Genomic DNA, 229,548 nt, shown 5'->3' on the forward strand with positions numbered 1-229,548 from the left:
GGCAAGGGCCGCCCCATCTGGGGCGGCCCTTTGCATTTCCCTGGCACGATGGGACGGTAGCGGCGCAATCCGCCAGCGCCGTCCCGCAAGGAGCTGAACAATCATGGCCGAATCCGGCACCCACGAGGAATCCTCGGAAAACCCACGCGAACGGCGCGATGGTTCGCGACGCCCAAGCGATCGTCCGCGCCAGGGTGGTTCGCCACGGCAGTACTCGTCGCGCGACGGCGGTCAGCGTGGGCGTTCCTATGACGACAGGCCAGGGCGCCAGTCGTCCTCGCAGTCTGCAGGATCACGTTCGGGGGCGCCACGCGGAAGCGGGTCCGGGGCAGAGTCTCGATACTCCGGCGAGCGCCGCGGAAGGGGCCGGCCCTATGGTGCTCGGGACGACAATGAGCGTGCGGGGAGCAACAGGGACGGTCGTGGTGACGGCCCTCGTTCGCGTTCCTTCGAGGGCGGGGATCGGGAGCGCACTTCTCGCGACGGTGGTTCACGTGGCTACGATCGCGGCCCGTCTCGTGGAGCCACGTCACGTCCAGGCGCTGCCGGTTCTGGCGGTTCTCGTGATGGCGGTCGTTCGTACGGTGGTCGTGATGGCGGTTCTCGTGATGGCGGTCGTTCGTACGGTGGTCGTGATGGCGGTTCTCGTGATGGCGGTCGTTCGTACGGTGGTCGTGATGGCGGTTCTCGTGATGGCGGCCGTTCCTACGGCGGCAGAGACGGTGGTGCGCGCACAAGCTCCCGGGAGAGCGGCTCGGACACCCGTGGTCGTTCCTATGGAGCGCGGGACGGGGGCCGCGGTCGGGACGACCGGGGCTCTCAGTACTCGGGAGGGGGCCGTAGCGGTGGCCCAGGCCGGTGGGATAGCCGCGACGGCCGGCGCGACGGTGATCGCCGCGGCCAGTCAGGCCCGGCTTATGGTCGCGACCAGGTTCGCCGGGACGACCGACGTTCGGAGCGTGAGGACGGCTCGCGGCGTGGCGACCGTACGACGGTGCGTCCCGTTACCGAGGTGCCGGAGATTCCCGAGGAGATTTCGATCGGTCAACTCGATCGCACGGTTCGGGCTCGTCTGCGCACCTTGAGCAAGGACAACGCTGAAGACGTTGGCCGGCACCTGGTGATGGCGGGGCTGGTGCTCGAGGTCGACCCAGAACTCGCATATAAGCACGCCCAGGTGGCCGTCTCGCGTGCGGGTCGTGTCGACGTGGTCCGTGAAGCCGGCGCCGTTGCGGCCTATGCGACGGGTCGCTACGCGGAGGCGCTGCGTGAGTTCCGTACGGTGCGCCGACTCAACGGCTCCCATGAGCACCTGGCCCTCATGGCGGATTGCGAGCGCGGACTTGGTCGGCCGGAGCGTGCGATTGATCTCGCACGCGAGGCGGACTCAGCGGGCCTCGATCCACGTCAGCGTGCCGAGCTCGACATCGTCGTGGCCGGCGCGCGCATGGACCTAGGCGAGCACGAAGCCGCCTACGTTGCGCTCGGACGTATCAATGCACCCGACGAGGACACGCAGTTCCAGGTGGACGCGGCTCGCGCGACGGTGCTGCGCGCCATGGGACGCGAGGCTGAAGCCGAGAAGATCGAGGCGACGCTTCCCGTGCCTGCGGACGTTGAGGACCCGTGGGCGGACGACATCACCTTGTACGACACTGCAGAACTGCCAGATCCGGATCTCGACGCAGACACCGTTGACGACGGTGACGAGCCCGCGGCAACGGGCGGCGACGACGGTGACGAGCCCGCGGCAACGGGCGGCGACGACGACAAGGACCGTTAATGCTTCTTGGCACCGCACAGCCCCTGTACGAGGCTCATGACGCTGCGCTCGTCGACCTCGACGGAGTGGCGTATCGAGGCCCCCACGCCATCCCCAGCGCACCAGGCGCCATTCAGGCGGCCCGGGAGGCGGGCATGGCAATGGTCTTCGTGACCAACAACGCGAGCCGCGAACCCGGGACCGTGGCGGCGCATCTGTCAGACCTCGGCATGCCCACGCGCGAGCATGAGGTCCTGACGGCTGCCCAGGCCGTGTCGTTGATGGTCAAGGACGCACTGCCCGCAGGCTCAGCAATCTATGTCGTGGGCGGTCAGGGTTTACGCACGGCGCTCACCCAGGTGGGCATGACGCTGGTCGACTCCGCCGCGGACAATCCCGTCGCCGTTGTACAAGGTTTCCACCCGGATGTGTCGTGGAAGGAACTCGCCGAGGCGTCCTATGCGATCCGCCAAGGCGCACAGTTCTTCGCGTCCAATATGGACCTCACGATTCCCAATGACCGGGGCGTCGCGCCCGGCAACGGGTCGCTTGTCAATGTGGTGATCACTGCCACAGGTGTGACCCCGCCGAGCGCAGGCAAGCCAGCGCCCGAGATGTTCACTCTTGCCGCGCGCCAGGCGGAGGCATCGCGGCCCATGGTCATTGGGGATCGCCTCGACACTGACCTCAAAGGCGGTCGCGCTGCGGGATTCCCCGGGCTGTTGGTGCTCACCGGCGTGAACGACGGTCGCGACGCCGTCCTCGCGCCGGCGGACCAGCGTCCGTCCTACATCGGCGCCGACATGCGGTGCCTGGCCCATGCTCACGAGGCGCCAGTCGGCGCTGACGGAGAGTGGACGTCGGGAGACGCTACCGCACGCGTGGTGAACGGCCGCCTTCAGGTCACCGGCCCGTGGGGCCTCGACAGAATCCGTGCCGCGTGCGCGGCCGCATGGGAGTTCGCCGATGCTGGAGGCGACCTCGAGGTTGAGTCCCTTCCTGACCTGGGCGTATCCTCGGACCATGACTGAGTTCTCCGAGCAGCGCGAACCGCTGGGCACCGTCCAGTACCCGGCCGAGGTCCGCGAGGCGTTGCGTGCCGTGACCGAACTGCCCTCGGACCTCCACGAGCAGGCGGACTTCTTCGACAAGATTCAGTCGTCGTTGTCCAACCGCCTGCGCGAAGAGCAGTAGCGCGGCCCGCGTGCGGCTCGACCGCGCGCTTCACGTGCGTGGACTCGCACGTTCGCGTTCACACGCCCAGCAACTGATTGTGGCGGGCGCTGTGAGCGTTCAGGGGCACACCCAGGTGAAAGCGTCGTTCGACGTTGACGACGCGGACGTCATCGAGGTCGCCGCCCAGTCGCACTACGTGTCGCGCGCAGCGCACAAACTGCTGGGTGCCCTCGACGCCTGTGAGCCGCTCGGGCTCCAGGTGACCGGCGCATCGGCCCTCGATGCCGGCGCGTCTACCGGCGGATTCACTCAAGTCCTCCTTGAACGAGGAGTCGCACACGTGTGGGCCGTCGACGTTGGCCACGGCCAACTCGATCCCTCGCTTCGCGCTGACTCGCGGGTGTCGTTGCGCGAAGGTGTCAATATCCGCGACCTCACCGCGCACTCAGAGGGTGCGGGGGTGGACCTCGTGGTTGCGGACCTCTCGTTTATCTCGCTCACGCACGTGATCGCCCCACTGGTCGCCTACGCGGGACCCACTGCCGATCTCGTTGTCATGGTCAAGCCACAGTTCGAGGTGGGGCGGGGCCACCTGTCGGGCCGAGGTGTGGTGACGGACCCGCGTTTGCGGACCCGTGCGGTGAGCACCGTCGCGCGCCACATGCGCGAGGCGGGATTGTCGATTCATCACGTCGAACGCAGCCCGCTGCCTGGTCCACAGGGCAATGTCGAGTTCTTCGTGTGGGCGTCGCAAGCATGGCAGGCTAGGGGCCAGGACGCCGGGAATCGCCCCGTCTTGGACGAAGCCGCGCTGAGCGCGCAGATCACGCAGGAGGTGAAGAAGGACTCATGACTAGGGCTGTACTGATCGTCTCGAATCCGCACCGTCCCGAGATCGTGGAGGCGGCGGCGGCGGTCGAGGCCGCTCTCATGTCGGAGAACATTGAGGTGCGGCACGACATCGCTGACGGCGACGGCGTCGAGGCAGCCATTGTTCTCGGTGGCGACGGCACCATGCTCCATGCCGCCCACCTCACCCATGACAGCGGACTTCCCCTTCTGGGCGTCAACCTCGGCCGCGTGGGGTTCCTCGCCGAGCTCGAGCGGGACGACGTCGTCATCGCGGCGCAGCGGCTCGCGTCAGGCGACTACACCGTGGAAGAGCGCGGCACCCTGCACGTCTCCGTCCGCCGCGCTGACGGCACAGTCGAGGAGGGCTGGGCCCTCAACGAGGTGACATTGGAGCGCGCCGAACGACTGCGCACTCTCGAAGTCGCAGTGGCGGTCGACGGTTGCCCACTGTCGTCGTTTGGCTGCGACGGCATTGTGCTGTCCACCGCGACGGGTTCGACAGCGCACGCGTTCTCCGCTGGTGGCCCGGTCATGTGGCCCAACGTCGACGCGCTGCTCTTTGTGCCATTGGCGGCGCACGCGTTGTTTGCGCGACCGCTGGTCGTTGGCCCCGACTCGGCTTTCGCCATCGAGGTCGTCGCAAGCTCTGACGCGGCGGCGCAGGTCGTATTGGACGGTGCACGCGCCATCGATGCCGGCCGTGGCTGCGTGATCGAGGTGCGGCGCGGGTCCACGACGGTGAAACTGGCACGCATGTCCGATGCTCCGTTCACTCAGCGCCTTGTCGACAAGTTCTCGCTACCCACTCAGGGCTGGCGCGGAGAGCGCGCTCGCACGACCCCGATCGGCGTCGAGATCCCGGGCCACCACGCGCTCGACACCTCGGCACCCCTCGAGTCGCCCGACGAGGACGGCTGATGCTCCACGAGTTGTCCATTGCCGACCTGGGTGTGATCGAGTCCGCGCGCATTGACCTCGGTCCCGGCCTTACCTGTGTGACGGGTGAGACCGGTGCAGGCAAGACCATGGTGCTCACCGGCCTTGGCCTGATCCTCGGAGCGAAGAGCGCGCGCGCGACCGTGCGCGAGGGCGCCACGGAGGCGCTCGCCGAAGCGGTCATTGACATTCCTCGCGGATCTGAGTCAGCCCTGCGTCTCGACGACGCCGGTGTCATGGTCGAGGATGACGGCACCGTCGTGGTCGCGCGTACCGTCGGAGCACAGACGCGTTCGCGCACCGTTGTGGGAGGGCGGACCGTCCCCCAAGCGCTACTGGGCGACTTGGCCTCCGAACTGGTCACCGTCCACGGCCAAAGCGATCAAGTGCGGCTGCGCTCTGCCGCGCGCCAACGCGACACCCTCGACGCCTACGCAGGCGCGGGTCATGCCCGGGTCCTCGCGGAGTACCACAACGCGTGGAATGAATGGAAGCAGGCCCACGAGGCTCTGCGTACCATGCAGGAGGGCGCCGATGCCGAAAGGGCCGAGGTGGCGCGCCTACGTGACGACGTGGCCGCCATTGACGCCGTTGCGCCGATCGCAGGCGAGGACGCTGAACTCGAGGCGCAGGTGCGCGTGCTTGACAACGCTGAGGCCGTGCGGATGTCAGTCGCCCAGGCACACGAAGCACTCGCTGGCGACCAAGAGTTCACCGTCGCAACGGCGCTCGAGGTGGCACGTCATGCACTCGCCGACGCCGCTAAGCACGACGACGCACTCGCCGCGCTCGAACAACGGGTGGCCGACTTTCTCTATGGGTCTGGCGACGTGGCCTCTGAGCTCACGAGTTATCTCGACCGCTTGGACGCCGATCCCGCTCGCCTCAATGAGTTGCACCAGCGCAGGTCCGACCTCGCGACCCTGATGCGGCGCATCGGTGTACCTGACCTCGCTGGCGTGCTCGATTACGCCGACAAGGCACGCCCGCGCATTGCCGCAGATGACGACTGGGACCACACTTTGAGCGAGCGCCGCGATGTTGCCGAGCGCACGCGCGCGGCGCTGGAAGAAGCGGCCGCCAGAGTCCACGACTCGCGGGCGGATGCGGCTCAGGCCTTGGCCGCCGCAGTGGACGCCGAGCTCGCCGAACTTGCCATGCCAGACGCGTCGGTCAGGATCCACGTGGAGCGCACCGAGCCGGCCGTTCACGGGGCCGACACCGTCACCTTCACCCTCGCCTCCCACCCGGGTGCCCAACACCGGCCCATTGCGGAGGCAGCCTCAGGAGGCGAGCTCTCGCGCATCATGCTCGCGCTTGAAGTGTCGCTCGCTGCGAGCACAGCTGACGCCCCTCGCACCTTCGTCTTCGACGAGGTCGATGCCGGTGTCGGCGGGCGCGCTGCCGTTGCCGTGGGCAATCGGCTCGCGGCCCTCGCTCGCACCCACCAGGTCATCGTGGTGACTCACCTCGCTCAGGTAGCCGCGTTCGCTGACACGCACGTGGTGGTCGCCAAGGCGACCGACGGAGCCGTGACCCGAGCGCAGGTGGTCGCCGTCGACGGGCAAGAACGAGTCGAGGAAGTCGCGCGCCTGCTGTCCGGCCAAGAGGACTCGTCTGCAGCACTCGCCCACGCGCTTGAGCTGTTGGAGGCCTCCCGCGTGGCACGATGAGCCATATGAGTCGTTCCTCTCGCAAGCGGGACGCGGACGACGGTCTAGTCACCGGCCCCGTGCGCATCGATCGCAGCCCCATGGTGCTCGCGCGTCGACTGCGCGCCGGCGACGTCGCGATCGTCGACGTGCTCGATCTAGATTCAGGATCCGCTGAGGTCCTTGCCGCGCAGCGTCCTGCCGCCGTCGTCAACGTCAGCCATTCAATCTCGGGGCGCTACCCGGCGGGAGGCCCCCGCGTATTGCTCGAGGCGGGCATCCCCTTGGTGGATGCGGTGGGGCCTTCCGTGCTTGACCTCAAGGAGGGCACGAGCGCGCAAGTGCGCGGCAACGAGGTCGTTGTCGATGACACTGTTGTGGCATCAGGCACGGAACTCGACATCGATGCGATTACCGACGCCATGCAGGGCGCGGCCGAAGGCATGCGCGTCCAGTTGCAAATGCTGACCGCGACGGCGATGGAACAGATCGCGCGCGAGGGCGATGTGCTGCTTGAGGCACAAGGCCTGCCGAGCACCGGAGTCGATTTCACGGGCCGGCACGTGGTCATCGTGGCGCCCGGATTCCGCCACCGCGAGCAACTCAAAGAGATTGGGCGGTACTTGCGTGACGTGCGGCCGCTCGTGATCGGCGTGGGCGCCGGAGCGGACGCCGCGCGCGACCTCGGGCCTGGCGCGAGCGTCATCGTCGGAGACATTGAGGCAATTCATGAAGAGTCGGTGAGGGCAGCACGGCACGTCGTGCTGCATGATCCGCATGGCACCGACGCCGGGCTCATCCGCGCTGAAGCGCTCGGCGTCGATCATTCGACGGTCGACTCGACGCTGTCTGCCGCCGACCTCGCAATCCTCATGGCACACGCGGGCGGTGCGGAAGTGATCGTGACCGTTGGGGTGGAATCACGGCTCATGGACTTCCTGGAGCGCACGCCCGCGGAGGCCGCCGGGACGCTACTGAGCCGCCTGCGCGCGGGTGGCCGGCTGGTGGATGCGACCACGTTGGCGCTTGTCTATAGGCATCGCTATGGCTCATGGACGCTCGCGGTGCTCATGATGAGCGCGCTCATTGCACTGGGCGCGGCGGTGTGGATCACGCCCGCCGGCCGGGCGTGGGTGCAGAGCGTGTGGGATGCCGTGACCGCGTGGATCGGGGGAGCATAGTGATCGACTTTCGGTATCACCTCGTCTCGCTCACGGCCGTGTTCCTGGCCCTGGCAGTGGGCGTGGTCTTGGGCAGCGGGCCGATGCGCGACGCGCTCGTAGGGGACCAGGCTGCACAGATCGAGACTCTTGAAGGCAGCGTTGACTCGCTTGAGGGTGACCTTGAGCAACAGCAGGCAGAGGCTGTGGCGGGGGAGCAGTTCGCGGAGGAGTCCTCCGCGCGGCTGCTGGCGGGCTCGCTCGCCGACGTGGCTGTCGCGACCGTCGAGGTCGGTGAGCCACCCTCGGACGACGCCGAGGCCGTCCGACAGCGCCAGGTCCAGGCAGGGGCGACCGTTGCGGCGCAGGTGAGCATCGGGGCAGCGTGGACCGACCCCGGCCAGGTGGCATTCCGCAGCTCCCTTGCCTCGACGGTGGCATCCCAGGTCGTGGGGGTGACGGAGGACATGACGCCGACGACCGTGTTGGCCCATGCTCTTGCGCAGTCGATCTTGCCGGGCGCGGCCCCCGTGGGCGGCGACGCGGCCGACTTTGCGGCGGAGGCCGATGAGCGTGCAGGGGTGTTGTTTGACCTCCTCGCGGAGGCCGACCTCGTCAGCGGCTCTGTGGGAGCGCCGGCCCAGGCGGTCACGATGATCGCGGGCCCCGCTTCCGAAGACGACGGAGCCCAGTCCGCTGCATACGCAGAGATTGCCGGGGTACTCGGGCAATATGCCGACGGCATTGTCGCCGCCTCCGGGACCTCGTCGACAGGAGACCTGGCCACGGCGATCGCCAATGATCCGCAGGCCAGTGGTGTGGTGAGCACGGTCTCAACCGGCACGGACTACTACGGCCAGATCTCCACTGCCTTGGCGTTGGCAGAGAACATTGGTGGGGCAGTGGGACAGTACGGTCCTGGCGGTGGCCAGACGTATGTGCCGACTCCGTGACGGGTTCGTGAGAAGTCCCACGCGTTTCGGCAATCGCTAGCGGCCAGTCCCTGTTAGAGTTGAAGCCCGTGGAGCGATCTCGAATTTCATCCAATACGGACCATGTCACCCGACACATCTTTGTCACGGGAGGCGTCGTTTCCTCCCTCGGCAAGGGGCTCACCGCATCTTCCCTCGGACGCTTGCTGCGTTCGCGTGGACTGCGCGTGACGATGCAGAAGCTTGACCCCTACCTCAATGTCGACCCTGGCACGATGAACCCCTTCCAGCACGGCGAGGTGTTCGTCACGGACGACGGTGCTGAGACTGACCTCGACATCGGGCACTACGAGCGCTTCCTCGACGTGAAGCTCTCCGCGAGTTCCAACGTCACGACCGGGCAGGTGTACTCGCAGGTCATCGCGAAGGAACGTCGCGGCGAATACCTAGGCGACACCGTTCAGGTCATTCCCCACATCACTGACGAGATCAAGCGCCGCATGCGCGAGCAGGCCGGTCCCGACTGCGACGTGATCATCACCGAAGTCGGCGGCACCGTTGGTGACATCGAGTCTCAGCCGTTCCTCGAGGCCGCACGTCAGGTGCGCCACGATGTGGGCCGCGACAACGTGTTCTTCCTCCACGTGTCACTCGTGCCGTTCATCGGCCCGTCCGGCGAGCAGAAGACCAAGCCCACCCAGCACTCCGTGGCGGCGCTGCGCTCGATCGGTATCCAGCCCGACGCGCTCGTGCTGCGGTCGGACCGCGACATCCCCGCGGGTGTGAAGGCCAAGGTCGCGCTCATGTGCGACGTTGAGAACGACGCCGTCGTGACGGCGAAGGACTCGCCGAGCATTTACGACATCCCCAAGGTGTTGCACTCCGAGGGGCTCGACGCGTATGTGGTGCGCCGATTGGACCTGCCGTTCCACGATGTTGAGTGGGGAGCGTGGAACGAGGTCCTTGACCGCGTCCACCGTCCGGCCCATCACGTGGAAGTGGCCTTGGTCGGCAAGTACATTGATTTGCCGGATGCCTACCTGTCCGTGTCGGAGGCGCTCCGCGCTGGCGGCTTCCACCACAACGCCAAGGTGCACCTGCGGTGGGTTGCCTCTGACCGTTGCCAGACTCCCGAGGGCGCGCAAGAGGCGCTCGGCGGAGTGGACGCGGTCTTGGTGCCAGGCGGCTTTGGTGTCCGCGGCGTCGACGGCAAGATTGGCGCATTGCGATGGGCGCGCGAAAACAAGGTGCCGACACTCGGCATCTGCCTGGGCATGCAGACCATGGTGATGGAGTACGCCAGGAACGTCGTCGGTCTCGAGGGCGCCTCGAGTTCCGAGTTTGACCCCGACACCCCGCACCCCGTGATCGCGACCATGGAAGAGCAGCAAGCGATCGTGGACGGCGAGGGCGACCTTGGCGGCACGATGCGTCTGGGCGAATACCAGGCTGTCCTCAAGGAGGGCTCAGTCGCGGCGACCACCTATGGCGCCACGACGGTGGGAGAACGTCACCGTCACCGTTACGAGTTCAACAACGCTTACCGCGCGCAGCTCGAAGAGGCGGGCCTGGTGGTGTCTGGTGAGTCGCCTGACCGCGCGCTCGTCGAGTTCGTTGAGCTACCTGCTGACGTCCACCCGTATTACGTCTCAACGCAGGCGCACCCGGAGTTCCTGTCCCGGCCTACCAAGGCGCACCCGTTGTTCGCCGGCCTCATCGGGGCGGCAATCGCGGCGCAGGCGTAGCGTCCGTGGATCGTCTGAGCGACACGCCCCGCGAGGCCCCCGTGGTCTCGCGGGTGCGGTCCTTCACCGGCAAAGTGTGGGACATCGACTCGGATGACGTTGACCTGGGCGATGGCGTCGTGGTCACGCGCGACTATGTCCGCCACACCGGCGCGGTCGCGATCATGGCGCTCAACGACCGCAACGAGATTTACCTCGTTCATCAGTATCGCCACCCCGTCAGAGCAGAGTGCTGGGAGCCGCCAGCCGGTCTCATGGACATCGCAGGCGAGGATGCGCTCGGCACCGCCCAGCGAGAGTTGTGGGAGGAGGCCGACCTCACCGCTCAGCGCTGGGACGTGCTGGTCGACGCCTATACGTCACCCGGCGGATCCTCCGAGGCGATCCGGATCTTTCTGGCACGTGACATTGCTGAGGTCCCGGAGCGCGAGCGGCACGTGCGCGAACACGAGGAAGCGCAGATGTCCGGGGCGTGGGTTCCTCTCCAGGAGGTGATTGCGGCTGTCATGGACGGTCGCGTTCACAGCCCCACGATCGTCATGGGCGCGCTCGCGCTGAATGAAGCGCTACGTGCCGACGGAGCGACGCTGAGGCCCGCGCAGTCCGCGTGGGATCGCCCGCCTTCGCGCGAGTAGCCACCATAGGGTTGCATCTCGTCGCGCGTGCCGTGGCACGGCGCGCTGCCGCGGGAGTGTCGCGCTGCCGGGGGAGTGTCGCGTCGCAAGCCGCGCTAGCGAGCGGCGGCTGAAGCGCCCACCTGTACCGAGGCATCGGCCCTCACCAGGTAGTGGAGTGCCGAATGGGCAGCCGCAAAGGCACCAATGCCGACCAGGTGCAGGGCCACGAGGACCTCTGGCAGGCCCGTGAAGTACTGTACGTAGCCCACAAGCCCCTGCGCACACACCACGACGACGACGACGACCCATGCCTTGCGGAGCTCGTCTCGCTCGCCAACTGAGCGGTCGCGACGGATCCGCCACACCAATGCGATGAACACCACGAGGAACGCCCACACCGCAAGGGCGTGCGCTCTCGCGATCGCCGCGGGGTCAAGAGCCAGGCGCTCGGTCGCGTCAATGTCGCCCGAGTGCGGCCCAGCGCCGGTCGTCAGCGCCCCTAGCACCAAGACCACGACGACCGTCGCAGCGAGCAGGCGTTGGTGCCACAGGACCGACGCCCCCGCACGGCGCGGCGCGCGCCGGTAGGTCAGCGATAGCCAGACGGAGAACCAGACCAATGCGGTCGACAACAGGAGGTGAGGAGCCACCACGAGGGGATGAAGCTCGACTAGCACAGTGATCCCGCCAACGACCGCCTGAATCACCACGCCAACCCCGGGGACCAATCCCCACCACTTGAGGTCGGGCCTGGACCGCCACACTGCGATCGCGACGCCCAATGCCACAGCGGCCAGCACAAAGGTGAGGAGCCGGTTGCCGAACTCCACCGCAGTGTGCACCGTTGCCTCAGCGTGAAACTCTGGAGTGAAACTTCCTGGTTCGCACTGAGGCCAGGTCGAGCAACCCAGGCCCGATCCTGTGAGGCGCACGATGCCGCCGGTCACGATGATGCCGGCCTGTGCCGCGATGTTGGCAAGAATGAAGCCTCGCCCGTGGCGCGTGATCCAATCCAGGATCGCGGTGAAGATGCGGGACACGAATGCGAGGAAGCGGGAGATCACGCGACCATTTTAGGTTCGCGGGATGGGTGGTCGAGGACGCACACCGCCACGGCAGACTACGCCCTCCCTTCGCACGCGCGCGGTGCTAGGGTCATGGCAGGAGGGGCGCGGGGTGCGCCTCGAGATGTGCCGGGGGGACCATGGCCGACGACATTGTGGTGGGCGCAGACGAGATTCGGGCCAACGCGAACACCCTCGATCAGGTCGCAGATACCTATGATTCGGTGCTCGTGGGTGGCGTCTGCCTTGCCGACACGGCCGTGGGTCACGTGGAACTCGCTGAGAACTTGCCGCTTTTCGCGAGCTTTGTGGGCGACGTCGTCGCAGCGCTCGCGTCTCACGCCGAACAGACCGCCGCTCAACTGCGTGGCGTCGTGGGCGACATGTGTGTCCAAGAAGATCTCACCGAGGCGAGCATCCGCTCGCTCACGCTGCCGACCTTCAATGGCGAGGGCAAGGTCGAACGGTGACGGCGCCATCCGCCCCTGCGTTGGGCACTTCCGACGACCCGACGGTGCTAGTGCCAGGGGATGCAGGAGCCATCCGCGGCTTCGCCGACGACGTCCGCTCTTGGGGAACCAAACTGGACGACAGCGGTGTGGACTTGCGAGGAATCTCCGTGAGTCAATGGCAAGGGTCTGCGGCGACCGCGTTCGAAGATGCCTTTGCAGAGGTCCCGGGAATGTGGCTGACGGCAGCGGACCTGTTGGCAGAGTGCGCCACTGCGCTTGAGACGTATGCCGATGCCATCACGACGGCTCAAACGAGCGCTCAGCAGGCGATCGATGTGTGGAATGAAGGAGAGCAGGCGTCTCAAGACGCCCGCACGCTCTACAACAACCAGGTCGCCGCGTACAACAACGCGATCACCCGCCAGTGGATCCTTCCTCCCGTACCCGTCTACAGCGACCCTGGGGTTGCCTTGCGCTCGGAAGCCGAGGACACGCTCCAGCAGGCCCGTGAAGACTTGCACACGGCGGGCATGGACGCACTGGTCGCGCTTGTCCGAGCCGGCGGTGGCTCGCTCAACCAGGGCGTGAGTGAAGGTCCGGGGACGGAATCGAGTTGGTCGTGGGGCTCTGCCACCAGCGACCAGTGGAAGCAGCAGTGGGGGAAAGAGGGGTGGGCAGGCCTCGATGGCGCCCCTTCGCTCGGACTGTCGGCGGTCTTGGCCTCTGCGCATGCCTCAGCGTGGGTATGGCGAGCCCAAGGCAGCACCCAAACCTTCGTGGGGCCAGCCAACGGCATGTTCTTCGCCGAAGGCGAGGCCTCCGCGCTGAGCACGAGTGCCACAGGCTCCGTCTCAGCATCGGACAAAGGCGTGGCGCTCAACGTCGATGCCGAGGCGGAGCTCATCGGCGCGTCAGGTGCCGTGGGCTACACGAACGACTACAGCACCGTTGAGGTCGCCGGTGATATCGGAGCGGGCATCTACGGCGACGCGGATGCGACACTCGGCATGGAGGGCATCGATGTGGGCGCGGAGGTCCTGTTCGGTGCGAAGGCCGGAGTGGACGCCGATGTCTCGGTGGGCGGGATCGGCTTCTCAGGCACCGCAGAAGGCTGGGCGGGCGCTGGAGCAGGGCTCGACGGCACTTTCGGCTATGAGGACGGCAAGCTCACGATCGGGGCGAGCGCCGGATTGGCGTGGGGATTCGGCGGATCGCTGAGCGGCGGCGTGACCCTCGATTTTGAAGAAATGGGCAATACAGCGACGGACATGTGGACCACTGTGTCCGGATGGTGGTGATCTGACGTATGGCAACTGTTCAATGGCCGGCCCCTCAGTGGCGACGCCACGAGTCGCTCACCAATCCTGGGGTCGACGCCACCATGGTGCGGCGGGGCTTCGACGGCGACTACACGCCAGTGGGCATCGTGACGACTGACATCATTGGGCCGCAAGAGACGCTGAGCGATCTCGGCGACCGTGCTGCCGAGCGCTTTGCTGCGCAGACCGGCGGCGCGCAGCGCGTTCGGCGCACCCAGACCGAGCCGGGGGCACACGCGCCCGGACTCAGTCAGATGCTGGTCGCGGATCTCACGGTGAACGGTCGCACGTACGCCCTGCGCCACCTCGACGGATTTGTGGGCACGCTCCAGGCCGACGGTTCGATTGCCGTGGTCGGCATTTCCGTGACGTGTACGGCGGATCAACTGGACGTGGTCGGACCTGAGTTTGGCGCAGTATTGACGAGTGTAAGCGCGTCCTGAGCGGGCCGTCGGGCGGTTAGGAGAAGACGCCCGCAATCGCCAGGACGCCCACGACCACGCCTGCGAGCACTGTGCCGACCGCGACCACGATTGCGACGGTCTTGCCCACCTTCGCGGACAGGGGCTGTTCCTCTACCCATCCCAGTTCGCTAGCGGGCCCCCTCACCGCCGCGTGAAGCACGCGCGTGTCCTGCTTTTGCGAGTCGAGCGTGCCGATGGTTCCATCGTCGCGTGTGCCCCAAGCCTCGACAGTCCGCGTGGCGTACATGCGGCCGGACGTCCATGAGGTCGATCGGCGTAGCCCACCCAGGCTCGAGTGCGACACGACGCCGACGTCGGCCATCGTGAAAGTACGGGTCGAGGCATCGCAGCGCACGACTGCCCGAAACGTCGAGTCGATGCGCATGAGGATCCCCCGCTGTGTCAGTTCCTCGCGGTATGTCACGTCGAAGCCATCGTCAATGGCGGTGACCATGAGCTCCGCAGGAGCCGAGTGTGTCACGGCGTCGATGAACTCTTTGACGGCTAGGTCGTCGGACAGTGACAGGGGGTCAGGCTCGCTCATGCGGGCACTGTACCTGGACGACCCGAAGCGACGGTTCAGGCACTGCGGTGCGCCGTCGGCAAGCCGTCGGTAGCGCCGGTACCTGCGACGTTGGCGCCCCGGGGAACGAGAGGCAGCGCTGCGTCGTTCCAGAGGGGCTGGGACGGGTCACAGTCTGCCGCGAGAACGGGACCCTCTCAGCGAATTACGCAACGCCAAGGTAAGGCTTCCCTTGCTTGCCGGGAACGAATTCAGCAACAACAATGTTGTCTGTAACAGAACCCCTCACCCCACCAGCCAGGAGCGCGTCATGACCACTGACACCACGCGCGATCGCGTGCTGGGCCTGATCGCGTCTGCAGGCCCAATCACGGCCTCAAGCCTCGCCCTAGAACTGGGCGTGACGGCAGCGGGAGTGCGTCGCCACCTCTCGGCGTTGCTGACCGATGGCCTGATCGAGGATCACGAGCCCCCGGGCCAGCACACCCGTGGGCGCGGCCGGCCAGCCAAGTCGTACGTGGCCACGACGGAGGGACAGCAGTCCCTGACGTCGGCGTACTCGTCCGTCGCGGTGGACGCGGTGGCCTTCATGCGGGAACACGGTCAACTCGACGAGTTCGTGGAGTCCAAGGCCCGCCAGTTGGAGGCTCGCTTGGCGAGTTCCATCCCGGAGGGCACACCCATTAAGGATCGCGTCAAACTCTTGGCTGATGCCTTGGCAGAAGAGGGGTACGCCACCTCGGTCCGTCCCGGGCCAGGTGGAGTCACCGTTCAGTTGTGCCAGGGGCACTGCCCCGTCCAATCGATTGCCGAGGAAGCGCCCGAGTGGTGCGAGGCAGAGACCCGCGTGATCTCACGCCTCCTCGACGTCCATGTCCAGCGCCTGTCCACCCTGGCAGGCGGAGCACACGTGTGCACCACGACCATCCCCGTCGCATTGGCGACGTCCAAGGAAGGATGACTATGAGCACCCCTACTGAGAATGCCCCCCAGGCGACCGATGACGAGATCATCGCGTCCATCGGTGGCTATGAGTACGGCTGGCACGACTCCGATGAGGCAGGCGCGATTGCGCAACGCGGCCTCAACGAAGATGTCGTGCGCAACATCTCTGCGCTGAAGAACGAGCCCGAGTGGATGCTGAACATGCGTCTCAAGGGTTTGAAGATGTTCGAGAAGAAGCCGTTGCCGCACTGGGGATCGGATCTGTCCGGCATCGACTTCGACCGCATCAAGTACTTTGTGCGATCGACTGAGAAGCAGGCCACCACGTGGGACGAGCTCCCCGACGACATCAAGCAGACCTACGACAAGTTGGGTATCCCTGAGGCGGAGAAGCAGCGTCTCGTTGCCGGTGTCGCCGCACAGTACGAGTCCGAGGTGGTGTACCACCAGATTCGTGAGGACCTGGAAGAGCAGGGTGTCATCTTTATGGACACCGACACCGCTCTGAAGGAGCACCCCGAGATCTTCGAGCAGTACTTCGGCACGGTGATTCCTGTCGGTGACAACAAGTTCGCCGGCCTGAACACCGCGGTGTGGTCGGGCGGATCGTTCGTCTACGTCCCGCCGGGCGTCCACGTCGAGATCCCCCTCCAGGCGTACTTCCGGATCAACACCGAGAACATGGGGCAGTTCGAGCGCACGCTGATCATCGCGGACGAGGGCTCGTACGTGCACTACGTCGAGGGGTGCACCGCGCCCATCTACTCGTCCGACTCGCTGCACTCCGCTGTGGTCGAGATCGTCGTGAAGAAGAACGCCCGTGTGCGGTACACGACCATCCAGAACTGGTCCAACAACGTGTACAACCTCGTCACCAAGCGTGCGACCGCTGCTGAAGGCGCCACCATGGAGTGGGTCGACGGCAACATCGGCTCCAAGGTCACCATGAAGTACCCCGCCATCTACATGCTCGGCGAGCACGCTCGCGGCGAGACGCTCTCGATTGCCTTCGCGGGCGAGGGCCAGCACCAGGACGCCGGCGCCAAGATGGTGCACGCCGCCCCGAACACCTCGAGCTCGATCGTGTCGAAGTCGGTAGCCCGCGGTGGCGGCCGGACCTCGTACCGCGGCCTGGTGCAGGTGCTCGAAGGCGCCAAGAACTCCAAGTCGAACGTGCTGTGCGATGCGCTGCTCGTCGACCAGATCAGCCGCTCCGACACCTACCCCTACGTCGACGTGCGTGAAGACGACGTCCACATGGGCCACGAGGCTTCGGTCTCAAAGGTGTCCGAGGACCAGCTGTTCTACCTCATGTCCCGCGGTCTCGACGAGACGGAAGCCATGGCAATGATCGTGCGTGGGTTCGTTGAGCCCATCGCACGCGAACTTCCCATGGAATACGCGCTCGAGCTGAACCGCCTTATTGAACTGCAGATGGAAGGATCCGTCGGTTGACCGTCACTGACCACTCCCAAGCCACCGTCGACGCCGCGCACAGCCACGGCCTCGGCACCCCGACCCCGGACGCCTCGCGCGCCGACCGCCCCACCTCCTTTGAGGTGGCCGACTTCCGAGTGCCCTCAGGGCGTGAGGAAGAGTGGCGCTTCTCCGCGATCAAGGACATCAAGCCGATGTTCGCGGATGAGGCCGTCGAAGGTCACCTTGAGTGGGACGTGCCGGAGCTCCCCGCCGGCGTCACCTTGACCGAGGTGTCGCCCGAGCAGGCGCGTGAGCGTTCAGTGCGGGCACCGGGGGACCGGGCCGCGGCCGTCGCGGCAGCGCACTCCGGTGGAGCGATGGCACTTACGATCGCCCCCAACACCGTGCTCGATGCGCCTATTCAGATCACTCTGACCGGGACCGGCCAGGACGTCCGCGGGCACCTGCTGGTCGAGGCGGGTGCCTCGTCCGAGGCCACCGTGATCGTTGAGCGCAAGGGCACCGCGACCTACTCCGAGTTTGTCTCGTTGGACCTCGCTGAAAACTCCGGTCTCAACTTGGTGTTGCTGCAGCTGTGGGATGGCGACGCCGTCCACGCAGGCGAGGTCGTTGCGCGTTTGGGCCGCGACTCGCGTCTGCGCGGTTCGGTCGTCACCCTGGGCGGTAAGTCCGTGCGCCTGAACACCTCCGCGGCCTTTGCCGGCGAAGGTGCGCGCGTGGACCTCTTCGGCCTGTACTTCGCGGACTCTGGTCAGCACCAAGAGCACCAGTTGTTTGTCGACCACGCAGTGCCTCGTTGCACCTCGCGTGTCACGTACAAGGGCGCGCTGGCTGGCAAGACCGCTCGCACCGTGTGGATTGGCGATGTGCTGATCCGCAAGGAGGCGGAGGAGACCGACACCTACGAGCTCAACCGCAACCTGGTGCTCACCGACGGCGCGCGTGCTGACTCGGTGCCGAACCTCGAGATCGAGACCGGCGAGATCGCCGGCGCTGGTCACGCATCCGCCACCGGACGCTTCGACGACGAGCAGATGTTCTATTTGCGTTCGCGCGGAATCTCGGAGGACGAGGCTCGTAAGCTCGTGGTCCGTGGATTCTTCGCCGACCTGGTTCACGAGATCGGTGTTCCGAGCGTCGAAGAGTCGCTCATGAAGGCGATCGACCTCGAGCTCGAGCACGTGAATGAGGAACTGGCCGAGGAGGACGCGTGAGCGAGCAACTCGCTTGCATGGTGTCGGACCTCGAGCCAGGGTCGGCCATGGATGTGGACCTGACGCTCGCGTCGGGCGCTGACACTCCGGTCGCGGTGGTCCGCAGCGACGACGGCGACTTTTACGCGATTGGCGGCATGTGCACCCACGGCGAGGTTCCGCTCGGCGAGGGAGATGTCGAAGGATGCTTCGTCGAGTGCTGGGCCCACGGCTCCCGCTTTGACGTGCGCACCGGCGTTCCCGATGAGCTACCGGCCGTGACCCCCGTCGCCACCTACCCCGTCCGCATCGACGGCGAGCGCGTGCTCGTAGACGTCGACAACCCCAAGTCTTAAGAAGAGTGAATCAAGGAGCATCATGAGCACCCTGGAAATCAAGAACCTCCACGCCTCCGTGGACACCCCTGAGGGAACCAAGCAGATCCTCAAGGGCGTTGACCTGACCATCAACTCCGGCGAGACCCACGCCATCATGGGCCCCAACGGCTCGGGCAAGTCGACGCTGGCGTACTCGATCGCCGGTCACCCCAAGTATGAAATCACCGAAGGCTCCGTCTTCCTTGACGGCGAAGACGTTCTCGAGATGAGCGTCGACGAGCGCGCCAAGGCAGGACTGTTCCTCGCGATGCAGTACCCCGTCGAGGTCCCCGGAGTGTCCGTGTCCAACTTCCTGCGCACCGCGAAGACCGCTATCGATGGCGAAGCCCCCAAGCTCCGTACCTGGGTCAAAGAGGTGAAGGGTTCCATGGAGAACCTGCGCATGGACGCCTCGTTCGCCGAGCGCAACGTCAATGAGGGCTTCTCCGGTGGCGAAAAGAAGCGCCACGAGATCCTCCAGATGGAGCTGCTGTCGCCCAAGATCGCCGTGCTCGATGAGACCGACTCCGGCCTCGACGTCGACGCGCTGCGCATCGTCTCCGAAGGCGTGAACCGCGTCAAGGAGAACACGGGCCTGGGCGTCATGCTCATCACGCACTACACGCGCATCTTGCAGTACATCAAGCCCGACTACGTGCACGTGTTCGTCAACGGTCGCGTTGCCGAAGAGGGTGGCCCGGAGCTCGCAGAGCGCCTTGAGGCTGAGGGCTACGACCGGTTCCTGGCCCAGGCGTAAGGATCGGCTTTTCCATGTTGCCAGCCAACTTGCGCGAGGACTTCCCGCTTCTGACCCGAACGGTCAGGAACGGGAAGCCCCTCGTGTACCTCGACTCGGGTGCGACCGCGCAGAAGCCGCGCGTGGTGCTCGACGCCGAACGTGACTTCTACGAGGCGCATAATGCTGCCGTCCAGCGTGGCGCGCACTTGCTCGCCGAGGAAGCCACGGAGCTCTTCGAGGGAGCGCGTGCCGACGTCGCGGCCTTTGTGGGCGCTCAGGCGGAGGAGATTGTCTGGACGGAAAACGCCACCGCTGCGATCAACCTGGTCGCCAGTGGCATGGGCAACGCGTCGGCCGGCATCGGCGGCGACGAGTCGGCGAGGTTCCGCCTGGGGCCTGGCGACGAAATCTGCGTGACCGAGACCGAGCACCACGCCAACCTTGTGCCGTGGCAGGCACTTGCGACGCGCACCGGCGCTACCTTGCGCTGGCTCCCGGTCGACGACGAGGGTCGCATGATCCTCGACGACCTGGACCAGCTGGTCACTGAGCGCACCCGCGTCCTCGCCTTCACCCACGTGTCGAATGTGACGGGTCTCATCTCTCCGGTGCAGACGCTCGTAGAGCGCGCCAAGGCCGTGGGCGCCTTCACCGTGCTGGATGGCTGCCAGTCCGTGCCCCACCTACCCGTGGACGTGCGCGCACTCGACATCGACTTCATGGCGATGAGCGCCCACAAAATGCTTGGCCCCACAGGCATCGGTGCTCTCTACGGGCGCAAGGAACTTCTTGATGCCCTCCCTCCGTCGATCTTTGGCGGCGGTGCGGTGAAGGTTGTCACCATGGAGGAGACAAGCTGGCAAGAAGCGCCAATGCGCTTCGAAGCCGGCTCGCAGCCCGTGGCCCAGATCGTGGGGATGGGGGCCGCGGCGCGGTACCTCGGTGGCCTGGGCATGGCAGAGGTCGAGGCACACGAACGCCACATCGCTGCGATCATGCGTGAAGGCGTCGCCCAGATCCCGGGTGTGCGCCTGCTTGGGCCCATTGGCGACGAGAACGCGCGCGATGTCATCGGACTCGCGACGGTGGTCGTCGACGGAGTGCACCCGCACGACGTGGGCCAGGTGCTCGACGATGCAGGCATCGCCGTGCGCGTCGGCCACCACTGCAACCAACCTCTTCACCGCCGGTTTGGGGTGACGGGATCGACCCGTGCGAGCGCGCACGTGTACACGACCGAGGACGACGCCCGCGCGTTCATCGAAGCGTTGGCGACCGTCCCTGCTTTCTTCGGAGTGTCCTCATGAGCAGTCTTGAACAGATGTATCAGCAGGTCATCATGGACCACGCCCGCGAGGCACATGGCCGCGGTCTGGTCGACCTCGACCTGGTGCAGGTAGGGGAGTCGCACCAGGTCAACACCACGTGCGGCGACGAGATTCGCCTCCGCGTGGGCCTCGATCACGACACCGTGGCGTCGGTCACGTGGGAGGGCCAGGGCTGCTCAATTTCGCAGGCATCGGTATCTGTGCTCCACGAACTTGTGGAAGGGCAAGACCTCACCGACGCTGAGGCGACGATGGAGGCCTTCCGTGCCCTCATGCAGGCCAAGGGCGAGGCGCCCGATGACGACCAAGAAGAGATTCTCGGCGACGCAACCGCGTTCGTCGGAGTGGGAAAGTACCCGGCGCGCATCAAGTGCGCCATGCTGGGATGGATGGCGTTCAAGGACGCGATCATCCAGGCGCGAAAGGACCAGTCATGACTGAAACGAGTACCCCGCCGAACGCGGCGGATGTGGAAGAGGCGTTGCGAGACGTCATTGACCCGGAACTGGGCATCAACGTGGTCGACCTTGGCCTCGTGTACGGCGTCGCGCTGGATGAGAACCAGCACGCTGTCGTCGATATGACGCTCACGTCCGCGGCGTGCCCCCTGACCGACGTGATCGAGGACCAGGCCGGCCAGGCGCTGGAAGGCCTCGTGAACGGATTCCGCATCAATTGGGTGTGGATGCCGCCGTGGGGCCCTGACAAGATCACGGACGACGGCCGTGAGCAGCTGCGTGCTCTCGGATTCAACGTCTAATCAGATGTCGCGGTAACGCGCCGGCTCCCTTCGGGGTGCCGGCGCGTTTCTGTGCGTGCTGGGGCTAGAGGGCGATGTGGCCCGTGGCGAGAGCCCACACGCCCACCACTGCGCCCACGGACGCGAGCACGCACAGCACGGCTTCCGCACGAGTAAAGACGGTGCGACCGCGTTGCTTGCGGGACCACACGTAGATGAAGCTCGCGGGCGCGTAGATGATGAGCGCGAGGAGGGCGTACTTCAGGCCCATGGCGTACACGAGGTACAAGGCGTACACGGTAGCAATCGTGGCCGCAGCAATTGCGGTGGCGGCACGTCCACCGCGCAACGCCAGCTTGAGTCCAAAGCCTGCGGTGAGCAGGTACGGCAGAATCGCCAGCGCGCTCGTCAGTTCAAGCGAGAAATCAAAAGCACTTTCCGCGAAGAACGCGATGACGAGAAACAGCTGAGTGACGAGCGATGTCACCAACAGTGCACGGACAGGCACGTCCCGTCGATTGACGTGGGTGAGCACCGGGGGAGCGTCGCCATCCTTGGCGGTCATGAACAGCGACTCGACGGCCAAAAGACACCACGCAAGGTAGGCCCCGAGCACCGAGACCAGCAGGCCGAGCCCAATGACCCACGCTCCCCATGCACCGACTGCTGCCTCGAGCACGCCCGCGACGGAAGGCTGACGCAGGGCAGCGATGTCTTCGCGTGGGAGCACGCCGTAGCTGAGCATCGTGACCGCGACAAAAATGGCGAGCACGGTGAGGAACCCCCACACGGTCGCTTTGCCGATGTCCTCGCGCTTCTTCGCCCAGCGTGAATAGACACTGGCACCTTCGATGCCGATGAAGACAAAGACCGTGACGAGCATGGTGGAGCGCACCTGGTCGGAGAGGCTTCCGAGCGCATCATCCGCCCAGAGGTTGTCGACAAAGACGTCCCACGAGAAGCCCCCGCCAATGAGGAGGATCGCGAAGATCGCGAGCGGCACCATCTTGGCGAGCGTGGCGATGCCATTGATGATCGTCGCGCCCGTGACGCCCTTTTGGATGATGAAGTGAAAGAGCCAAATCCCGCCGGTGCCGAGCAAGAGTGCCCACACGGTATCGCCGTCGCCAAAGGCGGGAACAACGCCGCCAACGGTAGACGCCACCAGCACCCAATACGTGACGTTGGCCACGCACGCGCTCACCCAGTATCCGAAGGCGGAGAAGAAGCCCACGTAGTCGCCAAAGCCGGCGCGGGCGTACGCAAAGATGCCGGAGTCGAGGTCCGGCCGGGCGATGGCGAGGCGCTGGAATACGAAAGCGAGGGCGAGCATGCCACCACCCGCGATTGCCCACGCGATGAGCGCCCCTACTACCCCTGTCGAGTCTGCGAACTGCCCGGGAAGTGAATAGACTCCGGCGCCGACCATCGTGCCGACGACCATCGCCGTGAGGACTGGAACCGACATGGTCCCGCCGGCGCCGCCAGCGGGCGCCTCCGGAGCGCCGCTGGTCCCGTTGCCGTCGCCGCTCATACGACCTCCCTGGAACATGCCGGTAGCGTCAGCCTAGACCGCGGGCCACTCATGCGGCGGGATACCTCAGGGCGCGGTCGCATCGCGGCGCGGCGCGGTGAGCTTGTCAAAGGCTTCCTCGCGGGACATCTCGGCTCCAGTCGTGCGTGAGCCGGGGGCCGCCGGGGGAGCGACGGTGCCGGTGGTGCGCTTGGGGGCCGAGCCACTGCGACCACGCAGGCGTTGAGCAGTCTTGGCAGCCTTCTTTGCCCGCCGTTGCTCCCGCTTGCTACGGACCTCGTCGGTGGCGTCCCACTCCTCGCCAATGCCGCGCGCGTGTATCGCTTGGCCCAGGTCGAGTGCAAAGCCCACCGTGCGAGTGGTGGTGGGGAAGATGACGGCCCGCAGTGACCGGTCCAAGCCTCGTGCTCGGGCGGCTTGCCGGGACTCGGCGTAGATCTGCGCGACCTCAGGCAACGCGCGCAACATGATGGCGAACATCAAGCCAATGGTGTCCGGCGGCAAGATTGCCTTGAGGGGCCGTGCGAGCGTGGCGACGAAGTCGAGCATCGCCGCCATGGACGTCGAACTCGACACGGCGAGGGCGAGCGAGACAATCGCAATGAGGTCCGCACACACATCCGCCGCACGCCACCAGTCGCCGCGCCACATAAACAGCGCCGACGACAACGCGCCCACCACAAACGTGCCGAGGAGCGTCAACGCCGTGACCTTCGCCGGTGGCATGGTGCTCGCCAACAGGAGGAGCGATGCACACATGATGCCGATGGAGGTCACCGCGTCGCTGGAGACGAGGACCACCATGGTGGTGACGACGAGCAGGGTCACCTTGAACCACGCCGGGGCCTTGTGCAGCGGCGTATCGCGCGGCCGGAACAGGCCGAGCGTCGAGATCACTGCTGATCCCTCCTGGAGGTGCGGCCGAACATGAGGTCACGGTAACGCTGGATGGCCTCTGCGGGCGCGCCGTCGTAGGCAATCTGCCCGTTGTCGACCACCAGGGTGCGTTCCGCACGGGACGCGGAGTCCAAGTCGTGCGTGCACTCGATGAGTTGCACCGGCAGCGAGCGCAGCAGCGCCCCCACGTGTGCGCGCCACCGAAGGTCGAGCAGCGTCGTGGGCTCGTCAGCGATGATCACCGACGGCGTGACGGCGAGCACTCCTGCCATGGCGAGCAACTGGCGTTGTCCGCCCGAGAGCGCACTGACCGAGACATCGGCCCGGTCGCCCAAGCCAATCTCCTCAAGCGCGTCAAGCGCGGCCTTGGTGCGCTGGGTCTTGTCTTTGATCGAGCGGCGCAACGACAACATGACGTCCTCGACGGCCGTCGGCATGATGAGCTGTGCGGAGGGGTCGGTGAAGAGGAAGCCTACGCGCCGGCGCACCTCCGCGCCGTGCTTGGCGACGTCCATGCCATCGACTTCCACAGAGCCCTCCGTGGGAGGAATGAGGCCGTTGATGAGGCGCACCAGCGTTGACTTGCCGCCGCCGTTGGCGCCCACAATGCTGATGTGGCGCTCGGTGAGCGTCAGGGTGGTGGGCTGCAGGATCGTCACGCCCGTGTCGGGCGCAATGACTGACGCCCCCTTGAACTCGATCATGCGTCAAGGCTATGCGGTCGCGGCCTCTTTCTCGTCCACTGAGGCCGTCTGGGAGGCCGGAGCCGGCATGAGACGGGGGTATGCACGGTGGATGATCGCGGCCAGGGAGGCGGCCACGGCCACCTTGATGACGTCACCAATCATGAACGGCGCCATGGCGACTGTGGCCTGTCCGAGGGTCAGCCCGGTGTAGACCGACAGCCACGGGACGCCAATGGCATAGGTGACGGGGATTGACACCAGGCCAACGAGGAAGAGAACGCCGACGTTGAGGCGGGTACGGGTGCGCGCGGCTCGGGCGAGCCAACCGGTGAGGAACGCTGCGGGAATGAATCCGAGCAAGAACCCGCCAGTGGGGCCCGCGAGCACAGCCAGCCCTGCCGACAGGTTCGCGAAGATCGGCAGGCCTGCAAAACCGGCCGCGATATAGACGCATACAGCCGCCGCCCCTCGCCATGGCCCCAACACCAACCCTGCCAGCACCACCGCCAGGGTCTGTAGCGAGAACGGCACGCCGAACGCGAGGGTGACTTCCGGGACCAGGGTGGAGGCGGCGATGAAGGCCGCAAACACGGCGATGAGTGCGATGTTCATGCCTGAAAAGGCGTGGCGCGCTGACATGGGTTCTCCTTGCGATAATGGACCGGCGCTCACGCTACTGGGCGGCCTCGCCCCGGAATGGGCGTTCGGGGCCCATGCGTGACATCGTTGTAGGAATCCCACGAACCACCTCGTCAGACGGAGAGTCTTTTAGTGATTAGCGCGCAAAATCTCGAGATGCGCATCGGCGCCAGGGTGCTCCTGCATCCCACGTCGTTCCATGTGAACGCGGGCGACCGCATTGGCCTCGTGGGGCGCAATGGTGCTGGCAAGACCACCATGACCCGGATCCTGGCCGGCGAGGGCCAACCGTCGGGTGGATCGGTGTCCCACAAAGGCAGCGTCGGCTACCTTCCGCAGGACCCCCGCTCCGGTGACCTGAACCAGATCGCGAAGGATCGCATCCTGGAAGCTCGCGACCTTGCGAGCGTGAGCGCCAAAATGCGTGAGGCTGAGGAGGCGATGGCGGGAGCCGATGAGGCGGCGTCGATCAAGGCAATGGAGCGCTACCCCAAGCTGGAGGAGCGCTTCCGGGCTGCGGGCGGCTACGCGGCCGAGTCGGAGGCACACCGCATTGCTTCGAACCTCGGTCTCGATGAGCGCATCCTCGGTCAGCCGCTCCACACGCTCTCAGGCGGACAGCGCCGGCGTGTCGAGCTCGCGCGAATCCTGTTCTCCGATGCCGAGACTTTGCTCCTGGACGAGCCGACGAACCACCTCGATGCCGACTCCATCGTGTGGCTACGCGAGTTCCTTCGCCAGTACTCCGGCGGCTTGATCGTGATCAGCCACGACGTGGACCTCGTCCGCACTGTCGTGACGAAGGTGTTTTACCTCGACGCCAATCGCGGCGCCCTCGACCAGTACGCGATGGGGTGGGACTTGTACTTGCGCCAGCGTGAGGATGACGAGAAGCGTCGCCACACGGAGCGCCGCATCGCGGAGAAGAAGGCCGGCGCGCTCATGGCTCAGGCCGAGAAGATGCGCGCGAAGGCGTCCAAGGCGGTCGCCGCCCAACAGATGATCAAGCGCGCGGAGAAGCTCCTCGAAGGCACCGAGACCGAGCGGGTGACTGACAAGGTTGCGTCCCTGCGGTTCCCGACCCCGGCGCCATGTGGCAAGACGCCACTGCGAGGCCATGGACTGTCCAAGAGCTATGGCTCCTTGGAAGTGTTCATGGACGTGGACCTGGCGATCGACAGGGGCTCCCGCGTGGTGGTGCTCGGATTCAACGGCGCGGGCAAGACGACCCTCTTGCGACTGCTGTCGGGGACCGAGCAGCCCGACACCGGGGTCGTCGAAGCGGGTCACGGGCTCAAGCTGGGCTATTACGCGCAGGAGCACGACACGCTCGACATGGATGCGACGGTGGCAGAGAACATGCGCCATGCCGCCCCGGACCTGGGTGACACCGAGGTGCGCAAGGTGCTGGGGTCCTTCCTGTTCTCGGGGGACGACGCAGACAAGCCCACTAAGGTGCTGTCGGGTGGCGAGAAGACCCGCCTCGCGCTGGCGACGCTCGTGGTGAGCCAAGCCAACGTCCTGTTGCTGGACGAGCCGACCAACAACCTTGACCCGGCTTCGCGCGCTGAAATTTTGGGGGCGCTGCGCACTTACGAGGGCGCCGTGGTGCTGGTCACTCACGATGAAGGCGCAGTGGACGCCCTCGAACCCGAGCGCGTGTTGTTGCTACCGGACGCCGACGAGGACTTGTGGAACGACAGCTACCGGGATCTCATCACCCTGGCGTAGCCAGCCAGTCCGGCTAGAGCGCGTCCTCGATTTCCTCGTCGGAGGGGCCCCGCCGACGACGCCGCTTGGCTGCGCCGCGGGTCAGGGCCGATGCCCCGGGCGACTGAGCAGGGGCCTCAGTCGTGCGTGACCTGGTAGCCGCGGTTGCAGGGGCGGACACTGCAGCGGGGGCTGAGGGCTGAGGGCCCGGCGCCGCCGGCAGCTGCTCGTTTTCGGCGCGCGTGCGCGCGAGTTCGCCGGCGTCGCGGCGCAGCAACAGCACGGCCCCGAGTGGCGCGAGCGCGGCGAAGACCCACCACTGCCAGGCATACGCCAGGTGCGGCCCCAACGACAGCTCGGGTAGCGGTACCTGCTCGCCCACCACGGTGTCGCGGCAGCCGTCCTCGTCGCAGTAGTCGCGGATCATGAGGTAGCCAGGAACCACGTCTCCGGCAGGCTCGCCAAGTTGTGCGGGTGTGATGCGGGAGACCGAGTCATCGGCGCGCTTGCCGTCGTCGTCCTCCCACGCGCGGACGACGCCGGTCACGGTGACCGGGCTGTCCGTGTAGACGGGCATGGCAGGGTCGTCGAGCGGGCCGGGTTGGGGAATCCAGCCCACGGAGACCAAGACCGACTGGCCGTCCGTCGTGTCAAGCCATGCCAGGTACTGCCACGCGGGAGTCGAGTCAATGGGACGACCGCGCAGTACCGTGGCCGTCGCGGGGTCAAACACGCCCTCGACCGTGACCGTGCGCCATTCGGCATCAGGCGGAAGATCGTTGGCGCCTGCAGGGATCACGTCTCCTATGGGAGCGACCGGCTCGTGCCGGGCGACTTCGTACGCATCGCGCGCTTCAGTCTTGACCTCGTGCCGGCCGTGCTGCCAATCGCCGAGCACAATCGCAACCCCACTGATGGCGAGCGCAATCCCGAGCGTGATGCACACGCGAATGGGGGACAGGCCACGGAAGATCACCATGCGATCGTAGTCGCGCTGTGCGGCGTGGATGGACTCATTCGGTACGGTGGCACCCATGACACGACACGTCCTCGTTACTGGAGCCAACCGCGGCATCGGTCGCTCGATTGCTCAGTCCTTTGTGGCCGCCGGCTACACCGTCTCTTCGATTCACCGCAGTGGTGACCTCCCTGATGGGGTCGACGGTGAAATCGCGGACATCACGGACACGGACGGCGTGAACGCCGCGTTCGACGCTCTCGAGGCACGGCACGGACGCGTCGAGATCCTCGTGGCCAATGCTGGCATCACGAAGGACGGGCTGCTGATGCGGATGTCCGACGACGACTTCACGTCGGTCCTGGACGTCAACCTTGCCGGCACCTTCCGGTGCGTGCGGCGCGCCTCAAACTCGATGCTGCGCCAGCGCTTTGGACGCATCATTTTGGTGGGGTCAGTGGTGGGCTTGATGGGCAACCCAGGTCAGGTCAACTACTCGTCGTCGAAGTCCGCCCTGGTGGGGATGGCGCGCTCCATCACTCGCGAGATTGGCAGCCGCGGCATCACTGCCAACGTCATCGCGCCGGGTTTCATCACGACCGACATGACGGATGAACTGCCTGAGGACACCAAGAAGCAGTACGAGGCGACAATCCCCGCCAAGCGGTTCGGCAACACGGACGACGTCGCCGCCGCGGCCCTGTACCTTGCGTCTGACGCGGCCGGGTATGTCTCAGGCGCGGTTCTGCCGGTAGACGGCGGGCTCGGCATGGGGCACTAGTCCAGCTGTTGCCGCCGCAACGTGAGGAGGGCCGATGCGGTGATCACCGCATCGGCCCTCCTCACGTTCTTTGTGGGGTTACGACCCCTGCGAAAGTTCGCGGTCCTCATCGCCTTCAACGAAGGCGGGGGAGGCGACCGCGTTGTCGGCATTGCGCCAGCGGGTGATCGCAGCCATGAGGTGGTACGAAATCAGGGCGGCTGCCGTCCCGAGGACAATGCCTTCGAACGCCAGGTCGCCCACGGTCCACGTGTAATTCGCAGCGCCAACGATCAGAGCGATGCCCACCGGCATGAGGTTGACCGGGTTGCCAAAGTCCACCTTGCCCTGGCCCCAAATGCGAGCGCCGAGCACCGCGATCATGCCGAACAGCACTGTCGCGAGGCCACCCAGCACTCCCTGAGGCGTGGCCGCGATGAGTTCGCCAAACTTGGGCGACAGGCTCAACAGCAGTGCGAAGCCCGCGGCAATCCAGTAGGCCGCCGTCGAGTACACGCGTGTGGCCGCCATGACGCCAATGTTCTCGGCGTAGGTGGTGGTGCCAGATCCGCCGCCGGCGCCCGCGACGGCCGTGGCGACGCCGTCGGCCAGGAGCGCGCGACCCGTCAGCGGATCGAGGTCGTCGCCAGTCATCGCGGCCACAGACTTCACGTGGCCAATGTTCTCGGCAATCAGCACAAAGAGCACCGGCAGGAACATGATGATGACGGAGATGTCGAACTGCGGAGCGGTGAAGTCGGGCAGGCCCAGCCATGCAGCGTCCTTGACCTTGTCAAGGTTGTATTCGCCGTTGAGGGCCGCGACGGCGCATCCCACCACGGTGCCCAGCAGGATCGACAGTCGCCCGAGGACACCCTTGAAGAGCACCGTGATGACGATCACTGCGAGGGCGGAGACGAGCGCGGAACTCAGGGAGGCCTGCACCATGCCCCACGCGGCGGGCGCCAGGTTGAGGCCAATCAGCATCACGATGGCGCCGGTGACCACCGGCGGCATCGTGAGCTCGATCCAGCGCGTACCCGCCACGTGGACCACCACGCCCACCACGGCAAGCAGGAGGCCCGTCATCACCAGACCGCCGAGCGCCACCCCCATCGAGTGCGCGCCAGTCGCGGCCGTGATCGGCGCCAAGAACGCGAAGCTCGAGCCGAGGTACGACGGCAACTTGTTGCCCGTGATGATGAGGAACAACACGGTGCCGACCGCGGAAAAGAACAACGTGGTGGATGGGGGAAAGCCAGTGATGGTGGGCACCACGAACGTGGAGCCAAACATTGCCAGGACGTGCTGCGCGCCAATGCCGATGGTGCGCGGCCAGGTGAGTCGTTCCCCCGGTCCCACGGCCGAATTCGGTGCGACAGAACGCCCATCACCGTGAAGCGTCCAACTCATCAATGCCATCGTTTCTCCTTGAATGATCCAGCAGGGTCTGCGGGGGTTGAGCACAATCTAGCGGCCCTCGCTGCACCCGCCCCACGCGGCGTACCGCGAGCCGGAGTCAAGACCGCTAGGCTTCCGGTCAGGAGGAAACGAATACATGGGAATTCTTGACGGAAAGAACATCCTCGTCACCGGAGTGCTGACCGAGGGCTCGATTGCCTTCGATGTCGCGCGCCTGTGCCAGGAGCAGGGCGCAACCGTGGTGCTCACGGGCGTGGGTCGCACGCTGAAGATCACACAGGCCATGGGTCGTCGCCTTCCCGTCGAGGCACAGGTAGTGCCCCTCGACGTGACGGACCCGGAGCAGTTGGGCTCCTTGGCCGATGCCGTGCGTGAGCACGTTCCTCACCTGGATGGGGTGGTGCATTCCATCGGCTTCGCGCCCCAGACCGTCATGGGCGGCAACTTCATGAGCGGGCAGTGGGAAGACGTCGCGACTGCGATGCACATCTCTGCGTACTCGCTCAAGGCTCTGGCGGAAGCAACGCAGCCACTCATGCCTCACGGAGGCTCGATCGTCGGTCTGACCTTCGACGCCACCGTTGCCTGGCCCGTGTACGACTGGATGGGCGTGGCCAAGGCTGCACTCGAGTCCACGAGCCGTTACCTCGCCCGCGACCTCGGTCCGCAGGGCATCCGCTGCAACATGGTGTCCGCCGGGCCTATCAAGACCACGGCGGCAAAGAACATCCCCGGATTCGAACAGATGGAGGGGACCTGGTCTGAGCGTGCACCGCTGGGCTGGGACTCCGCCGCAACCGAGCCGACGGCGAAGGCGGTGACCGCGCTCTTGAGCGACTGGTTCCCCGCCACCACCGGCGAAATGGTGCACGTCGACGGAGGCGTGCACGCGATGGGACAGTGATATGCCGACGTTGATTCTCGCGCGCCACGCCAAGGCGGAGCGCCCTGCAGGACTGCAAGATATGGACCGCCCGTTGGCGCTGATCGGCCGCAAGGCGTCCGCCCACCTCGGCGAGGAGATCGCTGCCGCGGGGTTCACCCCCACGCTCGCACTCGTGTCGCCCTCGAACCGCACCCAGCAGACGTGGAGCCTGATGGCGTCCTCGTTTGATGGCTGCGAACTGCGCACGGTCGACGATCTCTATGAGACGCACGTCGACGGGCTGCTCGAGGTTCTGCATGAGCTCGGCGATGAGGACACGGTGGTTGTCGTGGGACACGAGCCCACCTCTTCGGCAGCCGCCGCATACCTCGCCGCCGACGAGTCCGACACCGACGCTCTGAAGTCAGTCGCGCACGGCCTGAGCACCGGCACCGCGGCGGTCCTCACCTTCGAGGGGCCGTGGGCTGACCTTGGATCGCGCACCGCGACGCTCACCCAGGTGATCTCCGGCCGCGACGTCGACTAAACACCACAGCGGGCGGTCACATGTCCACCGAGCACCACACGCTTGAGGGATTCATCGGTGACTTTATTCGTCGCCAGCCGATGTTCTTTGTTGCGACGGCGGCCGCCGACGGCTTGGTCAACGTGTCACCCAAGGGCGGCGTCGGCACTCTCGTCGTGCTCGATGACCGTCGCGTTGCCTACCTGGACCTCACTGGCTCAGGGTCGGAGGCCATCGCACACGTGCGATCGGTGAACCGCATCACCGTGATGTGGTGCGCGTTCGAGGGCCCACCGATGATTGTGCGCGTGCATGGCACCGCACAGGTGCTCACGCCGGCCACACCGGACTGGGACGCGATGTCGGCTCACTTTCCCGACAAGCCCGGCGCTCGCGCGATCATTGTCGTCACAGCCGACCGCATCAGTGATTCGTGTGGAATGTCCGTGCCACTCTTGGACTACCGCAGCGACCGAGACCAGCTCGACCGGTGGGCTCGCGGTAAGGGGCCCAACGGACTACGCGAGTATCGCGACCGCAAAAACGCCATAAGCCTGGACGGACTACCCGCGCTTGAGGAGCATGAGCGCGGGTAGAGGCTGCGACCCGTCGGTCACGGACGCGGAGCAGTCCGCGCGTCGATGATGTCGATGACCGCCATGAGTGACGGCTCGTTGACGGCCGCGTCGGCTTGCTCCTGTACGACGGGCTTGGCGTTAAAGGCGATTCCCAACCCGGCTGCCGCCATCATGTCCAGGTCATTTGCTCCGTCGCCAACTGCCACGGCATCGGCCGGATCCAGTCCGAGCTGAGCGCAGTACTCACGGAGAGCGGCCGCCTTCGCGGCCCTGTCGATGACTGGGCCAATGGTTCGGCCCGTCAGAGCTCCGTCGATGACTTCTAGGCGGTTGGCGCGGAAGAGGTCGATGTTCACGGTCGACGCGAGATCCGCGACAATCTCCTCGAACCCGCCAGAGACCAGGGCCGCCGTCCACCCGCGTTCCTGCAACGTGGAAATGAGTTCCTCAGCGCCAGGCGTGAACTCGACCTCGTCGATCACGTCGCGAAACACGGTATCGGGCACTCCCGCGAGCGTCGCGACGCGCTGTCGCAGCGACTCAGCAAAGTCAATCTCGCCGCGCATGGCCGCCTCAGTCACCGCGGCTACTTCAGGCTCGGTGCCTGCGCGCGCTGCAATGCGTTCAATGACTTCTGAGGTGATGAGCGTGGAGTCGACGTCCAAAACAATCAGACGTCCACTCATCCGGTGACCACCGTGCCCTTGGGGACAACCGTGATGCCGGACTCGGTGACGGTGAAGCCGCGCTCAAGGTCGGACTGGCGGTCGATCCCGACCCTGGCGCCCTCTTCCACGGTGACGTTCTTGTCCAAGATGGCGCGGTGCACCTGTGCGTGGCGATTGACGACCACGTGGTCCAGGAGCACCGAATCGGACACCGTTGACCACGAGTGGAGGCGGACGCCAGGCGACAGGACCGAGCCCGTCACGGTGGCGCCGGAGACGATCACGCCAGGGGAGACCACCGAGTCCGCGGCGTGTCCGAGGCGCCCCTCCTCAGAGTGGATGAACTTCGCGGGCGGTTCGGTGATGAGGCCCTGGTGCAGCGGCCACTGGTGGTTGTACACGTTGAAGATGGGCTGCACCGCGATGAGGTCCATGTGGGCCTCGTAATACGAGTCGAGCGTACCCACGTCGCGCCAATAGTCGCGGTCGCGATCGGTGGATCCCGGCACGTCGTTGTCGACAAAGTCGTAGAACCCGCAGGTGCCGCGGTCGACGAAGTGGGGGACAATGTCGCCGCCCATGTCGTGCTTGCTGGAAGCGGACTCGGCGTCGGCCTTGAGCGCTTCGAGCAGCGGCTCAACGGAGGCAACGTAGTTGCCCATGGAGGCGAGAACCTCACCGGGGGAGTCGGGCAGACCCTCGGGATTCTCTGGCTTCTCGAGGAAGGCTCGAATCCGGCCGGGGTTGTCCTTGTCGATATCGATCACGCCGAACTGATCCGCGAGTTCGATGGGCTGGCGGATGCCGGCGACGGTGAACTCTGCGCCGGAGGCGATGTGCGAGTCGACCATCTGGGAGAAGTCCATGCGGTACACGTGGTCGGCGCCCACGATCACGACGATGTCTGGCTGCTCGTCTTCGATGATGTTGACGGTCTGATAAATCGCGTCGGCGCTGCCGAGGTACCAATGCTTGCCGCGACGCTGCTGGGCGGGCACCGGAGCGACGTAGTTGCCCAGGAGCGGCGACATGCGCCAGGTGCGGGCGATGTGGCGGTCCATCGAGTGCGACTTGTACTGGGTGAGCACCACCACGTGCAGGTAGCGCGAGTTCACCAGGTTGGACAAGGCAAAGTCGACGAGCCGGTACGTTCCGCCGAAGGGAACTGCGGGCTTGGCTCGGGCCGCGGTGAGGGGCATCAGACGCTTGCCCTCACCTCCAGCGAGGACGATCGCGAGTACTTTCGGTGCGGGCATATCCTCAGCATAGGGGGCGCGACGCGCGTGTGAACAGGGCACACGCTGATGTAAAGGCGATAGCGTGGGCCCATGCGAGCAGACATCCTTACGCGCGAGTACCCACCCCACATCTACGGTGGCGCAGGCGTGCACGTGACCGAGTTGGCCGCCGTCCTGCGAGAGCACATGGATGTGGAGGTCAGGGCTTTCGATGGTCCGCGTGAGGACCAGGGGGTGACGGGCTACGACCCGCTGGGCGGTGGCGTGGGAGACGCGTCGCTGGACGTTCTGGCCCACAACCTGCCCATGGCCAAGGACTGCGAAGGCGCCGACCTCGTGCACTCGCACACCTGGTACGCCAACATGGCAGGGCACATTGCCGCGAAGCTGCATGGCATCCCGCACATCATTAGCGCCCACTCGCTTGAGCCGCTGCGTCCATGGAAGGCGGAGCAGCTCGGCGGTGGCTACCGGGTGTCGTCGTGGATCGAGCGCACCGCGTACGAGGGCGCCGACGCCATCATCGCTGTGTCCGGCGGGATGCGGGACGACGTCCTGCGGTCGTACCCCGACATCGACCCCGACAAGGTTCACGTCATCCACAACGGCATCGACGTGGACGCGTGGGCGGCACCAGCCACGGACGACGAGCGTGCTGCGGCCGATGCCGTGGTCGCCGAGTGGGGGATCGACCCCGAGCGCCCCGCAATCGTCTTCGTGGGACGCATCACTCGCCAGAAGGGCCTGCCGTTCTTCCTTCGTGCTGTTGAGGACCTGCCGCCAGAGGTGCAGGTGGTGCTGTGCGCTGGTGCACCCGACACCAAGGAGATCGCCGCCGAGGTCAGTGGCCTCGTGGCCTCGCTCCAGGAGCGTCGCGACGGCGTGATCTGGATCGACAAGCACTTGCCGCGCCCCGAGCTGGTCGCTGTCCTCGACGCGTGCACCGCCTTCGTGTGCCCGAGCGTCTACGAGCCGCTGGGCATCGTGAACCTCGAGGCCATGGCGGTGGGACTTCCGGTCGTCGCGACCGCCACGGGAGGTATCCCTGAGGTCGTCGTCGACGGCGAGACGGGAATCCTGGTGCCGATTGACCAGGTGAGCGACGGCACCGGCACGCCCACGGACCCCGACGCCTTCATCGCAGATCTCGCCGCCGCGCTCACGGACGTGGTGTCCGACCTGGACCGTGCGAAGGCATGGGGAGCTGCCGGGAGGCAGCGTGCCGCCGAGCACTTCTCATGGGAGACGATCGGGGAACGCACCGCGGCCCTGTACAAAGACATCCTCGGATAGGCTGGGCAATCATGACCGAGGTGCTGACATTCACGGGCGTTCAGTTGCGGCGAGGCGACAACCCGATCCTGCGCGACATCGACTGGAGTGTCGACTCCTCGGAACGGTGGGTGGTGCTGGGGCCAAACGGCGCTGGCAAGACTACGCTGACCAATCTCGCCTCGGCGCGCATGCACCCGAGCGAGGGGACTGTCCAGGTCTTGGGCGAGACGCTCGGCCACACTGACACGCAAGACTTGCGTACCCGGGTGGGGCTCACGTCGGCAGCGCTCGCGGACCGCATCCCGGACGACGAGACCGTGCGCGACGTCGTGATGACCGCTGCGTACGGTGTGACCGGCCGCTGGCGCGAAGAGTACGAGCAGGTCGACGAGACCAGGGCAGAGAATCTGCTCGCGGCCTTTGGCATGCAGAGCTTCACTGAGCGCGCCTTCTGGACGCTGTCGGAAGGCGAGCGCAAGCGTGTGCAGATCGCGCGTGCGCTGATGACGGACCCCGAACTGCTGATCCTCGATGAGCCTGCCGCAGGCCTTGACCTGGGCGGACGTGAGGAACTGCTGGCCGCACTGTCTGAACTGGCCGGTGACCGCCGTTCGCCGGCCATGATTATGGTCACTCACCACGTCGAGGAGATTCCGCCCAACTTCACTCACGCGCTCTTGCTGCGCGAGGGCCGTGTCATCGCCCAGGGCCCCCTGCACCAGACCGTGACGTCAGCGAACCTCTCTCAGGCGTACGACATGCCTGTCGCGTTGCACGCCCACCAGGGACGCTGGACCGCCCGCAAAGCGTGACGCGCAAGCGAGTGTGCCCCGGGCATCGGCCCTGGTCGCCCAGGTCTGTTCACCTCCACCTCAAGGACTGACAAGGTCGTCCTCGCGGCCGATGCCGCCGCCTGAGCGCCGCTGCTAGGTTGCAGGAAAGAGGAGGTGGAAGGCCATGGATTCACTGTGGTGGTTCGTCGGAGCCATTGTGTTGGGAATCGTCGAGATCTTCACGCTCGACCTAGTTTTTGCGATGCTCGCAGCAGGAGCCCTCGCCGGCGGTGCAGCCGCATTGCTGGGCGCAGACTTCTGGGTCAGCATGGTGCTGGCGTGCGTGGTCGCAGCGCTGATGCTGTTCACGTTGCGCCCGTGGCTGCTCAAGTCCATCCGGGCCCGGTCTGTGCTGGTGGAGACCAACTCCGCCGCGCTGGTGGGTGAAGAAGGACGGGCACTGGATCAGGTCACGGAGTTCAGTGGCCGCATCAAGCTTGCCGGTGAAGTGTGGTCGGCTCGTACGCGCGATGATGCGCAACCCATCACGGAGGGTACTGACGTGACCGTGGTGGACATCAAGGGTGCGACGGCGATCGTCGAACCAGAGAATAAGGGGGAGTGAACCCATGACTGTTGCACAGATTGTGATCACGGTTGTGGCCGTGGTGCTGGCGATCTTTGTGATCTCCGCACTGGCCAAGGCCATTCAGATTGTTCCTCAAACCGAGGCCCGGGTCGTGGAACGGCTCGGACGGTACAACCGCACCATGGAAGCAGGCATGCACCTGCTGGTGCCGTTCATCGACAAGGTGCGCCAGAAGGTCGACCTGCGTGAGCAGGTGGTGTCCTTCCCGCCGCAAAACGTCATTACCTCGGACAACCTCAACGTCGAGATTGACACCGTGATCTATTTCCAGGTCACGAACGCCAAGTCAGCGGTGTATGAGATCGCCAGCTACATCGTCGGTATGCAGCAGTTGACCGTCACGACTATCCGTAACGTCATTGGAACCATGGACCTGGAGCAGACGCTCACCAGCCGTGACCAGATCAATGGTCAGCTGCGTAGCGTGCTGGACGAGGCGACTGGTAAGTGGGGCATCCGCGTGGGTCGCGTGGAGCTCAAGGCGATTGACCCGCCCCTGTCCATCAAGGACTCGATGGAGAAGCAGATGCGGGCGGAGCGCGACCGACGCGCCGCGATCTTGACCGCTGAAGGTGTCAAGCAGTCGCAGATTCTGACCGCTGAAGGTGAGAAGCAGTCGGCCATCTTGCGTGCCGAAGGTGAGGCGCAGGCGGCCATCCTGAACGCTGAGGGTGAAGCGCGCGCGATCTTGCAGGTCTTCGACGCCATCCACCAAGGAGACGCCGACTCCAAGCTGCTGGCCTACCAGTACCTGCAGGTGCTGCCGGAAATCGCGAAGACGGACTCGAACAAGGTGTGGTTTGTCCCCACCGAGTTCACTGGCGCGCTCAAGTCCATCTCCGCGGCCTTTGGTCAAGAGGAGGACCTGGAGCCGCTGACGCGGGACAGGGACCGCGACAGCGACCGCTCGAGCCGGATCACGTCTGCCCTCGCAGACCCGGCCGAGGCGCTGCGCCTGGCTCGCCAGGAGGTCGAGGACGCCACCTCGGACGCGACCGACGCTGGCACGCGCTCGGGCCGTCCGTTCAACCCAGATGCGGAGAAGGGCCAGCAGTAGGCTCGATCCGAATCTTCACACGCCCCCGGCGCCGCGATGGCGCCGGGGGCGTCGTGTTGCCTCCACTCTTCGCCTGGCCGTACATACACGGCGGGATTTCGGGTTCACTGTGTTCCTGGCCGTTGATATTCGGTGGTGGGGGCATGCTGAGACAATGAGCGCGTGATCACCGACCCCACTGATGCGCGCCTGGACGACTACCGCAACCTCACGGACGTCGCGTTGCGGCGCACGCTCGAACCCGAGCGTGGCCTGTACATGGCAGAGGGCGCCAAGGTGATCGAACGTGCACTCGCGGCCGGACACGAGCCTCGCTCCGTGCTCGTGAGCGAGAAGTGGGAGCCGGGCATCACGGAGGTGCTCACGCGCGCCGGGGTGGACGCCCCGGTGTATGTCGCTCCAGAGTCTCTTCTCGAAAACGTCACCGGCTACCAAGTGCACCGTGGCGCCCTGGCCGCGATGCATCGGCCCGTCTTGGCAGAGCCCGCCGCACTTGTGAAGGACGCGCGTAGGGTCGTGGTGCTCGAGGGCATTGTCGATCACACCAATGTGGGTGCGATTTTCCGTTCCGCAGCAGGTATTGGCGCGGACGCCATCTTGGTCGCACCCACGTGTGCCGACCCGCTGTACCGTCGCGCGGTGAAGGTCTCCATGGGCACCGTTTTCCAGGTTCCGTGGACGCGTGCGCAGCGGTGGCCTGAGGCTTTGGCTGACTTGCGAGCGGAGGGGTTCGCGGTCGCGGCCCTCGCGCTCAGTGACCATGCGGTCAGCCTCGACGAATTTGCGGCCGCCGGCCACGAGCGGATCGCGATTGTCATGGGGGCCGAGGGTGATGGTCTTACGCGGGCAGCCCAGGAGGCCGCTCAGGACGTCGTGACCATCCCCATGGCTGGCGGCGTGGATTCGCTCAATGTCGCCGCCGCGGCTGCTGTCGCGTTGTGGGCGGTGCGCTAGGGCAGGCGGCGCCTGCGCCGGTTGACGGGGAGGCCTATGTCAGGGTCTACTGAGATAATCGAACATATGTTCGAACGCGGGTGTTTCTCGCGATGATCAGTGGAGCACGATGTCGACCGAATCACCGACCCCTAGCGCTGCGCAACAGCAGCGTTTAGCTGCTGCGCGCAGCGCCCTCCAGGGCGCGCATGCCCGGTGGGGAGTGACGCGCGAAGCCACCCAGGCTGCTCCCACGCTGCCGCTGTCATCATCGCTTTCATCCCTGCTGCCGGCGGGGCTGGTGCGAGGGCAAATCATCCGCGTGACGGGATCCACGTCGCTGATGTTGGAGATGGTGGCTGAAGGGTCACGCGCGGGTTCGTGGGCTGCCGTGATCGGCATGCCGGCGGTGGGTGCGGTGGCGGCCGCGCGCCGTGGAATTGAGCTTGCGCGTGTGGCGCTTGTTCCCCATCCGGGTGCGCAGGCGGCGGCGGTGGCGGGCGCGTGCGTTGACGGCATGGACGTGGTGCTGGTCGGAGATGCCGTGGCGCTGTCCGATGGAGACCGGCGACGGCTCGCGGCGCGGGCGAAGGAGCGCGGCAGCGTCATCGTGACCTCAGGGCGCTGGCCCGGCGCTCATACCTCGCTTACCGTCGAGCGCACCGACTGGAGTGGGTTGGGGGCAGGGGATGGGCGCCTACGTCAACGCGAGGTCACCGTGGCCATTGCTGGGCGCAGACAAGCGGCGACCCGCAGGGTGCGGGTGCTTCTCGACAACGAGTTCAGCTGGGTCTCGAGCCGTCACACGGCGGCGGTGAGTGAGGGCGTGGCATGACCGCGCCAGTGCAGGCAGGGCCGGTCGCTACAACGCGGCGCATGGTGTTGTGGGTTCCGGACTGGCCGGTTGCCGCAGCGATGCGTGAGGCCGGGTTAAGGGCCGATGCCCCGGCGGCTGTGCTGCATGGGCGCGGCCTGGCGGCAGTGTCGGCTGCGGCGCGTGCGGCTGGGGTGACCCGAGGTAGTACCAAACGGGTCGCGCAGCGTGCCTGCCCTGAGGTGGCATTGCTGGGCTATGACGAGGGCCGTGACTCCCGCGAGTTCGAGGCGGTGGCTGCCGCAGCAGAAGAGGTCGTGGCTGGCGTCGAGATTTCCCGCCCAGGACTGTTGATGATCCCGGCGAACGGGGCCGCGCGTTTTCATGGGTCGGAGGAAGCATTGGCGGAGGCGCTGATTGCCTCCGTCGCCGACCTCAGCGAGCACGAGTCTTTGGTGGGTGCCGCCGATGGCTTGCTGGCGGCCATCATGGCGGCGCGCCACTCCACTCTTGTCCCTCCCGGGCAGTCTCGAGAGTTCCTGTCTTCCGCGCCCGTGTCAGCACTGGCTCTGGCCGCCATGGAGCGTCGCCAACGCGAGGCCGTCGAGGACTTGGCAGGGGTGCTGACGAGGCTGGGCATCCACACCCTGGCTGAGTTCACCGCCTTGCCGCTGGGAGACGTGATTGCCAGGTTTGGACACGTGGGTCGCTGGGCTTACCGGGTGGGGAGAGGCGAGGACGTCCGTCCACCCGTCCTGCGGCGTTCGCAAGAGGACATCGCGGTGTCCTACGAGTTTGAGGAACCTGCCCAACGGGTGGAGCAACTCGCGGCCGTTGCTGCCCACGTCGCTGGCGAATTGGACGCCGCCTTGCTCGCGGCGGGAGTCAGGTGCGGGCGCGTCAGCATCGGGGCCAGCACCGAACGTGGGGACACGCTGGAACGGGTGTGGCGTACCGACGTGGGTTCTCGCGCAGGAGCGTTCTCGAAGCACATGGCGGACCGGGTGCGGTGGCAGCTGGAGGGGTGGTTGTCAGGAACATCGGCGGGTCCGGAGCCTGCGCCGCTGACCTCCTTGATGCTCACGGCGCAAGATGTGGTGGCGTTGGGAGATGAGCAGGCCTACCTGTGGGGTGGAACTTCTGGGGCCGACGCTCGGGCCCAGCGCACGGTGGAAAGGGTGCAGTCATTGCTGGGGGCCGATGCCGTGCTGTCGGTGCGTGAGCAGGGAGGCCGTGCTCCTCGCGACCGGATGTTGACGGTGCCGTGGGGGCAGGAGGTCAGGTCAATGCGCAAGATAGAGCACCCGTGGCCGGGCAGGATCCCGGAACCCGCGCCCGCGACGGTGTTGCCCATGGCGGAACCTATGGAAGTGCTGGACGCCGGCGGGTCCGCGATTGTCGTGGGCAAGCGTCTAGGCGTGAGTGCCTCACCCACATGGGTGCGACTCCAGGCGGAGCCGGGTGGCGCGCGCCATGCGGCTACCTTGAGGCACCCCTCGGCCGGGCACGTAGGCCAGGGCCCCACCTGGGGGCCGCCGCGACCGGTGGAGGCCTGGGCGGGGCCGTGGCCCATGGTGGAGCGATGGTGGTCGGAGGACGCATCCCGGCGGGCCTATGTGCAGATCATTGTGCGCGACGGCGACGACGGCTCGGTATTAGCGATTCTGGCGGCGTACAGCGGCAGTCAGTGGTGGTTGGAGGCTGTCTATGACTGATCGTGCCGCGTACGCCGAACTCCACGCTCACAGCGCCTTCAGCTTTCTTGACGGCGCCAGCCACCCGGAAGAGATGGTCGCGGAAGCCGGGCGTCTGGGGCTGAGTGCCATCGCCGTCACGGACCATGACGGCCTTTACGGGGCCGTGCGCACTGCGAATGCGGCCCGGGCCATTGATTTGCCGGCAGTCTTTGGCGCCGAACTCCACCTTGGCGCCCCAGAGGTGGCAGGCGGGCCGCCGGTGCTTGATCCGCCTTCGGGGCGACCAGACCCGCGCGGCAGCCATCTGCTTGTCTTGGCGCGTGGAGCAGCCGGGTACGCGCGACTGTCCCATGCGATCGGCATGGCCCACCTGGCGACCGGGGAGAAAGGGCTGGCACGCTATACGCTTGAGGACCTTGCGGCCGCTGGCCGGGGCGAGTTCCTTGTATTGACCGGGTGCCGCAAGGGGGCCGTGAGGCGCGCCCTCGCCGGCGTGGGAGTGCCGGGCGCGCGGGCGCTCAGCGGGGCCGTGACAGCGCTGGGCTTCAGTGCTGCCCGCACACAGCTCGGTATTTTGACCTCTCTTTTTGGTCGCGACAACGTGGCTGTCGAGATCACCGACCACGGGGATCCCTTCGATTCTGAACGCAACGACGCCCTTGCCGACCTTGCCTTCGATGCCCAACTGCCTCTGGTAGCCACCACGAACGCTCACTACGCGACCGAGCGTGACGCAGACCTCGCCGCCGCCATGGCTGCGGTCAGGTCCCGGTCATCCCTGGACGACATGGACGGTTGGTTGCCAGGCGGCGGCGGTGGACACCTGCGTTCACCGCAAGAGATGATGGCGAGGCACAGGCGACACCCGGATGCCGTGACGACGTCCGCGCGGTTGGCGGCCGAATGTGCCTTCGATCTTCAGCTGGTCGCTCCCCACCTACCCCCGTACCCAGTGCCTGAGGGCCACACGGAGGCATCGTGGCTACGTGAGTTGGTCCGGCGGGGTGCGTACGCCCGCTACGGTCCACCGCACGATGAGCGAGTGCCAGGCGCCTGGCGCCAACTCGAGCATGAACTCAATGTGATTGAGGCACTCGATTTTCCCGGCTACTTCCTCATCGTCCACGACATCGTGAACTTCTGTCGTGAATCCGACATTTTGTGCCAGGGGAGAGGCTCGGCCGCTAACTCCGCAGTGTGCTTTGCCCTGGGAGTGACGGCGGTGGATGCGGTGACTCACGGGCTGCTGTTTGAGCGCTTTCTTGCGCCCGAACGCGACGGGCCGCCAGACATTGACGTCGATATCGAGTCCGACCGGCGCGAAGAGGTGATCCAGTACGTCTTCCGCCGCTTTGGTCGCATCAACGCGGCCATGGTGGCCAACGTCATTCAGTACCGACCGCGTTCGGCTGTGAGGGATGCCGCGAAGGCGCTCGGCTACGACGTGGGTCAGCAGGACGCGTGGTCAAAGGGCATTGACAGGTGGGGGACGCTTAGGGCTCCGCAGGCCACAGCTCAGGAATGGGCGGCGACTCAACGCGATGCGACGTGGCCTGAACCCCCTCCCAGTCAAGACATTGACCATATCCCTGAGCCGGTCGTTGACCTCGCAGAGCGGTTGATGCGTCTCCCGCGGCACCTGGGCATTCACCCAGGTGGCATGGTCCTGTGTGACCGTCCCGTCATCGACGTCTGCCCTGTTGAGTGGGCGCGCATGCCTGGTCGCACCGTCTTGCAATGGGATAAGGACGACTGCGCGGATGCTGGCCTCGTGAAGTTCGACCTGTTGGGACTTGGCATGCTGTCGGCACTCAAGTACGCCTTCACCTTTATCCGAGGCAGCCAAGGCATTGAACTGGGCCTGCACGGCCTTCCCCAAGAAGACCCGGCGGTCTACGACCTCTTGTGCGCGGCCGACACCGTGGGGGTGTTCCAGGTCGAGTCGCGCGCACAGATGGCGACCCTGCCGCGACTACGGCCACGGCGCTTCTACGACATTGTGATCGAGGTAGCGCTGATCAGGCCCGGCCCCATCCAGGGAGGCTCAGTGCACCCCTACATTTCCCGGGCCAGAGGGCGTGAGCCAGTGACGTATCTCCACCCCCTGCTCGAGAAGTCGCTCGGGAAGACCTTGGGCGTTCCGCTGTTCCAAGAGCAACTCATGCAGATGGCGATGGACTGTGCGGGGTTCGACGGCGCGCTGGCGGATCAGCTTCGCCGTGCAATGGGGTCCAAACGTAGTCCCGAACGCATGGAGAAGTTGCGTGCGCGGTTCATGATTGGTGCCCACGAGAACGGCATCACGGCGGACGTCGCGACGCAGATTTTCGACAAACTCAAGGCGTTCTCCGACTTTGGCTTCCCCGAGTCGCACTCGTATTCCTTTGCGTACCTGGTGTACGCCTCAAGTTGGCTCAAGGTGCACCAGCCAGCGGCGTTTTATGCGGGACTGCTCGCAGCCCAGCCCATGGGGTTCTACAGCCCTCAGTCGTTGGCAGCGGACGCGCGCCGCCACGGGCAGGTGGTGCTCCGTCCGTGTGTCGAAAAGTCAGACGTCCTCGCAACGGTGGAACGCCTCGCGAGCCCGTTCGATGCCCCGCAAGAGACACGCGAGGACATGGCTCGACTCAGTCGCGTCGACCGCACGCTTGCCGTCCGCATGGGGCTGGCCTCCATCAAATCCCTCGGCAAAGACGCGGCAGCCGCCATCGTCGAGGCACGCAAAGATGGCGCCTTCGCGTCGCTCACGGACATGGCACGCCGAGTCCGCGTGCGGCCTGCGGGAGTGTCTGGCCAGGCGGGAATCGCTCCCGCCAAGGGCCTGACCGTTGCTCAATGGGAGGCGCTGGCGACGTCAGGGGCGCTGGAGTCCTTGGGTGTGACGCGTCGTGAAGGGCTGTGGGCTGCGGGGGCGCTCTCCAAGGAGGGGCCGGACACCCTGCCTGATGCAGTGCCTGGTGTCGAGGCGCCGATGCTTCCTGGCATGAGCGTCGTGGAGGAGGCGGTAGCCGATGTCTGGGCGTCGGGCGTGTCCGTGGACAGCTATCCCACGGTGTTTGTGCGCGAGGGCCTGCAGGCGCAGGGCGTGCTGACGGTCGCGCAGGTGCTGGCTCACGAGGCCGAGCGGCGCGTCACGGTGGCTGGGGTGGTGACTCACCGGCAAAGGCCAGGGACAGCTAGGGGAGTGACCTTTATCTCGTTGGAGGATGAGACGGGATTTCTCAACGTGATCTGTTCGGTCGGGGTGTGGAAGCGTTTCCAGGCGGTGGCGCGCAGGTCGCCGGCGCTGGTCATTCGGGGCAGAATCGAACGCGCAGACGGCGCGACGAACCTCGTGGCCGAACATCTGGCGCCCATGTCGCTGGCAGTACCAGCGAAGAGTCGCGACTTCCGATGAGCATCAACCCATCACGGGGTTCATTGCAGGTCAAAACGCGTGCTAGAGTTTCTTCTCGCTGAGCCGCTCGCAAGAGCGAACCAGACACCCCGTCCGGGTGGCGGAATTGGCAGACGCGCTAGCTTGAGGTGCTAGTGCCCGTTTTAGGGCGTGGGGGTTCAAGTCCCCCCTCGGACACCACGGAAGGGCCGGAGCACATGCTCCGGCCCTTCTTCCGTTTCACGGCCCGCGCCACTGCGCCCCTAGCCGTCACCACACCTCAATCCAGCCCCGGCATCGGCCCGGCGCGGCCCTGGCGACAGCCACCTCGGCGTGGACCACTCAAACACCAGGGGGAATACCTGAGGCAAGGCGCAGTGTTATGGGTGATGTCCGAAGTAGTACTGGCTCGTATACGCACAAGGAGTACCCCTCATGGCAACCGTCTTGTGGATCATTGCAGTCATCGTCGGCATCATCGGTGTGATCCGACTCATTCAGCGCGACTTTCTATGGGGCGCCATCCTCATCGTCGCTGCTTTCCTGATCGGACCTGCAGGAGTCAGCATCTTCAACCCGTAGTGGGCGCGGGCGCACGGTGACGCGCGCCCCGCCCCACAGCACCTTCGTCGAGGCTCGTACAGATTGGGCGTTAGCCTGATCGTATGAGCCTCGACGTCGTTTCTGTGTGCCAGGACCTCATCCGCATCGACACTTCCAACTATGGTGACGAGCCCGGTCCAGGCGAGCGCGCCGCCGCTGACTATGTCGCCGCGTTGCTGAGTGACCTGGGACTTGAGCCGACCATCCGTGAGGCGCAGCCCGGCCGGGCCTCGGTTGTCGCCCGGTGGAAGGGCGCCGACCCGGCACGCGACGCCCTCGTGGTCCATGGACACCTCGATGTGGTGCCAGCCTTCGCGGAAGACTGGTCTGTCGATCCCTTCGGCGCGGAGATCAAGGACGGGCTTCTGTATGGTCGCGGCGCCGTGGACATGAAGAACATGGACGCCATGATCCTCGCTGCCGTTGCGCAGATGATCGAGGCGGGTGTGCAGCCGCCGCGTGACATCATCCTCGCGTTCTTCGCGGACGAGGAACACGGCGGCCATCGCGGTGCCAAGTGGATGGTCGAGAACCACCCCGAGGACTTTGCCGGGGCAAGCGAAGCGATCTCCGAGGTCGGCGGCTTCAGCGCATACGTCAACGGCCAGCGCGCATACCTGGTCCAGACGGCGGAGAAGGGCATCCAATGGCTCAAGCTCATCGCCACGGGCAAGCAGGGCCACGGATCCTTGGTCCACACCGACAACGCCGTCGCGCACCTGGCGGGAGCGCTGCAGCGTATTGCCGCCCACGAATGGGACGTGGACGTCACGCCCACGGTGGAGCACCTCCTGCGCGGCGTCGCGGACCTCGAGGGCATCGAGTACGAGCCCACTCACGACTGTATCTCCAAGCTCGTCGCCGGCCTGGGCGCGATGGCACCCATGATCGACGCGTCCATTCGCAATACGTCCAACCCGACGATGATGGACGCCGGGTATAAGACGAATGTGGTGCCGGACCATGCGGTTGGCTACGTCGACACCAGGTACCTCCCTGGCCAACAGGAGCAGGTGCTCCGCACCATTGAGGAGCTCGCTGGCACCCACGTGAAGGTGGAGCCCTACATCACCGAGCGCAGCCTCGAGGCGCCGTTCGAGGTTCCGCTGGTCGACAAGATGATTCAGGCTCTCGGCATCGAAGACCCGGGGGCGCCCGTGCTCCCGTACTCACTCATGGGCGGCACGGACAATAAGCACCTCGCAGCGCTTGGTATCACCGGGTACGGCTTTGCTCCGCTCATGTTGCCGCCGGAGCTCGACTTTCCTTCACTGTTTCACGGCATCGACGAGCGCATCCCGGTCGAGAGCCTGCATTTTGGCACCCGAGTACTGGTGAACTTCCTCAGCGACTGCTGACGGCGACGCTCACGCGGCGTCGGTGCGCTGCAGGCGCATGGTGCGCCGCTTGAGCCACACGCGACGCGCGCCACCCATGAGGATCTGCGACCTTGCCAGTTCCCACCTGCCGTACTCGGCCTGCTCGGTGAGCATCGACCGGGCGTCTGCGCGGCTCATCCCGCGGGGGATCTCGATCACGCGCCACTCGTAGTTCTTGGAGCGCGGAACTGGCCGTTTGGTGGGTGTCACCGTGTGGGCCTGCTCGTTGTTCGAGAACATCACACCTCCCATTGAAACGCGTTCGCGGTTATCGTCGTGAATATGAGCGTTGATGCACGCGACGCACTGCGCCGCTTGACCGCCGCCTTCGAGGAGCACCTCGAGGCAGTTTCGACGCGCCGCTCGGACGACGACGCGGCCGTCGATGACGCGTACGAGGCGCTGGCGACGGCGTTCCTCGCGTATGAGGAAGCGCTCGACCAGGAGTTCGCCGAGGGCGTCCCGCTCGTCATCGATGAGGAGTACGACGAGGGCACGCTCGACGGGCATGCGGAAGAGAACGAAGACGCGTTGGACGACGACCTGGACGACTTCGATCTGAGTCGGTAGCTGGCCGTCATCGCGTCACCTCCGCTCGGGATAGCCGATGCTCGGCGCAGAGATTTCGTCGAGCGCGTCTCCGATGGCGGTGGGAAGCGCCTGCGTGGCAGCCACGAGTGAAGGCTTGAGTTGGTCTGCGGTGCGAGCGCCGACGACTGTCGATGAGACGGCTTCGCGTGACAGGACCCACGCGAGCGCCGTTGCCTGCATGCTCCACGCCAGACCTTCGGCGGCGGTGGCCAACGCGTGGGTCACCGCGGAGGCACCATCCCCGAGGTAGGGCTCCACGAATCCGGCCAAGTGGTCGGACGCCGCGCGCGAATCCGCGGGAATCGCATCCATGTACTTGCCGGTCAAGACGCCGCGGCCCAGGGGCGACCACCCCATAAATCCCATGCCGAGCGCCTCGATCGCGGGGAGCACCTCTCGCTCCACCCCGCGTTGCAGAAGCGAGTACTCGCACTGGCTGAGCGCGACTGCAGGTCGGCCACTCGCGAGTGTCGCGATGCGCGTCATCGCCCAGGCTGGGAAGTTGGATACCCCGACGTAGCGGGCGCGGCCCGAGTTCACCGCGATCTCCAACGCATGCAGCGTCTCCTCCAGCGGCGTCGCCGCGTCGAAGGCATGAACGAGCCAGACGTCGACGTAGTCCGTCTGAAGGCGCTCAAGCGACGCGTCGAGCGCGGCGAGCATGGAGTCGCGCGAGGCATCGATCATGCCCCCGCGCGCGGTGCGGCGAATGCCGGCCTTGGTGCAGATCTGCACTTCATGGCGGTTGACGGTGCCGCCAAGCATCGCGCCAATCGTGGCCTCCGACCCACCGTCGGCGTAGGAAGCGGCCGTGTCCAGGAGCGTTCCGCCAGCGTTGAGGAACAAGTCGAGTTGGGCGCCTGCCTCGTCTGCGCTCGTGTCGCGAGACCACGTCATGGTGCCCAATGCCAGCCTGGACACCTCGAGGCCGCTGCGGCCCACCCTCCTACGTTCCATACTTGGCGACGCTACCGGTGGGGCGCGCCGTGACGTGGGTGCGACGCGCGGGCGCTAGCCTTGCCGACATGAGTTGGTGGGAAGCGGTCATCCTGGGCCTCGTGCAGGGCATCACGGAGTTCTTGCCCATTTCGTCGAGTGCGCACATCCGCGTGATTGGCCCGCTGTTGCCTCACGGCGCAGACCCCGGCGCTGCGTTCACCGCGATCATTCAGCTCGGCACAGAGGCCGCAGTGCTGTTGTACTTCCGCAAGGACATCGCGCGCATCATCAGTTCCTGGGTGAGGGCCCTTGCCGGTAAAGACGGCACTTCCCGGGCGGCGCGCTTTGGGGCGCACAATGCCGATGCCCGCATGGGCTGGTGGGTGATCCTCGGCTCCGTGCCCATTGTGGTGCTCGGCTTCTTGTTCCAGGACTTCATCGAAGGCCACTTGCGCAACCTCTACCTCACGGCCGCGATGCTCGCGATCTTTGGCATCGTTCTTGGCGTCGCCGACAAAGTTGGTCGCAAGCAACGTGAGCTCGAGACCCTGACGAGCAAGGATGCGATCCTGCTGGGCTTGGCGCAGGCGATGGCCCTGATTCCCGGCGTGTCACGCTCGGGCGGCACCATCTCGATGGGACTGCTGCTGGGCCTGACGCGTGAGGCCGCGGCGCGGTACTCGTTCCTGCTTGCCATCCCTGCGGTGCTGGGCTCTGCTGGTCTGGAACTCGTCACGAACGCGGACGAACTGACCGCCGCCGGTGGGCCGGGCGCAGTCAACACGGTGATCGCCACGATCGTGGCGTTCGCCGTGGGCTACGTGGTGATCGTGTGGTTCCTGAAGCTCATCACGCACCACACGTTCTGGCCGTTCGTCTGGTACCGCTTGGGTCTGGCCGCGCTGATCGTCGCGCTGCTGGGAGCGAGCGTCATACCGGCGCTGTAACCGGGAGTGCTGGGTCGGCACGGGCAACGCCGCGTCGAACGCGGGGCCCGCGTGGGTCACCGCAGCCGGCGGTCAGCGGGAACGACCCCTGGCCGGTCAGTCGGTGCGCTTGGGACCGCCGTCGTCGCGCCGGCGCAGGAACCGTTCAAACTCCGCCGCGATCGCCTCACCTGAGGCCTCAGGCAGACTCGTCTCGTCCATGAGGGCTTCCAGTTGCTCGACGTGATCGGCAATCTCTTCATCCTCAGAGGCGAGCTCGTCGGCGCCCCTGACCCAGGCATCGGCTTCCTCGACGAGGTCACCTAGGTCGATCGACGTGTTGAGGAGGCGTTCCAGCTGCACCAGCAACGCAGCCGTCGCCTTGGGGCTGGGCGGATGCGCGATGTAGTGGGGCACGCCGACCCACAGGCTCAGCACCGTGATGCCGCGGTGCTGAGCCTCATGCCCAAGCACGCCAACGATCCCGGTGGGACCTTCGTAGTCCGAGCGGTCCAGGCCAAAACGGGCTCGAGCCGCTTCCTGCTCAGAGGTGACAAAGGTGGGCAGGGGCCGTGTGTGAGGCACATCGACGAGCAGCGCTCCGCACGTAATGAGCGTGCTCACCCCAAGGTTCTCTGCGTGATCCAGAATCTCGCGGCTGAACGAACGCCACCGCATGGACGGTTCGATGCCGCGCACGATCGTGACCTCCGGTGCGCCTTCGAGCGCCGCTGTTGAGATTAGCGTTCCCGGCCATGACATCACTCGCTCGCCGTCAGGTCCGCGAGTGATCGTCGGACGTGACACCTGGAAGTCGTGATACTCCTCCGGGTCTATGGCGGCATGTTCGCGCGCACCCCACGTAGTCGCAAGGTGATCGAGCGCGGCTGAGGCGGAGGACCCTGCGTCGTTCCAACCTTCAAAAGCAGCGATCATCACGGACTCGTCGGGGCCGAGCGCGGCGGTGAGATCGTCAGGAGTCATCCCGCCAGCCTAGACTCGTGGACCGTGACTGCGCACCCCTCTTCTCCTCAAGCCGTGCTGTGGGACATGGACGGCACCCTGATCGACTCTGAGCCCTATTGGATTGCGGCTGAGACCGAGCTTGCACGGCGCTTTGGTGTGCCGTGGAGCCACGATGATGGCCTGCAGCTCGTCGGCAATCCGCTCCCTGTGTCCGCCGCCGTGTTGCGTGAGCGGGGCGTCGACATGAGTGACGACGAGATCATCGGCGCGCTGCTGTGGAGGGTGCGCGAGCAGGTCCTGGCGAGCGTGCCGTGGCAGGCCGATGCCCGGGCACTGTTGGACGCGACAGTGAGCGCGGGCATTCCGTGCGCGTTGGTGACGATGTCCTACACGCCGTTGGCGGAGGCGCTCGTGGCAGCGGTGCCGGACGCATTCGCGGTGGTGGTGACGGGGGACCGGGTCCGCCACGGCAAGCCCGACCCCGAGGCCTTTCTGACTGCGGCGACCGAACTTGGCGTTGACATTGAGCGCTGCGTCGCTTTCGAGGATTCTCCTGCGGGCGTCACGGCAGCCTGGGCCTCGGGCGCCAAGAGCGTGGGGATTCGCCGTCTCACACCGATCGAGCCGCGCCCGGGCCTCAGCCGCGTGCGATCTCTCGCGGGCTGGGACGTCGACACCGTGCGTCGTGTCGCAGCAGGCGAGGTCATTGACGAGTTGGGCGACTCCGTCTAGCTCGGCGCCGCAGCAGGGCGGACCCCAAGCGCGCGTTCCACGGCATCGGCCTCAAGCGCTGGGGCCGTGCCCCCGAACTCGGGGCACAGAGCCTGGAAGCTGCACCAGCCACACAACTTGGATTTCTTGGTGCGGAAGGTCCCCGTCGATGCAGCGGCGATGATCTCATCCCACAGTTCGCGGACCTCATGTTCGATGAGGTCGACGTCTTCTTTGGTGGGACGCAAGACCAATGTGCCGCCGTCCTTGAGGAACAGCAGTTGAAGGAGGGCCGGCCGGCGCCCGCGTAGCCTTTCGACCAGTAGCGCGTAGAACTTCATCTGAAACTTCTCTTTGTGACCGTACTGCGGCAGCGGAGTCTTGCCGGTCTTGTAGTCGATGATCCGGATCGAACCGTCGGGGGCGACGTCGACGCGGTCGACGAACCCGCGCAGGAGGGGGCCATCGGGCAGGGCAAACTCGACGAACTCTTCGCGAGCGTCGGGCTCCAGCCTTTGCGGATTCTCCATCGTGAAATAGGTCTTCAGGCGGGTGCGTCCATCCTCCAGCCACGACGCGAGGGCTGCGTCATCGGCGTGAAGGCCGGCGAGCTCAGGGTCGCGTGCGAGCATCGCGTCCCACTGTGGCTCCAACATTGCGATGGCGACCTCCGGGGTGCGTTCGGCAGCCGGTCGGTCAAACAGGTGCTCGAGCACCGCGTGAACGAGCGTCCCGAGGGTCGCGGCGGATGAGGGCGGCTCGGGGATGCGGTCGATGACTCGCAGGCGGTACATGTACGGGCACTGACGAAAGTCCCCGGCGCGGGAAGGGGACAAGGCGGGGGAGCGACGGCTGGCCATGGTCCTAGCGTAGAAGCCGACGGTGACACAGCGTCCCCGCGACCGTCTACCGTGGTCGCCATGACCTCGGAACAACCGCGCACTCGCGGCATCACGTTTGGCCACCTGTTCGGTGCCAGGCTCGTCATCCAGCCGTCAACGATCCTGATGTTGCTGCTCCTGGCCGTGCTCTTCAGTACCAACGGTGGGGGCGAGCTGAACCGCAGGACGTTCTCGCTGGGGTTGCTGTTCGCCATCGTGTTGTTCGTGTCGGTCTTTCTTCACGAGCTCGCTCACGCCGCGACCGCCCGGGCGTTCGGCCGGCGTGTCAACGAGGTGGTCATCACGCTGTGGGGCGGGCATACGACGTACGACGCACGAGGGCTGACGCCCACGGTCAGCGGGGTGACATCCGCCTCCGGTCCGGTCGCGAACTTGGCCATCGCCGCCGTCGCAGCGTTGCCGATGTGGGCTGGATGGGTCGACGTCTCCCTCGTCGACCGCATCACGGGCGAGGTGTGGCTGTTTGCGACGCTGCAGTGGATCGTGTGGTCCAACGTGGTCTTGGCCGCGTTCAACGCCTTGCCCGGTATTCCCATGGACGGCGGGCGAGTGCTCGAGGCCGTGGTGTGGGCCGTGACCGGTTCGCGCCATCGCGGCATGAGGGTCGCGGCCTGGGGCGGACGGGTGGTCGCCGTCGGCTTTGTCCTGTGGGTGATTGGCGTGCCACTCCTGCGCGGGAGCGCGCCGGCAGTCTTCGACTTCGCATGGGCTGGGCTGATCTTCATCATTTTGTGGCCCGCGGCTTCTCAGGCACTCAAAGCCGCAGACGCGTTTGCTGCGAGGGAGCGATTCGACGTGACGAGGGTCATGGTGCCGGCCATTGCGCTGCCGCACACGGCCAGCGTCGCGCACGCACGTGAGGTGGTGTCCCACCACGACGCTGGCGAGGTCATTGTGCTCACACCAGACCACCATGCGGCCGGGCACTTTCCCGTTGCGATGCTCGACGCCGTGCCCGAGGAGGACCGCGAGTCGACCACGTTGATGTCCGTGACCATGCCGCTTCCGCGCGGCGCGCAGATCGACGCGGCCGACGGCACGGACGGGGCGATCGCAGCCGTCCAGCAGTGGTGGGGAACGGCCGATGCGCTGGTCGTGATCCGCGAGGGGGTCTACGCGGGCGTGCTGCGCCTTCAGGACGTGCTGAAGAGCCTGGAATAGTGCGCCCTAGACTGGTGGCATGACATCCACCCCTCCCACGGGCGCGAACGAGCGCCGCGGACCGCTGCGTGCCGGTGACCGCGTGCAACTCACCGACGCCAAGGGCCGCCACCACACCATCATCTTGGAACCGGGCAAGGTCTTTCACACCCACCGCGGACAGTTCAGCCACGACGACATCATTGGCGGTCCAGAAGGCGCGGTGGTGACCAACACTGCCGGCTACGACTACCTGGTCCTGCGCCCACTTCTTAGCGACTACGTGATGTCGATGCCGCGCGGCGCCGCCGTCATTTATCCCAAGGACTCCGGGCAAATCATCCAGATGGCGGACATCTACCCTGGGGCACGCGTGGTCGAGGCGGGCGTCGGCTCCGGTGCGCTCACGATGTCCTTGCTGCGCGCCGTTGGCGACGGTGGTTCCTTGACGTCGATCGAGCGCCGCGAGGACTTCGCGGACATCGCGCGAGCCAATGTCGAGAACCACTTTGGTGGGGCCCATCCGGCGTGGGACCTCAAGGTCGGTGACTTTGCCGAACGCGTGGGCGAGGTGGCCGCCGACGGTCCGGTCGACAGGATCGTGTTGGACATGCTCGCGCCGTGGGAAAACATCGACGCTGCGGCCGATGCCCTGGCTCCGGGCGGCGTGCTGCTCGCGTACGTCGCGACCACCACCCAACTGTCGCGGCTTGCGGAAGATCTGCGTAGTCACGGTGGTTACACCGAACCGCAGGCGTGGGAGTCGATGGTGCGTACGTGGCACCTCGAGGGACTGGCGGTGCGGCCCGACCACCGCATGATTGGCCACACCGGTTTCTTGCTCACCGCGCGCGCCATGGCGCCGGGTGTGCAGGCGCCGTTGCGCAAGCGCAGGCCGGCGAAGGGCTCGTACCCCACCGAGGCCGAGTGGACGCCAGAGGACCTGGGAGAACGGTCAGTGTCTGACAAGAAGATTCGGCGCGTGCGACGCGACGTCACCGCGACCCGCGCCAGTGAGGAGCAGGAGTAGATGGTCAGCGAAGGCCAGGACCGTATCGCCGCGCTGCAGGCGCGCAACGCGGAGCTCCAACGCCTCTTGGAAGCCTCGCGTGAAGCGATGGGTGAGATGCGTGCGAAGCTCGCCGAGGCATCGGCCCCACCCCACACGTTCGCGACCTTTGTGCAACAGGTCGGTGAACACGCGGATGTGGTCAGCAACGGCCGGCGCATGCGCGTGGGCGTCATGCCTGACCTCGACGTGACGCTTGAGCCAGGGGATGAGGTCCTGCTGAATCCAATGAGTGTCATCGTCGGTGGCGCTGACCCGGAACGCACGGGGCAGGGCGCCCTGGTGCGGGAGGTTCTCGACGACGAGCGTGCGCTCGTGGTGTCTCGGGGCGAGGACGAGCGGGTCGTGCGCCTCATCGGCGGCAACGCGCACTCGCGGTTGCATGAAGGCGACACGGTCATCATCGATCCGCGCACCGGCTTCGCGTCTGAGCGCATTGATCGCTCCGGAGTGGAGGCACTGCTGCTCGAGGAAGTCCCTGATGTGGACTTTGATTCGATCGGAGGCTTGCGCGCGCAGATCGACCGGATCCGCGACGCGATCGAGCTGCCGTTGCGTCACCCCGACCTGTACGTCGAGCACGCGCTGAACCCGCCGCGCGGCCTGCTGTTGTACGGCCCGCCGGGATGCGGCAAGACCCTGATCGCTAAGGCAGTCGCTCATTCCCTGGCCGATGCCGTGGGCACGGACCGCTCATACTTTCTGTCCGTCAAGGGCCCGGAACTGCTGAACAAGTACGTGGGCGAGACCGAACGCTACATCCGCACTATCTTTGAGCGCGCCCGCGCCAAGGCCTCCACGGGCTCCCCGGTCGTGGTCTTCTTCGACGAGATGGAGGCGCTCTTCCGCTCGCGTGGCACCGGTGTCAGTTCCGATATGGAGACGACCATCGTGCCGCAGTTGCTGACCGAACTGGACGGAGTCGAGCAGCTCGGCAACGTCATCGTTATCGGAGCTTCCAACCGCGAGGACATGATCGACCCAGCGATCTTGCGTCCGGGCCGCCTCGACGTCAAGATCGAGATCTCCCGCCCTGACGCGGCCTCTGCGCGCGACATCTTCTCGAAGTACCTCACGCCCGAGTTGCCGCTCGCGCCCTCGGTCACTGAGCCAGCAAACGGCGACACGCAGCGCGCCGTGAAGGACCTTGCCGATCACGCCGTCGGTCGACTGTATGCCGATCCCGGCAACGCCCAATACATGTCCGGTGCGCTGATTCGCAACGTCGTTGATCGCGCGAAGACGCATGCCATTAAGGCCGTCATCGCCGGCGGGCAGCGGGGCATCTCGACTGCGCACATCGATGCCGCGTGCGAGGCCGAGATCGCCGAGGCTCGCGCGGTCGCGGGCTCCCACCTGCGCGAGGCGTAGCCGTGCGCATCTGCGGCATCGAGACCGAGTACGGCATCGCGGATCCCGCGCGGCCGCAGGCCAACCCCATCCTGATGTCCTCGCGCCTCGTGGAGGCGTGCCGGACCTGGGCGGGCGAGCACACGGCGCGTTGGGACTATGGCGGCGAGGACCCCCTGCAGGACCAGCGCGGTCACCGGCGCGCGCGTGCGCAGGCGCACCCCGACATGCTCACTGATGCTCCCGAGTTCGACGGGCAGGCCGGCGGCGTGAGCCTGCGCAAGCGCCGTGGGTCCTGGGAGGATCCCGCGCACCTCAACGCCGTTCTGAGCAATGGCGCGCGGTTTTACGTCGACCACGCCCACCCTGAGTACTCGGGGCCTGAGGTCACCAATGCCCGCGACGCCGTGCTGTGGGACGCTGCTGGCGACGCGATCGCTCTAGCCGCGGCCCGGCAGTACACGGAGACCGAGGGACTTCCGCTCGCGCTGTACAAGAACAACGTTGACGGCAAGGGCGCGTCCTATGGGACGCACGAGAACTTCCTGATCCGGCGCGACGTGGACTTCGAGCAGTTGGCGACGTGGTTGACGCCCCACCTGGTCACGCGCCAAGTGATGACTGGCGCGGGACGCGTGGGTCTGGGGCAACGCGGTGAGCACGACGGCTTCCAAATCTCGCAGCGTGCCGACTACATGGAGGCGGAGGTGGGTCTCGAGACCACGCTCCGACGCCCCATCATCAACACGCGCGATGAGCCCCATGCTGACCGTTCGCAGTGGCGGCGACTGCACGTGATCATTGGCGACGCCAATTGCTTCGAAGTGCCCACCCTGTTGAAGATGGGCACCACGGCGCTCGTGCTGTCAGCGATCGAGGCCGGAGATGAACGCCTCGACAGCCTCGTGCTTGCTGACCCGGTGCCCGCCGTACACACCGTCTCGCATGACCTCAGCCTGCGTGCGAGTGTGCCGTTGGCCTCGGGGGAGAGCGCGACGGCTCTCGAGATCCAACGCGCCCTGCTGGCAATCTGCCGGGAGTACGCCGCGGATGCCGCAGACCACACCGTGCTGGCCCATTGGGAGCGTGTGCTCGACGCGTTGGCGCGCGATCCGTTCTCTGCGGCCAAGGACGTGGAGTGGGTGGCCAAACTCCAGTTACTTGGCCGGCTTCGCGAGCGCCACGCCACTGTGCACCCAGACGGGACACAGGAGCTTGTGGAGTGGGCCGATGCCCGCCTCGCCGCGCTTGACCTGCAGTGGAGCCGGCTGGGAGATGGCTGGGCTGCGAAACTCCTCGCCGCGGGCCAGGTGACGCGGCTCACCGATGACTCCGCGGTCGCCTCGGCTGTGGCGCGCGCGCCGCGAGACACGCGTGCGGCGGTCCGCGCTCGGCTGATCGCGCTTCGTCCTGAGCTCGTCGATGCCGCAGGCTGGTCGTCCGTCGTCATTGATCGACCTACGGCACACGGGGAGCTAGAGGTAGTGCACCTGGACGACCCCCACGCCAGTTCCCATCCAGTGATTGACGCACTGGCCTCACCCCGGCCAACGGGCGCGGTCTAGACTGGCGCCATGCCTCAGACTCACGCTTCCGGACAGCCCTACGAGGACGACGCTCCCGAGCCCGCGGTCGCGCCCGCGAAGGCGGAGAACACCGACGCGCTGGACAGTCTCCTCGACGAAATTGACGACAGTCTTCAGGTCAATGCCGAGCAGTTCGTGCGTTCCTTTGTGCAAAAGGGAGGGCAGTAGCCTCGTCCGCCATCGTCACCGGCAGCGAGGCTCCTGAACCGCTCAACGTGCCCGCGCACCGGCGCATCTTTGGCCTCGAGACGGAGTTTGGACTGCACCTCGACGCGCCTCAAGGGCGCGCGATCACACCGGAAGAGGTCGCGGGCCACCTCTTCCGCTCCGTCGTGGAGTGGGGGCGGTCGTCAAACGTGTTCCTGCCCAACGCTTCGCGCTTGTACATCGACGTGGGCGCGCACCCGGAGTACGCCACTGCGGAATGCGATAGTTTGACCGACCTCATCGCGTCGGACAAGGCGGGCGAGCGGATCGTCCACGACCTCATTGCCGACGGCGAACGTCGCTTGGCGGACGCGGGCATCGACGGCACAATCCACCTGTACAAGAACAACACGGATTCCGCCGGCAACAGTTACGGCTGCCACGAGAACTACCTGGTGCGTCGCCGCGCGGACTTCCGTGCTTTCGCGTCAGCGCTCCTGCCGTTCCTCATTACCCGTCAGATCGTTACCGGTGCGGGGTGCATCACCCGCACGCCTGACGGAGCACATTTCAGTTTCTCGCCCCGTGCCGACCACATGTGGGAGGGCCTGAGCTCGGCCACAACGCGCTCACGCCCCATGATCAACACGCGCGACGAACCGCACGCCAACGCCGAGTTGTACCGTCGCATGCACGTGATCGTGGGCGACTCCACGATGGCCGAACCCACGACCCTGCTCAAGGTTGGCGCAACCGACCTCATGCTGCGCCTCATGGAGGCCCACGTCAGGTTGCCGGATGTCACGCTCGCCAATGAGATGCAGGCCATCCGTGCGGTCGCGCACGACATGTCCGGGCGCGCCACCGTGGAGTTGGCCGACGGCCGGCGCCTGACAGCGGTCGACATTCAGCAGACCTACTTGGACGTCGTGCGCGCCAATGTTGGCGGCGTGATCGAAGCGACCGACGAGGTCGCCCGGATTCTCGACCTGTGGGACCGCGGTATCCGTGCGGTGCGGGAGCAAAACTTCGCGCTCGTCGAGACTGAGCTCGATTGGGCGATCAAGCACCGCCTCGTGACGCGATACCGCGACAAACTGGGATGCGGCCTTGACGATCCGCGGCTCGCGCGGCTCGAGCTCGCCTTTCATGATGTGTCGCCACAGCGCGGCCTGTACTTCAAGTTGGTCGAGCAGGGGCTGGTCACACGCGTGGTCGACGATGCCAGGATCGCTCGCGCGACAACTCAGGCACCACAGACCACCAGGGCGCGCTTGCGCGGACAGTTTGTGACGGCAGCCATCGAGTCGGGCCAGGACTTCACGGTCGACTGGGTCCACCTCAAACTCACGGGCGCCCACCAGACGATCTTGCTCAAGGACCCTTTCCGTACGGAAGACGCGCGCGTGGAGACGCTCTTGGAGCACCTGGGCGGTTAGCGGCGGGTAGGATTGCTCGGTCCCCAGCACTCTTGTCGAAAGGACCAGGCATGCGCCGGCTTCATCTTGCGACACTCGCTGTTGCCGCCGTGACACTGTCAGCGTGCACGGGGCCCGCGCCGGACACCGATGTGTCGCCGTCCCAGGTCGGCACCGTCGAGTCGATCTCGGTGGGCCAGAGTGACACGCAGGCGCCCTCGCTCACCTACGACTCGTCGCTCGATTTTGTCGAGTCTGATGTCTCCTTGCTGTGGGATGGCGAAGGCGATCAGCTCGTCTCGGGCCAGCCGCTTTTGCTCGATGTGTATGGCGAGTCGCTCGACACCGGGGACGTTGTCATCAACACCTTCGACGGATCCCCTGAGCCGTATCTGTTGACGCCGGATTCGGTCGGCCAGGAGCTCTACGACGTCCTCATAGATGTCCACGTGGGCGCGCGAGTGATGGCGCTGGCGCCGTCCGAGGCGATCGACAGCGCTACCGGAATTGAGGTCGGCGATGGTGCGCGTGACGACAATGGAGAAGCCGAGATCGCACCGCCTGTCGCCCTCGTGATCGATGTACGCTCCGAGCACGCGACAGGGGAGCAGCAGGAACCTCCGGCGTCGATGCCCATGGTGTCTGCCGGTGACTCAGGGGAGCCGCGCGTGGTGATTCCTGAGGACCCCGAGCCTGTCGCCGACCTCCAGGTCGCGACACTGGTGCGCGGCTCGGGCCCGCAGATCCGGCCCGACTCGCGTGTGCTCATCAATTACTCGATGTTTTATTACACCGACGGCGAGTTGGAGGACTCGTCGACGGGTGAGGTCGAGACCTGGTCGGCCGGGGATGTGTTCGATTCCACCTGGCCGTTGGAACGCGCGCCCTACTTGCTCGACATGGCCGCTGGTAGCGCGGTGATGGGGCTGACACAAGGCCTCATCGACCACACTGAAGGTTCGCGTGTGGAAATGCTGGTGCCGGGCTCCGTTGGCTACCCACTACGTGGCACGATGGTCGTGGTCGTCGATGTCCTTGATGTCTGGAATGCGGAGGAATAGTGGGTGTAGCAGTCAGGGTGATTCCCTGCCTTGACGTTGATGCGGGCCGCGTCGTCAAGGGCGTGAATTTCGTGGATCTGCGCGACGCCGGCGACCCGGTCGAGTTGGCGGCGGCGTACGGGGCTGCCGGAGCCGATGAGGTCACCTTCCTCGACGTCACGGCGTCGACGGCAGGCCGCGCCACCACGCGCGAGGTCGTCAGCCGCACGGCCGAGCAAGTCTTTGTGCCGCTCACGGTGGGAGGCGGCGTGCGCTCGCCCGAGGACGTCGACACTTTGCTGAGGGCTGGAGCCGACAAGGTCGGTGTTAACACCGCCGCCATCGCGCGGCCGGAGCTCATCAGTGAGATCGCGGACCGGTTCGGAGCACAGGTGCTTGTGCTGTCGGTCGATGCGCGGCGCTGCACAGGCGACACGGTGACGCCCTCCGGCTACGAGGTGACGACGCACGGCGGTCGTCAGGGCACTGGCATCGATGCTGTGGAGTGGGCACGCCGAGGCGCGCAGCTCGGCGCCGGCGAGATTCTGCTCAACTCAATGGACGCCGACGGCACGACCGACGGATTCGACCTAGAGATGCTGCGTGACGTGCGCGCAGTGACGTCCGTGCCGCTGATCGCCTCCGGGGGAGCCGGCACGGCAGAGCACTTCGTGGAAGCCGCCCGCGCCGGCGCGGATGCGGTCCTGGCCGCGAGCGTCTTCCACTTCGGAAAGTTGACAATTGGTGAGGTAAAGGACCACATGCGCGCCAATGGAATCGAGGTGAGGTGAGCAAGCCCTCCAACGCTGCCGCCGACTACCGCCTCTCGGGATCTTTTAACCGCAGAGCATTTCAGCTCCTGCGCCACGCCGTGCGCACCGAGCGCCTGCGGTTCTCCCTGGCGATCCTGTTCGCTGCACTGTTTTCGTTGCTGACCGTCCTGTTCGGCACCTTGCTCGGTGACATCACGGACGATGTGGTGATTCCGGCCGTCGACGGCGACGCCATTGGCGGGCCCTGGGGAGAGATCACCCAGGACCCCGTCGAGGCGATCTGGATCGCCGGCGGCGTATTCCTCGCGATCGGCGTGGTGAACGCCGTTCTGGTCGGCCTGCGTCGCGGAGTGCAAGGAATTGCTGTTGCGGGTGTGGCAGCGAGGCACCGGCGTGTCGTTGCGGACGCGCTCGCAAGCCTTCCGTTGGGATGGCACCGGTCGAATCCGTCTGGCCGCCTGTTGTCGGCCATGTCCTCGGATTCAGAGTCCGCGACCAACACCTTGCATCCGTTCGCCTTCACCGTCGGTTCATTCGTGATGATGTTCGCGGCCGGGTGGTCAATGTGGCGGATGGACCCCTGGCTCGCCGTGACGGGCCTGGCAGTGGTCCCTGTGATCTTCGCGATCAACCTTGCGTACGAGAAGATCATCACTCCGCGCTGGGACCTAGGACAGTCGCGCCGCGCAGAGGTGTCGACCATCGCGCATGAGAGTTTCGAGGGCGGCACCGTCGTTAAGGCTCTCGGAGCCGAGAAGCGCGAAGGAGACCGCTTCCGCGAGTCCGTCCTTGGCCTACGCGACGCCGACATCCGCGTGGGGCGCACGAGTGCCTGGTTTGAGCCCATGATGGACGTCGTTGTGCCGTTGGGATCAGTCGCTCTGATGGTGGTGGGCGCGATCCGTGCCGAGGCGGGGTTTGTCTCCGTCGGTGACGTCGTCTCTGCCATCTATCTGGTGACGCTGATGGCGGTGCCGATTCGCGGCCTGGGTTGGGTGTTGGGCCAGATGCCACAGGCACTCGTGGCGTTCCGCCGTGTGGGAGAAATCGCGCAGGCGGCCACGGAGGTCGACGAGCCTGGCCACACCAGCGTGGCGCGCAATGGCGCCGGAGCGATGACCTTCGACAACGCGGACATTGGTGCCGATGACGGCGACGGTAACCTCGCGACGATTCTGCGCGATGTGTCCCTTGAACTCACCCCTGGCACGGTGACGGCGCTCGTTGGCGCGACCGGATCGGGCAAGTCCACGGTCGCTCTTGCCGCCTCGCGACTGGCCCGGCCCACCGCTGGTGCTGTCACGCTCGACGACCACGACTTGGAGATCATCGCTGGCTTGGGGGACCACGTGGCGCTCGTGCCGCAGACGGCCTTCGTGTTCGCGGGAACGGTGCGAGAGAACATCACCTTGGGTGGTGACTTCACCGACGATCAGGTGTGGGACGCGCTTCGCAGCGCGAACGTCGTTGACGTCGTGGAGAAGTTGGCCCGCGATGGGAACTCCGGTCTTGACGCGACACTCGCTGAGCGGGGGATGAACCTCTCGGGTGGTCAGCGCCAGCGCATTGCGCTCGCGAGGGCGTTGGTGCGCAAGCCACGTGTCCTTGTCCTTGACGACGCCACGAGCGCCGTCGACCCTCGGGTCGAGCAAGAGATCCTTCACGGGCTTAGCGCCGACGGGCAAGGTCCCACCGTGCTCATCATCGCGTACCGGTTGGCGTCCATTCAGTTGGCAGACCACGTGGTCCACGTCGAGTCGGGTTCGGTGGTGGACGCGGGCACGCACAGTGAGTTGGTGGCGCGCGACGCCGGCTATCGAGAGTTAGTCCTGGCGTACGAGGAAGACTCGCAGCGCCAGGCAGAGCAGGAAGCGGGGTACATCGGATGAGTCGATCAGCTCCCGACGTGTCGACCTTTGGCGGAATGCTCCGGCGCGGCCTGCAAGTAAGCCCGGAGATTCGCAAGGGTCTGTGGTTCACGCTGGTATTGGCTGCGTTGGCTGCCTCCGGACGTGCCGCGGTGCCGTTCCTGACGCAGCGCGTCACGGACGACGGCCTCCTCGCCGACTCGGGCGTCAACGTCGAGCTCGTCGTGCAGTATTCGATTGCGGGCGCTGTGGTGCTGATCGCCACGGCGCTGCTGGCATGGCGCGTGCGCGTGCGCATGGTGTCAGCGTCGGAGAAGGGTCTCGCGACGCTGCGCATCCGCGCCTTCGACAAGGTCCACGAGCTGTCGGTGCTGACCCAGAACGAAGAACAGCGCGGCCGCTATGTCTCTCGCGTGACAGGCGACGTCGAGACCATGCGCGACCTGATGCAGTGGACGGGCGCGGCGATGATCATCGCCGCGCTCGAGTCTGCCGTCGTGTACGCCGTGATGGTGGCCTATTCGTGGCAGCTATCGCTCATCGTCCTGGTGGCGTTCTTGCCCATGGTGGGGTCGCTCCTGTGGATCCAGCCGCGCGTGCAGGAGGCTTTCCGCCACGTGCGCGAGCAAATGGCTGACCTCTTGGGCCGTACTTCTGAGCAGATTGTCGGAGTGTCGACCATCCGCGCGTACGGCGTTCAGCAGCGCATGCGCGACGAGCTCAATCAGGAAAACGACGACATTCTCAAGGCCGAGCGCCGCGCGTCCTTGCTCGCCTCCGTGAACTTCTCCTCGACCGTCGTAGGTCAGTCGCTCGCGACAGGTCTCGCCCTCGTCGGCGGCACCATCATGGCGGTCAACGGCACCATGACTGTCGGCACCGTGGTGGCGATGGCCTTCCTGGTGTACCAGTTCTCCGGCCCCCTGATGTGGATCATCGAAATGCTCGCGGAGATGCAGCGTGCCATCGTCGGCTGGCGCCGCGTGCTCGAACTGGTCGACCAGGAAGTCACCGTCGACGATCCGGGCGAGTCCGGCACTCCCATCCCACATGGTCGCGGTGACCTGGACATCGACGGGGTCCGGTTGACGTACCCAGGCGGTCCCGAGGTCTTGAAGGGAATCGACCTGGACGTACCGGCGGGTAAGCGCATTGCGCTCGTCGGCACCACTGGTTCCGGCAAAACGTCGCTTGCCCGACTGATGTCGCGGTTCTTTGACCCGACCGAGGGCACCGTAAGGGTCGGTGGCGTCGACCTTAAGTCCGTGCCACATGACTCGCTGCGCCGCTCGATCGCCGTGGTGCCGCAGGAGGGCTTCCTCTTCGACGGTTCGATCCTGACGAACCTGGCGTATGCCTTGCCTGACGCCAGCCGCGAGGACCTTGAACACCGCTCGTTGGCTGCGTTTGAGTCGCTGGGCCTCGAAGGGTGGATCGGCACCCTTGGCCAGGGCCTGGACACGCCGGTGGGGCCGCGCGGAGAACTGCTCAGCGCAGGTGAACGTCAGCTGGTATCGATTGCGCGCGCGTATCTTCGCGATCCCGACCTGTTGATCCTGGATGAGGCCACGAGTGCGGTTGACCCCGCGACCGAGGTGCGCATCTCGCGCGCGCTGGAAGGCTTGATGCAGGGCCGCACCGCAGTGGTCATCGCCCACCGCTTGTCCACCGCGGAGCGTGCGGACATCGTGGCGGTGATGGAGCACGGCGAGCTCATCGAGGTAGGCCCGCACCGCGACCTCGTGAAGGCCGGCGGCGTGTACTCGTCGCTGCACGCGGCCTGGGTGTCTCAGACCCGCTAGGCAACCGAACGCACCTGCCTCGGTCCGCGCCTGAGACGGCGCGGAGCGGGGCGGTGCGCTGGCTGTCCGGCGGACCGTGGAAAGATAGGCGCCATGCCTGTGGACCCGAGCATCAGCGACCGCCTCAAGCGCACCGAGGACGGCCTTGTGTGCGCAGTTGTGCAAGAGCGTGACACCCGCGACGTATTGATGGTCGCGTGGATGAACGACGAGGCGCTCCATCTCACCCTCACGACCGGCCGCGCTGTGTATTGGAGCCGCTCGCGTCAGGAACTGTGGCGCAAGGGCGACACGTCGGGCAACGTGCAACACGTGCACGCGGTCGCCATCGACTGTGACGGCGACGCGCTCCTGCTCACCGTGTCGCAGACCGGACCGGCGTGCCACACCGGAACCACGAGCTGCTTTGAGGCCGGCGGCGATCTGCCTGTCACCGGGGGAGGGGACGCGTGAGCGGCACGCCGGGCGCGTTGGCATGGGGACAGACGTGGCCGTCGCTGGAGACCTTCGTTGACCTCGGACGCTCGCGACGTGTGGTGCCGGTGGTGCGTCGTGTCCTGGCGGATGGGCTGACACCTATCGCCGTGTACCGCGCGCTGGCACAGGAGCGCCCAGGGACCTTCATTCTCGAGTCTGCCGAGCCGGACGGCACGCGAGGGCGGTTTTCCTTCGTTGGCGTTCATTCGCGCGCCACGTTGTCGGTGCGCGGTGACGACGCGACCTGGTCGGGGGACGTGCCCGTTGGTCTTGCCGATGGCGCCCCGCTCGACGCGATCCGTGACGTTCTACGTGAACTGCATTCCGAGCCTATCCCGGGCCTGCCGCCCCTCACTGGCGGCATGGTCGGCGTGCTCGGGTGGGACATCATCCGTCAGTGGGAGCCGACGCTGCCGGCGAAGGCACCACGCGAGATTGACGTGCCGGATGTGATGTTGTTGCTGGCGACCGACATTGCCGCAATCGATCACCAGGATGGTTCCGTGTGGCTCATGGCCAACGCCATCAATGCTGACGCGCAGGCGACGGGTATTGAGGCCGCCCACGCCGATGCTCTGGAGCGCTTGGACCGGATGGAGCGGGCGCTTACGCAGGCGCAACCGGGCGACGTGACGGTGCTGGATCCCGACGCCGCCGAACCAGCCGTGCGCCAGCGCAGCGCGCCAGGCGAGTACGAGGCGGCGGTGCGGTTCGCGAAGGAGGCCATCCGCGACGGCGAGGTCTTCCAGATGGTGCCGTCGCAGCGCTTTGACGTCGACTGCACCGCCAGCCCCCTGGACGTCTACCGCGTTCTGCGCACCCTGAATCCGTCCCCCTACATGTATTACTTCCAGCTGCATGATGACGAGGGCCGCGACTTTGCGGTCGTGGGCGCCAGCCCAGAGTCGCTGGCTGCGGTGAAGGACGGGCGTGTCTCGACGTACCCCATCGCGGGGTCACGGCCACGCGGCGCGACCCTGGTGGAGGACCGGCGTCTCGAGGAGGAGCTGCTCGCCGACCCCAAGGAGATCGCAGAGCACGTCATGCTCGTCGACTTGGCCCGCAATGACCTGGTGAAGGTGTGCGCTCCCACGTCCGTTGAGGTGCTCGAGTTCATGAAGGTCAACCGCTACAGCCACATCATGCACATCTGCTCGACAGTGGTGGGAGAGCTCGAGTCTCAGTACGGGCCCGTCGATGTGTTGTCAGCCACCTTCCCAGCCGGCACGCTGTCGGGAGCACCCAAAGCCCGTGCAATCGCCTTGATAGACGAGATCGAACCCACGCGCCGCGCCTACTACGGTGGCGCCGTCGGCTACTTCGACTTCGCAGGGAACATGGATATGGCCATCACCATTCGCACTGCGTTGATCGAGGATGGGGTGGCGCACGTGCAGGCCGGCGCCGGGGTCGTGGCCGACTCGGTGCCCGCGACCGAGGATCAAGAAACCAAGGACAAAGCCGCGGCGATGGTGCGCGCCATCCGCACGGCGTCCCGTATGAAGTCAGTGGCGTCTGGCTAGACTTGCCACGCCCAAACAAGCAAGGAGCATAAATGTCCAGCATCGAGATCGCCCCGGAGGATCTCCCTGAGGTGGCACCGGTCAACCATGGTCGGACTACTGCGGCATGGGTCACCAACATCGGCCTCGTCATCGGAGCCTTGATCGCCGCCTTCGGCTTTGTCTTCCCCGTGTGGCCCCTCGTGTGGGTTGGCGCGGGTGTGTGCGCCGTGGCGCTGATCGTCGGCGGAGTTCTCCGTGCGCTGGGGCACGGTCAGCCACTAGCCTGACCTCACGTAGGGCTTTACCTTCCATCAAAGGAGATTCGCTATGTCAGACCTTCCCCCTCCACCGCAGCCGCCGCAGCAGCCGCCAGCCGGTGGCCAGCCTCCCTACGGCGGCCAGCCTCCCTACGGCGCAACCCCGCCTCCTCCCGGAGGGTTCGGCGGCAATAGTGAAGAGAAGAACAGCCTGGGTACCTGGGCGCTCGTGCTCGGCATCTTGGGCATCGTGTGCTGCGGTATCTTCACGGCTATTCCTGCGCTGATTGTCGGTAAGAAGTCGCAGGAAGCGGAGGCCCAGGGCCTCGCCACGAACGGCCAGCTCGGAAAGATCGGTGTGATCCTTGGTTGGATCGGCATCGCACTGTTCGTGATCGGCCTCATCATCAACGTCATCCTCTTCGCGTCCGGTGCCGCGGTCTGGAACTTCGAGACCTACTAAGCAATCGTGACAACAACGGCCGATGCTGCGGCCGGGAAGGCTCCCGCCTCCCCGGTGAGGCGCCTGTGGGCGCCCGCCGCGGCATCGGCCGTTGTGCTGTCTGCCACGCTGTACACGGGACTGGGTGACCCGTACAGCGAAGGCCATTTCCCTGGTTGCATGTGGCTTGCCCTGTCGGGATTCTGGTGCCCGGGTTGCGGCGGCCTGCGCGCCACACACGAGCTCGTCCACGGCGATGTTGCCGCCGCGCTCGCCCTGAACCCTGTGGTCGTGCTCGTGATCCTGCCTCTGGGCGTGGTCGCTCTCGCCCTGTGGTGGCGTAGCGCCTGGACAGGCCGTCCCTTCCCACGCATTCCTATGTGGCTCGCTATCGGGCTACCTCTTGGCCTCGCGGTGTTCTGGGTCGCACGCAACATCCCCGTGCTTGAGCCCTTGCTCGCCCCGTAGCGGCGGTTAGGACAACCCTGTCACGGCGCTACCATGGTGGCCATGGGAGAGGCGGTCGCATGAGTGTCCTGGAAAGCATCATCGCTGGAGTACGCGAGGACCTTGCCGTGCGCGAGGCCGCTACTCCCATGGATCAGCTGAAGGAGCGCGCGTCGCGCCTGCCTGGCGCTATTGACGCGCGCCAGATGCTGGCACGTGACGAGGTCGCCGTGATCGCCGAGGTCAAGCGGTCGAGCCCCTCGAAGGGCGACCTCGCAGACATCACCGACCCAGCCCTGCTAGCGACGGAGTACGAGGCCGGTGGCGCCTCCGTCATCTCCGTCCTCACCGAGCAGCGTCGTTTTGGCGGTTCGCTCGAGGACCTCGACGCCGTGCGGTCAAAGGTCGAGATCCCGATCCTGCGCAAGGACTTCATCGTCACGCCCTACCAGGTGTGGGAGGCGCGTGCCCACGGCGCCGACGTCGTGTTGCTCATTGTCGCTGCGCTCGACCAGATGGCCCTTGAGGGTCTCATCGAGCGCGTGCACTCCCTAGGGATGTGCGCGCTGGTCGAGGTGCACGACGAGGAAGAGGTCAAGCGCGCGGCGGACGCCGGTGCGCGAGTGATCGGCGTCAATGCGCGCAACCTGAAAACGCTCGAGGTTGATCGTCACACCTTCCAACGCGTCGCGCCGATCATCCCTGACGGGATTGTGCGCGTAGCCGAGTCCGGCATCCGCGACAGCCACGACGTGGTCGAGTACGCCCGCATGGGCGCAGACGCGGTGTTGGTGGGCGAGGCTCTCGTCAAGCACAAGGACCCGCGCCACGCGGTCGCGGAGATGGTCGCGGCGGGAGCGCACCCCGCCCTGCGGGCGGTGCGCCCGTGACGGGCTCGCTGCAGCAAGCCCCCGGTCCCTTCTTCGGAGAATTTGGCGGACGGTTCGTCCCCGAGGCGCTCATGGCGGCGCTCGATGAGCTCACGGACGCGTACGAGAAGGCCCGGATCGATCCGGTCTATACCGATGAACTGACCCGACTGGCGCTCGAGTACACGGGCCGCCCGTCCATCGTCACGGAGGTGCCGCGCTTTGCGCGTCATGCGGGCGGGGCACGGGTGTGGCTCAAACGCGAAGATCTCAACCACTCGGGCTCCCACAAGATCAACAACGTCCTGGGTCAGGCGCTTCTGACCAAGCGCCTGGGTAAGCAGCGTGTGATCGCTGAGACCGGTGCCGGACAACACGGCGTTGCCACGGCCACGGCGGCTGCGCTCATGGATCTCGAATGCGTGATCTACATGGGCGAGGAAGACACCGAACGCCAGGCGCTCAATGTGGCGCGCATGCGCTTGCTTGGGGCCGAGGTCATCCCGGTGGCTACCGGCACCCGCACGCTCCGTGACGCCATCAACGAGGCGTTCCGCGACTGGGTCGCGAATGTCGACACCACCAACTACGTGTTTGGCACAGCGGCGGGACCCCACCCGTTCCCCGCCATGGTGCGTGACTTCCAGCGAGTCATCTCGGTTGAGGCTCGCGAGCAGATGCTCGAGCGTGGCGGTCTTCCGGACGCGGTCTTAGCGTGTGTGGGGGGCGGGTCCAACGCGATCGGGTCATTCGATGCTTTCTTGGACGACGACTCCGTCCGGCTCATCGGTTGCGAGGCCGCCGGCGACGGCGTCGATACCGGACGTCACGCAGCGACACTCACCGGTGGCCGGCCCGGCATTCTTCACGGCTCCCGCTCTTACATCCTTCAGGACGAGGAAGGGCAAACCCAGCCCTCGCACTCCATCTCCGCGGGGCTTGACTACCCGGGCGTCGGTCCCGAGCACACCTGGCTCCATTCGATCGGCCGCGCAGAGTATTGGCCCGTGACTGACGCAGAAGCGATGGACGCGTTCCGGCTGTTGTGCAGGACCGAGGGCATCTTGCCTGCGATTGAGTCCTCGCACGCGCTGGCTGGAGCCATCACGCTCGGCAAGGAACTGGGCCCGGATGCGACGCTGCTCGTGACGTTGTCTGGCCGCGGCGACAAGGACGTCCAGCAGGCGGCCGAGTGGTTCGACATGCTTCCGGGAGGTGACGCGTGAGCGCGCTCGAAGACCGGATCGACGAGATTCGTGCGCAGGGCCGCGCAGCACTCATCGGATACCTGCCCGTGGGATACCCGGACGTGGACACCTCGATTGCGGCCGTCGTCGCGATGGTGGAAGCGGGCGTTGACATCGTCGAGGTCGGTCCGCCGTACTCGGACCCCATGATGGACGGCCCCGTGATTCAGCACGCGGCAGCGACGGCTCTCGAACGCGGCGTGCGCGTCGACGACACGTTCCGGGCCGTGAGGGCCGCGGCCGACGCCGGCGCGCAGGCGCTCGTCATGTCGTACTGCAACCTCATGCTCAGCCGTGGCTATGACCGCTTCGCCGCAGATCTACGCGCGGCCGGGGGAGTCGGCGTGATCACGCCAGACCTGACGCCTGACACCGGACAGGAGTGGATTGACGCCGCACGCGCGCACGAGGTCGACACGATCTTCCTGGCAGCGCCATCGACCACCCGGGAACGCATGCACCTCACGGTCGGGGCCTCGCGCGGTTTTGTCTATGCCACGTCGCTCATGGGTGTGACGGGGGAGCGCGCCTCTGTCGGCGACGCTGCCGCGCAGGTCGTCGCGGCTGCACGAGACGCCGGAGCGGCACGCGTGTGCGTGGGTCTGGGCGTCTCCACCGGCGCGCAGGCGGCGCAAGTCGCGACATATGCTGACGGCGTCATCGTGGGCTCCGCATTCGTGAAAGCTCTGGGCGACGGGGGAGACCTCGCGGCCTTGAAGGCCAAGGTGGCCGAACTCGCCGCCGGTGTGCGAGGTGACGCGTGATTCCCGCATCGATCCCAAGCCCGCCACCGGAGTGGTCGAGCTTTAGCCTTGGCCCGCTCACCATCCATACCTACGCGCTGTGCATCCTTGCCGGAATCTTTGTCGCGATTTGGTTGACCACCAAGCGGTGGGTCGAGCGTGGCGGAGACCCTGACGCCGTCGCGGACATCGTGATCTGGGCGATTCCGTTCGGCATCATCGGTGGGCGTTTGTACCACGTGATCTCGACGCCCGGCCCGTACTTCGGACCCGACGGCAACCCCTGGGATGCGTTCAAGATTTGGGAGGGCGGTCTCGGCATCTGGGGTGCGGTCGCCCTGGGAGCGCTCGGCGCTTTCATTGGCGCGCGCCGCGCCAAGGTGCCGTTCACGGCCTTCGCCGACGCCGCTGCACCCGCTGTTTTGTTGGCGCAGGCGATCGGACGGCTGGGCAACTACTTCAACCAAGAGTTGTTCGGCGGTCCCACGGACCTCCCGTGGGGACTCGAGATTGACCCTGCCTTCAGGCCCGACGGCTACGAGCAGTTCGCGACATTCCACCCCACGTTCCTGTACGAGCTTCTGTGGAACGTCGCGGGTGCCTTCCTGATTATCTGGCTCGACCGCAAGTACAACTTGCGTGGCGGACGGGTCTTTTGGCTCTACGTCATCGTGTACGTCTCTGGTCGCCTGTGGATTGAGACGGTGCGCATCGACACCGCCGTGCACATCGCTGGTGTACGTGTGAACGTGTGGGTCTCGATCGCGGTCCTAATCCTCGCCGTCGCGTTCTTCTGGGTGCTGGGACGACGCCAGCGGGGCACTGCCCTCGCCAGGATTCCACGCGAGCAGCTCGCCCTGTCACTGCCTGGCTCGCGCCGCGGCGGCGCCGTCGTCGACGCCGACAAGGGCGTGCGTGACGAGTCCGCGGCGGGCGAGGCACCTGACACGGTCGACGACGCAATCGCGCAGGATTTCGAAGACGCGGCGTTGCGTGAGAAACTGGAGACCGCTGACGGCGAGGAGGAATCTTCTCCATCTCCGTCCTCCGATGCAGACGGCGCCCACCAGGCGGCCGAGACGTCGGACAACGACCGGCGGGAAAACACCTAGCCGATTCTTTACCAAGCCCTGGTTCGCGGTAGGCTTGGCTCCCGTGTGTTCACCGGGTCAACGGCGCCCCGCAACCAACGAGTTCCTGGCGTAAGCCTCGGAAAAGCAAGGACGGTGTGATGGCTGCGCTCACTGGCGCCCCACAGCCCGGTTATGGGCTGTACGACCCCGCGTACGAGCACGATGCGTGTGGTGTCGCTTTTGTCGCGACCCTACGTGGAACCGCGGGACGCGACATCGTCGACGCTGGCCTGACGGCTCTGAAGAACCTGGAGCACCGAGGTGCGGTGGGCGCTGAGACGGAGACTGGCGACGGCGCCGGAATCCTCACGCAGGTTCCCGATGCGTTCCTGCGTGCCGTCGTCGACTTTGACCTTCCCGCCGCGGGCACCTATGCCGTCGGCACCGCGTTCCTGACGCCCGGCGAAGACAGCGCTGAAGTGGCGGCATTTGAGGCCGCCGCCCAGTCTGAAGGTGTGACCGTCCTGGGATGGCGCGACGTCCCCGCCGTCGGCGACCCCTTGGGCCCGTCTGCACGCGCCGCAATGCCCATCTTCCGTCAGGTGTTCGTCAGCGCGGATGACCTCGCCGGTATTGAACTCGACCGCCGCGTTTACCGGGTGCGCAAGCGTGCAGAGAAGGCCGGGGGGCCGTTCTTCGCCTCGCTGTCCAGCCGTACGCTCACGTACAAGGGCATGCTCACCACCTACCAACTCGAGCAGGTCTTTCCCGACCTTACGCACGACCTGTATGCCTCGGAGTTAGCGCTGGTTCACTCGCGCTTTTCGACGAACACCTTCCCGTCGTGGCCACTCGCTCAGCCATTGCGCGGCATCGCGCACAACGGCGAAATCAACACAGTGCAGGGCAACCGCAACTGGATGAGTGCTCGCGAGGGCACCCTCAAGTCAGAGATCCTCGGTGACCTTGGCGACCTCATGCCGGTCTGCACCCCGTCTGCCTCCGACACGGCCTCCTTTGACGAGGTTCTGGAGTTGCTGCACCTGGGCGGACGCTCGTTGCCTCACTCGGTGCTGATGATGATGCCTGAGGCCTGGCAGAACAACGACGAGATGGACCCAGCACGCCGCGCCTTCTACGAGTACCACTCCGCGCTCATGGAGCCGTGGGACGGCCCCGCGGCCCTGCACTTCACTGACGGCACGGTGATCGGTGCCACGCTCGACCGCAACGGTCTGCGTCCTGGACGATTCTGGGTGACGGATGATGGCCTGGTCGTCGCCGGTTCCGAAGCGGGTCTCCTCGACATCGATCCCGCGAAGGTGGTCCGCAAGGGCCGCTTGCAGCCCGGTCGCATGTTCCTGGTGGACACCGCAGCGGGCCGCATCATCGAGGACGAGGAGATCAAGTCGCGCCTCGCCGCCCAGCACCCCTATGAGGAGTGGGTCAAGGCCAATGCCGTCCGGTTGGCCGAGGTGCCCGACCGCGAGCACATCGTCCACTCCCAGGCGTCCGTCAAGCGTCGCCAGCGCGCGTTTGGCTACACGGAGGAGGAGCTCAAGAAGCTGCTGATTCCGATGGCCGACCAGGGAGTCGAGCCCATTGGTGCCATGGGCTCCGACACCCCCATCGCCGTGCTCAGCGACCGCCCGCGCCTGCTGTTCGACTACTTCACGCAGATGTTCGCGCAGGTGACCAACCCGCCGCTGGACTCGATCCGCGAGGAAATCGTCACCGCAGTTGGCGGCGCCATTGGGCCCGAGCCGAACCTGCTCGAGTCCACCGCCGAGCACGCTCGCAAGATCATGCTTGAGTTCCCGGTGATCGATAACGACGAGCTCGCCAAGATTTTGCACATCGATGCCGACCCGCGTCTTAATGGCGTCTTCTCCGCCCGCAAAATTCGTGGCCTCTACCGGGTCCGCGACGGCGCGCAGGGTCTGGAGCGTCGACTCGACGACATCTTCGACGAGGTGGATCAGGCCATCCGCGAAGGCGTGTCATTCATTGTGTTGTCCGACCGCGACGGTAATCAGGACTTCGCGCCCATCCCTTCGTTGCTGCTGACCTCCGCAGTTCACCACCACTTGGTCCGCAACCACACTCGCACGCGTGCGTCGCTGGTAGTGGAGGCCGGAGATGTGCGTGAGGTCCACCACGTTGCACTGCTCGTCGGCTACGGCTGCGCAGCGGTCAACCCGTACCTCGCGATGGAGACCGTCGAGGACCTCGTCGCTCGTGGCTACCTGGGCGACTTGGCACCCCACACCGCGACCAAGAACCTCATCAAGGCGCTCGGCAAGGGCGTGCTGAAGATCATGTCGAAGATGGGCATCTCGACTATTCAGTCGTACCGTGGTGCACAGGTGTTCGAGGCCGTGGGGCTGTCGCGGGACTTCGTCAACCGACACTTCGTCGGTACCCCGAGCCAGATTGACGGCGCGGGGATCGACGTCATCGCCGAGGAGGTGGCGCGTCGCCACGCCGACGCGTACCCGCCGTCAGGCGAGTTGCCCGCACACCGTCGCCTCAACACCGGCGGCGACTATCAGTGGCGGCGCGATGGCGAGGAGCACCTGTTCGACCCCGAGACGGTGTTCAAGCTTCAGCACGCGACCCGCACGGGCAAGTACGACGTGTTCCGCCAGTACACGGACCGCGTCGACGACCAATCCAAGCGGCTAATGACCTTGCGCGGACTGTTCGAGTTTGCCTCCGAGCGCGAGCCGGTCTCGATCGATGAGGTCGAGCCTGCGTCGCAGATCGTCAAGCGATTCTCGACGGGTGCCATGTCCTACGGCTCCATCTCGGAAGAGGCGCACGAGACGCTGGCCATCGCCATGAACCGCCTGGGTGCGAAGTCCAACACGGGCGAGGGCGGTGAGTCCGTCGACCGTCTGTACGACCCCGAACGTCGTAGCGCCATCAAGCAGGTCGCTTCCGGACGCTTTGGCGTCACCAGCGAGTACCTCGTGAACGCGGACGACATCCAGATCAAGCTCGCCCAGGGTGCAAAGCCCGGCGAGGGCGGTCAGCTGCCCGGCTCCAAGGTGTACCCCTGGGTGGCGGAGACGCGCCACTCGACGCCTGGTGTGGGCCTGATTTCCCCGCCGCCGCACCACGACATCTACTCGATCGAGGACCTCAAGCAGCTCATCCACGATCTCAAGAACGCCAACCCGCAGGCGCGCATCCACACCAAGCTCGTGTCGGAGATCGGCGTCGGCACCATCGCCGCTGGTGTGGCGAAGTGCAAGTCGGACGTGGTGCTCATCTCGGGTCAGGACGGCGGCACGGGTGCAAGTCCGCTGAACTCGCTGAAGCATGCCGGCGCGCCCTGGGAGATTGGCCTGGCCGACACTCAGCAGACGCTCGTGATCAATGACCTGCGCGACCGCATTGTGGTGCAGGTTGACGGGCAGATGAAGACCGGGCGCGATGTCGTCATTGCCGCTCTTCTTGGTGCCGAGGAGTTCGGTTTCGCGACCGCTCCGCTGGTGGTGGAGGGCTGCATCATGATGCGCGTGTGCCACCTCAACACCTGCCCGGTCGGTGTGGCCACCCAGAACCCAGAACTGCGCGAGCGCTTCACGGGTCAGGCGGACCACGTCGTCAACTTCTTCATGTTTATCGCTGAGCAGGTCCGCGAACTGCTCGCCGACCTGGGCTTCAGGACCCTCGACGAGGCCGTTGGTCGCGTTGAGGCTCTGGACACGCGCAAGGCCATCGACCACTGGAAGGCGAAGGGCCTCGATCTCGCTCCCGTGCTTGCCCGCCCCGAGCCTGGCCGCGCCCTGCGCAACTCGACCACTCAGGACCACTCGCTCGACGCGGCGCTCGACCGCGAGCTCATCGCGGCATCAGCCTCAGCCCTCGACAATGGCGAACACGTGCGACTGTCCTTTGACATCCGCAACGTGAACCGCACGGTCGGCACCATGCTCGGCCACGAGGTCACGAAGCGCTACCGCGGCGAGGGACTGCCGGACAACACCATCGACATCTCGTTCAGGGGTTCCGCTGGTCAGTCCTTCGGCGCGTTCGTGCCGCGCGGTATCACCCTGCGCCTCGATGGCGACGCGAACGACTATGTGGGCAAGGGCCTGTCTGGCGGCCGCATCATTGTGCGCCCGGTCCGCGAGGCCATGCTGGATGACTCGAAGGACGTCATTGCGGGCAACGTGATTGGCTACGGCGCGACGTCTGGTGAGATCTTCCTGCGCGGGCAGGTCGGCGAACGCTTCCTGGTACGCAACTCGGGGGCGACCGCGGTCGTCGCCGGGGTGGGTGACCACGCTCTCGAGTACATGACGGGCGGCACTGCCGTGATCTTGGGACGCACGGGACGTAACCTGGGCGCTGGAATGTCCGGCGGAACCGCGTATGTGCTGGACCTCAAGTCCGAACGAGTCAACGCACAGGCGTTGGCCTCGGGAGAGCTCACGCTCAGCCCTCTCGATGCCGAGGACGAGGTCATAGTCCGCACGCTGATTGAGCGGCACGTGGAGGAGACAGGTTCCCCGCGCGGCAAGGACTTGCTGACAAAGTGGGATGACAACAAGGAGCGCTTCACGCGCGTACTGCCCGCGCAGTACGCCAGGGTGCGGGTCGCGCTCGCCGAAATCGAGGCGAACGGCGGCGACCTGCGCGCCCCCGGCGCCTGGGCCGAGTTCCTGGAGGTGACCGGTGGCTGACCCCCAAGGTTTTCTGAAGTACCGCGAGCGGGAGGTTCCCAAGAGCCGCCCGGTTCCGGTGCGTTTGCTTGACTGGAAGGACGTCAAGGACGAGCTTTCCAAGGATGAGCCCACGCTGCGTCGGCAGGCCACCCGTTGCATGGACTGTGGCATTCCGTTCTGCCACCAGGGTTGCCCGCTGGGGAACATCATTCCCGAGTGGAATGACTTGGTGCGGCAGGGACAGTGGGAAGACGCTATCGAGCGCCTTCACGCCACCAACAATTTCCCGGATTTCACCGGGCGCATCTGTCCTGCTCCGTGCGAGACTTCTTGTGTGCTTGGCATCAACCAGCCCGCCGTGACGATCAAGAACATCGAGGCCGAGATCATCGACCGCGCGTTCAAGGACGGCACTGTGCGCCCGCACATTCCGCAGCGGCAGACCGGCAAGACCATTGCGGTTGTCGGGTCGGGGCCCGCCGGCCTCGCGGCTGCCCAGCAGCTCACCCGCGCCGGTCACACGGTGCGCGTGTATGAGCGCGACGACCGCATTGGCGGTTTGCTCCGGTACGGCGTGCCCGACTTCAAGCTGGAGAAGATCCACATTGAGCGTCGGATCGAGCAGATGGAAGCCGAGGGGACCCGCTTCCGCACCGAGGTGGAAATTGGCAAGGACATCACCTGGGAAGAGTTGCGTGCGCGCTATGACGCCGTGCTAATTGCCACCGGATCACCGATTCCCCGCGACCTGCCTTTGCCCGGTCGGGACCTTGACGGGATCCACTACGCCATGCCGTACCTGCACCAGGGGAACCTTGCTGCCGCAGGCGACCCGGTCGACAACCAGATCACCGCAGAAGGCAAGCACGTGATCGTCATCGGTGGCGGCGACACAGGGTCCGACTGCATTGGTACCGCGCTGCGACAGAAGGCCGCGTCCGTGACCACCCTCGCGATCGGCAAGGAGCTGCCTCACGGGCGCCCCGATCACGAGCCGTGGCCCATGGACCCGCGGGTGTTTGAAGTGTCGTCGAGCCACGAGGAGGGCGGCGAACGCCACTTCCTGGCCTCGACAGTTGAGTTCCTCGGAGATGAGGCGGGCCAGGTGCGTGCACTGCGGGTCGCCGAAACGCAGTACAACGCGGACGGGTCCCGTACCCCCAAGGCCGGCACCGAGCGGGACATTCCCGCCGACCTGGTGCTGATCGCGATGGGGTTCACGGGTCCCGAGACGGAAGCGTTGAGTTCACAGGGCGGCGTCGCCGTCACGGACCGCGGGCGGATCGAGCGCGCGGACGACTTCCATACGTCGGTAGATGGTGTGTTCGTGGCTGGCGATGCTAGCCGCGGTGCGTCGCTCGTCGTGTGGGCCATCGCGGAGGGCCGTTCGGCCGCCGCGGCCATCGATCATTACCTGACCGGTAGCACCGAGTTGCCGGCACCCGTCACAGCCAGCACGGTAGCGCTCCGTGCGTAGAGAGACACGAGGAAGCTTAGATGTCGCGTAAAGCAAAGATTGTCTGCACGATTGGCCCGGCCACGGCGCCGCTGGAGCGCATGCGGGAGCTGGTGAACGCGGGCATGGACGTCGCTCGCATCAACCGTTCCCACGGCAGCACCGCAGAGCACGAGGCCGTGTACAACAACGTGCGCCAGGCAGCCAAGGAAGCCGGCCGCAACGTCGCCGTGCTCGTCGACCTCCAGGGTCCCAAGATTCGCCTCGAGAAGTTCGCCGACGGTCCGCACGAGCTCGCCGTGGGTGACGTGTTCACCATCACCACGCGTGACGTGGAAGGCACCAAGGACATTTGCGGCACCACGTTCAAGGGCCTGCCTGGAGACTGCTCGGCGGGGGACATCCTGCTGATCGACGACGGCAAGGTGCGCCTCGAGGTGACGGACGTCACCGAGACTGACGTGATCACCAAGGTCGTCGTGCCCGGTCCGGTCTCCAACAACAAGGGCATCAACCTTCCCGGCGTTGCCGTGTCCGTTCCTGCACTGTCGGAGAAGGACCAGGACGACCTGCGTTGGGGCCTCAAGATTGGCGCGGACTTCATCGCGCTGTCCTTCGTGCGGTCCGCCGCAGACTACGAGGACGTCGCTCGCATCATGGCCGAGGAGGGCGTGACCGTCCCCGTCGTCGCCAAGGTGGAAAAGCCCCAGGCTGTCGACAACCTCGAGGAAATCGTGGATGCGTTCGACGGCATCATGGTGGCGCGTGGCGACCTGGGCGTTGAGCTCCCTCTCGAAGAGGTGCCCTTGGTTCAAAAGCGTGCGATCGAGCTGTGCCGCGCGAATGCGAAGCCGGTCATCGTCGCCACCCAGGTGCTCGAGTCCATGACTCACGCGCCCGTGCCGACGCGTGCCGAGACGTCGGACTGTGCCAACGCCATCCTCGACGGCACGGACGCCGTCATGCTCTCGGGCGAGACGTCGGTCGGTGACTTCCCGATCGTCACGGTCGAGACCATGGCCCGGATTGTGCGCAACACCGAGGACAAGGGATACAGCCGCATCGCGCCGTTCCTGACGACCCCCAAGACGCGCGGCGGTGCCGTGACTCACGCCGCGGCGGAGATCGCCGACGTCCTCGACATCAAGTACATCGTGACCTTCACCCAGTCCGGTGACTCCGCACTGCGGATGGCGCGCCTGCGTCCCAACGTGCCGATGCTCGCCTTTACCCCCGACTCCAAGACCCAAAAGCGCCTCGCGCTCAGCTGGGGCGTGGACGCTGAACTGGTTGACCGGGTGGACAGCACCGACGAGATGGTGAACTTGGTGGACAGCTACCTCAAGGACACCGGCAAGGCCGTCGACGGAGACTACGTGGTCGTCGTCTCTGGTACTCCCGTTGGCGTGCCTGGTACGACCAACTCGATCTTCGTACACAAGGTCGGACAGGTCCGCGGCTAACACCGTTGAGCCGAATGGCTCCATTTGCCTGGTGACGCTACACATGCCAGGCAAATGGAGCCATTTCGCGTATCTGGGGGCGAGTCCACGCATGCCATCGCAGTCCGTGCGCTCACCGGCCCTGGCTGGACCGGCGCGGCTGGTGAGGTGACCGGGGGGCGTCGGCCTTTAGGTCAGGGCAGACGTGAGGCGGAATACTCCGTCGAGGAAGCGTGAGCGTGCGGGCTCGCTCATCCACTCGTCGAGGGTGAGTTCTCGCCCCGCATCGCGGTAGCGTTGCTCGACCTCGCGCATCTGTGACACAAACGACGCCCCGCGCACCACGAGCGACATCTCGGCGTTAAGTGTGAACGAGCGAATGTCCATGTTGCTCGATCCAATGACCGCGATGTCATCGTCGATGGACACGTGCTTGGAGTGCAGGATGTAGGGCGCGGGGTACAGGAAGATGCGCACCCCGGCTCGGAGCAGGGTCTCGTAGTAGGAGCGCTGGGCGTGATACACCGTCCCTTGGTCACCCAGTTCCGACACGAAGAGCTGCACCTCCAGCCCTCGCTGGCAGGCAGACGTGATGGCGTAGATCATCGCCTCGTTCGGCACAAAGTATGGGCTGGTGATGATGACGCGTTCGTGTGCGCCGTGAATGAGTGCCAGGAACAGTCGGAGGTTCACCTCCGTTTCATACGCCGGCCCACTGGGGACCATCTGGCATTGGAGGTCACCGTCAACGGTAGTGAGCGCTGCGGCCTCGACGCGCTCACTGTCCCCGAGGACCTCTCCCGTCTCGAAGTACCAGTCGGAGTGGAACACGGCGTCGACCTGCGCGACCACGGGCCCGTCCAGGCACGCCACCAGTTCTTGCCATTGAAGTCCGCGTTTGATGTTCTTCGCGGCGTTGTAGTCGCGAGAAATCAGGTTCTGAGACCCAATGAAGGCGTGGGTGCCGTCGATGACGACCAACTTGCGGTGATTGCGCAGGTCGGGGCGCTGGTACTGGCCCTTGAGGGGGCGCACGGGGAGCATCCAGGACCACTGCACGCCCATGCGGTCGAGCTCCGCGAAGGTGTCCTTGGCGCCAGGGATACGTCGCGATGCGATGTGGTCGGCCAAGAAACGTACCGTCACACCGCGCTGGACGGCGCGTTCCATCGCGGCAAAGAATCCGCGCGTCGTGTGGTCCCACGCGACGATGTAGAACTGAATGTGGACGTAGTCGCGGGCCTCATCGATTGCCTCCGCCATGGCGTCGATGGAGCCCTGATAGTCCTCGAGCAGTTGCGCACGTGATCCCCCCACCATCGGCAGGGCCGTGAGCGACGTGTTTTGGTGCGTCACACGCTGGAGCCAGCGCGGGACATTGGTTTCATCGCCGCCAACGGTCAAGGCGCCTGCGTCCGCACGTTCTGCGATCGCCGCGGTCGCACGCTCTTGAGCGGCGCGGCGTTTCCTGGGTAGCCGGAAGTTGCCGATGAGCAGGTACAGCGCAAGTCCCACAAAGGGCGTCAAGAAGATCAGGAGCAGCCACGCCATGGCAGCGGTGGGCTTGCGCCCCCGCGGAATGTAGATCAGGGCGACAACACTGATCGCCAGTTCGACAACCGTGATGAGGGGCCACAGGGCGAGGCCAGACACGAACGAGGGCATGCGCGACTTTCTTCAAGCGGGCCGATGCTGGGGTTTCCTGGCGTAGCCGGGCGTCAGTTCTCGTCTGACGCGGCCAGCGTTGTCCAGTCGCGAGGCGCGTGGGCCGGTGCGGTGGGCTTGTATACGCCGCGGAACAGGGGAGAGGAGATCAGGAAGTCGGCTGTGGCGACATTGGAGGCCATCGGGATGTTCCACACGCAGCCCAGTCGCAAGAGCGCTTTGACGTCGGGGTCGTGTGGCTGAGCCTCGAGCGGATCCCAAAAGAAGACCAATAGGTCAATCTTCCCCTCCGCGATCCGCGCGCCAATCTGCTGGTCGCCGCCGATGGGTCCTGACAAGAATCGCGTCACAGGAAGGTCAAGCGCCTCTTCCAGCATGGAGCCGGTGGTGCCGGTGGCGTACAAGTGGTGCCGTGACAGTGACCCCTTGTTGAAGGTGGCCCACTCCAGGAGCTCGGCCTTCTTATTGTCGTGCGCGACGAGCGCTACATGCTTGGCGCCTGCCACCGTCGAGTGCGTCTGGGTCATCACGGCCTCCTGTGGAGTTGAGCGCCGCCTCCGTCGTTCGCGGTGCGCCGCGGTGCGCTTTGAGTGCCCCGAGTGGGATTCGAACCCACACTGGTACGGGTTTGAGCCGTATGCCTCTGCCGGTTGGGCTATCGGGGCGTTCAGAGACTAGGCTAGCGCCTGTGACAGATACGCAAGAACCATCCGAGGCCATTGACGCAACTTCTGCGAAGGCAACCCCCGAGCCAGCCCCCTCAAAGAAGCGCCGCGCAGTCGTCGCTGAGGACGAGGCGCTCATTCGCATGGACATCGTCGAAACCCTGCGTGAGGGTGGCTACGACGTCGTAGGCGAGGGAGCCAACGGTGAGGAAGGCGTGGCGCTCGCCAAGGAGCACAAGCCTGACGTCGTGGTCATGGACATCAAGATGCCGGTGATGGATGGCATCACCGCGGCGGAGCAGATCGCCGCGGCGCGTGTCGCACCTGTGGTCCTGTTGACCGCCTTTTCTCAGACTGAACTTGTTGAGCGTGCCCGCGACGCCGGTGCCATGGCGTACGTCGTGAAGCCCTTTACGCCTGCCGACCTTCTCCCTGCCGTGGAGATTGCCGCCTCGCGTTTTGTCGAGATCCGCGCGCTTGAGTCGGAGATCGCCGACATCAACGAGCGCATGGACACCCGTAAGAAGGTCGAGCGCGCCAAGGGACTCCTCATGGAGAAGATGAAGCTCAATGAGCCTGAGTCCTTCCGCTGGATCCAGAAGACGTCGATGGACCGTCGTTTGACAATGAAGGAAGTGGCAGAGGCCGTCATCGAGCAGATGTCCGGAAAGTAACCTCTGCGCTTTTTGCTGCGGTGTGAACGTCCATTTACCACGAATCGTGCGTAAATGAGGTCACAGAATCGTGATGCGGGCGTCCCCTCCCTGAAATGTAAGTTCGATAGCGTGAACTTATTGCCGCCAGGGACGGTCCCTGGGGCGATGGGCTGACGGAGGCCTCTCCGTCAGTTGTGGAGGGAAAACACCATGGCACGATGGAACACCATCGCGCGAGGTGGAGCCGTACTGGCTGCAGCCTCGCTTGCTCTCGCCGCCTGCTCGTCAGGCGACGCCGACACCGAAGCCTCGGCATCGGGTGGCTCTGAGGGTGGATCGACCGAAGCTCTCAAGATCGGCACCGTTTTGCCGCTGACCGGCTCGCTCGCCTTCCTGGGCCCGCCGGAGGTCGCAGGTGTGGATCTGGCAGCGAACGAGATCAACGACGCCGGCGGTGTGCTGGGCAACCCCGTGGAGATCATCCACGAGGACTCGTCTGACACGCAGCAGGCCAACATCGCTCCGCAGTCGGCACAGAAGCTGGTCTCCGATGGCGTCTCCGCGATCGTCGGCGCGGCATCGTCGGCCGTCACGCTGAACTTCATCGACGATGTTGTCGCGGCCGAGGTCGTTCAGGTCTCGCCTGCCAACACCGCGACGGCGCTGTCCGGGTACTCGGAGTTCTTCTTCCGCACCGCTCCGCCGGACTCGGTCCAGGGCAACGCACTGGCGAACCTTATTCTCGAGGACGGCCACCAGAACATCGGTGTGCTGGTGTTCAACGAGGACTACGGCACGGGCCTGCGCGACGTGATCAAGTCCACCGTCGAAGCTGAAGGCGGCACCATCACGTACGGTAACCCGGGCGAGGAGTTCGACCCGGCCGCGACCAACTTCACCGCAGAGGTGGAGGCCGTCATGGCCACCGATCCCGACGCGCTGGTGCTGATCGCGTTCGACCAGACCAAGCAGATCATCCCTGAGCTGCTCTCGGCTGGCCTCGACCCGGCCACCTTGTACATGACCGACGGCAACACGGCTGACTACTCGGCCGACTTCGACGCGGGTGCGCTCGAGGGTGCACAGGGAACCATCCCCGGTGCTCAGGCCTCGGACGACTTCGCCATGCGCCTCGAAGAGGCCTACGGCGAACCGCTTGACTCGCTCGCCTACGGTCCCGAGTCCTACGACGCCACCATGCTGATTGCGCTCGCCGCGGTCCACGCAGGCGCCACGGACGGCCCGTCGATCCAGTCCTCGATGGCTGCCGTGTCCGGTGCGACCGGCGGTACCGAGTGCACCGGGTTCGAGGAGTGCGCCGGTCTGCTCGAGGACGGCGAAGAGATCAACTACCAGGCAGTGTCTGGCGTTGGCCCCTTCAATGAGCAGAACGACCCCTCGGCTGCGTACGTCGGCGTGTACTCGTACGACGGTAGCAACGTGCAGAACTGGGTCTCCGAGGTCTTTGGTGAGGTTCCCACCTCCTAACGCCTCATTGATCTCAACCAAGAAGGGCCCCGGCACACGCCGGGGCCCTTCTTGCGTTTCCCGACGGTAGCAAGACGGATAGCGACGTCGAACGCCGGGGTGGTGTCCATTGGCAGCTTAGGCATGCGGGCATCGGCCCCATGAATGAATCCGTGTGCCAGTCTTAGACACTCCTTGTGTGCCTGCGTCGGTGCAAAGTGCGATGTGGAATGTGGAATGTGAATCGCGCAAAGCGCAAAGTGCACAGCGAAATGTGAATCGTGCAACGTGCCGCGAGAAGCGCTGTCGACGTGGATGCCCCGTGTGCCGCGCGACCGTGCCATGGCTACCGGCAGTCGTCGGCGCCCCCTTGACCACACGCAACCCGAAAGGCCCCGCCAGCATGCGCTGACGGGGCCTTCAGGATGGTGCGGAGCTATGCGCCCAGGGTGCCGAGGTACAGCTCGATGACCTTGGGGTCCTTCAGCAGTTCTTGGCCGGAGGCCGTGTACGCGGTGGTGCCCTGGTCGAGCACGTAGCCGCGATCGCAGATCTGCAGGCAGCGGCGAGCGTTCTGCTCCACCATGATGACTGTCACACCAGTGCGGTTGATCTCGCGCGTGCGGACAAACGTCTCGTCCTGGCGGTCGGGGGAGAGTCCTGCCGACGGCTCGTCGAGGAGGAGAACCTTGGGGTCCATCATGAGCGCCCTGGCCATCGCGACCATTTGTCGCTCACCACCCGACAACGACCCGGCTCGTTGGTCCTTGCGCTCGACGAGCTTGGGGAACAATTCGCCAATCCGCTCAAACTGCGAACGGAAACTCTTGGGGCGCTGGTAGGCACCCATCTCGAGGTTTTCCAGGACCGTGAGTGAGGGGAAAACGTTGTTGGTCTGCGGAACAAAGCCAATGCCGCGCTTGACGAGTTCGTCCGCGCGGACATTCGTGATGTCCTCGTCGCCCAGCATGACGGTGCCCGAGCGAATCGGGACCAGACCGAACAATGACTTCAGGAACGTGGACTTGCCGGCACCGTTTGGGCCAATGATGCCAATGAGTTCGCCCTCCTTGACCTCCATCGAGCATCCGTTGAGGATGTCGACACCCGGCAGGTAGCCGGCGTAGAGGTCGTCGGCGTGGACGATCACGGGTGCGTCATTCATGAGGCATCCTCCGAAAGGTCGGTGTCGTGGTGGGCTCCGAGGTAGGCGTCCTGCACGGCTTTGTTCTTCATGACCGTGTCTGCGGGGCCTTCCGCAATGATCGAACCCTCAGCCATGACCACCACCCAGTCCGCGATGCGGCGGACCATGTGCATGTCGTGCTCAACGAAGAGCACTGTCTTGCCCTCGTCACGCAGTTCCACCACGTGTTCAAGCAGAGACTCGGTGAGAGCGGGGTTAACCCCAGCCATCGGCTCGTCCAGCATGATCATCTCGGGGTCCGACATCAACGCACGCGCCATTTCCAGGAGCTTGCGCTGACCGCCTGACAGTTCGCCCGCGTAGTCGTCTTTCTTCTCGTAGAGCTTGAAGCGCTTCAGGAGAGCCTCGGCCTTCGCGGTGATCTCTTTCTCGCGCTGCTTCCATAGGCCGGGAATGAGTGCGACAAAGAAGTTCTCGCCGTTTTGGGCCGTCGCGCCCAACCGCATGTTCTCCATCACCGTCATGCGGTTCAGGGCCTTGGTGAGCTGGAAGGTGCGTACCTTGCCAGCACGTGCGATCTTGGCCGGCGATGTCCCCACCAACGAGTGGCCGTTGAATTGCCATTCACCGGTCTGGGGTTTGTCGAAGCCTGTCAGCAGGTTGAAGAAGGTCGACTTGCCCGCACCATTGGGTCCAATTAGCGCAGTGATCTGGTTGCGCTGCACCTCGAAGTGCTTGACGTCGACTGCGGTGAGTCCACCAAAGTGGCGATGGACGTGGTCGGCGATCACGATCGGGTCGGGCTTGGGTGCCCCCGGCTCGTGGGGGACATCCGCGAATGGATTAGTCATTGAAAGCCAGCTCCCTCTTATTACCGAGGATGCCCTGCGGCCGGAAGACCACGAGGCACATCAGGGTGATGCCAACGAGAACGAGCGAGAAGGGCTCGAGCTCAACGGGGGACAGCACCGATGTCGGGATGAATGCGGACGCGAGGCCCTTGATCGCGACCAAGGAGGCCCAGAACACCATCGAACCGAGGATGGGTCCGAACACCGTGGCCGCGCCACCGAGGAGCAGCAGGGTCCACAGCCAGAACGTCGTGGGACGCCCCATCGAGTCCGGCTGCACCGAGTTACCCAGGGCCCACAGCACGCCGCCAAGGGCGCCGATCACGCCGCCGAGGACCAGTGCCTGCATCTTGTAGGAGTAGACGTTCTTGCCTAGTGAGCGAACCGCGTCTTCGTCCTCGCGGATGCCCTTAAGTACGCGGCCCCATGGGCTTCGCGCGAGAAGCCAGAACAACAGTGCAAACAGTCCTACCGTGACCCACGCGACGATGTGCAGCCACCAACTCGATGACAACGAACCGTGGTTGGTCCAAAACAGGATCGTGATGTTCTCGCTGGGAAGCGGGCTGAGCTCCTCGAAGGTGAACTTGAAGTCGTTTCCACGGATGCCGGTCGACCCGCCCGTGAGCGCCTGGAGCGAGTTGGAGCGGCCCAGGTAGCGAATGAGCTCCGCCGCGGAGATGGTCGCGATGGCGAGATAGTCACCGCGCAGTTTCAGCGTGGGCCAACCCAGAAGCAGACCGAAGGCCGCCGCAGCGGCGATCGCGACCAGGACGGCGACGTAAATCGGCGCCCCGTTCTGCGTGGAAATGGCGTAGCCGTACATACCCAGCAACATGAAGCCGGCGTGGCCCATGTTGAGCAATCCAGTGAGACCAAAGTGGAAGTTGAGGCCAATTGCGGCCAGCGCGAAGGCAGCCGTCGCAGGTGCGAAGACCGAGGCCAGGGAATTGAGAAGAATGTCCATGGCGTTAGCCCACCCTTTCCGCTCGTCCAAGGATTCCTTGCGGTCGCACCAGCAGCACCAGAATCAGGATGCCTAGCGCGACGGCGTACTTGAGGTCGGTCCCCAACCACAGCGTGGACATCTCGACCGCGATGCCAATGACCAGCGAGCCGACGAGCGCTCCAAAGGCCTGGCCCAAACCGCCGAGGGTCACGGCTGCAAACATCAGCAGCAGCAGGCGTGCACCGACGTCGAAGGCGGCGGCGTTGTCGTAGAGCGCCAGCAGGATGCCGCCCACAGCAGCAAGCCCGGTGGCCATGATCCACACCAGCCGAACGACCTTCTCGACTCGGATGCCGGAGGCCGACGCGAGCGAAGGGTTGTCCGACACGGCGCGGGTAGCGCGCCCGGTGCGGGTCTTCAGCAAGAAGAACGCGACACCACCCAGGCACAAGAGCGAGATGAGCACGGACCACAGCGTCGTCTGGCCCACCTGGAACAGCCCAAAGTCGATGCGCGTGTCGATCGACGTGGTGAGGCGCTGACGCTCAGCGCCAAACCACCACTGGATGAAGTTCAGTAGCGCCAGCGACAGGCCAATGGAGACGATCATCTGCTGAACGATGGAGACACGGCGGCGGCGCAGGGGCGACCACAAGAAGCGGTCTTGCAGCCAGCCGGAGCCGGCGGCGAGAGCGATCGCGGCGAGTGCCGACGGGATGAGCGGCCAGCCGATCGTGAACTCAACCGGGATGAACGGCACAGACACAGGTTGCTGCGTCGTGAAAAAGAACGTCAGCAGCGCGCCAAGCGATACCTGCTCGCCGTGGGCAAAGTTGCTCAATCCCGTGGTGCCGTAGATGAGCGACAGTCCCACTGACGCGAGCGCGAGCAACAGTCCAAAGACAATGCCGTTCACGAGCTGTTGGACGTACCTATTAGTGCCGGAGTCACCTTCTGTGGTGACGGCGTCTGCATGGACGGCGGTGTCCGCCTGCGCAATGCCCGCTGTCGCGTCACCTGCGGCCACCGTCGCGTGAGCGACGGCGTCCGTAGAGCTGGCTGCGGCTGGGGATCCCAGCGCTCCCAACAAGGTGACGGCGGCAGCGGCCACTACGAGGACGATCAGCGCACGGAGCAGTACGCGCCGGTCGATTCTGTTCGTCAAGGCCCCTCCCAGGGTTTTGTGTTGACGCACAACCTAATGGACGGATGTTTCCGTCATGTGGCACGACGAGGTCGAATCGCACACGTGAGTCGCGCCGATGCGATCACGTGTCCGGATTCGTCTTCTATCACCACCTGATAGGTGGCGGTCGTGCGCCCCAAGTGGAGCGGTTGTGCTGTTCCACGCACCGTGCCCTCAGCAACGGAGCGGTGGTGGGTGATGTTGAGGTCCACGCCGACGGCGATGGCCTCTGGTCCTGCATGGTGCATTGCCCCGACAGACGCCAGGGTCTCGGCCAGTGCCGCCGAGGCCCCGCCGTGGAGCATGCCGTAGGGCTGTGTGTTTCCCTGAACAGGCATGGTTCCGCAGACGCGGCGAGCGGATTCCTCGTCGATGACGATGCCCAAGCGGGTCATCAGGGTGCCTTCATCACGAGTCCGTGAGATGGCCGCGTCGTTGTCGGTCATAGGAGATAGGTTGTCACAGTGAGCGAGAACAGCAGACCAACACTCTTACTAATTGACGGATTGTCCATGGCGTTTCGGGCGTTTTTTGGCCTTCCGGTGGAAAATTTCGCGACCTCGACGGGTGTGCCGACCAACGCGGTCTACGGATTCACGACCATGCTCGCCACCCTGATGCGCGAGCATCAGCCCACCCACGTTGCGGTGGCGTTCGATTTGCCCGGTGGCACGTTCAGGACTGAGCGGTTGCCGTCGTACAAGGGAACCCGCGACGAGACGCCACCGGAGTTCGAGCCGCAGGTACCGCTCATCCGGGAGATGCTTGACGCGCTGCGCATTACCGCCGTCGACAAGGAGCGCTATGAGGCCGACGACCTCTTGGCTACCTACGCGCGCATGGGGCGCGAGGCGGGCATGCGAGTGCTCGTCGTGTCCGGCGACCGTGACACCATTCAGCTCGTCACCGACGACGTCACGCTGCTGTATCCCCGCAAGGGAGTGTCGGACCTCGTCCACTTCACCCCCGGCGCCGTCGAAGAGAAGTACGGCGTGGTGCCGTCGCAATACCCCGATCTCGCCGCGTTGGTGGGCGAGACCAGCGACAATCTTCCCGGCGTCCCTGGTGTGGGGCCCAAGACGGCAGCGAAGTGGATCGGAATCTACGGCGGGTTGGAGCAGATTCTTGAGCAAGCTGAAGACGTCCCGGGCAAGGCGGGGCAGAGTCTGCGGGACCACCTGGACAACGTCCGGCTCAATCGCGAACTGAACCATCTCCTCACTGACCTCGAGGTGGAGGTGTCGTTGGAGTCCATGGAATACCAGGGCGCCGACGCTGCGGCTGTGCACCAGGTGTGCGACTCGCTGCAGTTCCGGACGCTGCGGGAACGACTGATGCCCTTGGTGGCCGATGACTCGCTTGCTCACGCTCCCGACGAGCCTGCTGAGGTGTCCGTCGTGACGGATGGGGCTTTGGCGGCGATCCTCGCCCTGACGGGGTCGGTGACCATCCATGTGGAGGGCAAGACCGGGGAGCAGGCCGATGCCTGGGCCCTGGGGGTCTGTGTCGAGGACCAGGCGTGGGGGATCGACCTCGCGCACCTGACGCGCGAAGACGAGGCCGCGCTTGGCGCGTGGCTAGCCGATCCCCAGGTCACCGTGACTTGCCATAGCGCGAAGGAAGCGTGGCATGCCCTCAAAGCGCGGGGGTGGGACCTGCAGGGCATCGAGGGTGACACGCAGATCGCTGCCTTCCTCGTCAACGCCGACCAGCGCGGCTTTGACCTCGACGCGGTGCTCCAGCGTTACTTGGGCGTTTCCGTCGGCTCGGAGTCCGGCGCAGGCCAGCTCGATTTGGGCCTCGGTGGCTCCGCAGCGGTGCAAGCAGGGACCACCGCCGCGCACGTGGCAAGGCTCAGCGCTGAACTGTCGGCTGAGGTGGAGCGGCGAGGCATGGCCGAGGTGTACGCCGAACTCGAGATTCCGTTGATCGCGGTGCTCGCTCGGATGGAGGACGCCGGCGTCGCGGTCGATGGCACTGTGATGGGCGAACGTCGCGACGCGGCTCGCGAGCGTGCGGAGGCCGCGGCGCAGCACGCGTACGACGCCATCGGCGGTCAGCAGGTGAACCTTGGTTCGCCCAAGCAACTCCAAGAGGTGCTGTTCGACACGCTCGGCATGCCCAAGACCAAGAAGATCAAGACTGGCTACTCCACGGACGCCTCGTCCCTCGCCGAGTTGCAGGCAAAGAATCCGCATCCGTTCCTCGAGGCGCTCTTGGCTCACCGAGATGCCACGAAGCTTGGACAGATCATCGAGACGTTGTCGGGCGCGGTCCGCACCGACGGTCGGGTGCACACAACGTTCAGCCAGGTGGTCGCGTCGACAGGTCGGCTGAGTTCCCGTGACCCCAACCTGCAGAACATCCCCATTCGCACTGAGGAAGGCCACCGCATCCGTGAAGCCTTCGTGGTGGGCGATGGCTACGAAACCCTGCTGACCGCTGACTACAGCCAGATCGAAATGCGGATCATGGCGCATTTGAGCGGTGACGAAGGACTGATTGAGGCCTTCAAAGCGGGGGAGGACCTCCACCGGTTTGTGGGCGCGCGCGTGTTTGGCGTCGAGCCGGCTGACGTGACGGCAGAGATGCGCTCCAAGGTCAAGGCCATGAGCTATGGGCTTGCATACGGACTGTCGTCATTTGGCCTCGCGAGGCAACTGTCGCTGCCAGTGGGCGAGGCGCAGCGCCTCATGGACGACTACTTTGCGCGGTTTGGCGGTGTGCGCGACTACCTGCACGCTGTGGTCGAGCAAGCGCGCCAGGATGGCTACACCGAGACCATCGCTGGACGTCGCCGCTACTTCCCCGACTTGACCTCCACCAACCGCCAACGGCGCGACATTGCTGAGCGCGCCGCCCTGAATGCGCCCATCCAGGGCAGTGCCGCTGATCTCATCAAGCGCGCAATGCTCGGGGTTGATCAGGCGATTCGGGACCAAGGTCTGCGGTCCAGGCAGCTACTTCAGGTCCATGATGAACTCGTCGTAGAGGTGGCTCCTGGGGAAGCGAAAGCGGTGGAGGCGATTCTGCGCGAACAGATGCACGCCGCGGGTGACCTTTCGGTTCCGCTCGACGTGAACGTCGGGTCGGGACCGAATTGGCGCGCCGCCGGACACTAGGGTGGACACATGCGAATTGGAATACTGACCGGCGGGGGAGACTGCCCCGGACTGAACGCGGCGATCCGGGCGGTGGTCAAGCGCGGTAGCTCCGAGCATGGCTGCTCCATTGTCGGCTTCCACAACGGTTGGCAAGGTGTGATTGAGGGCGATGCGGTCCCGCTTACCAGGGACGACGTCAGCGGCATTCTCGTACATGGCGGCACCATGCTGGGCACCGCACGGTGCCACCCTCACAAGGTCGACGGTGGCATGGAGGCCGTCAAGGACACCTTTGACCACGAAAAACTCGATGGATTCATTTGCATTGGAGGCGATGGGACTCTCAAAGCCGCAGGCAAGGTGTCCAAGGCACTCGGCGTTCCCGTCATCGGCATTCCGAAGACCATCGACAACGATGTTGCGGGCACGGACGCGGCGATTGGCTTCGACACGGCCGTGACCGTTGCCACCGAGGCGATCGACCGGCTCCACTCAACTGCGGAGTCGCATAACCGCGTCATGGTCGTGGAGCTCATGGGACGTCACTCCGGCTGGATCGCGGTAACGGCCGGCATCGCTGGTGGCGCGGACATCATCCTCGCGCCAGAAGAGCCCTTCGACATCGACAAGATCGCCAAGCGCATCAAGCACCGCCACCGCTACAAGAACTTCTCCATCGTTGCGGTGGCTGAGGGTGCGATCCCTGCCGACGGCTCGAACTGGACGGGTGGCGCCACCTTGGATGCCAAGGGCAACCCGATCGCCGGCAGCATCGGTCACGACGTGACCCGCGCTATCGAAGAGGCCACGGGCTTCCCGACGCGGCTCACCGTCCTCGGCTATGTACAACGTGGAGGCGTTCCGACCGCGGCCGACCGGCTCTTGGGCACTCGCATGGGCGTCGCGGCTATCGATGGCATGGTCGCTGGCGAGACTCACAAGTTCACCGCGTTGCAAGGCGAGAATGTCGTCCTCGAGCCCTTCGAGACCATGATGGGCAAGACCAAGTGGGTTCCGGAGGAACTGCTAGCCGCTGCCCGCGGACTCTAGCCTTCCTGCTACAGACACGCCGGCGCGTGCCACATCAGTGGCGCCGCCGGCGTGATGCTGTGACCGTGAGGTGGCTGCGGGGACGAGCAGAAGGCGCTCAGTGAAGCAGCGTGGGGGGCGCCGGAGGCATACGCACTTCGAGCGACGGGTCCTCGGGGTGAACGACGTGCGGGTGAGGGGTCCATCCGAGCACCGACGACGCCACGGAGCCGTCGCTCGCCGGTTCAGGCTGAACGACGTCCTCGCCCAGGAACACCTTGCGGACGACGAGTTCAGCGGCGCGCCCGGTTTCGTAGGTGCAGAACCGCTCACGGAATGAAGCGCGACGTGCGTCGTACTCGGGGTCGAGGTAGGCGTGGGTGCGAATCGCGTCCAACAGCCCGTTCGCGTGGAACGTGACAAGGCCGGGGGAGTCGACCGTGATGTCGAAGTACGCGCCGCGCTCGAAGCGGTAGCGGTCCCAGTCAAAGCAAAACAGCACCATTGGCTTGTCAAGCAGCGCGTAGTCGAACATGGCGGATGAATAGTCGGTGATGAGTGCGTCTGAGGCGAGGTAAAGGTCCTCCACCTCCCAGCCGTGAGACACATCGATCACGGAGTCGGGGATCGCCTTGCGACCCTTCGTGTCGTGGTAATAGTGGTCGCGCACCAGCAGTCGCACGCCCTCTGGCAGCCGCGTGGCAAAGGCCGACAGATCGAAGTCGGCCTCCTTGGGTCCGCGGCGCGTGCGCCAGGTCGGCATGTAGAGCAGCGCACGCTCGTCGTCCCTCAGTCCCAGTCGCTCACGGGCTTGCTGGCGCTCCGCGTCGGTGGCATGCACCAGGCGGTCATTGCGGGGGGACCCGGTGGGCAGTTGCGCGCAGCCGTTGTTGTAGGCCCGGCGCCACACCTCGGAGAGGTAGGGACTGGTTGACAAGCTGTATGTCCAGCGTTGGCAACGCTTGTGCATCGTGACGATGGTGTCGTTGCTGGGCCGCTTGCCGGAGTAGTGGCGGTCGGCGCCCATGTACTTCAGCGCGGTGCCGTGATGGGTCTCGACGTATACCTGGCCGTCGCGTGCAGGCACGCTCCAGTGGGGGTTGGCGTCATCGACAAAATACTTCGCGGTGGCGATCAAGCGCAGGTAGTCGATCGTTCTGGGCGTGACGTAGGTGACCTCCGCTGGGACGTACGCCACGTCCTGCTTGCGGACAATCCAAACGGCCTTGAGATGGGGCGCGAGTTCCTGTTGCTTGCGGTAGATCGCGAGCGGATTTCCGCGGGGTGCGCGGTGCCACACACACGTGTAGACGATGACGTCTTCTTGGAGTGGTCGTTTGAGGTAACGCGGCCCCAAGGTACGGTCCTGGACGGCGCGTACCAGGCGCGCTGCGCGCGCACGGTTGCGTCGGTAGGACCGGGTGAGCCTGTTCACGGTAGCCCAGTCTAGGGGCGCGAGCGGTGTGTTCCTTCAAGTAGCCTGGTTTCATGACCAACGTCTTGACCTTCGGAACGTTCGACGTCTTCCACATTGGCCACGTGAACATGCTCGTGCGCGCGGCGGATCTCGGAGACCATCTGACGGTGGGCGTGTCGTCTGACGCTCTGAACTTCTCAAAGAAGCAGCGCTACCCCGTGTACCGCGAGGAGCACCGCATGGCCATCGTCAAGAGCCTCGCCTGCGTGGACGAGGTCTTTGTCGAAGAGTCACTCGAACTCAAGGGCGAGTACATCAAGAAGTTCAACGCGGACGTGCTGGTCATGGGGGATGACTGGGCAGGAAAGTTCGACCACTACCGCGAGCTGTGCGAGGTCGTCTATTTGCCCCGCACTGCTGAGGTCTCCACCACCGACATCATCCAGTCCATCAAGGAGCAACTGGACTAGCAAGCGGCGTGCCGTTGTGCGAACCGGTGCTTGAGGGGTAGGATTTCCTTTGGCCATGTGTGCCTGGCGCACGCGTGGTGAACACAGCAGTATTCACGTACACCTACCACCGTCCATCGGAGCTACTCCTTAATGTCCGTATCCACCCCCGAGTCCACCCCTATCGCTGTCAACGACATCGGCTCCGCTGAGGATTTCCTCGCAGCCGTCGACGCGACTATCAAGAACTTCGACGATGGCGACCTCGTCGAGGGCACCATCGTCAAGGTCGACCGTGACGAGGTCCTTCTCGACATCGGTTACAAGACCGAAGGCGTCATTCCCGCTCGCGAGCTGTCCATCCGTCACGACGCAGACCCGGATGAGGTCGTCGAGGTCGGCGACACCATCGAGGCCCTCGTTCTCCAGAAGGAGGACAAGGAAGGCCGTCTGATCCTGTCGAAGAAGCGCGCTCAGTACGAGCGTGCCTGGGGCTCGATCGAGAAGATCAAGGAAGAGGACGGTGTTGTCACCGGTTCCGTGATCGAGGTCGTTAAGGGTGGTCTGATCGTGGACATCGGTCTGCGCGGCTTCCTTCCCGCTTCGTTGGTCGAGATGCGCCGCGTGCGTGACCTCGCCCCCTACATCGGTCAGCAGATCGAGGCGAAGATCATCGAGCTCGACAAGAACCGCAACAACGTGGTCCTGTCGCGTCGCGCGTTCCTTGAGCAGACGCAGTCTGAGGTCCGCTCGACCTTCCTCACCGCCTTGCAGCCCGGTCAGGTCCGCAAGGGCACCGTGTCCTCGATCGTTAACTTCGGTGCGTTCGTTGACCTTGGCGGCGTCGACGGCCTCGTGCACGTCTCGGAGCTGTCCTGGAAGCACATCGACCACCCCAACGAGGTCGTGTCCGTGGGCCAGGAGGTCGAGGTCGAGGTTCTCGACATCGACATGGACCGCGAGCGTGTCTCGCTGTCGCTGAAGGCGACGCAGGAAGACCCGTGGGCCGTTTACGCCCGTACCCACGCCATCGGCCAGATTGTGCCGGGCAAGGTCACCAAGCTGGTCCCGTTCGGCGCGTTCGTGCGTGTCTACGACGGCATCGAGGGCCTCGTGCACATCTCCGAGCTGGCTGTTCGCCACGTGGAGCTGCCCGAGCAGGTCGTCCAGGCTGATGAAGAGGTCTTCGTCAAGATCATCGACATCGACCTTGAGCGCCGCCGCATCTCGCTGTCCATCAAGCAGGCCAACGAGGGCGTCGACCCTGCCGGCGAGGACTTCGACCCCGCGCTGTACGGCATGACGGCCGAGTACGACGAGCAGGGGAACTACAAGTACCCCGAGGGCTTCGACCCCGAGTCCGGCGAATGGCGCGAGGGCTTCGACGAGGCTCGCGAGGCCTGGGAGGCCGAGTACGCGAAGGCGCACGAGCGCTGGGAAGCTCACAAGAGCTTTGTTGCCAAGCAGGAGGAGCAGGCCGCTGAGGCCGAGACCGCCGAGGCAGCAGCACCGCGCCGCCGTGGAGGCAAGGCCGAGGGTGGCTCCGCCTCCTCGTACTCTTCGCACGACGAGTCCTCGGACGCTGGCACGCTGGCTTCTGACGAGCGCCTCGCCGCCCTGCGCGAGAAGCTCACGGGCAACTAAGTCCTGACGTCGAAGGGCCCCGTCACCTTTTGGGTGGCGGGGCCCTTTGCTGTTCCCGGGGGCATGCTTCCCGGGCGGTGAGCCGGCGGATACCGCGGCAGCTTGCCTGACGGGGACGCGAGGTGCCAGACTCACGGCATGCTCCGTATTGGACTGACAGGGGGGATCGCGGCCGGGAAGTCCACAGCCTCGGCCCGTTTCACTGAACTTGGCGCCCGCGTGGTCGACCACGACCAGTTGGCACGGCAAGCGGTCGCGCCCGGCTCCGCGGCGTTGGTCGACATCGTGAGTGCCTTTGGCGACCGCATGGTGGTGAACGGCGCGCTCGATCGCGTCGCGTTGGCCGGAGTCGTGTTTCAGGACAGTTCGGCCCGCCAGCGCCTCAACGACATCGTTCACCCCTACGTTTTCGCCATGGGCCAGGCGGCCGACAAACGCGCCAGGGCCGATGCCGAAAGGGTTGTGGTGCACGACATTCCTCTCCTCGTGGAGAGTGGGCAGGACGCTGATTTTGACATCGTGGTAACGGTGGCGGCTCCTGATGACGTGAGGCTGCAGCGCCTTGTCGACGGCAGGGGGCTGACGCTCGAGGAAGCGCGCGGTCGTCTCGCCGCGCAGGCGAGTGACGCCGAGCGGGCGGCAATCGCGGACGTGGTCTTGGACGGCAGCGGGAGCACCGACCACCTACGCGCGCAGGTCGACGCCTTTTGGCGTGACCACGTCCCGCCCTCGTAGGCAGCATTGTCAGTGGCGGCGCGTACCGTAGGAGCATGAGTTTCGATATCCGCCGTTCTGAGGCGCCGTTCGTCGTTGAGTCGGAGTACAAGCCGTCTGGTGACCAGCCCAAGGCGATCAATGAGTTGGCGGAACGCATCCAAGCGGGTGAACAGGACGTGGTGCTGCTGGGCGCCACCGGTACGGGAAAGTCAGCGACCACCGCCTGGCTCATCGAACGGCTGCAGCGTCCCACCTTGGTCATGGCGCACAACAAGACGTTGGCGGCGCAGCTCGCGACCGAGTTTCGCGAACTCCTCCCTCGCAATGCCGTCGAGTACTTTGTGAGCTACTACGACTACTACCAGCCTGAGGCGTACGTGCCGCAGACGGACACCTTCATCGAGAAGGACTCCTCCATCAACGAGGAGGTGGAGCGCTTGCGCTACTCGGCTACTAACTCCCTGCTGACGCGGCGCGACACCGTGGTGGTGTCCTCGGTGTCATGCATCTACGGCTTGGGAACCCCGGAGGAGTACATCCAGGCCATGGTGGCATTGCAGGTCGGCGACGTCGTCGACCGTGACGCGTTGCTGCGGGAGTTCGTGTCCATGCAATACAGCCGCAACGACCTCGCTTTCACGCGTGGAACCTTCCGAGTCCGTGGCGACACGGTCGAAATCATCCCCGTCTATGAGGAACTGGCGATTCGCATCGAGTTCTTTGGGGATGAGATCGATGCGTTGTACTCGCTGCACCCGTTGACGGGCCAAGTCGTCGAGCAAAAGCAGGCTGTACACGTGTTTCCGGCCTCGCACTATGTGGCCAGTACCGAGCGCATGGAGCGCGCGATCCGGACCATCGAGGACGAACTTGGTGAGCGTTTGGAGGAACTGGAACGCCAGAACAAGTTGCTCGAGGCCCAGCGCCTCAAAATGCGGACTACGTTCGATCTCGAGATGATGCGATCAGTGGGCACGTGCTCGGGCATTGAGAACTACTCGCGTCACATTGAGCAGCGGGCAGAGGGGACGCCACCGCACACCCTGCTTGATTACTTCCCCGACGACTTCCTCCTTGTCTTGGATGAGTCGCACGTCACTGTCCCGCAGATTGGCGCCATGTTTGAGGGAGACCGGTCGCGCAAGCGCACCTTGGTCGAACACGGCTTCCGCCTGCCCTCGGCACTCGACAATCGGCCGCTCACCTGGGGCGAGTTCCTTCACCGCACCGGACAAACCGTGTACCTGTCCGCGACGCCAGGCAAGTACGAGCTGGACGCCGCTAACGGGGTGGTGGAACAGATCATCCGCCCCACTGGCCTGGTGGATCCCAAGATCGTGGTGAAGCCCACTGAGGGCCAGATCGACGACCTGCTTGAACAGATTCGGCTCCGCATCGAACGTGACGAACGCGTGTTGGTGACGACGCTCACCAAGAAGATGGCGGAGGACCTCACGGAGTTCTTGTCGGACCGCGGTGTCGCCGTCGAGTATCTGCACTCCGATGTCGACACGTTGCGACGCGTGGAGCTCCTGCGCGAGTTGCGCCTGGGCAGGTTCGACGTGCTCGTCGGCATCAACCTGCTACGCGAGGGCCTTGACCTTCCCGAAGTGTCTCTCGTCAGCATTCTTGACGCCGACAAAGAGGGGTTCTTACGGTCGGGCACGTCCCTCATCCAGACAATCGGTCGCGCTGCGCGCAACGTGTCTGGCGAGGTTCACATGTACGCGGACACCGTCACTGACTCGATGGAGTCGGCAATTGACGAGACCAACCGGCGCCGTGAGTTGCAGGTGGCATATAACACCGACAATGGGATCGACCCCACCCCTTTGCGCAAGCGCATTGGTGACATCACGGAGATGCTCGCCCGTGAAGAGGCGGACACCGAGGCCACGTTGAAGCGCGCTGCAAAGGCTGGCCGTGGCACGAAGTCCGGCAAGGGATCATCCGGCCCCTCGCCCATGGCGGACCGGCCTGCGGATGAGCTGTCGCAGTTGATCGAGGACCTGAGCGCACAGATGAGGGAGGCGGCGGGGGAGTTGCAGTTCGAACTCGCTGCCCGGCTCCGCGACGAGATCGGGGAACTCAAGAAGGAACTGCGCCAGATGATCGGGGCGATGGGCGAGTCAACGTAGGATTGCGGCGTGACTGATCCCAGCGTGTGGGCAGTGACCATTGCGGTCATCATTGCCCTGTTCATTTTTGACTTTGCGGTTGTCATCCGACGCCCGCACGAGCCGACCTTCAAAGAGTCCGTCGGCTGGTCGCTGTTCTACATTGGGCTTGCCGTCGTGTTTGGAATCTTCCTGCACTGGTGGCACGCAGATTTCCCCACCGCCGAGTACTTCGCGGGTTACATCACTGAGAAGTCGTTGTCGGTTGACAACCTCTTCGTCTTCTTGGTGATCATGACGCGCTTCGCCGTGCCTCCCAAGTACCGTTCTCGGGTGTTGCTCGTGGGCATCGCCGTGGCTCTCGTGCTGAGGGCCGTCTTCATTGCGGCCGGAGCCGCCGCCCTTGACGCGTTCTCTGCGCTGTTCTATGTCTTCGGCGCGTTCCTCATCTACACCGCCTGGGGATTGGCGAAGGAGGATTCCCAGGACGCGAGCCACGCCGAGTATGAAGAGGGCCGCATGGTGCGCCTCGTGCGGAGGCTCTACCCGGTGACGGACGGCTACCGTGAGGGCAAGATCATGGTGAAGGAAGCCGGGCGTCGCATGGTGACGCCCATGCTCCTCGTGATGGTCGCGATCGGATCCACGGATGTCCTGTTTGCGCTCGACTCCATTCCGGCAATCTTTGGACTGACACAGGACCCGTTCATCGTGTTCACGGCCAACGCGTTCGCGCTCCTGGGCCTACGACAGTTGTACTTCCTCGTCCAGGGACTGCTTCAGCGGCTTGTGTACTTGCACTACGGGCTGGCGGCGATCCTGGCATTCATTGGTGTCAAGCTGGTTCTTCACGCCCTCCACGAGAACAATCTGCCCTTCGTGAACGGGGGAGAGGCGATCCACGTGCCAGAGATCTCCACGGGTCTGTCGCTCACCGTGATTTGCGCGATTCTGGTGGTCTCGACGGTAGCGAGCCTCCTCGCCACCAGGAACAAGCCATCGCTTCAAGAAGAGATCAAGGAAGAGGTGGGCGGCGAAGCGCTCGAGGAGGACTCGAGCGATGCCGCGTCGCCGTCGCGTGGAGACGAGAAGTAGCGAACGCCGGTAGACAGGCTCACCGCCCATGAGTGAGGCCCCGACACCCATCAGGTGTCGGGGCCTCACTCATGGGAATAGGTGGAGGTGCTAGCGCTGCTCCCACACCGCAGGCCACTCGCGAATGCGGTACTCGGCTACTAGACCGGCTTTGACGAAGGGATCAGCACGAACCATGTCCTCCACCGCTCCTTTGGTCCCCGCTCGCGCCACGAGAAGCGCCCCCGCCGGGCCCTCATCCGTGAAGCGACCGTAGGCCGGCATCGACCCCGCATCCGCCAGCGTCGCCAGGTATGCGCGGTGCGCCGGGCGGTGCTCGTCTCGCGCCGCGTCTTGGTCGTCGTAGGTGTATTCGATCATCCAGGTAGTCATGGGCACAGTGTGGCAGGCGCCCGGCGCCGCGGTGGCATGGCGCCGTGCGAGGGTGGGGGAGCGCCCGGCTGCGAGGCACGGCGGCGATTCGAACATGCGTTCGACTCGGACATTGCGTAGCATGGCTGTGTGAATGACAGACTTTTGGTGCGCGGTGCGCGCGAGCACAACCTCAAAGGCGTCGACCTGGACTTGCCACGTGACTCGCTGATCGTCTTCTCGGGACTCAGCGGTTCGGGTAAATCCTCACTCGCGTTCGACACGATCTTCGCTGAGGGCCAACGCCGCTACGTGGAGTCACTGAGTGCGTACGCCCGTCAGTTTCTTGGGCAAATGGACAAGCCGGATGTTGACTTCATCGAAGGTCTGTCGCCGGCAGTGTCCATCGATCAGAAGTCAACGAACCGCAATCCGCGGTCCACGGTCGGGACCATCACCGAGGTGTATGACTACCTCCGCCTGCTGTTCGCCCGCGTCGGCACGCCCCACTGTCCTGTGTGCGGCGAGCGGATCCAGGCGCAGACTCCCCAGCAGATCGTGGACTCCGCACTTGACCTCCCTGAAGGGACGCGCTATCAAGTCCTGGCACCCGTCATTCGTGGGCGCAAGGGGGAGTACGCCGACCTCTTCGAGGAGTTGCAGCAGCAAGGTTTTGCTCGAGCGCGTGTAGACGGCGAAGCCGTCCAGTTGACCGAGCCGCCGGTGCTCGAAAAGAAGCTCAAGCACAACATCGAGGTCGTTGTCGACCGCTTGGTGGCCCGCGACGGAGTCCGCCAGCGCCTGACGGACTCCGTCGAGACGGCGCTCAAGCTCGCCGACGGTCTCGTGATCATTGAGCCGGTCGACGGCGAGATCCCGCCGCGCCGGTATAGCGAGAAGCGTGCCTGTCCCAATGACCACGTTTTGACGTTGGAAGAAGTGGAACCCCGCACGTTCTCGTTCAACGCGCCGTACGGGGCGTGCCCCGAGTGCACCGGCATCGGTGTGCGCCTTGAGGTGGATCCCGGTCTGGTGATCCCGGACCCTGAGCTCAGCCTGAACCAGGGCGCGATTCACCCGTGGAGCAACACCTCGTCGGAGTACTACGGGCGCATGCTCAAGTCGCTGGCGAAGGACCTCGACTTCTCGATGGACGCCCCATGGAACGACCTCCCCCAGGGAGTGCAGGAGGCGCTCCTGGTGGGCAAGGACTACGAGGTGCACGTGTCGTTCCGGAACCGATTTGGTCGTGAACGGCAATACACGACGGGCTTCGAGGGCGTGCTGTCGTGGATCGAACGCCTTCACGGTCAGACGGAGTCCGAATGGTCGCGCGAAAAGTATGAGGCCTACATGCGCGAGGTGCCCTGTCACAAGTGTGGCGGTACGCGGTTGAAGGCAGAAGTCCTCGCTGTCACGATCGGTGACAAGTCCATTGCCGAGGTCTGCGAACTGTCGATCGCGCAGGCCCGGGACTTCCTCTTGACCGCCGAGCTCGACGAGCGTGGACGCCAGATCGCCGTGCAGGTGCTGAAAGAGATCGACGCGCGACTAGGGTTCCTCCTCGACGTTGGACTGGACTATCTGACTTTGTCCAGGGCCGCAGGGACGCTGTCCGGCGGGGAAGCGCAGCGGATTCGACTCGCGACGCAGATCGGCTCCGGACTCGTGGGCGTGCTCTACGTGCTCGACGAGCCGAGCATTGGCCTCCACCAAAGGGACAACCGGCGCCTCATCGACACGCTGACGCGCCTACGGGACCTTGGCAACACCCTCATCGTGGTCGAACACGACGAGGACACCATCCGTGCGGCCGACTGGGTCGTCGACATCGGCCCAGGAGCCGGTGAGCATGGCGGTGAAGTCGTGCACTCGGGAACCGTCGATGCCCTGCTCGCGAATGATGCCTCGGTCACCGGCGCATACGTCGCAGGCAGGCGTGAGATCACCGTTCCGGCCGAACGGCGCCCCGTGACAGGGGCGCGCGAGATCACCGTGGTGGGTGCGCGTGAGAACAACCTGCAAGAGGTGGACGTCACGTTCCCGTTGGGGGTCCTCACTGCCGTCACCGGCGTGTCCGGATCCGGCAAGTCCACACTGGTCAACTCGATCCTCTACACGGCCCTTGCCAATCAACTCAATCGCGCTCGTCAGGTGCCGGGCCGGCACACACGGATCCTCGGCGTGGATCAACTCGACAAGATCGTGCACGTCGATCAGGGCCCCATCGGACGCACACCGCGCTCCAATCCGGCTACCTACACGGGAGTGTGGGACAAGGTCAGGAAACTGTTCGCGGATACCAATGAGGCGAAGGTGCGCGGCTACGGGCCTGGACGGTTCTCCTTCAACGTCAAGGGCGGCCGCTGCGAGTCGTGCTCCGGCGACGGAACGTTGCGCATCGAGATGAACTTCCTGCCAGACGTGTACGTGCCATGCGAAGTCTGCAAGGGTGCGCGTTACAACCGGGAGACGCTGGAGGTTCTGTTCAAGGGCAAGTCCGTGGCGGACGTGCTTGATATGCCGATCGTTGAGGCTGCGGACTTCTTCGAAGCGATTCCGTCGATCTCGAGACACCTGCGGACCTTGGTCGATGTGGGTCTTGGGTACGTGCGTCTGGGGCAACCAGCACCGACGCTGTCCGGCGGTGAGGCGCAACGTGTCAAGCTCGCTTCGGAACTTCAGCGTCGCTCCACAGGACGGACCATCTACGTCCTCGATGAGCCCACCACGGGCCTGCACTTCGAGGATGTGCGCAAGCTGCTCGCGGTGCTGCAGGGGCTCGTTGACAAGGGCAACACTGTGATCGTCATCGAACACAACCTCGACGTCATCAAGTCCGCCGACTGGGTCATCGACATGGGCCCCGAGGGCGGCTCCGGCGGTGGCCTCGTCGTCGCAGAGGGCACCCCCGAGGACGTCGCCGATGCACCCGAGAGCCACACGGGCCGCTTCCTGAAGGAGCTCCTACCCGCTCCAGTCGCGGCATCATGATGCTGTGACTGATCCCGCGAGCTACCGGCCTGCGCCGGGCACCATTCCTACCCAGCCGGGCGTTTACCGGTTCAAGGACCCTCACGGGCGCGTGGTGTACGTCGGCAAGGCTAAGAACCTGCGTGCACGGCTGTCGAACTACTTTCAGGACCTGGGAGCGTTGCATCCGCGGACGCGCATGATGGTGACGACGGCGGCATCGGTCGAGTGGACCGTAGTGCGCTCCGAGGCTGAGTCGCTCATCCTCGAGCACACCTGGATCAAGCAGTACGACCCGCGCTTCAACGTCATCTTCAAGGACGACAAGTCCTATCCGTATCTCGCGGTGACGCTCAACGAGAAGTACCCGCGGATCGTCGTGATGCGCGGCGACCGCAAGAAGGGCGTGAGGTACTTTGGCCCGTACGCCAAGGTCTGGGCCGTTCGCCAAACTGTCGATACATTGCTCACGGCCATGCCGATGCGGTCCTGTGCGACGGGGGTGTTCAACAAAGCTCAGCGACAGGGACGCCCGTGCCTGCTGGGATACATCGACAAGTGCGCCGCCCCATGTGTGGGAAAGATCAGTGTCGACGACCATCGCGAACTTGCCGAGCGGGTGTGCGACGTCCTGGGCGGCGACGCGAAGACCATGATGCGCGACCTCACGCGCACCATGTCAGACGCCGCTGAGCGCGAGGACTTCGAGTCGGCGGCTCGGGCTCGGGACCGCATCCGCGCGTTGAATGCTGTGCTCGATCGCAACGCGGTCGTGCTCGACGCGGGTGTGGACGTCGACATCTTTAGCTTGGCTGACGAGGAGATGGAGGCCGCCGCCCATGTGTTCTATGTGCGCGACGGGCGCATCACCGGCGAGCGCGGATGGGTGGTCGACAAGCCCGAGCCGCTCGACACGGCCTCCATGGTGCTCCAACTCGTACAGGAGGCGTACGGCGCCGCCGATGCCGACGACGTCCCGCCCGAGGTGCTGGTGCCCGTGGTCCCCGCCGCGGCCGACGCACTGCGTGACGTCCTGACGGGGGTGCGTGGCGGCAAGGTGAGTATCCGTGTGGCCCAGCGCGGGAAGAAGGCGGAGCTGGCAGAGACGGGCCACCGCAACGCTGAGCAGGTGCTGGGGCAGCACCGCCTTAAACGTGCGTCTGACCTGACGACGCGGTCGGCTGCCCTGCAGGAACTTCAGGAGAACCTAGGGCTGATCCAGGCGCCGCTGCGCATTGAGTGCTACGACATCTCGCACACCTCAGGCACCAATCAGGTGGGTTCTATGGTGGTCTTCGAGGATGCCCTGCCGCGCAAGAAGGAGTACCGGCAGTTTGGTATCGCGGACGCCGTGGACGACACCGCTGCGATGGATGAGGTGCTCACGCGGCGCTTCACGCGCTTTCTCGAGGAGTCGCAACTGCCTCCTGAGGAGCGCGAGACGGCCCGCTTCGCGTACCCGCCGCAGCTCGTTGTCGTCGACGGTGGGCTCCCGCAGGTTAATGCCGCGCGCGCGGTCTTGGACAGGCTCGGCATCGTCGACGTCGAACTCGTGGGACTCGCCAAGCGCTTGGAGGAGGTCTGGCTGCCGGGGGAGGAGTTCCCCGTGATCCTGCCCCGCGGGTCCGAGGCGCTCTACCTGTTGCAGCGGGTGCGTGACGAGGCGCACCGGTTCGCCATCAAGCATCACCGCCGCAAACGTGCCAAGAACATGACTGTCTCCGATATCGACGCGCTCCCCGGCATCGGCCCAGCGCGCGCGAAGGCGCTCTTGCGCCACTTCGGGTCTCTCGCGCAGCTCAAAGAAGCCTCGCTTGACCAGATCGCGTTGGTGCCCGGCATCGGGATGGGGACGGCGCGCGTGGTGCACGACGCGTTGCACGGCGCGGGTGGCATGCTGGAGGCATGACTGAGGCTCACCCCGAGACATATCCGTCGGGGATTCCCCGTCCCCAGTTCGCGGCCTCTTCCGGCGCGGAGGTGGTCATCCTCACCGGCATGTCGGGCGCAGGCAGAACACGCGCTGCGGCGGTCCTTGCGGACCTGGGCTGGTACGTCGTCGACAATTTGCCGCCGCACATGCTGGCCGAGCTCGTCAACACCTTGGTGGTGCGGGGAAGCACCGAGAAGTTGGCGGCCGTGGTCGACGCGCGTGGTGGCCCATTCTTCAGTGACCTGGAACCCGTCGTCGAGGACCTTGAGTCGCTGGGATCGCCGGTCACGTTGGTTTTCCTGGACGCGTCCGACGCTGCGTTGGTGCGGCGCTTTGAAGAGGCCCGCCGGCCTCACCCTCTTCAGCAAGACGGCACTCTCTTGGAGGGGATTAGGCGGGAACGTGAACTCACCGCGCCGCTGAGGGACGACGCCGACGTCATTGTTGATACGTCGAGCCTCAGCGTCCACGACCTTCGTCATCTCATCACGGAGCGCTTGGCGAGTGACGTTGCGCAGATGCAGATCAACGTGTTGTCTTTCGGGTTCAAGCATGGGATTCCAGCGGATGCAGAGTTCGTTGCCGACGTCCGGTTCCTTCCCAACCCTCATTGGGATCCGGAGCTCAGGCCCCTCACAGGGCTCGATGCGCCCGTGCGCGATCACGTGCTGTCCTCGGACGGGGCGCAGGAGTTCCTCGACGGGTACGCGACGGTGCTCGACGCGGCGCTGCAGCGCTACCGGTCACACGACCGGCCGTCCGTCACGATCGGCATAGGCTGCACGGGCGGCAAGCACCGGTCAGTCGCGATCGCCGAGGCCCTTGGTCTGGGGCTGCGCGAGCGCGGCCACGAGGTCCGGGTGACGCACCGCGATAGGCCGACGGCATGAGCCCGGCAGTTGTCGCGCTGGGTGGTGGCCATGGGCTGTATAACTCATTGACCGCACTGCGGGAGCTGACCGATGACCTGACGGCGATCGTCACGGTCGCGGACGACGGCGGGTCCTCGGGCCGGTTGCGCCAAGAGATGGGCATTGTGCCTCCTGGCGATTTAAGGATGGCACTGAGCGCTCTGTGCGCGGATAGCGAGTGGGGCCGCACGTGGCGGGATGTGCTTCAGTGGCGCTTCACGACCGATGGCCCGCTCGATGGCCACGCCGTGGGCAATCTCTTGATCGCGGCGCTATGGGACCGGCACGCGGACGTGGTGAGTGGCCTGGACCTGGTGGCCTCGCTGTTGCAGGCCAAGGGTCGCGTGTTGCCGCTTGCAGACGAACCGCTCACGGTGCATGCGGAGGTGCACGGCCCGCTCGGGATCCAGCACATCACCGGACAAGCGGCGGTCGCGAGCACGGAAGGTCGCGTGGCCCGCATGACGCTCGAGCCGTCCGACCCTCACGTCCCCGCTGAGACGCTGCAGGCCATCGCCGGCGCTGACCTCGTGGTGCTGGGGCCGGGCAGTTGGCACACGAGCGTGCTGACGCACTTCGCTGTCGCGCCGGTTGCTGCGGCGCTGACCGACGCGGGGGGCCGCACGGCGCTGATATTGAACGTGGGAGATGAGGACGACGAGATGGAGGGGCAGGGCCGTGCCGACGAGGTACGTGCCCTCCGCGCGGCGGCGCCCGGCTTCACCCCTTCCGTGGTCTTGGTGGACTCGGCCGACGGTGACGATACGGACCTAGCCGACGAGTTGCGCAATTGGGGTGTGCCGATGCGCGTGGCACCGCTGTGTGCCCAAGGAGACGCACACGCTCACGAGCCCTTGGCGCTACGGCGCGCGCTCGCCCAGGTGATCGCGGAAAGAGAGCTCGGGGTCCGCGAAGAGGGTCCGTCAATGGCAGGATAAGCGCATGGCTTTGACGGCACAGGTAAAGGACGAACTCGCGCGGGTTCCAGTCGACAAGACTTCGGCGCGCAAGGCAGAAGTGGCGACCATGCTCAGGTTCGCCGGGGGACTGCACATCGTCTCCGGCCGGATTGTCATTGAGGCTGAGCTCGACACTGCCGCTGCGGCGCGTCGCCTGCGAGCATTCATCCATGAGGTCTACGGGCTGTCCAGCGAGGTCATCGTGGTGTCAGGCGGTGGCTTGCGCAAGGGCAACCGCTACGTGGTCCGTGTCGTCAAGGAAGGCGAGTCACTCGCACGCCAGACCGGCCTTTTGGATCACCGCGGACGCCCGGTGAGGGGTCTGCCTCCTCAGGTCGTGGGCGGGGCGATCGGTGACACTGTCGCTGCGTGGCGCGGGGCATTCTTGGCGCATGGGTCGCTCACGGAACCCGGCCGGTCGTCGGCACTCGAGGTCACCTCACCTGGCCCCGAAGCGGCTCTCGCCCTCGTAGGAGCTGCACGCCGGCTCGACATCTCGGCCAAGTCTCGGGAAGTGCGCGGCGTGGACCGTGTGGTGATTCGTGACGGCGAGGCGATCTCGCAGCTGTTGACGCGCCTGGGTGCCCACGACTCCGTACTGCAGTGGGAAGAAAAGCGCACCCGCCGTGAAGTCCGCGGGACCGCGAACCGCCTTGCGAACTTCGACGACGCGAACCTACGCCGGAGCGCGCAGGCCGCAGTTGCCGCAAGCGCCCGCGTGGCACGCGCCTTCGAGATCCTCGGTGACGACGTACCAGAGCACCTACGGGAGGCCGGTGGCTTGCGGCTCGAGCACCGCGACGCCTCCCTCGAGGAACTGGGAAAGATGGCAGTGCCGCCGCTGACGAAGGACGCGATTGCGGGGCGTATCCGTCGACTTCTCGCCACGGCTGACAAGCGGGCGTCTGAGTTGGGCATTCCGGACACTGAGGCCGGCATCAATCAGGAGTTGCTCGACCTAGAGTGACACTCACCAGGACTTTCGTCGTGAGGTGAAGGGCCGCAGCGGTGTAGGGTGAAGAACAGAGCCCCAGGGAAACCAGTGGGCCACACAGTGCACGTAGAGGTGCGCAAAGAATCCACACACAATCGCGCCGGCGTTGGTCGGCGCAAGCCGAGGAGAAATACTGTGACCATCAAGGTCGGAATTAACGGCTTCGGCCGCATCGGACGTAACTACTTCCGCGCGATCCTCGCCTCCGGCGCGGACATTGAGGTTGTCGGCATCAACGACCTCACGGACAACGCCACCTTGGCGCACCTCCTCAAGTACGACTCGATCCTGGGTCGTCTCGACGCCGAGGTTTCGCACACCGAAGACTCCATTACCGTGGGCGGCACCACTTTCGCCGCTTCCGCTGAGCGCGACCCCGCGAACCTCAAGTGGGCAGACCTCGGTGCTGACATCGTCATCGAGTCGACCGGCTTCTTCGTCGACGCAACCAAGGCAAAGGCTCACATCGACGCCGGCGCCAAGAAGGTCATCATCTCCGCTCCCGCGAAGAACGAAGACGCCACCTTCGTCATGGGCGTGAACCACGAGGACTACGACCCCGCGAACCACCACATCATCTCGAACGCCTCGTGCACCACGAACTGCCTCGCGCCGCTGGCCAAGGCACTGAACGAGGGCATCGGTATCGAGAAGGGTCTGATGACCACGATCCACGCTTACACCGCAGACCAGAACCTGCAGGACGCTCCCCACAAGGACCTGCGTCGTGCACGTGCAGCTGCGCTCAACATCGTTCCTACCTCGACCGGTGCTGCCAAGGCTGTCGCCTTGGTTCTGCCCGAGCTCAAGGGCAAGCTGGACGGCTACGCACTTCGCGTGCCCACCCCCACCGGCTCGGCCACTGACCTCACCTTCACCGCATCGCGCGAGACCTCCGTCGAGGAGATCAACGCAATCGTGAAGGCTGCTGCAGACGGCACCTTCCTGGAGTACACCGAGGACCCCATCGTCTCGAAGGACATCGAGACGCACCCCTCGTCCTCGATCTTCGACGCCGGCCTCACCAAGGTCATCGGCGACCAGGTCAAGGTTGTCTCCTGGTACGACAACGAGTGGGGCTACTCGAACCGCCTCGTCGACCTCACGGTCTTCGTTGGCGACAAGCTCTAAGACTCGCTAAGAGTCATCGTGGCAACGCCCGCGCACGCGCTGCGTGTGCGGGCGTTGCCATGTCACCTACGTGTGTTTGAGGAGTAATCATGAAGACCATTGACAGCCTCGGAGACCTGACCGGCAAGAAGGTGCTGGTCCGTTCCGACCTGAACGTGCCCCTGGATGGCACGACAATCACCGACGACGGCCGCGTGCGCGCCTCGGTGCCGACGATCCAGAAGCTGCTCGACGCTGGCGCAGCCGTGATCGTCACCGCTCACCTGGGACGTCCTGGTGGAGAGGCGAAGCCCGAGTTCTCGCTCGCCCCCGCCGCTGCCCGGTTGGCTGAACTGCTCGGCCGCCCCGTCACCCTCGCCGCTGACCTCGTGGGCGACTCTGCTCGTGCCACGGTCGAGGCGCTGGAGGCCGGCCAGGTCGCCATGCTGGAAAACGTCCGCTACGACAAGCGAGAGACCTCCAAGGTCGACGAGGAGCGCGCGGAGCTCGCACAGCAGCTCGCCGCCTTCGCCGACGTGTTCGTGTCCGACGGTTTTGGTGTGGTGCACCGCAAGCAGGCGTCCGTGTACGACGTCGCGCAGATTCTGCCGGCCGCCGCGGGCCTGCTCGTCCAGAATGAAGTTGAGTCGCTGTCGCGCGCGACGACTGACCCCGAGCGTCCCTACGCGGTCGTGCTCGGTGGTTCGAAGGTGTCCGACAAGTTGGGAGTGATCGGGAACCTGCTGACCAAGGCCGACCGCCTGCTCATCGGTGGCGGAATGGTGTTCACCTTCCTGAAGGCCAAGGGCTACGAGGTCGGTTCCTCCCTGCTGGAAGAGGACCAGATCGACACCGTCAAGGGGTACCTCGAAACGGCCGAGGCCAACGGCGTCGAGATCGTGCTGCCCACGGACATCGAGGTCGCAGACGCGTTCGCGGCGGACGCGGACCACAAGACCGTCGCTGCTGACGCGATTGAGGACGGCTGGATGGGCCTCGACATCGGCCCCGACTCAGGCGCACTGTTCGCATCGAAGATTGCGGACGCCAAGACCATTGTCTGGAACGGGCCCATGGGCGTGTTCGAGTTCAAGGCCTTTGAGGGTGGCACGCGTGCCGTCGCCGAGGCCATGATCGAGTCGGATGGTTTCTCCGTGGTCGGTGGAGGCGACTCGGCAGCTGCCGTGCGCCGTCTCGACTACGACGAGGCCGGCTTCAGCCACATTTCCACGGGCGGCGGCGCGTCGCTCGAACTGCTTGAGGGCAAGGTCCTACCGGGCCTGGCCGTACTGGAGGACTAGACCCATGGCACGTACCCCCCTGATCGCGGGCAACTGGAAGATGAACCTCGACCACCTCGAGGCCACCCACACCGCACAGAAGCTCGCGTGGCTGCTGCAGGACGCCAAGCACGACTTCGACGATGTCGAGGTAGCCGTCTTGGTGCCCTTCACTGACATTCGCTCGGTCCAGACCCTGATCGATGCCGACCAGCTCGCATTGCAGTACGGCGCGCAGGACATCTCCGAACACGCCTCAGGCGCGTACACCGGCGAGGTGTCGGGTGCCATGCTCGCGAAGCTGGGCTGCGACTTCGTTGCGGTGGGTCACTCCGAGCGTCGCCAGTACCACGGTGAGACCGACGAGGTTGTCGCTGCCAAGACCAAGGCGGCCTTCGACAACGGCATCATTCCCATCGTGTGTGTGGGCGAGGGCCTCGACATCCGCAAGGAAGGCACGCACGTCGAGTACACGCTCGCTCAGGTTGACGGCGCGTTGAAGGACCTGCCTGCGGACAGGGCCAAGGACGTGGTGATCGCGTACGAGCCCGTGTGGGCCATCGGTACCGGCGAAGTCGCGACGCCCGCTGACGCTCAGGAAGTGTGCGCAGCCATCCGTGGTCGCCTGGCAGAGCTGTACGACGCTGAGCTTGCCGACGGTGTGCGCGTGCTGTACGGCGGATCGGTCAAGTCGAGCTCGATCGCGCAGCTCATGGCCGAGGCGGACGTCGATGGCGGCCTGGTCGGCGGCGCAAGCCTCGACCCGGAGGAGTTCTCCAAGATCGCTCGTTTCCGCTCCCACCAGGTGGGCGCCTAACCGACACGTCTCCAGGGGCGGGCATCAGGTGCGCGGAAGTCGCGTATCCTGGTGTCCGTCCCTGAGCGTTTGAGGAGAACTGTGGAGATTCTAGAGACTGCTCTGTGGGTGCTACTCGTGCTCACCAGTTTTGTGATCATCGGCCTGGTGCTGATCCACCGCGGCCGCGGTGGCGGTATCACCGACATGTTCGGCGGTGGCTTCGCTTCCGGCGTTCAGTCGTCCGCCGTCGGTGAGCGCAACCTCACGCGCATCACGTGGATCGTTGGCACCGTGTGGCTGATGACCATCGTGTTGCTGGGACTCATTTCACGTTTCCAGATTTAGTAGCTGTCGGAGGGGATCATGGCAGGCGGTAATGCCATTCGAGGATCACGCGTAGGTGCGGGTCCGCTGGGTGAGGCTGAGCGTGGCGAATCTGCGCCGCGTCAATTGGTGCAGTACTACTGCGCCCGGGGTCACGTGACTCCGACGCAGTTCGCGTTGGGCGACGAGAACGACGCGCCTGAGATCCCCGTCGAATGGGACTGTCCCAAGTGCGGTTTGCCAGCGGGCCTCGACGCCGAGAACCCGCCTGAGCCACTGCGCAACGAGCCCTACAAGACGCACCTCGCCTACGTGAAGGAGCGCCGCTCCGAGGAGGAAGGCGAGGAGCTGCTCAAGGAAGCGCTCAGTACCTTGCGTGAGCGACGTGGCAGCGTTCCCGCAGGGGACTAAACACTCGTGACGAAGGCCCGGGCGGCGCACCATGCGCCGGCCGGGCCTTCGTGTCTCCGGACCCTGGTAATGCAGGCCGATGTCGCAATGACCCGGGTAGCCCGGGTGTCCGCTGGGTGAGGGCAGAGCCGTCTGAGAGGATGGGGACGTACCGTTCACCACCTCAGGAGGACCCGTGAAGATCGAGATCGAATACTGCGTGCCATGCGGCTACCTTGACCGCGCCATCGACGCCCAACGGACGTTGCTGTCGACCTTTGGCGGGCAAGTGGAATCCGTCGCGTTGGTGACAGGGGACAAGGGCGTGTTTCGCTTCACCGCAGATGGCGAAGAGATCTACTCCAAGCCCGCCGACTTCGACATCACGCAGATCGTGGAAAGCGTGAAGGCGCGCCTCACTGCATAGTCAATGAGCGGCGCCGGTGGCGCCGCGTGTGAACGAACGAGGGCCGGGACCCCCACAGGGGAGGTCCCGGCCCTCGTTCGTGAAACCCGTCAGATGTGGGTGGCGGCGGCCGCGTCGAGGAGCCACAACGTGCGCTCGGAACCGTCCACCGCTCCGCCAGGGACGCCTGTGCGGCGCAGGCTGTCGGCAACGGCCTCGGCTTTACCCTCGCCAGCGGCCACGACCCAAACCTCGCGCGCGCGATTGATGCTGGGAAGGCCTAGGCTGACGCGATCAGAGGGCGGCTTGGGGGAGTCGTGCACGGCATGGGTCTCCGCGTCACTGGACGTAAAGACCGGGTGGCCCGGGAACAAGGACGCAACGTGGGCATCGGGACCGAGGCCCAGAAGCAGCACGTCCCACTGAGGCGTGCCGGCAGCGGCGATATCGGCCGCGTACGCCTGCGCGGCGTCCTCGGCCGTGGCGTACTTGTCAGTTGACCCCATGCGGTGGATGTTGTCTTCAGGCAACGGGACGCTGTGGAGGAGCGCCTCTTGCGCTTGGCCCTCGTTGCGATCGGCGTGACCCGCGGCGACAAAGCGCTCGTCGCCCCACCACACGTGGACCGAGGTCCAATCAACGGTGCGCACCAGGGGAGACGCAGCGGCAGCCGCGAGAGTCGCGATGCCGACCGTGCCTCCGGTGAGCACGATGTCCGCGCGGCCTCGCACGGCAAGGGCGTCGGAGATGCTGAGCAGGAGCCGCGCCGCAGTCGACTCAGCGACGGCGTCAGCGTCTGCATAGACCCTCACCTGGCGCATTAGCGGCCTCCCGCGAACTGCTTGAGGGTCTCACCGTAGACAGCGTCGTCGTCCAGACGCCGCAACTCCTCGGCGAGGCAGTCGCCCAGCGACCGCGGGGGGAGGGCGATCGTGTGATCCGGCTGACCAGGCTGGCCGAGGACCGCGTTGGTCTCGTCCGAGCGCGCGATGCTGATCTCGCCGTTGGCGGTCTCCAACACGATGGACTGCAGACCTCGCACGTTCTCGGCGTATGACGCCTCGAACTCGCACCCCAGCGCACGTGTCAACCACGCACCCAGAAGCAAGATGGAGGGACTGCCGGAGTCGCCGTGGAGCCGCGCCTTCGTCACCTGCTGGTCCTCGACCTGTTCGAGTGCCGAGGCCAGCAGGGCGCGCCAGCGCGTGACGCGCGTCCACGCCAGGTCGGTGTCGCCGGGTTGGTACGACGCCGCGAGGGAACGGAGGGTGCCGGCGGGGTCGGCAGCGTCTTTGGTGTCGGTAATGCGGCGCGATGCCATGCGACCGATTCCAGTGCCTGCCGCATCCTGCGGAACCTGTCCTGGCCACCAGGCCACGATCGGGACATCCGGCAACAGCAAAGGCATGACGAGGGTGTCGCCGTGCTCTACCTGGGGGAGCGATGGGCGCAGCACCACGACTTCCGACGCGCCCGCGTCGCCACCGATGCGGATCTCCGCATGAAGGGCATCGTCATCGCCCTCGTGTGCGGAGATCACGATGATGCGACACGGGTGCTCGCGCGACGCCACGTTCGCGATGTCGATGACCTCCTCGACGTCAGTGCCCGTGGCATCGATGACGAGAGTCATCACTCGGCCAAGGGTGATGACGCCAAAGTCCTTGCGGGCCTTGACCATCCGCTTGCTAATTTCCGAGACGGTCGTATGGGGAAGGTCAATGATCATGGGCGCCTCCAGCTGCGTCCGTCCTTAGCCATCATCGCGTCGGCTGACGCCGGGCCCCACGTTCCAGAGCGGTAGGGCTCGGGCTTGCCTTCACGCGCCCAGTGCTCTGTCACGGGGTCGAGTAGCTTCCACGACAGCGCGACCTCTTCGTGACGGGGGAACAGGGGCGGATCGCCCAGGAGGACGTCGAGGATGAGCCTCTCGTAGGCCTCCGGCGAGGACTCGGTGAAGGCGTTGCCGTACCCAAAGTCCATGGTGACGTCGCGCACCTCCATTTGCGATCCGGGCACCTTGGACCCGAAACGCAGCGTGACGCCCTCGTCGGGCTGAACGCGAATGACAAGCGCGTTGTTGCCTGCCTCAGCGCCTTCGACCTCTTGGAAGTACGGCGACGGAGCCTTCTTGAATACCAGGGCGATCTCCGTCACGCGGCGGCCCAGCCGCTTGCCTGCGCGCAGGTAGAACGGTGCGCCAGCCCATCGGCGGTTGGGCACGTCGAGGCGGATCGCAGCGTACGTTTCCGTCGTGGAATCCTCGGGGATGCCGTCCTCGTCAAAGTAGCCCCCGACCTGCTCGCCGCCGCGCCAGCCCGCTGCGTACTGCCCGCGAGCCGTGTTCGCACTCAGGTCTGCCGGCACCTTGGCCGCGCGCAGCACCTTTTCCTTCTCCTCACGAAGGTCGTTGGCGTCGAACGTCGCCGGCTCTTCCATGGCGGTGAGAGCGAACAACTGGAGCAAGTGATTCTGGATCACATCGCGCGCCTGCCCAATGCCGTCGTAATAACCGGCACGGGAACCGATGCCGATGTCTTCCGCCATGGTGATCTGCACGTGGTCGACGTACTGCGAGTTCCAGATGGGCTCGAACAACTGGTTCGCGAAGCGCAACGCCAACAGGTTCTGCACCGTCTCCTTGCCCAGGTAGTGGTCGATGCGGAAGACCGAGTCCGGGGGGAAGACCTCGGACACCACAGCGTCGAGCTCGTTCGCGGTCGTGAGGTCGTGGCCGAAGGGCTTCTCGATCACCACGCGACGCCATGCGTCACCCTGTGAGTCCGACAAACCCGACTCGCGTAGCTGGGTCAGGACCTGGGGGAAGGCCGACGGCGGAATGGAGAGGTAGAACGCGTGATTGCCGCCGGTCCCACGCTTCGCATCCAGCTCTTCGACGGTGGCCTTGAGGCGCTGGAACGCGTCGGGGTCGTCGAAGGTGCCCTGGACAAACCGAATCCCCTCGGACAGCTGTCGCCAGGTCTCATCGCGGAAAGGCGTGCGAGCGTGCTTCTTGACGGACTCGTAGACGACTTCCTCGAAGTCCTGCCGGTCCCACTCGCGGCGGGCGAACCCGGTGAGTGCAAAGGCAGGGGGGAGGAGGCCGCGGTTGGCGAGGTCGTACACGGCCGGCATCAACTTCTTGCGCGCAAGGTCTCCGGTGACACCGAACATCACGAGTCCGCAGGAGCCCGCGATGCGTGGGAGCCGTCGGTCGCGCGGATCGCGCAGCGGATTGGCCATTTCAGCGACCCCCCAGGTCCGGGCGTGAAGCGCCCGGGATCACCGGGCGGCCTCGACGGACTCGCGGGCCTTCGCCGCGACATTCTCCGCGGTGAAGCCGTACTCGGCGAACAGCAGGTCGGCATCTGCCGACGCACCGTAGTGTTCGATCGACACAATGCGTCCCGCATCGCCTGCGATGTCGTGCCACGGCTGGGCAACGCCAGCCTCGACGACCACGCGAGCCTTGACCGCGGCGGGAATGACGGCGTCGCGGTACTCAGCGTCCTGCTGATCGAACCACTCGCGGCACGGCATCGAGACCACGCGCGCCTGGATTCCTTCGGCAGCGAGCAGCTCCCGCGCGCCCAGCGCGTGCTGGACCTCGGAGCCCGTGCCCACGAGCACCACGTCAGGCGTGCCGTCGGTGTCAGCGAGGACGTATGCGCCGCGCAGCACGCCCTCAGCGGAGGCGACCTCGTTGCGGTCGAACGTGGGGACACCCTGGCGGGTCAGAACGATGCCAGCGGGGCGGTCAGTGCGCTCAAGAATTCCGCGCCATGCCCATGCGGTCTCGTTTGCGTCGGCGGGGCGGACCACATCGAGGCCGGGGATAGCGCGCAGTGCCGCGAGGTGCTCGATCGGCTGGTGAGTGGGACCGTCCTCGCCCAGCCCAATGGAGTCGTGCGTCCAGACAAAGGTGCTGGGGATACCCATCAACGCGGCCAGGCGCACGGCAGGGCGCATGTAGTCGGAGAACTGCAGGAAGGTGCCACCGTATGGACGGGTCTGACCGTGCAGCGTGATGCCGTTGAGGATGGCGCCCATGGCGTGTTCACGGATACCGAAGTGCAGGGTGCGGCCGTAGATGTTGCCCGCGAACTTTTCCGTGGAGCGACGTTCGGGGAGGAAGGAAGGCTCGCCGCTCATGGTGGTGTTGTTCGAGCCAGCAAGGTCAGCGGACCCGCCCCACAGTTCGGGCAGCGTCGCTGCGAGCGCACTGAGCACCTCACCGGAAGCGGCACGCGTGGCCAGCGACTTTCCGGACTCGAAGATCGGCAGCGAGGACTCCCAGCCCTCGGGCAACTGGCGCTCACGCAGACGCGCGAGCAAAGCAGCGCGCTCAGGGTTCTCTGCCTCCCACCGCGCCAACTCGGCGTTCCAGTCGGAGTGTGCCTGCTGGCCGCGCGTGCGGGCCTGGAGGGCGTGCTCGCGTACGGCTGGGTCCACCTCGAAGGTCTGCTCGGGGTCAAAGCCAAGAGCCTCCTTTAGCCCCTTGACCTCGTCCGTTCCCAGCTTGGACCCGTGGATCCCGCCGGTGTCTTGCTTGGTAGGCGAGGGCCAGCCGATGATCGTCGACAGGGCAATGAAGGAGGGCTTGGAGGTCTCAGCCTTGGCGGCGTCGATTGCCGCGGCCAGCGCCTCGACGTCCTCGACGTACTCGTGGCCATCGCGCTTCCAAGCGACGTGGTGCGTGTCCCACCCGTATGCGGCGTAGCGCGCAATGACGTCCTCGGTGAAGGCGACGTCGGTGTCGTCCTCAATGGAGATGTTGTTGTCATCCCAAATGACGATCAGATTGCCCAGCTCCTGAGTGCCGGCCAGCGAGGAGGCCTCGGAGGAGACGCCTTCCTGCAGGTCGCCATCGGAGGCAATGACGTAGACGTGGTGGTCAAACGGGCTCGTGCCCGGTGCGGCCTCGGGGTCGAACAGGCCGCGCTCACGGCGGGCAGCCATCGCCATGCCCACCGCGGTCGCCACACCCTGGCCGAGCGGGCCGGTGGTGGTCTCGACACCGTCCGTGTGCCCGTACTCGGGGTGGCCGGGGGTGCGGGAGTTGAAGGTGCGAAGCGACTTAATGTCGTCGAGGTCAAGGTCGTAGCCAGCGGCGAACAACTGGAGGTACAGAGTCAGCGACGAGTGGCCAGCGGAAAGGACAAAGCGGTCGCGTCCAAGCCAGGACGAGTCCGACGGGTCATGCCGCATCACGTTCTGGAACAGCAGGTATGCGGCGGGCGCGAGCGAGATGGCCGTACCTGGGTGGCCGTTGCCCACCTTCTCTACGGCGTCGGCGGCGAGCACGCGGAGGGTGTCGACAGCACGGTGGTCAGCGTCGGTCCAGTTGACGGTCACAGATTTCTCCCCAGAATGTAGCGGTGATGTCCAGGTCAGCCTACCGGCACTGGCTTTGGGGGCGACACGCCTGCGTGCGTATTCACGGAGAGCAATGTGAACGTGTGAGATTGCGGAAACAGGAGGGTGTCGCACTCCCGGTAGGGGAGGCGTCGCGTCACGGGTACGATAGAGCGCATGTCGACGGCCAGTCCCGTGCGTCCTGACGCAGCCGCCCCACCCACGACCGGATGGTCGAGCGTGCGCTCGCGCGTCGGCGTTTACGTGGCGCTTACCAAGCCGCGCATCATCGAGCTCCTTCTCGTCACCACCATCCCCACCATGGTGCTGGCAGCGGACGGCTGGCCCTCGTGGACGCTGCTGCTGTCGACGCTGGTGGGCGGGGCCGTGTCCGCTGGGTCTGCGAACGCCTTCAACTCTTACCTCGACCGCGACATCGACGCGGTGATGAACCGGACCAAGGGCCGGCCTTTGGTGACGGGTGCCGTGAGCGAGCGCAACGCAGTCGTGTTCGCATGGACACTCGGCGTGATCTCGACCCTGTGGTTCTGGTTCGTCGTCGGTTCACCCCTCGCCACGGTCCTAAACCTTGTCGCGATCTTCGGGTACGTCGTGGTCTACACCATGTGGCTCAAGCGCCGGACGTCGCAGAACATCGTGTGGGGCGGCATCGCCGGGTGTATGCCGGTCCTCATCGGCTGGGCTGCGGTCACGCAGAGCCTGTCCTGGGCGCCGTTCCTGTTGTTCGGGATCATTTTCTTCTGGACGCCGCCGCACTACTGGCCGTTGTCGATGAAGTTCAAGCGCGACTACGCCAATGCAGACGTGCCCATGCTTCCAGTCGTGGCGACCACGCGGCGCGTGGCGATCGAGATGATCGCCTACTCGGTTGCGATGGTGCTGTGCAGCCTCGCGCTCGTAGCCGTGACCGATATGACGTGGGTCTACGTCGCTGTGGCAGGCGGCGCTGGCGTGTGGTTCACGGCCGGTTGTGTTCGGCTCTACTTGCGCGCCCAGCGCGACGAGAAGAAGCTGCGTGAGATGCGTCTCTTCCACGACTCGATCACATACCTGTCGATCGTGTTCGCGGCCGTGCTCGTCGACCCGTTCCTTCCCAACGCCTGGACCGTGGGGTTGTTCTGAGCCGCCTCGCTGACCAGCGAGAGGGGTACCTGGCGCACATTTCCGTGGAGCGGGGCCTCAGCAGCAACACGCTTGCCGCGTACCGCCGAGACCTGGCCCGCTACGAGCGGTTTCTTGCATCGCGAGACATCGATGGCCTCGCAGCAGTCAACCGACGTGACGTCGAAGAGTTCGCTCAGGTGCTCGGTGCTGGCAGCGACACCGATCGCCCGCTCGCCCCGGCATCGGCCAGCCGGACGGTCGTGGCCGTACGTGGCTGGCACCGGTTTGCCCTCGCTGAGGGCTGGACGCTCACGGACGTATCCCGCGAGGTGAAGCCGCGCACCATACCCCAGCGCCTTCCCAAGGCGCTGTCCACTGATCAGGTCGAGTCCATCCTGGCCTCAGCATCGGCCGGTGACGGCGGCGTGCCACTGCGCGACCGAGCGCTCCTTGAGGTGGTCTACGGCACTGGGGCACGAATCTCCGAGGCGATCGGCCTCGATGTCGACGACGTGACCCTCGACCGTACGGCCGCGTCCGTGTTGTTGCGGGGAAAGGGGTCGAAGGAGCGCGTGGTGCCGCTAGGTTCCTTCGCGGTCGACGCCCTGGACGCCTACCTGGTCCGTGCCCGTGCAGCGCTGGCGCAGTCGGGGCAGGGCACCGCCGCATTGTTTCTCAACCACAGGGGTGGTCGCCTGTCTCGCCAAAGCGCGTGGTCGATCCTCCGCGTAGCAGCCGAGCGTGCCGGCGTCCCCGATGTGTCGCCCCACACGCTGCGCCACTCGTTCGCGACCCACTTGTTGTCCGGCGGTGCAGATGTGCGTGTGGTGCAGGAACTCCTCGGCCACGCCTCGGTGACGACCACGCAGATCTATACGTCTGTCACCCAAGACACCCTGCGCGAGGTCTACACGACCTTCCATCCGCGTGCCCTGGGTTGACGCTCACACGACGCAGGTAAGGTGGCACCTGTGACCGACTTTCCCGTGCCCGAGCCCCTGACCAGCCACGGCCCTGCTCGCGTAGTAGCGCTGTGCAATCAGAAGGGCGGCGTAGGCAAGACCACCACGTCGGTGAACCTGGCTGCCTCGCTTGCGGAGTACGGGCGCAAGGTCTTGGTGGTCGACTTCGACCCCCAGGGTGCCGCATCCGCCGGCCTGGGCGTCAACGCCAACGAAGCAGAACTCACGATTTACGACTTGCTGATGCGGTCATCGGTCGAGCCGCGGGACGCGATCCGTCAGACCAACGTCGACAACCTCGACCTCCTGCCAGCGAACATTGACCTGTCCGCCGCCGAGGTCCAGTTGGTCGGTGAGGTGGCGCGAGAGAGCTCGTTGGACCGTGCACTGCGCGGGCTCGAGGACGAGTACGACGTCATCTTGATCGACTGCCAGCCCTCGCTGGGCCTGCTGACCGTGAACGCCTTGGTTGCGGCGCACGGCGTCGTGATCCCGCTGGCGTGCGAATACTTCGCGATGCGCGGCGTGGCGTTGCTCGTCGAGACCATCACCAAAGTGCAGGACCGTCTCAACCCGCGCCTCACCGTTGACGCGATCATTCCCACGATGTACGACGGGCGCACCCTGCACTCGCAGGAGGTCGTGGAGCGCGTGCGCGACGCCTTTGGCGACCGTGTGACTCAGACCATGATTCACCGCACGGTGAAGTTTCCCGACGCCTCGGTCGCTGCTGAGCCGATCACCACCTTTGCGCCGACCCACGCCGGTGCGGAGGCCTACCGCGAGCTCGCGCGGGAGCTCATCTCCCGCGGGGCCGTCGCCTAAACGATCGTGGCCGACGCTGCGGGCACGGCGGCAGAGTCAATCGCGGGTGCCGGCACTGCGACGGTCGCCGATGCCCCCGTGGGCTTTGAGGTCCATCTCGATAACTTCACGGGACCGTTTGATCTGCTCTTGACCTTGATCTCGAAACACGAGATGGAGATCACAGAGGTCGCTCTCGCGCGGGTGACCGACGAGTTTCTCGCCACGATCGCGGCGCACGAGGCTGACTGGGACCTCTCGCAGGCCTCGGAGTTTCTCGTCGTCGCCGCCACGCTCCTGGACCTCAAGACCGCACGGTTGCTGCCTCAGGGCGAAGTGGACGACGTCGAAGACCTTGAATTGCTGGAGGCTCGGGACCTCCTGTTCGCGCGCCTACTGCAGTACCGCGCGTTCAAGCAGGTTGCAGGGCAGTTCGGTGAGCTGCTCGCGGCACCCCGTCGCGTGCCACGCGACGTCACCCTTGAGCCTCAATTCGCCATGCTGCTTCCTGAACTCGTGTGGCGCGTGACGCCCGACCAACTCCCACGGCTGGCGGCCCATGCGCTGCAGCCCAAGCCCGAGGCCAGTGGTGTCAACGTCGACCACCTGCACGCACCGGCCGTGAGCGTGCGTGAGCAGGCCGCCCTCGTCACGAGTCGCCTCCAACGCGATCACACCGTGACATTCAGGTCGCTGGTGGCGGACGCCGATCACGTCAACGTCGTGGTCGCGCGGTTCCTCGCTCTGCTCGAACTGTTCAGGCAAGCAGTGGTCGCCTTCGATCAAGTACGCTCTCTGGGCGAGCTCACGATCCGCTGGACCGGTGGCGAGGACGGCGTGGACGTCTCCGACGAGTTCGACGACAGTGACGGCGCAGATGGCGGCGGCAACGAGGAGACAGTGACACCGTGAGTGAGATTCACACCCAAGGGGCGATCGAAGCCATCCTGATGGTGGTGGACGAACCCGTCGCCGTCGCAGACATCGCGGCGGCTCTCGACGTGCCGGAGCCGGAGATCCTCACCCACCTCGAGCGGCTCCGGGACGAGTACGCGCACCCCGACCGCCCGCGAGGTTTTGAACTGCGTGAGGTCGACGGTCGGTGGCGGTTCTACTCGTCCCGGCTTTACGCAGATGCCGTGGGAGCGTTCATTGTCGAAGGCCAGTCAGCGCGGCTGTCGCAGGCCGCACTGGAGACGCTGGCCGTCGTCGCGTATCGGCAGCCTGTCACACGCGGTCAGGTGTCTCAGGTGCGCGGAGTCAATGTCGACTCCGTGATGAAGACCCTCAGCGCCAGAGGCCTCGTGACCGAGGTCGGTGACGTGGGGGGAGCGGTCCAGTACGGGACCACCACAGAGTTTTTGGAGCGTATGGGGCTCGGTTCGCTCGATGAGCTTCCCCCGCTCGCTCCCTATCTTCCGGATTTGGCCGATGTCGATGGCGAGGGCGAACGATGAATCTTGAAGTACACCGGCCAGAAGGCGTGCGCCTGCAAAAGGTGCTCGCCTCTGCTGGCGTGGGATCTCGCCGCAAGTGCGAGGTACTCATCGAGCGCGGCGCGGTCAAGGTCAATGGGCAGGTCGTTGACCAATTGGGCGTGCGGGTCGACCCCCACGCCGTGGTGATCGAGGTGCGCGGGAAGCGCATCTGCGTAGACGACGGTGCGATCACGGTCGTACTGAACAAGCCCAAGGGCGTGGTGTCGTCCATGCAGGACGAGCAGGGACGGCCGGACCTGCGTCAGTACGTCGAGGGCTACGACGCACGCCTGTTCCACGTGGGCCGGCTCGACGCGGACACGACCGGCGTGTTGCTGCTCACCAACGACGGCGAACTCGCGAACCGGTTGGCTCACCCCACTCACGGGGTCTCCAAGACGTATGTTGCGAAGGTCACGGGACGCGTCGCGAAGACCATTGGCACCACGTTGCGAGCCGGCGTTGACCTCGACGACGGCCCGGTTCGTGTGGCATCGTGCACCATCCTCGACGTCGGCAAGGACCACTCGTTGGTCGAGGTCGTGCTGCACGAGGGTCGCAATCGCATTGTGCGGCGCATGTTCGACAAGGTCGGCCACCCGGTGGAGGAGCTCGTTCGCACGCAGTTTGGGCCCATCACACTCGGCACGCTCGCCCCGGGAGCTGTCCGTGAGTTGAACCGCGAAGAGCTCGGCGAGCTGATGTCGGCCGCTGGGCTCTAGGGGCGCGGGGCGCCGATACGATGGGCCACATGGCGATGCGAGCGATCCGAGGCGCGACCACACTCGACAGCGATGAGCGGGAGCACTTGCATTCGCGCACCCAGGAGTTGGTGCGCGACATCTTGGAGGCAAATTCGCTGTCCACGGATGACATCATCTCCGTGATTTTTACCTGCACCCCTGACATCGTTTCCGATTTCCCCGCTGCGGCGGCGCGCGAGCTCGGCTTTGGCGCGGTGCCACTGATGTGCGCGCAGGAGATGGCCGTGCCCGGTGCGCTGCCCCTGGTCGTCCGCGTGCTCATGCACGCGGAGACCGACCTGGTGCGCGATGACATCCAGCACGTCTACCTGCACCGCGCTGTGTCCCTGCGGCGCGACCTCGCCCAGTGATCGTGCACGAGCCGCGCCGTGTCCACGTTATTGGCGCCGGTCTGATCGGGTCGTCCATTGGTATGGGCCTGTGCGCCGCCGGATGGGCAGTGTCGCTTGAGGACCCGGACCCCGAGACGGTGCGGTTGGCGCATGCGATCGGGGCCTCCAACGACGACGGCGCCACGCCGCCTGAGATTGTGATTGTCGCAGCGCCACCTGCCGTGTCGCCGCGCGTTGTCCAAGAGGCCCTCACTCGCTGGCCCCACGCTGTCGTCACCGACGTTGCGAGCGTCAAAGTTCCGATCGCGCAGGCGGTGGATCCCGAGCACGCCGCACGCTACGTAGGTTCACACCCCATGTCGGGGCGCGAAGTCTCTGGCGCCATCGCCGCGCAGGGTGATCTCTTCAAGGCGCGGCCGTGGGTGGTGTGCCCTGGCGCCGGCTCGGACTCCGCCGTCGAGCTGGTGTGCGAGGTTGCCCGTGCGCTGCAAGGCGACATCGTCACCATGGACGCCGAGGCCCACGACGCCGCGGTCGCCCGCGTGTCCCACGCTCCCCAGATCGTCGCGTCTGCGGTGGCTGCGGCGCTCGGGACCCTGGAGCGCGACGATGTTGCCCTCGCAGGGCAGGGCCTGCGTGACGTCACGCGGATCGCCGCGTCCGAGCCTGGCATGTGGGCGGACATCGCGCGGCTGAACAGTCACGCGTTGGTGCGCACCCTCGACCACATCATCAGAGACCTCGAGGACGTGCGTGAGGCGGACGACATTGGCGAGGCCGTGACCGACCTCATCGCCCGTGGGCGGCTCGAGGTGCAGCGTATCCCCGGCAAGCATGGCGGGCCTACCCGCGATTGGGTGCCCGTTACTGTGATTGTGCCGGACGAACCTGGCCAGCTCTTGGCCCTGCTCCAGGACGCGGCGGCAGCCGGCGCCAACGTCGAGGACATTACGATCGAGCACTCGCCGCGTCAGCCCGTGGGACTGACCACTTTGCACGTGTTGCCTGAAAGCGCGCCCGCGCTTCTCCAGGCGCTGACCGACCATCATTGGGAGATTGCATCATCATGACTGGCATCGTTATTGCGATTGACGGGCCCGCGGGGACCGGAAAGTCGACCGTCTCACGAGAAGTCGCTCGGCGCCTTGGCCTGGCGTACTTCGACACAGGCGCTACCTACCGGGTGGCGACGCTGACGTGTCTGCGCGAAGGGGTTGACCTGACGGCGACCTCGGACGTGGCCGCGATGGTCGCCACGATGAATGTCGAGTTGGTGCTGGATCCGCGCAATCCCCACGTCATGCTCGACGGCGAGGACGTGTCGCAGCTCATCCGCACCGATACAGTCGCGCTGTCGGTATCAAAGGTTGCCACCAACCTGGAGGCGCGTCCGATCCTGCAGCAGATGCAGCGCGACGTGATTGCGGGGGAGACCGAGGGCGGGTTCTCCGGCGGAAAGGGCGTGTGTGCCGAGGGGCGCGACGTCACGACGGCAATCGCGCCGGACGCGACAGTGCGGGTACTTCTGACGGCAGACGAGGACGTGCGCGTTGCGCGTCGCGCCGGGGAGGGCGCCGACGCTGCGACCGTACGGGAGGCGGTGCTGGGTCGCGACAAGCAGGACTCGACCGTGGTGAGTTTCCACGAGGCCGCCGATGGCGTGGTGACCGTGGACACGACTCACCTCACCATTGATGAGGCCGTTCAAGCCATTCTGGATCTCGCCGCCGAGCGCTCGTGACTCAGCCGCGCTTGCCTAGCCCGTGGGGCCCTCGCTGGTCCCGCTGGGTGGGACGTGGGCTGGCCCGCGGACTGTGGAATACGGATGTCCGCGGTCGAGAGACATTTCCTCGCACGGGTCCAGTGATCGTCGTTGCGAATCACGTCGGTCTGGTCGACGGTCCCGTGCTGCATGGCGTGGTGCCGCGTGGCTCTCACTTTCTCATCGGTGCCCACATGTACACCGGGGTGCTAGGTCCGCTGCTGCGTGGCGCGCAACAGATCCAAGTGTCTGGCGCAGGACGGGAGGCCCTTGCGCAGGGCTTAGGCGTGCTCAGGCGTGGATCAGTAGTGGGAGTGTTTCCCGAAGGCACGCGTGGTGCGGGCCGCGCCGATGCCGTCCATGGTGGCGCCGCGTGGCTTGCGGTGCAGTCAGGTGCGGCGGTCGTGCCCACCGCCATCGTGGGAACGCGGTTGTCGGGCGAGCCGGTTGGCGTGTGGCCCGGACCCCGCAGGAGATTCGTGGTCGAGTTCGGCCAGCCCCTGCAGTTAGACCTTCCCGATTCGCTCAAGGGACGGGCCCGCCAGGAGGCCGCGCAGGCGCAACTCGCTCAGGCCCTGCGCGAGCGCGTAGAGTTGACCCTCGCGACAACAGACCTGCGCCTACCGAATGACGACGGTGACCGCGCCCGCCACCAGGAGGAGGAGCGATGAGCGACGACCAGGAATACCTTGGACTAGACGAGGTACCCCCCGCCACACCAGTGGAATCCGACCCGGAAGAGTCGCTTGACGAGATTCGTGAAGCTGCGCTGCGCGCGGGCCTCGAGGACTACGACCTCACGGATGAGGACCTCGCGACGCTCGCGGGTGATGAGCCAGAGGTGGAGCCTGAGCTCCCCACGCTAGCGATCATCGGCCGTCCCAACGTGGGCAAGTCAACGCTCGTGAACCGCGTGCTGGGCAAGCGCCTCGCCGTCGTGGAAGACACCCCTGGCGTCACGCGAGACCGGGTGTCCTACCGTGCCGAATGGGCCGGTCGCGACTTTATGCTGATGGATACCGGTGGGTGGGAAGCCAAGGTCGAGGGCCTGGACCTGTCGGTAGCGCAGCAGGCAGAGGTCGCGATCGATATGGCGGATGCGATCTTGTTCGTGGTCGATGTCACCGTGGGTGCGACAGCCTCGGATGAGCACGTGGTGCGCTTGCTGCGCGCAGCCAAGAAGCCCGTGGTGTTGGTAGCGAATAAGGCCGACGGCCCGCAGGCTGAACTGGAAGCAGCGAGCCTGTGGAACCTAGGGCTGGGCGAGCCGTATCCAGTCTCCGCTTTGCACGGTCGCGGCATGGGCGAGCTCCTTGATGCCGCCCTCGATGCGTTGCCGACCGACATGCCAGACGTTGTGGTGGACCCGAACGCGCCCCGACGCATTGCGCTGGTAGGCCGGCCCAACGTGGGCAAGAGCTCGCTGCTGAATCAGTTGGCGGGGGAGAACCGGGTCGTCGTCAACGAAATGGCCGGTACGACCCGCGACCCCGTTGACGAGGTCGTGGAGATTGGCGACCGCCGCTGGACCCTCGTGGACACCGCCGGCATCCGCCGGCGCGTGCACATGTCGAAGGGGGCCGACTTCTACGCGTCCCTGCGTACCGGTGCGGCCATCGAACGTTCCGAAGTATCGCTGGTGCTGCTGGACGCCTCGACGCCGCTGACTGATCAGGACACCCGCGTGATTAGCCAGGTCATCGAGGCAGGGCGCGCGCTCGTGCTCGTGTTCAACAAGTGGGACCTGGTCGGCGAGGACGAGCGCTTCCTGCTCGAGCGCTCTATCGACAAGGACCTCGTTCAACTCACCTGGGCCCCTCGCATCAACCTGTCCGCGCGGACGGGCTGGCACACCAACCGTTTGGTGCCCGCCATCGATCGCGCGCTGGGCAGTTGGGATCAGCGCATCGCGACGGGGCGTCTCAACGCGTTCCTCGGTGAACTCGTGGCCGAGAACCCTCACCCAGTGCGTTCCGGCAAGCAGCCAAAGATTCTGTTCGCCACGCAGGCCTCCAACCGTCCCCCGCGCTTTGTCATCTTTGCGTCCGGCTTCCTCGAGCCCACATACCGCCGCTTCATTGAGCGGCGGTTGCGCGAAACCTTTGGGTTTGAAGGCACGCCCATTCAGATCTCGGTCCGCGTGCGCGAACGGCGCAAGCGCCGGTAGTCGCCAGCGGGGTGTGGTGCTGAACGACCCGGTCAGTGCAGGGCGCCACCCACGGTCGTGGCGTCCGCACCCCGCCGCTCCATGACGACTCGTAGCGCCGCCGTCAGGGCCGCTACCTGAGCATCGCGAGGGATCCACGGACGCGGCTCGCCCGGAGCGTCAGGACGTGCGGTGGCTGCGTCGTTGGGAACGTGGACAAAACCCGCGGGGATCTGGGTGTGCTCGAGCGCGTGCCGCAGCACGTAGAAGATCTGATTGCACACGAAGGTGCCAGCCGAGTACGACACCGCGGCCGCCACGCCCTGATCGCGCATCGCGTTCACCATCGCTTTGATCGGTAGCGTTGAGAAGTAGGCGGTCGGGCCGCTGGCAATCACGGGTACATCCGTGAGTTGGCGACCTGCGTTGTCCGCAATTGACGCGTCGACGGTGTTGATCGCGACCTTCTCTACCGTGATGCCTGTCCGGCCATCCGCCAACCCCAACGCCACCACGGCATCGGGCCTATGCCGCTCGAGTGCTGCGGTGAGAGCGTCAGGGGCCCGCTCGAACTCGACGGGCAGGACCTCCGCGACTACGTGCCCGGGTCCGCTCCAGGTCCGCGCTACCTCGCGGGCAATGACGCCAGAGGGATTGTGATGCGCGCCGGCGAAGGGCTCGAACCCGGTCAGCAGTACTTTCTCCACTTTCCCATCCTAGGCACGCGACGGCCGGGGCCAGGCCGTGCCTAGGCGTAGTGGGCGTAGCCGAGTTCCACGAGGCGCGTCAGGACATCGAGATCGACGCGGTCGAGGCTCGTGACATACAGACAGCTGGCCCCCACCTTGTGTGGGCCGAGTTCCGCGAGTAGTGGCCCTGATGCGGGATGATCCTTGAGCCCGTACAGCGACAAGGCGGCCTTGCGGGGAGAGAATCCCACGCGCGGCCACGTTCCGGTCCTGCCGGAGGCGTAGACGTACGTGGTCAGGCCAAAGCCGACGATGCTTGGTCCCCACATCACCCCGTCCTCGCCCGTGGCGCTGTGCATCAACGCCAAGAGTTGGTGGCCTTCGTGGCGTCGACGTGGTGTCGAGGCACTGTCGAGGAATGCGGTGACTGATGCACCAGTGGGTTGAGTCTTGTTCTCGCTCACGGGGGCTTCCTTGTCTCGCTGGCGGCGCGTGCGTGGCGTGCGTCACACATGCGTGTCCGTCTCGCACGTGGCGCGCTAGGGTCATTCTCATGCTCGACATCCCTACATTACGCCTGGCACTGGGCCTGGTGTCGGTGGTGGTGCTGGCGTTGTTCTATCTCGCGGTGTACCGCCCAACCCGCTCGCTCTTCGCAATGTGGTGGTGCATCGCACTCATGTGTTCGGCCGCCAGCCCCCTGTTGCTTCTGCTCAATGGCTCCAACGTGCAGGCGATCGCGAACCCCACGTCGTCGCTGGTCTCGGTCGTCGGAGCGGCCTCAGTATGGTTCGCCACGCGGTCGTTGCGCGGCCTGCGCCCTAAGCCAGGCGTAGTGCTGGTGGCGTTGGTGCTCACGCTGGTCGCGGCGGTGCTTGACAGCCCGGCGACGAACATCTGGGCCGGCAACGGGACGCTCTACTTCTTCATGACCGGGCTGTTTGCCGCCGCAACATTGGAGCTGTGGCGGGCCTGGCGGGAGCGCAACGGGAGCTACGACGCGCTGCATGACGGTCAGGCTCGAGTCGCGCTCGTGGTGGCCTTGTGTGCCTCGGCGCTCTTGGTTGCGTACTACGCGATGAGGTTCGCGTTGTTGGTCTCGGTGGGCGAGGACTCTGACGTATTCGCGACGCTCGCTGGTACGGGGCCGACGACGTTGGTCTTGCTGGTCACCTTGGTGGCGGTCACCTTCTCTGTCGCCTCGCTGGGCTACGACGAGCAGACGCGTGCGCTGCGCAAGCGGATTGCGCACGACGAGCTCACCGGCCTGCTTTCGCGCGCCGCCTTCCTGGATGGCGCGCGGCAAATGTTGAAGGACGCTGGCGATGAGCCGTCGGGCGCAGTCCTGGTCATCGCAGACCTTGACCACTTCAAACGAATCAACGACACCCATGGGCACGGGGTGGGGGACCAGGTCCTGACGGACTTTGGTACCGCACTCGACCGGACCATGAACAAGGGCGAACTGTGTGGGCGCCTCGGCGGCGAAGAGTTCGGCATTGTGCTCTCAACAACCGATGCTTCCCACATTGAGACCCGCCTGATGCGCGTGAGCGATCGCTTCCGCCGGCTCGCGACCGAGCATTCGATCCCCGTCGTCACCGTCAGTTATGGGGTGACAGCGATGTCAGGCAACGCGACCTTGTCGCAGCACCTGGCGCAAGCGGATGAGGCGATGTACTCCGCGAAAGAGAATGGCCGTGACTGTGTGGTGATTGCGGGCAGTCACGAAGAATGACAAGCGCCCCGGTGTTCAGCTGACGCGAAAGTGCGTCAGCAGCGCACCGGGGCGCTGCTACGTGATGCCAACCGTTAGCTGGGGTCGCGCGACTCCTCGAGTTCGCGCAGTCCACGACGGAGCACCTTGCCCACGTTTGTCTTGGGCAGCTCGTCGAGGAACTCAATCTGACGGGGCCGCTTGTATCCCGTGAGGCGCTCCTTCAGGAAAGCCTTGAGCTCGTCGACCGTGAGCGAGTCGTCCCGTTTCACGACGAACAGCTTGGGGACCTCACCGGCGTGCTCATCTGCGACGGGGATCGCGCCGGCCTCGAGCACCTTTGGGTGCAGCATGGCGGCGTCTTCGATGTCTCCCGGGTAGACGTTGAATCCGGAGACCACGATGATCTCCTTCTTGCGGTCCACGATGCTCAGGTAGCCGTCCTCCGTCTGCGTCGCGATGTCACCCGTGAGAAGCCAGCCATCATCGGTGAGGACCTTCGCGCTCTCCTCAGGCTTGTTCCAGTAGCCCTGCATCACCTGGGGGCCGCGCACGGCGAGTTCTCCGGGTTCGCCCAGCGCCACGAGCTGCCCGTCGTCGCCCACGATTTTGATGTCGGTGGACGGCAACGGCACGCCGATGGTGCCGATGCGTGGCTTGAGATGCGTCGGGTTCACACTGACAACGGGGGAGGCCTCAGTGAGACCGTAGCCTTCGATGATGTCCGTGTCGGTGATGTCGTGCCACTTCTGTCCCACGGATGAGCGCAATGCCATACCGCCAGCGACAGAGATGCGCAGGCCCGAGAAGTCGAGCTTGGCAAACCCAGGGTTCTCCATGAGGGCGCCGGCCAACGTGCTGACCAGGACAAGGGCCGCCGGCTTGGTGCTGTCGAGCGTCTTCACGAACGCGGGAATGTCGCGCGGGTTGGTGATAAGAACGTTGTGGCCGCCGAACCCGTAGAACCCGATGCAGTTCACGGTGAGCGCGAACACGTGGTAGAGCGGCAGCGCCGCAATGACCACCGCGCCGTCGTCCAACACTGCACGCATTTGACCAATGAACTGTGCCTGGTTCGCCAGGAGGTTGCCGTGGCTCAGCACCGCTGCCTTGGTGCCGCCGGTGGTGCCGCCCGTGTATTGCAAGAAGGCGGTGTCATCGGGGGTGAGTTCGGGGTCCTTCCACGCGCTGGGCTTGCCGGTCAAGAGGCTGCGGAAAGCGACTGCTGCGGGCAGGTCGTAGGCAGGCACCATCTTCTTGACGCGCTTGGCGACCGTGTTGACGATCGAGCGCTTGGGCTGACTGAGCATGTCGCCGGCCTGGGTGACGATGACGTGCTCGACTGGTTGCTGAGCAAGCGCCTTCTGGGCCACGGCTGCGAAGTTCGCGAGCACCACGATCGCCCGCGGTTGGGCGTCTTCGATGACGGCGGCAAGCTCCCCTGCGGTGTACAAGGGGTTGGCGTTGACCACGATGAGGCCGGCTCGCAATGCGCCGTACAGCGCGACGGGGTACTGGAGCAGGTTGGGCATCTGCAGCACGATGCGGTCGCCGCGTTCCAATCCAAGCTCGTTTTGCAGGTACGACGCTACTCGTGTCGCAAGCGCGTCGATGTCGTTGAACGACAGGGTCCCGCCGAGGTTGCTGAAAGCCGGGCTGTCGCCGTATTCACGCGCCTTGCGCCGCGCGAAGTCGCTGAGCGATGCGTCAGCGAGGGGTTCGATCACGCGGTCGACGCCGGGAGGGTAGAACTCGTACCACGGGCGCTGTTCGCCCGCGACGGGGTCGAGGGTCTGCCGATTGATGGGGTTGGTCATCGTCATCTCCATTGATGGGGGTGGCCAGAAAAGTGAGTCATGTTGGGGAAGAGGGTACCCGGGTCTGGTGGGTCCAATCGCGCATCCAGTCGTCGACACGCAGGTGAGTGGGAAATCCGCCAAGCGCGGCCTCGAGTTCCTCGACGTCGACGCTACCGCCGGAGCGCTTCAAGAACCGAGTGCGGACAAGGGCATGGGCATGGATGGTGTCGCCAACCCTGAACACTTGCTCGAGGTAGCACCAGCGCTCATCGAAACCCACCACGCGGGTGCTGACCGTGAACTTTTGGCCCAGCCGCAACTCCCGACGGTACGTGATGGTTTGGCCAGCGACGACCGCGAACCATCCCCGGGACGCGGCCTCAGCCCACCACCCGGAACGCTTGAGAAGCACATACCGCCCCAGGTCCATGAGCGTCAGATAACGCCCGTTGTTCATATGGCCCAGCACGTCGAGGTCGGTGGGGTACACGCGAAACTCAGAGCTGACGGTGTCCCAAATGGAGGCCGGTGGCGTCCTCTTGAGTTTCCACCAGCGCAGGCTCAGTCGCCACCACAGGTTCACGTCAGGTCGCTCACGCGCATGCGCAAGTGAGGCTTCGCGCCGTCCTTGGTCGTGACGTCTGCGCGCCAGCCCTCGTCGGTGGCCCACGAGCGGAAGCCCACGGTGCCTGGCAGGAAGACGGGCTTCACGAAGTCGACGTCCACGCGGTATGGCGCCTGCAGCTTGTTGTCGAGCGCTGCGAGTGCCCGTGCGTGGGTCCACATCCCATGGATGATGGGCCGCGGGAACCCGAAGGCCTTCGCCGCGAGCCGGTTGGTGTGGATGGGGTTGGGGTCGCCTGATACGGCCCGGTAGTCCACGCCCAGTTTCGCGGGCAGGCGCCACCGGGCGTGGGGCAGCTCCGGCACGAACTCATCGCGCGTGGTCTCGACACTGTCACCGGACGCCTGCATGCCCTGGGCGAGGTACGTGCTCACACCCTCCCAGACGCGCTCGCCATCGACATCGATGCGTGCGTCGAGGTCCACGAGCGCTCCGCGGCGGTGAGCCCGGATGTTGCCCGCCTGCACGCTGATGTCAAGCGGCTCCGAAGCGGACACCGGGCGGTGCGAGGTCATGGAGTTGGACACGTGCACGGCACCCACGAGTCGCACGCTGGCCTCTGGCGCACCGAGCAGGTGCACGTGGAGCGGGAAGGCGAGGACGTGCAACCAGGTGGGTGGCACCGTGTCGCGCAAGGTGAATCCACACACCCGTGCGTAGCGCGCGAGCCGAGCAGGGTCCTGGTCGTAGCCGAGCACCGAGACCGCGTGCGCGGGCACCTTGGCCACCTTCTCTCTGGACGGCACCAGAGCCCGCGCAAACGACGGACCGAGCCCTGGGAGGTCGTCCAACGTGACAGTTCCGCGAGGCATCAGGCGCCCACCAGGTTCTGGCCACACACGCGAACGACTTGACCGGTGACTGCCTGCGATGCCGGATCGAGGAGGTATGCGATGGTTTCGGCCACATCGACCGGCCTGCCACCTTGGGTCAGGGAGTTGCTGCGACGGAAGATCTCCCGTTGCACAAAGGGAATCTTGCCCGTCATCTCGGTCTCGATGAAACCTGGTGCGACGGCGTTGACGGTGATGTCGCGCGCACTGAGATCGGGGGCCATTGCCTGGACAAGCCCGGCCACGCCCGCTTTAGAAGCGGCGTAGTTCGTCTGTCCCTTGTTGCCGGCGAGCCCTGAGGTGGACGCGATTCCGATCAGCCTTCCACCGTCGTCGAGCCCACCGTCGGTCTCGGGGTCAAGGAGCACGTCGTTGATTCGCAGCTGAGCAGCCAGATTGACCTCGAGGACCGATGCCCAGCGCGCGGCGTCCGTGTTGACCAGCATCTTGTCGCGCGTAATGCCGGCATTGTGGACCACACCGTGCAGTCCCTTGCCGCGTTGTGCCACGACCTCTGCCAGCACCCGGCCGGCGTCCGGCTTGGTGATGTCCAACTGGACCGCGACGCCGCCGACCTCGTTGGCGACGGCGGCAAGCGCCTCGCCCGCTGGCGGGATGTCGACGGCGATGACGTCCGCGCCGTCGCGGGCGATAGTGCGTGCGATGGCAGCACCAATACCGCGAGCGGCGCCAGTGACGATCACGGTGCGACCTGCCAAAGGCGCGGCCGTGAACTCGCGGTGCACGTCACCCGCGTGTCCAACGTGCCATGCCTGGCCGTCCACGAAGGCGGAACGGCCTTGGAGCACAAAGCCCAAGGTCGACATCAGGTCGCTGGAGACCGTGTCACCTGTGGTCCACAGCAGGGTGGAGGTGGCGCCGCCCCGTAGTTCCTTTGCGACTGTGCGGTTGATGCCGTCGAGGGCGCGTGCAACGGAGGCGGCTTCCCATCCGTCAACGTCTTCGCGCGCCACGATCACGATGCGACCAGCGCCCTCAATGCCGCGCACGGCAGGGCGCAAGAGTGCGCGCAACGTTTCCAGTTGGTCAATGGTGCGCAGCTCAGTGGCGTCCACCACAAGCGCCCCGATCTTGGAGCCATATCCGGGTGCATCGTCGCCCGCGTCCACGACGGGTGACTCCACAGTCCGCCCCAAGAGCGTGAGCGTGTCCGCCACAAGAGACCCGTGACCGACGGTCCCCAGCACAATCGCGCCCGCGGGCCACGAGCGGCCGCGTCGCAGTCGAGGCGGGTCCTTGAGTCCGGCCTTGCGAGAGATGGCTCGCCCAGGTGCGGAGGTGAATGCCTTCTCGAGAGCGCTCATCACACGGCCTCCAGAATCGCCACAACACCCTGTCCGCCAGCGGCGCACATGGAGATCAGTCCTCGTGACCCTTTGCCCCGCTCCTGAAGGAGCTTGGCCAGCGTGGGAACGATGCGCGCGCCGGTTGCCGCGAATGGGTGCCCGGCGGCGAGTGAGGAGCCCGTCACGTTCAGTACCGATGGGTCGATGGTGCCGATCGCACCGTCGAGGCCAAGACCGCGGCAGTAGTCCTCGTCTGCCCAAGCCTTGAGGGTGGTGGCGACGGTGGAGGCGAAAGCCTCGTGAATCTCGACTAGGTCGAAGTCGCCGATGCTGAGTCCCTGGCGAGCGAGCATGCGACCGGTCGCCGCTACTGGCCCAAGGAGCAGGTCTGCGCCACCTGGGTGGTCAACGGCCGCAACTTCCGCGTCAATGATGCGAGCAAGCACGGGCTGGCGGTGCTCAGCGGCCCATTCCTCGCTCGCGATCAACACCGTGGCGGCGCCGTCAGACAGCGCCGTCGAGTTCCCGGCGGTCATCGTGCCCTGGGGGCCTCCAAACACGGGCTTGAGCTTCGCGAGTTTTTCCACGGAGGTATCGGGTCGCAGGATCGCGTCGCGTGCCACGCCAAGGTAAGGGGTGACGAGGTCGTCGAAAAAGCCCGACTCCCACGCCTGGGCGAGCTTGTGATGGGATGCCGCGGCGATCGCGTCCTGTTCTTCCCTCGTAATGCCCCACGACTCGGTTGTTAGCGCCTGGTGCTCGCCCATGGACAAGCCTGTGCGCGGCTCGGTCACGCTGGGAGCCTTGGGGGAGAGGTGGCGGGGACGCACCTTGGTGAACGGCTTCACGCGGTCAGGGAACGACCGTGCGGACGAGGCCTTGAGCAATGTGCGGCGCAGAGGGTCGGACAGTGTGATGGGTGCGTCCGAGGTGGAGTCCACGCCTCCCGAGATTCCGACCTCGATCTGGCCCAGGGCGATCTTGTTGGCGATGTAGATGGTCGTCTCGAGGCCCGTGCCGCACGCCTGCTGCAGGTCGCAAGCGGGGGTGTCCGCTGAGAGCGCTGAGCTCAGGACTGCTTCGCGGGTGAGGTTGAAGTCGCTGGGGTGCTTGAGCACTGCTCCTGCGGCCACTTCCCCCATGCGCATACCGCTGAGCCCAAACCGGGCGACCAGTCCATCCAGTGCGGCGGTGAGCATGTCGTGATTCGTGGCCTCGGAGTAAGGGCCATTGGACTTGGCGAAGGGGATGCGGTTGCCCCCGATCACCACGGCATTGTGGGACATCGTGCCTCCATCGTTGGAAGAAGATTAGGTGATACTCACGGTAGCAGATACTCCGAGTATCGGCTATATTGAAGTCATGGCCATCGACGGCAGAACTTCCCGCTGGGACGAGCATCGCGCAACGCGGCGCGCTGAGCTCGTCTCGCATGCGCTGCGCGCCATTCGGGTTCAGGGCCCGCACATTGGCATGGACGACATTGCAAGCCGTGCAGGAACGTCCAAGACCGTGCTGTACCGCCACTTTGGCGACAGGGAAGGGCTCCACGCCGCCGTCGTGGAGTCGGTGCATCAGTACATCCGAGACGGAGTCCTTGCCGCCCTGGAGAGCACGGAACCCGCGGACGTGGGCGTCATGACCCACACCTTGGCGAGTACCTATCTGAATCTCGTTGAGCGAGACCCGCACATCTATCGATTCGTCATGAACGGCCCCGGACTTGGGGCGAGCTCTACAGGCGGGCGAGTCCCGATCGTGATCGCGAGCGCGATCGCCGACCTCCTTGAGTCCCGCCTGCCCACCGTGAGTCAGCGCCGCGCCCGCACGTGGGGCTACGGCTTGGTCGGGTTTATTCAGGCGGCTGCGGATGAGTGGATGGACGATCCCACCCCAGCGCCACGTGCAGACGTCGTGGAGGACATCTGTGCAGCCTTTACTCCAGCCTTTTCCCACGCACCTACGACGACAACTGCGACGCACCCCACACCCGCCGGCGCGTAGCGCTGGCCAACCAAGGAGGATCGACAATGACGTTGACACCTGAGGCGCCCCACAGCCTCCACACTGAACGACTCACGACGGTGGGTACGCACCTTCGTGCCGCGCTCGACGGCGCCTACGCGGCCGAGCGCGCCGTGGCGCGCGCGACCTTCCCCACGGAGGGGATGTTGCGCGACCCGTCGTGGGACGTGGAGCAATCCCGCGCGTGGACTCTGCAGCGCCTCAAGGATCTGGAAGAGCACGGCTTTGGGCACGCAGGCGTGCCGGACGGGGCCGATGCGGTCCAGGACCCGCTCACTGCGGTGGTGACCTTCGAGACGCTCGCCCACGCCGACCTGTCGGTCACCATTAAGTCTGGTGTGCAGTTTGGGCTCTTTGGCGGCGCGGTCACCAACCTCGGCACTGCCTGGCACCACGCGGAGTTCCTGCCGAAGATCACGGACTTGAGTTTGCTGGGCGGTTTCGCCATGACGGAACTTGGCCACGGTTCAGACGTCGCCTCCGTCGAGACCACCATCACGTACCTGCCCGACAGTGACGAGTACGAGGTGCACTCGCCCACGCCGTCGGCGACCAAGGCGTACATCGGCAACGCCGCCTCGCACGGCACCATGGCCGCGGTCTTCGGACAGCTGATCGTGGCTGGGCAGCGCCACGGCGTGCACACGATCCTGGTGCCGATCAGGGACGATGCCGGGGCTGACCTGCCGGGTATCACCACTGGGGACCAGGGGCACAAGGGCGGCTTGCTTGGCGTCGACAACGGCACCATCAGCTTTGATCACGTCCGCGTCCCACGCCGGATGCTGCTCGACCGCTATGGCGGGGTCACCGCGGATGGCGTCTACGAGTCCACCATCGACAACCCGAACCGACGGTTCTTCACCATGCTCGGCACGCTCGTGCGTGGACGGGTGTGCGTCGGAGGTGGCGCCGGCATCGCAGCGCGACGCGGACTGTCCATCGCGGTCAGGCACGCGCTTAAGCGGCGCCAGTTTCCAGCATCGGGCCGTCCCGATGGCGTCCTACTCATGGACTACCTGCAGCATCAGCGCCGGCTCCTTCCGCGCGTGGCGCGCTCATACGCGCTCGGATTCGCTCAGAACGAGTTGATCGCTGCGCTCGTCAAGGTCCAGGGCGGCGAGCCGTCCACGGAGGATGAGCAGCGCGAACTCGAAACTCGCGCCGCCGGGATGAAGTCGATCACGACCTGGTTCGCGAACGAGACCCTGCAAGAGGCGCGTGAGGCCTGCGGAGGGGCGGGGTACCTCAGTGAGAACCAACTCACTGAGATCCGCCGGGACGTCGATATCTTCGCGACCTTCGAGGGCGACAACACGGTGCTGATGCAGTTGGTGACCAAGGCGTTGCTGACGGACTATCGCAAGGAGTGGAGCGACCTCGACAAGTCGGGTGTGGTCCAGGCGACAGCGCGAGTGGCGGGGGAGCAGATGGCAGAGGCGACCTCCGTCAACCTCGTGCTCGACCGCTTGGCATCCGCCGTGCGCCGCCGTCCTGAAGAAACCACGTTGGTTGACCGCCGCTGGCATGCCCTGATGTTTGAAGATCGCGCCCGCCACTCGTTGGAGTCGCTCGCCCGGCGCATGCGGGCCGCATCTAAAGACAAGGGCGACCAGTTCGAGAGCTTCAATGCGATGGGGCCCCACGTCCAGTACGTCGCCCACGCTCACATGGAGCGGCTTGTCCTTCAGGCTTTCATTGACGCTATCGATGAGTGCCCCGACGGCGAAACCAAGCAGGTGCTCGAGCGGACGTGCTCGCTCTATGCGCTGGACTCCATTCACGCCGATCGCGCATGGTTCATGGAGCACAATCGCATTAGTTCGGGCCGCTCCAAGGCGCTCGAGGGCCAGATCGATGCTCTGTGCCGCGAGCTCCGTCCCCACGCGCTGTCGCTAGTGGAGGGCCTGGGCATTCCCAAGGACTGGTTGGGGGCCGCCATCGTCGATGAGTCCTGACCGGACTAGTCGTCGGCGCCGCCGGAGCCGCTCGCGCGCACAGGTGTGGGCGGCACCGGCGGCCACTGTCCATCGTCGAGAAAGCGCAGCGCGTCCCGCGCGATGACGCGCGCGCCTCTGTTGGCGCTGATGGTGGAGGCCTGCGGCCCATAGCCAGCGAGAAAGACGCCGGGGACGGCCAGGACGTGTCCCGCTTCCACCGCTACGCCGTCCCGCGCTCGCATACCGAGCGGCTCGAATGGTCCAAGGTCAGCCTCAAACCCGAGCGCCCACAGCACCGCATCCAGGGCAGTGAACGTTCCGTCGGCCATCACGGCGCCGTCGGTCACGAGTCGCGTAAACATGGGGGTGCGTTCAAGTAGTCCTGCGTCGCGCATGCGGCGGAGGTGGGCAGTCATGGGCATTCCGGTCGTGGAAACGATCGACGGCAGTGGCCTGCCTGCTCGTGCCGCCTCATCTTGTAGGCGCACCGATTCTCTTCCAAACTCCTTGGCGGGCTGAGAGTCGACGGGAAGGAACCTGACTGGTGCGCGAGTGAACCACGTGAGGTGAGCGGCATGCGGGGCAAGTTCGCGCACAAAGCCCAGGGCCGACGCCCCACCGCCAACGACCCCTACCCGCAAGTCGGCGAACTCTGCGGGCGACGTGAACTCTGGCGTCGTCAGCTGTCGCCCGCGGAACACCTCGGTTCCTGGGGTCGTGGGCTGGCGCGGCGACCGCCAGGTTCCCGTGGCGCCAATCACCACTCGCGCCATCACCGCAGTGCCGTCGTCGAAGTTCACGCGCAGCGCGCCGCCGGCGGCGCGTTCGACGGAGCGCACGTTGGCTGGCCGGCGAACCCGGAGGCCAAAGTGCTGTTCGTACGCCCCGTATCTTGAGCTCACCACCTCGCTTGCGGGAACCGTGGAAGGCGCTCCCGCGAAGGTGACCGCGGCATCGGCCATCCCAGGGAGGTCGGCGAGGGCGTGTGCGTCTCCAAACCGCAGGGATTCCCACCGGTGCTGCCATGCGCCGCCGGCGTGGGGGCCGGCGTCAACGATCAGGAAGTCGGTGCCCGGCCGGAGGCCTTGTCGCTGAAGGTGATAGCCGACGGACAGCCCGGCTTGACCCGCGCCAATGACGACGATTGACAGGGCCTCAGAAGTGTCGGTCACCCTCCATTCCTACGGGGTAGGGCGCTCCCATGCCAATTCGCCCGTGAGGGGCCGCTGGCCCGCAGTTGCGTGAGGGCGCTCGCGTCGCAGGAACGTGCACGTGTGCAACAGGGCGGCACACGCGAGACCAGCGGCCAGGATTACCGTCACCGTTGCAGTGATGGCGGGCACGCCGCGCGCGGGGTCGAGGAACGGGTAGGGAACCCAGCCATCACGCGTGGCGCGGATCAGGAGATACGCGCACCACCCGCTCGGGACCGCGAGCACCGTGGGCCACGTCCTCAGTGGGAGGCGACGACGGCGTCCGACGACAAGCCAGTCGAGCACCAGGATGACGCCCGCACCCCCATGCAGCATTGCGTTGGCCCACGGCACCTTGGGGATCGCGTGGTCCGCGAGCAAGGCCCAGTAGACCACCCCTGCGACCGTCGTGTACGTGGCCGCGTTGACGCGCAGCGCGTCGATCCACCAGCGATCCGGGCGGGGAGCCATCGCGGCGATGAGCAAGGCCGCGACCGCAGTAAGCGCTGCTAGCGGAGTGAAGTACCCCGGCATTTGGTCCCACGAGAAACTGCCGAAGGTGAGGTCTGCCCAAGCCTGGACGCCGAGCGCCGCGATGATGGCGGCGGCTCCGGCTATGCGGACCAGTCGGATGTAAGCGACGTTGCTCATGGGTTGCACTTTACATGACCTTTACTCATGCGTGGCGACGCCTTGATTTTGGGCGTGTTCCGACAAAACGAACCGCTGTGTGCCCGCTGAGGTGACGCCACCGGCCGACCATGGTGCACAGCGGGCTCGCCGGGACCGGGCACAATAGTGGTCACCCCCACCACTTTGAGGAGCCCGTGCATGTCGCTGACCATCCGCACCACGACGGCAGGTTCGTTGCCGCGTTTCCCCGAACTCGTTGAGGCGACTCAGGCCCTCGATGTAGCAGCGGATGGATTTACCCTGGTGCGCACCGAGGAGTACGACCAGCGCGCCACCGCAGCAGTGCAAGAACTTGTACGGCGCCAGCGCGACGCCGGGATCACAGATGTGGGCGACGGCGAGTATGGCAAGGCCATGACCCAATCCCATGACTTCGGGGCCTGGTGGTCCTACTCCTTCCAGCGCACCGCCGGCCTTGCGCTGCCGGCCGCGGACGCGCCATTGCCGGAGCCGGTGCGGTCCGTGCCCGGCAGGGTGGAGCTGACGACCATGACTGACCGCCGGGATTGGGTGGCATTTGCCGAGGCCTACGGCGACCCCACGTCCGGGGTCTTGATGGGCGAGCCGCGATTTTGGCCCATGACCGTCGACGAGATCTCCTACCGCGGTCACGACCTCATCGCTGCCGACATCGCGAACCTCCAGCGCGCGTTGGCCGCCAACGATCTCTCAACGGGGTTCTTGACATCCTTGGCTCCTGGCTCTGCCGCCCGCATTGGCAATGCGCACTACGCGTCTGAAGCCGAGCACATATGGGCCTGGGCGGACGTGATGCGTGAGGAGTATGCGGCCATCACCGATGCCGGACTCGTCGTCCAGATCGACGACCCCTCCCTCGCAGAGAGCTGGGACCAGGTCAACCCTGAACCCAGCGTCGCGGACTATCGGGCATTTCTGCGTACCCGCATTGATGCCCTCAATCACGCTCTTGACGGCCTCCCTCGGGACCAGGTGCGCCTGCATATCTGTTGGGGTTCGTGGCACGGACCGCACACCACTGACCTCGAGTTGCGGCACATTGTCGATCTTCTGCTTGAGGTCAACGCGGGCCAGCTGTCCTTTGAAGCCGCGAACGTGCGTCATGAGCACGAGTGGAAGGTCTGGCGAGACGTCGACCTGCCCGCAGACACGGTCTTGGTCCCCGGCGTCGTGAGTCACGCGACCAACGTCGTCGAACACCCAGAGCTGGTTGCCGACCGGATCGAGCGCTTCGCATCCATCGTGGGTCCTGAGCGTGTGCTCGCGTCGACCGACTGCGGCCTGGGAGGCCGGGTCCACCCGCAGATCGCCTGGGCCAAGATCGAGTCGTTGGGCGCGGGCGCGCGCCTCGCCGCTGCCAGGATGAACGGCTAGGCCGCGCGATGAGTGTGGTGGATCCGCCAATCGCGGAGAAGCATGCCCTGTGGGAGGACGCGCTTGCGCTGCTGACGGGGTCATTTGTGATGTCGTTTGGCCTGTTCCTGCTGTCGGAGATCGGGGGAGTCTCCGGCGGGCTCGCGGGAGTGGCCATCCTGATCAGCTATTGGACCACCTTGTCCTTTGGCGTGATCTACTTCCTCATCAACCTGCCGTTCTATTGGCTGGCAGTGAAGCGTATGGGGTGGGCATTCACCCTCAAGACCTTGATCGCGGTGACGTTGGTCTCCGTACTCACCGAGGTCCACGGCCTCTACCTCGACGTCGACAGCGTCAACCCGTTGTACGGCGCGATTTTCGCTGGCCTCGCCATCGGCATTGGCTTGCTGATGTTCTTCCGTCACGGGGCCTCCGGCGGCGGCTTTGGAATCCTCGCGGCCTTCTTGCAGGAATCCAAGGGGATCCGCGCCGGATACGTTCAAGGGGCGCTCGACCTGTGCGTGGTGATCGCCTCTCTCACCATCGTGCCGTGGGACATCCTGCTGTATTCGATTTTGGGCGCCGTCCTTCTCAATGGGGTGCTCGCCATCAACCACCGGCCCGGCAGGTACCTCGGCTGACCGAGCATTACCCCTGGTAGAAAGCGTCGCGGGCCACGCCTGTAGCGAGGCGCTTCCGGGGCGCGGGGCCTATGCTGGCGGTGCTCAGCGCCGAGTGCTCACTTCCAACTCGTCGATCCCGAATCGAGCCCCCGTGACTGCTACCTCCGTCTCACTTACGCCCGCCCGCACCCGCCTCGCGCTACTCGCGCTGGCACTTGGTGGGTTTGGCATCGGCACCACTGAGTTCGTTGCCATGGGCCTGCTGCCCGACATTGCCCGCGATCTGCTCCCTGACATGTGGGCGACGAACCCTGAGCAGGCGCTGGGGCGCGCCGGCTGGGTGATCTCCGCCTACGCCGCCGGTGTAGTCGTGGGTGCGCCGACGATTGCCGCGTTCGTCGCGCGCTTTCCGCGCAGGCAGATTCTGATTGCGCTGGCGGCGGCCTTCACGGTCGGCACCGTGGCGTCCGCCCTCGCTCCCACCTTTCCGACCGTGGTGGCCGCGCGGTTTCTCGCCGGGCTACCTCACGGCGCCTACTTCGGCATCGCCGCGTTGGTGGCGGCATCGCTTATGGGGCCTGGCAGGCGCGGGCGCGCAGTGGCGCTCGTGCTCAGCGGCCTCACCATCGCTAACGTCATCGGCGTCCCACTGATCACCTACCTGGGTCAGCAGGAAGGGTGGCGTGTGGCCTACCTGGCCGTGGCGGGCATCTTTGCGTTGACGACGGTGGCGATGTGGCGTGTGGTGCCACAACAGCCGGGCGATCCGACTGCGACGATCGCGCGGGAACTTCGCGCGTTCTCACGGCCTGCGGTGTGGTTCGCGCTCATGACTGGCGCGATTGGGTTCGGTGGGTTCTTCGCGGTCTACTCGTACGTGTCGCCCCTGGCGACCACGGTGACCGGCACCACGGAGTCGTTTGTGCCGTGGGCGCTGGTCACGGTCGGCGTGGGCATGACGGTCGGCAACCAGATTGGTGGGCGCCTGGCTGACAGGGGAGCGTTGCGGGCTGTCTTCTTGCTCTTTGGCGCTTTGGCTGCGTCGTTGCTGGTGCTGATCGCCGCGGCAGGCCACCTGTGGGGGCTCCTTGTAGGGCTCTTCCTCGTGGGCGCGTCCGCAGCGGCGCTGTCGCCAGCCATCCAGACCCGACTCATGGACGTTGCTGGAGACAGCCAGACCATGGCAGCAGCTCTCAATCACTCCGCTCTGAACCTCGGCAACTCCCTTGGCGCCTTCCTGGGCGGCGTGGTCATTGCTGCCGGGTACGGCTACCTCTCGCCCACGTGGCTGGGACTGGCGCTGTGCGTGCCAGGTGTGCTCTTCGCGTTGGCGGGGTGGTGGACGACGCACCGGGCGCGGGGCGCCCGCGCGGAACGGGACGATGCCCCGGGTGCGAACCAGCAGCGCGTCGAGGCTGGCGAGCACGCACCCTGCCCGTGAGGCAGCCGTGTGTCGTCACCACCGTCGCCCGCTTTTGTGGCACAAAAACAGCGACCGTGTCACTTGGAGCTCCGCAATCTGTGTAGACTGTTTCCCGGCCCAAACGAGTGGATGAAAGTCCACTGAGCAGGGCCATCGGGCTGTGGCGCAGCTTGGTAGCGCACTTGACTGGGGGTCAAGGGGTCGCAGGTTCAAATCCTGTCAGCCCGACGGTGAAAGTCCTGGAAACTCACGGGTTTCCAGGACTTTCTTGTTGGTGAAGACGTGACCCAGTCATTGAATTGTCCTCACTTTGACCTCGCTGAGGCCTCTGTGTGGCGCCACGTTCCGGCAGTTGCCCGTTGCTCCCGGTCATCAAGGGTGAGCGCTCCGCTCCCGTGTCGGATGAGCGCCGAATACTGCACCGTGGACAACTCCTGGGGACTCGAAGCGTTGCCCTATGTCGCGGACGTGGCGGTTTATCTGGGTGTGCCGGTCTCGACGGCTTACGAGTAGCGTGCTCGCGGCGTCGGGCCGCGCGCCTACCGCTTCGGCACGCACCTGAAGTTCGCGGTCTCGGACGTACGAATCTCGGTTGAGCAGCAGCGCGACGTCTCTTCGGAGGGGCGGTGACGTCGCAACTCGCGCGGTTCTCAAGCGTAGGGCGCGTGGCGCGTTCGGCAAGGCCGAGTGGGACGAGGAGCGCGCTCGGGGCCCGGGCTGCTGCTAGGACTCTCAGCTGCATCCGTGGCAGTGGCCGTCGTTACACTCATTGCAGACTGAAATGTCGATGATTTGCTGAGGGACACATGTACAACGCGAAGCTGCGTAGGAATGCCGTGGAGAGTTTCAACACGGCCGTAGAGCGATACGAGGCAACTACCGGCGAGTTCGAGGCTGCCGTTGAGGAACTCTTTGAGTTGCGCAAGATCGCGGCGAATGAGGTTCGCGCGGTCACCGCGCACATAAACTCGTTGGCGAATGTTCCTAAGGAGTTCACAGTCTCGACGGCGCAAGCGTCAGTGGAGATTCGCTCTTTCGAGGACAAGCAGAACGAGATCAACAAAGCCGAAAGCTTGGCGAAGAGGCAAGCGAAAGGGTCGGCGGCAGGCGCTTCGCTTGGGGCGCTGGGGGTTGCGGTTGCGACCATGGGCCCCACCGCAGCCATGGGCGTCGCGACTACCTTTGGAGTCGCCTCAACCGGTACGGCGATAGCGAGTTTGTCTGGCGCGGCGGCGACGAATGCCGCCCTGGCGTGGCTGGGCGGTGGTGCCATCGCCGCCGGTGGCAGCGGCATGGCTGCGGGCAGCGCGCTCCTGGCCGCGGCTGGACCCGTTGGCTGGGCTGTGGCAGGTGCCGCAGGGTTGCTCTCCGTCGGCATCGGGGTCGCAGCTTCGGCGAAGAACAAGCGGGCCGCCAGCGATGCAGATGTCCAGCGTAAGGAGATTGAGGAGGCGATTCGACGCTTCGACCGAGTCGACGCCGAGATTCACGCGTTGACGGAGCTTACCGACACCCAGGTGCAAAAGATCTCCTCGCTCAAGCGGCGAGTTCCAACCGCTGACTATGTCGCCTTCAGCGATGAAGAGAAGGCGTTGGCGGCCGCACTCGTGAACGGGAACCTCACGCTGGCTCAGTTGGTCAACAGGGAGATCACCGTCGATGTCTGATGTCCGCGTGGGCGATAGCGCGCTGGCGCAGGGCATTGCCGCGCAGGTCAGCTATCTCGCTTCGACGCGAGCCGCAGAGTTGGCGTCCAATTTGGAACGAATCCTTGCCCAGGAGACCGACGAGCTCGCCGAGGTTGCGTCTCGAATGGCCCGCGCCGGACTTCACATCGATGTCGCACGGCTCAACATCGACGGGATCGTGGACGCGAATCGCGGCGGTGTAACGGGGGTCCACGGCTTCATCGCCGAGTATGCCCAGGAAGGAGTGGCGAACGCTGCGAGGGCGATCGACGGACTGAAGCCTCTGACGAAGGTGCTTGCGGACAACGGACCAGCGGATCTGCTGGTGAATGGCGTGCCAGTCCAGATGAAGTTCTACGCGAGCCCACAATCGCAGCTCCTCAAGGCCTCTGACTATCGCGACATGGAGATGATGTTCGCGAAGGACCGGTTCGAACTCTTCGACCGGATTATGCGTGGCGACAAGTATGTGGAGTTGGACGGTACGCAGTTGTCGTCTCGAAAGGTCGAGGCAATCCGTGAGCTCATCCAGAAGGAGAGCACTGAGCGCGGGCAGGAGTACACCGCATGGATGCGTCCCTCTGAGTTGGACTACAGCGAAGTCCAGAAGAACGCCATCGGCGGCACTCTCGACGACAAGGCGGATAGCCTGCGAAAGCAGGCCGATCAGCAGCGGCAGCAGGTCAGAGACGATTCCGATGTCGAGCGCGTAATCGCCGCTCAACAGGCCGCGCCGTCTTGGGGAGAAGCGGCCAAGGTCGGCGCTACGGGAGCAGCCGTTCAGGGCGGGCTCGCATTTGGGATGTTCGTCTTTCAGCGCCACCGCCAGGGCAAGGAGATCTGGCAATTCGATAGCCAGGACTGGCGCGATGGTGGTCTCGAAACCGCCAAGGGTGGCCTCAAGGGCGGGATTACCGGCCTGTCGATCTACGGATTGACTCAGGTCTGCCATATGAACGCGCCAGCTGCGGCTGCGGTCGCGTCGGGGACGATCGGGCTCGCACTTGCTGTGGCGGATCGGCGTGCCGGGAAGCTCGATGACGACGAGTTTGCTGACGTCGTCCTGTTCAACGCCATGGAGTCAACTGGCGCCGCAATCGGCGCTGCGCTGGGACAGGCCGTAATCCCTGTGCCCATTGTCGGCGCAGTGGTCGGCTCGATCGCGGCGAGTGTGATCCTGGGCCAAGGCAAGAAGTTCCTCAGCGAATCTGAGAACAAGTTGATCGATGCGCGCCTGGCCGAGATCAACGCATACGTGGCTAGCCTCGATGCAAAGCTCGAAGCGGAGTTCCTACGGATCACGGAGGCGTACGACTACTACCGTGACCTGCAAGATCTTGCTTTCGATGTAGAAGCGAACATTGAACTCCAGTTGCTCGGTTCCGTCTATCTGGCCCGAGCTGTCGGCGTGCCCGAGGACCAACTTCTCCGCTCTGTCGAGGATGCTGACGTGTACTTCTTGGGAAACGACCCTGCGGGGGCCGGAGCGCCAGTTCCCGGCGCGGTGTCTTGGGAGTAGGACCGATCGCCTCAGAGCCAGCGCGCTACACCGCGCGGCAGAGCGGCAGCGTTCGTTGCCCGACGAGGCGCCGAGTCTCGCGCGAAGTCTGCACCGCTTCCTGCTCGATAGCGGAGAGGGACTCCTCGAGCGCGTCATCGGTGCGCACCGACACCGCGATGAGGCCCGTGTAGCGAAGCACGCCGTGGCCGGCGGCGACGTAGGTCTCCTGTTGGAGCGAGTAGTGGAACTCGGCGGCACTATCGGCGTTCTCACTCTGGCCCATACGGGCGTTCTGGGTCGCGTCGGGAATGAGTCCGACCTTGTTCTTGCGGATGTCGCGGGCGGGCGACCCAAACCTGCACACGCACGTCGTGGTCAGCGACAAGGTTCGTACCAGGCTCGACGGCAAGTGGCGCTCGCTCGACAGCCGACCCCTCCACCGCGCCACCGTCGCACTCTCCGAACTGCACGAGGCGCTCGTCGCCGACCGTCTGACCCGAGCGCTTGGTAGCGAGTGGGAGCAGCGCTGCCGAGGGCAAGACCGCAACCCCACCCGGTCCATCTCCGGGGTACGGGCATCCCTGTTCGCGAAGTTCAGCGATCGCGCACGTCACATCGGCGTCGAGGCCCGGCGACTCGTCGAACAGTGGACTGCAACGCATGGTCGCCGCCCATCGCACGCCACTATCGTCAAGCTGCGCCAGCAGGCGACACTCGCAACCAGCCCCGTGTAGCAAGTGCGCTCGCTCGCCGACCTCACCGCGGAGTGGCGGGGCCGTGCTCGGCGGATCCTGGGTGCACATGACATCGCATGCGCCGGCCCAATCTCACGGGACGCCCCTTGTGTTGCGCGCGGACGGCGTCCCGCTCGACGTGCTGGCACGAATCGGCGCCGGCGTCGTCACGGCGGTCGGCGACAAGCGGTCGACGTGGTGGCGCTGGAATCGCTATGCCGAAGCGGCGCGACAGACGATGCACTGGCGGTTCGCGTCAGCCGAGGATCGCGAGGCGATCGTGGGCCTTGTCGTTGAGGCCGCAGAGGAGGCATCCGTGCGACTTGCCCCGCCTAACCTCGCGTCGAGCCCCGCCGCGTTCACGCGGGCCCACGGCACCTCCGTGTTCCGCCCGGTGCACTCGACGATCTTCTCGTCGGAGGCGCAACTGGCCGCCGAGGACCAGTTGCGGGCTAGCGCGACCAATCTGAGCGCACCACCACTCAGCGCCGACGGCCTCGGGCAACTGGCGCATCGTCTCGAAGTCGACTGTCGGTTGCTCGGAGGCGACCAGCTCGCCGCGCTGGCCGCGGTTGTGGGATCCGGTAGGGCACTCGACGTCCTCGTCGGCCCGGCCGGTGAGGGTAAACCACCGCCATGAGCGCGCTTCGTCGCGCGTGGGAGGAGGAGCACGGGCGCGGCGCCGCGATCGGGCTCGAGCCTTAAACTGTGGCGTCGAGCGTACTCGCGGACGACCTCGAGATCAGCACCGAGAACACCGCGATGTGGCTCACGCGCTACGACCGCGGTGAGGCCCGTTTCGCGGCAGGCCAGCTCGTCATCATCGACGAGGCGAGGCTCGACGGCACCCTGGTGCTCGCCCGCTTCGTCCGTGCAGCATTCGGTGCTGGCGCAAAGGTGCTTCTCGTCGGCGACTGGGCGCAGCTTCAGTCGGGCGAGACCGGCGGCGCTTTCGGCATGCTCGTCGCGGACCGCGACGATGCACCCGAACTGGTCGACGTGCACCGCTTCGTTCACGTCTTGGAGAAGCGAGCGTCCCTCGACCTGCGGTACGGACGGGCCATCGCTATCGACGCCTACGGCCGTCACGGCCGCATTGTCGAAGGCGACGCCGCTGCCATGGCCGACGCCGCATACACCGCCTGGCGGCGAGACCGCGAGGCCGGCGTCGCATCGGTGGTGATCGGCGAGTCCCGCGATGCCGACGTCACCCTTAACCGCCGGGCGCGGGCCGACCTCGTGCTCGACGGCGTCGTCGACGTCTACGCAGAGGTTGCGCTGCACGACGGCACCGCTGCGTCGGTCGGTGACCTGGTCGTGACCCGCCAGAACGACCGGCGCCTGCACGCCGGACGCGATTGGGTGCGCAACGGGAAGCGCTGGACCGTCACGGGGTTGCGGCGCGACGGGTCGCTCGTCGTTCGACAGGCTTCGCACAGTCGAGGCGGCTTGGTTGTGCTGCCCGCGTCCTACGTCGCCGCGCACGTGGAGCTCGGATACGCGGTCACCGCCTATCGGGCCCAGGGCACAACGACGGACACTGCCCACGCACTTGTCGAGCCGACGACGACGCGCGAGAACCTCTAGGTCGCCATGACCCGAGGACGAGCCTCGAACGCCGCCTACGTGACGCTGGACAGGCCCGACGACGACCACGCCGGGTCACACCCGGTGGACGATAACGAGGCGACTGCTCGTTCGGCGCTCGCCCATGTGGGCGCGGAGTCGTCGGCGACCGAGACGATCGTCGCAGAACAAGAGGCGTGGGGCTCGAGTGCCGAGCTCACCGGCGAGTACGAAACCAGCGCCGTTGGAGCGCCGCACGAGCGGTGGGCCGCGTTGGTGCGGGCTTCCCGGTTGTCGCATGCCGATGCCGAGGACGTGGCGGCGGTATTGCACGGGAGTGTGGTGAGGGCGACCAGCCGGTTGCGCTCGCCGGGGACGTCGAGGCGTGCACCGGATCTCATCGTGAGGCTCGTGCCCGTGGCGTCCGGGCCGATGGATGCAGACATGCGCCGGGCGCTCGACGAGCGACGCGAGCTCATGGAAGCCCGTGCCGCCGCGCTGGTCGATCGGGCCGCTGTGGCGGGGGAGCAGTGGGTGCGAGGCCTGGGGTTCGAACCGGGAGCGCCGTCCCCGTCGGCCGAGTGGGTGCGTTCCGCCCGCATCGTCGCCGCCTACCGCGACCGGTATCGCGCTACCGGTGACGGTCCGACGCTCGGTGTGCCTGCGGTCACGGCTGCACAGCGCATCGACGAGGCGCGAGCCGCGGCGGCCGTTCGAGAGGCTCATCGCATCGCTGCTGCCGCGCCCGCTCCGTCGTCGGAGCCGCGAGTTGTGTCGTGGAAGAGCCCGCCGCTCGCTCGATGACAGCCTTGCGCCATGGCGCTTCCCGAGACCGATCTGCATCGCATCGAGCGGTGGTGTCGCGAGCGCGTGCCCGAGCACCTATGGGACCAGGTGCGCGTCGAGATGGACGTGGCGGCCCGGCGTGTGGACATCGTCGAGGTGCGTCCGCCGTGGGACGGTGTCGGCGACCACACACGGTTCCCGATCGCGCGCCTGAGATACACGGTCGCGTCGGGGCAGTGGGCGATCTATTGGCGCGACCGTAGCGTCAAGTTCCACGAGTACAAGCGCAAGCGCCCCACGAAGAACGTGCAGGCTCTGCTCGACTGGATCGGCGACAGCGGAGACCCAATCTTCTTCGGGTCGACGCCGCCAGTACTCCACACCCTGGGATGATCCTCTACGTCCTCGGGGGTGGTCCGTACCTTGGTCGGCGAGGCAGAAGACACCGACTCGAGCGTCCTTCGTGACAGACGCCTGCGGGCACCCTCCACGCGCTGCCTCCTCGGCGGAGAATCGCGCTTCCTCGGGAGGCCGGGATCATGTTCCGACTCATCTGGACCACGGGCGTCAGCATTTGCGACTTCCTGCAGCGCTACATGCCCTCGAACAGTCTCATACGAGCCACGCGTCGGCGTTCCGGCTTGAAGTGGGGCGTGCCGGGGATGCTCGTCGCCGGGGTCTACCTGGTGGCCGCGGCTGCGCTCGTGCAGTGGGTCGCCGACGGCGGGCCCGATTGGGTGAACCTCGTCGTGTTGGTGTGTCTTTGGAACGCCTTGAAGTTCGTTGTCAACGGGCCGGTCACGGTGGTGCTGCTTGTACGTGCGCGCGGCGAGGAGTCGCTTGCCAGCAGAGCTCTCCGCCGAGTTCCCGCGTCCGAGGAAGCGGCCGATGCAGTCGCCCCGGGTACCTAGGGGCACGCTGAGAGGTGGACGGCCACGGGCGGTCCCCTGTGTGACGGTGCGGCGGAGGCCGCACTCGTGTCGGAACTATCGTTGTCGGCGCGGGCGCGGGGCCTCGAATGTCAGAGGGTGCGGATAGCGTGAACTCGCCGCACACCAAGCGAGGAGATGCGCGATGACGTCCGACGCCTACCCGTACCCGGTTGCAGTCTCGCGACTCAGCGAGGGGGAAGCCTCACGCGAGCCGCAGAACATTCGAGCCATAAGGTGGCTGCTCGAACAACCCGGCCGATCCGTCGTGGTGGTGACCCCTCGGAAGCAGATCCAGAGCGACAGTCTGCAGCGACTGGCGGCACACACGGGAGTCATGCATCTCACTTGGCGAGGGCTGTCGACAGGTTCGCTGGCCGGGCACCGTGTGTTGTGTGCTTGGCCGGACCGCAGTCACCTGAACGACCTGTGGGGCGTGAACGCGGACGCGCTCGTGGTCATCGAGTGGAACGAGGACGAGACCGCGGAGTGGATCGAGGACGCTAATCCAGTTCAACTGTTCCGAGGAGAAACGGTTCCGCCCGTTTCGGCACCCGACCGGGCCAGTTCGTTGGACCAGCTACCGAACGGCGTCGATCAAATTCTCGAGCACGTCGCGCTCATCGCCGCGGGCTACTCGTCGGGTTTGAAGTGGAATGAAGAAGAGATGCTCAAGTCCGACATGATGATGCGTTCGGATCGCTGGGGTCCGATCACCGTCGACCAGTTGCGCGCGAAGTGCAGGGGACTGGGCATGCGTCCTAACGATGTCGACACCGTCGCTGGACTTCTCCAGCGACGAAAGGACGGCCACCGCTTCACCGTGCAGAGCACGTATCGCGGGTTTCAGTTCAACTGATCTGGGCCTCCCGCTGTGTGGCGACTACCCCTCGATGACAACTCCTTCGGAACCGCTTTCGAAGTCAACGGTCATCGGCCAGAACCCTCTGAAGAACGCCACGCCGGAAGGCCGTGGTGACGATGTCCCGTCAGGCGGCATCGTCACCGCCGACCGATACCCCAAAGGGCGGTCTCCGATGACATGCTCAGGGAGCCGTCCTACGACAAGTGCAGGGCAGGCGGGAACACCGTCGGGGAGGCTATCCCCGTAGTGGTCGCGTGCCGCGTTGTGAACCATCGTCGCGTAGACGTTGGTCATCATCCAGGTCTCGGCCAGCACAACCGGGACGTCCACGCGCAGAGAGACAGCTTCGAGTCCCTGGCGCAGATCCTTTGGCGGTCGGCTGAGGAACGTCAGCATCGTCCGGTCAAAGAGCGGCAACGACTTGCCCTCGCCGAACGCGCTTATCGGAATCGTGCCATCAGGGTTCGGGCGCGTTGTGACCAACTCGATTCGGACGTCGCCGCGCGCCGATGTAGCTAGACCGTGCTTGATCTTGTTGTGTGCCGCATTGATGGGTAGCTCCACATCAGTCAGCAGCCACGCGGCGTGGTTCACCCAAGCCATCGCTGTGTCCGCGGTCGCCGCGACCTGAGCATCCACGACGGTGCCGGGCGTGAACAGAAGCCTGAGGAATCGGGTCGGATCCGCATCGATCGCCGCTTTGTTTGCCGCGATGACCTCCTTGATCTGCATCGGGCTGTCTGCGATGGCCAGCCACGTCGATCGCGCATCACCGGGCCGAGGCACGGCCGCAACGCGTGCATAGATGAACCTCGTGAGTGCTTCCGCGACCTGATGGCGTAGTGAAAGCGCGTCGATCGCGACCTGGACGCTCCGACGCTCCTTGTTGAACCCGAGCACGGACTCGGCATTGTCGAGTCCGAGCGCATCAAAGAACTCACCCGCCTTGTCGGGCGTTGCCTGGTAGTCGGAATGGTTCGTCTCAAGCAACATGGCTATCCGCGAAGTGAAATGGCTGAACGGGTCGGACAAGAAGAACTCATCGTCCAGGATCTTGGCCTGCTGTGCGGTCAGCGTGGTGCCTTCAGCTTTGATCGAAAGGTGCATGGACCCACAATGCCGGGCGACATGGGTCTGGCGCATGGTCAGGCTCGCGCAACGCCAGCGGTCGATTTGCCCCAATAGACGCGTAGCAGCGTCCGGGCGCCGCGTTCGCGCTGTGCTTGGCCGGCTTGCTTGCCCAACTGAAGCGCCCACTGCGCGTATTGGGATTTTCCCAAGAGCTCTGTGTAGGATGGGCCCATGAGCGTGGAGATCGGCGAGCGTGTTGCGGGTCTGCTCCCGCCTACTCACACTCAGCGCGAAGTTGCTCTGCAGATTGGGATGACCCCCGATGCCTTCTCGCGTGCGTTGAATGGGAAGCGCGGCTTCGCGGCGATTGAACTCGCGAAGCTTGCGGATCTTCTTGATGCAGATCTTCACTTCCTCATCACAGGTGAGGCAAACCCGCGTCGCGTGCTCGCAGCCGCTCGACACACGTTTGACCACAGCACCAAGGAGCACCGACTGCCGGCAGTCGAAGAGGATGTTCCCCACCTTGAAACGATCGTCCTCGCGTACGAACAGGTGCACGGTGATTGCCCTGCTTCAGATGTTCCGGCGTCGCTGTCTGCCGCGCGCGCTGCGCTTGGCGAGGAGTTTGTACGCACCTTTGCCGACCGGCTCGACGGCTTGGGTGTCGACGTGGTGCGGCTGAAGGAATTGTCGGCCGCGTACTCAATGTTCATTGGTGACCGAGCGGTGATCGCTCTCGGGGCAACAGGCAGTTGGTTCTGGGAAAATTGGTCGCTCGCCCACGAGCTCGGTCATCTGTCTTACCAGGCCGCGTCAATGAACTCAGGCGGACCTGCAGATCAGCATTGCACTGAGCCTGAGGCAAATGCGTTCGCGGCGGAACTGCTTCTGCCGGAGAGTGTGATGCGCACCGTCGATTGGGCGTCCATCACCGAAAGGGAGTTGGCCGAGTTCGTATGGGACCGCGGCGTTTCTACTGCCGCGCTTGGTAGGCGTCTCAGTGCCTTGCGCCTTGCCGCTGCGGGCCACGTCTCCGTCTGGGCTGGTCAGCCGACGCAGAGGCTCTTGCGGCGGCATCTCCCGGTGCCGACCGACGAGGATCAGATCACGCGGCGGATGGACGCGGCCTCAACCCGCCGATTCCCACTTGCGCTCCAAGATGCTCATCTTGGTCGAATTGCGGCTGGGTCCGTGAGAAAAGACACGTTGGCGTGGATGCTTGGCGTAGATCCACTGACTCTCGAGGTAGATGAGCCCCAGCCGAGCGTTGGCCTTTCGGCTGACGAACTCTCCGAAGTTCTCGGCCTCTGATGAGCCCGGGCGACTAGGAGTGACTGTCCTCGCGTTCCCCGACAACACGGTCCTCATCAATTTCGCATACCTTCATCGAATGGATTTGCTCGAGCGTCTCGTGCCGAGCCCTGCATGGTGCGCGACAGTCGCGACCGAGCGCGCGAACTCGTCCCGCGAGCCGGATCTTGAAGACATGGGGGAGGCTCACCGGATCTTCGGTGAGCCCCTCTATCCCGAAACGCCAGCAGAGCATGTTCTCACTCAGACCTACCGAATGCGGCTCTCGCGTCCGGGCGACGGGCCACATGCCAATCTCGGCGAAGCTGAAACGCTTGCCATTGTCCACAGCCGTGGAATCCGAGCCGTGTTCTTCACGGACGATGCAGGACCGGCAGGGCTCATTTCCGGTGATGAGGTTTCCGTCGCAAACGTTCAGGTAGCCGGTACTTGGGACTTGCTGCGCGGGGCCTATCGGGCCGGATTCGTTGATGGCGACACATTGTGGTCCTATGTCGCTGTACTGCGGAGCCGCGGCCGCCATCTGCCGCCCGGCGCCGCCGCTCATCAGCGCGTGGACTTCGGCGCGTGGCTCGCGTGAGTCTCAGGCTTGAGTAAGAGTTCGTTCCGTTGTCTCATCAGAGTCGAGGTGGGTGCTCAACGTCTACCCATCGGCCGGATGGGCTTTGGGCCGTCGCCAGCGCGCGAGGCCAACTCCCGTGCAAATGGAGCGACATTTCGGATGGCCCCGGTACGGCGACTTGCCTAGCAAATGCGGAGGCACCGCACAAACGCTCTCAGCGCCAGCGACTGGTGGGTCGGCTCCCTTTGCGGTACTGTCCCGCCATGCCTCAAGCGAGGCTAGTCGCCGGCCCATTGCGCTTCAGGTTGCGCCTGATCATCGTCTGAAGCGTGCATTTCGGTCCGCACGGCCCGGAACGTGGCAACACACTTTTCGGAGGTCGACGGCGGCCGGGGTCGTCTTGGCGGCCCCGGCTCTGCGCAACACGTCGCGAAAGGAGACGGGATGTGGTCCGGCCTTGAAGCGCATATACGCCGGCGCTCACTTCAGTTGATTCGTGAGCACGAGGCATATGCGAAGTCCGTCTCAGATGAGAACAAGCGGCGGTCGAGGCGAAGCACCCAAACCGTGGAGCTCAAGGAAGTGCTGCGGCCCGAGTCCTGGAGCCTCAATCCTGGCTTCGATCCGTACCTCACGCGCCCTCGGGCTGCCGCGATTGCCCACGCGATTGAAGGAGCGCTTCGCAGTGGAAGTTACGCGCCGAGACGGCCGTCTGGCTTCTTGGTACCGAAGTCCGGTGGTGGCACTCGAACGGTCACCAACTTCCAGATTGCGGACGAGGTTGTATCCCGGAGGGTTTTCGATCAACTGAGGCGACGCAACTCCGCACGCTTCAGTGCGCGATCGTTTGCGTACCGGCATGACGCATCCCCACACGACGCGATTGCCTACATGAAGTCTGAGTTCAGGCGTGAACACAGGCTCTTTGTCGCGGAGTTCGATTTCAGCAAGTTCTTCGACCATGTTGAACACGAACATGTACTCGGTGCGATCGATCGCCTGGACCTGATGGTCACACCGCTCGAACTTGGGATCATTCGCGCGTTCCTGAGCGTTCAAGAGCCGTACATGGCGACGACAGACTTGACCGCGTCTGCCCCGCCTCGCACGCGTGGCCTGCCGCAGGGAACGTCGATCAGTTTGTTTCTGGCCAACCTGGCCGCCGCTGAGCTGGACCTTGAGCTTGAACGGGTCGGCGTCGGCTTCGCGAGATATGCCGACGACACCGTCCTTTGGAGCTCTGATTTTGGGCGAGTTACGGCGGCTGTGGAGGCGCTATACGCTGCTTCGGATCGGATCGGTGTAGCTATCAACTCCGCTAAGAGTCCGGGTATTCGTGTGCTAACCCCTGGTGACGTGCCCCGGGCAGAGATGCGGCACACGCACACGGTTGACTACCTGGGCCACTCCGTGTCTACGCAGGGTGCGAGGATCAAGCAGACATCGGTTGGCAGGATCAAGGCGCGCATTCGTCAGCTCGTTTACGACAACCTGTTGCGGGAGCCGCTCCGGGAGGCGCAGGTCAGTGCCCGAGTTATTGGCACGGACCGGGACTACATCACGCTGATTTACCAGTTGCGGCGCTACATGTACGGGCAGCTAAGCGAGAGCGCCGTGCGACGGTATGCGACGTCCGCACCGCCCGCTCACAAGTTTCGTGGAGCGATGGCGTTCTTCCCGCTCGTGGACGATGATGATCAACTTCGAGAGTTGGATGGTTGGCTTCAGCACACGCTCGTGATTGCCTTGAAGAAGCGCGCGAGGTTGTTGGGCCACGAGGCAGGCGCATCCGCAGCCCTAGCGAGTCTGACGCCAGATGAACTGATCACACACGTTGAGAGGTCCACTTCTGGCAGCGCGGTCGATACGAGAGTCCCAAGTTTCGTCCGGATGGCGAGCGCCATCCGTCGCGGCGTGCAGACGTACGGGCTTGGTTCGGTACCAGGCTCGGGGTCTCAGTATCTCTACGGTGACTAGGCTCGGGCCGTCTCCGGTGGTGCATCGGCCGCGCTTGCCGCTCGGCGCAGCGTATGCGTAGCACGATAATAGCAACAGTGATAGCAACCCGGCGCAAAACACACCGGCGCCAGTCCTCGGACATCGTCGGACGCCGACGGACGTATAGTCGCCAGTTACCAGGGAAGATAGTTGGATCTTGCGGGACTCGCGCGGACGTCCAGGGACGGGATCGCGATACCTGGGGGTCAAGGGGTCGCAGGTTCAAATCCTGTCAGCCCGACCGAGAAACACCCTGGGAAGGGGCCGCTTTCGACTGATCGAAAGCGGCCCTTTCTCTGTTTCACAGGGCTTGGCAGCACGTACACGCGGACCGTACACGCGGATCGCAGCATCGTTGGATCCTCGCACGCGTTGCAGAGGTTGCAGCCCCGCCTGTAGCGTTGCGCGGATTGCTTTCGATGTCGGACCGGTCCTTTACGCTCGCGGCATGTGGACGATCGACGAAGCCCTAGCGGAAATCCTGCGCCGACCTGAGGAAGACCTATCTGAAGCGTGCGCGATGGCGTGTTACACGACGATGTTGGAGCGTCAGGAGGCTACCGGGGGCGCTGACGAAGCCCCCGACATCCTCGCAGCGTTCTCGGCGGCCAAAACTGCGCTCCTGGCGGAGTTGGCGGATATTGCGCTCTTGCCATAGCAGTCGCACACGCGCGCGTCCTCACCGAGTTGCAGAAGCACAGACCGTCACCCCGGCCCATCGCGAAGCGCTGACGTTTGTCCGTGACTCTGCCAGGTGCCGCGCTATGGACTCGCAGGTCGATCCGCTGCAGACTCGGCCGTCGACACAATGCGATTGACCATGCCGGAGAAGATCAGCCCGTGGAACGGCAGCATCGACAGCCAGTACAGGCGTCCTGTCAGTCCGCGCGGAAAGAACACTGCCCGCTGCCAATACTCCGCGCCCTCAGGGGTCGGGTCCACTCCCAGCTCGAGCCAGGCCTTACCTGGGACCCGCATCTCCGCGCGTAGGCGCAGCAGGTGGCCGGTTTCGACGCGCTCCACGCGCCACACGTCAATGGCGTCGCCGACCGCCACGGTGCTAGTGGAACGGCGACCCCGTTGGTGGCCCACCCCGCCGGCAATGCGATCGATAGCGCCCCGTGCCGCCCACAAGACGGAAGCGGAGTACCATCCGGTCGCGCCACCGACCTCGGAAATCACGTCCCACACGGCCGGCGCGCTCGCCGTCGTCTCTTTGCGGCGCCGGTCTGAAAACACTGTCCGACCGGCCCAGTCGGGATCGCTTGGCATCGGGTCGCTCGGCGCTCCGTAGACGCGGGCGTCAACCCAACTGGTCTCGACCTGATCAATCTCGATGCGACCGAGCGCCAGGCGCAGGCCGTCGCGGTAGGGCGTGAGGCCGCCAGGGGGTGGAGGAATCACGCTGTCGATGGCATCGTCCTTCACCACGCACGAGTGCAGCAGCGACTCCACCAGCGGCCGCGCAATTTGTCGGGGCACGGGTGTGACGAGGCCTACCCAGTGAGATGCGAGCTTAGGCGTCATGACCGGCAGCGCGGCGATTCCTCGGTGGGGGAGTCCGGCCACCTCGGCGTAGCCGTTCATCATCTCGGAGTAGCGGAAGACGTCCGGCCCGCCAATGTCGAATGCGCGATTGGTGCGCTCAGCGACCCTGGCGGCCGCTAGCAAGTAGTACACGACATCACGCACGGCGATGGGTTGGATGTAGTTGCGTACCCATCGAGGAGCCGGCATGAACGGCAGCACCTCGGTGAGGTGGCGAATCATCTCGAACGAGGCAGATCCTGCACCGATGACCACTCCCGCTTGGAGCACGATGGTCGGCGTTGCGGAGGCCAAGAGAATGTCGCCCACTTCCTTGCGCGAGGCGAGGTGGGAGGACAGTTCCGTGTTGTCGGGGTGGAGACCGCTGAGATACACGATCCGATCCACGCTGTGAGACGCCGCGTGCGTGGCAACGTTGAGCGCGATCGCGCGGTCCAGACGGCCGTAATCCTTGCCGCTGCTCATCGAGTGAATGAGGTAGTACACCGTGTCGACGTCGCGCATCGCGGCGTCCATCACGGTCGCGTCCTGGGCATCCCCTTCGACGATGTCTACGAGGCCGCCCCACGGCTGCGCGTGGATGCGACGAGTGGAGCGCGCCACGACCCGCACTTGGTAGCCCCCTGCCAGCAAGCGGGGAACGAGGCGCCCGCCGATGTATCCCGTGGCGCCGAGGACGAGCACGCGGGGGGCGTTGCCATGCTCGTCGTGTGGAGCGCGCAACTCAGGCTCGTCGCCTATGGGCGCGCTCAGGGTGTCGAGCCAGGCGCTGTCCGTGTGTTCGGATGACATTCCGTGGCTCCCGTCCGCGGGCCGCTACGCGCGGCCATGCTTTCACTGCAACGCGCCGTCACGGCTGCGACATTCCCCTCGTGGCGGCGGCTACATCCACTTCTTCCACTTGAACACGGTGTACAGCACCACGGCGAACGCCACCATGGAGCCCAGCGCCAGCGGGTAGCCAAAGGCCCAGTGCAGTTCGGGCATGGAATCGAAGTTCATGCCGTAGATCGCTGCGATCAGCGTGGGCGCAAACAAGATGGCCGCCCAGCCCGAGATCTTCTTCATGTCCTCGTTCTGGCGCTGGCCCACGAGTGTGGCGTTCACGGTCAGGATCTGTGTGAGCGACTCGCGAAGTTCCGCGACCTCCGCATTGACGTGGGTGAGGTGGTCCGTGAGGTCGCCCAGATAGCTTTGGAGATCCTCGGCGATCCCGTACTTCTGGAATCCCGCCGTCAGCCGGGTGATGACGGACGTCAAGGCGCCGCAGGCCTGCTGCAGGTCGATGATCTCTTGGTTCAGTCGGTAGATGCGTTCGGTAGCGGCGGCATCGCCGCTGAACACCTGGCGTTCAATCTGATCCTTGTCGATCGCGAGGCCGTCCAGCACGGGCCGGTAGCCGTCGATCAACACGTCGAGGAACCGGTAGGCGATTGCCTCGGGCCCCAAGGCGAGGAGGTCGGGGTTGTCGAGCAGATGAGGTCCGCGAGTGTGCGCACCATCCCCGGATAGCCTGTCGCCGGCCGCGACCGCACTTCCGTCAATCCATGCCGAATCCTGACAGATGATGGCCAGCGCGTCGCCATGGAGCACCAGGTGGAACTCAGCGAACTCCACGGTCTCGGAGGTATCGACGTACCAGGCCGAACGCGCGACGATGAAGAGTACGTCGCCATAGCGCTCGAGCTTGGGCCGTTGCTGGCCGTGATGGAGGTCCTCGACCAGCACGGGGTGGAGGTCCCACCCGTCCGCGAGGTCATCTATGGCCTGCGCTGACGGCTCGGGATAGAGCAGGACCGCCATCGTGTCATCGCTCGTGTGAGCAAAGGCCAGCGCGTCGCTCGGGCTCGCGTCGTGAGATGGCGGCGCCAGGACGCCGCCGGTGAGGTACCGAATCTCGTGACGCTCCGGCGCGGTGCCCGACGTGGCCGGCGTGTTGCTGCGCCGAGAACGCTTGACCCCCAACCGCGACCTGCGTGAGGGAGCCTCTGCTGATGACATCCGTGGTCCTTCCTTGCCGGCGACGACCATGCCGGCCCAGGGTGCAAGACTATGCCACGTGCGCAGGCGTCAATCGAGGAAGATGTCGGGGTAGAGCGCCGCGTCGGGGGTGCCCGGGACTGCCGCGTAGCCGCTCAGATCAGTAATCCCTGCATCGCGCAGCACGTCCTCGACGATGAGCTGCCCGCCCGTGTGGTCGGTCGCTCTTGCGCACAACACGACGTAGGCGGCGTCCGCGTAAATCTGCGGCGTTCGGCTGAGCTTCATGAGTTGCTCGCCGCCAAGGATGTTCTGCACCGCTGCCGTCGCGATCGTGGTGCGCGGCCACAAGGTGTTGGCGGCGATGCCGCGGTCCTTGAATTCCTCGGCCAGTCCCAAGGTCACCATCGACATGCCGAACTTCGCCAGCGAGTACGCGGTGTGCGCGCCGAGCCAGCGGGGCGTGACGTTGAGGGGCGGCGACAAGGACAAGATGTGCGGGTTCGCTGATCGTGACAGGTGGGGCAACGCTGCGCGCGAGAGCATGAAGGTGCCGCGGACGTTGACATCTTGCATGAGGTCGTAGCGCTTGGCGGAGACTTCAGCGGACCCTGAGAGGTCAATGACGCTCGCGTTGTTGACGACGACGTCGATGCCGTCGAACTTCTCGACCGTCTCCGCAACGGCGCGTTCGATATCGGCCTCATTGCGCACGTCTCCGACGACTGGGTGCGCCTGTCCACCCGCGGCAACGACGGCATCGGCCGCAGTAAAAACCGTGCCCTCAAGTCGCGGATGTGGTTCAGCGGTCTTCGCGAGCAGCGTCACGTTGGCGCCGTCACGAGCTACCCGCTGTGCGATCGCCAACCCTATGCCGCGGCTGCCGCCGGAGATCAGGACTGTCGTGCCGTGCATTGGCCCATTAGCCATCGTGGTTCCCCTTGCTCCGAGAGGCGAAAGCCTCAATGCGCGCCCGTGCCTGTGCGCTGTCGTAGGCACGGCCAATCGAGGCCGCCTCATCTTTCATGTGCGCCGTCAACTCTCGTTCCTGCCCGGCACGCACCAGGCGCTTGGCCTGACCGAGCGCTTCCCATGCGCCGTCGGCCCAAGTGGACGCAAGGGCGTTGGCCCGCTCAGCCGGCGCATCGGCCACCTCAGCCACGAGCCCCCACTCGAGCGCAGTGGGGGCGTCAAGCGTGCGCGCGGTGAGCAGGACCTCCAAGGCGCGGCGCTCCCCGATGGCGCGTGCCAGCAGCGTGCTCACGCCAAGATCCGGCGTGAGACCAATGTCCGCGTACTTGCCCGCCACCCGCAGTGTCGGAGAGGCGACGATGTAGTCCGCCGCAAGCATGATGCCAATACCGCCGCCAGCGACGGCCCCCTGCACCGCCGCGACGACGGGGACAGCAGACTGCACGAGCGCCTGGATCCCCGCATTGATGGTGTGAGCGCCCTCCGTGACACCCGCGCCGTCCACGCCCGCGGCATTCATCGCGAGCACGTCGCCCCCCGCACAGAACGCAGTGCCTTTGGCACTCACGAGAATCGCTCGGACGTCGCGGCGACTCGTGGCGTCGAGGCAGGCATCTCGGTAAAGCATGCCGGTGTCAAAGTCGATGGCGTTGAGGCGCTCTGGCCGTGACAACGTGATGTGGGCAACCCCAGCGCTCACGTGATATTCGAGGGACGACGGCATGGGTGCTCCTGACGAATCGACGGTGAATCGTGGCGACAATCCTCCCATGCGCGCACCCTGCGATACGCCAAGGCCCGGCGCGCCGTTCGAAAACGGCGGGCCGGGCCTTGAATACGGGCCGATGCACGGGCGGGGTTAGCGACCGCCCTTGCGATGGCGCGGCTTGCGGTCGTTGCGAGGCCCGCCGCTACGCGGGCCAGCGGGTCCGCGGTCGACCTCCATGTTGATCAGCACGCCGGAGATACGGGTCCGGGACAGCTTGCGCATGACGTCGGGTGACATGTCCTCTGGCAGCTCCACCAGGGAGAAGTCTGGCTTGATGGTGATGCGACCAAAGTCGCCGCGGTCCAAGCCGCCCTCGTTGGCCAGCGCGCCCACGATCTGGCGTGGTTCGACCTTGTGGCGACGTCCAACGGCGATCTTGTACGTGGTGCGACCACCAGAGGCACGTCCCCTGTGCCCGCCGCGGTCTGGGCGGTCATTGCGGTCAGCACGATCGGGACGGTCCCCGCGCTCGGAGAAGCCAGCAGCCGCGACACGCTCATTGGGGTCGAGCAGCAGGGGAGTGTCGCCCTGCGCCACGATCGCGAGCGCCGCCGCGACGTCTACCTCAGGCACGTTGTGGTGCGTGACGTAGTGATTGATGATGTCGCGGAAGCGATCGACGCGCTCGCGCTGTTCAAGTGCGGCCGTGATCGAGTCGTCAAAGCGCGACAGGCGCGTGGCGTTCACGTCGTCAGCACTGGGAAGTGCCATGGGCGTGAGGGGCTGCTTGGTGGCCTTCTCGATCGACTTCAGGCGTCCGCGCTCGCGCGGAGTCACAAAACTGATGGCGTCTCCGGTGCGCCCTGCGCGCCCGGTGCGGCCCACGCGGTGAACGTACGACTCATTGTCGATCGGCAAGTCGTAGTTGATCACGTGGCTAATGCGTTCCACGTCGAGCCCGCGTGCGGCGACGTCCGTCGCGACCACGATGTCGAGCTTGCCGTCGCGCAACTGGGCGATGATGCGTTCACGCTGTGGCTGGGCAACGTCACCGCTGATCGCGGCGGCGGCGTAGCCACGCGCACGGAGCTTTTCCGCCACGGTCTCAGTCTCGTTTTTGGTGCGCGTGAAGACGATCATCGCCTCGAACGCCTCGACTTCGAGGATGCGCGTCAGGGCGTCGAGCTTTTGCTGATACGACGAGACGAGGTAGCGCTGAGTAATGGTGGCCGAGGTCGCCGTGGACCGCTTCACCGTGACTTCGTGCGGGTTATTGAGGTACTTCTGCGACAGCCGCCTAATCTGCGGGGGCATCGTCGCGGAGAACAAAGCGACCTGCTTCTCTTCAGGCGTCGAGGCCAAGATGGTCTCAACATCCTCCGCGAAGCCCATCTTGAGCATCTCGTCGGCCTCATCAAGCACCAAGTAGTCAAGCTCGGACAGGTCGAGAGTGCCCTTGTCGAGGTGGTCCATGATGCGGCCGGGGGTACCGACCACAATGTCGACGCCGCGGCGCAATGCTGACAGCTGCACGCCGTAACCCTGACCGCCGTAGACGGGAAGAATGTGGACACCGGTGCGGTGGCCGGCATACTGCTCAAAGGCCTCGCAGACCTGCAATGCGAGTTCGCGCGTGGGGGCCAGCACCAGAGCGCGCGGCTTCTTGCGGCCGGGGGTCAGGCGGTCCAGAATCGGCAACGCAAACGCGGCAGTCTTTCCGGTACCGGTCTGTGCCATGCCAATGACATCGTGGCCCTCAAGCAGCAGAGGGATGGTCTGGGCCTGAATAGCCGACGGTGTCTCGTACCCCATGGCACGCACCGCCTTCAGGATGGTGTCGGAAAGACCGAGATCAGCGAATGTTGGCATGTCCTCGGGGGCGGCGTCGTGGCTTTGGGGTGTACTCACACTTCTTATGGTCCCATCCTGCGCGGCATACGGCTTGCCGCCGCGCGCATTGTGTGGTGGTCTTCGTGCGGGTAGCCGCGGCGAAGTCGGTTTTATTCAGCGTCCTCGTCGCCCTCTTCGCGTTCCTTTTCGGCTTCAGCAAAGACGTTGACCGCGGGTTCAATGACTGCCGGTGCGTCGGGCGCATCGGGCAGCCCGACGGAGGTCGCCACATATTCCAGGTGCCACCACTCCGGCTTGGAGCCGCCGGAGCGCGCCCACGCGGGGTGGACCCATCCGTAGTCGGCGCCGTTGGCCGCCATCCAGCGCGCCGCGTCGTAGTCAAAGTCGACCGCCATGCCCCAGCCGTGGTTGGAGGTGCCAGGAACGGCCGCGGTGCCCGGCTTGGCCGCGCGTGTCGCGACCTGCGAGGCGTACGTGCGGTACGAATCCGTCATCTCCAGGTGGCGGCCCGTTTGGGCGTAGTAGTCGGCGTCTGCACGTTCAAGCGAGGCCGCGGCGTCGCACTGCAGCAAGTGGCCGGGGGCGAAGTCGATGTCACACAGGCTGTCTGAGGACACGCGGCCATTGCTCCCTGAGACGCCCTCAGGCGCTCCGCTCCAGCCGTTCTGATGGGCGTTGACAGCCGCTCGGTTGCTTTCGGCCCAGCCGCTCAAGGCCTTGGCCTTCGCGTCCTCGTACTCCTCCTGTGCCTGTTCATTCGCTTCATCGCGCCGCTCGTTCTCGGTGTCAACCCACGCGGTGTGGGACTCGCGCACGTCCGCGACAGCGTCATCAAACCTGGCAGTCGCGTCGGATACCTGTGACACGTGGTCTGCGACGGAGTCCGCGTCATCCGCATCGAACTCGACCGCCAGGGCATCTTGCAAAGCGCCGTACGCCTCCATCGCAACGACCAACGTGGTGGGGTTCTCAAGCGTTCCTTGGAGCGCAGGAAGCATCGACGTGACGGCCTCGTCACGCACCTTGGCTTGCGTGGCATTCTCTTCCACCGTGGCCAAGTTGCGCGCGTGCTGCGCCGCAAGGGTGACGGCTTCGAGTTCTTGCGCAGTGGCGTCAACCTCGGCGAGCGCGGCGTCAAGCTCAGCGGCCGCCGCCTCCAGGTCCGCCTTCGCCGCCCGGGCCTCATCCGGGTCGTTTACGTCCCCTTCGATCGCGCGGACGACGTGATCGGCTGACTCACCGGCGGCGTCGCCATCGGCGTCCCCGCTGGCGACCACGGAGGTGTCGTCAGCAACCGGGGCATCAGCGACTGTGGCGGCGGGATCGGCATCGGGCACGGGGGACGCCGCGCTGTCGTCATCCGTGGGTGTCACTGTGGGCGCGGACGCGACCGCATCATTTGCGCGGACCAGCGCGCTCTGAGGGTTGTCAATGTCAGGTGCCGTGGAAGTCTGCGCGTTTGTGACGGTCACGGCCTCTGCCACGGTGAGCACCGGGCTGGTCGAGACCTCGTTGGCCTCAGTCGCGGGAGCCGCGTCCGCGGCGAGCGTTGCCCTCGAGGTGGCCTTGTTCAACTCCTGAGCGGCCTCAGCGACGGGGGCTTCATCGGTGATGTCTGCCGCCAGGGTTGCGACAGCATCGGCGTTCGCCAGGCTCGCGTCCAGTGCGGCGCGACGCTCGGCAAGTTCTGCAGCGGCGACGCGAGCTTGCGACACGGCCACGTAGGTGTCGACGGTGAAGGCACCTTGTGCGCCGAGCACGCCGGCGGTGAAGCCTCCGAGGGCAAACAAGGTGATGAAGGTGGGCTTGATAGGGCGATTGAAGAGCGTCATGAAGAAGTGGGGGTGGGGAGCGATGGGGCGCACCACGCCGCGAAAGTCATAGCGTGGTCGCGAAGGCGAATCACGCCAAACGAGTTCGGGCATCCCTGCCACAAGTGCCCCATGATCTTACATCACAATTTTGTAACAAATGTCAGGGCCTTCGTCCTGCGTCGCCCGAGGTGCCATCGCGGCCTTGGGGTAGTGGCGCCCATTTCCGTACCGACGGAATCGAGACCGAATGAAACTCCCGGTAAACCGCCGCGCGCCCCCGACATGCCGGTGGTAGCGTCCGAGAGGAAGGCGCAGTGCCGCGCCACCCAACCCACGTGGAGGTGTCATGACAACCCAGGACGCTGTCAGGGGCAACGTAAAGCGGAAGGGGACAACAGCGGCGCTCGTTGCGCTGACTGCCGCGTCATGCCTGCAAGTCGTCGATCCGACGGCCAACAGCATCGCCGTTGTCGATGCCGCGGTTGACCTTGGTATGGACGGCGCTCAACGTGCTTTCGCGGCGTCCGTGGGGACCCTTGCACTCGCCGCATTCATTCTCACCACGGGATCGCTCGGAGACCGCCTGGGCCGCCGCAAGGTCATGCTCGCCGGCCTCGTCGTCGCAGCCATCGGTGGCGTCATCACGGCGATCGCGCCCGTCACCGAGATTTTCATTCTGGGACGAGCCATCACGGGGATTGGTATCGCGGCCGCCTTCGGACTCAGTTTTGCGCTCATCAGGGCCGTGAGCCCAGACAACATTCCTAAGGCCGTGTCATTCTGGCTCGCTGGCCAGACCGCTGCGGCGATCGTGCTGGGTGTGGCGGTCGGCGCCCTCGCTGGCATCAACTGGCGCGTTGGCTACATGCTGATGCCGATTGTCGCCGTGATCGCATTCGTGATGTGTATGCGTGGTTTGCCCGAGGCGAAGGCCGACCACACCGGGCCCTTCGACTTTGTGGGCTTGAGCGCGATCGCCGTCGCCATGATCGGCATCATCTACGGACTGTCAAACGGGTCGTCCTACGGCTGGGGTTCGACGCAGGTACTGGTCCCGCTCATCGTGGGTCTAATCGCCATGGCAGTGTTCATTTGGTGGGAAGCCCGCACCCAGTACCCCGCGTTCCCCGTCAAGCTGTTCAAGGACCCCGAACTGTCAGGCGCCGTCGCCACCGGCTTCTCTTTCAACATGTGGCAAGCGGTCATCACCATCATGCTGTCGATGCTGTGGCAGTACGTCTTCCTGTGGGGCTCGCTCACCGTCTCGCTGGCGCTCATGCCGTCCTCGATCGCCATGGTGATTGGTGCGATGGTCGCTGGCCGGATGCTGGCACGGGGCGTTCCCACCAAGGTGAACTTCGCCATTGGTCACGTGCTGCTCATTGGCACCTTGCTGGGATTCGGGTTCGCGACTGACACCACGCCGTACATCGTCTTCCTTGTGCTGATGGTTGCCGGAGGCTTTGCCCGCATGCTCAACGAGACCACGATGGGCCAGTACTTCGTCGCGAAGCCGCCTGCGGAACTGACGGGAGCGATGTCGTCATCGAAGACCGCTATCGGGCAGTTGAGCTTCGCGCTCGGAACGGCCCTGTCGAACACCTTTGTTTTCTCGATCTATGGACGCGGAATCGCGGAAGCGTTTCAGGAGGCAGACATTCAGCCGGAGCAGCAGGGCACGTACACCGGCATCATCACCACCTACATCTCAGGTGGCGATATGTCTCAGTACGACTCTGCAACGGCAGAGGCGGTGGTGAACGAAGCGACCGATTCCTTCGTGGACGCCTTCGACCAGACCATGTTTATCTTCGCGGGCATCTTGACCTTCTTTGCGCTCGTCGCAGCGTTCTTCATCATGAAGGCGGAACGGATGCGACGGCTCGGGACGCTCGTCGACGGCCCGCTCACTGCCGACGGAAAGCCGGCAGCCCTCGTTGCCGGAACGGGAAGTGGTCCCAACCCATCTGACATCGACCACAACGATGGGGCACCGGGGCCCGGCTCCCCATCGCCGCACCAAGAACACTGACGCTCGTACATAAGAAAGAGGCTTGAGATGTCTGCACCAGATTTGATCCTCGTTGGTGGCACCGTGTTGACGGTCGACGCCGCGGATTCGGTCGCCGAGGCCGTGGCCGTCACGGACGGCACGATCACGGCGGTCGGCTCCGACGCCGACATCCGCGATCTTGCGGGCGACGCCACCGAGGTTGTTGAGCTTGACGGGCGCACGGTCGTGCCCGGCTTCATCGACCCCCACAGTCACGTGTCAATGGGTGCGCCGTACATCAAGCACGCGGCCCTTCACACCCCGCCGGTGGGCGGGATTCGCACCGTTGACGAGCTCATCGCGGCGCTCCATGCGAACCTCAAGAAGAACAACACGCCCCCGGGGGAGATCTTGCTTGGCTGGGGCTACTACCCGGATGAGATGGACGACGACGGTGAAGTCACAGCCGACCTGCTCGACCGCGAGTTTCCCGATCATCCCGTCTACATCGTGCACGTGTCGGGGCATGGCGGTGTGGTCAACACGCGGGTGCTCGAGTCGCACGGGTACGTCGACGGCATCGACAATCCCGAGGGCGGGACTATTGTCCGGTACCCCGGAACTGACAAGCCCAACGGCGTGCTGTGGGAGAACGCATGGATTCCCTTCGTGCTTGGCTTGCTGGAGGCCACAGATGACGCCCTATTGGCGATGCTGCGCGAGTACGCGCGGTGGGGGACGACCATGGTGCAGGACGGGGCTGCGTCCATCGAACAGGTGAAGAACATCCGCGCGCTCGACGAAAGCACCGGCCTGCCGGTCGACGTCCGCTCGCTGGTGCTTTTCAATGAGCTAGAAGAAGCACTGAAGCAGGGGTTGTTCGACGAGCCGAACACCCGCGGGCACGCGGTGCAGGGCGTCAAGCTGATTCTGGATGGATCTCCTCAGGGGCGCACGGCGTTCGTGACGGAGGAATACCTGACAGGAGGCCCCGGGGGAGAAACGCACTGGCACGGTCTGTCCGTCATCAACCAGGACGACGCGAACGCGCTGGTCACACTCGCGTACCAGAACGGCATTCAGGTGTTCGCGCACTGCAACGGCGACGCCGCCGTGGACGAGCTACTCACGGCGCACAGGGCCGCGAAAGACGCCGGTGCCACGCCTCCCGGGCGTACGGTCCCGATTCACTCGCAGGTGATGCGCCTGGAGCAACTCGATGACTACGTCGCCGAGGGGTTTGAACCATCGATGTTCACCATCCACACGTACATCTTTGGTGACACGCACATTCGCAACTTTGGCGAAGAGCGTGCCTTCGGGATCTCGCCCATGCGCTCGGCGATGGAGAAAGGGCTCAAGCCCACTAACCACTCGGACTATCCCATCACCCCCATCAACCCCCTTCAGCTGCTGTGGACGTCGGTCTCACGGACGTCGACGGGTGGGGTCGTCATCGGCGAAGGGGAGCGGGTGACGCCAGCGCAGGGGCTGAGGGCGCTTACCATCAACGCCGCGTACGAGTATCGCTGCGAGGCGGACTTTGGGTCCATCGAAGTCGGGAAGGTCGCGGACCTCGTCATTCTCAGCGCCAACCCGGTCGCGGTCGACGTGGATGAGATCAAGGACATTGCCGTGGAGCGCACCTTCAAGCGAGGGGTGACGGTCTACGCCGCCTGACGGACGCGGCCGGCGCTGGGTGTGGCAGGCTCGTCTGTGATCACATCCAGCGCCCGGCAGCGCAGCGCGCACCGGCGGCGACCACGGAGGGCCCGCATCTATGCACACGGGACACAGTCCGCTGGCGGCATCGGGACCGCCGCCGCGCGGGCCGCGCAATGCCGGTGACGCATGGGTGACTGCCTCCGATGGCACCCGCTACTGGGGCCGTTTTGGGGCCGCGGGAATCCTCGCCTTTGATACCGAGCGGGGATTCTTGATGCAACATCGCGCCGCCTGGAGCCATCACGGCGGCACCTGGGGCATTCCGGGCGGCGCGCTCCACCAGGGTGAGTCTGCCTTGGTGGGTGCGCTGCGCGAGGCGTACGAGGAGGCAGGGGTGGTTGCCGACGACGTGGCTCCCCGCCTGACCTGGGTGGTGGACCGTGAGGTGTGGCGGTACACGACGATTGTGGTCGATGTCCTCAGGCCGTTTGAGCCGCACGCTGGCGACGCGGAGAGCATTGAACTCGCATGGGTGCCTCCCGTCGAGGTTGACGAGGCACTCGCGGGCGCGGGGGCGCGGGAGCTGCACCCCGCTGTCGCTGCTTCGCTGCCCGCGATCATGGAAGCAATGCGCCAGCGCCCTCACCTGGTCGTTGACGTGGCGAATGTGGTGGGATCGGTTCCGGACGGATGGTGGAAGGACCGGCGGGGCGCGACCGAGCGTGCGATTGCCGGCGTCGACAGCTTGGTGGCGCGAGGCGTTCCGGCGTCAGCGTTGGGCCTCGCGGGCCACACGTGGCATCCGCGGGTCACCATGGTGTGCGAGGGCGCTGCTCGGGGCTGTGTGGGCACGGACCGCGTAGCAGTCGTGGATGCCCCAGGACAGGGGGACGATGCCGTGGTGGAAGCCGCGCGCCGCGCGCGCGACGGAGGCGGCGACGTGACGGTGGTCACCTCTGACCGTGGCCTGGCGAGTCGTGTGTCCGAGGCGGGCGCGGCCGTCAAGCCCACGTCGTGGCTGCGCGCGATGCTTCAGTAGGCGGGCCCAGCAGGGCGGTCGCTCAGGGTGTTGCGCAAGAACGCACCGAGGTCGAGCAGCTCCTGTTCGTTGACGCCGTGGCCAAGCCCGGGGTACACGCGCGCCGTCAGCGTGCAGTGCTGGCTCAGCCAAGCATCGGTCCGAGCCACGGCTTCCGGCCAAATGACGGCGTCCGCGTCACCGCGCCCCCACCACACAGCGGGCGCGCGCTTCTTCAACGAAGGATCAACCGCGGCGCCCTCGACCGTAACGAACCCAGCCAGCACAGCCGTCGCCGTCACCTGGGACGGCCTGGTGCGCAGCAGCTGGGTCGCCATCACACCGCCCTGAGAGAACCCGATCGGAATGACGGGCCGTACGCCCACGTGCTCATCCAAGTAGCCCCACAACGCGGTCGTGGCATCGTCCACGCGTGCCTGGCGCGGCTCCTCGGGCAGCGCCAGAGGGAACCATGCAGCCGCTCCACCAGGCATGGAAAGGGGCGCCCGCACGGAGATCCAAGGAAGATCTCGAGGGAGCCACGCGGCAATTCCAGGGAGATCGTGTTCGTGGGACCCGTAACCATGAAGCAAGACCATCACTGGTTGCTCCACCGGTGCGTCGGCGAATCGAGGCGAGGTGACTGACGCGGAAATCTCCATGGCGTCAGTATGCCGGGCATGTTTGACTGGTCGTGTCCGCCCGCGCACGCGGGCCACACCACGGGAGGTAAACCATGACAACGACAAGCAAAGCAACGACATTGTGGCGCGGCGGCCTAGCGGAGGGCTCTGGCACCACGGCGCTGAGCTCAGGCGTGGCGACAGTCGGCGTGAACTGGAAGGCCCGCTCCGAAGGGAGCGCGGACACGACCACGCCGGAAGAACTGTTGGCGGCCGCGCATGCTTCGTGCTTCGCCATGGCGTTGTCCCATGAACTGGGCGGGAACGACACGCCGCCTGAGGAGATCGAGGTGGCAGTTGAGGTCGACTTCCAGCCTGGCGAAGGCGTGACGGCAAGCCGAATCTCGGTTGTGGCGAAGGTTCCGGGCATCTCCGCAGAGGATTTTGAGCGCATCGCGAACGGCGCCAAGGACGGGTGCCCCATTTCCAAGGCACTTGCCGGAGTCGAGATCTCCCTGGCGAGCGCGACACTGAAGGACTAGGCGGTGGCGTGTCCGGTGACGCCGCGAGCGTTGCCGGACACGCCGGCTACAACGCCCAGTGAGTGAACTCACCACCGACCGCGGTAGCGGACACCGGCATGGTCCGAAACGTGTCGTGGTCGCAGGTGAGGGGATCCTCATCGATCACGACAAGGTCGGCCGGTGCGCCAGTGACCAGGCGGCGGCCGTCTACGCTCGCGGCGAGTGCCTCGGCACGGGTGAGGGATTCTCTGGCGTTCCAAGGCTCGCGGTCGTCAGCGGAGCGATGGACAGCAGCGGCGATGGCGCGCCACGGGTCGAGCGGCGCCACCGGCGCGTCTGAACCGAGCGTGATCGTGGCGCCGGCGTCGCGCAGCGAGGCAAAGGGGAAGCAGCGATCTGCTCGATCGGGCCAGTGCCGTGCAGTCGCGTCGCGGTCATCCCAGAGGTGTTCAGGCTGGACGGAGGCCGTGACATTCAGCTGAGCAAACCGCGCGAGGTCGTCGTCGCGCACCAACTGCGCGTGCTCGATTGTGCCGCGAGCCCCGGTGGCAGCAAAGGCATCGAGTGCATGCGTGACTGCGGCGTCACCGATGGCGTGTACGGCCACGTCGAACCCGTGCGCCACCGCGCGTTCGAGTAGCGCCACGGTGTGCTCGGGGGCCACCGTGAGATCCCCCCGCATGGTCGTGCCGGGGTAGGGGTCGTGGCAGTACGCCGTGCGAGTGTTCAGCGAGCCGTCGGTGATGATCTTCAGTGGTCCCACGGTGAGGAGTCCCCGCGTGCCTTCGATGACTGCGCCGGTGCGCAAACCCGCGTCAATCCTGGCGTCGAACTCACCTGGATAGAAGCCCGACCGCACCCTAAAGGCCTGGAGTCCATGGGAGATGCGGTGGGCCCATCCGTCAAGGTTCTGCGCCATCTCGAGGTCGACGAGACCCACAATTCCGCGGGCCGCTGCCGCGGCTGCGGCCGAGGAGAACGCGACGTCCTCGTCCCCCGGGGCCTCGCGGTCAAGGCGCATTTGCAACGCGAATGCCTCGTCCTCCCTGACAACGCCGCCGGCGGACAAGTCGAAGCGACGCTGAGCCGCCGAGTTCACCCAACACGCGTGCATGTCTCCTGACAACAGGATGACGGGGCGGGTTGGGGCGACCTCGTCGAGCACCTTTGCGGTGGCCACGTCATCCCACAGCGCGTCGCGGTAGCCGTAGCCAATCAGCGGCTCTTCGTGGTCGAACTCTGCCCGGAGGCGTGCAGCGACAATCTGCGCCGCACCTAGAGCGCTGGTGGCACTGGACACATCCAGCCGGCGGCGCACAATGGCCCACTGCGTGAAGTGCACGTGCTGATCCCACAGGCCAGGCATGATCCAGCGACCATCGAGGTCGACGTCGTAGTCGGCAGGGCCGTCCAAGGACTCGACAACGACCCCGTCCGCGACATAGATGTCCCGCACAACAGAGTCACCCACCTGGCGTGCTCGTCTCAGTGCGTACGTCGTCATGGTGGTGCCACCTCCCGCATCCGCGCCTGTCGCGGCCAAAGCGCCAGGATAGCCGCGCGGTCCTCGCTACGATTTCGCCATGCCGAACGCATCGCATCCCGCTAGCCGCGTCGCCGCGTTCGCGAGCGGAATGCGGTATCTCATCCACGGCCTTGCGATGTGGCGTTCCCACCCGCGAGCGATGAGCACGGGCATCATCCCCGCCGTGCTCGCCGCAGTGATCGTCGCCGCGATGGTCGTCGGAGCGATTGCCGTCGCCCCCGGGGTGGGCCGGTGGAGCGCCGATCAGGTGTCGGCGGGTGGGTTCTGGCACACCGTCGTGATGTGGGTGGCTGGCATTGCACTCGTGCTGGCGGCAGGCGTGGTGGCCATCAAGTTGTTTGTCAGCATTGCGCTCATTGTCGGGCAACCGTTCTACGAACGCATTAGTGCCGAGGTCGACTCGTTGACGCAAGCGCAGGCGGCACCAGAAGAGGCCTGGTGGGTGACGACCGGGCGCGGCATCGCCGACGCGCTGCGCCTGCTGCTCGTCACGATCCCGCTGGCATTGGCCGGGTTCGCGTTGGGGCTGATTCCCGTCGCCGGGGCGCCCGCGGCATTCACCCTCGCCGCGCTGGGCGGTGGGTGGATGCTCGCGTTGGAGTTGACCGCGTACCCGAGCGCGCGGCGCGGCATCGTGACACTTCGTGACCGTCGCGCCGCGCTGAGGGGAGACCGCGCGACAGTATGGGGTTTCGGCACGGCGGTGTACCTGGTGATGCTCATCCCTGGCGCCGCGCTCGTGGTGTTGCCGGTCGCCATGGCCGGCGCTACTCGGCTGGTGTCAGATGTGGTGAGAACGGCTGGGCGGCCGCAGTGAGGGCCGCGAGCACGGCCGCGACCGCGGTCGACCCCTCGGTCGACTCACGCATGGCCGTGAACACGGTGCGGTGTTGCCCCGGTGCGTGGGTGATGGCGCGCACCTGACCCGCGTAGTTGTGCAAGAGCAACGAGGGGAGAAACGTCACGGCGTGGCCGGACTCGACCAACGCAAGGTGGGTGTGCAGGTCAGACGTCTCGAAGCGCACGTCGGGCTCAAAGCCCGCGGCCCTGCACGTCTGTTCCGCGTAGTGGCGCGTGGCGGTTCCGCGTGGTTCCATGACCCATGGTGCGCCGGCGCAGTCCGCGACACTGGTCGCTTGCGATCCGGCACCTGCAAGTCCGGTGCACAGGGACAGAGTGTCCTTCACCAAGTCGCTGCGAGTCAGGCCCTCGTAGAGCGGAGCGCGGTGGTGGGGGTATTCCTCGGCGACGACAACGTCGTAGTCGCGGGACCAGGTATCTCGGAGCGCTTGCTCTGGCTCCACTTGCGTCACAAGGAGCCGCAATTGCGGCGCCGTTGAGGCGAGGGCGGTCAGTGCTCCTGGTAGAAGAGCAAGCGCCGCCGACTGAAAGATCGCGAGCCGCACTTGGCCGTTGATTGACGTGGAGGTGCTGGACACCGCGTTCTGGGCACGTTCGAGGGCATCGAGCACGTCGCCAGACGACTCCGCTAGCGCCGTGCCCGCAGGTGTGAGCACGAGCCGGCGGCCTACCCGCCGGGTGAGCGGCACTCCCGCCTGGCGCGTGAGCGCGGCGAGCTGTTGGGACACCGCCGAGGGTGTGTAGCCCAACGACTGGGCGGCGCCCGCGACTGTGCCGCGTTCGGAGAACTCCACAAGAGTGCGTAGCAGCGACGATTCCAGCATGCGTCAATTCTTAAGCAAAACTTCATGAAATTCCACACAAACATTCGCTGGTCCAACCGTTTTGTCACGGGGGACACTCAACCCATGAGCATCGACGCCCCGTCCCCGACGTCAGTGTCCCGCCCCAGCGGCCCACCGTCCGAGCCCGACCAGGCCGTCGCGCAAGCGCGCGCGTGGAACGATGCAGCAGCGAGCAAAGCCGGCACGCTGGGTTCCACCCTGATGAACCAGATGCTGATGCGGCCCGGTGGCCTTGCTTTCCTCACAGCCCTCATGGACGGCATGTTCCGCCCTGAAGATTCGAAGGTGGCCGCGCAAGGACTCAAGGACGCGGCGCAGAAGTTCCCAGACGGCGCGCCATGGCCCCTGCGCTGGGCCGTGGCTGCTGGTTCCGTGGCCGCGTCAGTTGCACCATCCCTCGCTGCACATCTGGGGCGTCGCATTGTGCGCACGCTGGTGGGGCATCTCGTGGTCGACGCGCGTCCGCGCCGCCTGTCCCGCAGCCTCCGAAAGCTCCGGGCCACGGGAGCCCAGGTCAACCTCAATCTCTTGGGGGAAGCCGTCCTTGGCAGGGCAGAGGCCGCCCGGCGCGTAGCGAGAACGATGGACCTGATCGCCCATCCCGACGTGGACTATGTGTCGATCAAGGTGTCCGCTGCGGTCGGCCCGCACTCTCCTTGGGCAGTCGAAGAGGCCATCCCGGACGTCGTCGAGGCCCTCCGTCCCTTGTACCGCGCCGCGCGCGAACACGGGGGAGTGTTTATCAACCTGGACATGGAGGAGTACCGCGACCTCGAGATGACCATGGAGGTCTTCACGCGGATCATGGACGACGCGGAGTTTTCCGACCTCAGTGCAGGGATCGTCTTGCAGGCCTACCTGCCGGAGTCCTTGGCCGCGTTGCGCCGGTTGCAAGAGTTTGCGGCGGCTCGGGTGAGTGCGGGGCACGCGCCGCTCAAGGTTCGACTCGTCAAGGGCGCGAATCTCTCGATGGAACATGTGCAGGCCCAGCTGCGTGGCTGGCAAGCCGCGCCGTGGGCGAGCAAAATGGAAACGGACGCCCACTACAAGCGGCTCATCGACCTCGCGCTGGACCCCAGCGCAGTTGATTCCCTCCACGTTGGGATCGCCGGGCACAACCTCTTCGACATCGCCCTTGCGCTCCACCGTGCTCGTGAGCGGGGCATCACTCGAGGAGTGGACGTGGAAATGTTGCTTGGGATGGCGCCCGCGCATATGGCAGCCATCGCTCGAGACGCCGGAGCCGTTCGCCTGTACACGCCCGCCGTGGATCCCCGCGACTTCGACGTGGCACTCGCATACCTTGCTCGCCGGCTCGAGGAGGTAGCGTCCGCAGGAAACTTTGTGGCAGATGCGGCGCAGTTTTCCACGAGCGCTGAGGCATTCGAGCGTCAAGAACTGGCCTTCCGAGAAGCGTGGGCCTTGTCCCAAGCAGCGCCGCAGCGCACGCGCGGGCGTATGCCCCGACGTCCGGGTACCCCGCCCGCCGGGTTCGACAATTGTGTCGACACGGACCCGGCCGTTCCGGAGGACAGGCACTCGCTTCGCCAGGCTGTCGTTGCCGCCGCAACGTCCGACCTGGGCATTCGCGACGTCCAGTCACACACAATCAAGGAAGTCGAGGAGCTCTCCGCCACCGTTGGACGGGCTCACGCGGCGGGGATCCAGTGGGGCGCCGTTCCCGCCAACGAACGAGCTGTGGTGCTCGAGCGGGTGGCAGAGCACCTTGAGGACGCCCGCGCGCGGCTCATTGAGGTGATGGCGGCCGAGTGCGGGAAGACCATCGACCAGGCTGACCCCGAGGTATCAGAGGCAATCGACTTCGCGCGCTACTACGCGCAGTCAGCCAGGCAACTGACTGAGATTGAAGGAGCGACGCCACGTCCACGCAGGGTGACACTGGTCACCCCACCATGGAACTTCCCTGTGGCCATTCCTGCCGGCTCTATGCTCGCTGCACTCGCCGCTGGCAGTGCCGTCATCGTGAAGCCGGCGCCCGAGTCGTCCAGGTGCGGAGCGGTCGTCGCGGAAGTGCTGCACGCGGCGGGAGTCCCACGCGACGTGCTGCAATGCATCCACGTCGACACCGATCAGCTGGGCAAGCCCCTGATCTCCGACGAGCGCATTGATCAAGTCATCCTCACGGGTGCCTACGAAACCGCGCAGACACTTCTGAAGACTCGTCCCACGTTGGACCTGCGCGCGGAGACATCGGGCAAGAACGTCATGATCGTCACACCCCACGCCGACGTCGACCTCGCGGTGGCTGACCTGGTCGCCTCCGCCTTCGGTCACGCAGGGCAGAAGTGCTCGGCAGCGTCCCTCGTGATCGCGGTCGGCTCGGTGGCCTCGTCGCGACGGTTTAAGGACCAGGTCGTCGACGCCGTGACGTCGCTCACGGTGGCACCGCCGCACGATCCTCGCTCGCAGATGGGCCCGGTGATTGCGCCGCCGCAGGGAAAGCTCCGCAGGGCGCTCACCGAGTTGGATGAGGGGGAGACGTGGTGGGTCGCACCACACGCGCTCGACGACGCCTTGTGGTCACCCGGCGTCAAGGAAGGCGTGAAGCGGGGCTCGTGGTTCCACCGGACCGAGTGCTTTGGACCTGTGTTGGGGGTCATGACGGCGCGCACGCTCGACGAGGCGATCGACATGGTCAACGAACTCGACTACGGCCTCACCGCTGGCCTTCACAGCCTTGACGAGGGAGAGATCCGCACGTGGTTGGGTCGCGTCGAAGCGGGCAATGCCTACGTCAACCGCACCACCACGGGCGCCATCGTGCAACGTCAGCCGTTCGGAGGCTGGAAGCGCTCTGTCGTGGGACCCACAGTGAAGGCGGGCGGTCCCCACTATGTGGCGTCGCTGATGGGCTGGGAAAACTCTCCTCCTGCGGAGGTAAGCGCCGGCGGTGGCGCGAGCACTGCACTGGCGCCACTGGTTCAAGAGGTGGTGGACGCGTCGCACCACGAGTGGGTGCGCGCTGCAGCACACCGAGACCAAGGCGCGTGGGAATCCACTTTTGGCGCGGGAAGCGATCCCACCGGCCTCAGTGCGGAGTACAACGTTGCGCGCTACGTTCCTGTGCGCACCCCGATCAGGTGGGATGGCGACAGCCCCGACGCTCTGCTGCGCGTGGTCGCCGCATCGATCCGCGCCTCCGGGGCTGCGACGGTGTCGGTCCCGCGCGGGCTGGGGGAGCCGGCGCGAGCACTTGTCGGTTCCCACAGCGATGTCATCGAGGAGGACATCCAGCACGTCGCCACCAGGGCTGGTGCAGTAGGTCGGGTCAGGGTCGTGGGGGAGGAAGGGCCCCACCTGCGTGGCGCTGCCGATCTCGCCGTGTGGGACCGTCCGGTCACGGGAGCCTCGTCCCTCGAACTGCTCGCGTTCCTCAAAGAGCAGTCGGTGTCGATGTGTGCGCACCGGTACGGCACCCCGTTTGACACTGCCCACGCGGTGCGCGACGCGCTGATGACCGGCGCGATCAGTGGGAGTGGACCGCGCGGCTAGCACTGCCCAGCAGTTCTGGGGCCGCTACTGTGTGGTCCGGGACCTCCTGGAAGGAACATCCATGACCGCGTGGGCACAGCGTCGCCTGGACGTCGTCGGTTCGCTCTTTGCCGTGGGCTTTGTCGTGCTTTCCGTCACCCCATCCCTCCTGCCACGACCGCCGTGGGGCCAGGGGCTGGTGACCGGACTGGCCTTCACCGTCGGGTACGGGATCGGCGTGCTGCTGTGGCGCACCGTGCGCCTCTTGGCCAATGGCCGCCTGCGTTGGGATGCGAGCGCGCCTGCGTGGATGGTGACGGTGGGTACCGTCATTGCCCTCGCGGCGGTCGCGCCTGTGGGGGTGCGATGGCAGAACAGCATCCGTGAGGCCGTGGGCGTACCCGACACCGACGAGCTTCACCTTCTTGGTATTGCCCTGGGCGCTCTAGTGGGGTTGTGGCTGGGGTTCGCCATTGGGCGTGGCATTCGTCGACTGCACAATCGCATCCGCCCCTGGGTCGTCACTGCGCTGAGCCGCGTCAGTCGGTCGCCACGCGGCCCCCACCGGGTGTGGGTGAGCCTCACCGCAGGAATCGCGACCACCGTGGGAACCGTGGTGATTGTCGCCGCGTCAATGGCGGTGTTGACGGTGCTGCTCAATTGGGCATACGGACAACGAAATGATGCCTACGACCCGGCCTTCTCGCAGCCGACGTCCGCACTCAGGTCTGGCAGCCCCGACAGCTTTGTCACGTGGGACCACATTGGGCAAGCGGGAGTCAAGATCGTGGGCTCGGGTCCCACCGCCGCGACTATCAGCGCAGTGACCGGAAAGGAGGCGCTTGAGCCCATTCGCGTCTACGTGGGCGTCGAGTCCGCACCCACCCTCGACGAGCGCACGGACCTGGTGGTAGCTGAGCTGGAGCGGACAGGTGCCGCCGAGCGGGAGCATCTGCTGGTCGCCGGCACCACGGGCACAGGGTGGCTCGACCCAGCAGCCATCGACGGTTTCGAATACCTTCACGCGGGCGACACGGCTCTTGTCACACTGCAGTACGGCGCGACGCCCAGTCCGGTGTCGGCGATTCTGACGCCTGACCTGGCCACGACGGGCACGTCGGCGTTGTTCGACGCTGTCTACGACTGGTGGAGCGCGCTCCCGTCGGACTCGCGGCCCCAACTCACGGTCTACGGCCTCAGCCTTGGTTCCTATGGAATGAACGCCGCGTTTGACTCGGAAGAGGAACTTCTGGCGACCACCCAGGGCGCGGTGCTTGCAGGCACCCCGAGCTTCACGGCGCTGTGGCGAGATCTGCAAAATGCGCGCGTCGACGGTTCGCCCTACGCCCTGCCCGTGCTTGACGACGGCCGCAGCGTCAGGTGGACGGATGACACCGGAGTGCTCGCCCAGCAGGGTGGAGTCTGGAACGAGCCGCGGGTTGCGTACCTGCAACACGGTAATGACCCCATTGTCTGGATAGGCCCGTCGGTGGTGTGGAGCAAACCAGAATGGCTCGAGGATGGCGAACGCTCCGAGCAGTTGAGTGATGACATGGTGTGGATCCCGGGTGTGACGGCATTCCAAGGGGTGATCGACCTCATCCTGAGTCAGAACGTGCCGGAGGACGCCGGTCACAAGTACGGCAACCTGGCTCTCGACGCCCTTCACGAAGTCAGCGGAGACGCAGAGCTGTCGGACGAGGCCCTGACTCGCATCCGGACGCTGATTGCTACGTATGACACGTACTCACCGTTGGCCAACTAGTTCCCCTGGCACTGGTCGCGAGGCCGTCCTAATCTGTACGTGCGGGGCGGTCGTGCCGCGCGAGAACCGGAAAGGAGAGGTGTCATGACGCAGCAACACTCCACGGAGACTCGGCACTACAAGTTCGAGCAGATTCGCGCCAAGGAACTGGCACGCGGAGCCTCGGAGGACGAGGCCACTCGCATTGCTAACGAGACGGTCGACAAGGTGTTAGCCCAGGAAGCCAAGGACAAGTAGACTCGCCTAGGTGAGCGATTCCCGTACGACCGGTACCGTCCCGGTGCCGTCGGCGGCGATCTGGACTTTGCCCAACGTCATCTCGTTTGTGCGCATCCTGCTCATCGGAGTCTTTGGCGGGCTGTTCTTCGCTTCCCAGGATTTTTGGGCACTCATGGTGCTCATCGCCGCGGGGATCAGCGACTTTCTCGACGGCTTCCTCGCACGACGGTGGAACCAAGTCACGAGGCTCGGCCGCCTACTTGACCCCGCTGCCGACCGCTTGCTCACGCTCGTGGTCGTGCTGGGCCTTGCCGTACGCGAGATCATCCCGTGGTGGCTGGTGCTGATCCTGATGGCCCGCGATCTCATGGTTGCGTCCGCGCTGGTCTACGGAAAGATTCGCCGCACGCGCAGCCCGCAGGTGACCTACGTGGGCAAGGCCGCTACGTTCTGCCTGTACATTTTCTTGCCGCTGGCGTACGTGGCCTTCGAGCGCTGGGATGGCGTTCACACACTGGCGATCGGGGGGGCCGTGTTCGCGTCGGCGCTCTACTGGATCAGCGGCATTGGGTATGTGCGAGACATTCACCACCGCGCCACGGCAAACGCGCCCACGATGGGGTCGTCGACCTCTAGGATGGATGCATCGGACCACGACAGCAGGGAGGCGTCATGACCTACGACGAAAGTCCAGTTGAGAGGACCATGTCCCTTGACGCTCAGCCGCCAGCGGATGAGATTGCCCACCGACTCTCGGCGCAGGACGATGCCGCTGTTGGCGCGCTTGACGAGAACTGCGCCCTGCTGATCGTCCACCACGGTCCTAACCAGGGCGCACGGTTCCTTCTCGACGTGGATCTCACGACGGCAGGCCGGTCGGTCAAGGGGGATATCTTCCTTGACGACGTGACCGTGAGCCGCGAACACGTGCAGTTCATCCGCGATGGCCATGACTTCTTTGTCCGGGACGCTGGCTCATTGAACGGCACCTACGTCAACCGACAGTTGGTGTCTGAGGCCAAGTTGTCAGCGGGCGACGAGGTGCAGATCGGTAAGTACCGCATGACCTTCCACCCAGGCAGCGCGAACTGACACAAATGTCAGCCGCTCACGCCGCCCGCGACGCGGAGCCTGTGCGGTCCGCGGTCACCCGCGGTCCGGATACGAGCGCGTCCGCCACGGGCACCTGGCCGCGCGCGCTGTCGCACGAACCGATGCTCCGCGTCAGCGACGTGTTGGCTCAGGTGACTCAAGAGTTTCCCGCGCTCACGTCCTCGAAACTGCGTTTCTTGGATTCGAACGGTTTGGTGATGCCTCAGCGCACCTCCTCGGGCTACCGGCAGTACTCGCCGGCGGACGTGGAACGGGTGAGGTTTGTCCTTCGCCAGCAGCGTGACCACTTCCGCCCGCTGTCAGTGATTGCCGAGTACTTGGACGATCTCGACGCAGGTCGTTTGCATGAGCCGGTCACGCCGCACGAGGTTTCTCGGCGGGACTCGGTGCTCACGGCCAGTCAGATGGCGCAGGCCGCCGGGGTCGAATCCGAGACGATTGCCGCGTTGGAGTCGGCCGGCGTGATCGCTCAGTCTCAGCCCGGACGGTACGAGCGAGCCGATGTGGACTTGGTGGTCGCGGCCGCTGCGTACCTCGACGCCGGGGGAGACGCTCGCGCGCTTAAAGTGCTGCAGCGTGCGGCTGACCGTGAAGCCCAGGCGGCACGAGATTTCGCGCACGCCGCGCGTGCGCGAAAGGACGACGCACGGGCCGATGCCGAGGTGACCCAACGGGTGGATGCCGCGGTGGCGGTCTTCAGTGCTTGTGTTCACCGCGATTTGGGTCGATAACAGGGACGGGAAACGCCACCACGCGCCGCGTGGTGCGTTGACCGTCGCGACACGCGGCCGTAGTTTGGATGGCACAAGGCCCACGCCGTGGGCATAGCTGGAGGGGACGATGGCTCAGACCGGAAGTCACGACATGAGTGCTCTGCACGATCAGGGCATCCTGTTCGACGACGGCCTTGCGCAGCTGGACGCGAACGCCGGCTATCGCGGCCCCACGGCCTGCAAGGCAGCCGGGATCACCTATCGTCAGCTTGACTACTGGGCGCGCACGGGACTGGTCGAACCGACTGTTCGTGGCGCCACCGGCTCGGGCACGCAGCGCCTGTACGGGTTTCGCGACATCTTGGTGTTGCGGGTCGTCAAGCGACTGCTCGACTCCGGCGTCTCGCTCCAGCAGATCCGTTCTGCCGTCGACACCTTGCGCGAGCGTGGAGTCGAGGATCTGTCGCGCATCACGTTGATGTCCGACGGTGCCTCGGTCTACGAGTGCACCTCCGATGACGAGGTGATCGACCTCGTACAAGGCGGCCAGGGTGTGTTCGGTATCGCGCTTGGCAAGGTGTGGCGTGAGCTCGAAGGATCGCTCTCGGCGCTTCCCGCAGACAAGGGCGAACCTCTCGGTAGCGCTGGCGCCGATCAGACAGACGAACTCGCAGCACGTCGCGCCAAGCGCACACACGCTTCCTAAACCCGCTCGGGTTCGCGTTCCCCGGCGGTGTCTGCCAGGTTCTCGTGATCCTGGCAAAATAATGGACACCGTCGAAGGGAAAGCCATTGTTCTCCAAGGTGCTTGTCGCCAACCGCGCGGAGATTGCCGTCCGCGCCTTCCGAGCTTCATTTGAACTGGGTGCCAAAACGGTGGCGGTCTTCCCGTATGAGGACCGCATGTCCGAGCACCGGGTGAAGGCCGATGAGGCCTATCAAATTGGTGAAGAGGGTCACCCCGTCAAGGCCTACTTGGACATCGACGAGATTGTTCGGGTGGCCAAGCACGCCGGGGCCGACGCCATCTATCCGGGCTACGGCTTTCTGTCCGAAAACGTTGATCTGGCGCAGCGTTGCTCCGACGAAGACCTCACGTTCGTAGGACCGCCGCCCGCAGTCCTGGCTAAGGCCGGCGACAAGGTCGCAGCGCTCAAGGCAGCTCGCGAGGCTGGTGTCCCCGTCCTCGACTCCTCGGAGCCGTCTCAGGATCCAGACGAACTCATCGAGGCGGCCGACCGCATCGGCTTCCCCATCTTCGTGAAGGCCGTCGCGGGCGGTGGCGGACGCGGCATGCGCCGCGTGGAAGACCGCGACGCTCTACCGGAGGCCCTGGCCTCCGCCATGCGTGAAGCCGAGAACGCCTTTGGCGATTCCACGGTCTTCCTGGAGCAGGCTGTTCTGGGTCCGCGTCACATCGAGGTGCAAATTCTCGCCGACGCCGAAGGCAACGTGGTGCACCTGTTCGAGCGCGACTGTTCGGTACAGCGTCGGCACCAAAAGGTCATCGAGATCGCACCCGCGCCGGCCCTGGACCCCGCGATCCGCGAGGCGTTGTGTGCCGACGCCGTGAAGTTCGCCACGTCGCTCGGGTACGTCAACGCCGGTACCGTCGAGTTCCTCGTCGCGACGGAGGGTGAGCGCGCCGGTGAGCACGTGTTCATCGAAATGAACCCGCGCATTCAGGTCGAGCACACCGTCACCGAAGAAGTGACCGACATCGACATTGTGAGCGCACAGATCCGCATTGCGGCGGGGGAGACCCTCGAGCAGATCGGCATCCGCCAGGATGAGATCCGCACCAATGGCTTCGCCGTGCAGACCCGCATCACCACCGAGGACCCGACCAACGGCTTCCTGCCTGACACGGGACGCATTGTCGCGTACCGGTCGCCGGGCGGCGCGGGTGTGCGGCTTGACGGTGCCACCGGCATGGCGGGCAACACGGTCACCGGGCACTTCGACTCGATGTTGGTGAAACTCACCTGCCGCGGGCACGACTTCGACGCCGCCGTGCGGCGCGCCTCCCGTGCTCTCGCCGAGTTCCGGATTCGTGGCGTCACCAACAACATTCGCTTCCTGCGCGCTGTCCTCGATGATGCCTCGTTCCGCGCCGGGGGAGTGACCACGGCCTTCATTGACCAGCGCCCCGAACTCCTTGAGGTGCCCGAGTCCGCGGAACGTTCGACCAAGTTGTTGACCTTCCTGGGGCACACCACGGTGAACCGGCCGCACGGTGAACCGGCGCGCGCCATCCTGAACCCGCGCACCAAGCTGCCGGCGATCGATTTCGACGCGCCCATCCCTGATGGCACGCGGCAGCAGTTGCTCGAGCTCGGTCCAGAGGGATTTGCGGCTGCATTGCGCGAGGACAAGCGACTGCGCCTGACTGACACGACGATGCGCGACGCTCACCAGTCGTTGTTGGCGACCCGCGTCCGCACCTTTGACCTGCTCGGCGCTGCCGGTCACACGGCTCGCATGTCACCCGACCTGTTTTCGCTTGAGTGCTGGGGCGGTGCGACATACGACGTCGCGATGCGCTTCCTGTCAGAGGACCCGTGGAAGCGACTCGCCGACCTACGCGAGGCCGTGCCAAACATCGCCCTCCAGATGCTGCTGCGCGGCCGCAACACGGTTGGGTACACGCCCTACCCCGATGAAGTCGCGCACGCCTTTGTCGAGGAAGCCACGGCGACCGGTATCGACATTTTCCGCATCTTCGATGCGCTGAACGACGTTGAGCAGATGCGGCCGGCCATCGAGGCGGTGCGGTCGACGGGCCAGTCCGTCGCGGAGGCGACGCTGTGCTACACCGGCAACCTCATCTCGCCTGACGAGGACATCTACACGCTCGACTACTACCTGAGCCTCGCGGACTCGCTGGTCGAGGCCGGCGCTCACATCCTGGCCATCAAGGACATGGCCGGCTTGCTGCGCCCGGCATCCGCATTCGTGTTGGTCGATGCGCTGCGCAAACGGTTCGACGTCCCCGTGCACCTGCACACCCACGACACCACGGGTGGCCAGGTGGCGACACTGCTGGCCGCGGCAGAGGCCGGCGTGGACGCTGTCGATGTGGCGAATGCCGCTATGGCCGGCACCACCTCTCAGCCGCCCATGGCCGCGCTGATCGCCGCCATGGAGTACACCGCACGTCAGACGCAGATCCCCTTGCACGCGACACAGGACCTCGAGCCCTACTGGGAGGCCGTGCGCAAGCTGTACGGTCCCTTCGAGTCCGGCCTTCCCGGTCCCACTGGGCGCGTGTACCGTCACGAAATCCCCGGCGGCCAGTTGTCGAACTTGCGCCAGCAGGCCATCTCCTTGGGGCTGGCTGACAAGTTTGAGCAGATCGAGGACATGTACGCGGCCGCGGACAGGATCCTCGGCCGGCTGGTGAAAGTCACGCCGTCGTCGAAGGTCGTCGGCGACCTTGCCCTGCACCTCGTGGCGAACGATGCTGACCCCGACGCCTTTGAGGAAAATCCGCAGGAGTTCGACCTTCCGGATTCCGTAATCGGCTTCCTCCAGGGTGAACTCGGGGTGCCACCGGCCGGCTGGCCGGAACCTTTCCGCACCAAGGCACTCGAGGGTCGCAGCGAATCCAAGCCCCGCGCGGAGCTGAGCGACGATGACCGCTCCGCCCTGGCATCGGCCGGTCCCGAGCGGCGGCGCCGCCTCAACCACCTGCTTTTCCCGGCACCTGCCAGGGAGTTTGACGCCGCGGTCGAGCAATACGGCGACGTGTCGGTGGTCGACACCTTCCACTACCTGTATGGCCTGACGGTCGGCAGCGGGGAAGAGGTGATGGTCGAGCTTGACGAGGGCGTGCAGGTACTGGTCTCCCTTGAAGCGCTCGGCGAGCCAGATGACCACGGCGAGCGCACCGCCATGTTCAACTACAACGGCCAGCTACGTCCCGTACAGATTCGCGACGAGTCCGCAGCCGTTGATGTCGTGGAGCGCGAGAAGGCTGATAGGGCCCAGCCAGGGCAGATCGCCTCGCCGTTCTCCGGCTCGGTGACGGCGTCCGTGGCTGAGGGCGACACGGTCGAGGCTGGCCAGACCGTCGCAGTGATCGAGGCCATGAAGATGGAATCCGCCATCACGACTCCCGTGTCTGGCACGGTCGCGCGCGTGGTGATCGAGGGTGCTGAGGCACTGACCGGTGGGGACCTGATTCTCACCATCGAAAGCGAGTGAGCGTGGACGGGGTCAGGCCCGCTCTCGCGAGCGACGCCGGCCCCGTCTTTGCTTTGCTCCAGGAACTGGCGCATTCCTACGAGCCGCGCCGCGCTACGTTCGATGAGACCTATGCCCGGTTGCTCACGCGCCCAGATGCGCGCGTTGCCGTCCATGTGTCAGATGGCATCGTCAATGGCTACGTTGTCGCGTGGGCCCACCCGGCCCTGTACGCGAACGCGCAGGTGTGTTGGGTGGACGAGATCTGCGTCCACCCGGCTGCTAGACGTGGGGGAGTGGGCCGAGCATTGATGGCTGAGGTGGCCCGGTGGGCCGCTGACGCCGGGTGTCGCTCCGTGACGCTCGCGACTGGCAGGGCCGACGCGTTCTACGAGTCCCTCGGCTATGTGGCAACTGCCAGGTATTTCAAGCACGAGTTGACGTCGCGGGGACTATAGTCCCTCGAAAACCGGCCCGGGTGGGGAGATGCTTGAAGCATCAGTCCACGAGGAGGCACGTCATGAAGATCCTGGTCGCTACCGGTTCAAAGTACGGCTCGACGCGCGAGGTCGGCGAGTCCATCGCCGCCGAGCTTTCGGCAGTGGGCTTCGACGTGGACTGCGCGGACGCAGCCGATGTTCAGGGCGTCCATTTCTATGACGCCTTTGTCATCGGCAGCGCGGTGTATGGGGGACTGTGGCGTCGCGATGCCTCCGCGCTCGTGAGCGACAACGCTGAAGAGTTGCGTCACCGCGACGTGTGGTTGTTCTCGGTGGGAATGGCCGGGGTGAAGACCCCTGGGCAACAGACCACCGAGGCAACCCAGTTGGCCTCCCTTGTCGGCGCGCGAGAACTGCGCCACTTCGATGGGGCGCTGGACTATGAGCGCCTCAACATGGGCGAGAAGGCGATCATCCGTGCGCTGAACCCGCCCAAGGGTGATTTCCGTGACTTCGCCGCAATCCGCGATTGGAGTCAGAGCGTGGCGACCGAGCTGAGGGCGGTCGCCGCACTCTAAGCGCTCCGACGCGATCCGTCTCCGTGCACGTGAGACGGCGCCGCCGCCCGCTCCGTCGGTTCGGCACAGTGATGGTGCGTGTGTGCGTCCAGTGACGCGCGTGGATGTGATCCACGTCCAACGCGATGCATTGGAGTCACACGCGTGTGCTGAGCCGACGGGCGGGGTAGTGCTTGAAGAGCCGCGGGACAGACCACGTGCGCCAAGTTGACATAATGCACATTATCGGCGTTGCGCAACTGAGTGGACCTGTGCGGCTCGCGATGAGCGGAGTTGCTCCCACGGGTTCTGTGCCGCTCGCAGTGAATCCGTGTCGCGCAGCGTGGATCTACGCCGCTCCGTATGGGTCTATGCCGCTCGCTGCACGCGCACGCTGACCGTGTCGCCGATGGACTTGCCCAACTTTTTTCGCACTTGGGCATTGAGCGAAATCATGTGCCCACCCGTGCCGGTCACCATGGCGCCCACGTTGGTCAGCTCAACGTCGTCCACAAACGCGTCGACGCGCACGCTGCGGCCTGTGCCAAAAAACTCCGCAGAACCCGGAATCTCGACACACGCCCACGTCTCGCCTTTGACTTCCACGCCCACGATCGCCTCGAAACTCAGCGAGGCAACGCCATCTGCATCTGACATAACGTTATTTCCCCACGTATTCCGCTAGATGTTGGCCCGTGAGCGTGCTGGCATCGGCCACCAGTGCTTCAGGCGTTCCCTCGAACACCACACGCCCGCCGTCATGTCCGGCTCCGGGCCCCAGGTCGATCACCCAATCAGCGTGGGCCATCACGGCTTGGTGATGCTCGATGACGATCACGGTCTTGCCGGAGTCGACGAGCCTGTCGAGCAGACCAAGGAGGTTGTCGACATCCGCGAGGTGGAGCCCGGTGGTGGGTTCATCGAGAACGTAGATGTCGCCCTTGTCCGTCATCCTGGATGCAAGTTTGAGCCGCTGGCGCTCGCCTCCAGACAACGTCGTCAGGGGCTGACCCAACTTGAGGTAACCGAGGCCCACGTCCTTGAGCCGCACCAAGATCTTGTGTGCGGCAGGCGTCTTTGCCTCGCCTGAGCCCCAGAACTCTTCCGCTTGCGCCACGGACATCTCGAGGACCTCCGCGATGTTGCGCCCGCCCAACGTGTGTTCGAGCACCTCCGCCTGGAAGCGGCGGCCCTCGCATTCCTCACAGGTGGTCTCGACCGAGTCAAACGGACCCAGATCCGTCACGACCACTCCTGCGCCCTTGCACACCGGGCACGCACCCTCAGAGTTTGAGCTAAACAGTGCCGGCTTGACCCCGTTTGCTTTCGCGAATGCCTTGCGAATGGGATCCAGCAGGCTCGTGTAGGTCGCTGGACTCGAGCGGCGCGAGCCACGAATGGGACTTTGATCCACGGCAATCACGCCCTCACGAGGCGTAATTGCGCCGTGGATCAGCGAAGACTTACCCGAGCCAGCGACGCCGGTGACAGCCACCAGCACTCCCGTGGGAATGTCAATGTCAACGTCGCGCAGGTTGTGAGTCGACGCACCACGCACCTCGATCGTGCCCGCATGCGCGCGGACCTTGTCCTTCAGGCGTGCCCGGTCGTGGAGGTGGCGACCCGTCATCGTGTCGGCACCGGCCAGTTCCGCGGGCGTTCCCTCAAAGACCACCTCTCCCCCGTCTCGGCCGGCACCTGGGCCCATGTCGACCACGCGATCCGCGATCGCGATGGTCTCTGGCTTGTGCTCGACCACCACGACCGTGTTGCCCTTGTCGCGCAACTGGATGAGCAGGTTGTTCATGCGCTCAATGTCATGCGGATGGAGCCCAATGGTGGGCTCGTCGAAGACGTAGGTCACGTCGGTGAGCGCTGAACCGAGGTGGCGGATCATCTTGGTGCGCTGAGATTCTCCGCCTGACAGGGTCCCCGTGGGGCGCTCGAGCGACAGGTAGCCCAGGCCGATCTCGACGAACGCCGTGAGCACTGCCCGAATACCCTCGACCAGCGGGCCGGCCGCCGGCACGTCGAGATCGTCGAACCACGCCGCCAGATCGGTAATCTGCATGCGGCACAGATCCGCGATGGACTTGCCCTCGATCACCGATCCGCGTGCATGCTCATTCAGACGGGTGCCGTCGCACTCAGGGCAGGTCTGGAAGGTCACGGCGCGCTCAACGAAGGCCCTGATGTGGGGCTGCATCGACTCTTTGTCCTTGCTGAGCATCGACTTCTGAATCCGTGGGATCAGTCCCTCGTACGTCATGTTCATGTTGGCGAACTTGACCTTCGTGGGCTCCTTGTACAGGAAATCCTCACGTTCACGCTTGGAGTAGTCCTTGATCTTCTTATCTGCATCAAGGAAGCCTGACTCCGAGAAGATCCGGACGTACCAGCCGTCGGCCGTGTATCCAGGGACCGTGATGGCACCCTCCGCTAGGGACTTGCTGTCGTCAAAGACTTGGCTGAGGTCGATGTCGGACACCGACCCCATGCCCTCGCACCGCGCGCACTGGCCACCCTGGATCGCGAATGAGCGCACCTCCTTCTTCTTTTCCCCACGCGCGGTGTCGAGCGTCACGGCGCCTTGTCCGGAGATCGAGGCAACGTTGAAGGAGTATGCCTGGGGGGAACCGATGTGAGGCTGCGCTACGCGCGAGTACAACATGCGCAGCAGGGCGTTGGCGTCCGTGGCGGTGCCGACGGTGGACCGCGCGTTCGCCCCCATCCGCTCCTGGTCCACCATGATCGCCGTCGTCAGGCCCTCAAGGGAATCGACGTCAGGGCGGTTCAGCGAGGGCATGAAGCCTTGCACGAACGCCGGGTAGGTCTCGTCAATGAGCCGCCGCGACTCTGCCGCAATGGTGCCAAATACCAGGGAGCTCTTTCCTGAACCCGAAACCCCGGTAAACACCGTGAGGCGACGCTTGGGGATGTCGACCGACACATCCTTCAGATTGTTTTCGCGCGCGCCGCGCACCCGGATTGCGTCGTGCTGGTCCGCTCGTGTCACTGGTGATCTCCCTCGGTCGTGGCCCGTCTTCGAGTATCGCGCATTCTCGCTCCGCGGACGCGCTTACGCGTCCGGGGACTGCTCTTCCATGGGCGCCCGGTCCCCCAGCGCCAACGCGAATGTCCGCATGAGCGAGATAAGGCTGTCGCGCTGGTCGGGCTCAAGCGCCTCGAGGATGGCGCGCTCGTTCGCCAGATGCTCCTCTTGGACCCGGTCGCATTGTGCGAGACCGCTGGGCGTCAAGCTCACGCGCACGGAGCGACGGTCCTTGTCGTCACGCTCTCGCTGGACCCAGCCGCGCTCCTCGAGGCGCGTGATCCGATGGGTGGTGGTCCCGGAGGTGATCATCATGGTGCGATCGAGTTGACCGGGCGTGAGCGTGTAGGGCTCGCCCGCGCGTCGCAGCGTCGCCAACACGTCGAACTCCCATGACTGCATTCCGTGCTCGGCGAAGACGGCATCGACCTTCGCTTGCACCAGCACTGCCACTCGCGAGACGCGGCCAATGAGTGCCATGGGCGTCACGTCGAGCTCTGGCCTCACCTGCGCCCACTGCTGGACGAAGTAATCGACCGCATCTGCGCGCTCACTCACAGCAACCTCCGGAATTAATTTGACGTCAAGATAGTTCCGTGAATATCTTGACATCAAGATACAGGAGGATTCCATGTCCCGCATGTCCCTGCTCGCCGCCACCGCCATTGCCCCCGTCCTATGGGGGACGACATACCTCACCACGACCGAGCTGTTGCCCGAGGGCAGGCCGTTCACCGCGGCCGTGATCCGCGCATTACCGGTGGGTCTGGTCCTCATTGCATGGACGCGGCAACTGCCCCGTGGGGCGTGGTGGTGGAAGTCCGCAGTCCTCGGGGCCCTGAACATCGGCGCATTCTTTGCACTGCTGTTCATTGCGGCCTACCGCCTACCCGGGGGCGTCGCCGCCACGCTGAGCGCCGTCAGCCCGCTCGTGGTGGCGGTCCTCGCCGTGAGCTTCCTTCACGAAGGGCACCGCATCCGCACCTTTGCCGCGTCCGGCATTGGCCTCGCGGGCGTCGCGATGCTCGTGCTCACCCCTGGCGCGAGGCTGGACGCCTGGGGCGCCCTCGCTGCCGTCGCCGCAGGTACGGCTACCGCGGTCGGGGTGGTGCTGACCAAGCGGTGGGGCACACCCACGGGCCTCGTGACATTCACGGGCTGGCAATTGACGTGGGGTGGCATCATGCTCGTTCCTGTCGCGCTCGCCACGGAGGGCATTCCCGGCACCCTCTCCCCCGCCAACATTGCGGGATTTGGGTGGCTTGCCGTCGCCGGCGGCCTGGTCGCCTACCTACTGTGGTTTCGAGGCGTGTTAGCGCTCCCGGCTACGCAAGTCAGTTTGCTTACTTTCTTGGCGCCGCTCACGGCGACCTTTCTGGGTTTTCTGGTCGCCGGACAGAGCCTCACGCCCCTGCAGTTGATCGGTGGCGCCGTGATTGTCGCGGCAGTCATCGTGGGGCAGGGACTCTTCACGCGACCCCGTCAGCACAACGCCGTAGGCTCGGCAGATGAGCACAACACTGGATCTGGCCGACGGGCGGAGGCTGCGGGTCTACGGACGCCCAGCGTCGCGCGGGCTCACCGTGGTGTGGCACCACGGCACTCCCGGATCAGGTCAGCCCCCGCCTGTGACACTGCCCCGCGATGACATGACGTGGGTGGGGATCGACCGCCCAGGCTACGGCGACTCCACCCGTCTGCGCGGCCGCAACCCGGCCGACGTCGCGAACGACTGCACGGCGGTCGCCGACGCCTGGGGCGTGGAGCGCTATGCGGTCGTGGGCTACTCGGGCGGCGGTCCGCATGCGCTTGCGTGCGCTGCGGCCGATGCCAGGGTCACCTGGGCGATCACCGTAGCGTCGCTGGCACCTCGCGAGGGCGCGGGAAGCGAGTGGTACACCGGCATGATCGACTCGGGGGTTGCTGCGCTCACGGCTGCAGAAGCGGGCGAAGACGCGCGGCGCGATCAGGGAGGCGAGCCCTACGACCCCGAGTTTCTCGACGTCGATCTTGCTGCCCTAGGCGGTGAGCTGGGATGGCTCGGTGGAGGGGATGACGGCGCAGACGGCGCAATCGACGACGACCTCGCTTACGTGCGGCCGTGGGGTGTGGATCTCGCGCGCATCAAGTGCCCCGTCACTGTGGTGCATGGCACGGCCGACCGCATTGTGCCGGTGAGCCATGGCCGGCGGCTTGCGGCACTTATCGACACTGCGAGACTGATCGAGATGCCTGATCACGGGCACGTGTCGGTTTTGAGTACGTTGCCTTCGATGCTGGCTGCCGCCGCTGACCGCCGATCAAGCCGGTAGCGGCGCTCGCGCGCACCGTGCTAGCCAACGTGTGCGGCCGTGGCTCGCTCGAGCCACGTCGACAACCACTACGAGCGCACTGGGCTTGCAAACATCGCAAGTGGCGAGGTGATCCGCGTGAGGCCGTCGAGGTCAAGCGCGTAATACGCCCAGGTACCTCGCTTGTCACGCGTCACTGCCCCAGCGGAGACAAGCTGCCTCAGGTGATGCGACACCGTCGGCTGACTGAGCCCCAAGGGACCCTCGAGGTCACACGCGCACACCTCACCATTAGCGGCCAGAATGCGCAGGATCTTGAGGCGGGTGGGGTCGGCCAGGGCCTTGAGGAGCGCAGCGTCTCCGGCGTCGTCCCCGTCGGGCACCGTCAGAGCCGTCCCGGGTGGACAGGACTGGTCCGCAGCCAGAAGGTTCTCACGCATCGTCATACACGAATCGTACCCGCCCCATCGACATCTATCAATATTGACATCTATCTATTTAGCCGCCATGCTGGCCGCATGACTACCACCAAGCCATCTGTGATCTTTGTCTGTGTCCACAATGCCGGTCGCTCCCAAATGGCGGCGGGCTACATGCGCCACTTGTCCGAGGGCGCGGTTGAAGTGCGTTCCGCCGGCTCCATGCCCAAGGACCAGATCAACCCTGTCGCTGTGGAAGCCATGCTGGAAGAGGGCATCGACATCCGCGAAGAGCAGCCCAAGGTGCTGACTCCAGAGGCAGTCGAGGCGTCCGACGCGGTCATCACCATGGGCTGTGGCGACGCCTGCCCCTACTACCCCGGCAAGCGTTACGAGGACTGGGTTCTTGAGGACCCCGCCGGCCAGGGCATTGACGCCGTCCGGCCCATTCGCGACGAGATCAAGGTGCGCGTCGAGGCGCTCCTGGCGGACCTGATCAAGTGACCGCGGCCATCCCCGCAGTCGAGGGCGTCCACCCGGGCAAGCTCTCGACCCTTGATCGCTGGCTTCCCTTGTGGATCGGCCTCGCGATGGTCGGCGGAATCGCGCTCGGCCACTTTATCCCTGGCGTGTCTCGCCTGCTGGAGTCAATGGAGATCGGCGGAATCTCGATCCCCATCGCGCTGGGCCTGCTGGTCATGATGTATCCCGTGCTGGCCAAGGTGCGCTACGACAAGGTCGCGGCTGTCACCGGCGACAAGCGGCTCCTGGCCTCTTCCCTGGTCCTCAACTGGGTCGTGGGCCCCGCTGTCATGTTCGGACTCGCGTGGACCTTCCTGCCCGACCTTCCGGAGTACCGCACCGGGCTCATCATCGTGGGCCTCGCACGTTGCATCGCCATGGTCGTCATCTGGAACGATCTCGCGTGTGGAGACAGGGAGGCGGCTGCCGTCCTGGTCGCCATCAACTCGGTGTTCCAGGTCTTCGCCTTCTCCTTGCTGGGCTACTTCTACCTCACCGTGCTACCGGGATGGTTGGGGTGGGACACCCAAGGCCTTGATGCGTCCATCGGCACCATTGCACTCAACGTGCTGATCTTCCTCGGTATACCGCTCGCGGCAGGATTCGCGTCGCGCGCGATTGGCGAACGCGTAAAGGGCCGTGAGTGGTACGAGGAGCGCTTCATCCCCCGGATCAGCCCGTGGGCCCTGTACGGACTTCTCTTCACCATCGTGTTGCTGTTTGCCCTGCAAGGTGAGCAGGTGGTCGCGAACCCGTGGGACGTGGCACGGATCGCCCTGCCACTGCTGTGTTACTTCGCGGTCATGTGGGGCGTGGGCATGCTGACGGGCCGGGCCTTGGGCCTGGGCTACGCCCGCACCACCACGCTCGCTTTTACTGCAGCCGGCAATAACTTCGAGCTCGCGATTGCCGTTGCCATCGGTACCTTTGGCGCCACGAGCGGCGAGGCGCTGGCGGGAGTAGTGGGGCCCCTCATCGAGGTGCCCGTGCTTGTGGGACTGGTATACGTCACGCTGTGGCTCAGGCCGCGACTGTTCCCCAAGGAGGCCGCCCGGCAGCCTGACCCTGCGGCGCCGGCACAATCCCGCTAACGTCGGTCCTAGCAGGCCCGTTGTCCGTGGCAGATCCCGCTGCGGACAACGGGGATGCGGGAACAATTCGTCGATCCGGCTCGTTCCCTAAAGCAGCAGGCACCACCCCCGCCTGACCACTTCTAGGGAGGCTGACATGGCTGATCGAGCATTGCGCGGTATGCGTCTGGGAACCCAAAGCATGGAAACCCCCGCACACGCCGAACTCGCGGAGCGCCGCGACGTCCACTACGACTGCCCCAACGGGCACATCGTCACCTTGCCGTTCTCGGTTGAGGCTGACGTGCCGTTGTCGTGGGAATGCCACTGCGGAGCACTCGCGCTCCTGCGCGATGGAGACCGTCCTGCGGACTCCGACGAGAAGACGCAGCGCACACACTGGGACATGCTGCTCGAGCGCCGCACCATTCCCGAGCTCGAGGAGTTGCTTGACGAGCGACTGAGCTTGCTGCGGGCTGGGCGCTTGGGCTAACGAACCCTACTGTCGATGGAACGCGCGGCGCACTTGCGTCGCGCGTTCTTTCATTCCCCAGACCGTGGTCTTGACCAGGGCCTCACGGATAATCGCCCCGCTCATCTTGGAGACGCCCTGCTCGCGTTCCACAAAAGTGATGGGAACCTCCACGATGCGTCCGCCCGCCTTCGCGACGCGCCACGCCATATCGATCTGGAAACAGTAGCCCTGCGACTCCACAGAACTGAGCTCGAGACTGCGCAGCGCTGACGCCTGATACGCCCTGAATCCCGCCGTCGCGTCTTTCACATGCAGGCCGAGCATCACGCGCACGTACCGGTTCGCGTTTGTTGACAGGAACAGCCGATGCTTGGGCCAATTGACGACCGAGCCGCCGGGCACCCACCGGGACCCGATTGCCAGATCCCACTGCCCGGGCGCGTTGAGTACCGCAGGCAAATCTCGCGCCCGGTGCGAGCCGTCTGCGTCCATCTCTACGAGCACGTCATACCCGCGCTCAAGCCCCCACGCGAACCCGGCGAGGTACGCCGCTCCTAGGCCCTGCTTACCCGGCCGGTGAAGGACGTGCACGTGCGAGTCTTGCTCTGCCCTGGCATCGGCCCATTCCCCCGTGCCGTCCGGTGAGTTGTCGTCCGCCACGAGAATGTCAACGTCGGGACACGCAGTGCGCACGCCGTCCACCTGGACGGGCAACGAGTCACGCTCGTTGTATGTGGGGATGATGATGAGAGTACGCGTCACCACTCATACCTTTCTCTTAGCGTTCGCGCCCAAGCGAAGGCGACGAGGACCACCGGAGCCAGCAGGAATCCGTAGTGCCACAGCCCGCGCCACTGAACGGCCGGCGTCATGTCGCTACGTAGCGGAAGTTCGGCATACATCTGCTCCGCTGTGAACAGACCCGTGTCCTCCACAACCCGACCGTTGGGAGTCACCACTCCTGAGACGCCCACCGTGGAGATTTGGACGGTGGCACGGCCGGTCTCGATGGCCCGCATGCGCGTCATCTGTAGTTGCTGAGTGGACTCCGCTGTGAGCCCAAAATTGGCATTGTTGGTCTGCACAAAGAGCACTTGGGCGCCCGCCGCAACAGACTCCGCCACGATCGGGTCGTAGGCCACCTCAAAACAGATGATGGTGCCCACGGTCACGTCGCGGTCAAGCGCGGCGACCGGGAGATCAACGGTCGCGGGCCCCTCGCCCGGAATCACCTCGGTCTGGACCAGGTCCACGGCGTCCGAGAAGTTCCCCACAAAGTCGCGCATGGGGATGTACTCGGCGAACGGCGCCGGGCGCTGCTTGGAGTAGGTGTCCAGGACCTCGCCCCCAGGCGCCCACAGGAGCGAGGTGTTGTAGCGCCCTTCCTCTGGAGAGAAGTCGTTGGTACCCAGCAAGATGGGCACCCCGGCGGCCTGGGCGGCAGCGTCCACCATTGCGGCGGATTCAGCATCGGTACGCGGATCGTAGTCCGCAGCGTTTTCTGGCCACACCACAACGTCGAGCGGCCCCGGGTCGGACTCAACCAAAGCAAGCGTCCCGTCGCGGTGGTTCTGAGTCACCTGCCGCGCCTGGGCGAACGCGTCCAAACCAGCGTTGGGAACATTGCCCTGCACCATGCCAGCGCGCAGTTCGCCGTCGGTGGCCTGCGTGTCCAAGGGGATTGCATACCCGACGACAAGGAGCGCGGCGCCGGCGATGGGTAGTGCCGTGGCGGCAAGAAAGCGGCGGCGCAACGCGAACTCGATCGCGAGCCCTAGTGCCGCGCCGACAGTCGCGACCACGAGGCTCACTAGCGGGACGCCGCCCAGCCACGCGAGCCTTGCGACAGGCGCATCGACTTGCGAGAAACCTACGCGCCCCCAGGGGAAGCCGCCGAAGGGAAACACGGAGCGTACCTGCTCCATCCCGACCCACAGCAGTCCGAACGCCGCCGGTGACCACCACGGCGGTTCGGTGTGCCGCGATGGCGCGCGCCTGACGACGGCCCATGCGGCCCCAAGGAGGCCAATGAAGGCGCCTTCCGCAATCGCCAACGCGACCCACGGCACCGCTCCGACTGAGGTGTATGCCCAATAGACGTGAGGCAAGAGGAACGCGATGCCGAACGCCCACGTCAACAGGAAGCCGCGCCATACCGTCGCCTCACGCAGGGCCAGCCACAGGAATGCAATGCCGACGAACGCGCATGGCCACCATCCGGTGTCCGGGAACGCCAGGTTGACCAGGAGACCTCCGGCGATCGCCAGGAGCAGGTTCTTGGTGGCGACGATGAGCACCCGCCTAGCCTACGGCGCGCGCCGGAGAACTCGGGACCACCCGCGCCGCGCTCGCAACGCTTGTCTAGTACGCCACCACTCCCCTGCGCATGGCGTCGATGGCCGTGCGGGCGCGTGTACGCGTGACCTCGTTGGGAGCCACCTGGGCAATCTGATCCAACACGTCAATGACTTGCTTGCACCACCGCACCATGTCACCTGGGGCAATCTGCGCGTCCTTCAAGGCGGCGTCCAAGCTGCGGCCCTGCGCCCAGGCGTGAATCGCGCTCACGATCCCCCAGTGGGGCGCAGGCGCTTCGGGGAGCCGGTGCGCGTGCTGGAGGTCGTCAATGCGCGACCACACTCGTACGGTGTCCCGCAACGCGCGGCCAAGGACGCCAGTGGGACCGCCAGGGATATGAGGCGGCTTGCTGTCGTCCTCTCTGCGTCCGCTGTACAGCAGTGTCGACACGGCCGCGGCGAGCGCAGGTGGGTGCAGTTCATCCCACACGTGAGTGCGCAGGCATTCCGCGATCACGAGGTCGTTTTCCGAGTACAGACGCTTCATCAGCGCGCCCGATGACGTGACCTCGGTGTCGTCCGCAAAGCCGTCGAGGTAGTCAAGGTCCCGGAGCACGGCGCAGCGACGGTCGAAGATGGCGGCGATGGAGCCCGTGGTCCGGGCGATCTCGCCGGCGAGCTTGTCCCGATCGCGGCGCGTGCGGTGATAGCGCTCAGCCCAGCGCGCGTGCTGCTCGCGGTCGGGGCAGGCATGGCAGGGGTGATTGCGCAGCTCGCGCCTGAGCGACTCAATGTGCGCGTCGGTGTCGGGCGCGCTCGTGCGGCGGGAGGCGCGCGAGGGAACATCGAAAGTGTGGCGTGCGGCGTCAAGGTGCTGTGCCAGTTCGCGCCGCTGGCGAGCATTGCGCGAGTCAACTTTCTTGGCGACCTTGATAGCACCAATGTGTTCCACGCCAGCCTGAAGATCCGCGATTGAGAGCCTCACGGTACGCGCATTGTCCGTGACGACCGTGGGCCGCGGCGCGGCATCGTGATGGTCTGGCAACACCACGACGGCAAGTCCCGCTCGTTTACCCGAGGCGATGCGGACCACGTCCCCACGGCGCAGGCTGGACAGGGTGTCGACGCCGGCCTCGCGTCGTTGGCGCTTGACCGCTCGCGAGGCGTCCTTCTGCGCGCGGTTGATCTTCTCCCGCAGCGCCGCGTACTCCATGAAGTCCCCGCGATCGCATTCGACGGATTCGCCGTACCCCGCGAGCGTTGACTCCAGCTCCCGAACGCGGCGTGCTTTGCCGACGACTGTCTGATCCGCTTGGTACTGCGCGAACGACAGTTCGAGAAGTTCACGTGCCTGGTTGACGCCGGACTGCGCCACCAGGTTGATCGCCATGTTGTAGGACGGCGAGAAGCTGGACACCAGCGGGTACGTGCGCCGGGAAGCCAGGCGACCCAATTGCGCCGCGTCAAAACCCGGGTGCTCGACCACCACCGCGTGGCCCTCAATGTCGATGCCCCTGCGGCCCGCGCGACCGGTGAGTTGGGTGTACTCCCCCGCAGTGAGGTCCTTGTGCCCTTGGCCGTCCCACTTCACGAGCTTCTCGAGAACCACGGAGCGTGCCGGCATGTTGATGCCCAGAGCAAGGGTCTCGGTCGCGTACACGACCTTGAGCAGTCCCATGGAGAACAGCTCCTCGACAACCTCCTTGAAGAGCGGGATCATTCCCGCGTGGTGCGCAGCGATGCCCGCCTCCAGGTGGTCGCGCCAGCGCGTGAAGCCCAGGGCCGCGAGGTCCGCCGTGGGAATGCCAGCGCACCGGTCCTCCACCAGCCGGGAAATCTGCGCCTGCTCCTCGGCGCTCGTCAGGGTCAGGCCGGAGGCCCGTACCTGGTCAACGGCGTCCTCACACCCGGCACGTGAGAAGACGAAGACAATCGCGGGCAAAAGGCCCTGGGCGTCGAGGACATCGACCACGGCGAAACGAGGCGGGCTACGCCTGCCTGTGGGGCGATTCGGATTGCGGCCTGGGCGGTACCCCGTGCGACGCGGGTGCGAGCGGTTGTCGTAGCGGGTGCGCTTCGAGATCTCAGCCAGTTCAGGATTGATCGCTGGGTTTGGCCCGGGATCTTGGGGATCGACGCCGTGGGCGTACAGGTCAAAGATGCCCTCGCGCATGAGTACGTGTGGCCATAGCGGGACTGGCCGATGTTCCGAGACGACCACGGCGGTGTCGCCGCGCACTTCCGTCAGCCATGCGCCGAACTCCTCAGCATTTGACACCGTTGCAGACAGCGCGATCAGCGCGGTGCGGGGCCCCAGGTGGATGATGACCTCTTCCCACACTGAACCGCGGAACCGGTCCGCCAGGTAGTGCACCTCATCGAGCACCACGGCGCCCAAGGTGTCGAGGGTTCGCGAGCCGGCATAGATCATGTTGCGCAGCACCTCGGTCGTCATGACCACGATGGCGGCATCAGCATTGATCGAGGTATCGCCGGTCAGGAGTCCCACGTTGGCGGAGCCGTAAGTGCGCTGGAGGTCATGAAACTTCTGGTTGCTCAGTGCCTTGATCGGCGTCGTGTAGAACGCCTTCTCGCCGCGCGCAAACGCATGGTGCACGGCGTATTCGCCCACAATCGTCTTCCCCGCGCCGGTAGGCGCTGCCACCAGGACGGAGTGCCCATCCGCGACCGCTTCACAGGCTTCGCGCTGGAAGTCGTCGAGCGGGAAGCTGAGCGATTCTTCGAACTCACGCAGGTCCGGGCGGCGGGCGCGTGCGCGGGCGGCGGCGTACTGCTCGGCGGGGGAAGTCATATGTGCCAGGCTAATGCCGGACGGCGCCCGCCGCGGGCACCGCGCCCGCAAGGCGCAGCGCTCCGGGCACGCACGTCACCGTCAGCGGAAGGGACCCCAGCGGTTCACCATCGGCCGATGCCGTGGGCGCCATCGCGCCGGCGTCGCTGTGAGCGAGGCTCACCCGGTCCACCTGGGTGATGTGCACGCGGGGGTCCGCGATATGCGTACCCCTCATCAGACGCGGGAAGATGCGGACGACGCCCGCGCGGGAAATGGGCTCGGCACGCACGAGCTCGAGGGCGCCGTCGCTGATGTCGGAGTGGGGACTCATGGGAATGCCACCACCCAGGAGGCCCGAGTTCGAGACCGCGATGAGCGTCCACGCGCCGTCGTACTGAGCGTCCCCACCCGACGTGACCCTGGCGTGCACCCGCACGCCGTACGGCTTGTGCCCCGGCAGTTCACGTGCCACGGCAACCTTGTACTTTGACTCTCCGCGGGGAAATTGCATGCGGCGGCCGCGCTCCGCGATGGCAGCGTCGATCCCCGCAGACAATACGCCCGCGAACCACCTGACGGACCCGTCGGACAGGTCCACTCGCCCCAGGTCTATGGTGCGTGGCCTTCCGAGTCCACGCAGGATCGTGTGGACAGATCGCTCCGGCTCCCGGACCGGCAATCCTGCGATCGACGCGAAGTCATTGCCAGAACCGGCTGCGACGATGCCCAACGGAAGCGACTGCTGCGCGCACACCTGGGCGCCCAGGTGCACCATGCCATCGCCGCCGACGACCACCAATGCGTCGAGGTCATCCCGCGCGCGCATGGCTGCGTCCAGGGTCTCGGACCACGACACGCCTGACAGGTGCGTCACCACGCAACCTGCCGCTTCCAGTGCCTTCAGTGCTCGTTGCGCCGCGGTGACAGCCAGGCCGGCATCGGCCGTCGGATTCGCGGCCAGCCCCACCCGCAGAGGTGCCACCTACGTGTGCGTCTCTGCCGCGAGCTCGGCTGCGCGGCGGCGTTCCCGCCTGCGCTGGCCCAGCATCGATATGCCTATTGCCGCGAAGTACAGCCCCACCATAGGCACCGCCATCCACATCATCGTGACGACGTCAGGCGTAGGGGTCAAAATTGCGGCCGCGATCGCGATGATCATGACCGCCCAGCGCCATCCCTTGAGCCACGTACGCGACTGCACAATGCCTGCCCACGACATGAACACCATCACCACGGGGAATACGAACGCGACGCCGAACGCGAGAAAGAGACGCATGGTGAAGGTCATCAGGAGTTGGGCGTCGAGGAAGTTCGAGCCGCCCTCCGGTGTGAATCCCGTCAAAATCGTGACGGCCTTGGGGTACACGATCCACGCGAGCGCGAGGCCGGCGACAAACAGCGGGATGGCCGTGCCGAGGAACCCCAGTGTGTAGCGCTTTTCCTTCACCCGTAGTCCCGGCGCCACAAAGGCCCACAGTTGATACAGCCACCACGGCGCAGACAGGATCACTCCGAGGAAGAGCGACACTTTGATCTTCATGTCGAGTGCCGTGGCGAGGCCAGCAAAGTTCACGGTCACGAGAGCGTCCGTGCCGTCTGCGGCTTCAAGGATGGGACGCTGCAACGCCTCAAAGACGGGTTCGTAGAGGAACCACCCGGCAACCGCGCCTACGGCGATTCCGATCGCCACCAGGAGAATGCGGTTGCGAAACTCGCGCAGATGGTCCTTCAGCGGCATCTGCCGCTCGGGGTCCCGCCGGCGCGGGGCGCTACTTGCCACGCCCCTCGTCGTCAGAGGCCTCCGTCGACGTGGAGGGCTCTGACGTGGTCGACCCCGGCGCATTGCCTGGAGCGGGCGCGCCGTCAGCCTTGGTCTTCTTGTCGTCGTCCGTCAGGCTCTTGGTCTCCTCTTTGAGGATGTTGAGTGACTTCCCGATGGACCTGGCGAGCTCGGGTAGCTTGGGCGCCCCGAACAGCAGCAGGACAATCACCAAAATGATGATGAGCTCTCTGGGCCCCATGACTACTCCCTGATCAGACGGACTAACCGGGCCAGTCTAGACGGCGTGCGCGGCCAGCACGTCCTCGGCACGCGCCTCGACGGCGGCACGGAGTGATTCTGGCGTGACAGAACGCAGGTGCGGTGCGATCGCGAGTAGGCGTCCGGCGATCCACTCTTGATCTGCCACGGGGAAATGCGCCACGACCTCGTCGCCATCGATCTCGAGCTGCGCGTTGGGCAAGTCCTCGACCGCCCAGCGGCCAGCGCGCGTGATCCTGACTGTCGCCGTGAAGCTGGAGTGGAGTGAGAATCCTAGGGTCGAGGCCGGAGGGTGTGTCACCATGACGTCCGCCGCCCGCGCTGACTCGATCCGGTCGAGCCGCAACGTGCGATAGTCGTCCGCCCGCAGGCAGTAACACTCCAGGTAGCCCGCGCCGTCGATGGCCACCAGCCGGTGCGGCTCCACGACGCGCACGGTACGCCGCTGTTGAGCGTCCACGTAGGTGATCTCCACCGCGTTGCGCGCGGAGATGGAGGTGTCGAGCGCGTCCTTGATCACGGCGTTGACCTCGGGCACGTCCACGACTTCGACGCCGACGCTTCCCACCGCTGCGGTGAGTTTCGCCAGCGCGCTCTGCGCTGCATCCGGAGCTGCACCCGTCGCGACGAGCGCCGCCAGCGCGCCCATCAACGCAGCCGCTTCCCGAGGCGAGTAGCTCACCTGGCGCAGCCCCTGCGCATTCGTCACGTCGGCAATCTGTTGCTCGAAGGCGCTCCCGTCGAAGTCGACGAGGTCGCCGTGGGAGTATCCAGGCTGTCCCGACACCCATAGCAAGAAAAGGTCGGCCTCAATCTGCGTGACCGTCACGCCAAAGTGCGCCGCAAGTTCCGAAAACGGCGTCGCGCCATGGGTCTCGAGGTACTCGACAATCCCCAGGAGCCGGGTCACACGGCTCACCGCTCGATCAGCTGCCACGGCACACCTCCACTGCGGCTCGCGCAAAGCCCAGTACCTCGTCCTTCAGCCCCTCAGGCTCAATCACGCGTGCGGCACCGCCGAGCGCGAGTACCTGGTCCCTGAGGTCATCGCGGTGCGCGTACGGCACCCGCACCAGGTCCCAGTCGCCATCCGTGCCGGCATCGGTCCCCGCTGCGCGTAGCGCGTGAGCAGTCTCGGGCCGCACCGCGATGAGCGCCTCCCCCGCCACGTCGGAACTGTGAGTAAGCCCCGAGGGCAACGTTCCTGGCACCTCATACGCACCAGGCTCGCCCGTGACACGCACGTCGCTAGCAACGCGGCTCAGGCGGAACGTGCGGGGCGCCACCCGGTCGAGGTCCAAGCCGACCAAGTAGTCGGCGCCTCGGCTCAGCAAGATTTTCCACGGCTGCACCCGGCGTCGTGCATCCCCAGAGGAAGCCGAGGCGTAGTCGAACGCCACCTCCTGACGCAGTTGGATCGCCTCCACCAGCGCGGCCGCCGCGTCGCTCAATCGCGAAGACGTGGTCGCGAACGGCAACTCATCGACCTGTCCGTGCGCGATTTGCGACGATGCCTTGACCCACGCCTGCGAGGCGTCGGCGCCAAGCGCAGCTCCGCGCCAATAGTCTGCCGCCAACGCGACGACCGCGGACTCGGCCGGAGTGAAGTCCAACGGGGGCAGTGCGGCCTGGGAGGGGTCAATCCGGTAGCCAATGTCATCGCCATGGGCCTGCGAACGCACGGTCACCACGGGAATCCCGAGCTTGCGCAATGCATCCTTGTCGCGCTCGAACATGCGCTCAAACGTCGCCTTGCGGCGCTTCGCCGTCTCCTCATCCCACGACGAGTCTTCGCGCTCATAGCCGGCGACGCGAGCACGGATCTCGTCCTTGGTCATGCGAACGCGGGCGTGCATCAGCGCGATGATGAGGTTGAGGAGGCGCTCCTCGGCCGAGCCTGCCGCCACGTCAGATCCTGACGGCCAGCAGCTCGGTGCTGAGAATTGCACGCGCGCCAGCGCCGTACAGGCGGTCCATGATCTGGTTCATCTCCGCGCGGGGAATCATCACGCGCACCGCGTGCCAATCCTTGCCGTGGAGCGGAGTCACCGTGGGGGCCTCGAAGCCGGGGGTGACGGAGATGGATTCGTCGAGTTTTTCTGACGGCACGTCGTAGTCGACGAGCACGTACTGGCGAGCCATGAGCACGCCCCGCAGACGACCGGTGAGCACCGCAATGTCGTCGACCGAGGTTTCCTTGCCGCGGATCAAGATGGCTTCTGACTTGAGGATGGGGTCGCCGAAGATCTCTAGCCCGGCCGCACGCAGCGTGGTCCCGGTCGAGACCACGTCAGCCACGGCATCGGCCACCCCCAACTGCACGGAGGACTCGACCGCGCCGTCCAGGCGCACCACGTCCGCTTCGACGCCAAAGGTCTTCAGGTGGTGCTTGACCAGGCGCGGGTAACTGGTCGCAACGCGCTGGCCCTGGAGGCCCTCAACCGAGGACACCGATCCACGGGGAGCGGCGTAGCGGAACGTGGAGCCGCCGAAGCCCAACTCGAGGTGCTCGACGGCGTGCGCGCCCGAGTCGAGCAGCAGGTCGCGCCCGGTAATACCGGCATCCACGGTGCCGGACCCCACATACACCGCGACGTCTCGCGGGCGCAGGAAGAAGAACTCAACGTCGTTGCGGGGGTCGGCGAGGACAAGCTCGCGAGAGTCACGACGCTGTTTGTACCCCGCCTCCTTCAGCAATTGAGCGGCGGGCTCGGACAGGGACCCCTTGTTGGGGACGGCAATGCGCAGCACGTGTCTTCCTTAAAGGTTGCGGTAGACGTCGTCGAGGGTAAGACCCTTCGCGACCATCATGACCTGGGCCCAGTACAGGAGCTGGGAGAGTTCCTCGGCGGCCTCTTCTTTGGACTGGAACTCCGCCGCCATCCACGACTCGGCAGCCTCCTCGACCAGCTTCTTGCCGATCGCATGGACGCCCTTGTCGAGCATCTCGACGGTGCCGGAGCCCTCGGGGCGCTCCGCTGCACGGGCGGTCAGTTCGGCAAAAAGGTCGTCAAAGTTCTTCACGCGCCCAGCCTAGTAGGACGAACGCTTTGCCGGGGCACGCGCATCGCGGCAGCCCGCACCCCACCGGGATACGGGGGACCTGGGGCGCGAGTGTGAGCGGGCCGATGCTTCGGTTACGCCAGCGTGCGCAGCGTCAGCGCGGTGGACAGGGCCGCCTCGACGGACTCGGCACCCTTGTCCTCAACCGAACCTTCAAGGCCCGCACGGGCGAGTGCCTGCTCGACGGTGTCGACGGTGAGCACGCCGAATCCGACGGGCACCAGATGCTGGCGCGCCACCTCCGTCAGGCCGTCGGTGACGGAGCGGCAGACGTACTCAAAGTGAGGGGTCTCCCCCTGCACCACAACGCCCAGGGCAACGACGGCGTCGGCGCCTTGACGCGCGAGCTTTTCCGCGACCACCGTGAGCTCGAATGCACCCGCGACGCGCGTCACGCGGTAGCCCGCATGCGCCTTCTTCGCGGCTTCGACTGCACCGCTCACCAATCCGTCCATCACGTCGGTGTGCCACTGGCTGGCGACAATCTCCACGGTCATGCCGCGGCCGTCGACCTCGATGGCTGGTGCGCCGTCTCCACTCATGCGTCTTCTCCTGTCAGGTGGCCCATGCGCTCAATCTTGGTGCGCAGGTAGTCAACGTTCTCCGGGTGTTCACCGTAGCGGTGGGGGACGCGCTCCGTCACGGCGATGCCAGATGCGCGCATCGCGGCCACTTTCGCAGGGTTGTTAGTCATCAACGCGACCTCGGTCAGTCCCAGGTCGGTGAGGATCGCCGCTGCGGCACCGTACTCGCGCCGGTCGATGGGGAGCCCGAGGTCAGTATTGGCGTCCACCGTGTCGCGTCCACTGTCCTGGAGCGCATACGCCTGGATCTTGGCGACGATCCCGATGCCGCGCCCCTCGTGGCCCTGGAGGTACACGACGGCGCCGCCCTCGGCCGCGACGCGCGCGATCGCGGCGTCCAATTGGGGTCCGCAGTCGCATCGGAGCGAGCCGAACGAGTCTCCGGTGAGGCACTCGGAGTGGACGCGCACCACGGGGGTCTTTCCCTCAGGGGTCGGAGCCGTGAGCGCAACGTGCTCGTCACCCGTGCGTGCGTCGCGGTAACCGTGAATGGTCAGTTCGCCGTGCCGCGTAGGGAGCCGGGCCTCGCCTAGCGCGACCACGCGGGCCGGAGCGGGCTCGACAGGCGGAGCCTCGTCGCCCTTGTCGAGGCGGTACGCGATCAGTTCCTCGATCGTCATGAAGACCAGGCCCTCGCGCGCAGCCAACGCCGTGGCGTCGCCCGCACGCATCATGGTGCCGTCGTCGTTGACCATCTCCGCGATCACACCGACTGGCTCGAGCCCTGCCAGACGGCACAAGTCCACCGCAGCTTCGGTGTGGCCCGGGCGGTGCAGCACTCCCCCGGCGACGGCGCGCAACGGCAGCACGTGTCCCGGACGGATCACGTCATCGGGATTGCGCTCGGGTCGCGCCAGCACCTGCAAGGTGCGGTGGCGGTCGGCGGCGGAGATGCCCGTCGTGATTCCCTCCGCGGCGTCCACTGACACGGTGTAAGCGGTGCGCCGGGGATCCTGACTATTGGGCACCATCAACGGCAGGTGGAGCGCGTCTGCGGTGGGTCCTGGCATGGGGGCACACAGGTACCCGCTGGAGTGCCGAATCCCCCACGCGACCCAGTCGACCGTGGTGGTCTGGGCGGACATAATGAAGTCCGCCTCGTTTTCGCGGTGATGCGAGTCCGCCACGAGGACGGGCTTGCCATCGCGCAGGTCGGCAAGCGCCTGCTCAATCCTGGCGGTGTCCGCGTCGGTCAGCGGTTGGTGCGGGGTGAGGTCGGCACTCATGCGCGCTCCCCCAGCATCTTCTCGACGTACTTACCGAGGACGTCCACCTCAACGTTCGCCCTGTCGCCTACCTTGGCCTCGCCAAAGATTGTCTCGGTCAGCGTGGTGGGGATCAGCGACACCGTGGCCTCGTTGCCCTCAAGCTCGGCGACCGTGAGTGACACGCCGTTCAGTGCAATGGAACCCTTGCGCACGACGTAGCGCAGCAGGTCATCGGGCAATGCGAACGTCAGGTTGTCCCAGTCTGGCTGGGAGTCGCGTGCGATGAGCACGGCCGTCCCGTCGACGTGGCCTTGCATGATGTGCCCACCCAAGCGACCGTCGGCACGCATGGCGCGCTCGATGTTGACGCGATCGCCGGCCTTCAAGTCGCCCAGTGACGTGGTGTCGAGGGTGATCTTCATGACGTCAGCCAGCCACGTGTCGCCCGTGTGCTTGGCGACGGTCAGGCACACGCCGTTCACGGCGATCGACTCTCCGTGGACCAGTTCTTCCCCGAACCCGTCGGTGTGAATAGTGAATTGCGCTTGCGCGCCAGCGTCGGAGACGGATTCAACCGTGCCCACCGCCTCGACGATGCCCGTGAACATCAGGTTCCTTCCGTGACAAGACCAGTGACAAGAATATCTGCCCCCATGGAGGCATGAGTCACCTCTGTGAGCCTCAACGCGTCCGTCATGGTGGAGATTCCCATGCCACTGATCGCTGCGGGTCCGTCACCCAGCACCGCCGGCGCAATATACGCGTTGACCTCGTCGACCAATCCGGCCGCTAAGAACGCGCTGAGCACGGTGGGACCGCCTTCCACAATGAGCGTGCGCACCTCCCGAGCATGGAGCTCAGCAAGCACCGTGGCGGGGTCGTGCGAGCGGATCGCCAGCGCGTTGCCGTCGCGCCACACCGCGGCGCCCGCAGTGTCCCGCGAGCCAATCACGACGCGCAGCGGCTGGGGCCCCTGTTCCGTGCCGCCTGGGCGCGCGGACAGGCTGGGGTTGTCGGTCTCCACAGTCACGGTGCCCACGGCGATCGCGTCCACACGTGCGCGCATGTGGTGCGCATGCTCGCGAGCCTCGGGCCCGGTTATCCAAAACGCAGTCCCGTCCTGGGCCGCCATTCGTCCGTCGAGGGTGGCAGCCCACTTGGCGATCACGTAGGGGCGTCCCTGGGTCACTGCCCTGTGCCACCGGCGGGTCAGTTCCCGCGCGCCGTCGTGTGGCGCGAGGCGCGCGTCGATGCCGTGAGCATTCAGCGTGGCCGCGCCGCCGCTGGAGGCGTCGCCGGGGTCGGGTACCGCGTAGCGCACGTTGCCGATGCCGGCGTGGAGCAGTGCCTCGGCGCACGGTCCCGTACGTCCCGTGTGGTTACACGGCTCGAGCGTCACGTAGGCAGTGGCCCCCGTCACGTCGACGCCGCGCTCGCGGGCATCAGCGAGGGCGGCCACCTCGGCGTGAGGTGTGCCAGCACCCCGATGCCATCCTTGGGCGATGACCGCGCCGTCAGCGTCCGTGATCACGCAGCCCACTCGGGGGTTGGGTCCTTGCTCGGGTCCCTGACCTGCGAGTGTCACGGCGAGGTCCATCGCCCCGTCGGAGGTGACCGATGTCCCGTGGGGTGAGTCAGGCATCGGCCCTATTTCGCTGCCGCAGCAGCGAGGTCGCGCAGCGCGTCGACCTCTGCCGCCGGGTCCGCGGCGCCGTACACGGCGGAGCCAGCGACAAAGACATCGCACCCGGCCCGCGCGGTTTGCTCGATCGTGTCGCGGGCGATCCCGCCGTCGGTCTGAATCCACAAGTCGTGAGCGGCGTCGCGAGCTGCGGCGCGCAACGCCTCCACTTTGGGAAGCATGTCCGGCATAAAGGACTGGCCACCGAACCCTGGCTCGACCGTCATGACGAGGACCATGTCAAAGTACTTGATGTCATCCAGCACCGCGTCCACCGGCGTGCCTGGCTTGAGCGCCACGGACGCGCGTACTCCGAGCGCGCGCAGGTCGCGAGCAATCGCCTTGGGATCCTTAGCTGCCTCGTAATGGAAGGTCACCGACGCTGCGCCGGCCTCCGCGTATCGCGGTGCCCAGCGGTCCGGGTTCTCGATCATCAGGTGCGCATCGACGGGCATGGGAGACACCTGGGCGATCCGCTCCAGCACCGGCAGACCGACCGTCAGGTTCGGCACAAAGTGACCATCCATGACGTCGAAATGGAGCCAGTCAGCGGTGGAGACGCGCGCGATCTCCGTTTCGAGGTTCGCGAAGTCGGCGGACAGGATGGACGGGGCGATCTGCATTCCCATGAGCACCAGGCTAGTCGCTGGTGCCCACGGTCACATCCGCGGAGCGCTCCGTCTGCAGCAACTGGATGAACATGGCATCGGTTCCGTGCACGTGCGGCCACAGCTGCACGTGTGGGCCAGAGCCCCACGATTCGACGGTGGTGTCGGTGGCTGCTGCCAGCGCCAAGCGGGTGTCGAGCCGCCGCAGGCCGGAGGCAGCGACGATCGCGTGCGTCTCCGCAATCACCGGCGAGCAGGTCACATACGCCACGACACCTCCCGGCGAGACCAGGCGGGCAGCCTGATTGATCAGTGCCACCTGCAGATCGACAAGGTCCTCGAGATCGCTCGGGGTCCGGCGCCACCGTGACTCCGGTCGGCGGCGCAACGCGCCCAATCCCGTGCAGGGGGCATCGAGCAGCACTCTGTCAAAGGCGCCGGCTTCGCCGCGTGCGCGCGCGTCACCGGTGCTCACCTCCCAGGCCTCGGGGTCAACCGCCTGCAGCGCGCGCGTCACCAAGTCGGCGCGGTGGGGATGCAACTCCCACGCGTCGAGGTGCTCTCCACGCGAGGCAGCGTGGGCGGCCAGCAGGGCCGCCTTTCCGCCTGGCCCCGCACACATGTCGAGCCATCGCAGGCCAGCCGTGTGGGCATCGGCCCCCAGCGCTGCCTCTGCGAAGATCAGCGCTGCTGCCGCCAGCTGGCTGCCCTCGTCCTGGACGGCGGCGCGTCCGGAACTCACGGCCGCAACGTCGCCGGGATCGCCGGCCGGCAGCGAGACGCCCCAGGGCGACAGGACGGTCGGGGTGCTGCCGTCCACCTGGGAGGTCAGATCATCGCGTTCGATCAGCCCAGGGCGCGCGACCAGTGTGACGCTGGGCGGCGCGTTGTCCGCCACCAACAGATCTTCCACTTGACCCGGCCGGCCATCACGGACGAGCGCCTGCTCGAGCTCGCCCACGACCCATGCCGGGTGAGAATGACGCGTCGCCAGCGACTCGCGGCTCGTGCCCGGCGCGATCCGCGTGAGCCACACGTCAAGATCCGCCTCAACAACGCGCCGCATGACGGCGTTGGCAAAGCCCGCTGCTCCCTTGCCACGCGCGGAACGCACCAGTTCGACCGTGGTGGACACGGCCGCATGGGGAGGGACGCGCATACCGAGCGCCTGGTGCACCCCAAGGCGCAGCGCCACGACGACTTCACCGTCGAGCTCGTCGACCGGGCGCTTGGCTGCTTTGGCGATGATCGCGTCGTAGCGCCCACGCATCCGCAGGGCGCCGTAGGTCAGTTCGGTGGCAAAGGCGGCATCGCGTCCCTTGAGACCCCGCTCGCGCATCTTCGCTGGAAGCAACAGGTTCGCGTACGTGTCTTGCGTCTGTACCGCGAGGCAGACCTCGAACGCAGTCAGCCGTGCCTTGTCCGCCTTCATGCCTCGCCCAACTGCGCGCTGTCACCCAGGCGGGCGCCACGCCACCAGTCGGTCGCGTCCATCGCCTTCTTGCCCGCAGGCGCGATCCAACTGAGTGCGACCGGGTCGGTACCGGTGCCGACGAGCACCCGGTCGCCCTCGGCGCGGACCTGACCCGGGACGGTGCTTGGCTGATCTTTAGCGGGCGTGACGGGGCCCAGCTTGGCGACGGAACCGTCGGGCATGGTCGTCCATGCTCCAGGTGCGGGCGTACACCCACGAATCTGCCGGTCCACCACGTGGCTCGGGCGGTCCCACACCACGTAGGCGTCGTCGCGGGTGAGCTTCGCGGCGTAGGAGACCCCATCCGTGCTCTGAGCCACGGGGGCCGCCTCCCCGGAGACGAGCGCCTCCAGGGACTGCACCATGAGCGGCGCACCCACGTGTGCGAGCCGCTCCAGCAGGTCGCCTGAGGTGTCCTTCGCTCGCACGCGCTCGGTCACTGTTCCGATCACGGGCCCAGTGTCCAGGCCCTTTTCGATGATGAACGTACTCGCGCCGCTTAGTTCGTCGCCAGCCATGATGGCGCGCTGCACAGGTGCCGCGCCACGCCAAGTCGGCAAGAGTGAAAAGTGGAGGTTCACCCAGCCGGTGGCGACCGTGTCGAGCAGCGCCGGCGTCAGGATTTGCCCGTAGGCGACGACGGCGGCGGCGTCCGCTTTGAGGCTGGCGATCTGCGCGATGAACTCGGGGTCTTTGGCGCTAGCCGGCGTCAGCACGTCGAGGCCGTGAGCCTCAGCAGCGACTTTGACGGGGCTGGCGTGGAGCGTCTTGCCGCGTTTGCCGCGGGCGTCGGGCTGCGTGACCACCGCGACCACATCGTGTGGCGACGCCACGAGCGCCTCCAGCGTTGGCACGGCCACGTCAGGAGTTCCGGCGAAGATCACACGCATGGGCACCATCGTAGTGACCGTAAGTGGGCGCTACGTCAGGTCCAGCGGGCCATCGACTCGCACACGGAGATCGCCACGTTCCTTTGACGCTTCGCGTTGGACGGCGCGGATCGCGTCCACCGCGCCTTGCGCGGCGCCACGCGTCATGAGGGCCGATGCCCCATCGCCTCTCGGGATGACAGTCACCTTGGCGCGGCCATCAGCGATGCCGGCCCGGTCCAGCGCTGTGGTCACCCAAGAGCTGGCCCCCGTCACCTGAATGTGCCGACGGTGAGGCGGAAACCCCAATTCCGCGCGCTCCTCGTATGCGTCGCGCGCCGCGTCAGCGGGCGACCACGTGGCCAAGGCGCGCCGCACCGCCTCTGGGACCTCCCCCACGACCGTGACGGCACCTCCGTCGGCACGCGATCGCACCAACGCCGCAGCGGACAACCACCACCGAATGGCCGTGAGCTCGCCCCCCAAACCCAGACCTGCCGGGACACCCGCGTCCACAATGACCAGGTGGGCGTAGCCGCCGGCAACGGCCGGCAGCGCGGACGGCGTGGCGAGCACGATTCCGTCGGAGACGGTGAAGTCGTCCACCACTCCCGTGCCTGCGCTCGAGACCGTCAAGGTGGTGCCGGGAGCCATGCGCGCGAGCTGCTCGGCGATGCGCTCCACGCCTTGGCGCAAGTGCTTGAGTCGGTTGCTCGCACACTCAGGGCAGTGCCAATGCGGTTGCACGTGACCGTGGGCGATGCACACGGGGTCCGCGCCGGCGCCAGAGATCGCCAGTGGCGAGTCGCAGTCTCGACACACCGCCCACTCGTCGCACCGCGCGCATGCAGCGGCGTTCACATAGCCGGCGCGGGGAACGATGACGCCCACCGGACCGCGATCGATCGCAGCGCTCAGCGCCCGCCACGCAGAGCCGGGCATCCAGTGGCGGCCAGCACCGCCCTCCTGCTCGCGGCGGTCCTCAGTGAGGACATCGATGGCGGGAACGGCCGCACGCACCGCGTCCCGGGCCGGTTCGCACCACCGTGCCCAGCCGTGTTCCGCCAGCGCGGCGGCGTCGACGCTCAGGGCGTACCCGCCCACGAGCGCAGCAACGTCACCCGTCGCGCGCATCGCCGCCACTGTGCGTGCGTGCAGATACGGTGCGTGGAGTTCCTCGTACACGCCGTTCGCCTCATCCCACAGGATCAGCGCGCCCAGCCGCGGCACGGGCTGCAGCACCGTAGGGCGCGTGCCCACCACGATCCGGGCATGGCCCGTCATTGCGGCGACGTACGACCCGAACCGGGCCGTCTGACCATCGTCGTGGGCCAGGACCGCCACCTGACCACCCGAGCGAGCCGTCCACCGCTTGAGGCCAAGCCGCTCGCATTCGGCGAGGACCGCGCGCTGGGCGCGGGCGTCGGGCACCACCACGATCGCGGACGCGTCCTCTCCAAGGTTCGCTACCGCAGTGGCGACCACAGCGCGGACCGGGACCGAGCATCGGCCCTCACCCTCAGGCAAACCGGGCCAGATCGCGCGCTGCCCCGTGCCCACGAGCGGCTCGGTGTCCAACCGCATACGGGCCTGCGCGTAAGAGATGTCTGGCTGGGGCTCGCCCCAGGGGCGCTTCTCGACAGAGGCGACGCGCGGGGGCGCCATCAAACGACACACGTCCCACACCGATCCCGCGTAGCGCCGGGCGACGTCCTTGGCGAGCTCGAGCGCCTCCGGCGTGAATGACGGGATAGCCGAGCTGCTCTTCACGTCGAGGAGCTTCCCGTCAAAGTCGGTGGTCTCCGCGCATTCCATGACGACGGCACCCACAAGCCGGCCCGCGAAGGGCACGCGCACCCGTGAGCCCACTGCGACCGTGCCGTGCAGCTTCTCCGGGATCGCGTAGTCGAAGTCGCGGTCCAGATGCGGCAGCGGGGAGTCGAGCCGCACCCTCGCGATGGGTGCGGGCATCGCTACTGTGCGGCGCTCGCGAGAGCCTCGGCGCGGTCGGTGCGCTCCCACGTGAAGTCGTCGAGTTCGCGCCCAAAGTGACCGTAGGCCGCCGTGGAGCGGTAGATGGGCCGGCGCAAATCCAATGCGTCAATGATCGCCTGGGGGCGCAGGTCGAACACCTCGCGAATGGCCGCCTCAATCGAGCGGGGGGCCACGGTGTGGGTGCCGAAGGTCTCGACGTACAAGCCCACTGGGTGTGCGGTGCCGATCGCGAAGGCGACCTGTACCTCACACCGGTCGGCCAGTCCGGCGGCCACCACGTTCTTGGCGACCCAGCGCATGGCGTAGGCCGCGGACCGGTCTACCTTCGAGGGGTCCTTGCCCGAGAATGCACCGCCGCCGTGGCGCGCCATGCCTCCGTAGGTATCGACAATGATCTTGCGGCCCGTCAGACCGGCGTCGCCCTTGGGTCCGCCAATCTCAAAGCGGCCGGTGGGGTTGATGAGGTTGCGGTGCCCGGTCGCGTCGAGATCGAAGGATGCCAGGACGGGGTCAATGACCGACTCCGCCAGCGCCGCGCGCAGGTCAGCGGTCTCCCAACTCTCGGCGTGCTGGCTGGACAAGACGACGGTGTCGACAGTCCGGGGTGTGTCGCCGTCGTACCCGATGGTCACCTGTGCCTTACCGTCGGGGCGCAATCCCTCCACATCGTTGGCCTTGCGTACCTGGGCCAATCGCTGAGTGAGTGCGTGCGCAACGGCGATGGGCAAAGGCATGAGCGACTCGGTGTCCCGGCATGCGTACCCGAACATGAGGCCCTGGTCGCCGGCTCCTAGTTCGGAACCATCGGTGTCCGTCGCGGATCCCACTCCCGCCCAGATGTCCGGGCTTTGCTCGCCGATGGAAACGGACACCCCACACGAGTCGCCGTCGAAGCCGACCTTCGAGGATGTGTAGCCAATGGAGTTCACCACCTCGCGAATGGTGCCGGGGATGTCGACGTACGCCTCCGTCGTCACCTCCCCTGACACATGCACCAAGCCCGTCGTCACCATGGTCTCCACTGCCACGCGAGCGGCGGGGTCTTGGCGGAGCATCTCGTCGAGAATCGCGTCGGATACCTGGTCGCATACCTTGTCGGGGTGGCCCTCGGTGACGGACTCGGACGTGAAAAGTCGCAGATCGCTCATGCCGGACAGCCTAGTGGTGCCCACCGACACTAGCCGCAGCCGGGACCTGAGTCCCTGCCGCTGGTCAGCGCCGTCTTGCTACGGTCATCTTGGGTGGGCGCGGACGCGTCCACGAGGGGAAGGTCATGGACACACAGTTGGCGGTGGTCTCGCGGGTGTACGCCGGCGGTCAAACGGGCGTTGACCGGGCCGCGTTGGACGCCGCCATTCGCGCAAGTGTGGTCCATGGCGGCTGGTGCCCCGCCGGGGGCTGGGCTGAGGACAAGCCGTATGCGCCCGGGGTTCTCGTGACGTATCCGGGACTCAAGCCCACGATCGAGGCGGACCCGGCGGTCCGGACTCGACTGAACATCCGCGATTCGCACGCGACCATCGCGCTAGGTGTCACGGTCGAGTCCCCCGGCTGCTCACTCGCCCTTGACTACGCCCACGCCACCGGTCGCCCCGTCCTGGTGAATCCCTCAACGCCCGAGGACGCACACGCGTGGCTCGCCGGCATCGGCCGCGAACTCATCCTCAATGTGGTAGGGCCCCGCGCGTCGGAGTCGCCGGGGGTCTACGACGGGGCACGGAAGTTCATGGACGCCCTCCTCACCCTGGTGTAACCCACCGTCGCGCCTTTCCCTTCGCTGCACCTGACCACCACCCGTTCGTGCACCTGAGTGCCGGAATCCGTCGCAAAACCGGCACTGAGATGCACGATGGAGGTGGATGGGCTGCTAGCGCAGGCGCTGGGCCACCACGCGCGTCACCATCTCTCGGCACCACTGCGGCCGCCGCGTGAGGTCCTCCCACGTCAGCCGCAAGGTTTGGAAGCCCACAGAGGCGGTGATCACGTCACGCTCACGGTCCCGAGCCCACGCAAGACCGGCGCCGTGAAATGCGCGTCCGTCAAGTTCCACGATCAGTTTGGCTCGCTCGTGGCACATGTCCGCGACGACCGTGCGCCCACGCGCGTAGATGACACGCTGCCACTGGAATGCCGCGAACTCTGGGCCGCAGAAGACATCTCGCTTCGCGATCACCTCCATTGGTGAGTGAGCGCCTTCCCAGAAGTGCCTCAGAAGGTCGAGCAACGCCCGGCGCCCCCTCACCCGAACGCGGCGGGCGAGCTCGGCGGCGAGGGCATCGGCCGACGTGACCTGGCTCCACAGCGGCCGGTAGATCACGTCCTCCCGGGACTCGGGGCTCGCCTGGATCCACGCATCGATCACCGCCGCCGCTGCGTTGACGGCGAAGGCGCCTTGCGCTTCCCGAGCCTTGGGCCACACGGTCGTGTACCGGACGTGAAGGCGGTCGTGATCGGCGACGCGATAGCCGTGGGGCACCACGACCGCGTCCGCAGCAGGCGCCGGCCACTCGGGGACCATGATCGCAAGAGCTAGTTCACCAGAAACGAGTCCGCGAGGAAGCCACACGTTCAGCGCGAGAGCCCTCGCGAGCGGATCCTCACGGTGTGCGTGGCCTACGTACACCCCCGGCCGAACGCGGCAGATCTCCCCGGTTGTCACACCAGCATCGAGGCTATGGCGCGAAAACCACGACGTGAGGGTAGCCCGCCGGGCTGGTCGCGCCACACGGTGCAGATATGCAGCGATCTTTTCCCCGACAAGGGGCTGCGGGAGGTACGGTTCGGGCGTCGATGGCACCTACCCATCCCAGCGACTCTGTAGCGCACCCGGGGCTAACCTCCATCAATCTGTGGACGAAGCCGTACTCATGCGGCGCCGTGGACAGGACCGCGCTCCACGCTCGCGTGCATCTAGGTGCCGGTTTAGTCGCACTTTCCGGCACTCAGATGCACGAACGAGGAGAGGCCCGCGCGAGGAGGGGCTAGCGGGAGGAGGGGCGCAGCGGGAGGGCGTCGAGGATCGCGTGGGCGACCGCGAGCTTGGTGCCTTGCGCCTGGGCTACGGGGTCGCCGTGCTCGTCGAGCATCGTGACCGCATTATCCGCGGTGCCGAATCCCTTTCCATCTCCCACGGCGTTCACCACCAGGAGATCTGCGCCCTTGCGGCGAGCCTTCGCGGCGCCATAGTCGAGGACGGATCCGCCGCTATCCCCCGTCTCCGCAGCGAAACCGACAACGACTTGTCCGTCGCGACGCGCGGCCGCAAGCCCAGCGAGAATGTCCGGAGTCTGCTCCAACTCCAGCACCATGCCTTCGCCGCCCGACTTCTTCAGCTTGGACGGCGACACCTGAACAGGACGGTAGTCCGCTACCGCCGCGGCCATAATGACGACGTCCGCGTCGGGCGCCCGCGACTCCATGGCCTTCTGGAGCTGGGCGCTCGACTCGACGTCGATGCGCTCCACGCCTTCGCCAAGTGGGAGCGTCACATTCGCGGCGACAACGGTCACGGTCGCACCGCGCTCGCGGGCGGCCTCTGCCAGGGCGAATCCCTGCATTCCAGACGACCGGTTGCCGAGGTAGCGCACCGCGTCGATCGGCTCGCGGGTGCCGCCGGCCGAGATCAGCACGCGCACGCCGTCGAGGTCTCCCCAACTCCCGTGGTCGCCCTGGAGGGCCGATGCCGGGGTTGCTGGATTTGGCCCACTCACCAGGGCGTAGAGCGCCGCGACAACATCCTCTGGATCGGGAAGACGCCCGGGCCCAGAATCGGGGCCGGTCAGGCGCCCGACGGCCGGCTCAAGGACGGTCACGCCACGCTCGCGCAGCGTCGCCACGTTGGCGACCACGGAGGGGTCGCGCCACATTTCGGTGTGCATCGCGGGGCACACCAGGATGGGTGCCTCGGTAGCCAGAAGCGCGTTGCCAAGGAGGTCCTGCGCGCGCCCCGCAGCCATCTGCGCCAGGAAGTCAGCGGTGGCGGGTGCCACCGCTACAGCCTGGGCCCGCTGGCCTAGCCGTACATGCTGGACGGAAGGGACGTCGTCAAAGACCTCGGTGGGTGCCGGGTGTCCTGACAAAGCCTCCCAGGTGGCCCGGCCCACAAATTTCAGGGATGCCGCGGTGGGCACCACTCGCACATCATGCCCGTCCTCCTTGAGCAGCCTGAGCACCAGCGCCGCCTTGTACGCGGCGATGCCGCCGGTGACGCCCAGGAGGACGCGCATGGATGGCGCCTACTTCTCGGCGGAGTCGCCCAGGTCCAGCAGGCTGCCCTCGTTGATCTCACGCAAGGCGACGGAGAGCGGCTTGTCGGTGGAGTCGGCCTCCACGAGCGGGCCCACGTTCTCGAAGTGGCCCTCACCGAGCGCCTCGTAGTACGAGTTGATCTGGCGAGCGCGCTTGGAGCCGTAGATCACCAGGGCGTACTTGGAGTCCACCTTCTCCAGCAGCTCGTCAATGGGAGGGTTGGTAATGCCCTCAGGCTGTGCGACGGTTCCGGCCACGATTACTCCTCAGGATTGGCGGGATTGACAGAACAAAACTCGCACAAGTCTAGCGCGCTTCGAGGACGATGCCCTCGAGGCGCTCAAGTGCGGCGTCGAGATCGTCATTGACGACGACCTCATCAAACTCATTGATGGCGGCCATCTCCTGGCGCGCGGTCGTGAGCCGGCGTTCGCGCTCGGCCTCGGACTCGGTTCCACGGCCTTCGAGGCGGCGGACCAGTTCCTCCCATGATGGGGGTGCCACAAAGACAAAGTGTGCCTCTGGCATGGTGGTGCGGACCTGACGGACTCCGTCGAGATCGATTTCCAGGACCGCCGGACGACCGGCAGCGACGGCGTCAAGCACGGGCTGTCGGGGCGTGCCGTAGCGGTGCTTGCCGTGCACCGTGGCCCACTCGAGTAAGCCGTCGTCGCTCACGAGAGCATCGAAGCGCTCGTCGGACACAAAGTGATAATCCTCACCGTCCCGCTCGCCGGGTCGAGCAGGACGGGTCGTTGCAGACACGGACACCCATACCTCGGGGTGGCGCTCCAGGAGAGCCTTGAGGAGAGTGCCCTTTCCCACCGCGGTGGGTCCCGCTAGGACGACGAGTCGTCCCATCAGCCCTCGCGCGCGATGAGCGCCTCGACCTGGTGGGCACCGAGTCCGCGGATGCGGCGTGCGGGCGAGATGCCGATGTCCTCCATGGCGGTCTCGGCGCGCTTAGGACCAATGCCGGGCAGGCACTGGAGCAGGTCTCGCACGCGGATACCGGCCAGAGCCTCATCGGCCTTCGCTGTCGAGATGGCCTTCTCCAGGCTCATCTCCCCGTTCGTCAACTTCTCCTTGAAGACACGGCGCGCGGATCGCACGGCGGTGGCCTTCACGAGAGCCGCAGCACGCTGCTCGTCGGTTAGTTCAGGTGTCGCCACGGTCCCTTCCTTTCTCTTGTGGGAGGTGACGCTGACGGGGTTATCCCGCCAGCGCGGTCTGCGCTGCATGCGACGCGTCGATCACGGCCGCCCGCAACTGAGAGGCATGGGGACCTGCACGCAGGACCCCCCTCGATTGATTGACGAGTACGAGGCCGCGAGAGTTCCCGAATACCTGGGACAACTCTGCCGCACCCGCGCCCTGTGCGCCCACTCCTGGCGCGAGGATGGGCCCGTTAAGGCCGTCGAGGCCGATGCCGAGATCCAGCACCGCCGTTCCCACGGTCGCTCCCACGACCAGTCCGACGGAGCCCATGGGCTCCGCCCCCACATTGAGTTGCGCCGCCTGACGCACAACCGAGGCGGCGACCGCCTCGCCCGTCGCGCTGCGGGCATGCTGCACTTCGTGACCCTCTGGGTTTGAGGTGAGCGCCAGCACAAACAGTCCTTTGCCGTGTTCGCGTGCCAAATCGACCGCGGGCGTCAGCGACCCGAACCCGAGGTACGGGGACACGGTGAGCGCATCGCACTCCAGCGGCGCACCTGGCACCAGGAACGCCTGGGCGTATCCGGCCATGGTGGAGCCGATGTCTCCCCGCTTGGCGTCAAGAATGCTCAGCAGGTTCGCCTCGCGCGCCTTGCGCAGCACTGCCTCGAGGGCGGCCACTCCCCTGGCGCCGTGGCGCTCAAAGAAGGCGGCATTGGGCTTGACGGCCGCAGCGTGCCCGGCCGATGCTTCAATAACGGTTTCGCCAAAGCTCTCCAGAGCTTCTGCGGTGTCGGGCAAACCCCACTGCTCGAGCAGTTCCGGGTGGGGGTCGATGCCGACGCATAGCGGGCCAAACTCCGCCATCGCGGTCGACAACCGTGCGCCGAATGTCATACGTGGTCTCCTCTTCCAGCGTTCCCACGCCGGTCGTTACAGCCATGCTACCTGCGGATACGCTCTGGCGTGCGGCGAGCGCACGAGAGCGTATCCGCAGGTCTACACGGGGTTCAGGGACGGGCGTCAGGCAGTCGCGTCCTGCAGGCTGAGCACCTCGAAGGGACCCGCCTGCAGCGCTTCGATGGCCTGGACGGCCGCCGACAACTGCTGCGTGGTGGTGACGATGGCTGAGTCCGCTGCGGTGGCCGCGGCGCGGATCTCATAGCCGTCGGCACGCGCGCCCTGCCCGGACGGCGTGTTGATCACGAGCGGCACCTGGCCCTCGTTGATGAGGTCCACGATGGTGGGCTCACCCTCGGGTCCGGTGCCTTCGGAGTACTTGCGCACGACCGTGGCGGGGATGCCGTAGCGACCCAGCACCTGCGCGGTGCCCGCGGTGGCGAGGATCTCGAAGCCCAACTGCGCGAGACGGGCGACGGGGAACGAGATCGCACCCTTGTCGCGGTCGGCGACGGACACGAACGCCTTGCCGCCTGTGGGCAGCCCGCCGAAGGCGGCGGCCTGTGACTTGGCGAATGCGAGCGGGAAGGTCGCGTCGAAGCCCATGACCTCTCCCGTGGAGCGCATTTCCGGTCCCAGCACCGTGTCGACAACCAGGCCCTCGTGGGTGCGGAAGCGCTTGAATGGGAGCACTGCCTCCTTGACGGCGATGCGCTGCGACATGTCGATGCGCGCCGCGTCCTGTTCGGGCAGCACGCCATCTGCCTTCAGCTGCGCGATCGACGTGCCCGTCATGACCAGCGATGCGGCGGTGGCCAACGGCACACCCGTCGCCTTCGCCACGAACGGGACCGTGCGGCTGGCGCGCGGGTTCGCCTCAAGGACGTAGAGCACGCCAGACTGCAGCGCGTACTGCACGTTCATGAGCCCGCGCACGCCGATTCCCTTGGCAAGGGCCTCGGTGGAGGTACGGATCCGCTGGAGCTCTGACTCGGACAGGGTGACCGGGGGCAGCACACACGCCGAGTCACCGGAGTGAATGCCGGCCTCCTCGATGTGCTCCATCACGCCACCCAGGTACAGTTCCTCGCCGTCGTACAGGGCGTCGACGTCGATCTCGATCGCGTCGTCGAGGAACCGGTCGATCAACAGCGGCGCGTCGGTGGCGTGGTCGCCAATGTCCGCCATGCGAGTGCCGTAGTCCTCAAGCTGAGCGCGCGAGTAGACAATCTCCATGCCGCGTCCGCCCAGGACATAGGACGGGCGCACCAGCACCGGGTAGCCAATACGCTCGGCAATCTCGATGGCCTCATCGATACCGTGCGCGGTGCCGAAGGCCGGGGCGGGAAGTGCTGCACCCTCGAGCACGCGGCCAAAGGCCGCGCGGTCCTCGGCGTTGTCGATCGCCTCAGGCGAGGTACCAAGAATTGGCACCCCGGCATCGGCCAGACGCTGCGCGAGCGACAGCGGAGTCTGCCCGCCCAACTGCACGAACATTCCCTTGACCGGACCGGCAGCCTTTTCTGCCTCGTAGACCGCCATGACGTCCTCGAACGTGAGCGGCTCAAAGTACAGTCGGTTCGCGGTGTCGTAGTCCGTCGAGACGGTCTCGGGGTTGCAGTTGACCATGATGGTCTCGTACTGGTCCTTGAGGCTCAGGGCTGCGTGCACGCACGAGTAGTCGAACTCGATGCCCTGGCCAATGCGGTTGGGGCCGGAGCCCAGGATCAGGACGGCCTCGCGCTCGCGGGGAGCGACCTCGGACTCGGCCTCGTAGGTGCTGTAGTGATACGGCGTGCGGGCCTCAAACTCGGCTGCGCAGGTGTCCACGGTCTTGTAGACCGGCTGCACGCCCAGGTCGGCACGGGCCGCGAAGACCTCCTCGACCGTAATGCCACGCAGCTGCGCGATCTGCGCGTCCGCGAGGCCGTGGCGCTTGGCCGTGCGCAGCAGGTCGGCGTCCAGGCTGTCCGCAGCCGCGACGTCTGCAGCGATCTCGTTCATGAGCAGCATCTGGTCAAGGAACCAGGGGTCAATCTTGCATGCGTCGAAAATCTGCTCCACGGTGCACGTTCCCGCGAGCACCGCGCGCAGCAGCTGCTGCACCTGGATAAAGCGCTTCTCGGTGGGAACCACAATGGCCTCGAGCAGCTCGGGAACCTGGGCCTCGTTGGGCGCGTCGCCTTCCCAGTGGAAGTTCATGCCCTTCTTGTCGATCGAGCGCAGCGCCTTGCCCAGCGCCTCGGTGAAGTTGCGGCCAATCGACATGGCCTCGCCCACCGACTTCATGGTCGTGGTGAGAACGGGGTCCGCCGCGGGGAACTTCTCGAACGCGAAGCGGGGCACCTTCACGACCACGTAGTCGAGCGTGGGCTCGAACGATGCCGGGGTGGAGCCGGTAATGTCGTTGGGGATCTCGTCCAGCGTGTAGCCCAGCGCGAGCTTGGCGGCAATCTTCGCGATCGGGAAGCCAGTGGCCTTCGACGCGAGTGCGGACGAACGCGACACGCGCGGGTTCATTTCGATGACGATGAGGCGGCCGGTCTCAGGGTCCACGGCGAACTGCACGTTGCAGCCACCAGTGTCGACGCCCACCTCGCGGATGATCGCGATGCCCACGTCACGCATGCGCTGGTATTCGCGGTCGGTGAGGGTCATGGCGGGCGCCACGGTCACGGAGTCACCGGTGTGCACGCCCACGGGGTCGACGTTCTCGATCGAGCACACGACCACGACGTTGTCGTTGCGGTCGCGCATGAGCTCGAGCTCGTACTCCTTCCACCCCAGGATCGACTCCTCCAGGAGCACCTCGGTGGTGGGCGAATAGTGCAGGCCGGCGCCGGCGATGCGGCGCAGGTCCTGCTCGTTGTACGCGAAGCCGGACCCCAGGCCTCCCATGGTGAACGATGGGCGCACCACGACCGGGTAATTGAGCTCCTCGGCGGCAGCCAGGCACTCGTCCATGGTGTGGCAAATGCGCGAGGCGGCGGAGTCGGCGCCGCAGCGCTCCACGACGCCCTTGAACAGTTCGCGGTTCTCACCCAGGTTGATGGCCTCAAGGTTCGCGCCAATGAGTTCGACGTCGTACTTGTCGAGGATGCCGGCCTCAGCCGCAGAGATCGCGGCGTTGAGCGCGGTCTGGCCACCCAGGGTCGGCAGCAGCGCGTCGGGGCGCTCCTTGGCGATGATCGCCTCGATCACGTCGGTGGTGATGGGCTCCACGTACGTGGCGTCGGCGAACTCCGGGTCCGTCATGATCGTGGCGGGGTTGGAGTTGAGCAGGATCACTCGCACGCCCTCGGCGCGCAGAATGCGGCACGCCTGGGTGCCGGAGTAGTCGAACTCGCAGGCCTGGCCAATGACGATGGGGCCGGAACCGATGACGAGGACTGAGGAAATGTCGTCGCGCTTGGGCATTAGGCGCGCTCCCCCTTCATGACGGAGATGAAACGATCGAACAGGTAGGAGGCGTCGTGCGGTCCAGCCGCGGCCTCGGGGTGGTACTGCACGCTGAAGGCAGGCAGGTCAAGGCACTCCAGGCCCTCAACGACGTCGTCGTTCAGGCACACGTGGCTCACCTTGACGCGGCCGTAGCCGGCAGGCGACTCGCTTTCGCCGTCCAGGGGTGCGTCGACGGCGAAGCCGTGGTTATGGGCCGTGACTTCAACCTTGCCTGTGGTGCGGTCCATGACGGGCTGGTTGATCCCACGGTGGCCAAACTGCAGCTTGTAGGTGCCGTAGCCGAGCGCGCGGCCCAGCATCTGGTTGCCAAAGCAGATGCCAAAGAAGGGCACCTTGGCGTCGAGCACCTTGCGCAGCTGGTCCACCGCGTGTGTCGCGGCGGCGGGGTCACCGGGGCCATTAGAAAAGAACACGCCGTCGGGGTTCTCGGCGAGGATCTGCTCTGCGGTCCACGAGGACGGCACCACGGTGACGCGGATGCCGCGCTCGGACATCATGCGTGGGGTGTTGGCCTTGATGCCAAGGTCAACCGCGACCACATCGGCAACGTGCTCGACACCCTCGGCGGGCTCGACCACGTAGGCCTCGGTGACGGAGACCTCGTCGGCCAGGTGGGCGCCCGACATTTCGGCGCCGGCCGTGACGCGCTCCACGAGTTCCTCGGTGGGGACACGTGCACCGTCCCGCACCAGCGCGTCGCCGCTGAAAATGCCTGCGCGCATCACGCCCTCGCGCAGGATCCGCGTGAGCTGCCTGGTGTCGATGCCGGAGATCCCGACAATGCCCTGGGCGACCAGGTCATCGTCTAGCGTGCGCTGGGATCGCCAGTTGGAGGGGCGGCGTGCGGGGTCGCGCACGACGTAGCCGGCGACCCAGATCTGGCGGGACTCGTCGTCCTCATCGTTGACGCCGGTGTTGCCGATGTGTGGTGCCGTCATGACCACGATCTGACGGTGGTAACTGGGGTCGGTCAGCGTCTCCTGGTAGCCGGTCATGCCGGTGTTGAAGACGATCTCTCCCAGAGTCTGGCCGGTCGCGCCATAGGCGGCGCCGTCAAACGTCCGGCCGTCCTCGAGGACGAGGACCGCGGGGGTGTCACTCACGCGAATGCTCCTTCAAACGAAACGTCAAGATACGTGGGGCGGCCGCGCAGGAAGGTGGCGACGGCGCGTCCCGGAAGTTCAATCCCGCCAAAGGGCGAGTTGTTGGACCGTGAGGCAGTGGCAGACGGTTCGACCGTCCACGCCGCTGCGGGGTCCACGAGGGTGATGTTGGCTGGCTCGCCGACTTCCAGCGGGCGACCGTGCTCGGCATCACGGCCGATGCTCGCTGGGGTGGTCGACATGACTCGCGCCACGTCGCGCCACGACAGGGCGCCCGTGTCCACCATGGTCTTTTGCACAATGCCTAGGGCGGTCTCGAGCCCGATCATCCCCATCGCGGCGGCGCCCCACTCGCAGTCCTTGTCCTCATCGGGGTGCGGGGCGTGGTCGGTGGCGACCACGTCGATGGTGCCGTCGGCCAAGCCGGCGCGTACAGCATCCACATCCTCCTGAGTACGTAGCGGCGGGTTCACCTTGAAGCGGGGGTCGTAACCGCGCACCGACTCGTCCGTGAGGAGCAGGTGGTGCGGCATGACTTCCGCCGTGACGTCGATGCCCTTGGCCTTGGCCCAGCGGATGATGTCGACTGAGCCCGCCGTGGACAGGTGGCACACGTGCAGGCGCGACCCGACGTGGCCGGCCAGCAGCACGTCGCGGGCGATGATCGATTCCTCGGCGACCGCGGGCCAGCCGGCCAGTCCCAGCTCTGCGGAGACGAGGCCCTCGTGCATCTGCGCGCCCTCGGTCAGGCGGGGGTCCTGTGCGTGCTGCGCGATCACGCCGTCAAAGGTCTTCACGTATTCGAGCGCCCGGCGCATCAGGACGGGGTCGTGGACACACTTGCCGTCGTCGCTGAACATCCGCACCTGGGCGCGCGAGTTCGCCATGGCGCCCATCTCGGACAATTGCGTGCCTTCGAGGCCGACCGTGACCGCACCCACAGGAAACACGTCGACGAGGCCCACCTCGCGGCCGCGGGAGGCCACGAGCTCCACCACACCTGCGGTGTCCGCGGTGGGCGTGGTGTTGGCCATGGCGTGGATGGCGACAAAGCCGCCCTGGGCTGCGGAACGCGAGCCGGTCTCGATGGTCTCCGCGTCCTCCCGCCCAGGCTCGCGCAGGTGAGTATGGATGTCCACCAAACCGGGAAGGGCAACCAGTCCGGAGGCGTCGAGCGTACGGGCGCCAGCCGGGGCATCGGCCCTATCCAAGGACGCGATGCGTCCGTCGACAATCACGAGGTCGGCGGTGGTGTCGCCATACAGCGACGCATTCTCAATGACGATGGCGGCCGTGTCACTCACTGGGCGCCTCCTCTCCGGACAGCAGCAGGTACAGGGCGGCCATGCGCACGGCGACGCCGTTGCTGACCTGTTCGACAATGACGGAGCGCGGCGAGTCTGCGGCCTCCGCGGAAATCTCCAGACCCCTGTTCATGGGGCCGGGGTGAAGGATGATCGCGTGGTCCGGCATGCGGTCCATGCGCGCGCGGTCCAGGCCAAACAGGCGCGTGTACTCCTCGGGCGAGGGGAAGAATCCCGATCCCCCGCCGGTCATCCGCTCGCGCTGGACGCGCAGCATCATGATCGCGTCGAGGTCATGCGCCTCGAGCGCGGAGTCCAGCGTGTAGTGGACCGAGATGTCGGTACGCGAGGCCATGCCGAAGGGCAGCAGCGTGGGCGGTGCAACGACCACCACGTTCGCGCCCAGGGTCTTCAGCAGGGCGATGTTAGATCCGGCGACGCGGGAGTGCAGGACGTCGCCCACGATCGCGACTGTCAGGCCGTCAAGGCCCTTGCCCTCGGGGCTGTCCACGAGGTGGCGGCGCATCGTGAAGGCGTCCAGCAGCGCCTGCGTGGGGTGCTGGTGCGTGCCGTCGCCCGCGTTCAACACCGCACCGTGCATCCAGCCCGAGTGCGCAAGCCGGTCGGCGGCGCCGGAGGCCCAGTGGCGGATGACCACGGCATCGGCCCCCATGGCCTGCAGCGTGAGCGCGGTGTCCTTGAGCGACTCCCCCTTCGACAGCGAGGATCCCTTGGCGGAGAAGTTGATGACGTCCGCGCTCAGCCGCTTCGCGGCGGCCTCGAAGCTGATCCGCGTGCGGGTGGAGTCCTCGAAGAAGAGGTTCACCACGGTGCGGCCGCGCAGCGTGGGGAGTTTACGAATCTCCCGCTCCTGCGTCGCCGCCATCTGTGCGGTGGTGTCGAGGATCAGCGTGGCATCCGCGCGGGACATGTCTTGCGTTCCGAGGAGGTGCTTCATGCGCGGCCTCCCGTCAGCGTGACGGCGTCTTCACCGTCAGTCTCCGCAAGGCGCACGTGCACCCGTTCGGAGCGTGACGTGGGGATGTTCTTGCCCACAAAGTCCGCGCGGATGGGCAGCTCGCGGTGGCCGCGATCCACCAGCACGGCGAGTTGGACCGCGGTGGGGCGGCCCTCATCCTTGATGGCGTCAAGGGCCGCGCGAATGGTGCGGCCCGTGTGGAGAACGTCGTCGACCAAGACCACGGTGGCGTCGTCGATACCGACGCTGGGAAGGGTCGTGGGGCCGATGCTCCGGGTGGGCTGGCTGCGAAGGTCGTCTCGGTACATGGTGATGTCGAGGGAGCCGCACCTGGCGTGGGCATCGAAACTGGGTTCGACCTCTGCGATGCGTTCGGCGAGCCGCTGAGCGAGCGGGACGCCTCGGGTGGGGATTCCGAGGAGCACGAGGGACTCGGGGCCCTCATTGCGCTCGAGGATCTCATGAGCAATACGTGTGAGAGCGCGGCCGATGTCGGGCGCGCCAAGAATGGTCCCAGTCACCTGGAGACCTCCTTCCCCGCCTCTCTGGACGGTCCTTAAAGGAAATCTTGCATGGACGAGCCTACCTGACGATCTCAGGCCCCAGCGCCGCCGTTCCGCTCTGGATCAAGGTCCGGTCGGTACACCCGCGGACGGGACCGCACATCCATCCTCCGCACGTGGGTGCGCCTTGCCAGGCGGATGAACGGGCGCACCAGCAGGAGCAGCGATCCCAGCAGGTACAGCACCAATCCCACGGTCTCGATGTCGCTGAAGAAGTTGAGCACGGAGCCGGCCACAAACAGCACACCAATGAACATGTCGTTGAGGATCGAGGCCGCCTCCCAGCGGCGCTCAATGTCGATCTGACGCTTGCCGAAGCGCAAACTCAGGTCGCCCTGGGGCTCGTCGAAAATCGCCTCCGGGTCGCCGGCGCGCACTACCCGTTCGCGCGCCCGCTCCTGGCGACGGCCCGCGCGCTCGCCTTCAGCGTAAGCGGCTTCCTCGCTCGAGGGTTCTTCGCTCATCTTGTCCTCCGCGCCCGGGCGCTATCGCGGCGGGTGCACTTATGCCGGCTCAGAACCCATCGCGGGGGCCTCGCGGGCAATGCGGCCCAATACTCCGTTGATGAAGCGGGGGGAGTCATCCGTCGAGAGGTCGCTGGCAAGCGAGACGGCCTCGTCGATGGCCACAGCCGGGGCGACTTCATCGTTGAACAGCAGTTCCCAAGCGCCAATGCGCAGGAGGTTGCGGTCCACCGCGGGCATCCGGTCAATGTCCCAGTCAGGTGCGGCGTCGATGATCAGCGCGTCGATTTCGCGGCGGCGTGCGAGGACGCCCCGCACGATCTCCTGCGAGTACGGCGGCAGTGGGGTCTCGCGCCCCGAGTTCACCAGGCGCTCTTCCAGCGCCTGAGCGAGGGGCATCTTGCGCTGCTCGGCCTCGAAGAGGAGGTCGAGGGCGCGCTTGCGGGCTTTGGTGCGGGCGCTCACTAGTCGTTCACGCGGCCGAGGTAGTCACCCGACTCGGTGTTGACCTTGACGCGGGTTCCCTGCTCGAGGAACAGCGGCACCTGGATCTCCTTGCCGGTCTCCAGGGTGGCGGGCTTGGTGCCACCGGAGGAACGGTCGCCCTGCAGGCCGGGCTCGGTGTAGGTCACCTCGAGCACCACGGACGCGGGCAGCTCAAGGAAGATGGGGTTGCCGTTGTGCGAGCCGACCGTGGCCTTCTCGTTCTCCAGCAGGTAGTCGGTGGCGTTGCCCATGACCTCGGGGCTGATGGTGACCTGGTCAAACGTGTTCGGGTCCATGAAGACGAAGCCCGTGCCGTCGTTGTACAGGTACTGCATGTCGCGGCGGTCAACGGTCTCGGTCTCGACCTTGGCGCCGGCGTTGAAGGTCTTGTCGACAACCTTGCCGCTCAGGACGTTCTTCATCTTGGTGCGGACGAACGCGCCGCCCTTGCCCGGCTTCACGTGCTGGAACTCGATGACGGTCCAGAGGTTGCCGTCAATGTTGAGCACGGTGCCGTTCTTGATGTCGTTCGAAGTCGCCACGGGTGTTGTCCTGTCGTTGAAGTCTGTTGTTGAACCGCAGACAATTCTAGCGGAACGCCCTCACGCGCCCGCGACTGCCGCAAGCGCGAGCCGGTAAGAGTCCGTGCCGAATCCCGCGATAGTGCCCGTCGCCACCCCGGAGACCACCGACGTGTGACGAAACTCCTCTCGCGCGTGCGGATTAGTGAGGTGCACCTCGACCAGCGGCAAGCCAGCGCCGGTGACCATCGCACAGGCATCACGCAGCGCGTAGCTGTAGTGCGTGAACGCCGCAGGATTGAGGATCACGGCCCACTCGGAGTCCACCGCCTCGTGCATCCATCCGACCAACTCTGACTCATCGTTGGTCTGGCGCATCACTACCTCGAGACCGCGCTCCGCGCCCCACTGCATCGCAAGCGCCGCGAGCTCCTCGTACGGGGTACTGCCGTACTTGTCGGGTTCGCGGGTGCCCAGGCGGTTGAGGTTGGGGCCGTTGGCGATGAGGACGGTCGTCATGGGTGCCAGCCTAGAGTGCGATGGCTCCCCCGCGCACGGGTGCGCTGGAGACCGCGTCGTAAGCGCCGAGCAGCAGCACGGGGTCAGGGCCTTCGAGGCGTACGGGGTTGCCGATCCCCTGCAGCACTACGAAGCGCAGCAGGTCACCGCGAGTCTTCTTGTCGCGCTTCATGGCGGTGTGCAGGGCGTCCCAGCGCTCAGCGGGATACGTGATTGGCAGGCCCAGCGAGGTCAGGATGCTGCGGTGGCGCTCCACGGAGTCCTCGTCCAACCTGCCGGCTAGGTGTCCGAGTTCAGCGGCGAACACCATGCCAACGGAGACCGCGGCGCCGTGACGCCACTGGTAGCGCTCGGTGTACTCGATCGCATGCCCAAAGGTGTGGCCGTAGTTGAGGATCTCCCGTAGGTGCGATTCCTTGAGGTCGGCAGCGACCACGGTCGCCTTGACCTGGATCTTGCGCGCGATGAGTTCCTCAAGCACGGTCAGGGCTTCTTCGGTGAGGTCGGCGGCCTTCAGCTGCTCGGCGTGCGCCTCGACCAGGTCCAAAATGCCGGTGTCGGCGATGAAGCCACCCTTGACCACTTCCGCGAGTCCGGCCACACGGTCGTTCGCTGGCAGTGTCTGCAACGTGTCCAGGTCACACCACACGCTCAACGGTTCATGAAACGCGCCCACGAGGTTCTTACCCTCGTTGGTGTTGATGCCCGTCTTGCCGCCCACGGCGGCGTCGACCATCCCGAGCACGGTAGTCGGCATTTGGATGACGCCCACGCCCCGCAACCAACTTGCTGCCACGAACCCTGCGAGGTCGGTGACTGCTCCCCCGCCCATGCCAATCACGACATCGGACCTCGTAAAGTCCGATTTCCCCAACACCTGCCAGCAGAACGCGGCGACCTCGGCAGTCTTGCCTGCCTCGGCATCGGGCACCTCGGCGACCACGGGCGTGCGGCCCGTGGCCTCGATGCGGGCCCGGAGGACGTCAGCGCGCTCGCGCAGCGGCGCAGAATGAACAATGAGCACGCGCTTGGCCGCATCCGGAATGGACTGCACGGCGGGCTCGATCAGTTGAGAGCCGACCGTGACGGTGTAGGGAGCGGCGCCGTTGACTTCGATGCTGCGCGTCATGCGGGTGCCTCCGTTTGCTCGATCATCTCCGCCACTTGTTCTGGCGTGAGGTTGTCTGTGGTGACGCTCTCTGTGGCGAGCGCCTCGTAGATGGGCCGGCGGGCATCCATCAACGCGAGCCACTGCTGGCGCGGGTTGCCGAGCAGGAGCGGGCGGGACTTGTTGAGGCCCACGCGCGGGCTGGCGGCTTTGAGGGACACGTCGAGGAAGACGATGCGGGTGCCGGCCGCGGCGGCAGCCTTGAGCCGGTCCTGGGTTGCGTCACGCAGGATCGCTCCCCCACCCAGCGACAGAATGCCGTCGTGCTCGCCGAGTGCGGCAGCGACAGCCTGCTCCTCGAGGTCGCGGAAGGCGTCCTCGCCGTCCTCGAGGAAGATGTCGGGGATCGTCTTGCCCGCACGCTCTGCGATGTCCTCATCGGTGTCGCGCCACGGCAACCCCGTCGAGCGAGCAAGCACCTTTCCCACGGAGGTCTTTCCGGACCCGGGTGGGCCCATGAGAACAATCCTGGGGGCGGCCATTAGCGCAGGTGCTCGGGGATCGCCGCGACGTAGGTCTCAATATTGCGGCGCACCTCCGCGACGGAGTCGCCGCCGAACTTCTCGATCAGTGAGTCGGCGAGCGTAAGCGCGACCATGGCCTGCGCCACGACTGCGGCGGGCGCAACGGCGCACACGTCCGAGCGCTGGTGAATGGCCTTGGCGGCCTCCCCCGTCTCGGTGTCAATGGTGTCCAGTGCCTTGGGCACGGTGCTGATGGGCTTCATCGCAGCCGAGACACGCAGCGGTTCGCCGTTGGTCATGCCGCCCTCAACGCCCCCGGCGCGGTTGGTGCGACGAGCGACGCCGTCCTCGCGGTACTCGATCTCGTCGTGAGCCTCGGAACCACGACGCCCCGCGGTGCGGAAGCCGTCGCCGACCTCGACGCCCTTGATGGCCTGGATGCCCATGAGCGCTGCCGCGAGGCGCGCATCGAGACGGCGGTCCCAGT

221 protein-coding genes and 3 tRNA genes (1 of these 224 only partly in view) are annotated in these 229,548 nt (G+C 65.7%); 134 read left to right on the forward strand and 90 right to left on the reverse strand.

Translation table 11 applies throughout. The features are described 5' to 3' along the window. Positions 1–994 precede the first annotated feature (994 nt). From AOP75_RS12650 to AOP75_RS08580, 10 genes are all read left to right on the forward strand, one after another. Complete coding sequence (locus tag AOP75_RS12650; RefSeq protein WP_161794559.1) at positions 995–1,783, forward strand: tetratricopeptide repeat protein; 789 nt, start codon at positions 995–997, stop codon at positions 1,781–1,783. Beyond that, positions 1,783–2,793 carry an HAD-IIA family hydrolase gene (locus AOP75_RS08545; protein WP_062078549.1) on the forward strand — a complete coding sequence of 337 codons (1,011 nt, stop codon included), beginning with the start codon at positions 1,783–1,785 and terminating at the stop codon, positions 2,791–2,793. The genes AOP75_RS12650 and AOP75_RS08545 overlap by 1 nt, the downstream gene beginning before the upstream one ends. Continuing rightward, on the forward strand, positions 2,786–2,956 hold the full coding sequence (locus tag AOP75_RS12655; RefSeq protein ID WP_161794560.1) for a hypothetical protein: 171 nt from the start codon (positions 2,786–2,788) through the stop codon (positions 2,954–2,956). Before AOP75_RS08545 ends, AOP75_RS12655 begins: the two co-directional genes overlap by 8 nt. A gap of 10 nt (positions 2,957–2,966) precedes the next feature. Further along, complete coding sequence (locus AOP75_RS08550; protein ID WP_062078550.1) at positions 2,967–3,791, forward strand: TlyA family RNA methyltransferase; 825 nt, start codon at positions 2,967–2,969, stop codon at positions 3,789–3,791. Then, a complete protein-coding gene (locus AOP75_RS08555) occupies positions 3,788–4,708 on the forward strand; it encodes an NAD kinase (protein ID WP_083966858.1) in 921 nt (306 codons plus the stop codon). Before AOP75_RS08550 ends, AOP75_RS08555 begins: the two co-directional genes overlap by 4 nt. Next, complete coding sequence (gene recN / locus AOP75_RS08560) at positions 4,708–6,399, forward strand: DNA repair protein RecN (protein WP_062078552.1); 1,692 nt, start codon at positions 4,708–4,710, stop codon at positions 6,397–6,399. The genes AOP75_RS08555 and recN overlap by 1 nt, the downstream gene beginning before the upstream one ends. Positions 6,400–6,404: 5 nt before the next feature. Next, on the forward strand, positions 6,405–7,559 hold the full coding sequence (gene steA, locus AOP75_RS12560) for a putative cytokinetic ring protein SteA (RefSeq protein ID WP_062078554.1): 1,155 nt from the start codon (positions 6,405–6,407) through the stop codon (positions 7,557–7,559). Further along, on the forward strand, positions 7,559–8,491 hold the full coding sequence (locus AOP75_RS08570; RefSeq protein WP_062078557.1) for a copper transporter: 933 nt from the start codon (positions 7,559–7,561) through the stop codon (positions 8,489–8,491). The genes steA and AOP75_RS08570 overlap by 1 nt, the downstream gene beginning before the upstream one ends. Positions 8,492–8,559: 68 nt before the next feature. After that, on the forward strand, positions 8,560–10,215 hold the full coding sequence (gene pyrG, locus AOP75_RS08575; protein WP_062078559.1) for a CTP synthase: 1,656 nt from the start codon (positions 8,560–8,562) through the stop codon (positions 10,213–10,215). 5 nt (positions 10,216–10,220) lie between these two features. Then, the gene (locus AOP75_RS08580; protein WP_062078561.1) at positions 10,221–10,850 is read left to right on the forward strand and encodes an NUDIX domain-containing protein; all 630 of its coding nucleotides are present in this window, start codon (positions 10,221–10,223) and stop codon (positions 10,848–10,850) included. Positions 10,851–10,945: 95 nt separating this feature from the next. Here AOP75_RS08580 and AOP75_RS08585 read toward each other — a convergent pair whose 3' ends face one another. Beyond that, positions 10,946–11,896 (reverse strand): COX15/CtaA family protein, encoded by a 951-nt coding sequence (locus AOP75_RS08585; protein WP_062078563.1) that lies wholly within the window; start codon positions 11,894–11,896, stop codon positions 10,946–10,948. A gap of 140 nt (positions 11,897–12,036) precedes the next feature. On the opposite strand from AOP75_RS08585, the gene AOP75_RS08590 reads away from it, so the two are divergent. From AOP75_RS08590 to AOP75_RS08600, 3 genes are read left to right on the forward strand one after another with little or no spacing between them, the layout of a single operon-like run. Beyond that, on the forward strand, positions 12,037–12,366 hold the full coding sequence (locus AOP75_RS08590) for a hypothetical protein (RefSeq protein WP_062078565.1): 330 nt from the start codon (positions 12,037–12,039) through the stop codon (positions 12,364–12,366). Next, positions 12,363–13,646 carry a WXG100 family type VII secretion target gene (locus AOP75_RS08595; protein WP_062078567.1) on the forward strand — a complete coding sequence of 428 codons (1,284 nt, stop codon included), beginning with the start codon at positions 12,363–12,365 and terminating at the stop codon, positions 13,644–13,646. Before AOP75_RS08590 ends, AOP75_RS08595 begins: the two co-directional genes overlap by 4 nt. 8 nt (positions 13,647–13,654) lie before the next feature. Next, positions 13,655–14,110, forward strand: a complete 456-nt coding sequence (locus AOP75_RS08600) for a hypothetical protein (protein WP_062078569.1) — start codon at positions 13,655–13,657, stop codon at positions 14,108–14,110. 16 nt (positions 14,111–14,126) lie between these two features. Here AOP75_RS08600 and AOP75_RS08605 read toward each other — a convergent pair whose 3' ends face one another. After that, positions 14,127–14,675 (reverse strand): hypothetical protein, encoded by a 549-nt coding sequence (locus tag AOP75_RS08605; protein ID WP_062078571.1) that lies wholly within the window; start codon positions 14,673–14,675, stop codon positions 14,127–14,129. A 289-nt stretch (positions 14,676–14,964) separates the two neighbouring features. Between AOP75_RS08605 and AOP75_RS08610 the strand changes: the two genes are divergently transcribed. From AOP75_RS08610 to AOP75_RS08645, 8 genes are read left to right on the forward strand one after another with little or no spacing between them, the layout of a single operon-like run. Then, the gene (locus AOP75_RS08610; RefSeq protein ID WP_062078573.1) at positions 14,965–15,615 is read left to right on the forward strand and encodes a helix-turn-helix transcriptional regulator; all 651 of its coding nucleotides are present in this window, start codon (positions 14,965–14,967) and stop codon (positions 15,613–15,615) included. Between the two features lie 2 nt (positions 15,616–15,617). Next, the gene (gene sufB, locus AOP75_RS08615) at positions 15,618–17,054 is read left to right on the forward strand and encodes a Fe-S cluster assembly protein SufB (protein ID WP_062078575.1); all 1,437 of its coding nucleotides are present in this window, start codon (positions 15,618–15,620) and stop codon (positions 17,052–17,054) included. Then, complete coding sequence (gene sufD / locus AOP75_RS08620) at positions 17,051–18,253, forward strand: Fe-S cluster assembly protein SufD (protein ID WP_062078577.1); 1,203 nt, start codon at positions 17,051–17,053, stop codon at positions 18,251–18,253. Before sufB ends, sufD begins: the two co-directional genes overlap by 4 nt. Beyond that, entirely contained in the window at positions 18,250–18,588 is a 339-nt protein-coding gene (locus tag AOP75_RS08625) for a non-heme iron oxygenase ferredoxin subunit (protein WP_062078579.1), read from the forward strand. Before sufD ends, AOP75_RS08625 begins: the two co-directional genes overlap by 4 nt. Positions 18,589–18,610: 22 nt before the next feature. Beyond that, positions 18,611–19,366, forward strand: a complete 756-nt coding sequence (gene sufC / locus AOP75_RS08630; protein ID WP_062078581.1) for a Fe-S cluster assembly ATPase SufC — start codon at positions 18,611–18,613, stop codon at positions 19,364–19,366. Positions 19,367–19,380: 14 nt separating this feature from the next. Beyond that, entirely contained in the window at positions 19,381–20,655 is a 1,275-nt protein-coding gene (locus tag AOP75_RS08635; RefSeq protein ID WP_062078583.1) for an aminotransferase class V-fold PLP-dependent enzyme, read from the forward strand. Further along, positions 20,652–21,113 carry a Fe-S cluster assembly sulfur transfer protein SufU gene (sufU, locus tag AOP75_RS08640; protein ID WP_083966861.1) on the forward strand — a complete coding sequence of 154 codons (462 nt, stop codon included), beginning with the start codon at positions 20,652–20,654 and terminating at the stop codon, positions 21,111–21,113. The genes AOP75_RS08635 and sufU overlap by 4 nt, the downstream gene beginning before the upstream one ends. After that, positions 21,110–21,436, forward strand: a complete 327-nt coding sequence (locus AOP75_RS08645) for a metal-sulfur cluster assembly factor (RefSeq protein ID WP_062078587.1) — start codon at positions 21,110–21,112, stop codon at positions 21,434–21,436. Before sufU ends, AOP75_RS08645 begins: the two co-directional genes overlap by 4 nt. Positions 21,437–21,500: 64 nt before the next feature. On the opposite strand, the gene AOP75_RS08650 is transcribed toward AOP75_RS08645, so the two are convergent. From AOP75_RS08650 to AOP75_RS08665, 4 genes are all read right to left on the reverse strand, one after another. Beyond that, the gene (locus AOP75_RS08650) at positions 21,501–22,949 is read right to left on the reverse strand and encodes a basic amino acid/polyamine antiporter (RefSeq protein WP_083966862.1); all 1,449 of its coding nucleotides are present in this window, start codon (positions 22,947–22,949) and stop codon (positions 21,501–21,503) included. A 66-nt stretch (positions 22,950–23,015) separates the two neighbouring features. Next, the gene (locus tag AOP75_RS08655) at positions 23,016–23,846 is read right to left on the reverse strand and encodes an energy-coupling factor transporter transmembrane component T family protein (protein WP_062078589.1); all 831 of its coding nucleotides are present in this window, start codon (positions 23,844–23,846) and stop codon (positions 23,016–23,018) included. Next, complete coding sequence (locus AOP75_RS08660; RefSeq protein WP_062078591.1) at positions 23,843–24,550, reverse strand: energy-coupling factor ABC transporter ATP-binding protein; 708 nt, start codon at positions 24,548–24,550, stop codon at positions 23,843–23,845. The genes AOP75_RS08655 and AOP75_RS08660 overlap by 4 nt, the downstream gene beginning before the upstream one ends. A 9-nt stretch (positions 24,551–24,559) precedes the next feature. Then, the gene (locus tag AOP75_RS08665) at positions 24,560–25,171 is read right to left on the reverse strand and encodes a biotin transporter BioY (RefSeq protein WP_062078593.1); all 612 of its coding nucleotides are present in this window, start codon (positions 25,169–25,171) and stop codon (positions 24,560–24,562) included. A 132-nt stretch (positions 25,172–25,303) separates the two neighbouring features. On the opposite strand from AOP75_RS08665, the gene abc-f reads away from it, so the two are divergent. Further along, positions 25,304–26,902 carry a ribosomal protection-like ABC-F family protein gene (gene abc-f / locus AOP75_RS08670; RefSeq protein ID WP_062078595.1) on the forward strand — a complete coding sequence of 533 codons (1,599 nt, stop codon included), beginning with the start codon at positions 25,304–25,306 and terminating at the stop codon, positions 26,900–26,902. A 13-nt stretch (positions 26,903–26,915) separates the two neighbouring features. Here abc-f and AOP75_RS08675 read toward each other — a convergent pair whose 3' ends face one another. Next, complete coding sequence (locus AOP75_RS08675) at positions 26,916–27,917, reverse strand: SURF1 family protein (RefSeq protein ID WP_161794561.1); 1,002 nt, start codon at positions 27,915–27,917, stop codon at positions 26,916–26,918. Here AOP75_RS08675 and fabG point away from each other — a divergent pair. Beyond that, positions 27,916–28,620, forward strand: a complete 705-nt coding sequence (gene fabG, locus AOP75_RS08680; protein ID WP_236683130.1) for a 3-oxoacyl-ACP reductase FabG — start codon at positions 27,916–27,918, stop codon at positions 28,618–28,620. The two genes, AOP75_RS08675 and fabG, sit on opposite strands and share 2 nt — an antisense overlap. A gap of 78 nt (positions 28,621–28,698) precedes the next feature. On the opposite strand, the gene AOP75_RS08685 is transcribed toward fabG, so the two are convergent. After that, positions 28,699–30,021, reverse strand: a complete 1,323-nt coding sequence (locus tag AOP75_RS08685; RefSeq protein ID WP_062078601.1) for a uracil-xanthine permease family protein — start codon at positions 30,019–30,021, stop codon at positions 28,699–28,701. Between the two features lie 136 nt (positions 30,022–30,157). Between AOP75_RS08685 and fabI the strand changes: the two genes are divergently transcribed. From fabI to AOP75_RS08700, 3 genes are read left to right on the forward strand one after another with little or no spacing between them, the layout of a single operon-like run. Then, positions 30,158–30,925 (forward strand): enoyl-ACP reductase FabI, encoded by a 768-nt coding sequence (fabI, locus tag AOP75_RS08690; protein WP_062078603.1) that lies wholly within the window; start codon positions 30,158–30,160, stop codon positions 30,923–30,925. Position 30,926: 1 nt separating this feature from the next. Continuing rightward, positions 30,927–31,433: a SixA phosphatase family protein gene (locus AOP75_RS08695; protein ID WP_062078605.1), complete on the forward strand. Its 507-nt coding sequence runs from the start codon at positions 30,927–30,929 to the stop codon at positions 31,431–31,433. Positions 31,434–31,453: 20 nt separating this feature from the next. Beyond that, complete coding sequence (locus AOP75_RS08700) at positions 31,454–32,008, forward strand: pyridoxamine 5'-phosphate oxidase family protein (RefSeq protein WP_062078607.1); 555 nt, start codon at positions 31,454–31,456, stop codon at positions 32,006–32,008. Between the two features lie 17 nt (positions 32,009–32,025). On the opposite strand, the gene serB is transcribed toward AOP75_RS08700, so the two are convergent. After that, the gene (serB, locus tag AOP75_RS08705) at positions 32,026–32,676 is read right to left on the reverse strand and encodes a phosphoserine phosphatase SerB (RefSeq protein ID WP_062078609.1); all 651 of its coding nucleotides are present in this window, start codon (positions 32,674–32,676) and stop codon (positions 32,026–32,028) included. After that, the gene (glgC, locus tag AOP75_RS08710; protein WP_062078611.1) at positions 32,673–33,914 is read right to left on the reverse strand and encodes a glucose-1-phosphate adenylyltransferase; all 1,242 of its coding nucleotides are present in this window, start codon (positions 33,912–33,914) and stop codon (positions 32,673–32,675) included. The genes serB and glgC overlap by 4 nt, the downstream gene beginning before the upstream one ends. A 72-nt stretch (positions 33,915–33,986) precedes the next feature. Between glgC and glgA the strand changes: the two genes are divergently transcribed. The 11 genes from glgA (at position 33,987) to AOP75_RS08760 (ending at position 46,431) form a co-directional block, all read left to right on the forward strand. Then, positions 33,987–35,189, forward strand: coding sequence for a glycogen synthase (gene glgA, locus AOP75_RS08715; protein WP_062078613.1), 1,203 nt, complete (start codon positions 33,987–33,989; stop codon positions 35,187–35,189). Between the two features lie 11 nt (positions 35,190–35,200). Then, positions 35,201–35,983, forward strand: a complete 783-nt coding sequence (locus tag AOP75_RS08720) for an ABC transporter ATP-binding protein (protein WP_062078615.1) — start codon at positions 35,201–35,203, stop codon at positions 35,981–35,983. Positions 35,984–36,128: 145 nt separating this feature from the next. Then, complete coding sequence (locus AOP75_RS08725) at positions 36,129–36,569, forward strand: NfeD family protein (protein ID WP_062078617.1); 441 nt, start codon at positions 36,129–36,131, stop codon at positions 36,567–36,569. 4 nt (positions 36,570–36,573) lie between these two features. Then, entirely contained in the window at positions 36,574–37,650 is a 1,077-nt protein-coding gene (locus AOP75_RS08730; RefSeq protein WP_062078619.1) for an SPFH domain-containing protein, read from the forward strand. 162 nt (positions 37,651–37,812) lie between these two features. After that, complete coding sequence (locus AOP75_RS08735) at positions 37,813–38,604, forward strand: TrmH family RNA methyltransferase (RefSeq protein WP_062078621.1); 792 nt, start codon at positions 37,813–37,815, stop codon at positions 38,602–38,604. 109 nt (positions 38,605–38,713) lie between these two features. After that, positions 38,714–39,418, forward strand: a complete 705-nt coding sequence (imuA', locus tag AOP75_RS08740; RefSeq protein ID WP_152650035.1) for a DnaE2-dependent mutagenesis accessory factor ImuA' — start codon at positions 38,714–38,716, stop codon at positions 39,416–39,418. Continuing rightward, positions 39,415–41,112 carry a DNA polymerase Y family protein gene (locus tag AOP75_RS08745; RefSeq protein WP_083966864.1) on the forward strand — a complete coding sequence of 566 codons (1,698 nt, stop codon included), beginning with the start codon at positions 39,415–39,417 and terminating at the stop codon, positions 41,110–41,112. Before imuA' ends, AOP75_RS08745 begins: the two co-directional genes overlap by 4 nt. Next, positions 41,105–44,491 carry an error-prone DNA polymerase gene (locus AOP75_RS08750; protein WP_062078627.1) on the forward strand — a complete coding sequence of 1,129 codons (3,387 nt, stop codon included), beginning with the start codon at positions 41,105–41,107 and terminating at the stop codon, positions 44,489–44,491. Before AOP75_RS08745 ends, AOP75_RS08750 begins: the two co-directional genes overlap by 8 nt. A 91-nt stretch (positions 44,492–44,582) precedes the next feature. After that, positions 44,583–44,671 (forward strand) — tRNA-Leu (locus AOP75_RS08755). A 234-nt stretch (positions 44,672–44,905) separates the two neighbouring features. Next, on the forward strand, positions 44,906–45,052 hold the full coding sequence (locus AOP75_RS12755; RefSeq protein ID WP_169746250.1) for a GPGG-motif small membrane protein: 147 nt from the start codon (positions 44,906–44,908) through the stop codon (positions 45,050–45,052). An 83-nt stretch (positions 45,053–45,135) separates the two neighbouring features. Next, complete coding sequence (locus AOP75_RS08760) at positions 45,136–46,431, forward strand: M20/M25/M40 family metallo-hydrolase (RefSeq protein WP_062078629.1); 1,296 nt, start codon at positions 45,136–45,138, stop codon at positions 46,429–46,431. Between the two features lie 9 nt (positions 46,432–46,440). Here the strand turns inward: AOP75_RS08760 and AOP75_RS08765 are convergent, their stop codons facing one another. Beyond that, entirely contained in the window at positions 46,441–46,692 is a 252-nt protein-coding gene (locus AOP75_RS08765; protein WP_236683131.1) for a DUF5703 family protein, read from the reverse strand. 42 nt (positions 46,693–46,734) lie between these two features. Here AOP75_RS08765 and AOP75_RS08770 point away from each other — a divergent pair, with 42 nt between their 5' ends. Continuing rightward, entirely contained in the window at positions 46,735–47,022 is a 288-nt protein-coding gene (locus AOP75_RS08770) for a hypothetical protein (RefSeq protein WP_062078631.1), read from the forward strand. Between the two features lie 15 nt (positions 47,023–47,037). On the opposite strand, the gene AOP75_RS08775 is transcribed toward AOP75_RS08770, so the two are convergent. Continuing rightward, positions 47,038–48,000 (reverse strand): aldo/keto reductase, encoded by a 963-nt coding sequence (locus AOP75_RS08775; protein ID WP_062078633.1) that lies wholly within the window; start codon positions 47,998–48,000, stop codon positions 47,038–47,040. Positions 48,001–48,068: 68 nt separating this feature from the next. Between AOP75_RS08775 and AOP75_RS08780 the strand changes: the two genes are divergently transcribed. Continuing rightward, positions 48,069–48,929, forward strand: a complete 861-nt coding sequence (locus tag AOP75_RS08780; protein ID WP_062078928.1) for an undecaprenyl-diphosphate phosphatase — start codon at positions 48,069–48,071, stop codon at positions 48,927–48,929. 96 nt (positions 48,930–49,025) lie between these two features. On the opposite strand, the gene AOP75_RS08785 is transcribed toward AOP75_RS08780, so the two are convergent. Beyond that, positions 49,026–49,892, reverse strand: a complete 867-nt coding sequence (locus tag AOP75_RS08785) for a PAC2 family protein (RefSeq protein ID WP_062078635.1) — start codon at positions 49,890–49,892, stop codon at positions 49,026–49,028. A gap of 24 nt (positions 49,893–49,916) precedes the next feature. Here AOP75_RS08785 and AOP75_RS08790 point away from each other — a divergent pair, with 24 nt between their 5' ends. Next, complete coding sequence (locus AOP75_RS08790; protein ID WP_236683132.1) at positions 49,917–50,606, forward strand: HAD family hydrolase; 690 nt, start codon at positions 49,917–49,919, stop codon at positions 50,604–50,606. Here the strand turns inward: AOP75_RS08790 and AOP75_RS08795 are convergent. Further along, positions 50,603–51,445: a RecB family exonuclease gene (locus AOP75_RS08795; protein ID WP_062078636.1), complete on the reverse strand. Its 843-nt coding sequence runs from the start codon at positions 51,443–51,445 to the stop codon at positions 50,603–50,605. The two genes, AOP75_RS08790 and AOP75_RS08795, sit on opposite strands and share 4 nt — an antisense overlap. Before the next feature lie 60 nt (positions 51,446–51,505). Between AOP75_RS08795 and AOP75_RS08800 the strand changes: the two genes are divergently transcribed. The 22 genes from AOP75_RS08800 (at position 51,506) to pyk (ending at position 78,335) form a co-directional block, all read left to right on the forward strand. Beyond that, positions 51,506–52,648 carry a site-2 protease family protein gene (locus AOP75_RS08800; protein ID WP_152650036.1) on the forward strand — a complete coding sequence of 381 codons (1,143 nt, stop codon included), beginning with the start codon at positions 51,506–51,508 and terminating at the stop codon, positions 52,646–52,648. Between the two features lie 19 nt (positions 52,649–52,667). Beyond that, positions 52,668–53,657 (forward strand): tRNA (adenine-N1)-methyltransferase, encoded by a 990-nt coding sequence (locus AOP75_RS08805; protein ID WP_062078640.1) that lies wholly within the window; start codon positions 52,668–52,670, stop codon positions 53,655–53,657. Then, complete coding sequence (arc, locus tag AOP75_RS08810; RefSeq protein ID WP_062078642.1) at positions 53,658–55,067, forward strand: proteasome ATPase; 1,410 nt, start codon at positions 53,658–53,660, stop codon at positions 55,065–55,067. It abuts the gene before it with no gap. Between the two features lie 2 nt (positions 55,068–55,069). Continuing rightward, a complete protein-coding gene (gene dop / locus AOP75_RS08815; protein ID WP_062078644.1) occupies positions 55,070–56,611 on the forward strand; it encodes a depupylase/deamidase Dop in 1,542 nt (513 codons plus the stop codon). 9 nt (positions 56,612–56,620) lie between these two features. Further along, positions 56,621–56,800, forward strand: a complete 180-nt coding sequence (locus AOP75_RS08820; protein ID WP_062078646.1) for a ubiquitin-like protein Pup — start codon at positions 56,621–56,623, stop codon at positions 56,798–56,800. A 47-nt stretch (positions 56,801–56,847) separates the two neighbouring features. Beyond that, the gene (gene pafA / locus AOP75_RS08825; RefSeq protein WP_062078648.1) at positions 56,848–58,218 is read left to right on the forward strand and encodes a Pup--protein ligase; all 1,371 of its coding nucleotides are present in this window, start codon (positions 56,848–56,850) and stop codon (positions 58,216–58,218) included. 50 nt (positions 58,219–58,268) lie between these two features. After that, positions 58,269–59,258: an FKBP-type peptidyl-prolyl cis-trans isomerase gene (locus AOP75_RS08830; RefSeq protein WP_062078650.1), complete on the forward strand. Its 990-nt coding sequence runs from the start codon at positions 58,269–58,271 to the stop codon at positions 59,256–59,258. Beyond that, positions 59,258–60,028, forward strand: coding sequence for an imidazole glycerol phosphate synthase subunit HisF (gene hisF / locus AOP75_RS08835; RefSeq protein WP_062078652.1), 771 nt, complete (start codon positions 59,258–59,260; stop codon positions 60,026–60,028). Before AOP75_RS08830 ends, hisF begins: the two co-directional genes overlap by 1 nt. Continuing rightward, positions 60,025–61,899 carry an ABC transporter ATP-binding protein gene (locus AOP75_RS08840; RefSeq protein WP_062078654.1) on the forward strand — a complete coding sequence of 625 codons (1,875 nt, stop codon included), beginning with the start codon at positions 60,025–60,027 and terminating at the stop codon, positions 61,897–61,899. Before hisF ends, AOP75_RS08840 begins: the two co-directional genes overlap by 4 nt. Continuing rightward, a complete protein-coding gene (locus tag AOP75_RS08845; RefSeq protein WP_083966866.1) occupies positions 61,896–63,680 on the forward strand; it encodes an ABC transporter ATP-binding protein in 1,785 nt (594 codons plus the stop codon). The genes AOP75_RS08840 and AOP75_RS08845 overlap by 4 nt, the downstream gene beginning before the upstream one ends. A 93-nt stretch (positions 63,681–63,773) precedes the next feature. Further along, a complete protein-coding gene (hisI, locus tag AOP75_RS08850) occupies positions 63,774–64,133 on the forward strand; it encodes a phosphoribosyl-AMP cyclohydrolase (protein WP_062078658.1) in 360 nt (119 codons plus the stop codon). Then, on the forward strand, positions 64,130–65,680 hold the full coding sequence (locus tag AOP75_RS08855) for an anthranilate synthase component I (protein ID WP_062078660.1): 1,551 nt from the start codon (positions 64,130–64,132) through the stop codon (positions 65,678–65,680). The genes hisI and AOP75_RS08855 overlap by 4 nt, the downstream gene beginning before the upstream one ends. Positions 65,681–65,712: 32 nt before the next feature. Beyond that, positions 65,713–65,949, forward strand: a complete 237-nt coding sequence (locus tag AOP75_RS08860) for an HGxxPAAW family protein (protein WP_062078662.1) — start codon at positions 65,713–65,715, stop codon at positions 65,947–65,949. Positions 65,950–65,989: 40 nt separating this feature from the next. Further along, positions 65,990–66,382 (forward strand): DUF4190 domain-containing protein, encoded by a 393-nt coding sequence (locus tag AOP75_RS08865; protein WP_062078664.1) that lies wholly within the window; start codon positions 65,990–65,992, stop codon positions 66,380–66,382. Between the two features lie 6 nt (positions 66,383–66,388). Beyond that, a complete protein-coding gene (locus tag AOP75_RS08870; RefSeq protein ID WP_236683133.1) occupies positions 66,389–66,829 on the forward strand; it encodes a DUF2752 domain-containing protein in 441 nt (146 codons plus the stop codon). A 59-nt stretch (positions 66,830–66,888) separates the two neighbouring features. Then, a complete protein-coding gene (trpC, locus tag AOP75_RS08875) occupies positions 66,889–67,698 on the forward strand; it encodes an indole-3-glycerol phosphate synthase TrpC (protein ID WP_062078668.1) in 810 nt (269 codons plus the stop codon). Continuing rightward, on the forward strand, positions 67,695–68,903 hold the full coding sequence (gene trpB, locus AOP75_RS08880) for a tryptophan synthase subunit beta (protein ID WP_062078670.1): 1,209 nt from the start codon (positions 67,695–67,697) through the stop codon (positions 68,901–68,903). Before trpC ends, trpB begins: the two co-directional genes overlap by 4 nt. Then, positions 68,900–69,688, forward strand: coding sequence for a tryptophan synthase subunit alpha (gene trpA, locus AOP75_RS08885; RefSeq protein WP_062078672.1), 789 nt, complete (start codon positions 68,900–68,902; stop codon positions 69,686–69,688). The genes trpB and trpA overlap by 4 nt, the downstream gene beginning before the upstream one ends. Next, entirely contained in the window at positions 69,685–70,779 is a 1,095-nt protein-coding gene (gene lgt / locus AOP75_RS08890; RefSeq protein ID WP_062078674.1) for a prolipoprotein diacylglyceryl transferase, read from the forward strand. Before trpA ends, lgt begins: the two co-directional genes overlap by 4 nt. Positions 70,780–70,898: 119 nt before the next feature. Next, complete coding sequence (gltB, locus tag AOP75_RS08895) at positions 70,899–75,434, forward strand: glutamate synthase large subunit (protein WP_062078676.1); 4,536 nt, start codon at positions 70,899–70,901, stop codon at positions 75,432–75,434. Further along, positions 75,427–76,893, forward strand: a complete 1,467-nt coding sequence (locus AOP75_RS08900) for a glutamate synthase subunit beta (RefSeq protein WP_062078678.1) — start codon at positions 75,427–75,429, stop codon at positions 76,891–76,893. Before gltB ends, AOP75_RS08900 begins: the two co-directional genes overlap by 8 nt. 20 nt (positions 76,894–76,913) lie before the next feature. Continuing rightward, entirely contained in the window at positions 76,914–78,335 is a 1,422-nt protein-coding gene (pyk, locus tag AOP75_RS08905) for a pyruvate kinase (RefSeq protein WP_062078680.1), read from the forward strand. Between the two features lie 168 nt (positions 78,336–78,503). On the opposite strand, the gene cls is transcribed toward pyk, so the two are convergent. From cls to AOP75_RS08920, 3 genes are all read right to left on the reverse strand, one after another. Then, entirely contained in the window at positions 78,504–79,979 is a 1,476-nt protein-coding gene (gene cls, locus AOP75_RS08910) for a cardiolipin synthase (protein ID WP_062078682.1), read from the reverse strand. 53 nt (positions 79,980–80,032) lie between these two features. Continuing rightward, positions 80,033–80,506 carry a methylglyoxal synthase gene (locus AOP75_RS08915; RefSeq protein WP_062078684.1) on the reverse strand — a complete coding sequence of 158 codons (474 nt, stop codon included), beginning with the start codon at positions 80,504–80,506 and terminating at the stop codon, positions 80,033–80,035. Between the two features lie 64 nt (positions 80,507–80,570). Continuing rightward, a tRNA-Leu gene (locus AOP75_RS08920) sits at positions 80,571–80,644 on the reverse strand. On the opposite strand from AOP75_RS08920, the gene AOP75_RS08925 reads away from it, so the two are divergent. Beyond that, positions 80,617–81,318 carry an ANTAR domain-containing response regulator gene (locus AOP75_RS08925; protein WP_152650037.1) on the forward strand — a complete coding sequence of 234 codons (702 nt, stop codon included), beginning with the start codon at positions 80,617–80,619 and terminating at the stop codon, positions 81,316–81,318. The genes AOP75_RS08920 and AOP75_RS08925 overlap by 28 nt on opposite strands. Before the next feature lie 192 nt (positions 81,319–81,510). Further along, positions 81,511–82,788, forward strand: a complete 1,278-nt coding sequence (locus AOP75_RS08930; protein WP_062078688.1) for an ABC transporter substrate-binding protein — start codon at positions 81,511–81,513, stop codon at positions 82,786–82,788. Between the two features lie 415 nt (positions 82,789–83,203). On the opposite strand, the gene AOP75_RS08935 is transcribed toward AOP75_RS08930, so the two are convergent. The 5 genes from AOP75_RS08935 to AOP75_RS08955 are packed head-to-tail and all read right to left on the reverse strand — an operon-like array spanning position 83,204 to position 87,346. Beyond that, positions 83,204–83,932: an ABC transporter ATP-binding protein gene (locus tag AOP75_RS08935; RefSeq protein WP_062078690.1), complete on the reverse strand. Its 729-nt coding sequence runs from the start codon at positions 83,930–83,932 to the stop codon at positions 83,204–83,206. Continuing rightward, the gene (locus tag AOP75_RS08940) at positions 83,929–84,765 is read right to left on the reverse strand and encodes an ABC transporter ATP-binding protein (protein ID WP_062078692.1); all 837 of its coding nucleotides are present in this window, start codon (positions 84,763–84,765) and stop codon (positions 83,929–83,931) included. Before AOP75_RS08940 ends, AOP75_RS08935 begins: the two co-directional genes overlap by 4 nt. Continuing rightward, positions 84,758–85,732: a branched-chain amino acid ABC transporter permease gene (locus AOP75_RS08945; protein ID WP_062078694.1), complete on the reverse strand. Its 975-nt coding sequence runs from the start codon at positions 85,730–85,732 to the stop codon at positions 84,758–84,760. The genes AOP75_RS08940 and AOP75_RS08945 overlap by 8 nt, the downstream gene beginning before the upstream one ends. Before the next feature lie 4 nt (positions 85,733–85,736). Beyond that, complete coding sequence (locus AOP75_RS08950) at positions 85,737–86,879, reverse strand: branched-chain amino acid ABC transporter permease (protein ID WP_062078696.1); 1,143 nt, start codon at positions 86,877–86,879, stop codon at positions 85,737–85,739. 53 nt (positions 86,880–86,932) lie between these two features. Next, positions 86,933–87,346 (reverse strand): PaaI family thioesterase, encoded by a 414-nt coding sequence (locus tag AOP75_RS08955; protein WP_062078699.1) that lies wholly within the window; start codon positions 87,344–87,346, stop codon positions 86,933–86,935. An 18-nt stretch (positions 87,347–87,364) separates the two neighbouring features. On the opposite strand from AOP75_RS08955, the gene polA reads away from it, so the two are divergent. Both polA and AOP75_RS08965 read left to right on the forward strand, forming a co-directional pair. Next, positions 87,365–90,022, forward strand: a complete 2,658-nt coding sequence (gene polA, locus AOP75_RS08960; protein ID WP_269078813.1) for a DNA polymerase I — start codon at positions 87,365–87,367, stop codon at positions 90,020–90,022. A gap of 9 nt (positions 90,023–90,031) precedes the next feature. Continuing rightward, the gene (locus tag AOP75_RS08965; protein WP_062078703.1) at positions 90,032–91,054 is read left to right on the forward strand and encodes a 6-phosphofructokinase; all 1,023 of its coding nucleotides are present in this window, start codon (positions 90,032–90,034) and stop codon (positions 91,052–91,054) included. Positions 91,055–91,151: 97 nt separating this feature from the next. Here the strand turns inward: AOP75_RS08965 and AOP75_RS08970 are convergent, their stop codons facing one another. Then, on the reverse strand, positions 91,152–92,468 hold the full coding sequence (locus tag AOP75_RS08970) for a CDP-glycerol glycerophosphotransferase family protein (RefSeq protein ID WP_062078705.1): 1,317 nt from the start codon (positions 92,466–92,468) through the stop codon (positions 91,152–91,154). A gap of 53 nt (positions 92,469–92,521) precedes the next feature. Between AOP75_RS08970 and AOP75_RS08975 the strand changes: the two genes are divergently transcribed. From AOP75_RS08975 to AOP75_RS08995, 5 genes are all read left to right on the forward strand, one after another. Beyond that, positions 92,522–92,920 carry an FAD synthase family protein gene (locus AOP75_RS08975; protein WP_062078707.1) on the forward strand — a complete coding sequence of 133 codons (399 nt, stop codon included), beginning with the start codon at positions 92,522–92,524 and terminating at the stop codon, positions 92,918–92,920. 132 nt (positions 92,921–93,052) lie between these two features. Continuing rightward, the gene (rpsA, locus tag AOP75_RS08980) at positions 93,053–94,543 is read left to right on the forward strand and encodes a 30S ribosomal protein S1 (RefSeq protein WP_062078709.1); all 1,491 of its coding nucleotides are present in this window, start codon (positions 93,053–93,055) and stop codon (positions 94,541–94,543) included. Positions 94,544–94,681: 138 nt separating this feature from the next. After that, on the forward strand, positions 94,682–95,278 hold the full coding sequence (gene coaE / locus AOP75_RS08985) for a dephospho-CoA kinase (RefSeq protein WP_062078711.1): 597 nt from the start codon (positions 94,682–94,684) through the stop codon (positions 95,276–95,278). 35 nt (positions 95,279–95,313) lie between these two features. Beyond that, positions 95,314–97,398 (forward strand): excinuclease ABC subunit UvrB, encoded by a 2,085-nt coding sequence (uvrB, locus tag AOP75_RS08990; protein WP_062078713.1) that lies wholly within the window; start codon positions 95,314–95,316, stop codon positions 97,396–97,398. Positions 97,399–97,407: 9 nt separating this feature from the next. Next, the gene (locus AOP75_RS08995) at positions 97,408–98,472 is read left to right on the forward strand and encodes a TerC family protein (protein WP_083966868.1); all 1,065 of its coding nucleotides are present in this window, start codon (positions 97,408–97,410) and stop codon (positions 98,470–98,472) included. Positions 98,473–98,562: 90 nt separating this feature from the next. On the opposite strand, the gene AOP75_RS09000 is transcribed toward AOP75_RS08995, so the two are convergent. Beyond that, positions 98,563–98,844 (reverse strand): YciI family protein, encoded by a 282-nt coding sequence (locus AOP75_RS09000; protein ID WP_062078715.1) that lies wholly within the window; start codon positions 98,842–98,844, stop codon positions 98,563–98,565. A 129-nt stretch (positions 98,845–98,973) separates the two neighbouring features. On the opposite strand from AOP75_RS09000, the gene uvrA reads away from it, so the two are divergent. The 11 genes from uvrA to AOP75_RS09055 all read left to right on the forward strand — a co-directional run bounded on the left by uvrA (position 98,974) and on the right by AOP75_RS09055 (position 110,923). After that, the gene (gene uvrA, locus AOP75_RS09005) at positions 98,974–101,817 is read left to right on the forward strand and encodes an excinuclease ABC subunit UvrA (RefSeq protein WP_062078717.1); all 2,844 of its coding nucleotides are present in this window, start codon (positions 98,974–98,976) and stop codon (positions 101,815–101,817) included. 4 nt (positions 101,818–101,821) lie between these two features. Continuing rightward, complete coding sequence (uvrC, locus tag AOP75_RS09010) at positions 101,822–103,705, forward strand: excinuclease ABC subunit UvrC (protein ID WP_062078719.1); 1,884 nt, start codon at positions 101,822–101,824, stop codon at positions 103,703–103,705. Next, entirely contained in the window at positions 103,702–104,619 is a 918-nt protein-coding gene (rapZ, locus tag AOP75_RS09015; RefSeq protein WP_062078721.1) for an RNase adapter RapZ, read from the forward strand. Before uvrC ends, rapZ begins: the two co-directional genes overlap by 4 nt. Beyond that, positions 104,616–105,578, forward strand: a complete 963-nt coding sequence (locus tag AOP75_RS09020; protein WP_062078723.1) for a gluconeogenesis factor YvcK family protein — start codon at positions 104,616–104,618, stop codon at positions 105,576–105,578. The genes rapZ and AOP75_RS09020 overlap by 4 nt, the downstream gene beginning before the upstream one ends. A gap of 4 nt (positions 105,579–105,582) precedes the next feature. Further along, positions 105,583–106,566, forward strand: coding sequence for a DNA-binding protein WhiA (whiA, locus tag AOP75_RS09025; protein ID WP_062078725.1), 984 nt, complete (start codon positions 105,583–105,585; stop codon positions 106,564–106,566). A 162-nt stretch (positions 106,567–106,728) separates the two neighbouring features. Further along, positions 106,729–107,724 carry a type I glyceraldehyde-3-phosphate dehydrogenase gene (gap, locus tag AOP75_RS09030; RefSeq protein WP_062078727.1) on the forward strand — a complete coding sequence of 332 codons (996 nt, stop codon included), beginning with the start codon at positions 106,729–106,731 and terminating at the stop codon, positions 107,722–107,724. An 89-nt stretch (positions 107,725–107,813) separates the two neighbouring features. Then, positions 107,814–109,004 (forward strand): phosphoglycerate kinase, encoded by a 1,191-nt coding sequence (locus AOP75_RS09035; protein WP_062078729.1) that lies wholly within the window; start codon positions 107,814–107,816, stop codon positions 109,002–109,004. A 4-nt stretch (positions 109,005–109,008) separates the two neighbouring features. Further along, positions 109,009–109,800, forward strand: coding sequence for a triose-phosphate isomerase (tpiA, locus tag AOP75_RS09040; RefSeq protein ID WP_062078731.1), 792 nt, complete (start codon positions 109,009–109,011; stop codon positions 109,798–109,800). Between the two features lie 81 nt (positions 109,801–109,881). Beyond that, on the forward strand, positions 109,882–110,127 hold the full coding sequence (secG, locus tag AOP75_RS09045; protein ID WP_062078733.1) for a preprotein translocase subunit SecG: 246 nt from the start codon (positions 109,882–109,884) through the stop codon (positions 110,125–110,127). 18 nt (positions 110,128–110,145) lie between these two features. Continuing rightward, positions 110,146–110,517, forward strand: coding sequence for an RNA polymerase-binding protein RbpA (locus tag AOP75_RS09050; protein ID WP_062078734.1), 372 nt, complete (start codon positions 110,146–110,148; stop codon positions 110,515–110,517). A 175-nt stretch (positions 110,518–110,692) separates the two neighbouring features. Further along, positions 110,693–110,923: a SelT/SelW/SelH family protein gene (locus AOP75_RS09055; RefSeq protein ID WP_062078736.1), complete on the forward strand. Its 231-nt coding sequence runs from the start codon at positions 110,693–110,695 to the stop codon at positions 110,921–110,923. Between the two features lie 89 nt (positions 110,924–111,012). Here AOP75_RS09055 and pgl read toward each other — a convergent pair whose 3' ends face one another. From pgl to tkt, 4 genes are read right to left on the reverse strand one after another with little or no spacing between them, the layout of a single operon-like run. Beyond that, a complete protein-coding gene (gene pgl / locus AOP75_RS09060) occupies positions 111,013–111,723 on the reverse strand; it encodes a 6-phosphogluconolactonase (protein WP_062078738.1) in 711 nt (236 codons plus the stop codon). After that, positions 111,723–112,631, reverse strand: a complete 909-nt coding sequence (locus tag AOP75_RS09065; RefSeq protein WP_062078740.1) for a glucose-6-phosphate dehydrogenase assembly protein OpcA — start codon at positions 112,629–112,631, stop codon at positions 111,723–111,725. Before AOP75_RS09065 ends, pgl begins: the two co-directional genes overlap by 1 nt. After that, entirely contained in the window at positions 112,628–114,145 is a 1,518-nt protein-coding gene (gene zwf / locus AOP75_RS09070; RefSeq protein WP_062078742.1) for a glucose-6-phosphate dehydrogenase, read from the reverse strand. The genes AOP75_RS09065 and zwf overlap by 4 nt, the downstream gene beginning before the upstream one ends. Positions 114,146–114,184: 39 nt before the next feature. Next, positions 114,185–116,257 carry a transketolase gene (gene tkt, locus AOP75_RS09075; protein ID WP_236683134.1) on the reverse strand — a complete coding sequence of 691 codons (2,073 nt, stop codon included), beginning with the start codon at positions 116,255–116,257 and terminating at the stop codon, positions 114,185–114,187. A 177-nt stretch (positions 116,258–116,434) separates the two neighbouring features. Between tkt and AOP75_RS09080 the strand changes: the two genes are divergently transcribed. Genes AOP75_RS09080 through der form a run of 11 tightly spaced genes read left to right on the forward strand, consistent with a single transcriptional unit; the run spans position 116,435 to position 125,651 of the window. Continuing rightward, the gene (locus tag AOP75_RS09080; RefSeq protein WP_083966869.1) at positions 116,435–117,400 is read left to right on the forward strand and encodes a heme o synthase; all 966 of its coding nucleotides are present in this window, start codon (positions 116,435–116,437) and stop codon (positions 117,398–117,400) included. Then, positions 117,379–118,323: a site-specific tyrosine recombinase XerD gene (locus tag AOP75_RS09085; RefSeq protein ID WP_152650039.1), complete on the forward strand. Its 945-nt coding sequence runs from the start codon at positions 117,379–117,381 to the stop codon at positions 118,321–118,323. The genes AOP75_RS09080 and AOP75_RS09085 overlap by 22 nt, the downstream gene beginning before the upstream one ends. Positions 118,324–118,344: 21 nt before the next feature. Continuing rightward, positions 118,345–119,169 (forward strand): ParA family protein, encoded by an 825-nt coding sequence (locus AOP75_RS09090; RefSeq protein WP_062078746.1) that lies wholly within the window; start codon positions 118,345–118,347, stop codon positions 119,167–119,169. 6 nt (positions 119,170–119,175) lie between these two features. Further along, positions 119,176–120,060: a segregation and condensation protein A gene (locus AOP75_RS09095; RefSeq protein WP_439645197.1), complete on the forward strand. Its 885-nt coding sequence runs from the start codon at positions 119,176–119,178 to the stop codon at positions 120,058–120,060. Next, positions 120,057–120,605 (forward strand): SMC-Scp complex subunit ScpB, encoded by a 549-nt coding sequence (gene scpB / locus AOP75_RS09100; RefSeq protein WP_062078748.1) that lies wholly within the window; start codon positions 120,057–120,059, stop codon positions 120,603–120,605. Before AOP75_RS09095 ends, scpB begins: the two co-directional genes overlap by 4 nt. After that, positions 120,602–121,348, forward strand: a complete 747-nt coding sequence (locus AOP75_RS09105; protein ID WP_062078750.1) for a pseudouridine synthase — start codon at positions 120,602–120,604, stop codon at positions 121,346–121,348. The genes scpB and AOP75_RS09105 overlap by 4 nt, the downstream gene beginning before the upstream one ends. A 29-nt stretch (positions 121,349–121,377) precedes the next feature. Beyond that, positions 121,378–121,740 (forward strand): chorismate mutase, encoded by a 363-nt coding sequence (gene aroH, locus AOP75_RS09110; RefSeq protein ID WP_062078752.1) that lies wholly within the window; start codon positions 121,378–121,380, stop codon positions 121,738–121,740. Further along, positions 121,737–122,792, forward strand: a complete 1,056-nt coding sequence (locus AOP75_RS09115; RefSeq protein WP_062078754.1) for a prephenate dehydrogenase — start codon at positions 121,737–121,739, stop codon at positions 122,790–122,792. Before aroH ends, AOP75_RS09115 begins: the two co-directional genes overlap by 4 nt. Beyond that, positions 122,789–123,463 carry a (d)CMP kinase gene (gene cmk, locus AOP75_RS09120; RefSeq protein WP_062078756.1) on the forward strand — a complete coding sequence of 225 codons (675 nt, stop codon included), beginning with the start codon at positions 122,789–122,791 and terminating at the stop codon, positions 123,461–123,463. The genes AOP75_RS09115 and cmk overlap by 4 nt, the downstream gene beginning before the upstream one ends. Before the next feature lie 47 nt (positions 123,464–123,510). After that, positions 123,511–124,155, forward strand: a complete 645-nt coding sequence (locus tag AOP75_RS09125; protein ID WP_269078816.1) for a lysophospholipid acyltransferase family protein — start codon at positions 123,511–123,513, stop codon at positions 124,153–124,155. Further along, positions 124,152–125,651: a ribosome biogenesis GTPase Der gene (der, locus tag AOP75_RS09130; protein ID WP_062078759.1), complete on the forward strand. Its 1,500-nt coding sequence runs from the start codon at positions 124,152–124,154 to the stop codon at positions 125,649–125,651. Before AOP75_RS09125 ends, der begins: the two co-directional genes overlap by 4 nt. Before the next feature lie 32 nt (positions 125,652–125,683). On the opposite strand, the gene pcp is transcribed toward der, so the two are convergent. Further along, positions 125,684–126,337 (reverse strand): pyroglutamyl-peptidase I, encoded by a 654-nt coding sequence (gene pcp, locus AOP75_RS09135; protein ID WP_062078762.1) that lies wholly within the window; start codon positions 126,335–126,337, stop codon positions 125,684–125,686. A gap of 41 nt (positions 126,338–126,378) precedes the next feature. Beyond that, positions 126,379–126,783, reverse strand: coding sequence for a DUF1801 domain-containing protein (locus tag AOP75_RS09140; RefSeq protein WP_062078764.1), 405 nt, complete (start codon positions 126,781–126,783; stop codon positions 126,379–126,381). Positions 126,784–126,872: 89 nt separating this feature from the next. Between AOP75_RS09140 and AOP75_RS09145 the strand changes: the two genes are divergently transcribed. Then, entirely contained in the window at positions 126,873–128,057 is a 1,185-nt protein-coding gene (locus AOP75_RS09145) for a GGDEF domain-containing protein (protein WP_062078766.1), read from the forward strand. Between the two features lie 74 nt (positions 128,058–128,131). Here AOP75_RS09145 and AOP75_RS09150 read toward each other — a convergent pair whose 3' ends face one another. From AOP75_RS09150 to AOP75_RS09170, 5 genes are read right to left on the reverse strand one after another with little or no spacing between them, the layout of a single operon-like run. Then, complete coding sequence (locus AOP75_RS09150) at positions 128,132–129,853, reverse strand: AMP-binding protein (protein WP_062078769.1); 1,722 nt, start codon at positions 129,851–129,853, stop codon at positions 128,132–128,134. Between the two features lie 37 nt (positions 129,854–129,890). Then, the gene (locus AOP75_RS09155; protein ID WP_062078771.1) at positions 129,891–130,418 is read right to left on the reverse strand and encodes an acyl-CoA thioesterase; all 528 of its coding nucleotides are present in this window, start codon (positions 130,416–130,418) and stop codon (positions 129,891–129,893) included. Then, positions 130,415–131,272 carry a MaoC/PaaZ C-terminal domain-containing protein gene (locus AOP75_RS09160; protein ID WP_062078773.1) on the reverse strand — a complete coding sequence of 286 codons (858 nt, stop codon included), beginning with the start codon at positions 131,270–131,272 and terminating at the stop codon, positions 130,415–130,417. The genes AOP75_RS09155 and AOP75_RS09160 overlap by 4 nt, the downstream gene beginning before the upstream one ends. Further along, a complete protein-coding gene (locus AOP75_RS09165) occupies positions 131,272–132,618 on the reverse strand; it encodes a 3-oxoacyl-ACP reductase (protein ID WP_062078775.1) in 1,347 nt (448 codons plus the stop codon). The genes AOP75_RS09160 and AOP75_RS09165 overlap by 1 nt, the downstream gene beginning before the upstream one ends. Next, positions 132,618–133,886 carry an acetyl-CoA C-acetyltransferase gene (locus AOP75_RS09170; protein ID WP_062078777.1) on the reverse strand — a complete coding sequence of 423 codons (1,269 nt, stop codon included), beginning with the start codon at positions 133,884–133,886 and terminating at the stop codon, positions 132,618–132,620. Before AOP75_RS09170 ends, AOP75_RS09165 begins: the two co-directional genes overlap by 1 nt. A 76-nt stretch (positions 133,887–133,962) precedes the next feature. Between AOP75_RS09170 and AOP75_RS09175 the strand changes: the two genes are divergently transcribed. Continuing rightward, positions 133,963–134,604 carry a TetR/AcrR family transcriptional regulator gene (locus tag AOP75_RS09175; RefSeq protein ID WP_062078778.1) on the forward strand — a complete coding sequence of 214 codons (642 nt, stop codon included), beginning with the start codon at positions 133,963–133,965 and terminating at the stop codon, positions 134,602–134,604. Positions 134,605–134,630: 26 nt separating this feature from the next. Continuing rightward, complete coding sequence (locus AOP75_RS09180; RefSeq protein WP_083966872.1) at positions 134,631–136,583, forward strand: acyl-CoA dehydrogenase family protein; 1,953 nt, start codon at positions 134,631–134,633, stop codon at positions 136,581–136,583. Between the two features lie 5 nt (positions 136,584–136,588). Here the strand turns inward: AOP75_RS09180 and AOP75_RS09185 are convergent, their stop codons facing one another. Both AOP75_RS09185 and AOP75_RS09190 read right to left on the reverse strand, forming a co-directional pair. Further along, a complete protein-coding gene (locus AOP75_RS09185; protein ID WP_083966873.1) occupies positions 136,589–137,737 on the reverse strand; it encodes a flavin-containing monooxygenase in 1,149 nt (382 codons plus the stop codon). Between the two features lie 9 nt (positions 137,738–137,746). Then, the gene (locus tag AOP75_RS09190) at positions 137,747–138,409 is read right to left on the reverse strand and encodes a Pr6Pr family membrane protein (RefSeq protein WP_062078780.1); all 663 of its coding nucleotides are present in this window, start codon (positions 138,407–138,409) and stop codon (positions 137,747–137,749) included. A gap of 180 nt (positions 138,410–138,589) precedes the next feature. On the opposite strand from AOP75_RS09190, the gene AOP75_RS09195 reads away from it, so the two are divergent. The 6 genes from AOP75_RS09195 to AOP75_RS09220 all read left to right on the forward strand — a co-directional run bounded on the left by AOP75_RS09195 (position 138,590) and on the right by AOP75_RS09220 (position 145,039). Beyond that, positions 138,590–139,804, forward strand: coding sequence for a cobalamin-independent methionine synthase II family protein (locus AOP75_RS09195; RefSeq protein WP_062078782.1), 1,215 nt, complete (start codon positions 138,590–138,592; stop codon positions 139,802–139,804). 8 nt (positions 139,805–139,812) lie between these two features. Next, on the forward strand, positions 139,813–140,427 hold the full coding sequence (locus tag AOP75_RS09200) for a YitT family protein (protein WP_062078784.1): 615 nt from the start codon (positions 139,813–139,815) through the stop codon (positions 140,425–140,427). A gap of 133 nt (positions 140,428–140,560) precedes the next feature. Next, complete coding sequence (locus AOP75_RS09205; RefSeq protein WP_236683136.1) at positions 140,561–141,850, forward strand: MFS transporter; 1,290 nt, start codon at positions 140,561–140,563, stop codon at positions 141,848–141,850. 136 nt (positions 141,851–141,986) lie between these two features. Continuing rightward, positions 141,987–142,060, forward strand: a tRNA-Pro gene (locus tag AOP75_RS09210). A gap of 578 nt (positions 142,061–142,638) precedes the next feature. After that, positions 142,639–143,499, forward strand: a complete 861-nt coding sequence (locus AOP75_RS09215; protein WP_062078786.1) for a hypothetical protein — start codon at positions 142,639–142,641, stop codon at positions 143,497–143,499. After that, positions 143,492–145,039, forward strand: coding sequence for a hypothetical protein (locus AOP75_RS09220; RefSeq protein WP_062078788.1), 1,548 nt, complete (start codon positions 143,492–143,494; stop codon positions 145,037–145,039). Before AOP75_RS09215 ends, AOP75_RS09220 begins: the two co-directional genes overlap by 8 nt. Before the next feature lie 25 nt (positions 145,040–145,064). Here AOP75_RS09220 and AOP75_RS09225 read toward each other — a convergent pair whose 3' ends face one another. Beyond that, a complete protein-coding gene (locus AOP75_RS09225) occupies positions 145,065–145,406 on the reverse strand; it encodes a hypothetical protein (RefSeq protein ID WP_161794562.1) in 342 nt (113 codons plus the stop codon). Between AOP75_RS09225 and AOP75_RS09230 the strand changes: the two genes are divergently transcribed. From AOP75_RS09230 to AOP75_RS09260, 7 genes are all read left to right on the forward strand, one after another. Then, a complete protein-coding gene (locus tag AOP75_RS09230) occupies positions 145,393–145,755 on the forward strand; it encodes a relaxase domain-containing protein (RefSeq protein WP_161794563.1) in 363 nt (120 codons plus the stop codon). The two genes, AOP75_RS09225 and AOP75_RS09230, sit on opposite strands and share 14 nt — an antisense overlap. A 67-nt stretch (positions 145,756–145,822) precedes the next feature. Further along, positions 145,823–146,395 (forward strand): hypothetical protein, encoded by a 573-nt coding sequence (locus AOP75_RS09235; protein WP_152650040.1) that lies wholly within the window; start codon positions 145,823–145,825, stop codon positions 146,393–146,395. Positions 146,396–146,463: 68 nt separating this feature from the next. Further along, positions 146,464–147,342 (forward strand): AAA family ATPase, encoded by an 879-nt coding sequence (locus AOP75_RS12795; protein ID WP_062078796.1) that lies wholly within the window; start codon positions 146,464–146,466, stop codon positions 147,340–147,342. A gap of 6 nt (positions 147,343–147,348) precedes the next feature. Then, positions 147,349–148,125: a hypothetical protein gene (locus tag AOP75_RS12800; RefSeq protein ID WP_062078798.1), complete on the forward strand. Its 777-nt coding sequence runs from the start codon at positions 147,349–147,351 to the stop codon at positions 148,123–148,125. Between the two features lie 12 nt (positions 148,126–148,137). Beyond that, the gene (locus AOP75_RS09250; RefSeq protein WP_062078800.1) at positions 148,138–148,500 is read left to right on the forward strand and encodes a DUF3024 domain-containing protein; all 363 of its coding nucleotides are present in this window, start codon (positions 148,138–148,140) and stop codon (positions 148,498–148,500) included. Positions 148,501–148,646: 146 nt separating this feature from the next. Further along, positions 148,647–149,018: a hypothetical protein gene (locus tag AOP75_RS09255; protein ID WP_062078801.1), complete on the forward strand. Its 372-nt coding sequence runs from the start codon at positions 148,647–148,649 to the stop codon at positions 149,016–149,018. A gap of 163 nt (positions 149,019–149,181) precedes the next feature. Beyond that, a complete protein-coding gene (locus AOP75_RS09260) occupies positions 149,182–149,895 on the forward strand; it encodes a hypothetical protein (RefSeq protein ID WP_062078804.1) in 714 nt (237 codons plus the stop codon). Positions 149,896–149,919: 24 nt separating this feature from the next. On the opposite strand, the gene AOP75_RS09265 is transcribed toward AOP75_RS09260, so the two are convergent. Next, positions 149,920–151,044: a hypothetical protein gene (locus tag AOP75_RS09265; RefSeq protein WP_161794564.1), complete on the reverse strand. Its 1,125-nt coding sequence runs from the start codon at positions 151,042–151,044 to the stop codon at positions 149,920–149,922. A gap of 2 nt (positions 151,045–151,046) precedes the next feature. Then, the gene (locus tag AOP75_RS12945) at positions 151,047–151,181 is read right to left on the reverse strand and encodes a hypothetical protein (protein ID WP_269078814.1); all 135 of its coding nucleotides are present in this window, start codon (positions 151,179–151,181) and stop codon (positions 151,047–151,049) included. Between the two features lie 22 nt (positions 151,182–151,203). Here AOP75_RS12945 and AOP75_RS09270 point away from each other — a divergent pair, with 22 nt between their 5' ends. From AOP75_RS09270 to AOP75_RS09285, 4 genes are all read left to right on the forward strand, one after another. Next, positions 151,204–152,286 carry an ImmA/IrrE family metallo-endopeptidase gene (locus tag AOP75_RS09270; RefSeq protein ID WP_062078807.1) on the forward strand — a complete coding sequence of 361 codons (1,083 nt, stop codon included), beginning with the start codon at positions 151,204–151,206 and terminating at the stop codon, positions 152,284–152,286. 79 nt (positions 152,287–152,365) lie between these two features. Then, positions 152,366–152,866 (forward strand): hypothetical protein, encoded by a 501-nt coding sequence (locus AOP75_RS09275; RefSeq protein ID WP_201774156.1) that lies wholly within the window; start codon positions 152,366–152,368, stop codon positions 152,864–152,866. A 426-nt stretch (positions 152,867–153,292) separates the two neighbouring features. Beyond that, positions 153,293–154,825: a reverse transcriptase domain-containing protein gene (locus AOP75_RS09280; RefSeq protein ID WP_062078809.1), complete on the forward strand. Its 1,533-nt coding sequence runs from the start codon at positions 153,293–153,295 to the stop codon at positions 154,823–154,825. Between the two features lie 469 nt (positions 154,826–155,294). Beyond that, positions 155,295–155,504: a hypothetical protein gene (locus AOP75_RS09285; protein WP_062078810.1), complete on the forward strand. Its 210-nt coding sequence runs from the start codon at positions 155,295–155,297 to the stop codon at positions 155,502–155,504. 104 nt (positions 155,505–155,608) lie between these two features. Here the strand turns inward: AOP75_RS09285 and AOP75_RS09290 are convergent, their stop codons facing one another. The 6 genes from AOP75_RS09290 to AOP75_RS09315 form a co-directional block, all read right to left on the reverse strand. Next, positions 155,609–157,186 carry an SDR family oxidoreductase gene (locus AOP75_RS09290; protein WP_062078811.1) on the reverse strand — a complete coding sequence of 526 codons (1,578 nt, stop codon included), beginning with the start codon at positions 157,184–157,186 and terminating at the stop codon, positions 155,609–155,611. 90 nt (positions 157,187–157,276) lie between these two features. Then, positions 157,277–158,395, reverse strand: a complete 1,119-nt coding sequence (locus AOP75_RS09295) for a magnesium and cobalt transport protein CorA (RefSeq protein ID WP_062078812.1) — start codon at positions 158,393–158,395, stop codon at positions 157,277–157,279. Positions 158,396–158,464: 69 nt separating this feature from the next. Continuing rightward, entirely contained in the window at positions 158,465–159,304 is an 840-nt protein-coding gene (locus AOP75_RS09300; RefSeq protein WP_062078813.1) for an SDR family oxidoreductase, read from the reverse strand. Further along, positions 159,297–160,070 carry an enoyl-CoA hydratase/isomerase family protein gene (locus tag AOP75_RS09305; RefSeq protein ID WP_062078814.1) on the reverse strand — a complete coding sequence of 258 codons (774 nt, stop codon included), beginning with the start codon at positions 160,068–160,070 and terminating at the stop codon, positions 159,297–159,299. Before AOP75_RS09305 ends, AOP75_RS09300 begins: the two co-directional genes overlap by 8 nt. A gap of 135 nt (positions 160,071–160,205) precedes the next feature. Beyond that, positions 160,206–161,963 (reverse strand): DEAD/DEAH box helicase, encoded by a 1,758-nt coding sequence (locus AOP75_RS09310; protein ID WP_439645198.1) that lies wholly within the window; start codon positions 161,961–161,963, stop codon positions 160,206–160,208. 92 nt (positions 161,964–162,055) lie between these two features. Further along, positions 162,056–163,774 carry a M15 family metallopeptidase gene (locus tag AOP75_RS09315; RefSeq protein ID WP_152650041.1) on the reverse strand — a complete coding sequence of 573 codons (1,719 nt, stop codon included), beginning with the start codon at positions 163,772–163,774 and terminating at the stop codon, positions 162,056–162,058. Between the two features lie 292 nt (positions 163,775–164,066). Here AOP75_RS09315 and AOP75_RS09320 point away from each other — a divergent pair, with 292 nt between their 5' ends. The 3 genes from AOP75_RS09320 to AOP75_RS09330 all read left to right on the forward strand — a co-directional run bounded on the left by AOP75_RS09320 (position 164,067) and on the right by AOP75_RS09330 (position 168,417). Continuing rightward, the gene (locus tag AOP75_RS09320) at positions 164,067–165,752 is read left to right on the forward strand and encodes an MFS transporter (protein WP_062078817.1); all 1,686 of its coding nucleotides are present in this window, start codon (positions 164,067–164,069) and stop codon (positions 165,750–165,752) included. Positions 165,753–165,779: 27 nt separating this feature from the next. After that, entirely contained in the window at positions 165,780–167,393 is a 1,614-nt protein-coding gene (locus AOP75_RS09325; protein WP_062078818.1) for an amidohydrolase, read from the forward strand. A 100-nt stretch (positions 167,394–167,493) separates the two neighbouring features. Continuing rightward, a complete protein-coding gene (locus AOP75_RS09330) occupies positions 167,494–168,417 on the forward strand; it encodes an NUDIX domain-containing protein (protein ID WP_062078819.1) in 924 nt (307 codons plus the stop codon). Here the strand turns inward: AOP75_RS09330 and AOP75_RS09335 are convergent. Beyond that, a complete protein-coding gene (locus tag AOP75_RS09335) occupies positions 168,411–169,058 on the reverse strand; it encodes an alpha/beta hydrolase (protein WP_062078820.1) in 648 nt (215 codons plus the stop codon). The genes AOP75_RS09330 and AOP75_RS09335 overlap by 7 nt on opposite strands. Before the next feature lie 74 nt (positions 169,059–169,132). Between AOP75_RS09335 and AOP75_RS09340 the strand changes: the two genes are divergently transcribed. Further along, a complete protein-coding gene (locus AOP75_RS09340) occupies positions 169,133–169,561 on the forward strand; it encodes an OsmC family peroxiredoxin (RefSeq protein ID WP_062078821.1) in 429 nt (142 codons plus the stop codon). A 46-nt stretch (positions 169,562–169,607) separates the two neighbouring features. On the opposite strand, the gene AOP75_RS09345 is transcribed toward AOP75_RS09340, so the two are convergent. Then, positions 169,608–171,047 (reverse strand): amidohydrolase, encoded by a 1,440-nt coding sequence (locus tag AOP75_RS09345; RefSeq protein WP_083966877.1) that lies wholly within the window; start codon positions 171,045–171,047, stop codon positions 169,608–169,610. 79 nt (positions 171,048–171,126) lie between these two features. Here AOP75_RS09345 and AOP75_RS09350 point away from each other — a divergent pair, with 79 nt between their 5' ends. Continuing rightward, positions 171,127–171,906: an EI24 domain-containing protein gene (locus AOP75_RS09350; RefSeq protein WP_062078822.1), complete on the forward strand. Its 780-nt coding sequence runs from the start codon at positions 171,127–171,129 to the stop codon at positions 171,904–171,906. Here AOP75_RS09350 and AOP75_RS09355 read toward each other — a convergent pair. Then, positions 171,857–172,774 (reverse strand): LysR family transcriptional regulator, encoded by a 918-nt coding sequence (locus AOP75_RS09355; RefSeq protein ID WP_062078823.1) that lies wholly within the window; start codon positions 172,772–172,774, stop codon positions 171,857–171,859. The genes AOP75_RS09350 and AOP75_RS09355 overlap by 50 nt on opposite strands. 84 nt (positions 172,775–172,858) lie before the next feature. Between AOP75_RS09355 and AOP75_RS09360 the strand changes: the two genes are divergently transcribed. The 10 genes from AOP75_RS09360 (at position 172,859) to AOP75_RS09400 (ending at position 185,300) form a co-directional block, all read left to right on the forward strand. Then, positions 172,859–176,308 carry a proline dehydrogenase family protein gene (locus tag AOP75_RS09360; protein ID WP_083966878.1) on the forward strand — a complete coding sequence of 1,150 codons (3,450 nt, stop codon included), beginning with the start codon at positions 172,859–172,861 and terminating at the stop codon, positions 176,306–176,308. Positions 176,309–176,369: 61 nt separating this feature from the next. After that, complete coding sequence (locus AOP75_RS09365; RefSeq protein ID WP_062078824.1) at positions 176,370–178,052, forward strand: alpha/beta-hydrolase family protein; 1,683 nt, start codon at positions 176,370–176,372, stop codon at positions 178,050–178,052. 84 nt (positions 178,053–178,136) lie between these two features. Beyond that, positions 178,137–178,289 (forward strand): hypothetical protein, encoded by a 153-nt coding sequence (locus AOP75_RS12660; RefSeq protein ID WP_161794566.1) that lies wholly within the window; start codon positions 178,137–178,139, stop codon positions 178,287–178,289. Positions 178,290–178,299: 10 nt separating this feature from the next. After that, positions 178,300–178,947: a CDP-alcohol phosphatidyltransferase family protein gene (locus AOP75_RS09370; RefSeq protein ID WP_062078825.1), complete on the forward strand. Its 648-nt coding sequence runs from the start codon at positions 178,300–178,302 to the stop codon at positions 178,945–178,947. After that, positions 178,944–179,363: an FHA domain-containing protein gene (locus tag AOP75_RS09375; protein ID WP_062078826.1), complete on the forward strand. Its 420-nt coding sequence runs from the start codon at positions 178,944–178,946 to the stop codon at positions 179,361–179,363. The genes AOP75_RS09370 and AOP75_RS09375 overlap by 4 nt, the downstream gene beginning before the upstream one ends. Positions 179,364–179,368: 5 nt before the next feature. Continuing rightward, positions 179,369–180,115, forward strand: coding sequence for a transcriptional regulator FtsR (ftsR, locus tag AOP75_RS09380; protein ID WP_062078827.1), 747 nt, complete (start codon positions 179,369–179,371; stop codon positions 180,113–180,115). A gap of 133 nt (positions 180,116–180,248) precedes the next feature. Then, positions 180,249–180,803: a MerR family transcriptional regulator gene (locus AOP75_RS09385; RefSeq protein ID WP_236683137.1), complete on the forward strand. Its 555-nt coding sequence runs from the start codon at positions 180,249–180,251 to the stop codon at positions 180,801–180,803. A gap of 98 nt (positions 180,804–180,901) precedes the next feature. Further along, complete coding sequence (locus AOP75_RS09390) at positions 180,902–184,303, forward strand: pyruvate carboxylase (RefSeq protein ID WP_439645200.1); 3,402 nt, start codon at positions 180,902–180,904, stop codon at positions 184,301–184,303. Next, positions 184,300–184,740: a GNAT family N-acetyltransferase gene (locus AOP75_RS09395; RefSeq protein ID WP_062078830.1), complete on the forward strand. Its 441-nt coding sequence runs from the start codon at positions 184,300–184,302 to the stop codon at positions 184,738–184,740. The genes AOP75_RS09390 and AOP75_RS09395 overlap by 4 nt, the downstream gene beginning before the upstream one ends. Positions 184,741–184,802: 62 nt before the next feature. Further along, a complete protein-coding gene (locus tag AOP75_RS09400) occupies positions 184,803–185,300 on the forward strand; it encodes a flavodoxin domain-containing protein (protein WP_062078831.1) in 498 nt (165 codons plus the stop codon). Between the two features lie 348 nt (positions 185,301–185,648). Here the strand turns inward: AOP75_RS09400 and AOP75_RS09405 are convergent, their stop codons facing one another. The 3 genes from AOP75_RS09405 to AOP75_RS09415 all read right to left on the reverse strand — a co-directional run bounded on the left by AOP75_RS09405 (position 185,649) and on the right by AOP75_RS09415 (position 188,889). Continuing rightward, positions 185,649–185,936, reverse strand: coding sequence for a DUF1905 domain-containing protein (locus tag AOP75_RS09405; RefSeq protein ID WP_062078832.1), 288 nt, complete (start codon positions 185,934–185,936; stop codon positions 185,649–185,651). A gap of 4 nt (positions 185,937–185,940) precedes the next feature. Continuing rightward, a complete protein-coding gene (locus AOP75_RS09410) occupies positions 185,941–188,295 on the reverse strand; it encodes an ATP-binding cassette domain-containing protein (RefSeq protein ID WP_062078833.1) in 2,355 nt (784 codons plus the stop codon). A 63-nt stretch (positions 188,296–188,358) separates the two neighbouring features. Next, a complete protein-coding gene (locus tag AOP75_RS09415) occupies positions 188,359–188,889 on the reverse strand; it encodes a MarR family winged helix-turn-helix transcriptional regulator (RefSeq protein ID WP_062078834.1) in 531 nt (176 codons plus the stop codon). A 73-nt stretch (positions 188,890–188,962) separates the two neighbouring features. Here AOP75_RS09415 and AOP75_RS09420 point away from each other — a divergent pair, with 73 nt between their 5' ends. Beyond that, positions 188,963–189,979, forward strand: a complete 1,017-nt coding sequence (locus AOP75_RS09420) for a DMT family transporter (RefSeq protein WP_201774157.1) — start codon at positions 188,963–188,965, stop codon at positions 189,977–189,979. After that, a complete protein-coding gene (locus AOP75_RS09425) occupies positions 189,960–190,643 on the forward strand; it encodes an alpha/beta fold hydrolase (RefSeq protein ID WP_236683138.1) in 684 nt (227 codons plus the stop codon). Before AOP75_RS09420 ends, AOP75_RS09425 begins: the two co-directional genes overlap by 20 nt. 68 nt (positions 190,644–190,711) lie before the next feature. Here the strand turns inward: AOP75_RS09425 and AOP75_RS09430 are convergent, their stop codons facing one another. Beyond that, the gene (locus tag AOP75_RS09430) at positions 190,712–191,068 is read right to left on the reverse strand and encodes an ArsR/SmtB family transcription factor (protein ID WP_083966880.1); all 357 of its coding nucleotides are present in this window, start codon (positions 191,066–191,068) and stop codon (positions 190,712–190,714) included. 72 nt (positions 191,069–191,140) lie between these two features. Here AOP75_RS09430 and AOP75_RS09435 point away from each other — a divergent pair, with 72 nt between their 5' ends. The 3 genes from AOP75_RS09435 to AOP75_RS09445 all read left to right on the forward strand — a co-directional run bounded on the left by AOP75_RS09435 (position 191,141) and on the right by AOP75_RS09445 (position 193,126). Continuing rightward, the gene (locus AOP75_RS09435; protein WP_062078836.1) at positions 191,141–191,545 is read left to right on the forward strand and encodes an arsenate reductase ArsC; all 405 of its coding nucleotides are present in this window, start codon (positions 191,141–191,143) and stop codon (positions 191,543–191,545) included. Next, positions 191,542–192,654, forward strand: coding sequence for an ACR3 family arsenite efflux transporter (gene arsB / locus AOP75_RS09440; RefSeq protein WP_062078837.1), 1,113 nt, complete (start codon positions 191,542–191,544; stop codon positions 192,652–192,654). Before AOP75_RS09435 ends, arsB begins: the two co-directional genes overlap by 4 nt. Before the next feature lie 136 nt (positions 192,655–192,790). Next, positions 192,791–193,126, forward strand: coding sequence for an RNA polymerase-binding protein RbpA (locus AOP75_RS09445; protein ID WP_062078838.1), 336 nt, complete (start codon positions 192,791–192,793; stop codon positions 193,124–193,126). A gap of 6 nt (positions 193,127–193,132) precedes the next feature. On the opposite strand, the gene AOP75_RS09450 is transcribed toward AOP75_RS09445, so the two are convergent. The 19 genes from AOP75_RS09450 to metK form a co-directional block, all read right to left on the reverse strand. Beyond that, entirely contained in the window at positions 193,133–193,870 is a 738-nt protein-coding gene (locus tag AOP75_RS09450) for a polyprenol monophosphomannose synthase (protein ID WP_236683139.1), read from the reverse strand. Then, complete coding sequence (gene lnt / locus AOP75_RS09455) at positions 193,867–195,405, reverse strand: apolipoprotein N-acyltransferase (RefSeq protein ID WP_062078839.1); 1,539 nt, start codon at positions 195,403–195,405, stop codon at positions 193,867–193,869. The genes AOP75_RS09450 and lnt overlap by 4 nt, the downstream gene beginning before the upstream one ends. Before the next feature lie 64 nt (positions 195,406–195,469). After that, entirely contained in the window at positions 195,470–198,217 is a 2,748-nt protein-coding gene (locus AOP75_RS09460) for a DEAD/DEAH box helicase (RefSeq protein WP_062078840.1), read from the reverse strand. Positions 198,218–198,227: 10 nt separating this feature from the next. Further along, the gene (locus AOP75_RS09465; RefSeq protein ID WP_062078841.1) at positions 198,228–199,181 is read right to left on the reverse strand and encodes a diacylglycerol/lipid kinase family protein; all 954 of its coding nucleotides are present in this window, start codon (positions 199,179–199,181) and stop codon (positions 198,228–198,230) included. Further along, the gene (gene tatC / locus AOP75_RS09470; protein ID WP_236683140.1) at positions 199,182–199,979 is read right to left on the reverse strand and encodes a twin-arginine translocase subunit TatC; all 798 of its coding nucleotides are present in this window, start codon (positions 199,977–199,979) and stop codon (positions 199,182–199,184) included. It lies immediately after the preceding gene. After that, positions 199,969–200,220, reverse strand: coding sequence for a twin-arginine translocase TatA/TatE family subunit (tatA, locus tag AOP75_RS12950; RefSeq protein WP_083966881.1), 252 nt, complete (start codon positions 200,218–200,220; stop codon positions 199,969–199,971). The genes tatC and tatA overlap by 11 nt, the downstream gene beginning before the upstream one ends. A 36-nt stretch (positions 200,221–200,256) precedes the next feature. Further along, positions 200,257–201,177, reverse strand: coding sequence for a helix-turn-helix transcriptional regulator (locus AOP75_RS09480; RefSeq protein ID WP_062078843.1), 921 nt, complete (start codon positions 201,175–201,177; stop codon positions 200,257–200,259). After that, positions 201,167–202,147, reverse strand: a complete 981-nt coding sequence (locus AOP75_RS09485; protein ID WP_062078844.1) for a helix-turn-helix transcriptional regulator — start codon at positions 202,145–202,147, stop codon at positions 201,167–201,169. Before AOP75_RS09485 ends, AOP75_RS09480 begins: the two co-directional genes overlap by 11 nt. A 1-nt stretch (position 202,148) precedes the next feature. Then, positions 202,149–202,991: an ATP phosphoribosyltransferase gene (gene hisG / locus AOP75_RS09490; RefSeq protein WP_062078845.1), complete on the reverse strand. Its 843-nt coding sequence runs from the start codon at positions 202,989–202,991 to the stop codon at positions 202,149–202,151. Positions 202,992–203,000: 9 nt separating this feature from the next. Further along, positions 203,001–203,264, reverse strand: coding sequence for a phosphoribosyl-ATP diphosphatase (locus AOP75_RS09495; RefSeq protein WP_062078846.1), 264 nt, complete (start codon positions 203,262–203,264; stop codon positions 203,001–203,003). A 113-nt stretch (positions 203,265–203,377) separates the two neighbouring features. Further along, positions 203,378–203,845 (reverse strand): 6,7-dimethyl-8-ribityllumazine synthase, encoded by a 468-nt coding sequence (gene ribH, locus AOP75_RS09500; protein WP_062078847.1) that lies wholly within the window; start codon positions 203,843–203,845, stop codon positions 203,378–203,380. Next, on the reverse strand, positions 203,842–205,113 hold the full coding sequence (locus AOP75_RS09505; protein ID WP_062078848.1) for a bifunctional 3,4-dihydroxy-2-butanone-4-phosphate synthase/GTP cyclohydrolase II: 1,272 nt from the start codon (positions 205,111–205,113) through the stop codon (positions 203,842–203,844). Before AOP75_RS09505 ends, ribH begins: the two co-directional genes overlap by 4 nt. After that, positions 205,110–205,703: a riboflavin synthase gene (locus AOP75_RS09510; RefSeq protein WP_062078849.1), complete on the reverse strand. Its 594-nt coding sequence runs from the start codon at positions 205,701–205,703 to the stop codon at positions 205,110–205,112. The genes AOP75_RS09505 and AOP75_RS09510 overlap by 4 nt, the downstream gene beginning before the upstream one ends. Beyond that, positions 205,703–206,737 carry a bifunctional diaminohydroxyphosphoribosylaminopyrimidine deaminase/5-amino-6-(5-phosphoribosylamino)uracil reductase RibD gene (gene ribD / locus AOP75_RS09515; protein ID WP_062078850.1) on the reverse strand — a complete coding sequence of 345 codons (1,035 nt, stop codon included), beginning with the start codon at positions 206,735–206,737 and terminating at the stop codon, positions 205,703–205,705. The genes AOP75_RS09510 and ribD overlap by 1 nt, the downstream gene beginning before the upstream one ends. Before the next feature lie 5 nt (positions 206,738–206,742). Continuing rightward, complete coding sequence (gene rpe / locus AOP75_RS09520; RefSeq protein WP_062078851.1) at positions 206,743–207,405, reverse strand: ribulose-phosphate 3-epimerase; 663 nt, start codon at positions 207,403–207,405, stop codon at positions 206,743–206,745. Between the two features lie 10 nt (positions 207,406–207,415). After that, on the reverse strand, positions 207,416–208,816 hold the full coding sequence (locus AOP75_RS09525; protein WP_062078852.1) for an RsmB/NOP family class I SAM-dependent RNA methyltransferase: 1,401 nt from the start codon (positions 208,814–208,816) through the stop codon (positions 207,416–207,418). Beyond that, positions 208,813–209,748, reverse strand: a complete 936-nt coding sequence (gene fmt, locus AOP75_RS09530; protein WP_062078853.1) for a methionyl-tRNA formyltransferase — start codon at positions 209,746–209,748, stop codon at positions 208,813–208,815. The genes AOP75_RS09525 and fmt overlap by 4 nt, the downstream gene beginning before the upstream one ends. A gap of 30 nt (positions 209,749–209,778) precedes the next feature. After that, on the reverse strand, positions 209,779–211,698 hold the full coding sequence (locus tag AOP75_RS09535) for a primosomal protein N' family DNA-binding protein (RefSeq protein ID WP_062078854.1): 1,920 nt from the start codon (positions 211,696–211,698) through the stop codon (positions 209,779–209,781). Between the two features lie 2 nt (positions 211,699–211,700). Further along, on the reverse strand, positions 211,701–212,870 hold the full coding sequence (gene metK / locus AOP75_RS09540) for a methionine adenosyltransferase (protein ID WP_062078938.1): 1,170 nt from the start codon (positions 212,868–212,870) through the stop codon (positions 211,701–211,703). Positions 212,871–212,995: 125 nt separating this feature from the next. Between metK and AOP75_RS09545 the strand changes: the two genes are divergently transcribed. Next, positions 212,996–213,475 (forward strand): YpsA SLOG family protein, encoded by a 480-nt coding sequence (locus AOP75_RS09545; RefSeq protein WP_062078855.1) that lies wholly within the window; start codon positions 212,996–212,998, stop codon positions 213,473–213,475. A 114-nt stretch (positions 213,476–213,589) separates the two neighbouring features. On the opposite strand, the gene AOP75_RS09550 is transcribed toward AOP75_RS09545, so the two are convergent. The 18 genes from AOP75_RS09550 to aroC form a co-directional block, all read right to left on the reverse strand. Then, a complete protein-coding gene (locus tag AOP75_RS09550; RefSeq protein WP_152650042.1) occupies positions 213,590–214,381 on the reverse strand; it encodes an endonuclease domain-containing protein in 792 nt (263 codons plus the stop codon). Between the two features lie 322 nt (positions 214,382–214,703). Beyond that, complete coding sequence (gene coaBC / locus AOP75_RS09555) at positions 214,704–215,948, reverse strand: bifunctional phosphopantothenoylcysteine decarboxylase/phosphopantothenate--cysteine ligase CoaBC (protein ID WP_062078857.1); 1,245 nt, start codon at positions 215,946–215,948, stop codon at positions 214,704–214,706. A gap of 9 nt (positions 215,949–215,957) precedes the next feature. Beyond that, positions 215,958–216,227: a DNA-directed RNA polymerase subunit omega gene (gene rpoZ, locus AOP75_RS09560; RefSeq protein WP_062078858.1), complete on the reverse strand. Its 270-nt coding sequence runs from the start codon at positions 216,225–216,227 to the stop codon at positions 215,958–215,960. A 49-nt stretch (positions 216,228–216,276) separates the two neighbouring features. Further along, a complete protein-coding gene (gmk, locus tag AOP75_RS09565; protein ID WP_062078859.1) occupies positions 216,277–216,831 on the reverse strand; it encodes a guanylate kinase in 555 nt (184 codons plus the stop codon). Next, positions 216,831–217,142, reverse strand: a complete 312-nt coding sequence (gene mihF, locus AOP75_RS09570) for an integration host factor, actinobacterial type (protein WP_062078860.1) — start codon at positions 217,140–217,142, stop codon at positions 216,831–216,833. The genes gmk and mihF overlap by 1 nt, the downstream gene beginning before the upstream one ends. 40 nt (positions 217,143–217,182) lie before the next feature. Beyond that, a complete protein-coding gene (gene pyrF / locus AOP75_RS09575) occupies positions 217,183–218,025 on the reverse strand; it encodes an orotidine-5'-phosphate decarboxylase (RefSeq protein WP_062078861.1) in 843 nt (280 codons plus the stop codon). 126 nt (positions 218,026–218,151) lie between these two features. Then, complete coding sequence (gene carB / locus AOP75_RS09580; RefSeq protein ID WP_062078862.1) at positions 218,152–221,445, reverse strand: carbamoyl-phosphate synthase large subunit; 3,294 nt, start codon at positions 221,443–221,445, stop codon at positions 218,152–218,154. Next, positions 221,445–222,593: a glutamine-hydrolyzing carbamoyl-phosphate synthase small subunit gene (gene carA, locus AOP75_RS09585; protein ID WP_083966882.1), complete on the reverse strand. Its 1,149-nt coding sequence runs from the start codon at positions 222,591–222,593 to the stop codon at positions 221,445–221,447. The genes carB and carA overlap by 1 nt, the downstream gene beginning before the upstream one ends. Next, positions 222,590–223,897 (reverse strand): dihydroorotase, encoded by a 1,308-nt coding sequence (locus AOP75_RS09590; protein WP_062078864.1) that lies wholly within the window; start codon positions 223,895–223,897, stop codon positions 222,590–222,592. Before AOP75_RS09590 ends, carA begins: the two co-directional genes overlap by 4 nt. Next, the gene (locus AOP75_RS09595; protein WP_062078865.1) at positions 223,890–224,855 is read right to left on the reverse strand and encodes an aspartate carbamoyltransferase catalytic subunit; all 966 of its coding nucleotides are present in this window, start codon (positions 224,853–224,855) and stop codon (positions 223,890–223,892) included. Before AOP75_RS09595 ends, AOP75_RS09590 begins: the two co-directional genes overlap by 8 nt. Further along, the gene (gene pyrR / locus AOP75_RS09600; protein WP_062078866.1) at positions 224,852–225,397 is read right to left on the reverse strand and encodes a bifunctional pyr operon transcriptional regulator/uracil phosphoribosyltransferase PyrR; all 546 of its coding nucleotides are present in this window, start codon (positions 225,395–225,397) and stop codon (positions 224,852–224,854) included. The genes AOP75_RS09595 and pyrR overlap by 4 nt, the downstream gene beginning before the upstream one ends. 74 nt (positions 225,398–225,471) lie before the next feature. Continuing rightward, a complete protein-coding gene (locus AOP75_RS09605) occupies positions 225,472–225,903 on the reverse strand; it encodes a YrhK family protein (RefSeq protein WP_083966884.1) in 432 nt (143 codons plus the stop codon). A 39-nt stretch (positions 225,904–225,942) separates the two neighbouring features. After that, entirely contained in the window at positions 225,943–226,368 is a 426-nt protein-coding gene (nusB, locus tag AOP75_RS09610; protein WP_062078867.1) for a transcription antitermination factor NusB, read from the reverse strand. Further along, positions 226,368–226,931, reverse strand: coding sequence for an elongation factor P (gene efp / locus AOP75_RS09615; RefSeq protein WP_062078868.1), 564 nt, complete (start codon positions 226,929–226,931; stop codon positions 226,368–226,370). Before efp ends, nusB begins: the two co-directional genes overlap by 1 nt. 60 nt (positions 226,932–226,991) lie before the next feature. Then, the gene (gene aroQ / locus AOP75_RS09620; protein WP_062078869.1) at positions 226,992–227,429 is read right to left on the reverse strand and encodes a type II 3-dehydroquinate dehydratase; all 438 of its coding nucleotides are present in this window, start codon (positions 227,427–227,429) and stop codon (positions 226,992–226,994) included. 10 nt (positions 227,430–227,439) lie between these two features. Beyond that, a complete protein-coding gene (aroB, locus tag AOP75_RS09625; protein WP_062078870.1) occupies positions 227,440–228,558 on the reverse strand; it encodes a 3-dehydroquinate synthase in 1,119 nt (372 codons plus the stop codon). After that, positions 228,555–229,055, reverse strand: coding sequence for a shikimate kinase (locus AOP75_RS09630; protein ID WP_236683141.1), 501 nt, complete (start codon positions 229,053–229,055; stop codon positions 228,555–228,557). The genes aroB and AOP75_RS09630 overlap by 4 nt, the downstream gene beginning before the upstream one ends. A gap of 23 nt (positions 229,056–229,078) precedes the next feature. Continuing rightward, positions 229,079–229,548, reverse strand: partial view of a chorismate synthase gene (gene aroC, locus AOP75_RS09635; RefSeq protein WP_062078872.1) — the 3' portion only. The gene runs 715 nt beyond the window's last position; the window shows 470 of its 1,185 coding nt (coding positions 716–1,185); its start codon lies beyond the right edge, outside the window; its stop codon occupies positions 229,079–229,081.

This window comes from Demequina globuliformis, from assembly GCF_000975155.1.
GTDB classification, from domain to species: domain Bacteria; phylum Actinomycetota; class Actinomycetes; order Actinomycetales; family Demequinaceae; genus Demequina; species Demequina globuliformis.

What these genes read in the sequence shown, in the direction of transcription:
- AOP75_RS09275 (WP_201774156.1), top strand. Translation starts at nt 152,366, where the DNA reads ATGGATTTGCTCGAGCGTCTCGTGCCGAGCCCTGCATGGTGCGCGACA.
- AOP75_RS09430 (WP_083966880.1), bottom strand. Translation starts at nt 191,068, where the DNA reads ATGACGATGCGTGAGAACCTTCTGGCTGCGGACCAGTCCTGTCCACCC.
- AOP75_RS09595 (WP_062078865.1), bottom strand. Translation starts at nt 224,855, where the DNA reads ATGAAGCACCTCCTCGGAACGCAAGACATGTCCCGCGCGGATGCCACG.
- AOP75_RS09160 (WP_062078773.1), bottom strand. Translation starts at nt 131,272, where the DNA reads ATGCCTCGCGGAACTGTCACGTTGGACGACCTCCCAGGGCTCGGTCCG.
- AOP75_RS08685 (WP_062078601.1), bottom strand. Translation starts at nt 30,021, where the DNA reads ATGGCATTGATGAGTTGGACGCTTCACGGTGATGGGCGTTCTGTCGCA.
- AOP75_RS09250 (WP_062078800.1), top strand. Translation starts at nt 148,138, where the DNA reads ATGGCGCTTCCCGAGACCGATCTGCATCGCATCGAGCGGTGGTGTCGC.
- AOP75_RS09365 (WP_062078824.1), top strand. Translation starts at nt 176,370, where the DNA reads ATGACCGCGTGGGCACAGCGTCGCCTGGACGTCGTCGGTTCGCTCTTT.
- AOP75_RS08765 (WP_236683131.1), bottom strand. Translation starts at nt 46,692, where the DNA reads ATGTTCTCGAACAACGAGCAGGCCCACACGGTGACACCCACCAAACGG.
- metK (WP_062078938.1), bottom strand. Translation starts at nt 212,870, where the DNA reads ATGAGCGATCTGCGACTTTTCACGTCCGAGTCCGTCACCGAGGGCCAC.
- AOP75_RS08930 (WP_062078688.1), top strand. Translation starts at nt 81,511, where the DNA reads ATGGCACGATGGAACACCATCGCGCGAGGTGGAGCCGTACTGGCTGCA.
- cmk (WP_062078756.1), top strand. Translation starts at nt 122,789, where the DNA reads ATGACTGGCATCGTTATTGCGATTGACGGGCCCGCGGGGACCGGAAAG.
- zwf (WP_062078742.1), bottom strand. Translation starts at nt 114,145, where the DNA reads ATGGCCAATCCGCTGCGCGATCCGCGCGACCGACGGCTCCCACGCATC.
- cls (WP_062078682.1), bottom strand. Translation starts at nt 79,979, where the DNA reads ATGCCCTCGTTCGTGTCTGGCCTCGCCCTGTGGCCCCTCATCACGGTT.
- pyk (WP_062078680.1), top strand. Translation starts at nt 76,914, where the DNA reads ATGTCGCGTAAAGCAAAGATTGTCTGCACGATTGGCCCGGCCACGGCG.
- AOP75_RS12660 (WP_161794566.1), top strand. Translation starts at nt 178,137, where the DNA reads ATGACGCAGCAACACTCCACGGAGACTCGGCACTACAAGTTCGAGCAG.
- AOP75_RS09105 (WP_062078750.1), top strand. Translation starts at nt 120,602, where the DNA reads ATGAATCTTGAAGTACACCGGCCAGAAGGCGTGCGCCTGCAAAAGGTG.
- AOP75_RS09165 (WP_062078775.1), bottom strand. Translation starts at nt 132,618, where the DNA reads ATGAGCGCTCTCGAGAAGGCATTCACCTCCGCACCTGGGCGAGCCATC.
- AOP75_RS09235 (WP_152650040.1), top strand. Translation starts at nt 145,823, where the DNA reads ATGACATCGCATGCGCCGGCCCAATCTCACGGGACGCCCCTTGTGTTG.
- AOP75_RS08745 (WP_083966864.1), top strand. Translation starts at nt 39,415, where the DNA reads ATGACCGCGCCAGTGCAGGCAGGGCCGGTCGCTACAACGCGGCGCATG.
- AOP75_RS09605 (WP_083966884.1), bottom strand. Translation starts at nt 225,903, where the DNA reads ATGAGCGAAGAACCCTCGAGCGAGGAAGCCGCTTACGCTGAAGGCGAG.
- AOP75_RS08725 (WP_062078617.1), top strand. Translation starts at nt 36,129, where the DNA reads ATGGATTCACTGTGGTGGTTCGTCGGAGCCATTGTGTTGGGAATCGTC.
- AOP75_RS09285 (WP_062078810.1), top strand. Translation starts at nt 155,295, where the DNA reads ATGTGGACGATCGACGAAGCCCTAGCGGAAATCCTGCGCCGACCTGAG.
- AOP75_RS08590 (WP_062078565.1), top strand. Translation starts at nt 12,037, where the DNA reads ATGGCCGACGACATTGTGGTGGGCGCAGACGAGATTCGGGCCAACGCG.
- tpiA (WP_062078731.1), top strand. Translation starts at nt 109,009, where the DNA reads ATGGCACGTACCCCCCTGATCGCGGGCAACTGGAAGATGAACCTCGAC.
- carB (WP_062078862.1), bottom strand. Translation starts at nt 221,445, where the DNA reads ATGCCCAAGCGCGACGACATTTCCTCAGTCCTCGTCATCGGTTCCGGC.
- AOP75_RS09545 (WP_062078855.1), top strand. Translation starts at nt 212,996, where the DNA reads ATGGACACACAGTTGGCGGTGGTCTCGCGGGTGTACGCCGGCGGTCAA.
- AOP75_RS09535 (WP_062078854.1), bottom strand. Translation starts at nt 211,698, where the DNA reads ATGCCCGCACCCATCGCGAGGGTGCGGCTCGACTCCCCGCTGCCGCAT.
- AOP75_RS09255 (WP_062078801.1), top strand. Translation starts at nt 148,647, where the DNA reads ATGTTCCGACTCATCTGGACCACGGGCGTCAGCATTTGCGACTTCCTG.
- AOP75_RS08775 (WP_062078633.1), bottom strand. Translation starts at nt 48,000, where the DNA reads ATGGAACGTAGGAGGGTGGGCCGCAGCGGCCTCGAGGTGTCCAGGCTG.
- AOP75_RS08945 (WP_062078694.1), bottom strand. Translation starts at nt 85,732, where the DNA reads ATGGACATTCTTCTCAATTCCCTGGCCTCGGTCTTCGCACCTGCGACG.
- AOP75_RS08605 (WP_062078571.1), bottom strand. Translation starts at nt 14,675, where the DNA reads ATGAGCGAGCCTGACCCCCTGTCACTGTCCGACGACCTAGCCGTCAAA.
- AOP75_RS09220 (WP_062078788.1), top strand. Translation starts at nt 143,492, where the DNA reads ATGTCTGATGTCCGCGTGGGCGATAGCGCGCTGGCGCAGGGCATTGCC.
- AOP75_RS09065 (WP_062078740.1), bottom strand. Translation starts at nt 112,631, where the DNA reads ATGATCATTGACCTTCCCCATACGACCGTCTCGGAAATTAGCAAGCGG.
- AOP75_RS09290 (WP_062078811.1), bottom strand. Translation starts at nt 157,186, where the DNA reads ATGTCATCCGAACACACGGACAGCGCCTGGCTCGACACCCTGAGCGCG.
- pgl (WP_062078738.1), bottom strand. Translation starts at nt 111,723, where the DNA reads ATGCGCCAGGTGAGGGTCTATGCAGACGCTGACGCCGTCGCTGAGTCG.
- AOP75_RS09200 (WP_062078784.1), top strand. Translation starts at nt 139,813, where the DNA reads ATGAGTGTGGTGGATCCGCCAATCGCGGAGAAGCATGCCCTGTGGGAG.
- AOP75_RS08925 (WP_152650037.1), top strand. Translation starts at nt 80,617, where the DNA reads ATGCCTCTGCCGGTTGGGCTATCGGGGCGTTCAGAGACTAGGCTAGCG.
- coaE (WP_062078711.1), top strand. Translation starts at nt 94,682, where the DNA reads ATGCTCCGTATTGGACTGACAGGGGGGATCGCGGCCGGGAAGTCCACA.
- AOP75_RS08760 (WP_062078629.1), top strand. Translation starts at nt 45,136, where the DNA reads ATGAGCCTCGACGTCGTTTCTGTGTGCCAGGACCTCATCCGCATCGAC.
- uvrB (WP_062078713.1), top strand. Translation starts at nt 95,314, where the DNA reads ATGAGTTTCGATATCCGCCGTTCTGAGGCGCCGTTCGTCGTTGAGTCG.
- gltB (WP_062078676.1), top strand. Translation starts at nt 70,899, where the DNA reads ATGGCTGCGCTCACTGGCGCCCCACAGCCCGGTTATGGGCTGTACGAC.
- AOP75_RS09000 (WP_062078715.1), bottom strand. Translation starts at nt 98,844, where the DNA reads ATGACTACCTGGATGATCGAATACACCTACGACGACCAAGACGCGGCG.
- gmk (WP_062078859.1), bottom strand. Translation starts at nt 216,831, where the DNA reads ATGGGACGACTCGTCGTCCTAGCGGGACCCACCGCGGTGGGAAAGGGC.
- AOP75_RS08795 (WP_062078636.1), bottom strand. Translation starts at nt 51,445, where the DNA reads ATGGCCAGCCGTCGCTCCCCCGCCTTGTCCCCTTCCCGCGCCGGGGAC.
- AOP75_RS08830 (WP_062078650.1), top strand. Translation starts at nt 58,269, where the DNA reads ATGCGCCGGCTTCATCTTGCGACACTCGCTGTTGCCGCCGTGACACTG.
- AOP75_RS08845 (WP_083966866.1), top strand. Translation starts at nt 61,896, where the DNA reads ATGAGTCGATCAGCTCCCGACGTGTCGACCTTTGGCGGAATGCTCCGG.
- AOP75_RS09320 (WP_062078817.1), top strand. Translation starts at nt 164,067, where the DNA reads ATGACAACCCAGGACGCTGTCAGGGGCAACGTAAAGCGGAAGGGGACA.
- AOP75_RS08645 (WP_062078587.1), top strand. Translation starts at nt 21,110, where the DNA reads ATGACTGAAACGAGTACCCCGCCGAACGCGGCGGATGTGGAAGAGGCG.
- fabI (WP_062078603.1), top strand. Translation starts at nt 30,158, where the DNA reads ATGGGAATTCTTGACGGAAAGAACATCCTCGTCACCGGAGTGCTGACC.
- AOP75_RS09350 (WP_062078822.1), top strand. Translation starts at nt 171,127, where the DNA reads ATGCCGAACGCATCGCATCCCGCTAGCCGCGTCGCCGCGTTCGCGAGC.
- der (WP_062078759.1), top strand. Translation starts at nt 124,152, where the DNA reads ATGAGCGACGACCAGGAATACCTTGGACTAGACGAGGTACCCCCCGCC.
- AOP75_RS09035 (WP_062078729.1), top strand. Translation starts at nt 107,814, where the DNA reads ATGAAGACCATTGACAGCCTCGGAGACCTGACCGGCAAGAAGGTGCTG.
- AOP75_RS09150 (WP_062078769.1), bottom strand. Translation starts at nt 129,853, where the DNA reads ATGACCAACCCCATCAATCGGCAGACCCTCGACCCCGTCGCGGGCGAA.
- aroH (WP_062078752.1), top strand. Translation starts at nt 121,378, where the DNA reads ATGGCGATGCGAGCGATCCGAGGCGCGACCACACTCGACAGCGATGAG.
- AOP75_RS08860 (WP_062078662.1), top strand. Translation starts at nt 65,713, where the DNA reads ATGTCCAGCATCGAGATCGCCCCGGAGGATCTCCCTGAGGTGGCACCG.
- AOP75_RS09080 (WP_083966869.1), top strand. Translation starts at nt 116,435, where the DNA reads ATGTCGACGGCCAGTCCCGTGCGTCCTGACGCAGCCGCCCCACCCACG.
- tatA (WP_083966881.1), bottom strand. Translation starts at nt 200,220, where the DNA reads ATGGGGCCCAGAGAGCTCATCATCATTTTGGTGATTGTCCTGCTGCTG.
- AOP75_RS12800 (WP_062078798.1), top strand. Translation starts at nt 147,349, where the DNA reads ATGACCCGAGGACGAGCCTCGAACGCCGCCTACGTGACGCTGGACAGG.
- AOP75_RS09340 (WP_062078821.1), top strand. Translation starts at nt 169,133, where the DNA reads ATGACAACGACAAGCAAAGCAACGACATTGTGGCGCGGCGGCCTAGCG.
- whiA (WP_062078725.1), top strand. Translation starts at nt 105,583, where the DNA reads ATGGCTTTGACGGCACAGGTAAAGGACGAACTCGCGCGGGTTCCAGTC.
- AOP75_RS09400 (WP_062078831.1), top strand. Translation starts at nt 184,803, where the DNA reads ATGAAGATCCTGGTCGCTACCGGTTCAAAGTACGGCTCGACGCGCGAG.
- AOP75_RS08965 (WP_062078703.1), top strand. Translation starts at nt 90,032, where the DNA reads ATGCGAATTGGAATACTGACCGGCGGGGGAGACTGCCCCGGACTGAAC.
- AOP75_RS09050 (WP_062078734.1), top strand. Translation starts at nt 110,146, where the DNA reads ATGGCAGGCGGTAATGCCATTCGAGGATCACGCGTAGGTGCGGGTCCG.
- AOP75_RS08750 (WP_062078627.1), top strand. Translation starts at nt 41,105, where the DNA reads ATGACTGATCGTGCCGCGTACGCCGAACTCCACGCTCACAGCGCCTTC.
- trpC (WP_062078668.1), top strand. Translation starts at nt 66,889, where the DNA reads ATGAGTGTCCTGGAAAGCATCATCGCTGGAGTACGCGAGGACCTTGCC.
- AOP75_RS09145 (WP_062078766.1), top strand. Translation starts at nt 126,873, where the DNA reads ATGCTCGACATCCCTACATTACGCCTGGCACTGGGCCTGGTGTCGGTG.
- AOP75_RS08675 (WP_161794561.1), bottom strand. Translation starts at nt 27,917, where the DNA reads ATGGGTGCCACCGTACCGAATGAGTCCATCCACGCCGCACAGCGCGAC.
- AOP75_RS09280 (WP_062078809.1), top strand. Translation starts at nt 153,293, where the DNA reads ATGTGGTCCGGCCTTGAAGCGCATATACGCCGGCGCTCACTTCAGTTG.
- AOP75_RS09355 (WP_062078823.1), bottom strand. Translation starts at nt 172,774, where the DNA reads ATGCTGGAATCGTCGCTGCTACGCACTCTTGTGGAGTTCTCCGAACGC.
- AOP75_RS12755 (WP_169746250.1), top strand. Translation starts at nt 44,906, where the DNA reads ATGGCAACCGTCTTGTGGATCATTGCAGTCATCGTCGGCATCATCGGT.
- AOP75_RS08940 (WP_062078692.1), bottom strand. Translation starts at nt 84,765, where the DNA reads ATGACTAATCCATTCGCGGATGTCCCCCACGAGCCGGGGGCACCCAAG.
- AOP75_RS09435 (WP_062078836.1), top strand. Translation starts at nt 191,141, where the DNA reads ATGACTACCACCAAGCCATCTGTGATCTTTGTCTGTGTCCACAATGCC.
- AOP75_RS09630 (WP_236683141.1), bottom strand. Translation starts at nt 229,055, where the DNA reads ATGGGCCCACCCGGGTCCGGAAAGACCTCCGTGGGAAAGGTGCTTGCT.
- AOP75_RS09330 (WP_062078819.1), top strand. Translation starts at nt 167,494, where the DNA reads ATGCACACGGGACACAGTCCGCTGGCGGCATCGGGACCGCCGCCGCGC.
- AOP75_RS09460 (WP_062078840.1), bottom strand. Translation starts at nt 198,217, where the DNA reads ATGACTTCCCCCGCCGAGCAGTACGCCGCCGCCCGCGCACGCGCCCGC.
- sufB (WP_062078575.1), top strand. Translation starts at nt 15,618, where the DNA reads ATGAGCACCCCTACTGAGAATGCCCCCCAGGCGACCGATGACGAGATC.
- AOP75_RS08660 (WP_062078591.1), bottom strand. Translation starts at nt 24,550, where the DNA reads ATGATCGAGTTCAAGGGGGCGTCAGTCATTGCGCCCGACACGGGCGTG.
- arc (WP_062078642.1), top strand. Translation starts at nt 53,658, where the DNA reads ATGGTCAGCGAAGGCCAGGACCGTATCGCCGCGCTGCAGGCGCGCAAC.
- AOP75_RS08975 (WP_062078707.1), top strand. Translation starts at nt 92,522, where the DNA reads ATGACCAACGTCTTGACCTTCGGAACGTTCGACGTCTTCCACATTGGC.
- serB (WP_062078609.1), bottom strand. Translation starts at nt 32,676, where the DNA reads ATGAGTGGACGTCTGATTGTTTTGGACGTCGACTCCACGCTCATCACC.
- AOP75_RS08865 (WP_062078664.1), top strand. Translation starts at nt 65,990, where the DNA reads ATGTCAGACCTTCCCCCTCCACCGCAGCCGCCGCAGCAGCCGCCAGCC.
- AOP75_RS08780 (WP_062078928.1), top strand. Translation starts at nt 48,069, where the DNA reads ATGAGTTGGTGGGAAGCGGTCATCCTGGGCCTCGTGCAGGGCATCACG.
- AOP75_RS09300 (WP_062078813.1), bottom strand. Translation starts at nt 159,304, where the DNA reads ATGGCTAATGGGCCAATGCACGGCACGACAGTCCTGATCTCCGGCGGC.
- AOP75_RS08665 (WP_062078593.1), bottom strand. Translation starts at nt 25,171, where the DNA reads ATGTCAGCGCGCCACGCCTTTTCAGGCATGAACATCGCACTCATCGCC.
- AOP75_RS09180 (WP_083966872.1), top strand. Translation starts at nt 134,631, where the DNA reads ATGACGTTGACACCTGAGGCGCCCCACAGCCTCCACACTGAACGACTC.
- aroB (WP_062078870.1), bottom strand. Translation starts at nt 228,558, where the DNA reads ATGACGCGCAGCATCGAAGTCAACGGCGCCGCTCCCTACACCGTCACG.
- AOP75_RS09505 (WP_062078848.1), bottom strand. Translation starts at nt 205,113, where the DNA reads ATGAGTGCCGACCTCACCCCGCACCAACCGCTGACCGACGCGGACACC.
- AOP75_RS08635 (WP_062078583.1), top strand. Translation starts at nt 19,381, where the DNA reads ATGTTGCCAGCCAACTTGCGCGAGGACTTCCCGCTTCTGACCCGAACG.
- AOP75_RS12655 (WP_161794560.1), top strand. Translation starts at nt 2,786, where the DNA reads ATGACTGAGTTCTCCGAGCAGCGCGAACCGCTGGGCACCGTCCAGTAC.
- recN (WP_062078552.1), top strand. Translation starts at nt 4,708, where the DNA reads ATGCTCCACGAGTTGTCCATTGCCGACCTGGGTGTGATCGAGTCCGCG.
- AOP75_RS09335 (WP_062078820.1), bottom strand. Translation starts at nt 169,058, where the DNA reads ATGGAGATTTCCGCGTCAGTCACCTCGCCTCGATTCGCCGACGCACCG.
- AOP75_RS09190 (WP_062078780.1), bottom strand. Translation starts at nt 138,409, where the DNA reads ATGAGCAACGTCGCTTACATCCGACTGGTCCGCATAGCCGGAGCCGCC.
- steA (WP_062078554.1), top strand. Translation starts at nt 6,405, where the DNA reads ATGAGTCGTTCCTCTCGCAAGCGGGACGCGGACGACGGTCTAGTCACC.
- AOP75_RS08555 (WP_083966858.1), top strand. Translation starts at nt 3,788, where the DNA reads ATGACTAGGGCTGTACTGATCGTCTCGAATCCGCACCGTCCCGAGATC.
- AOP75_RS08700 (WP_062078607.1), top strand. Translation starts at nt 31,454, where the DNA reads ATGTCCACCGAGCACCACACGCTTGAGGGATTCATCGGTGACTTTATT.
- AOP75_RS09195 (WP_062078782.1), top strand. Translation starts at nt 138,590, where the DNA reads ATGTCGCTGACCATCCGCACCACGACGGCAGGTTCGTTGCCGCGTTTC.
- AOP75_RS08935 (WP_062078690.1), bottom strand. Translation starts at nt 83,932, where the DNA reads ATGAATGACGCACCCGTGATCGTCCACGCCGACGACCTCTACGCCGGC.
- AOP75_RS09265 (WP_161794564.1), bottom strand. Translation starts at nt 151,044, where the DNA reads ATGCGCCAGACCCATGTCGCCCGGCATTGTGGGTCCATGCACCTTTCG.
- aroQ (WP_062078869.1), bottom strand. Translation starts at nt 227,429, where the DNA reads ATGACGACCGTCCTCATCGCCAACGGCCCCAACCTCAACCGCCTGGGC.
- AOP75_RS08695 (WP_062078605.1), top strand. Translation starts at nt 30,927, where the DNA reads ATGCCGACGTTGATTCTCGCGCGCCACGCCAAGGCGGAGCGCCCTGCA.
- ftsR (WP_062078827.1), top strand. Translation starts at nt 179,369, where the DNA reads ATGTCAGCCGCTCACGCCGCCCGCGACGCGGAGCCTGTGCGGTCCGCG.
- rpsA (WP_062078709.1), top strand. Translation starts at nt 93,053, where the DNA reads ATGTCCGTATCCACCCCCGAGTCCACCCCTATCGCTGTCAACGACATC.
- AOP75_RS08610 (WP_062078573.1), top strand. Translation starts at nt 14,965, where the DNA reads ATGACCACTGACACCACGCGCGATCGCGTGCTGGGCCTGATCGCGTCT.
- AOP75_RS08820 (WP_062078646.1), top strand. Translation starts at nt 56,621, where the DNA reads ATGCCTCAGACTCACGCTTCCGGACAGCCCTACGAGGACGACGCTCCC.
- ribH (WP_062078847.1), bottom strand. Translation starts at nt 203,845, where the DNA reads ATGAGTGGAGACGGCGCACCAGCCATCGAGGTCGACGGCCGCGGCATG.
- AOP75_RS08545 (WP_062078549.1), top strand. Translation starts at nt 1,783, where the DNA reads ATGCTTCTTGGCACCGCACAGCCCCTGTACGAGGCTCATGACGCTGCG.
- rapZ (WP_062078721.1), top strand. Translation starts at nt 103,702, where the DNA reads ATGACTGAGGCTCACCCCGAGACATATCCGTCGGGGATTCCCCGTCCC.
- fmt (WP_062078853.1), bottom strand. Translation starts at nt 209,748, where the DNA reads ATGCGTGTGATCTTCGCCGGAACTCCTGACGTGGCCGTGCCAACGCTG.
- AOP75_RS08915 (WP_062078684.1), bottom strand. Translation starts at nt 80,506, where the DNA reads ATGACCCAGACGCACTCGACGGTGGCAGGCGCCAAGCATGTAGCGCTC.
- AOP75_RS09525 (WP_062078852.1), bottom strand. Translation starts at nt 208,816, where the DNA reads ATGAAGGCGGACAAGGCACGGCTGACTGCGTTCGAGGTCTGCCTCGCG.
- glgC (WP_062078611.1), bottom strand. Translation starts at nt 33,914, where the DNA reads ATGCCCGCACCGAAAGTACTCGCGATCGTCCTCGCTGGAGGTGAGGGC.
- AOP75_RS09175 (WP_062078778.1), top strand. Translation starts at nt 133,963, where the DNA reads ATGGCCATCGACGGCAGAACTTCCCGCTGGGACGAGCATCGCGCAACG.
- AOP75_RS09375 (WP_062078826.1), top strand. Translation starts at nt 178,944, where the DNA reads ATGACCTACGACGAAAGTCCAGTTGAGAGGACCATGTCCCTTGACGCT.
- AOP75_RS09170 (WP_062078777.1), bottom strand. Translation starts at nt 133,886, where the DNA reads ATGTCCCACAATGCCGTGGTGATCGGGGGCAACCGCATCCCCTTCGCC.
- AOP75_RS09385 (WP_236683137.1), top strand. Translation starts at nt 180,249, where the DNA reads ATGAGTGCTCTGCACGATCAGGGCATCCTGTTCGACGACGGCCTTGCG.
- glgA (WP_062078613.1), top strand. Translation starts at nt 33,987, where the DNA reads ATGCGAGCAGACATCCTTACGCGCGAGTACCCACCCCACATCTACGGT.
- AOP75_RS09405 (WP_062078832.1), bottom strand. Translation starts at nt 185,936, where the DNA reads ATGTCAGATGCAGATGGCGTTGCCTCGCTGAGTTTCGAGGCGATCGTG.
- AOP75_RS09295 (WP_062078812.1), bottom strand. Translation starts at nt 158,395, where the DNA reads ATGTCATCAGCAGAGGCTCCCTCACGCAGGTCGCGGTTGGGGGTCAAG.
- pyrF (WP_062078861.1), bottom strand. Translation starts at nt 218,025, where the DNA reads ATGACATTCGGCGCACGGTTGTCGACCGCGATGGCGGAGTTTGGCCCG.
- AOP75_RS09510 (WP_062078849.1), bottom strand. Translation starts at nt 205,703, where the DNA reads ATGTTCACGGGCATCGTCGAGGCGGTGGGCACGGTTGAATCCGTCTCC.
- AOP75_RS09215 (WP_062078786.1), top strand. Translation starts at nt 142,639, where the DNA reads ATGTACAACGCGAAGCTGCGTAGGAATGCCGTGGAGAGTTTCAACACG.
- AOP75_RS09325 (WP_062078818.1), top strand. Translation starts at nt 165,780, where the DNA reads ATGTCTGCACCAGATTTGATCCTCGTTGGTGGCACCGTGTTGACGGTC.
- AOP75_RS09445 (WP_062078838.1), top strand. Translation starts at nt 192,791, where the DNA reads ATGGCTGATCGAGCATTGCGCGGTATGCGTCTGGGAACCCAAAGCATG.
- AOP75_RS08800 (WP_152650036.1), top strand. Translation starts at nt 51,506, where the DNA reads ATGACCTCGGAACAACCGCGCACTCGCGGCATCACGTTTGGCCACCTG.
- AOP75_RS09360 (WP_083966878.1), top strand. Translation starts at nt 172,859, where the DNA reads ATGAGCATCGACGCCCCGTCCCCGACGTCAGTGTCCCGCCCCAGCGGC.
- AOP75_RS08650 (WP_083966862.1), bottom strand. Translation starts at nt 22,949, where the DNA reads ATGAGCGGCGACGGCAACGGGACCAGCGGCGCTCCGGAGGCGCCCGCT.
- AOP75_RS08785 (WP_062078635.1), bottom strand. Translation starts at nt 49,892, where the DNA reads ATGACTCCTGACGATCTCACCGCCGCGCTCGGCCCCGACGAGTCCGTG.
- AOP75_RS08730 (WP_062078619.1), top strand. Translation starts at nt 36,574, where the DNA reads ATGACTGTTGCACAGATTGTGATCACGGTTGTGGCCGTGGTGCTGGCG.
- AOP75_RS09420 (WP_201774157.1), top strand. Translation starts at nt 188,963, where the DNA reads ATGTCCCGCATGTCCCTGCTCGCCGCCACCGCCATTGCCCCCGTCCTA.
- AOP75_RS09345 (WP_083966877.1), bottom strand. Translation starts at nt 171,047, where the DNA reads ATGACGACGTACGCACTGAGACGAGCACGCCAGGTGGGTGACTCTGTT.
- AOP75_RS08805 (WP_062078640.1), top strand. Translation starts at nt 52,668, where the DNA reads ATGACATCCACCCCTCCCACGGGCGCGAACGAGCGCCGCGGACCGCTG.
- AOP75_RS08770 (WP_062078631.1), top strand. Translation starts at nt 46,735, where the DNA reads ATGAGCGTTGATGCACGCGACGCACTGCGCCGCTTGACCGCCGCCTTC.
- rpe (WP_062078851.1), bottom strand. Translation starts at nt 207,405, where the DNA reads ATGGGAATGCAGATCGCCCCGTCCATCCTGTCCGCCGACTTCGCGAAC.
- AOP75_RS08955 (WP_062078699.1), bottom strand. Translation starts at nt 87,346, where the DNA reads ATGACCGACAACGACGCGGCCATCTCACGGACTCGTGATGAAGGCACC.
- AOP75_RS09270 (WP_062078807.1), top strand. Translation starts at nt 151,204, where the DNA reads ATGAGCGTGGAGATCGGCGAGCGTGTTGCGGGTCTGCTCCCGCCTACT.
- AOP75_RS09020 (WP_062078723.1), top strand. Translation starts at nt 104,616, where the DNA reads ATGAGCCCGGCAGTTGTCGCGCTGGGTGGTGGCCATGGGCTGTATAAC.
- coaBC (WP_062078857.1), bottom strand. Translation starts at nt 215,948, where the DNA reads ATGCGCGTCCTCCTGGGCGTCACCGGCGGCATCGCCGCGTACAAGGCG.
- sufU (WP_083966861.1), top strand. Translation starts at nt 20,652, where the DNA reads ATGAGCAGTCTTGAACAGATGTATCAGCAGGTCATCATGGACCACGCC.
- ribD (WP_062078850.1), bottom strand. Translation starts at nt 206,737, where the DNA reads ATGCCTGACTCACCCCACGGGACATCGGTCACCTCCGACGGGGCGATG.
- AOP75_RS08720 (WP_062078615.1), top strand. Translation starts at nt 35,201, where the DNA reads ATGACCGAGGTGCTGACATTCACGGGCGTTCAGTTGCGGCGAGGCGAC.
- hisI (WP_062078658.1), top strand. Translation starts at nt 63,774, where the DNA reads ATGCCTGTGGACCCGAGCATCAGCGACCGCCTCAAGCGCACCGAGGAC.
- fabG (WP_236683130.1), top strand. Translation starts at nt 27,916, where the DNA reads ATGACACGACACGTCCTCGTTACTGGAGCCAACCGCGGCATCGGTCGC.
- AOP75_RS09260 (WP_062078804.1), top strand. Translation starts at nt 149,182, where the DNA reads ATGACGTCCGACGCCTACCCGTACCCGGTTGCAGTCTCGCGACTCAGC.
- AOP75_RS09305 (WP_062078814.1), bottom strand. Translation starts at nt 160,070, where the DNA reads ATGCCGTCGTCCCTCGAATATCACGTGAGCGCTGGGGTTGCCCACATC.
- imuA' (WP_152650035.1), top strand. Translation starts at nt 38,714, where the DNA reads ATGTCGACCGAATCACCGACCCCTAGCGCTGCGCAACAGCAGCGTTTA.
- sufC (WP_062078581.1), top strand. Translation starts at nt 18,611, where the DNA reads ATGAGCACCCTGGAAATCAAGAACCTCCACGCCTCCGTGGACACCCCT.
- AOP75_RS08600 (WP_062078569.1), top strand. Translation starts at nt 13,655, where the DNA reads ATGGCAACTGTTCAATGGCCGGCCCCTCAGTGGCGACGCCACGAGTCG.